General features: G+C 55.9%; 216 protein-coding genes, 1 tRNA gene, 1 other RNA gene, 2 pseudogenes and 1 other annotated feature (1 of these 221 running past the window's edge). Of the genes and pseudogenes, 123 read left to right on the top strand and 97 right to left on the bottom strand.

Annotation, left to right across the window (positions count from 1 at the left end; all coding sequences use genetic code 11):
• Together IM295_RS00005 and IM295_RS00010 are read left to right on the top strand one after the other, a co-directional pair.
• Positions 1-470, top strand: a 470-nt coding sequence (locus IM295_RS00005; RefSeq protein WP_193066040.1) for a hypothetical protein, incomplete at its 5' end; no start/stop codon positions are given.
• Positions 471-567: 97 nt separating this feature from the next.
• A complete protein-coding gene (locus IM295_RS00010) occupies positions 568-828 on the top strand; it encodes a hypothetical protein (RefSeq protein ID WP_048999698.1) in 261 nt (86 codons plus the stop codon).
• A gap of 20 nt (positions 829-848) precedes the next feature.
• Here the strand turns inward: IM295_RS00010 and IM295_RS00015 are convergent, their stop codons facing one another.
• The 14 genes from IM295_RS00015 to gspG all read right to left on the bottom strand — a co-directional run bounded on the left by IM295_RS00015 (position 849) and on the right by gspG (position 10,828).
• Complete coding sequence (locus IM295_RS00015; protein WP_049137597.1) at positions 849-1,034, bottom strand: hypothetical protein; 186 nt, start codon at positions 1,032-1,034, stop codon at positions 849-851.
• A gap of 69 nt (positions 1,035-1,103) precedes the next feature.
• On the bottom strand, positions 1,104-1,475 hold the full coding sequence (locus tag IM295_RS00020; RefSeq protein ID WP_193066041.1) for a hypothetical protein: 372 nt from the start codon (positions 1,473-1,475) through the stop codon (positions 1,104-1,106).
• 291 nt (positions 1,476-1,766) lie between these two features.
• Positions 1,767-2,255, bottom strand: coding sequence for a type II secretion system protein (locus IM295_RS00025; RefSeq protein ID WP_032644834.1), 489 nt, complete (start codon positions 2,253-2,255; stop codon positions 1,767-1,769).
• Positions 2,242-2,604 (bottom strand): type II secretion system protein, encoded by a 363-nt coding sequence (locus tag IM295_RS00030; RefSeq protein ID WP_193066042.1) that lies wholly within the window; start codon positions 2,602-2,604, stop codon positions 2,242-2,244. Before IM295_RS00030 ends, IM295_RS00025 begins: the two co-directional genes overlap by 14 nt.
• On the bottom strand, positions 2,591-3,067 hold the full coding sequence (locus IM295_RS00035) for a type II secretion system protein (protein WP_028012053.1): 477 nt from the start codon (positions 3,065-3,067) through the stop codon (positions 2,591-2,593). Before IM295_RS00035 ends, IM295_RS00030 begins: the two co-directional genes overlap by 14 nt.
• Positions 3,067-4,860, bottom strand: coding sequence for a secretin N-terminal domain-containing protein (locus tag IM295_RS00040; RefSeq protein WP_367117711.1), 1,794 nt, complete (start codon positions 4,858-4,860; stop codon positions 3,067-3,069). Before IM295_RS00040 ends, IM295_RS00035 begins: the two co-directional genes overlap by 1 nt.
• A gap of 92 nt (positions 4,861-4,952) precedes the next feature.
• Positions 4,953-5,465, bottom strand: coding sequence for a hypothetical protein (locus tag IM295_RS00045; protein WP_028012055.1), 513 nt, complete (start codon positions 5,463-5,465; stop codon positions 4,953-4,955).
• Positions 5,462-5,980 carry a hypothetical protein gene (locus IM295_RS00050; protein ID WP_028012056.1) on the bottom strand — a complete coding sequence of 173 codons (519 nt, stop codon included), beginning with the start codon at positions 5,978-5,980 and terminating at the stop codon, positions 5,462-5,464. The genes IM295_RS00045 and IM295_RS00050 overlap by 4 nt, the downstream gene beginning before the upstream one ends.
• Positions 5,964-6,479 carry a hypothetical protein gene (locus tag IM295_RS00055; protein WP_045630685.1) on the bottom strand — a complete coding sequence of 172 codons (516 nt, stop codon included), beginning with the start codon at positions 6,477-6,479 and terminating at the stop codon, positions 5,964-5,966. The genes IM295_RS00050 and IM295_RS00055 overlap by 17 nt, the downstream gene beginning before the upstream one ends.
• Complete coding sequence (locus IM295_RS00060; RefSeq protein WP_193066044.1) at positions 6,457-7,173, bottom strand: hypothetical protein; 717 nt, start codon at positions 7,171-7,173, stop codon at positions 6,457-6,459. Before IM295_RS00060 ends, IM295_RS00055 begins: the two co-directional genes overlap by 23 nt.
• On the bottom strand, positions 7,157-8,776 hold the full coding sequence (locus tag IM295_RS00065; RefSeq protein ID WP_126300294.1) for a GspE/PulE family protein: 1,620 nt from the start codon (positions 8,774-8,776) through the stop codon (positions 7,157-7,159). Before IM295_RS00065 ends, IM295_RS00060 begins: the two co-directional genes overlap by 17 nt.
• The gene (locus IM295_RS00070; RefSeq protein ID WP_045630683.1) at positions 8,776-9,945 is read right to left on the bottom strand and encodes a type II secretion system F family protein; all 1,170 of its coding nucleotides are present in this window, start codon (positions 9,943-9,945) and stop codon (positions 8,776-8,778) included. The genes IM295_RS00065 and IM295_RS00070 overlap by 1 nt, the downstream gene beginning before the upstream one ends.
• Positions 9,942-10,406, bottom strand: a complete 465-nt coding sequence (locus IM295_RS00075; protein WP_032644836.1) for a lytic transglycosylase domain-containing protein — start codon at positions 10,404-10,406, stop codon at positions 9,942-9,944. Before IM295_RS00075 ends, IM295_RS00070 begins: the two co-directional genes overlap by 4 nt.
• A gap of 2 nt (positions 10,407-10,408) precedes the next feature.
• Positions 10,409-10,828 carry a type II secretion system major pseudopilin GspG gene (gspG, locus tag IM295_RS00080; RefSeq protein WP_045259779.1) on the bottom strand — a complete coding sequence of 140 codons (420 nt, stop codon included), beginning with the start codon at positions 10,826-10,828 and terminating at the stop codon, positions 10,409-10,411.
• 316 nt (positions 10,829-11,144) lie between these two features.
• On the opposite strand from gspG, the gene IM295_RS00085 reads away from it, so the two are divergent.
• The 8 genes from IM295_RS00085 to IM295_RS00120 all read left to right on the top strand — a co-directional run bounded on the left by IM295_RS00085 (position 11,145) and on the right by IM295_RS00120 (position 21,114).
• Positions 11,145-12,974, top strand: a complete 1,830-nt coding sequence (locus IM295_RS00085; protein WP_193066045.1) for a glycosyl hydrolase family 18 protein — start codon at positions 11,145-11,147, stop codon at positions 12,972-12,974.
• 365 nt (positions 12,975-13,339) lie between these two features.
• Entirely contained in the window at positions 13,340-14,059 is a 720-nt protein-coding gene (locus tag IM295_RS00090) for a FadR/GntR family transcriptional regulator (RefSeq protein WP_028012064.1), read from the top strand.
• Positions 14,056-15,069 carry an ABC transporter ATP-binding protein gene (locus IM295_RS00095; protein WP_193066046.1) on the top strand — a complete coding sequence of 338 codons (1,014 nt, stop codon included), beginning with the start codon at positions 14,056-14,058 and terminating at the stop codon, positions 15,067-15,069. Before IM295_RS00090 ends, IM295_RS00095 begins: the two co-directional genes overlap by 4 nt.
• The gene (locus IM295_RS00100) at positions 15,066-16,148 is read left to right on the top strand and encodes an ABC transporter ATP-binding protein (protein WP_045259782.1); all 1,083 of its coding nucleotides are present in this window, start codon (positions 15,066-15,068) and stop codon (positions 16,146-16,148) included. Before IM295_RS00095 ends, IM295_RS00100 begins: the two co-directional genes overlap by 4 nt.
• 2 nt (positions 16,149-16,150) lie before the next feature.
• Complete coding sequence (locus tag IM295_RS00105) at positions 16,151-17,665, top strand: ABC transporter substrate-binding protein (protein ID WP_193066047.1); 1,515 nt, start codon at positions 16,151-16,153, stop codon at positions 17,663-17,665.
• Positions 17,666-17,683: 18 nt separating this feature from the next.
• A complete protein-coding gene (locus IM295_RS00110) occupies positions 17,684-18,625 on the top strand; it encodes an ABC transporter permease (protein ID WP_193066048.1) in 942 nt (313 codons plus the stop codon).
• A gap of 2 nt (positions 18,626-18,627) precedes the next feature.
• On the top strand, positions 18,628-19,503 hold the full coding sequence (locus IM295_RS00115) for an ABC transporter permease (protein ID WP_193066049.1): 876 nt from the start codon (positions 18,628-18,630) through the stop codon (positions 19,501-19,503).
• A 9-nt stretch (positions 19,504-19,512) separates the two neighbouring features.
• Entirely contained in the window at positions 19,513-21,114 is a 1,602-nt protein-coding gene (locus IM295_RS00120; protein WP_047367565.1) for a gamma-glutamyltransferase family protein, read from the top strand.
• A gap of 56 nt (positions 21,115-21,170) precedes the next feature.
• On the opposite strand, the gene IM295_RS00125 is transcribed toward IM295_RS00120, so the two are convergent.
• Both IM295_RS00125 and fadE read right to left on the bottom strand, forming a co-directional pair.
• Positions 21,171-21,941 carry an amidohydrolase gene (locus IM295_RS00125; protein ID WP_193066050.1) on the bottom strand — a complete coding sequence of 257 codons (771 nt, stop codon included), beginning with the start codon at positions 21,939-21,941 and terminating at the stop codon, positions 21,171-21,173.
• A 108-nt stretch (positions 21,942-22,049) separates the two neighbouring features.
• Positions 22,050-24,494, bottom strand: a complete 2,445-nt coding sequence (fadE, locus tag IM295_RS00130) for an acyl-CoA dehydrogenase FadE (protein WP_028012072.1) — start codon at positions 24,492-24,494, stop codon at positions 22,050-22,052.
• Positions 24,495-24,733: 239 nt separating this feature from the next.
• Here fadE and lpcA point away from each other — a divergent pair, with 239 nt between their 5' ends.
• The gene (gene lpcA / locus IM295_RS00135) at positions 24,734-25,312 is read left to right on the top strand and encodes a D-sedoheptulose 7-phosphate isomerase (RefSeq protein WP_003863232.1); all 579 of its coding nucleotides are present in this window, start codon (positions 24,734-24,736) and stop codon (positions 25,310-25,312) included.
• 47 nt (positions 25,313-25,359) lie between these two features.
• Positions 25,360-26,127 carry a class II glutamine amidotransferase gene (locus IM295_RS00140; protein ID WP_028012073.1) on the top strand — a complete coding sequence of 256 codons (768 nt, stop codon included), beginning with the start codon at positions 25,360-25,362 and terminating at the stop codon, positions 26,125-26,127.
• Here IM295_RS00140 and dpaA read toward each other — a convergent pair.
• Complete coding sequence (gene dpaA / locus IM295_RS00145) at positions 26,098-26,838, bottom strand: peptidoglycan meso-diaminopimelic acid protein amidase (protein ID WP_193066051.1); 741 nt, start codon at positions 26,836-26,838, stop codon at positions 26,098-26,100. The genes IM295_RS00140 and dpaA overlap by 30 nt on opposite strands.
• Before the next feature lie 298 nt (positions 26,839-27,136).
• Here dpaA and IM295_RS00150 point away from each other — a divergent pair, with 298 nt between their 5' ends.
• The 7 genes from IM295_RS00150 to nqrM are packed head-to-tail and all read left to right on the top strand — an operon-like array spanning position 27,137 to position 33,176.
• The gene (locus IM295_RS00150) at positions 27,137-28,480 is read left to right on the top strand and encodes a Na(+)-translocating NADH-quinone reductase subunit A (RefSeq protein WP_193066052.1); all 1,344 of its coding nucleotides are present in this window, start codon (positions 27,137-27,139) and stop codon (positions 28,478-28,480) included.
• Positions 28,481-28,482: 2 nt separating this feature from the next.
• On the top strand, positions 28,483-29,718 hold the full coding sequence (locus IM295_RS00155; RefSeq protein WP_028012076.1) for an NADH:ubiquinone reductase (Na(+)-transporting) subunit B: 1,236 nt from the start codon (positions 28,483-28,485) through the stop codon (positions 29,716-29,718).
• Complete coding sequence (locus tag IM295_RS00160) at positions 29,711-30,505, top strand: Na(+)-translocating NADH-quinone reductase subunit C (protein ID WP_041911137.1); 795 nt, start codon at positions 29,711-29,713, stop codon at positions 30,503-30,505. The genes IM295_RS00155 and IM295_RS00160 overlap by 8 nt, the downstream gene beginning before the upstream one ends.
• On the top strand, positions 30,498-31,136 hold the full coding sequence (locus tag IM295_RS00165) for an NADH:ubiquinone reductase (Na(+)-transporting) subunit D (protein ID WP_028012078.1): 639 nt from the start codon (positions 30,498-30,500) through the stop codon (positions 31,134-31,136). The genes IM295_RS00160 and IM295_RS00165 overlap by 8 nt, the downstream gene beginning before the upstream one ends.
• A 6-nt stretch (positions 31,137-31,142) precedes the next feature.
• Entirely contained in the window at positions 31,143-31,739 is a 597-nt protein-coding gene (gene nqrE / locus IM295_RS00170) for an NADH:ubiquinone reductase (Na(+)-transporting) subunit E (RefSeq protein ID WP_003863217.1), read from the top strand.
• Positions 31,740-31,749: 10 nt separating this feature from the next.
• The gene (gene nqrF / locus IM295_RS00175) at positions 31,750-32,973 is read left to right on the top strand and encodes an NADH:ubiquinone reductase (Na(+)-transporting) subunit F (RefSeq protein WP_045259789.1); all 1,224 of its coding nucleotides are present in this window, start codon (positions 31,750-31,752) and stop codon (positions 32,971-32,973) included.
• Positions 32,974-32,975: 2 nt separating this feature from the next.
• Complete coding sequence (gene nqrM / locus IM295_RS00180) at positions 32,976-33,176, top strand: (Na+)-NQR maturation NqrM (protein ID WP_041911135.1); 201 nt, start codon at positions 32,976-32,978, stop codon at positions 33,174-33,176.
• Positions 33,177-33,206: 30 nt separating this feature from the next.
• Here the strand turns inward: nqrM and IM295_RS00185 are convergent, their stop codons facing one another.
• Entirely contained in the window at positions 33,207-34,070 is an 864-nt protein-coding gene (locus IM295_RS00185) for a glycerophosphodiester phosphodiesterase family protein (protein WP_193066053.1), read from the bottom strand.
• A gap of 158 nt (positions 34,071-34,228) precedes the next feature.
• On the opposite strand from IM295_RS00185, the gene dinB reads away from it, so the two are divergent.
• The gene (gene dinB, locus IM295_RS00190; protein ID WP_193066054.1) at positions 34,229-35,287 is read left to right on the top strand and encodes a DNA polymerase IV; all 1,059 of its coding nucleotides are present in this window, start codon (positions 34,229-34,231) and stop codon (positions 35,285-35,287) included.
• A gap of 55 nt (positions 35,288-35,342) precedes the next feature.
• Here the strand turns inward: dinB and pepD are convergent, their stop codons facing one another.
• Positions 35,343-36,800 carry a cytosol nonspecific dipeptidase gene (pepD, locus tag IM295_RS00195; protein ID WP_045630671.1) on the bottom strand — a complete coding sequence of 486 codons (1,458 nt, stop codon included), beginning with the start codon at positions 36,798-36,800 and terminating at the stop codon, positions 35,343-35,345.
• Positions 36,801-37,060: 260 nt separating this feature from the next.
• On the opposite strand from pepD, the gene gpt reads away from it, so the two are divergent.
• The 3 genes from gpt to crl all read left to right on the top strand — a co-directional run bounded on the left by gpt (position 37,061) and on the right by crl (position 39,327).
• Positions 37,061-37,519: a xanthine phosphoribosyltransferase gene (gpt, locus tag IM295_RS00200; protein ID WP_003863205.1), complete on the top strand. Its 459-nt coding sequence runs from the start codon at positions 37,061-37,063 to the stop codon at positions 37,517-37,519.
• Between the two features lie 104 nt (positions 37,520-37,623).
• Positions 37,624-38,868, top strand: a complete 1,245-nt coding sequence (frsA, locus tag IM295_RS00205; protein WP_028012084.1) for an esterase FrsA — start codon at positions 37,624-37,626, stop codon at positions 38,866-38,868.
• Positions 38,869-38,925: 57 nt separating this feature from the next.
• Positions 38,926-39,327: a sigma factor-binding protein Crl gene (gene crl, locus IM295_RS00210; protein WP_008500249.1), complete on the top strand. Its 402-nt coding sequence runs from the start codon at positions 38,926-38,928 to the stop codon at positions 39,325-39,327.
• Between the two features lie 111 nt (positions 39,328-39,438).
• Here the strand turns inward: crl and phoE are convergent, their stop codons facing one another.
• Positions 39,439-40,491 carry a phosphoporin PhoE gene (phoE, locus tag IM295_RS00215; protein WP_193066055.1) on the bottom strand — a complete coding sequence of 351 codons (1,053 nt, stop codon included), beginning with the start codon at positions 40,489-40,491 and terminating at the stop codon, positions 39,439-39,441.
• Between the two features lie 305 nt (positions 40,492-40,796).
• On the opposite strand from phoE, the gene proB reads away from it, so the two are divergent.
• The 4 genes from proB to IM295_RS00235 all read left to right on the top strand — a co-directional run bounded on the left by proB (position 40,797) and on the right by IM295_RS00235 (position 45,380).
• Entirely contained in the window at positions 40,797-41,900 is a 1,104-nt protein-coding gene (gene proB, locus IM295_RS00220) for a glutamate 5-kinase (protein WP_014882684.1), read from the top strand.
• Between the two features lie 11 nt (positions 41,901-41,911).
• Positions 41,912-43,165 carry a glutamate-5-semialdehyde dehydrogenase gene (gene proA, locus IM295_RS00225; RefSeq protein ID WP_193066056.1) on the top strand — a complete coding sequence of 418 codons (1,254 nt, stop codon included), beginning with the start codon at positions 41,912-41,914 and terminating at the stop codon, positions 43,163-43,165.
• A gap of 111 nt (positions 43,166-43,276) precedes the next feature.
• Positions 43,277-43,352 (top strand) — tRNA-Thr (locus IM295_RS00230).
• Between the two features lie 87 nt (positions 43,353-43,439).
• Positions 43,440-45,380: a site-specific integrase gene (locus IM295_RS00235; RefSeq protein WP_193066057.1), complete on the top strand. Its 1,941-nt coding sequence runs from the start codon at positions 43,440-43,442 to the stop codon at positions 45,378-45,380.
• Positions 45,381-45,503: 123 nt separating this feature from the next.
• On the opposite strand, the gene IM295_RS00240 is transcribed toward IM295_RS00235, so the two are convergent.
• Both IM295_RS00240 and IM295_RS00245 read right to left on the bottom strand, forming a co-directional pair.
• Positions 45,504-45,836 (bottom strand): NIPSNAP family protein, encoded by a 333-nt coding sequence (locus IM295_RS00240; RefSeq protein ID WP_193066058.1) that lies wholly within the window; start codon positions 45,834-45,836, stop codon positions 45,504-45,506.
• A 259-nt stretch (positions 45,837-46,095) separates the two neighbouring features.
• Positions 46,096-46,731 (bottom strand): hypothetical protein, encoded by a 636-nt coding sequence (locus tag IM295_RS00245; RefSeq protein WP_193066059.1) that lies wholly within the window; start codon positions 46,729-46,731, stop codon positions 46,096-46,098.
• Positions 46,732-47,669: 938 nt separating this feature from the next.
• On the opposite strand from IM295_RS00245, the gene IM295_RS00250 reads away from it, so the two are divergent.
• From IM295_RS00250 to IM295_RS00260, 3 genes are all read left to right on the top strand, one after another.
• Complete coding sequence (locus tag IM295_RS00250; protein WP_193066060.1) at positions 47,670-48,398, top strand: hypothetical protein; 729 nt, start codon at positions 47,670-47,672, stop codon at positions 48,396-48,398.
• Positions 48,399-48,576: 178 nt separating this feature from the next.
• Positions 48,577-49,137: a recombinase family protein gene (locus IM295_RS00255; RefSeq protein WP_193066061.1), complete on the top strand. Its 561-nt coding sequence runs from the start codon at positions 48,577-48,579 to the stop codon at positions 49,135-49,137.
• 123 nt (positions 49,138-49,260) lie between these two features.
• Positions 49,261-50,400 (top strand): hypothetical protein, encoded by a 1,140-nt coding sequence (locus tag IM295_RS00260; protein ID WP_193066062.1) that lies wholly within the window; start codon positions 49,261-49,263, stop codon positions 50,398-50,400.
• Between the two features lie 211 nt (positions 50,401-50,611).
• On the opposite strand, the gene IM295_RS00265 is transcribed toward IM295_RS00260, so the two are convergent.
• The gene (locus IM295_RS00265) at positions 50,612-51,379 is read right to left on the bottom strand and encodes a hypothetical protein (RefSeq protein ID WP_193066063.1); all 768 of its coding nucleotides are present in this window, start codon (positions 51,377-51,379) and stop codon (positions 50,612-50,614) included.
• Positions 51,380-51,501: 122 nt separating this feature from the next.
• Here IM295_RS00265 and IM295_RS00270 point away from each other — a divergent pair, with 122 nt between their 5' ends.
• The 3 genes from IM295_RS00270 to IM295_RS00280 all read left to right on the top strand — a co-directional run bounded on the left by IM295_RS00270 (position 51,502) and on the right by IM295_RS00280 (position 54,245).
• The gene (locus tag IM295_RS00270; RefSeq protein WP_193066064.1) at positions 51,502-51,960 is read left to right on the top strand and encodes a helix-turn-helix domain-containing protein; all 459 of its coding nucleotides are present in this window, start codon (positions 51,502-51,504) and stop codon (positions 51,958-51,960) included.
• Between the two features lie 317 nt (positions 51,961-52,277).
• Entirely contained in the window at positions 52,278-53,135 is an 858-nt protein-coding gene (locus tag IM295_RS00275; protein WP_116603510.1) for an HNH endonuclease, read from the top strand.
• Between the two features lie 795 nt (positions 53,136-53,930).
• On the top strand, positions 53,931-54,245 hold the full coding sequence (locus tag IM295_RS00280) for a hypothetical protein (protein ID WP_015673660.1): 315 nt from the start codon (positions 53,931-53,933) through the stop codon (positions 54,243-54,245).
• Here the strand turns inward: IM295_RS00280 and IM295_RS00285 are convergent.
• The 9 genes from IM295_RS00285 to IM295_RS00325 form a co-directional block, all read right to left on the bottom strand.
• On the bottom strand, positions 54,242-55,048 hold the full coding sequence (locus tag IM295_RS00285; RefSeq protein WP_193066065.1) for a DUF4225 domain-containing protein: 807 nt from the start codon (positions 55,046-55,048) through the stop codon (positions 54,242-54,244). The two genes, IM295_RS00280 and IM295_RS00285, sit on opposite strands and share 4 nt — an antisense overlap.
• An 897-nt stretch (positions 55,049-55,945) precedes the next feature.
• On the bottom strand, positions 55,946-56,800 hold the full coding sequence (locus IM295_RS00290; protein ID WP_193066066.1) for a GIY-YIG nuclease family protein: 855 nt from the start codon (positions 56,798-56,800) through the stop codon (positions 55,946-55,948).
• Between the two features lie 137 nt (positions 56,801-56,937).
• On the bottom strand, positions 56,938-57,684 hold the full coding sequence (locus IM295_RS00295) for a cyclopropane-fatty-acyl-phospholipid synthase family protein (RefSeq protein ID WP_193066101.1): 747 nt from the start codon (positions 57,682-57,684) through the stop codon (positions 56,938-56,940).
• A gap of 10 nt (positions 57,685-57,694) precedes the next feature.
• Entirely contained in the window at positions 57,695-57,952 is a 258-nt protein-coding gene (locus tag IM295_RS00300) for a YjhX family toxin (RefSeq protein WP_028012097.1), read from the bottom strand.
• A 239-nt stretch (positions 57,953-58,191) separates the two neighbouring features.
• On the bottom strand, positions 58,192-60,129 hold the full coding sequence (locus tag IM295_RS00305; RefSeq protein ID WP_048959116.1) for a bifunctional diguanylate cyclase/phosphodiesterase: 1,938 nt from the start codon (positions 60,127-60,129) through the stop codon (positions 58,192-58,194).
• A 17-nt stretch (positions 60,130-60,146) separates the two neighbouring features.
• Positions 60,147-60,641 carry a molybdopterin-dependent oxidoreductase gene (locus IM295_RS00310; RefSeq protein WP_028012099.1) on the bottom strand — a complete coding sequence of 165 codons (495 nt, stop codon included), beginning with the start codon at positions 60,639-60,641 and terminating at the stop codon, positions 60,147-60,149.
• Between the two features lie 346 nt (positions 60,642-60,987).
• Complete coding sequence (locus IM295_RS23245) at positions 60,988-61,230, bottom strand: hypothetical protein (protein ID WP_186434915.1); 243 nt, start codon at positions 61,228-61,230, stop codon at positions 60,988-60,990.
• Positions 61,231-61,248: 18 nt separating this feature from the next.
• On the bottom strand, positions 61,249-63,033 hold the full coding sequence (locus IM295_RS00320; protein WP_193066067.1) for a diguanylate cyclase: 1,785 nt from the start codon (positions 63,031-63,033) through the stop codon (positions 61,249-61,251).
• Between the two features lie 119 nt (positions 63,034-63,152).
• Positions 63,153-64,262 carry an AI-2E family transporter gene (locus IM295_RS00325; RefSeq protein ID WP_193066068.1) on the bottom strand — a complete coding sequence of 370 codons (1,110 nt, stop codon included), beginning with the start codon at positions 64,260-64,262 and terminating at the stop codon, positions 63,153-63,155.
• A gap of 337 nt (positions 64,263-64,599) precedes the next feature.
• Here IM295_RS00325 and mmuP point away from each other — a divergent pair, with 337 nt between their 5' ends.
• The 6 genes from mmuP to tauD all read left to right on the top strand — a co-directional run bounded on the left by mmuP (position 64,600) and on the right by tauD (position 70,503).
• Positions 64,600-66,000 (top strand): S-methylmethionine permease, encoded by a 1,401-nt coding sequence (gene mmuP, locus IM295_RS00330; protein WP_041911121.1) that lies wholly within the window; start codon positions 64,600-64,602, stop codon positions 65,998-66,000.
• Positions 65,987-66,919: a homocysteine S-methyltransferase gene (gene mmuM, locus IM295_RS00335; protein ID WP_193050736.1), complete on the top strand. Its 933-nt coding sequence runs from the start codon at positions 65,987-65,989 to the stop codon at positions 66,917-66,919. The genes mmuP and mmuM overlap by 14 nt, the downstream gene beginning before the upstream one ends.
• A 174-nt stretch (positions 66,920-67,093) precedes the next feature.
• Positions 67,094-68,056, top strand: a complete 963-nt coding sequence (gene tauA / locus IM295_RS00340; protein WP_193050734.1) for a taurine ABC transporter substrate-binding protein — start codon at positions 67,094-67,096, stop codon at positions 68,054-68,056.
• A 10-nt stretch (positions 68,057-68,066) separates the two neighbouring features.
• Positions 68,067-68,834 (top strand): taurine ABC transporter ATP-binding subunit, encoded by a 768-nt coding sequence (tauB, locus tag IM295_RS00345; protein ID WP_193050732.1) that lies wholly within the window; start codon positions 68,067-68,069, stop codon positions 68,832-68,834.
• Entirely contained in the window at positions 68,831-69,658 is an 828-nt protein-coding gene (gene tauC, locus IM295_RS00350; RefSeq protein ID WP_047367586.1) for a taurine ABC transporter permease TauC, read from the top strand. The genes tauB and tauC overlap by 4 nt, the downstream gene beginning before the upstream one ends.
• Positions 69,655-70,503 carry a taurine dioxygenase gene (gene tauD / locus IM295_RS00355; RefSeq protein ID WP_193053069.1) on the top strand — a complete coding sequence of 283 codons (849 nt, stop codon included), beginning with the start codon at positions 69,655-69,657 and terminating at the stop codon, positions 70,501-70,503. Before tauC ends, tauD begins: the two co-directional genes overlap by 4 nt.
• A gap of 69 nt (positions 70,504-70,572) precedes the next feature.
• On the opposite strand, the gene IM295_RS00360 is transcribed toward tauD, so the two are convergent.
• On the bottom strand, positions 70,573-72,273 hold the full coding sequence (locus IM295_RS00360; RefSeq protein ID WP_126345138.1) for a lysophospholipid acyltransferase family protein: 1,701 nt from the start codon (positions 72,271-72,273) through the stop codon (positions 70,573-70,575).
• Between the two features lie 72 nt (positions 72,274-72,345).
• Positions 72,346-73,320 carry a porphobilinogen synthase gene (gene hemB, locus IM295_RS00365; protein ID WP_048959625.1) on the bottom strand — a complete coding sequence of 325 codons (975 nt, stop codon included), beginning with the start codon at positions 73,318-73,320 and terminating at the stop codon, positions 72,346-72,348.
• Between the two features lie 445 nt (positions 73,321-73,765).
• Here hemB and IM295_RS00370 point away from each other — a divergent pair, with 445 nt between their 5' ends.
• On the top strand, positions 73,766-76,540 hold the full coding sequence (locus tag IM295_RS00370; RefSeq protein WP_045259876.1) for an autotransporter outer membrane beta-barrel domain-containing protein: 2,775 nt from the start codon (positions 73,766-73,768) through the stop codon (positions 76,538-76,540).
• 89 nt (positions 76,541-76,629) lie between these two features.
• Positions 76,630-77,256: a helix-turn-helix domain-containing protein gene (locus IM295_RS00375; RefSeq protein ID WP_193066069.1), complete on the top strand. Its 627-nt coding sequence runs from the start codon at positions 76,630-76,632 to the stop codon at positions 77,254-77,256.
• 2 nt (positions 77,257-77,258) lie between these two features.
• Here IM295_RS00375 and ampH read toward each other — a convergent pair whose 3' ends face one another.
• Positions 77,259-78,419: a D-alanyl-D-alanine-carboxypeptidase/endopeptidase AmpH gene (ampH, locus tag IM295_RS00380; RefSeq protein WP_041911111.1), complete on the bottom strand. Its 1,161-nt coding sequence runs from the start codon at positions 78,417-78,419 to the stop codon at positions 77,259-77,261.
• A gap of 204 nt (positions 78,420-78,623) precedes the next feature.
• Between ampH and IM295_RS00385 the strand changes: the two genes are divergently transcribed.
• The 3 genes from IM295_RS00385 to IM295_RS00395 all read left to right on the top strand — a co-directional run bounded on the left by IM295_RS00385 (position 78,624) and on the right by IM295_RS00395 (position 81,604).
• Positions 78,624-79,157 carry an isochorismatase family protein gene (locus IM295_RS00385; RefSeq protein WP_193066070.1) on the top strand — a complete coding sequence of 178 codons (534 nt, stop codon included), beginning with the start codon at positions 78,624-78,626 and terminating at the stop codon, positions 79,155-79,157.
• 114 nt (positions 79,158-79,271) lie between these two features.
• Positions 79,272-80,492: a peptide antibiotic transporter SbmA gene (gene sbmA / locus IM295_RS00390; RefSeq protein ID WP_028012117.1), complete on the top strand. Its 1,221-nt coding sequence runs from the start codon at positions 79,272-79,274 to the stop codon at positions 80,490-80,492.
• Positions 80,493-80,506: 14 nt separating this feature from the next.
• Positions 80,507-81,604, top strand: a complete 1,098-nt coding sequence (locus tag IM295_RS00395) for a DUF1615 domain-containing protein (protein WP_193066071.1) — start codon at positions 80,507-80,509, stop codon at positions 81,602-81,604.
• Here the strand turns inward: IM295_RS00395 and IM295_RS00400 are convergent.
• On the bottom strand, positions 81,601-81,900 hold the full coding sequence (locus IM295_RS00400; RefSeq protein ID WP_014882725.1) for a DUF2755 family protein: 300 nt from the start codon (positions 81,898-81,900) through the stop codon (positions 81,601-81,603). The two genes, IM295_RS00395 and IM295_RS00400, sit on opposite strands and share 4 nt — an antisense overlap.
• Before the next feature lie 249 nt (positions 81,901-82,149).
• Between IM295_RS00400 and IM295_RS00405 the strand changes: the two genes are divergently transcribed.
• Positions 82,150-82,380, top strand: a complete 231-nt coding sequence (locus IM295_RS00405) for a DUF2754 domain-containing protein (protein ID WP_028012119.1) — start codon at positions 82,150-82,152, stop codon at positions 82,378-82,380.
• Here IM295_RS00405 and ddlA read toward each other — a convergent pair.
• Positions 82,377-83,477 (bottom strand): D-alanine--D-alanine ligase, encoded by a 1,101-nt coding sequence (ddlA, locus tag IM295_RS00410; RefSeq protein ID WP_193066072.1) that lies wholly within the window; start codon positions 83,475-83,477, stop codon positions 82,377-82,379. The genes IM295_RS00405 and ddlA overlap by 4 nt on opposite strands.
• A gap of 103 nt (positions 83,478-83,580) precedes the next feature.
• On the opposite strand from ddlA, the gene IM295_RS00415 reads away from it, so the two are divergent.
• The 5 genes from IM295_RS00415 to adrA all read left to right on the top strand — a co-directional run bounded on the left by IM295_RS00415 (position 83,581) and on the right by adrA (position 87,919).
• Positions 83,581-84,264, top strand: a complete 684-nt coding sequence (locus IM295_RS00415) for an extensin family protein (protein ID WP_059357340.1) — start codon at positions 83,581-83,583, stop codon at positions 84,262-84,264.
• Positions 84,265-84,432: 168 nt separating this feature from the next.
• On the top strand, positions 84,433-85,647 hold the full coding sequence (locus tag IM295_RS00420; protein WP_041911106.1) for a multidrug efflux MFS transporter: 1,215 nt from the start codon (positions 84,433-84,435) through the stop codon (positions 85,645-85,647).
• 209 nt (positions 85,648-85,856) lie between these two features.
• A complete protein-coding gene (gene iraP / locus IM295_RS00425) occupies positions 85,857-86,117 on the top strand; it encodes an anti-adapter protein IraP (protein ID WP_049001853.1) in 261 nt (86 codons plus the stop codon).
• Positions 86,118-86,392: 275 nt separating this feature from the next.
• Positions 86,393-86,713 (top strand): phosphate starvation-inducible protein PsiF, encoded by a 321-nt coding sequence (gene psiF, locus IM295_RS00430; RefSeq protein ID WP_041911105.1) that lies wholly within the window; start codon positions 86,393-86,395, stop codon positions 86,711-86,713.
• A gap of 102 nt (positions 86,714-86,815) precedes the next feature.
• Positions 86,816-87,919, top strand: a complete 1,104-nt coding sequence (gene adrA / locus IM295_RS00435; RefSeq protein WP_193066073.1) for a diguanylate cyclase AdrA — start codon at positions 86,816-86,818, stop codon at positions 87,917-87,919.
• Positions 87,920-87,933: 14 nt separating this feature from the next.
• Here adrA and proC read toward each other — a convergent pair whose 3' ends face one another.
• Positions 87,934-88,743 carry a pyrroline-5-carboxylate reductase gene (proC, locus tag IM295_RS00440; protein ID WP_041911103.1) on the bottom strand — a complete coding sequence of 270 codons (810 nt, stop codon included), beginning with the start codon at positions 88,741-88,743 and terminating at the stop codon, positions 87,934-87,936.
• Positions 88,744-88,840: 97 nt separating this feature from the next.
• Here proC and IM295_RS00445 point away from each other — a divergent pair, with 97 nt between their 5' ends.
• The 5 genes from IM295_RS00445 (at position 88,841) to ppnP (ending at position 91,478) form a co-directional block, all read left to right on the top strand.
• Positions 88,841-89,299 (top strand): YaiI/YqxD family protein, encoded by a 459-nt coding sequence (locus IM295_RS00445; protein WP_010428006.1) that lies wholly within the window; start codon positions 88,841-88,843, stop codon positions 89,297-89,299.
• Between the two features lie 144 nt (positions 89,300-89,443).
• Positions 89,444-89,968, top strand: coding sequence for a shikimate kinase AroL (gene aroL / locus IM295_RS00450; protein WP_028012127.1), 525 nt, complete (start codon positions 89,444-89,446; stop codon positions 89,966-89,968).
• A gap of 44 nt (positions 89,969-90,012) precedes the next feature.
• Positions 90,013-90,204, top strand: a complete 192-nt coding sequence (gene yaiA / locus IM295_RS00455) for a protein YaiA (RefSeq protein WP_028012128.1) — start codon at positions 90,013-90,015, stop codon at positions 90,202-90,204.
• 237 nt (positions 90,205-90,441) lie between these two features.
• A complete protein-coding gene (locus IM295_RS00460) occupies positions 90,442-91,119 on the top strand; it encodes an AroM family protein (RefSeq protein WP_028012129.1) in 678 nt (225 codons plus the stop codon).
• Positions 91,120-91,190: 71 nt separating this feature from the next.
• Positions 91,191-91,478 carry a pyrimidine/purine nucleoside phosphorylase gene (gene ppnP / locus IM295_RS00465; protein WP_008503270.1) on the top strand — a complete coding sequence of 96 codons (288 nt, stop codon included), beginning with the start codon at positions 91,191-91,193 and terminating at the stop codon, positions 91,476-91,478.
• A gap of 46 nt (positions 91,479-91,524) precedes the next feature.
• On the opposite strand, the gene rdgC is transcribed toward ppnP, so the two are convergent.
• The gene (gene rdgC / locus IM295_RS00470) at positions 91,525-92,439 is read right to left on the bottom strand and encodes a recombination-associated protein RdgC (RefSeq protein ID WP_014882739.1); all 915 of its coding nucleotides are present in this window, start codon (positions 92,437-92,439) and stop codon (positions 91,525-91,527) included.
• A gap of 123 nt (positions 92,440-92,562) precedes the next feature.
• Between rdgC and mak the strand changes: the two genes are divergently transcribed.
• Positions 92,563-93,468: a fructokinase gene (gene mak / locus IM295_RS00475; protein WP_047367594.1), complete on the top strand. Its 906-nt coding sequence runs from the start codon at positions 92,563-92,565 to the stop codon at positions 93,466-93,468.
• An 80-nt stretch (positions 93,469-93,548) separates the two neighbouring features.
• On the opposite strand, the gene sbcC is transcribed toward mak, so the two are convergent.
• A complete protein-coding gene (gene sbcC / locus IM295_RS00480) occupies positions 93,549-96,680 on the bottom strand; it encodes an exonuclease subunit SbcC (protein WP_193066074.1) in 3,132 nt (1,043 codons plus the stop codon).
• Positions 96,677-97,882: an exonuclease subunit SbcD gene (gene sbcD / locus IM295_RS00485; protein WP_136342916.1), complete on the bottom strand. Its 1,206-nt coding sequence runs from the start codon at positions 97,880-97,882 to the stop codon at positions 96,677-96,679. The genes sbcC and sbcD overlap by 4 nt, the downstream gene beginning before the upstream one ends.
• 187 nt (positions 97,883-98,069) lie before the next feature.
• On the opposite strand from sbcD, the gene phoB reads away from it, so the two are divergent.
• The 7 genes and pseudogenes from phoB to IM295_RS00520 all read left to right on the top strand — a co-directional run bounded on the left by phoB (position 98,070) and on the right by IM295_RS00520 (position 109,301).
• Entirely contained in the window at positions 98,070-98,759 is a 690-nt protein-coding gene (gene phoB / locus IM295_RS00490) for a phosphate response regulator transcription factor PhoB (RefSeq protein WP_008503265.1), read from the top strand.
• A gap of 21 nt (positions 98,760-98,780) precedes the next feature.
• A complete protein-coding gene (gene phoR / locus IM295_RS00495) occupies positions 98,781-100,076 on the top strand; it encodes a phosphate regulon sensor histidine kinase PhoR (RefSeq protein WP_193050716.1) in 1,296 nt (431 codons plus the stop codon).
• A 410-nt stretch (positions 100,077-100,486) separates the two neighbouring features.
• Positions 100,487-101,806, top strand: a complete 1,320-nt coding sequence (gene brnQ / locus IM295_RS00500) for a branched-chain amino acid transporter carrier protein BrnQ (protein ID WP_028012134.1) — start codon at positions 100,487-100,489, stop codon at positions 101,804-101,806.
• A gap of 81 nt (positions 101,807-101,887) precedes the next feature.
• The gene (gene proY / locus IM295_RS00505; protein WP_126326901.1) at positions 101,888-103,261 is read left to right on the top strand and encodes a proline-specific permease ProY; all 1,374 of its coding nucleotides are present in this window, start codon (positions 101,888-101,890) and stop codon (positions 103,259-103,261) included.
• A 141-nt stretch (positions 103,262-103,402) separates the two neighbouring features.
• Entirely contained in the window at positions 103,403-105,220 is a 1,818-nt protein-coding gene (gene malZ, locus IM295_RS00510; RefSeq protein ID WP_193066075.1) for a maltodextrin glucosidase, read from the top strand.
• A gap of 85 nt (positions 105,221-105,305) precedes the next feature.
• Positions 105,306-107,921: a DUF2339 domain-containing protein gene (locus IM295_RS00515; RefSeq protein WP_193066076.1), complete on the top strand. Its 2,616-nt coding sequence runs from the start codon at positions 105,306-105,308 to the stop codon at positions 107,919-107,921.
• A pseudogene (locus IM295_RS00520) lies at positions 107,918-109,301 on the top strand (DUF3999 domain-containing protein). Before IM295_RS00515 ends, IM295_RS00520 begins: the two are co-directional and overlap by 4 nt.
• Positions 109,302-109,344: 43 nt before the next feature.
• Here the strand turns inward: IM295_RS00520 and IM295_RS00525 are convergent.
• Both IM295_RS00525 and acpH read right to left on the bottom strand, forming a co-directional pair.
• On the bottom strand, positions 109,345-109,947 hold the full coding sequence (locus IM295_RS00525; RefSeq protein WP_003859113.1) for a peroxiredoxin C: 603 nt from the start codon (positions 109,945-109,947) through the stop codon (positions 109,345-109,347).
• Positions 109,948-110,074: 127 nt separating this feature from the next.
• Entirely contained in the window at positions 110,075-110,656 is a 582-nt protein-coding gene (acpH, locus tag IM295_RS00530) for an ACP phosphodiesterase (RefSeq protein ID WP_136486511.1), read from the bottom strand.
• 92 nt (positions 110,657-110,748) lie between these two features.
• Here acpH and queA point away from each other — a divergent pair, with 92 nt between their 5' ends.
• The 7 genes from queA (at position 110,749) to IM295_RS00565 (ending at position 117,414) form a co-directional block, all read left to right on the top strand.
• Entirely contained in the window at positions 110,749-111,819 is a 1,071-nt protein-coding gene (queA, locus tag IM295_RS00535) for a tRNA preQ1(34) S-adenosylmethionine ribosyltransferase-isomerase QueA (RefSeq protein ID WP_047367601.1), read from the top strand.
• Positions 111,820-111,872: 53 nt separating this feature from the next.
• Positions 111,873-113,000: a tRNA guanosine(34) transglycosylase Tgt gene (tgt, locus tag IM295_RS00540; protein WP_045259930.1), complete on the top strand. Its 1,128-nt coding sequence runs from the start codon at positions 111,873-111,875 to the stop codon at positions 112,998-113,000.
• A 22-nt stretch (positions 113,001-113,022) separates the two neighbouring features.
• Positions 113,023-113,355 carry a preprotein translocase subunit YajC gene (gene yajC, locus IM295_RS00545; protein WP_000007630.1) on the top strand — a complete coding sequence of 111 codons (333 nt, stop codon included), beginning with the start codon at positions 113,023-113,025 and terminating at the stop codon, positions 113,353-113,355.
• A gap of 27 nt (positions 113,356-113,382) precedes the next feature.
• Positions 113,383-115,230, top strand: a complete 1,848-nt coding sequence (gene secD / locus IM295_RS00550; RefSeq protein ID WP_072031998.1) for a protein translocase subunit SecD — start codon at positions 113,383-113,385, stop codon at positions 115,228-115,230.
• A 10-nt stretch (positions 115,231-115,240) separates the two neighbouring features.
• Positions 115,241-116,212: a protein translocase subunit SecF gene (secF, locus tag IM295_RS00555; protein ID WP_045259890.1), complete on the top strand. Its 972-nt coding sequence runs from the start codon at positions 115,241-115,243 to the stop codon at positions 116,210-116,212.
• Between the two features lie 141 nt (positions 116,213-116,353).
• Positions 116,354-116,719 carry a VOC family protein gene (locus IM295_RS00560; protein ID WP_045259891.1) on the top strand — a complete coding sequence of 122 codons (366 nt, stop codon included), beginning with the start codon at positions 116,354-116,356 and terminating at the stop codon, positions 116,717-116,719.
• A 14-nt stretch (positions 116,720-116,733) separates the two neighbouring features.
• On the top strand, positions 116,734-117,414 hold the full coding sequence (locus tag IM295_RS00565) for a YafY family protein (RefSeq protein WP_049001886.1): 681 nt from the start codon (positions 116,734-116,736) through the stop codon (positions 117,412-117,414).
• A gap of 118 nt (positions 117,415-117,532) precedes the next feature.
• Here IM295_RS00565 and IM295_RS00570 read toward each other — a convergent pair whose 3' ends face one another.
• Both IM295_RS00570 and IM295_RS00575 read right to left on the bottom strand, forming a co-directional pair.
• Positions 117,533-118,417 carry a nucleoside-specific channel-forming protein Tsx gene (locus IM295_RS00570; protein WP_028012146.1) on the bottom strand — a complete coding sequence of 295 codons (885 nt, stop codon included), beginning with the start codon at positions 118,415-118,417 and terminating at the stop codon, positions 117,533-117,535.
• Between the two features lie 270 nt (positions 118,418-118,687).
• A complete protein-coding gene (locus IM295_RS00575; RefSeq protein ID WP_028012147.1) occupies positions 118,688-119,227 on the bottom strand; it encodes a DUF3251 domain-containing protein in 540 nt (179 codons plus the stop codon).
• Positions 119,228-119,377: 150 nt separating this feature from the next.
• Here IM295_RS00575 and nrdR point away from each other — a divergent pair, with 150 nt between their 5' ends.
• The 5 genes from nrdR to thiL all read left to right on the top strand — a co-directional run bounded on the left by nrdR (position 119,378) and on the right by thiL (position 122,983).
• Complete coding sequence (gene nrdR, locus IM295_RS00580) at positions 119,378-119,827, top strand: transcriptional regulator NrdR (protein ID WP_008503337.1); 450 nt, start codon at positions 119,378-119,380, stop codon at positions 119,825-119,827.
• 4 nt (positions 119,828-119,831) lie between these two features.
• Positions 119,832-120,935: a bifunctional diaminohydroxyphosphoribosylaminopyrimidine deaminase/5-amino-6-(5-phosphoribosylamino)uracil reductase RibD gene (gene ribD, locus IM295_RS00585; protein ID WP_063438316.1), complete on the top strand. Its 1,104-nt coding sequence runs from the start codon at positions 119,832-119,834 to the stop codon at positions 120,933-120,935.
• 87 nt (positions 120,936-121,022) lie between these two features.
• Positions 121,023-121,493 (top strand): 6,7-dimethyl-8-ribityllumazine synthase, encoded by a 471-nt coding sequence (gene ribE / locus IM295_RS00590; RefSeq protein WP_006176874.1) that lies wholly within the window; start codon positions 121,023-121,025, stop codon positions 121,491-121,493.
• Positions 121,494-121,514: 21 nt separating this feature from the next.
• A complete protein-coding gene (gene nusB, locus IM295_RS00595) occupies positions 121,515-121,934 on the top strand; it encodes a transcription antitermination factor NusB (RefSeq protein ID WP_006809908.1) in 420 nt (139 codons plus the stop codon).
• A gap of 77 nt (positions 121,935-122,011) precedes the next feature.
• Complete coding sequence (thiL, locus tag IM295_RS00600; protein ID WP_048961221.1) at positions 122,012-122,983, top strand: thiamine-phosphate kinase; 972 nt, start codon at positions 122,012-122,014, stop codon at positions 122,981-122,983.
• Between the two features lie 49 nt (positions 122,984-123,032).
• On the opposite strand, the gene IM295_RS00605 is transcribed toward thiL, so the two are convergent.
• From IM295_RS00605 to xseB, 4 genes are all read right to left on the bottom strand, one after another.
• Complete coding sequence (locus IM295_RS00605) at positions 123,033-124,007, bottom strand: aldo/keto reductase (RefSeq protein ID WP_028012150.1); 975 nt, start codon at positions 124,005-124,007, stop codon at positions 123,033-123,035.
• Positions 124,008-124,069: 62 nt separating this feature from the next.
• Positions 124,070-125,932 (bottom strand): 1-deoxy-D-xylulose-5-phosphate synthase, encoded by a 1,863-nt coding sequence (gene dxs / locus IM295_RS00610; RefSeq protein ID WP_193066077.1) that lies wholly within the window; start codon positions 125,930-125,932, stop codon positions 124,070-124,072.
• 24 nt (positions 125,933-125,956) lie between these two features.
• Positions 125,957-126,856, bottom strand: a complete 900-nt coding sequence (gene ispA, locus IM295_RS00615) for a (2E,6E)-farnesyl diphosphate synthase (protein ID WP_028012152.1) — start codon at positions 126,854-126,856, stop codon at positions 125,957-125,959.
• Entirely contained in the window at positions 126,857-127,099 is a 243-nt protein-coding gene (xseB, locus tag IM295_RS00620; protein WP_003859094.1) for an exodeoxyribonuclease VII small subunit, read from the bottom strand.
• A 178-nt stretch (positions 127,100-127,277) separates the two neighbouring features.
• Here xseB and thiI point away from each other — a divergent pair, with 178 nt between their 5' ends.
• Positions 127,278-128,726, top strand: a complete 1,449-nt coding sequence (gene thiI, locus IM295_RS00625; protein WP_045259896.1) for a tRNA uracil 4-sulfurtransferase ThiI — start codon at positions 127,278-127,280, stop codon at positions 128,724-128,726.
• An 87-nt stretch (positions 128,727-128,813) separates the two neighbouring features.
• Here thiI and yajL read toward each other — a convergent pair whose 3' ends face one another.
• Complete coding sequence (gene yajL, locus IM295_RS00630; protein ID WP_045259897.1) at positions 128,814-129,407, bottom strand: protein deglycase YajL; 594 nt, start codon at positions 129,405-129,407, stop codon at positions 128,814-128,816.
• Entirely contained in the window at positions 129,370-130,281 is a 912-nt protein-coding gene (gene panE, locus IM295_RS00635) for a 2-dehydropantoate 2-reductase (RefSeq protein WP_041911083.1), read from the bottom strand. Before panE ends, yajL begins: the two co-directional genes overlap by 38 nt.
• 121 nt (positions 130,282-130,402) lie before the next feature.
• Between panE and IM295_RS00640 the strand changes: the two genes are divergently transcribed.
• Positions 130,403-130,894, top strand: coding sequence for a YajQ family cyclic di-GMP-binding protein (locus IM295_RS00640; RefSeq protein ID WP_023293165.1), 492 nt, complete (start codon positions 130,403-130,405; stop codon positions 130,892-130,894).
• 32 nt (positions 130,895-130,926) lie between these two features.
• Here the strand turns inward: IM295_RS00640 and IM295_RS00645 are convergent, their stop codons facing one another.
• The 8 genes from IM295_RS00645 to IM295_RS00680 form a co-directional block, all read right to left on the bottom strand.
• Positions 130,927-132,288, bottom strand: coding sequence for an MFS transporter (locus tag IM295_RS00645; protein WP_192971482.1), 1,362 nt, complete (start codon positions 132,286-132,288; stop codon positions 130,927-130,929).
• 148 nt (positions 132,289-132,436) lie between these two features.
• Entirely contained in the window at positions 132,437-133,324 is an 888-nt protein-coding gene (gene cyoE, locus IM295_RS00650; protein ID WP_003859062.1) for a heme o synthase, read from the bottom strand.
• A gap of 11 nt (positions 133,325-133,335) precedes the next feature.
• Positions 133,336-133,662 carry a cytochrome o ubiquinol oxidase subunit IV gene (locus IM295_RS00655; protein WP_006176899.1) on the bottom strand — a complete coding sequence of 109 codons (327 nt, stop codon included), beginning with the start codon at positions 133,660-133,662 and terminating at the stop codon, positions 133,336-133,338.
• A complete protein-coding gene (locus tag IM295_RS00660) occupies positions 133,662-134,276 on the bottom strand; it encodes a cytochrome o ubiquinol oxidase subunit III (RefSeq protein WP_003859057.1) in 615 nt (204 codons plus the stop codon). The genes IM295_RS00655 and IM295_RS00660 overlap by 1 nt, the downstream gene beginning before the upstream one ends.
• The gene (cyoB, locus tag IM295_RS00665) at positions 134,266-136,257 is read right to left on the bottom strand and encodes a cytochrome o ubiquinol oxidase subunit I (protein WP_028012157.1); all 1,992 of its coding nucleotides are present in this window, start codon (positions 136,255-136,257) and stop codon (positions 134,266-134,268) included. Before cyoB ends, IM295_RS00660 begins: the two co-directional genes overlap by 11 nt.
• Positions 136,258-136,273: 16 nt before the next feature.
• Complete coding sequence (gene cyoA, locus IM295_RS00670; RefSeq protein ID WP_008503322.1) at positions 136,274-137,221, bottom strand: cytochrome o ubiquinol oxidase subunit II; 948 nt, start codon at positions 137,219-137,221, stop codon at positions 136,274-136,276.
• A gap of 477 nt (positions 137,222-137,698) precedes the next feature.
• The gene (gene ampG / locus IM295_RS00675) at positions 137,699-139,174 is read right to left on the bottom strand and encodes a muropeptide MFS transporter AmpG (protein ID WP_193066078.1); all 1,476 of its coding nucleotides are present in this window, start codon (positions 139,172-139,174) and stop codon (positions 137,699-137,701) included.
• A gap of 45 nt (positions 139,175-139,219) precedes the next feature.
• Positions 139,220-139,798 (bottom strand): lipoprotein, encoded by a 579-nt coding sequence (locus IM295_RS00680; RefSeq protein WP_028012160.1) that lies wholly within the window; start codon positions 139,796-139,798, stop codon positions 139,220-139,222.
• 306 nt (positions 139,799-140,104) lie between these two features.
• Here IM295_RS00680 and bolA point away from each other — a divergent pair, with 306 nt between their 5' ends.
• From bolA to IM295_RS00725, 9 genes are all read left to right on the top strand, one after another.
• Positions 140,105-140,422, top strand: a complete 318-nt coding sequence (bolA, locus tag IM295_RS00685; RefSeq protein WP_003859051.1) for a transcriptional regulator BolA — start codon at positions 140,105-140,107, stop codon at positions 140,420-140,422.
• A gap of 330 nt (positions 140,423-140,752) precedes the next feature.
• Positions 140,753-142,051: a trigger factor gene (gene tig / locus IM295_RS00690; RefSeq protein ID WP_008503318.1), complete on the top strand. Its 1,299-nt coding sequence runs from the start codon at positions 140,753-140,755 to the stop codon at positions 142,049-142,051.
• Between the two features lie 260 nt (positions 142,052-142,311).
• On the top strand, positions 142,312-142,935 hold the full coding sequence (clpP, locus tag IM295_RS00695) for an ATP-dependent Clp endopeptidase proteolytic subunit ClpP (protein ID WP_014069126.1): 624 nt from the start codon (positions 142,312-142,314) through the stop codon (positions 142,933-142,935).
• Between the two features lie 125 nt (positions 142,936-143,060).
• Positions 143,061-144,335 (top strand): ATP-dependent protease ATP-binding subunit ClpX, encoded by a 1,275-nt coding sequence (clpX, locus tag IM295_RS00700; RefSeq protein ID WP_028012161.1) that lies wholly within the window; start codon positions 143,061-143,063, stop codon positions 144,333-144,335.
• 183 nt (positions 144,336-144,518) lie between these two features.
• Positions 144,519-146,873, top strand: a complete 2,355-nt coding sequence (lon, locus tag IM295_RS00705; RefSeq protein ID WP_023334706.1) for an endopeptidase La — start codon at positions 144,519-144,521, stop codon at positions 146,871-146,873.
• Positions 146,874-147,083: 210 nt separating this feature from the next.
• Positions 147,084-147,356: a nucleoid-associated protein HU-beta gene (hupB, locus tag IM295_RS00710; RefSeq protein WP_002444653.1), complete on the top strand. Its 273-nt coding sequence runs from the start codon at positions 147,084-147,086 to the stop codon at positions 147,354-147,356.
• Between the two features lie 212 nt (positions 147,357-147,568).
• Positions 147,569-149,440, top strand: a complete 1,872-nt coding sequence (gene ppiD, locus IM295_RS00715) for a peptidylprolyl isomerase (RefSeq protein WP_028012162.1) — start codon at positions 147,569-147,571, stop codon at positions 149,438-149,440.
• A 148-nt stretch (positions 149,441-149,588) separates the two neighbouring features.
• Positions 149,589-149,969, top strand: a complete 381-nt coding sequence (locus IM295_RS00720; protein ID WP_045259901.1) for a helix-hairpin-helix domain-containing protein — start codon at positions 149,589-149,591, stop codon at positions 149,967-149,969.
• Positions 149,970-150,066: 97 nt separating this feature from the next.
• Positions 150,067-150,465, top strand: coding sequence for a YbgC/FadM family acyl-CoA thioesterase (locus IM295_RS00725; protein ID WP_014830880.1), 399 nt, complete (start codon positions 150,067-150,069; stop codon positions 150,463-150,465).
• A 61-nt stretch (positions 150,466-150,526) separates the two neighbouring features.
• Here the strand turns inward: IM295_RS00725 and queC are convergent, their stop codons facing one another.
• Positions 150,527-151,222, bottom strand: coding sequence for a 7-cyano-7-deazaguanine synthase QueC (queC, locus tag IM295_RS00730; protein ID WP_023332238.1), 696 nt, complete (start codon positions 151,220-151,222; stop codon positions 150,527-150,529).
• A gap of 66 nt (positions 151,223-151,288) precedes the next feature.
• Entirely contained in the window at positions 151,289-152,989 is a 1,701-nt protein-coding gene (locus IM295_RS00735; protein WP_193066079.1) for an SgrR family transcriptional regulator, read from the bottom strand.
• A gap of 101 nt (positions 152,990-153,090) precedes the next feature.
• Here IM295_RS00735 and cof point away from each other — a divergent pair, with 101 nt between their 5' ends.
• The gene (gene cof / locus IM295_RS00740) at positions 153,091-153,909 is read left to right on the top strand and encodes an HMP-PP phosphatase (RefSeq protein WP_028012168.1); all 819 of its coding nucleotides are present in this window, start codon (positions 153,091-153,093) and stop codon (positions 153,907-153,909) included.
• Positions 153,910-153,951: 42 nt separating this feature from the next.
• Here cof and IM295_RS00745 read toward each other — a convergent pair whose 3' ends face one another.
• Positions 153,952-154,998 carry a PLP-dependent cysteine synthase family protein gene (locus IM295_RS00745; RefSeq protein WP_193066080.1) on the bottom strand — a complete coding sequence of 349 codons (1,047 nt, stop codon included), beginning with the start codon at positions 154,996-154,998 and terminating at the stop codon, positions 153,952-153,954.
• 115 nt (positions 154,999-155,113) lie between these two features.
• On the opposite strand from IM295_RS00745, the gene IM295_RS00750 reads away from it, so the two are divergent.
• The 5 genes from IM295_RS00750 to amtB all read left to right on the top strand — a co-directional run bounded on the left by IM295_RS00750 (position 155,114) and on the right by amtB (position 161,030).
• Entirely contained in the window at positions 155,114-155,572 is a 459-nt protein-coding gene (locus tag IM295_RS00750) for an Lrp/AsnC family transcriptional regulator (RefSeq protein ID WP_008503307.1), read from the top strand.
• 30 nt (positions 155,573-155,602) lie between these two features.
• Positions 155,603-157,375 (top strand): SmdA family multidrug ABC transporter permease/ATP-binding protein, encoded by a 1,773-nt coding sequence (locus IM295_RS00755; protein WP_045259904.1) that lies wholly within the window; start codon positions 155,603-155,605, stop codon positions 157,373-157,375.
• Positions 157,368-159,149, top strand: coding sequence for a SmdB family multidrug efflux ABC transporter permease/ATP-binding protein (locus IM295_RS00760; protein WP_193066081.1), 1,782 nt, complete (start codon positions 157,368-157,370; stop codon positions 159,147-159,149). Before IM295_RS00755 ends, IM295_RS00760 begins: the two co-directional genes overlap by 8 nt.
• Positions 159,150-159,369: 220 nt before the next feature.
• Positions 159,370-159,708: a P-II family nitrogen regulator gene (glnK, locus tag IM295_RS00765; RefSeq protein ID WP_008503304.1), complete on the top strand. Its 339-nt coding sequence runs from the start codon at positions 159,370-159,372 to the stop codon at positions 159,706-159,708.
• A 35-nt stretch (positions 159,709-159,743) separates the two neighbouring features.
• Positions 159,744-161,030 (top strand): ammonium transporter AmtB, encoded by a 1,287-nt coding sequence (gene amtB / locus IM295_RS00770; protein ID WP_014882787.1) that lies wholly within the window; start codon positions 159,744-159,746, stop codon positions 161,028-161,030.
• 94 nt (positions 161,031-161,124) lie between these two features.
• On the opposite strand, the gene tesB is transcribed toward amtB, so the two are convergent.
• Positions 161,125-161,985: an acyl-CoA thioesterase II gene (gene tesB / locus IM295_RS00775; protein WP_028012172.1), complete on the bottom strand. Its 861-nt coding sequence runs from the start codon at positions 161,983-161,985 to the stop codon at positions 161,125-161,127.
• Between the two features lie 203 nt (positions 161,986-162,188).
• Between tesB and IM295_RS00780 the strand changes: the two genes are divergently transcribed.
• Entirely contained in the window at positions 162,189-162,716 is a 528-nt protein-coding gene (locus tag IM295_RS00780; protein WP_080328050.1) for a YbaY family lipoprotein, read from the top strand.
• 33 nt (positions 162,717-162,749) lie between these two features.
• Here the strand turns inward: IM295_RS00780 and IM295_RS00785 are convergent.
• Positions 162,750-163,146, bottom strand: a pseudogene (locus tag IM295_RS00785) (MGMT family protein).
• Positions 163,147-163,230: 84 nt separating this feature from the next.
• Between IM295_RS00785 and ffs the strand changes: the two are divergent.
• The 3 genes from ffs to IM295_RS00800 all read left to right on the top strand — a co-directional run bounded on the left by ffs (position 163,231) and on the right by IM295_RS00800 (position 164,049).
• Positions 163,231-163,327: signal recognition particle sRNA small type (gene ffs, locus IM295_RS00790), an RNA gene on the top strand.
• Positions 163,328-163,585: 258 nt separating this feature from the next.
• Positions 163,586-163,837: a hypothetical protein gene (locus IM295_RS00795; protein ID WP_006176926.1), complete on the top strand. Its 252-nt coding sequence runs from the start codon at positions 163,586-163,588 to the stop codon at positions 163,835-163,837.
• A complete protein-coding gene (locus IM295_RS00800; protein ID WP_028012176.1) occupies positions 163,834-164,049 on the top strand; it encodes a hypothetical protein in 216 nt (71 codons plus the stop codon). The genes IM295_RS00795 and IM295_RS00800 overlap by 4 nt, the downstream gene beginning before the upstream one ends.
• Before the next feature lie 80 nt (positions 164,050-164,129).
• Here the strand turns inward: IM295_RS00800 and IM295_RS00805 are convergent, their stop codons facing one another.
• Entirely contained in the window at positions 164,130-165,551 is a 1,422-nt protein-coding gene (locus IM295_RS00805) for a PLP-dependent aminotransferase family protein (protein WP_193066083.1), read from the bottom strand.
• 86 nt (positions 165,552-165,637) lie between these two features.
• Here IM295_RS00805 and IM295_RS00810 point away from each other — a divergent pair, with 86 nt between their 5' ends.
• The 3 genes from IM295_RS00810 (at position 165,638) to IM295_RS00820 (ending at position 170,591) form a co-directional block, all read left to right on the top strand.
• Positions 165,638-166,249 carry a YitT family protein gene (locus tag IM295_RS00810; protein ID WP_028012178.1) on the top strand — a complete coding sequence of 204 codons (612 nt, stop codon included), beginning with the start codon at positions 165,638-165,640 and terminating at the stop codon, positions 166,247-166,249.
• Positions 166,250-166,325: 76 nt separating this feature from the next.
• Positions 166,326-167,396: a LacI family DNA-binding transcriptional regulator gene (locus IM295_RS00815; RefSeq protein WP_028012179.1), complete on the top strand. Its 1,071-nt coding sequence runs from the start codon at positions 166,326-166,328 to the stop codon at positions 167,394-167,396.
• A gap of 102 nt (positions 167,397-167,498) precedes the next feature.
• Positions 167,499-170,591, top strand: a complete 3,093-nt coding sequence (locus IM295_RS00820; RefSeq protein WP_193066084.1) for a beta-galactosidase — start codon at positions 167,499-167,501, stop codon at positions 170,589-170,591.
• A 33-nt stretch (positions 170,592-170,624) separates the two neighbouring features.
• On the opposite strand, the gene IM295_RS00825 is transcribed toward IM295_RS00820, so the two are convergent.
• Positions 170,625-171,443: a nickel/cobalt efflux protein RcnA gene (locus IM295_RS00825; protein ID WP_088205225.1), complete on the bottom strand. Its 819-nt coding sequence runs from the start codon at positions 171,441-171,443 to the stop codon at positions 170,625-170,627.
• A gap of 133 nt (positions 171,444-171,576) precedes the next feature.
• On the opposite strand from IM295_RS00825, the gene IM295_RS00830 reads away from it, so the two are divergent.
• Entirely contained in the window at positions 171,577-171,849 is a 273-nt protein-coding gene (locus IM295_RS00830) for a metal/formaldehyde-sensitive transcriptional repressor (protein ID WP_028012182.1), read from the top strand.
• Here IM295_RS00830 and IM295_RS00835 read toward each other — a convergent pair.
• Positions 171,842-173,407, bottom strand: a complete 1,566-nt coding sequence (locus IM295_RS00835; protein WP_193066085.1) for an EAL domain-containing protein — start codon at positions 173,405-173,407, stop codon at positions 171,842-171,844. The two genes, IM295_RS00830 and IM295_RS00835, sit on opposite strands and share 8 nt — an antisense overlap.
• A 219-nt stretch (positions 173,408-173,626) precedes the next feature.
• Here IM295_RS00835 and IM295_RS00840 point away from each other — a divergent pair, with 219 nt between their 5' ends.
• Entirely contained in the window at positions 173,627-173,887 is a 261-nt protein-coding gene (locus IM295_RS00840; protein ID WP_006176933.1) for a type B 50S ribosomal protein L31, read from the top strand.
• A gap of 2 nt (positions 173,888-173,889) precedes the next feature.
• Positions 173,890-174,030: a type B 50S ribosomal protein L36 gene (gene ykgO / locus IM295_RS00845; RefSeq protein ID WP_003859006.1), complete on the top strand. Its 141-nt coding sequence runs from the start codon at positions 173,890-173,892 to the stop codon at positions 174,028-174,030.
• Here ykgO and IM295_RS00850 read toward each other — a convergent pair.
• The gene (locus IM295_RS00850) at positions 174,027-174,737 is read right to left on the bottom strand and encodes a GNAT family N-acetyltransferase (protein WP_045259912.1); all 711 of its coding nucleotides are present in this window, start codon (positions 174,735-174,737) and stop codon (positions 174,027-174,029) included. The two genes, ykgO and IM295_RS00850, sit on opposite strands and share 4 nt — an antisense overlap.
• 101 nt (positions 174,738-174,838) lie before the next feature.
• Between IM295_RS00850 and IM295_RS00855 the strand changes: the two genes are divergently transcribed.
• Positions 174,839-176,299 (top strand): PLP-dependent aminotransferase family protein, encoded by a 1,461-nt coding sequence (locus IM295_RS00855; protein ID WP_193066086.1) that lies wholly within the window; start codon positions 174,839-174,841, stop codon positions 176,297-176,299.
• Here IM295_RS00855 and IM295_RS00860 read toward each other — a convergent pair.
• The 6 genes from IM295_RS00860 to acrA all read right to left on the bottom strand — a co-directional run bounded on the left by IM295_RS00860 (position 176,271) and on the right by acrA (position 183,108).
• A complete protein-coding gene (locus tag IM295_RS00860) occupies positions 176,271-176,738 on the bottom strand; it encodes a YlaC family protein (RefSeq protein ID WP_193066087.1) in 468 nt (155 codons plus the stop codon). The genes IM295_RS00855 and IM295_RS00860 overlap by 29 nt on opposite strands.
• Positions 176,739-176,854: 116 nt before the next feature.
• The gene (gene maa, locus IM295_RS00865) at positions 176,855-177,406 is read right to left on the bottom strand and encodes a maltose O-acetyltransferase (RefSeq protein ID WP_028012187.1); all 552 of its coding nucleotides are present in this window, start codon (positions 177,404-177,406) and stop codon (positions 176,855-176,857) included.
• A 209-nt stretch (positions 177,407-177,615) separates the two neighbouring features.
• Entirely contained in the window at positions 177,616-177,834 is a 219-nt protein-coding gene (locus IM295_RS00870; protein ID WP_008499287.1) for an HHA domain-containing protein, read from the bottom strand.
• A 27-nt stretch (positions 177,835-177,861) separates the two neighbouring features.
• On the bottom strand, positions 177,862-178,236 hold the full coding sequence (gene tomB / locus IM295_RS00875; protein ID WP_028012188.1) for an Hha toxicity modulator TomB: 375 nt from the start codon (positions 178,234-178,236) through the stop codon (positions 177,862-177,864).
• 509 nt (positions 178,237-178,745) lie between these two features.
• Positions 178,746-181,892: a multidrug efflux RND transporter permease subunit AcrB gene (gene acrB / locus IM295_RS00880; RefSeq protein WP_047367620.1), complete on the bottom strand. Its 3,147-nt coding sequence runs from the start codon at positions 181,890-181,892 to the stop codon at positions 178,746-178,748.
• Between the two features lie 22 nt (positions 181,893-181,914).
• A complete protein-coding gene (gene acrA, locus IM295_RS00885; RefSeq protein ID WP_028012190.1) occupies positions 181,915-183,108 on the bottom strand; it encodes a multidrug efflux RND transporter periplasmic adaptor subunit AcrA in 1,194 nt (397 codons plus the stop codon).
• Positions 183,109-183,249: 141 nt separating this feature from the next.
• Here acrA and acrR point away from each other — a divergent pair, with 141 nt between their 5' ends.
• Together acrR and mscK are read left to right on the top strand one after the other, a co-directional pair.
• Positions 183,250-183,903 (top strand): multidrug efflux transporter transcriptional repressor AcrR, encoded by a 654-nt coding sequence (gene acrR, locus IM295_RS00890; RefSeq protein WP_023310602.1) that lies wholly within the window; start codon positions 183,250-183,252, stop codon positions 183,901-183,903.
• 112 nt (positions 183,904-184,015) lie between these two features.
• Positions 184,016-187,363 carry a mechanosensitive channel MscK gene (gene mscK / locus IM295_RS00895; RefSeq protein WP_047362428.1) on the top strand — a complete coding sequence of 1,116 codons (3,348 nt, stop codon included), beginning with the start codon at positions 184,016-184,018 and terminating at the stop codon, positions 187,361-187,363.
• A 1-nt stretch (position 187,364) separates the two neighbouring features.
• Here the strand turns inward: mscK and rsmS are convergent, their stop codons facing one another.
• Entirely contained in the window at positions 187,365-187,541 is a 177-nt protein-coding gene (rsmS, locus tag IM295_RS00900; protein ID WP_032644839.1) for a pleiotropic regulatory protein RsmS, read from the bottom strand.
• A gap of 14 nt (positions 187,542-187,555) precedes the next feature.
• The gene (gene priC, locus IM295_RS00905; RefSeq protein WP_193066088.1) at positions 187,556-188,083 is read right to left on the bottom strand and encodes a primosomal replication protein N''; all 528 of its coding nucleotides are present in this window, start codon (positions 188,081-188,083) and stop codon (positions 187,556-187,558) included.
• A 50-nt stretch (positions 188,084-188,133) separates the two neighbouring features.
• On the opposite strand from priC, the gene IM295_RS00910 reads away from it, so the two are divergent.
• From IM295_RS00910 to IM295_RS00950, 9 genes are all read left to right on the top strand, one after another.
• Positions 188,134-188,511 (top strand): DUF454 family protein, encoded by a 378-nt coding sequence (locus IM295_RS00910; RefSeq protein ID WP_192979451.1) that lies wholly within the window; start codon positions 188,134-188,136, stop codon positions 188,509-188,511.
• 151 nt (positions 188,512-188,662) lie between these two features.
• Positions 188,663-189,214, top strand: a complete 552-nt coding sequence (gene apt / locus IM295_RS00915) for an adenine phosphoribosyltransferase (protein ID WP_000127359.1) — start codon at positions 188,663-188,665, stop codon at positions 189,212-189,214.
• Between the two features lie 88 nt (positions 189,215-189,302).
• Positions 189,303-191,231, top strand: a complete 1,929-nt coding sequence (gene dnaX, locus IM295_RS00920; protein ID WP_047367624.1) for a DNA polymerase III subunit gamma/tau — start codon at positions 189,303-189,305, stop codon at positions 191,229-191,231.
• Positions 190,561-190,625, top strand: a sequence feature (DnaX frameshifting element). It overlaps the preceding gene by 65 nt.
• A gap of 54 nt (positions 191,232-191,285) precedes the next feature.
• Positions 191,286-191,618, top strand: a complete 333-nt coding sequence (locus tag IM295_RS00925) for a YbaB/EbfC family nucleoid-associated protein (protein WP_003858972.1) — start codon at positions 191,286-191,288, stop codon at positions 191,616-191,618.
• A complete protein-coding gene (gene recR / locus IM295_RS00930) occupies positions 191,618-192,223 on the top strand; it encodes a recombination mediator RecR (protein ID WP_006809843.1) in 606 nt (201 codons plus the stop codon). Before IM295_RS00925 ends, recR begins: the two co-directional genes overlap by 1 nt.
• Before the next feature lie 110 nt (positions 192,224-192,333).
• Entirely contained in the window at positions 192,334-194,208 is a 1,875-nt protein-coding gene (gene htpG / locus IM295_RS00935; RefSeq protein WP_045259919.1) for a molecular chaperone HtpG, read from the top strand.
• A 195-nt stretch (positions 194,209-194,403) separates the two neighbouring features.
• Complete coding sequence (gene adk, locus IM295_RS00940; protein WP_006809841.1) at positions 194,404-195,048, top strand: adenylate kinase; 645 nt, start codon at positions 194,404-194,406, stop codon at positions 195,046-195,048.
• Between the two features lie 124 nt (positions 195,049-195,172).
• The gene (hemH, locus tag IM295_RS00945) at positions 195,173-196,135 is read left to right on the top strand and encodes a ferrochelatase (RefSeq protein ID WP_045260695.1); all 963 of its coding nucleotides are present in this window, start codon (positions 195,173-195,175) and stop codon (positions 196,133-196,135) included.
• Positions 196,136-196,197: 62 nt separating this feature from the next.
• Positions 196,198-197,502, top strand: coding sequence for an inosine/guanosine kinase (locus IM295_RS00950; protein ID WP_045260696.1), 1,305 nt, complete (start codon positions 196,198-196,200; stop codon positions 197,500-197,502).
• A gap of 92 nt (positions 197,503-197,594) precedes the next feature.
• Here IM295_RS00950 and ybaL read toward each other — a convergent pair whose 3' ends face one another.
• Both ybaL and IM295_RS00960 read right to left on the bottom strand, forming a co-directional pair.
• Positions 197,595-199,271: a YbaL family putative K(+) efflux transporter gene (gene ybaL, locus IM295_RS00955; RefSeq protein WP_193066089.1), complete on the bottom strand. Its 1,677-nt coding sequence runs from the start codon at positions 199,269-199,271 to the stop codon at positions 197,595-197,597.
• A 232-nt stretch (positions 199,272-199,503) separates the two neighbouring features.
• Positions 199,504-200,712, bottom strand: coding sequence for an MFS transporter (locus IM295_RS00960; RefSeq protein WP_028012201.1), 1,209 nt, complete (start codon positions 200,710-200,712; stop codon positions 199,504-199,506).
• Between the two features lie 164 nt (positions 200,713-200,876).
• On the opposite strand from IM295_RS00960, the gene ushA reads away from it, so the two are divergent.
• Positions 200,877-202,529 (top strand): bifunctional UDP-sugar hydrolase/5'-nucleotidase UshA, encoded by a 1,653-nt coding sequence (gene ushA, locus IM295_RS00965; RefSeq protein WP_193066090.1) that lies wholly within the window; start codon positions 200,877-200,879, stop codon positions 202,527-202,529.
• 119 nt (positions 202,530-202,648) lie between these two features.
• On the opposite strand, the gene ybaK is transcribed toward ushA, so the two are convergent.
• The 3 genes from ybaK to copA form a co-directional block, all read right to left on the bottom strand.
• The gene (gene ybaK, locus IM295_RS00970) at positions 202,649-203,128 is read right to left on the bottom strand and encodes a Cys-tRNA(Pro)/Cys-tRNA(Cys) deacylase YbaK (protein WP_008499307.1); all 480 of its coding nucleotides are present in this window, start codon (positions 203,126-203,128) and stop codon (positions 202,649-202,651) included.
• Positions 203,129-203,326: 198 nt separating this feature from the next.
• Positions 203,327-204,121 (bottom strand): TraB/GumN family protein, encoded by a 795-nt coding sequence (locus tag IM295_RS00975; RefSeq protein WP_045631425.1) that lies wholly within the window; start codon positions 204,119-204,121, stop codon positions 203,327-203,329.
• Positions 204,122-204,171: 50 nt separating this feature from the next.
• Complete coding sequence (copA, locus tag IM295_RS00980) at positions 204,172-206,670, bottom strand: copper-exporting P-type ATPase CopA (RefSeq protein ID WP_193066091.1); 2,499 nt, start codon at positions 206,668-206,670, stop codon at positions 204,172-204,174.
• Positions 206,671-206,778: 108 nt separating this feature from the next.
• On the opposite strand from copA, the gene cueR reads away from it, so the two are divergent.
• Positions 206,779-207,189, top strand: a complete 411-nt coding sequence (cueR, locus tag IM295_RS00985) for a Cu(I)-responsive transcriptional regulator (RefSeq protein WP_193066092.1) — start codon at positions 206,779-206,781, stop codon at positions 207,187-207,189.
• Here cueR and IM295_RS00990 read toward each other — a convergent pair.
• The 3 genes from IM295_RS00990 to IM295_RS01000 form a co-directional block, all read right to left on the bottom strand.
• The gene (locus IM295_RS00990; RefSeq protein ID WP_047367628.1) at positions 207,186-207,638 is read right to left on the bottom strand and encodes an NfeD family protein; all 453 of its coding nucleotides are present in this window, start codon (positions 207,636-207,638) and stop codon (positions 207,186-207,188) included. The two genes, cueR and IM295_RS00990, sit on opposite strands and share 4 nt — an antisense overlap.
• Positions 207,635-208,549, bottom strand: coding sequence for an SPFH domain-containing protein (locus IM295_RS00995; protein ID WP_008499312.1), 915 nt, complete (start codon positions 208,547-208,549; stop codon positions 207,635-207,637). The genes IM295_RS00990 and IM295_RS00995 overlap by 4 nt, the downstream gene beginning before the upstream one ends.
• Positions 208,550-208,659: 110 nt before the next feature.
• A complete protein-coding gene (locus IM295_RS01000; protein ID WP_041911048.1) occupies positions 208,660-209,517 on the bottom strand; it encodes a hypothetical protein in 858 nt (285 codons plus the stop codon).
• 246 nt (positions 209,518-209,763) lie between these two features.
• Here IM295_RS01000 and fetA point away from each other — a divergent pair, with 246 nt between their 5' ends.
• Positions 209,764-210,435, top strand: a complete 672-nt coding sequence (gene fetA, locus IM295_RS01005; protein ID WP_100170666.1) for an iron ABC transporter ATP-binding protein FetA — start codon at positions 209,764-209,766, stop codon at positions 210,433-210,435.
• Positions 210,428-211,210 (top strand): iron export ABC transporter permease subunit FetB, encoded by a 783-nt coding sequence (gene fetB, locus IM295_RS01010; protein WP_047367630.1) that lies wholly within the window; start codon positions 210,428-210,430, stop codon positions 211,208-211,210. Before fetA ends, fetB begins: the two co-directional genes overlap by 8 nt.
• A gap of 50 nt (positions 211,211-211,260) precedes the next feature.
• On the opposite strand, the gene IM295_RS01015 is transcribed toward fetB, so the two are convergent.
• From IM295_RS01015 to tesA, 3 genes are read right to left on the bottom strand one after another with little or no spacing between them, the layout of a single operon-like run.
• A complete protein-coding gene (locus tag IM295_RS01015) occupies positions 211,261-212,115 on the bottom strand; it encodes a co-chaperone YbbN (RefSeq protein WP_028012211.1) in 855 nt (284 codons plus the stop codon).
• Positions 212,116-212,173: 58 nt separating this feature from the next.
• Positions 212,174-212,983 (bottom strand): SDR family oxidoreductase, encoded by an 810-nt coding sequence (locus tag IM295_RS01020; RefSeq protein WP_102863616.1) that lies wholly within the window; start codon positions 212,981-212,983, stop codon positions 212,174-212,176.
• Positions 212,973-213,596, bottom strand: a complete 624-nt coding sequence (gene tesA, locus IM295_RS01025) for a multifunctional acyl-CoA thioesterase I/protease I/lysophospholipase L1 (protein ID WP_028012213.1) — start codon at positions 213,594-213,596, stop codon at positions 212,973-212,975. The genes IM295_RS01020 and tesA overlap by 11 nt, the downstream gene beginning before the upstream one ends.
• Here tesA and ybbA point away from each other — a divergent pair.
• From ybbA to IM295_RS01040, 3 genes are all read left to right on the top strand, one after another.
• The gene (gene ybbA, locus IM295_RS01030) at positions 213,567-214,253 is read left to right on the top strand and encodes a putative ABC transporter ATP-binding protein YbbA (RefSeq protein WP_041912055.1); all 687 of its coding nucleotides are present in this window, start codon (positions 213,567-213,569) and stop codon (positions 214,251-214,253) included. The genes tesA and ybbA overlap by 30 nt on opposite strands.
• Entirely contained in the window at positions 214,250-216,664 is a 2,415-nt protein-coding gene (gene ybbP, locus IM295_RS01035) for a putative ABC transporter permease subunit YbbP (protein ID WP_193066093.1), read from the top strand. The genes ybbA and ybbP overlap by 4 nt, the downstream gene beginning before the upstream one ends.
• 182 nt (positions 216,665-216,846) lie before the next feature.
• Positions 216,847-217,992 carry a porin gene (locus IM295_RS01040; RefSeq protein ID WP_193066094.1) on the top strand — a complete coding sequence of 382 codons (1,146 nt, stop codon included), beginning with the start codon at positions 216,847-216,849 and terminating at the stop codon, positions 217,990-217,992.
• A gap of 122 nt (positions 217,993-218,114) precedes the next feature.
• Here IM295_RS01040 and mnmH read toward each other — a convergent pair whose 3' ends face one another.
• The 5 genes from mnmH to ppiB form a co-directional block, all read right to left on the bottom strand.
• Complete coding sequence (gene mnmH / locus IM295_RS01045; protein WP_193066095.1) at positions 218,115-219,185, bottom strand: tRNA 2-selenouridine(34) synthase MnmH; 1,071 nt, start codon at positions 219,183-219,185, stop codon at positions 218,115-218,117.
• Positions 219,186-219,269: 84 nt separating this feature from the next.
• A complete protein-coding gene (purK, locus tag IM295_RS01050) occupies positions 219,270-220,337 on the bottom strand; it encodes a 5-(carboxyamino)imidazole ribonucleotide synthase (protein WP_028012218.1) in 1,068 nt (355 codons plus the stop codon).
• Complete coding sequence (gene purE, locus IM295_RS01055) at positions 220,334-220,843, bottom strand: 5-(carboxyamino)imidazole ribonucleotide mutase (protein ID WP_006809824.1); 510 nt, start codon at positions 220,841-220,843, stop codon at positions 220,334-220,336. The genes purK and purE overlap by 4 nt, the downstream gene beginning before the upstream one ends.
• 119 nt (positions 220,844-220,962) lie before the next feature.
• On the bottom strand, positions 220,963-221,685 hold the full coding sequence (lpxH, locus tag IM295_RS01060) for a UDP-2,3-diacylglucosamine diphosphatase (RefSeq protein WP_045260708.1): 723 nt from the start codon (positions 221,683-221,685) through the stop codon (positions 220,963-220,965).
• 3 nt (positions 221,686-221,688) lie between these two features.
• On the bottom strand, positions 221,689-222,183 hold the full coding sequence (ppiB, locus tag IM295_RS01065) for a peptidylprolyl isomerase B (RefSeq protein ID WP_000256009.1): 495 nt from the start codon (positions 222,181-222,183) through the stop codon (positions 221,689-221,691).
• Positions 222,184-222,358: 175 nt separating this feature from the next.
• On the opposite strand from ppiB, the gene cysS reads away from it, so the two are divergent.
• Positions 222,359-223,744: a cysteine--tRNA ligase gene (gene cysS / locus IM295_RS01070; RefSeq protein ID WP_041911037.1), complete on the top strand. Its 1,386-nt coding sequence runs from the start codon at positions 222,359-222,361 to the stop codon at positions 223,742-223,744.
• A gap of 42 nt (positions 223,745-223,786) precedes the next feature.
• On the opposite strand, the gene IM295_RS01075 is transcribed toward cysS, so the two are convergent.
• From IM295_RS01075 to folD, 5 genes are all read right to left on the bottom strand, one after another.
• Entirely contained in the window at positions 223,787-224,308 is a 522-nt protein-coding gene (locus IM295_RS01075) for a metal-dependent hydrolase (RefSeq protein WP_028012221.1), read from the bottom strand.
• Positions 224,309-224,381: 73 nt separating this feature from the next.
• Entirely contained in the window at positions 224,382-225,398 is a 1,017-nt protein-coding gene (gene malI, locus IM295_RS01080) for a Mal regulon transcriptional regulator MalI (RefSeq protein WP_028012222.1), read from the bottom strand.
• Between the two features lie 83 nt (positions 225,399-225,481).
• Positions 225,482-226,981 (bottom strand): PTS transporter subunit EIIC, encoded by a 1,500-nt coding sequence (locus tag IM295_RS01085; RefSeq protein ID WP_028012223.1) that lies wholly within the window; start codon positions 226,979-226,981, stop codon positions 225,482-225,484.
• Positions 226,982-227,204: 223 nt separating this feature from the next.
• Entirely contained in the window at positions 227,205-227,417 is a 213-nt protein-coding gene (gene ybcJ, locus IM295_RS01090) for a ribosome-associated protein YbcJ (protein WP_045356450.1), read from the bottom strand.
• Between the two features lies 1 nt (position 227,418).
• The gene (gene folD, locus IM295_RS01095; RefSeq protein WP_193066096.1) at positions 227,419-228,285 is read right to left on the bottom strand and encodes a bifunctional methylenetetrahydrofolate dehydrogenase/methenyltetrahydrofolate cyclohydrolase FolD; all 867 of its coding nucleotides are present in this window, start codon (positions 228,283-228,285) and stop codon (positions 227,419-227,421) included.
• Between the two features lie 310 nt (positions 228,286-228,595).
• On the opposite strand from folD, the gene fimA reads away from it, so the two are divergent.
• Positions 228,596-228,926, top strand: partial view of a type 1 fimbrial major subunit FimA gene (fimA, locus tag IM295_RS01100; RefSeq protein WP_028012226.1) — the 5' portion only. It continues 233 nt past the right edge of the window; only the first 331 of its 564 coding nucleotides appear in the window; its start codon is at positions 228,596-228,598; its stop codon lies beyond the right edge, outside the window.

Here is a 228,926-nt window from a genome sequence, read left to right on the forward strand (position 1 = left end):
CCAGCTTCCAGTGGCAGTGGAAGGATGGCCAGACGTGGAGGAATGTCGCAGGCGGCACGGCAAAAACGTTCACGCTGCCGGACAGCTATGCGGGCTATGACGTGCGGGTGGCCGTAACGCCTAAAGGTTCAGGGCAGCCGTTATCTGGCACTCAGGCCTTTAGTGGAGCTGTTACCATAAGATCTAAGCCTGCGCCTTTCGTTACAAACCTGGGTTACAGCGGCAGTACCGGAGCCTGTAACAGAATAACGGCAACCTACACCTACAACGCTAATGGCGGTGCATCTGAAGGCAACACGATATTTCAGTGGAAGTGGGGAAGCACCGTCGTTTCCAACATAAAAAGCGTTACTTTAGGCTATTGGGGGGAAGTCACGCTTTATGTGACGCCAGTTAATAAGGACGGTATCAGAGGAAAGACGGAATCAAAAACGTTTAAAAATACGGGCTTAAGTAGCTGTGATTGGTAAACACGTTAATTCATTCTGAGGTGTTTTTGTAAACAAGGGGGCATAAGCCCCCTGAACTCTACCTGTCGAATATTTCCAAAGTGCAGGGCTAAAATTCATGAATAATGTCTATCCTGAAAAGCAAGCATCAATACTCATTGGCGATGCCGCCACGCAATTATCCTTGCAGGGGATTAATATTGATCATGTTTCGCTTAGTTATTATCTGGGTAAAAAACTTGAGTATGCCCGGAGTATTAATGATTGCTTGTACGCTGAAGTCATTTATATTGCGCTATCAATGTTGAAGGAAAACGCTAAGTCATCCGGGCAGTGCTGCTGTAAATATAAAGAATGGATTGAGGTATCACTTGATTAAGGGATGGACTTATTACGTTTTCAGATCTGCCTTTTACTGTCTCGGGATATTTTCACTTCTTCAGCAAAATCCAGTGCTTCTTTGTAATCAAAGCTACGCGTTTTGGCATTATGCCTGCCCGGTAACGGTGCCGGTATTTTCACCCCGAACAGCTCACCCGTCGTCATGAGCGCATACACTAATTCAGCCTCGGTGACATCGGCCATTTTCGCCAAAACATTCGTCCTGATACAAAAACTTAACTTCACGTCTAGTCCTCCGTTTGCAAAAGATTTTCAGTCAAGTTGCCTTCTGTAAAAATCGATAACGCTGTCGAGATTGGGTCGCATAAAGTTCATGGCATCAATGGTTTCGCACCAGCCCGACAGGGATTCATTTGCTCTTACATACCATGCGTGCTGCTCGCTTCGGGTGTGATGACCCGTGATCAAAACAAGCATGTCGGGTTTAATTCTTCTGATGAACTCCAGATACTTCACCAGATGCGTCTTCGTGCCAAACGTGTCAGCATCGATAATGCACAGTATTTTATCTCTGGCGATAAAATAAAATCGCGCTATTTCTTCAAGCCCTTTTTCGAATAAAAAAGAGTTTGTTCGCACGCAAACCCGAATTTTTTCATGAGTCTGTTTAATTGATGGTTCCATCTTATGTCTCGCTCATCAGGGTAAAATATATGAGATGGCTATTAAGCCTACTATTCCAGCCTGAATAGTGGCAAGGCATTATATTCATTCCTCAGAATAAAATAAGACGGTGCTGGTCTTCTGATTAATAAGAATCTTCTCTGTATCTATGAGTTAAAAATAAATAAACGATGATTTTATCTGGTGGTATGTTTTACGGCCTGACGCATTAAGATATGGTCACTGTTGAGTAAACTTGTTGTTTTTATTTTTCTCAAAGAGGATTTTTTCATGACAAAGACAGTCGTTGCATTAGCGACCACAAGCCGCAGGCAGCGGGGCCTGCGGATCGCTCTCTACCTGAAATTTCCAGTCGTAATACGTTTTTGCTTTGGCAAACTGTTTTGGATCGTGACGAAAGCCGACTTTTTTCCGTGGCGTACCCTTTCCGAGACTGCGCACGCCAATCCAGCGCCCCTGAGGATCGAGGATCATCCCCCAGTTTTTACTCCCGGTTAGCGGGTCGGCGTAGTGCTGGCGCAGGTGATAAAGCGGTTTTCGCCCGCGTTTATCAATAAGCAGCTGTTCGAAACGCACGGGAAAACAGCCATCACCGTTGCCGCGGTAGGCCTGTATCGCCGCGCGGATTTGTTCGCCGCGAAATAAAAGCTCAGCCTCCTGTTGCGCCTGATAACGCATCTGCACCTCATCGCGGCTTTTCAGCAGCGACAACGCCAGCGTGGAGAGCGCAATCAGCAGCAGCAGATAGGTAAAACCTCCCTGTTGTTTAATCGAACGCATCGCGATGATCCTGACTGGGTTTAGGTGGCGTCTCGACGTCAATAATTTGCCCTTCGTCATCGGTCTTCGCCTCCCAGATATCGCGGCGGTTGGTGATGGGATCCAGCGGCATCTGGCGCAGATAACCGGCCTCGATCAGATCCTCCAGGCTGTATGGCCCCGCCAGGCGATCGCGGCGGTAGTGATCGATCGCGCTGCGCAGCGCATGCAGGTTATGCTCGCGCACCACCTCTTTGGCTCTGTCCGCGTGCTGGAAAAAACGTGGAGCGACCAGGGTCATCAATGTCGCGATGATCGCCATCACCACCAGCAGCTCGATGAGCGTAAAACCTTTTTCACCATTGCGCATAGGGCACTCCATTCAGACCGCTGGCCGTACTGGTACTACTGACATCAAACACGTCTTTCCCTCCGCCGCTGAAATCGCCGGGTGGCTGCGTGGATGCGCGTAAACGCCAGGTCTCTTCATCATTTTTTCCCTCGCAATCGCACATCGGATCGCGCGGTATATGGCGCAGGAAGTAGATCATCGCGCCAGTGGGCGATGTCTTATCACGGACGCCTTCCACCAGGCTTTTTAGTGTCGGCGGATATCCCGATTCGCTGGTTTTTTTCTCAATGATGCCGTCCACGCTTGCCTGGTGATAACGGTCAATGGCATCGCGTAGCGTGCGCAGCGACTCACGTAGCTGCGTCTCCTGCTGCCGCTGATGGTAGTTACGCATCAGCGGCGCAGCGGCAGCGGCAAGCGTGGCGAGTAGCGCCAGCGTGACGATCATCTCAATCAAGGTAAAACCGCGCTGGCGCTGCATTACGATGCTCCGTTTTCCGTCTCTGACTCATCGAGGATCGGTGGCGGCAGCATGGCCGCCCGGTCAGGGAAATGGGCTGGCGGCGCAAGCGCCGGTGCGGTAAACCCGCTGCCCGGCTCGTCGTGCTGCAGGTCGCGCAGTTGAATGCTGTCGCCCGTTAAATCGTCGCTGCCCATCTCAATGGTACTGACGTGGCTTCCCGGTAAATCGAGGTTGCGCTCAATGGTCGGCGTAATTAACAGTACCACCTCCGTGCGCTCTTTGTTGTCGGAATTGCTGCTAAACAGGCGGCCCAGCCCTGGGATGTCACTTAATAACGGCGTTCCTTTTTGGGTCGTGGTTTCATCCTGCTTGATCAGCCCTGCCAGCATCTGGGTCTCGCCGTTCATACTGCTGAGCGTGGTATTGGCTTCGCGTTTCGTGGTGCGGTAATACTTTGCTCCGTTCTCACCGGGTTCTTCGGCGCCCAGGGCACTGAGCGTGAACTTCACCTCCATTGAGATATTGTCATCCATACTGACTTCCGGGGTGACTTCCAGCTTCAGGCCAACGTCCTGATAATCCACTTTCTGTTGCGAAATCCCGTCATTGACGGTTGTGGTCAGTACCGGGATCGTTTGACCAATATCAACCAGCGCTTTTTTATTGTTTTTCACCCGGATCCGCGGGTTGGCCAGTACTTTGGCGTTGCTCAACACCTTTTTCATGTCAATGGTCATATTGTCGATATCGACCATGATATTTTTGGCGCTCAGGTCGCCCAGCGGGATCCCGCTTCCCTTTAAATCACCTTCTTTACTTTTCGCAAAACCCGCACTGATGGTTTGCGGCAGCTTCACGCCAAGCGCTTCGAGATCGTTGGTATTTACTTCCAGCACCTCAACGGCCAGCGTGACCTCCGCTTCAGGCCGGTCGAGCGTCACTAACAGGCGCTCCGCTTTTTCCACGTTCTCTTTTGGCCCGCGCAGGGTGACGGAATTGGTTCGCTCATCAACGTGCACATCCTTCAGCTTGACCATATTGCGCAGGGCGACGTTGACCTCTTTTGCTTTCGCATAACCCAGGAAGATGGTTTTGACGACCACGTCGCGGTAGATCTTCTCTTTTTGCGCGGTGGCGGGGTAGATCAGCAACGTATTGCTGTTCAGCACCTTCTTCCGCAGGTTATTCGACAACAGCAGCACGTTGATAGCATCTTCCGCAGTGGTGCGTTTGGCTATCAGGCTGCCGGCAGTGCTGGAGGAAATATCTTTGTCAAAAATGATATTGACCCCGGTCATCTGGCTGATAGTGTTAAAGATGGCCATCAGGCTGTGCTCGCGAAAATTAAGCGCTATCGTTTTTTGCAGTTCCCGGTTCAGACGCTGCTCCGGCTGGTTGATCCGCGACACCTCACGCATCAGGTGATCGCGCAGCGCGCGCGCCTGGGGCCAGTTGGGATCTTCTTCCAGTACCTGCTGGATTTTGTGCAGCGCGCGTGCCGGGTCGCGGGTGCTGTTAGCCACCGCCTCCTTATACAATGCGTCCAGCGCTCTACGGGCATCGAGCTTGCGTAAGCCCTGCAGGGCGCGCAGGTTGCCGGGCTCATAGGTAAGCGCATCGCGCCACATTTGCGTCGCCATGGTGTAGTTGTTCTGACGCACCGCGAGATCGGCATTTTTCAGGTAGTCATTGACCAGCTTTTTGCTGATGTCAGCCTGCTCGGCGCGAAGCGCAATATCCTGTGGGCTGGCGATGCGCTGTTGATCTATCTCCTTAAGCCGCTTAACCAGCACCTGCGGCGAGGCGGTCACTGATTCCCGGACCGGAGGCGCCGCACGTTGTGCACAGCCGCTCAGTAGCGCGCATGACAACAAAAAAGTGAGAGCAATTGTTTTTTTCATGATTAATGTGTCGGTTCCGATTGCAGCTCATCCAGTTCCAGCCGCTGCTGGCTATGGGTGGGCTGCCATTCAAACAGGAGGTGGTCGTTCGCCACCGCTTTTAAAATCCAGTTGTTGACCGGCGAACTGCCGATCCAGATCCTGCCGTCCGCCCTGCAGCGCTCGCAGACCGGCCAGGTCTCTTTGCCATCCGTCAGCACAACGATTCTCTGACGGTTTTCCCACCAGGCACCGAGGAGCTGAAGCGGTAGCGGCGGTGCGGTTGGTGTCGCCTCTTCAGGCCGATCGTTTTCCGGCGGCTTTTCTGCTGCGTCTTGCGCCCTGCTATGTGGCGTTGAAAAGAGATCGATGCGCGTTGCGTGAGCCGTCTCCGGCTTTGCTGGCGCGGGGCGCGGGCGTGAGACCGGCTGCGCCTCAAGCGGCGCTTGCGATATCTCGTCATCGGCAAACTGGCTCCAGAAAACAGCACCGGCGGTCAGCACCAGCGCCAGCTGTAAATAGCGCGGCAGTTTCATGGCGACTCCTTCAACAGGCGAAGCTGCACGGTGGCGCTGAGCTGGCTTTCCGATGGCCCGGCGCGCCGCAGGCTCAGCTGCTCAATGCGTAACGGCAAAGTGCGGCTTAGCGTTTCCAGGGCGTCCATCAGCGGCAGATATTCACCGCGCAGCGGAATATCCAGCCGTAGCGCGGTTTTGCCGTCGTCGTTTTCCAGCTGATAGCGGCTGGCGTCGACCTTCATCCCTCGGCTCCTGAACTGCTCAAAAATGAGCCTGACCTGCTGATATTCTCCAAGGCTGATGCGGCTTTGCAGTTCTGGCTGCTGTTTATCCAGCGGCAGCGCGGTTTGTAGCTGCGCCTGGATCCGGGCAAGGTTCTCCTGCAAATGAATGGTGTGCGGCCGCACGCCGCCAAGCCATAACAGCAGCAGTCCTGCGGGCAGCCCGGCGAGCACGAGCGGAACCGTTCCGATGCGCCCGGCAAATAATGCCGCCTGCCAGCGCAGCACGGCGGGTTTATTCTGAAGCCGCATGGTGCGCCTCCGTCGTCACCTTGACGTCGAGTACCGCGTTAATCGGCCAGGCAGGATCGCCCTGCGCCGACTGGCGATGGTTCTCAAGCACCACATGCGCCGGCAACTGCTGTAGCCGCTCGCTAAAGGCGAGCAGGGCGTCAAGATTGCCTGCATTCACCGTAAGCCGCGCATCGCCTTTACTGGCAATGACGTCAATGCTCAGGAGCGCAATATCAGGCGTCAGTACGCTGCCGATGTTGTCCAGCAGCTTGATGGCCGGCGGGACGGCCTGCAGTTGCTGAGCCTGGCGCAACCGGCGCTGCTCCGCTTCACGCAGCTTGCGCAGCACCTGCTGCCGTTGGGCGAGCTGCTGCTGTACCTGCGATGTCTCCAGCTCAAGGCGCTGGTGCTCAAACAGGCCATACATCACGGCACCGGTGAGCGGTAAACAGAGGAGACCGGTTAACAGCAGCGTGCGTGCGGCCCACGGGGAACTACGCGTAAACAGCGGCGTCATGAGGACTCTCCTGTAGCGCGACTTCCTGGTGATGCTCACCGTCGGTATGAATGACGTAGCCAGGACAGTCCTGCATTCCGCTTAGCCGGGCGATAACCCGCAGCTGGGCGTCCATCTCCTGCTGTGGCAGGGTGAGTGTCCAGACGTCGCGCCAGCTGTGGTGCTGACGGCTGGCAATCCGGCTATGGTGGGGGCTCATCGCCACAAACAGGCCGTTTTCCGGCAGGGCGCGGGCGAAGTGGCTTAACAGCTTTTGAAACGGCGTGACAACACCGCGAAAACGCAGCCGCTCCCGACGCGCCAGCGCGCCAAGCAGATGCCAGCAAGGTTGCTTCAGGCACGCGGCCAGCGCCGACTGCTGCCAGTTTAGGGTCTCGAAGCGGACCAGCCAGTCAACGGGCGGACTCGCGCGATGAACCGCCTGCTGACGGGCGAGATGGAGCAGCTCCTGCGGTGTGGTCACGCCGTCATGCCAGGGCTGGATTAAAAACGTCAGATCGTCGGTATCGAGGTGAAACTCCACCGCGTCACGCCACGGTAAGACGGAAGGGCGCAGGCGCAGCAGCGTTTCGAGCGCGGCTTCAAGAGGCTCATCTGGCCGGCGTTCATGGGTGGCGAGAACCACGTTGTTGCGGCGCAACCGCACGGCATGAGGCCAGATATCGCACTGCCAGGTGTTAGTGAGTGATAACACGGTTCACCTCCTCCCAGGTGGTTTTGCCTTCGACCACGGCGCGCAGCGCGATGGTCGAGAGCGGAACAAAACCGTCATTCAGCGCCACTTCCTTTAGCCTGCGCCGGGGCGATCGCGCCAGCATTGCCTCTTTCATCGCATCGCTGAAATGCAGCACTTCCGCCAGCGCCAGCCTGCCGCGAAAACCGCTGTCGCGGCAGGTATCGCAGCCTCGCCCTCGACGCCAGCGGGGCGTGAGCTGCTGCAGCGGTCCGGATTGCCACGCCGCGAGAAGGTCATCTGTGGGCGTGGTGTCATCAATACAGTCCGGGCAAATCTGGCGCACCAGCCGTTGCGCCACGACGCCGTTAAGGGCGGTGATCAGGCTGGCGGGCTCCACCTGCATATATAAAAAACGTTCCAGTACGCTAAAGACGTCATTGGCGTGAACCGAGGAGAGCACCACGTGGCCGGTGAGCGCCGCCTGCACGGCAATGCCAGCGGTTTCACCGTCGCGGATCTCACCCACCAGGATGATGTCCGGGTCGTGACGCAAAATGGCGCGCAGGCCGCGGGCGAAGGTGAGCCCTTTTTTATCGTTGACCGGAATTTGCAGCACGCTGTTGAGCTGGTACTCCACGGGATCTTCAATGGTGATAATTTTGCATTCACCACTGTTGAGTTCGCTGAGTGCTGAATAGAGGGTGGTGGATTTCCCGCTCCCCGTTGGCCCGGTGACGAGCACCATACCGTGGGGCAGATGGGTTAACTGGCGAATCGCGCCCAGCGTGTGCTCATCAAAGCCGAGCGTCTCCAGGCGCAGGTTTTGATCGTGAGATTTATCCAGCACGCGCAGTACGGCATCCTCGCCATAGACGCCCGGCATAATGGACACGCGAAAATCGACGGGACGCTGCAGAATCAACGCCTTAAAGCGCCCGTCCTGAGGCGTGCGTCGTTCGGAAATGTCCATGCAGCTTAATACCTTGAGACGGGAGATCACCTGCTCCGCCTGCTGAAGTCCGGCGCAGTGGCGAATGCTGTGCAGAACGCCATCGATGCGGTACTTCACCATCAACCCATCCGCGACGGCGCAAAGATGAATATCGCTGGCGCGGCTCTGCAGGGCATCAAACAGCGTGGCGTTAACCAGCTTAATGACGGCGTGGGGTTCACTGGCGATGGCTGCTGGGGTGATCTCCAGCCACCGGGCCTCTTTATTCTCTTCACTCTGCTGCTGCTCCAGCTGATCGAGCGTGCGCTGCTGTTTTGCCAGTTCATCAAGGCGGGCATTAAGCTGAGAGAGCGGGGCGAGCGCGGGGAGCGCATTCACGTTATAGGCCCACTGGCGCAGCGCCAGTGAAAACGGATCGCCCAGCGCAACGTGGAGCTGACCGTTAACGCGCAGCGGCAAGGCTCGCTGGCTGAGCGATTCGGTCAGCGGCACGGCTTCGAAATCCTCTTCGCTGTCGGCGAGCTGTGTGGGTGAGAGCGGCGTGAGCCCCAGGGAACCGGCGGCTTCTTCTAACGCGCCGGGGAAACTGTCCAGCAGTTCCGCCAGCGCCTGACAGCGCTGCTCGTCTGGCAGGTCGAAAAGGGGTTCTACAGACGGTGAGTGAGACATTATTGCAATCCTCCTGCCAGTTCAAAAATGGGCATGTACAGTAAAAACACGACGAGCCCAACGATGCCGCCAACGACCATCATCAGAATCGGTTCAAAAATTTTGCTAAAGGTTTCAATCGCGCGTTCCAGCGATTCGTCATAAAAAGCGGCGATCCGCTCGCACATGGCAGGCAGTTCGCCGCTGCGCTCGCCGACCTGCAGCAGGCGGCTGGCGACAGGAGTCGTCATCCGTTGCGCTTCCAGCATGCGGGAGAGCGACTCGCCGGCGGCGACGTCGCGGATAACCTGTTCAACCTGCTGACGATGCGTGGCGGGCAGGATCTCCCGGCTCAGCATTAACGCATCTGGCGCGGGAAGGCCGCCCTGTAACAGCAGGCCCAGCGTGCGGTAAAAACGCACCAGCACAGAAAGCTGGTGCTGCTGGCGTAAGGCGGGAATGCGCAGCAACAAACCGAGCGCACGCTGGCGCAGGCGCGGGCTGCGCACCGCCATCACGATGCCTGCGACCGCTGCCGCGCAACCGGCCAGCAACAGCGAGCCATGGGTTTGCGTCAGGCGTCCCCACCAGAGGATAAGCTGTGCGCTGGCGGACGGGTTCTTCATCCCGTCAAACACCACGGAAAAACGCGGAATAATAAAGCCGAGCAGAAAGAACAGAATTATCCCGCCGGCGGCAATGACAATCGTCGGATAGAGCAGGGTTGATTTAATCCGCTTGCGCAGAATTTCCATTCTTGATTCGTAAAACTGAAAACGCTTTAGCGCCTCGGGTAAGTGTCCGGTTTGCTCAGAAGAGGCAACGGTGTTAATCAGCAGAGGCGGAAACAGTGCTGGTAGCGCCATCATCGCCTGGGAGAGTTGCGCTCCTTCGTAGAGCTTTTTAACCAGCGTATCCAGAACCAGCGAGGTGCCACCATCGCGGCTGCTTTCGCGCAGCGCTTCGACGGCCTCGACCACGACCAGCCCGGCTTCCAGCAGAGCGATAAGCTCCTGCAAGAACAGATTCAGTGGAAAGCGTTTCTCCTTGCGGGCGGGGCGTTCCTGTACCTGCAAAACGATGCCGCCGCCAGCAATAATGCGGGCGCTGGCATCATCAGGCGACGCGGCAAGTACGGTCTGATTGACGCGTTTCCCCCCCTGGAGGATGGTGACGGTATATGGTTTCATTTTGGCGACAGTGTATGGCTCTGCCTTTTAAGGCGGGCATAATGCGGAGCCACTTTTTTTATGTATTGTTGACGAAGCGCGCGGCGCTGGGGGGTATTTGCCGTTCCGGCGTTATACGCCCCCACCGCGTCCCAGGTATAACCAAAGCGCTGGATTTGACCTGCCAGGATCCAGGCGCCGGTCATGACACTTTGGCAAGGGTCGGTTAGCAGATCTTTTTGACTAATACGAAATTTACGCAGCGCATCGAAGTGAATGCTATTGATCTGCATCAGACCGACATCCATTGAGCCATCACGATTTTTGTTGATGGCCCGGGTATTACCGTTGGATTCCACTATCGCTATCGCCTGTAATAGCTCTGGCTCAATGCCGTAACGTTCTCCCGCCAGCTGCCAGCAATCGGCCCGGCAGGAAAATACGCTGAAGATAAACAGCGAATATATGGACAGGCGCAACATATTCAGAACCCGTAAGTGACAGGCTTACCGTCTTTACCGCCGGAGGTTATTTCGACTTCATTAATGGCGTCTTTTGTCCGGGCGGGGTTATGCCACTGGTACGGATTGCCCCAGGGGTCTAACGGCACATGCTGGCTAAGATAAGGGCCATTCCAGTTTTGCGCGTTGGAAGGCTTTTCAGTCAGCGCTTTCAGACCTTGTGTTTCACTTGGATAACTGCCGGTGTCGAGGCGATATTGCCCGAGTGCCTCAGCAAGCGAGCGCATCTGGCGCATGGCGGTTTTCTCCTTAGCCGAGTCGACATTTGAGAAGACTTTTGGCCCGACAAATCCTGCCAGCAGCGCAATAATCATCAGCACGACCAGCAGTTCAAGCAGGGTGAAACCACCCTGTTTTCGCATCACGTTTGTTGCATATTTCATTGAGAGCGTCCCTAGTTGGATAATAGTTGTGATTAATTCCTGAATTTTCCCTGATAAAAGAGCGGGAACACAGGTATGCCATCTTTTTTAATTGGTGAAGATGGGAAAATTAAATAAAGAAGCGTCTTACAGGATGCGAGAATTCTCCCGCGCTGTCGTTGAAGTATTTATTATAAATGCGAGAGATATTTCTTATTTAACACGGAGGGTTTCCTGATTCACCACTCTATTATCCCCAACGATCTCGGCGCTAAAAAAAAAGACAATTTGCGAGGTAATCCACAGGACTATCATCACAAAGCAATAAGGAACTTTGATGAAAAAACTTACATTATCTCTGTTAATTGGTAGCGCACTAATGGCGCAGTCGGCTTTCGCGGCGCAGGCACCGCGAGCGGTCACCTATCTTACCTCCTGGGGCGTTCCGGTCGAGTCCGTTGAGGATATGAAAGAGGTGAAAGCGGATACGTTCCTGCTTTCATTTGGTGGCTGGGATGCAAGCGGTAAGCTGTCCAGTTCCGATAATATTGTTGCAGTACCACAATATGATCCCTGGTACATTAATGCGCCAGCCTATGTCGTGTGGAGTCAGCTGAAGCTGGCGCACCCGGAGAAAAAAATGATGCTGGCGCTCGGCGGTGAGACGTATTCCGCGATGTGGTCTTATCTGAATAACGCGCAAACGCGAGAAACGCTGGCGCAGAATCTGGTGAATCTGCTGAATACCAACTTCCCGGTATATAAAAAGAACCTGAAGCCGGAAGAGATGGTTGGCGAATGCCTGAGTGCCGACTGGCAAGGCAAATGTAATATGGCGAACTACCAGAAGGCGGGTACCGTTCAGCTTGACGGCATCGATTTTGACTTTGAAAAGCCCGATCGCGTCACGCCAGAGGAAAACGCAAACCTGCTGGATCTGGCTGAACGGGTTCGTAGCAAACTCAATGCGTCCGGCAGCAAAAAGCTGCTGAGCCTGACCACCTATCACGTTGGTGCTGACCCGGAGAACTGCGCCAACAGCGCGGTAACCGAGAATTGTTCCTTCGTTGAGGCGGCTCGCTCTTCACACCATGGCGAAGTTCTGCCGCTGCTGACGCAGGGGAAAAACGTTTTCGATTTCTTCAACGTCATGGCCTATGATGCCGGCCCACGCTTTAAGTATGACGTGGCGATGGCTAACTACGCCCGGGCGGTGGGTGATAAGAGCAAAATCGTTCTCGGTCAGACCATCAACTCCCAGTGGGGGCCAGAAGGTCGCTTTGTTGAAAACCGACAGAACAACGTAAACCGTGCGGGCTGGCAGGCGGAAAACGGCTATGGTGGGTTTTTTATCTGGACGTTGGGCTCAAACGATCAGCAGCTGTCCATCCCGCAGCAGGTTGACTATTTCAATGAAATGAAAGAGCGCGCGGACCTGATGTCGCCTGAACGCCCGCAGGACACCGTCGCGCCAACTGCGCCAGCAGGATTGAAGGTGCTGAACAATGGCTTGACTATCACCCTTGCCTGGCAGCCCTCCACCGATGACCGTGGCGTAGTGGGATATGACATCTACCGTAATGACATCAAAGTCGGGTCTTCAACGGACACCCAGTGGACCGATAATGCGGTTGAGACCGGCGGTGTGGTGTACCACTACAGCGTGAAAGCACGTGCTGCAGCGAACAATATCTCTGAAAGCAGCAACGTGGTTAAGGTAGAAACCGTACAGGTCGAAGAGGGACGTCCTGACGCGCCAGGCGGCCTGGCCCTGGTTTCTTCGACGGAAAACAGCCTGACGGTGAAATGGAATGCGGTAGACAACGCGGTGAAATACCACGTACTACGCGATGGGGCGGAGTTACTCACCGTAAGCGGAACGCAGATCTTCGACAGCGGCCTGCGCGCGGGAACAACCTACAGCTACCAGGTGATCGCCGAAAATGCCAAAGGTCATCAGTCTCTCGCCAGTACACCGCTTAAAGCCACGACGAAAGAGGGGTCTGTAACGCCTGAGCCGGAAGGCGAGTGGAAAGTCGGTACGCGCTATAAGACTGGAGAAATTGTCACGTATAACGGCACACAGTATCGCTGCGTGCAGGGGCATACGTCTCAGTCCGACTGGGCGCCGACTGCGGCTGCGACGATTTGGCAGCCTGTTCCTTAATCTTTCGCGGCCCTCGCAAGGGGGCCATTTTCAGGCGTAAGCACGCCTTATTTATTACTTTTTGTTAACTTATTGTTATCATTTATAGTGCAAAAAATTAACAATGGCACTATTGTAGTGCAATATTTGCACTGTTTTTGTGCGTTTCATGTTCTTTTCTGGCCTTTATCGTCTCAGGATGCCGCTTGCATCTGTAACAATACGTTGCTGTAACCCCTTCATTTACTACCGCTTTTTTAAATCTCTTTTGAACCATTAAAAAATTGGTTCGTTTATTGCTTAATCATTAGCACGATAAGTAGCACGCCATATCAATAACTTATCGTTCATAAAAAGAAAATAATGATGATAGTGAGCGAACCAATATGGAAAAACCGTCACGGTTTCTGGCCAATTCCAGCACCGCGCTTGAGCAACTGCGCGGGCTAATCAACCAGCATGAGTCAACACCAGGCACTCCGCTGCCCACGGAACGTGAGCTGTCGGAAACACTCGGCGTAGGACGACGCGAAGTGCGTCGCGCGCTGGACGTGCTGGAAGAAGAAGGGCGGATCTGGCGTAAACAGGGCAAAGGCACCTTTATTGGTCCGGCTGCCCCTGTTGAACCGCTGGCCCTTCAGGGATTGGTTCAGCAGACCAATCTGCTGGAAGTGATGGAAGCTCGTATACAGATCGAACCCGGCTTAGCCCGGCTTGCGGCACTGCGTGCCACCAGGGAAAACCTCGCGCTCATGCAGCGCATGCTGGAACGCATCGACAAGGTCAGCCCGGATGACCGCGATCTCAATGAACTCTGGGATAGCGCCTTTCACCGCGCCATTGCCGAGGCGGCGGGCAATCGCCTGATGCTCGGCCTGTTTGACGCCATTGACGCCGTGCGGCGCGAACCCGGCTGGCAGCATCTGCGTGAATTAGCCCGCACGCCCGAACGTGTCGACAGCTACAACGACCACCATCACAAGATCATGTCCGCGATTATCCATCGCCAGCCTAATGAAGCAGCGGCCGCCATGCGCGAACACCTGCTCAGCCTGCAAAACGCCCTGATTCAGGCGATCCACCTTGAGGACGATTTCACGCTATGACGACGATCCCGTTTAAGGACTCCACGCCTGTACTCCGGCTGAATAATCTCAACGTTAAGTTTTCCGGCTCGCCGGTCAGCGTCCTGGACGGCATTTCCCTGACGGTCAAAGCGGGCGAAACGCTGGCGCTGGTGGGGGAGTCCGGCTGCGGGAAAAGTATCACCTCACTGGCGCTGATGGGTTTACTGCCCGCCAGCGCGCAGATTGTCAGCGGCGAGATGCAGTTTCGCCGCCACGACCTGCGCAAGCTCTCGTCGCGGGAATATGCCGACCTGCGCGGCAGCGAGCTGGCGATGATTTTTCAGGAGCCGATGACCTCGCTTAATCCGGCCTTCACGTTAGGCGATCAGCTCAGTGAAGCGGTCATGCGTCACCAGAACGTTACGCGCCCGGAGGCGATGAAGGTCGCGCTGCAGATCCTTGAAAAGGTGCAGATCCCGGCGGCGGAGATGCGCCTCAAGGCGTATCCGCACCAGCTTTCCGGCGGCATGCGGCAGCGGGTGATGATTGCCATGGCCCTGATCAACCACCCTAAACTGCTGATTGCCGATGAACCGACCACAGCGCTCGACGTCACCATCCAGGCGCAAATCCTGACCCTGCTGAACACCCTAAAAGAGGAAACCGGCACGGCGGTGCTGATGATCACCCACGATTTAGGCGTGGTGGCTGAAGTGGCCCAGCAGGTGGCGGTAATGTACGCCGGGCAGGTGGTAGAGCAGGGAAGCGTTGAAGCAATATTCGCTGACCCGCAGCACCCGTACACCATCGGCCTGATGGGCTCGATCCCTTCGCTGGGCGCACGCAAAGGCCAGCTCTCCACCATTCCCGGAACGGTCCCGCTCCCGGAATCCATGCCGCAAGGCTGCCGTTTCGCGACGCGCTGCCCGTTTGCGCAGTCGCGCTGTCATGATGAAAAACCGCAGCTCACCACGCTTGGCGCGGGCCATCAGGTCGCCTGCTTCCGCGTGCCGCTCGAACACCACATTGCCCTGGGAGAGACCGCATGACCACGCCCATTCTTGAAGCCCGGGACCTCAGCAAGCTTTTCCCCGGTCCGAAAAAACTCTTTTCCCCGGCCCGGTTTGTCACGGCGGTCGATCGCGTTTCGCTTGCCGTGATGCCGGGCGAAACGCTGGCGATTGTCGGCGAGTCCGGCTCCGGGAAATCCACCCTTGGCCGTCTGCTGCTGCGTCTGCTGGCCGCCAGCGAAGGACGCGTGTTTTATCAGGGGGAGGAAATTACCCACGCCACAGGCGCCCGTCTGAACCAGCTCCGGCGCGAACTGCAGATTATTTTTCAGGATCCTTTTGCCTCGCTGAACCCGCGCATGACGGTGGAGCAGATCGTCGGTGAGCCGCTGTGGCTGCACCAGAACATGAAGAAAGCGGATCGTCAGTACCGCGTCGCGGAGCTGCTCAAGACCGTTGGCCTGCCCGCCGCCTGGGCCGGGCGCTATCCGCACGAGTTTTCCGGCGGGCAGCGCCAGCGTATTGGCATTGCGCGCGCGCTGGCTTCCGGGCCAAAGCTGCTGCTGGGCGACGAGCCGGTTTCCGCGCTGGATGTGTCGGTGCAGGCGCAGGTGGTTAATCTGCTGGAGAGCCTGAAGCACCAGCTGGGGCTGACGATGGTGATCGTCGCCCACGGTCTGGCGGTGATCCGCCACATGAGCGACCGCGTGGCGGTGATGTACCTTGGGCAAATCGTTGAGCTTGCCACCGTCGATGAGATCTTTGACGCACCGCTGCACCCTTACACCCAGGCGCTGATCGCCTCGGCGCCGCAGATGCAGCCGGGTATTGAGCGCGACGCGCCGCTGCTGCAGGGGGATCTGCCGAACCCGGCGAACCCGCCGTCGGGCTGTCGCTTCCACACCCGCTGCCCGTACGTCACTGACGAATGCCGCCAGGTCGAGCCGATTAATCAGGTGCTCGACGGCGGGCGTCAGGTTGCCTGCCACCGCTGGCAGGAGATTAACCGCGATCGCAGCGTTATCCAGATCGCACCGCCATCCGCAGCCTTTCTGCGCCGCCGCGCGCTGTTTGAACACGCGGCCACTCACTCCTCCCTTCCTTCAAGGAACTCATGATAATGACAATGCGTAATTCTCTTTTGACCGTACTGGGAAGTGTTATGTTGCTTGGTGCGGCGCTGCCCGCCCATTCTGAAAGCGTGCTGCGAATCGGCCTGGGAGCAGATCCGGACATGCTCGACCCGCACCTGGCGCGCACCTACTATGGCCGCTTCGTGTTTGCCTCTCTGTGCGACAGGCTGGTGGACGTCGACGAGCATCTGAAGGTCGTGCCAGGTCTCGCGAAATCGTGGGCCTGGAGCGCCGACGGCAAAACGCTGACCATGGATCTGCGCGAAGGCGTGACCTTCCATGACGGAGAGAAATTCGATGCCGCCGCCGCGAAATACAACCTCGACCGCGCCCTGACCCTCAAAGGCTCCCTGCGGAAAAGCGAGATCTCCTCCGTGGAATCGGTAGAGGTCACCGGCCCGATGCAGATAGCGCTGCACCTGAAAACACCGGACGCCGCGCTGCTGATGCAGCTTACAGACCGCGCGGGCGCGATGATGGCGCCCGAGGCCGCGAAAAAGCCTGACTTTGCCGCCCATCCGGTCTGTTCCGGCCCGTACAAGTTCGACAGCCGCGTGTCGCAGGACCGCATCGTTCTGACCCGCTTCGACAACTACTGGAACAAAGGCGCCTACCACTTCGACAAAATTATCTATCTGCCGATCCCGGATGCCTCTGTGCGTCTGGCGAACCTGCGCGCGGGCGATCTGGATCTGACCGAAGGCATCGCCGCCAGCGACGTCAAAACCGTCGAAGCCGACAGCAAGCTGGTGCTGGCGAAGGTTACCGGCCTGGGCTATCAGGGGATCACCTTCAATATTAACAACGGCAAGGTCCCGGCGAACGATCCGTTCAAAGATGCCCGCGTGCGCGAGGCGTTTTCTCAGGCCATCGACCGTGAAGCGTTAAACCAGGTGGTCTTCGAAGGGCTGTATACGCCAGCCAACCAGGCGTTTTCGACGGTGAGCCCGTATCACGTGAATCTGCCGGTTCCGCCGCGCGACGTTGATAAAGCCAAAGCGCTGCTCAAAGCGGCAGGCGTCACCACGCCGCTGACCGTCAACCTGCTGGTGCCGAACAACCCAACCTCGCAGCAGGTGGGTCAGGTATTGCAGGCGATGGTCGCCGAGGCCGGCTTCACGCTGAACCTGCAGATGACCGAATTTGCCACGCTGCTGGATCGCCAGCAGAGCGGTGATTATCAGCTGAGCTTCTCCGGCTGGTCGGGTCGCCCGGATCCGGACGGCAGCATCTACGGCTTTATCCACAGCAACGGCACGCTTAACGATGGCCGTTACAGCAACGCGCAGGTCGATGAGTGGCTGACGCAGGCGCGCCAGAGCACCGACCAGGCCGCCCGCCAGCCGCTGTATGACAAGGTGGTGAAGCAGCTGCAAACCGATATGCCGATTGCCTACCTCTACTTCGAGCCGCGCATTTTTGGCCTGAACAAGCGCGTGCAGGGCTTTAAGCCTTACCCGGACGGCATCGTGCGTCTGGCGGGTTTGACGCTGGCCAAATAAACGTCCTGAGGAGAACCCATGCTGGAACTGATTTGCAAACGTCTGCTGCTGGCCGTCCCGACGCTATTGCTGGTGAGCATGATGGTGTTCGGGCTGCAAAAGCTGCTGCCCGGCGACCCACTGATTGCGATGGCCGGTGAGGAACGCGATCCGGCGGTGATCGCCCAGCTGCGCGCGGAGCTGAACCTGGATGCGCCGATCCCGGTTCAGTATTTCCACTGGCTGACGCGGGCGCTGCAGGGCGATCTGGGCGTCTCCTTGCGCACGCACGAGCCGGTGACCGAGCTTATCGCCAGCAAGCTGCCGGTTACGCTGGAGCTGTCGCTGCTGGCGATGATTATTGCGCTGGTGTTTGGCATCAGCATGGGGATCCTTGCGGCGGTGAACAAAAACAGCTGGGTCGATCACGGGGCGAACTTCGTGGCGATCTCAGGGATCTCTATTCCCCACTTCTGGCTGGGGATCCTGCTGATTCTGGTCTTCTCGGTGAACCTGCAGTGGCTGCCCGCGTCCGGCTACGTGCCGTTCAGTGAAGATCCGCTTCAGAACCTGCGCACGCTGCTGCTGCCCGCGTCCGTGCTCGGAACCGGGCTGGCGGCGACGCTGATGCGCCATACCCGCGCGTCGATGATTGCGGTGCTGAAAGCGGATTATATCCGTACCGCACGCGCCAAGGGGCTGCTGCCGAAGGCGGTCATTCTAAAGCACGCGTTTCGCAACGCGCTGGTACCGGTGATCACCCTCACCACGCTGCTGTTCGGCGAGCTGCTGGGCGGCGCGGTGCTGACCGAGCAGGTGTTCACCATTCCGGGCTTTGGCAAGATGATCGTCGACTCGGTGTTCAACCGTGACTACGCGGTGGTGCAGGGCGTGGTGCTGATCGTGGCGATCGGCTTCCTGCTGCTCAACCTGCTGGCCGACGTGCTTTACGTCCTTCTCAACCCGAAAATGCGAGGTTAACGATGGCGGAACTGACGACGCAAACCGTAGCCCCCGCGCTGCCGCGCGCGCAGAACCGGGTGCTGAAGAAATTCCTCGCCAATAAAAGCGCGATGATTGGCGCGCTTGTGGTGGGTTTCTTTGTGCTGGTGGCGCTGCTGGCGCCGTGGATCGCCCCGTTTGACCCGGTTAAAGCCAACTTCCTCGCGGTGCGCAAAGCGCCGTCAGCGATGTACTGGTTCGGCACCGACGAGCTGGGGCGCGACATTTTGTCCCGCATTATCTGGGGAGCGCGAACCTCGCTGATGGCGGGCTGTATGTCGGTGGTTATCGCGGTGGTCATCGGCGTGCCGCTGGGGCTGGTGGCGGGCTACTTCCAGAAGATGTGGGACGGCGTCATCTCGCGCTTTATCGAGGCGCTGCTGGCCTGTCCGTTCCTGATCATGGCGATCGCGCTGGGGGCATTTTTAGGCCCGAGCCTGACCAATGCGATGATCGCCATCGGTCTTTCGGCGATGCCGATCTTCGCCCGCCTGACGCGCGGGCAGGTGATCGCCATTCGCAACGAAGAGTACATCGACGGCGCGCGGGCGATTGGCCTGCCGGATCGCTGGATCATCATTAAATACGTTCTGCCAAACGTGATGTCGCCGATCCTGGTTCAGGCCACGCTGGCCATTGCCTCGGCGATTATTGCCGAAGCCAGCCTGTCGTTCTTAGGGCTGGGGCAGCAGCCGCCCAATCCGTCCTGGGGGTCCATGCTCAATACCGCGAAAGGTTTCCTTGAGCAGGCGCCGTGGATGTCCGTTTTCCCCGGCGTGGCGATTTTCCTTGCCGTGCAGGGCTTTAATTTACTTGGCGACGGGCTGCGCGATGCGCTCGATCCGCGCCACGACTAAGGAGTCATGATGACCAAAGCGCTTGATTTTACGTCCGGTTACGCTTCACGCCGCCCGCCGATGATGGGCCACAACGCCGTTGCCACTTCGCAGCCGCTGGCGGCGCAGGCGGGAATGAAAATGCTGCAGCTGGGTGGTAATGCCGTCGATGCGGCCATTGCCACCGCCATGGCGCTGACCGTTGTCGAGCCGACCGGCAACGGCATCGGCAGCGACGCCTTTGCCATCGTCTGGGACGGTGAAAAACTTCACGGCCTGAACGCGTCCGGGCGCTCGCCGGCCAGCTGGCATGCGGATCTGTTTGCCGGTAAAAGCGCAGTGCCGGAAATCGGCTGGGACGCGGTGACGGTGCCGGGTGCGGTGTCGGGCTGGGTGGCCCTGGCAGAACGCTTCGGCACGCTACCGCTGACCACGCTGGCGCAGCCTGCGATTGACTACGCGCGCAACGGCTTCCCGGTCTCGCCGCTGATTGGTCATCTCTGGCAGCGCGGCTATAACAAGCTGAAAGATCAGCCGGGCTTTAGCGCCTGCTTCGCGCCGGAAGGCCGCGCCCCGCGCGTGGGGGAGATCTTCCGTAATCCGGCGCAGGCTCATTCGCTGGAGCTGATTGCCAAAACCAACGGTGAAGCCTTTTACCGTGGTGAGCTGGCGCAGAAAATCGCCGCCTTCGCCCAGGAGCACGGCGCGCACCTGTCAGCGGAAGATCTGGCAAACCATCGCGTGGACTGGGTTGACCTGCTGTCGCGCGACTTCGCGGGCGGCTCGGTACAGGAGCTGCCGCCAAACGGGCAGGGGATCGCCACGCTGATTGCGCTCGGTATTCTGGAGCAGTGCGGCATTGAGAAACATCATCCGGACTCCGTGCAGTCTCTGCACTTATCCATTGAAGCCATGAAGCTGGCGCTGGCGGATCTCGACCGCTACGTGGCGGATGAAGAACATATGGAGTTCGCAGCAAAAGAGCTGCTGAGCGACCATTATCTGAAGTCGCGTGCGGCGCTTATCGATCGCGATAACGCCTCTGACTTTGTGTACGGTTCACCGACGCAGAGCGGCACGGTCTACATCAGCACCGCGGACGCCAGCGGGATGATGGTTTCGTTTATCCAGTCCAACTTTATGGGCTTCGGTTCAGGCATTGTGGTGCCGGATACCGGAATCAGCCTGCAAAACCGCGGCTGCGGCTTTGTGCTCGATCCCAAACACCCGAACGCGCTGGCGGGCAGCAAGCGTCCTTTCCACACCATCATTCCGGGCTTTGCGATGGACGGCAACGGCCAGCCGCTGATGTCCTTCGGCGTGATGGGCGGCCCGATGCAGGCGCAGGGGCACATGCAGATGGCGCTGCGCATTATGCTGCACGGGCAAAACCCGCAGGCGGCCATCGACGCGCCGCGCTGGCGCGTGGTGCAGGGCAGGGAGGTGATTGTTGAATCGACGTTTGATCGCAACACCATTGCCGCGCTGCGCGAGCGCGGGCATCAGATCGTGGTGGAAGATCCGCTCCAGGATTACAACTTCGGCGGTGCGCAGGTAATCTATCGTATGCCGGAGGGGCACTACGTGGCCGCGACGGAGAGCCGCAAAGACGGGCAGGCGTTAGTGAGTTAAAAGAAGCGAGCAACATTGGTAGGCCGGGTAAGGCGTAGCCGCCACCCGGCATTTTTTCACCCGATGCTAAACGGATCCGCATCCTGCCACGCCGGGAACTTCTCCCGATACTCCTTCAGCGCCGTCAACGACAGCTCCGCATCAATGCGCGTCGCCTGATGCGGCTCGGCGGTGGCAATAATCTCACCCTGCGGGTTCACCACCCGGCTGTCGCCGCGGTAGTGGTGGCCGTTGCCGTCCGTCCCCACGCGGTTACAGCCCACCACGTACGCCTGGTTCTCAATCGCGCGAGCCACCAGCAGCGCCTGCCAGTGCAGCGAGCGCGGCGCGGGCCAGTTGGCGACGTACAGCGCCAGGTCGTAATCGTTGCGGTTGCGCGACCACACCGGGAAGCGCAGGTCGTAGCAGACCAGCGGCAGGATGCGCCAGCCGCGCCACTCGAACACCACGCGTTCGTTACCGGCTTCATAATGATGATGTTCATCGGCCATGCGGAACAGGTGGCGTTTATCGTAAAAATGCACCTTTCCTTCCGGCTCAACCAGCAGGAAGCGGTTCACCGGGCCGCGTTCCGTCTGCAGTGCGACGCTCCCGGCGATCAGCGCGTTGGTTTGCTGCGCTTTGGCATGCATCCAGGCGACCACCTCTTCCTGGGGCATCGACTGTTTCGCCGCTTCCATCGCGAAGCCGGTGGTAAACATCTCCGGCAGGACAATCACATCTCGCCCGGTAATCTCTTCCAGTTGACGATCAAAGTGGCGCAGGTTGGCAGGGCCATCCATCCACACTAAAGGCTGCTGCAAAATCGAAATCTTCAAACCAGGCACGATACAGACTCCTCAAACGACCCCTTTTTGACACTGTAGCACGTCATTACGAGAAAATGTGGCAATAAAAAACCCCGCACCGGGCGGGGTTTGTCAGAGCGAAGCGGGTTATGCCGCTTCAGGTTTGCGGTGCTTCTCCGGCAGCTTTACCGGCTGCGTCGCCAGCTCTTCCGGTTCGAAATCATCCACGTTAATACTGCGCAGACGGCTCTCTTCGGCTTTCACCAGCAGCGCAGCTTCGTCGTTATTGATAATGCCACCGGCCAGCGCCTGTTTCGCCAGTTCGTCCAGACGAGTAAACGGCAGGTTTTTACCCAGCTGTTTGCAGATTTTCTGGTGAATCGGGTCGGCGGCCATCACGTCCAGCAGCGCCTCTTCCAGCAGGCCCACCGGGTTATGCGGCGTTGGTGCCAGATACTGACCGCGGCCAATGCGGGAGCGGGTTGCGCTCGGAACCTGCAGGATCTTTGCCACCTTGTGGTCCAGCTTGTCGGACGGCGCCAGATGATGACGACCGGTCGGGAAGATCACCACGCGCAGAGCGCCAGCCACGAAGCGGTTCGGGAAGTTCGCCAGCAGGTCGTCAATCGCCTGTTCCGCCTGATACATCGCATCCTGCACGCCCCAGTGCACCAGCGGCAGATCCGCTTCCTGACGGCCTTCGTCGTCGTAGCGTTTCAGCACCGCAGAGGCCAGGAAGATCTGGCTCAGCACGTCGCCCAGACGGGCGGAGATACGCTCGCGACGCTTCAGGCTACCGCCCAGCACCGCCATGGAAACGTCGGACAGCAGAGCCAGGTTGGCGCTCAGACGGTTCAGATGCTGGTAGTAACGTTTGGTCGCATCGCCGGTTGGCGTCGCGCTGGTCAGGCCGCGCGTCAGGCCCAGCCAGAAGCTCCGCACCTTGTTGCTGCCCACGTGACCGATATGTTTGAACAGCAGCTTGTCGAAGGCGTCCACGTCGTTATTCTGCGCAGCGGCCATCTCTTCCAGCACGTACGGATGGCAGCGAATCGCACCCTGGCCGAAGATCATCATGCTGCGGGTCAGGATGTTGGCCCCTTCCACGGTGATGGCAATCGGTGCGCCCTGATAGCCGCGCGCCAGGAAGTTGCCTTCGCCGAGCATAATGCCTTTACCGCCCGCAATATCCATCGCGTCAATGATCGACTGCTGCGCGCGGTGGGTACAGTGGTACTTCACAATCGCGGACAGCACGGCCGGTTTTTCGCCCAGCATGATGCCATAGGTAATCAGGGATGCAGCGGCGTCCATCACGTAGGCGTTGCCCGCGATGCGCGCCAGCGGCTCTTCGATACCTTCCATCTTGCCGATGGAGATTTTGAACTGACGGCGAATGTGGGCATAAGCGCCAATTCCCATCGCGACGGACTTCAGGCCGCCGGTTGAGTTCGACGGCAGGGTAATACCGCGGCCCACCGACAGACATTCCACCAGCATGCGCCAGCCCTGACCGGCCATTTTCGGGCCGCCGATGATGTAGTCAATCGGCACAAAGATATCCTGGCCGCGGGTCGGACCGTTCTGGAACGGCACGTTCAGCGGGAAGTGACGACGGCCAATTTCAACGCCCGGCGTCGAGGTTGGGATCAGCGCGCAGGTAATGCCCAGATCCTCTTCACCGCCCAGCAGTTTTTCCGGGTCGGAGAGCTTAAAGGCCAGGCCGAGCACGGTGGCGATAGGCGCCAGGGTGATATAGCGTTTGTTCCAGGTCAGGCGCATGCCCAGGACCTGCTGGCCCTGCCACTCTCCCATACAGACCACGCCGGTATCCGGGATTGCGCCTGCATCGGAGCCTGCTTCCGGGCTGGTCAGTGCGAAGCACGGGATTTCCTGACCGCGCGCCAGTCGCGGCAGATAGTGATCTTTCTGCTCTTCCGTACCATAGTGCTGCAGCAGTTCGCCCGGGCCTAAGGAGTTCGGTACGCCGACGGTAATCGCCAGGATCCCGGAGACGCCCGCCAGCTTTTGCAGCACGCGAGCCTGCGCGTAAGCGGAGAACTCAAGACCGCCGTATTCTTTCTTAATGATCATCGCGAAGAAGCGATGCTCTTTCAGGTACGCCCACAGCTCCGGCGGCAGGTCGGCCATTTCGTGGGTGATAGCAAAGTCGTTCGCCATGCGGCACGCTTCTTCCACCGGGCCGTCAATAAAGGCCTGTTCTTCGGCGGTCAGGCGCGGCTGCGGATAGTTGTGCAGCTTTTTCCAGTCCGGGTTGCCCTGGAACAGATCGCCTTCCCACCAGGTGGTGCCCGCATCAATCGCTTCTTTCTCGGTGCGCGACATCGGCGGCATCACTTTGCGGAAGCCTTTAAATACCGGCGCGGAGATCATCGACTTACGCATCGGGGCCAGGTTAAACGGCAGCAGAATGATGGCAAGAGGGACCAAAATCCAGATATTCCAGAGACCTGCGACGCCAAGCGCAGCCGTCCAGGCCAGAAGAATCAGGCTGCTCAGGAATAAACTGACGCGGTGATAGAACAACACACCGAGCAGTACAACGGTTGCGAGAATGCTCAAAATCATCATAAAGAAAAGCTCCCTTGCTTGTAGGAGGTCTGACCACTTGTGATGATATGGTTGTAGTTGATGTGAATTCCTTTAGCAATGTGTTTACAAAATAATTACAACCTGGTTCACATTGTTCGCGTTTTCGCCGGCACAAAAAATCAAAACGCCGGACGATTCGCATGGCTTTAGCTTCTCGCTTTTCCCGCTATCCGGTACACTCCACTGTGTTATTTCATCAATACTGAAGGATTATCCTCATGTACCAGGATCTTATTCGTAACGAACTGAACGAAGCGGCGGAAACGCTGGCGAACTTTCTGAAAGATGATGCCAATATTCACGCTATTCAGCGCGCGGCGGTCCTGCTGGCCGACAGTTTTAAGGCCGGTGGCAAAGTGCTCTCCTGCGGTAACGGCGGTTCCCACTGTGACGCCATGCACTTCGCCGAAGAGCTGACCGGACGCTATCGCGAAAACCGTCCGGGCTACCCGGCGATTGCGATTTCCGACGTGAGCCACATCTCCTGCGTAGGCAACGACTTCGGTTACGACCACATCTTTTCCCGCTACGTTGAGGCAGTAGGCCGTGAAGGCGACGTGCTGCTGGGTATCTCTACCTCCGGTAACTCCGCGAACGTGATCAAAGCGATCGCCGCTGCGCGTGAAAAAGGGATGAAGGTCATCACCCTGACCGGGAAAGATGGCGGTAAGATGGACGGTACGGCGGATATCGAAATTCGCGTTCCGCACTTCGGCTATGCAGATCGCGTTCAGGAAATTCACATCAAAGTGATCCACATCCTGATCCAGCTGATCGAAAAAGAGATGGTTAAGTAAGACTTCGCTGGGGGCACCGGTGCCCCCCGCTGTTGTGGAGGTGATGTATGTGCGAACTGCTCGGGATGAGCGCCAATGTGCCAACCGATATCTGCTTTAGCTTCACCGGGCTGGTTCAGCGCGGTGGGGGAACCGGGCCGCATAAAGACGGCTGGGGCATCACCTTCTACGAAGGCAAAGGGTGTCGCACGTTCAAAGATCCACAGCCCAGCTTTAACTCACCGATTGCCAAACTGGTACAGGACTATCCCATTAAATCCTGTTCGGTGATCGCGCATATTCGCCAGGCAAACCGCGGCGAAGTTGCGCTGGAAAATACCCATCCCTTTACCCGCGAGCTGTGGGGCCGTAACTGGACCTACGCGCACAACGGGCAGCTTACGGGCTATAAATCTCTGGAAACGGGCAACTTCCGCCCGGTGGGCGAAACGGACAGCGAGAAGGCCTTCTGCTGGCTGCTGCACAAGCTGACGGAACGTTATCCGCGCACGCCCGGCAATATGGCCGCCGTATTCAAATACATCGCGACGCTGGCAGCCGAATTGCGTGAAAAAGGCGTATTTAACATGCTGTTGTCTGACGGGCGCTACGTGATGGCGTTCTGCTCGACGAATCTCTTCTGGATCACGCGCCGTGCGCCGTTTGGCGTTGCTACGCTGCTCGATCAGGATGTGGAGATAGATTTTCAGAAAGAGACCACACCGAACGATGTGGTCACCGTTATTGCAACGCAGCCGCTGACGGGCAACGAAACCTGGCAAAAGATTATGCCAGGCGAGTGGGTGCTATTTTGTCTCGGGGACCGTGTAATTTGACGCCAGCTGCGGGGGGACGACTTCGTGGCTCAGCGGTTTGCTGACCACGTAACGGCCATCGACGATAGAGACTACCGGCGGCTTGTGGGTCTGCTCAAAGTAGTCATAACCCGGCTTCAGCTGTTTCCAGAAATCGGCGTAGTAAGAGTACTTATGGCGCGCCATATTGGCATCGGTCATGCGGAACGGATAGATGCTGACCTGAACGTTAGGCTGCCCAAAGACCAGTGCGCCGGTTACGAACTGGAAAATCTCATCAATGCCGGAGTCGGTCATCGCGTAGCAGCCGACAGACACGCAGGCACCGTGGATCATCAGGTATTTCCCTTCATAACCGTGAGCACGGTCATAGGCGTTCGGGAAACCGATGTTGATGGCTTTATAGAAGCGGCTATCCGGTTTTAACTGGTTACGCTGAACGTTGTAAAAACCTTCCGGGCTTTTGAAATCGCCCTGACGCTGTTTCGGGCCCAGCCCGCCGGAATAGTTACAAATTTTGTAGCTATCAAGCAGCTGATATGTTTCGCCCATTTTTACAAACAGATCGAGCGTGCGCTCTTCCTTGAAGATTTGAATATAAACCGGGGATCCCATTAACTGCTGTTTATATTCTTTGCTGATCGGCGTGGTGGAGCTGTTGCTGCTGAGCAGCCCGGCAAACGACATGCACGGAATCAGAAGCATCGCAATGAACAATGCGATTTTACGCATACTACAAATTCCTTGATAAAACCTGGACTAACTTGCCAGGACGGCAAAAGAGACCCGAAATCAGATTATTCTGTTAGGTGCGCTCACATTAGCACCGCTATAGATTTTCGCAAGAGCCGGGCGGTGAGTTTACAAATTAGTTTTACTTTATAAACCATCAAAAATGCGCTGGCTCCAGGAACTTTGCGTAATAGCTCGCATTTTGGCGCGCCCGACCGTGGATCCCCTGCCCGAGAGAAGGGGAAAATGTTACACTTTGCGCCCACTGGATTGTTGTTTATGGAAACCTGCTAACCACATGTTTAAAATAAAAAAAGGACTTAATTTGCCGATTGCAGGCGTGCCTGAGCAGCACGTCTCGTGTGGCGCAAGCGTCCGTCATGTCGCAATTTTAGGTGACGATTATCTGGGCATGCGTCCTTCAATGCTGGTGCAGGAGGGCGATCGCGTGATCAAAGGGCAAGCGCTCTTTGAAGACAAAAAAAATCCCGGCGTCATGTTCACGGCCCCCGCCAGCGGCACCGTGGTAGCGATCAACCGCGGCGAGCGTCGCGTGCTGCAGTCGGTGGTAATCCTCATTGAAGGCGATGAACAGCGTGAGTTTGCTCGTTATGATGCGGCAGACCTCGCGACGCTTAGCCGCGAAGATGTGCAGGCTCAGCTGCTCGCATCCGGCCTGTGGACGGCGCTGCGTACGCGTCCTTTCAGCAAATCCCCCGTTCCTGATACCGCCCCGGCTGCCATTTTCGTGACGGCCATCGACACCAACCCGCTCAGCGCAGACCCGCAGCCCATTATCCTGGCGCAGCGTAAAGCCTTTGATGCCGGGCTGACCGTTCTGACTCGCCTGACGCCCGGAAAAGTGCACGTTTGCCAGGCCAGCGGCGGCAAGCTTGGCGGCCATCCGCAGGGGCAGGTTACGTTTAATGAATTTTCCGGCCCGCATCCGGCGGGTCTGGTAGGGACCCATATCCACTTCCTTGAGCCGGTGAGCCTTAAAAAACAGGTCTGGCACCTTAATTATCAGGATGTCATTGCCATCGGTAAGCTCTTTACTACGGGTGAACTCTGCGCTGAACGGATTATCGCTATCGGCGGGCCGCAGGCCGCAAACCCGCGTCTGGTTAAGACGCTTCTGGGAGCAGACATTAATGAACTGCTGGCAGGGGAAACGAAAGAGGGTGAAAACCGCCTCATTTCCGGTTCGGTACTCAGCGGCCGCCGCGCTGTCAATGCACACGCGTACCTGGGACGTTTCCATCTTCAGGTGAGCGTCGTTCTGGAAGGGCGTGAGAAAGAGCTGTTCGGCTGGGTTCTGCCTGGCGCAGAAAAATACTCCGTCACCCGCACCACGCTTGGCCACTTTCTGCGTCATAAGCTCTTTAACTTCTCTACCAGCACGAACGGCGGCGAGCGCGCGATGGTTCCGATTGGCAACTACGAACGTGTAATGCCGCTGGATATTCTGCCTACCGTGCTGCTGCGCGATCTTCTGGCAGGCGATACCGACGGCGCGCAGGCGCTCGGTTGTCTGGAACTGGATGAAGAAGATCTGGCGCTCTGTACCTATGTGTGTCCGGGTAAATACGAATATGGACCCGTATTGCGCGAGGTGTTAACCCGCATTGAGCAGGAAGGATAACCATGGGATTAAAGCACCTCTTTGAAAAAATTGAGCCGCACTTTACCGAAGGGAAGCTCAAAAAGTACTACCCGCTGTATGAAGCGACGACGACTATTTTCTACACTCCGGGTCTGGTGACGAAAGGGGCAGCGCACGTACGCGATGCCATCGATCTGAAACGCATGATGATCCTGGTGTGGTTTGCGGTTTTCCCGGCTATGTTCTGGGGCATGTACAACGTTGGTCTGCAAACCATTCCGGCGCTGCATCATATGTACGACGCCCAGCAGCTGGCGCAGGTGATCCAGTCTGACTGGCACTATCGTCTGGCGCAGTCGCTGGGCGTGAGCTTTGCGGCTGATGCAGGCTGGGTCAGCATGATGACGCTGGGGGCCGTCTTCTTCCTGCCGATCTACATGACCGTCTTTATCGTGGGCGGCTTCTGGGAAGTGCTGTTCGCCATCATCCGCAAACACGAGATCAACGAGGGCTTCTTCGTGACCTCCATTCTGTTTGCGCTGATTGTTCCGCCTACTCTGCCGCTCTGGCAGGCGGCGATGGGGATCAGCTTTGGCGTGGTGATTGCCAAAGAGATTTTCGGCGGCACCGGTCGTAACTTCCTCAACCCGGCGCTGGCGGGGCGTGCGTTCCTGTTCTTTGCTTACCCGGCGCAGATTTCGGGCGACCTGGTGTGGACGGCAGCAGACGGATTCTCCGGCGCGACGCCACTTTCACAGTGGGCGGCAGGCGGCGGCGAAACGCTGGTCAACAATGCTACCGGCCAGCCCGTGACCTGGTTTGACGCGTTTCTTGGCAACATTCCGGGCTCCATTGGCGAAGTATCTACCCTGATGATTTTGATCGGCGGGGCCATCATCCTCTTTGGCCGCGTGGCGTCCTGGCGCATCGTCGCGGGCGTTATGCTCGGCATGGTGCTTACCGCCACGCTGTTCAACCTTATTGGTTCAGACACGAACCCGATGTTCTCCATGCCGTGGTACTGGCACCTGGTACTGGGAGGCTTTGCGTTTGGCATGATGTTCATGGCCACCGATCCCGTCTCGGCCTCCTTTACCGACAGGGGAAAATGGTGCTACGGCGCGCTCATTGGCGTGATGTGTGTACTGATTCGCGTGGTCAACCCGGCCTATCCGGAAGGGATGATGCTGGCCATTCTGTTTGCCAACCTGTTTGCGCCGCTGTTCGACTACCTGGTCGTGCGCGCCAACATTAAGCGGAGGAAGGCGCGTGGCTGAGGTTAAAAATAACGACAGCATCAGCAAAACGCTGCTGGTGGTTTTGGTACTGTGTCTGGTCTGTTCCATCGTGGTTGCCGGTTCCGCCGTAGGGTTAAAGCCGCTGCAGCAGGAACAGCGCGCGCTGGATAAACAGCGCAACATCCTGGCCGTGGCCGGGCTGATGCAGGAAGGCATGACGAAGGACGACGTCGCGGCCGTGTTTGCTGAACGCATTACCGCACGGCTGGTGGATTTAAAAACCGGCGAGCTGATGGATAAAGACCCGGCGAAATATAACCAGGCGCTGGCATTAAAGGATCCGCAGATGAGCACCGTGCTTGACGCCTCGCAGGATCCGGCTGGCATTAAGCGCCGCAGCAATGTCGCGGAAATTTACCTCGTCCGTGACGAGCAGAAGCGCATACAGGAAATCGTGTTGCCCATCTACGGCAACGGCTTATGGTCAATGATGTATGCGTTTGTGGCACTGGATACCGATGGCCGCACGGTCAAAGGTATTACTTATTACGATCAGGGCGAAACGCCGGGGCTGGGTGGCGAAGTGGAAAACCCTAACTGGCGTGCGCAGTTTATCGGTAAAAAAGTGCTCAATGATAACGGTCAGCCTGCGCTGAAGGTGGTGAAAGGAGGCGCGCGTCCTGGGGATGAATTCGCCGTGGACGGTCTTTCCGGCGCCACGCTCACCTCTAACGGGGTGCAGCACAGTTTTGATTTCTGGATGGGTGAACTGGGCTTTGGTCCCTTCCTGAAGAACGTACGTGAAGGAGCGCTGAATAATGGCTGATACGGGTGAACTGAAAGAAGTTAAAAAAGTGCTGATTGGCCCACTTTTAGCCAATAACCCGATAACCCTGCAGGTGCTGGGTGTGTGCTCGGCTCTGGCGGTGACCACTAAGCTGGAAACGGCGGTGGTGATGACGCTGGCGGTAACGCTGGTGACGGCGTTTTCCAGCATGTTTATCTCGATGATCCGCCACCACATCCCCAACAGCGTGAGGATCATCGTGCAGATGGCGATCATCGCCTCGCTGGTGATCGTGGTCGATCAGCTGCTGCGCGCGTTCGCCTATGAAACCTCCAAACAGCTTTCGGTGTTTGTCGGGCTGATTATCACCAACTGCATCGTGATGGGGCGCGCTGAAGCCTACGCCATGAAAATGCCGCCGCTGGCGAGCTTTATGGACGGTATCGGCAACGGCCTGGGCTACGGCGTGATCCTCCTGACGGTCGGTTTCCTGCGCGAGCTGATTGGCAGCGGCAAGCTGTTTGGCGTTCAGGTGCTGGATACGGTACAAAACGGCGGCTGGTATCTGCCGAACGGCCTGTTCCTGCTGGCCCCAAGCGCGTTTTTCATTATCGGTTTGCTGATCTGGCTGATTCGTACGCTGAAGCCTGAGCAGCAGGAAAAGGAGTAACCGACAATGGCTCATTACCTGAGTTTATTTGTGCGCGCGGTGTTTGTTGAAAACATGGCGCTCGCCTTCTTCCTGGGCATGTGTACGTTCCTTGCCGTCTCTAAAAAGGTCTCGACGGCATTTGGCCTGGGCGTGGCGGTCACCGTTGTGCTGGGGCTTTCGGTTCCGATTAACAACCTGGTGTTCAACTTCGTGCTGCGGGACGGCGCGCTGGTGGAAGGCGTCGATCTTAGCTTCCTGAACTTCATCACCTTCATCGGGGTGATTGCGGCGCTGGTACAAATCCTGGAGATGATCCTCGATAAGTATTTCCCGTCGCTGTACAACGCGCTGGGGATCTTCCTGCCGCTGATCGCGGTGAACTGCGCCATCTTCGGTGGCGTCTCGTTTATGGTTCAGCGCGATTACAACTTCAGTGAATCGGTGGTGTACGGCTTCGGTTCCGGTATCGGCTGGATGCTGGCGATTGTCACTATGGCGGGGATCCGTGAAAAAATGAAATATGCCAACGTGCCTGCGGGGCTGCGTGGCTTAGGGATCACCTTTATCACCACCGGCCTGATGGCGTTGGGCTTTATGTCCTTCTCCGGTGTGCAGCTATAAGGGTTAACAGATGGAAATTATTCTTGGCGTGGTGATGTTCACGCTGATAGTACTGGTGCTGTCAGGGCTGATTCTGGCGGCGCGCGCAAAGCTGGTTAATTCCGGGGATGTGATCATTGATATCAATGACGATCCGCAGAACCAGATCCGCACTCCGGCAGGGGACAAATTGCTTAATACGCTCTCGGGCAACGGGATTTTTGTCTCGTCAGCCTGCGGTGGAGGCGGCTCATGCGGGCAGTGCCGTGTGACGGTGAAAGAGGGGGGCGGTGATATTCTGCCTACTGAACTGTCGCATATCACGAAGCGCGAAGCGAAAGAGGGGTGCCGCCTGGCGTGCCAGGTCGCGGTGCGTCAGAACATGAAGATTGAGCTGCCGGAAGAGATTTTCGGCGTGAAAAAATGGGAGTGCGAGGTTATCTCGAACGATAACAAAGCCACGTTCATTAAAGAGCTCAAGCTGCGTGTCCCTGAAGGGGAGAGCGTCCCGTTCCGTGCAGGTGGGTATATCCAGATTGAGTGTCCGGCGCACACCGTGGCCTATGCGGACTTCGACGTGCCCGATGAGTACCGGGCCGACTGGGATAAATTTAATCTCTTCCGCTTTGTTTCCGAGGTAAAAGAGCCCGCGCTGCGCGCCTATTCCATGGCTAACTACCCGGAAGAGAAGGGCATTATCATGCTCAACGTGCGTATCGCCACGCCGCCGCCAAACGTGCCTGACGCGCCGCCTGGCGTGATGTCGTCGTATATCTGGTCCCTTAAGCCAGGCGACAAGGTGACGATCTCCGGTCCGTTCGGCGAGTTTTTTGCTAAAGATACCGACGCCGAAATGGTCTTTATCGGCGGCGGTGCGGGTATGGCCCCTATGCGCTCGCACATCTTTGATCAGCTCAAGCGTCTCGGCAGCAAGCGTAAAATCAGCTTCTGGTACGGTGCGCGCTCGCTGCGCGAAATGTTCTACGACGATGAGTTTGAACAGCTGGCGCGTGAGAATCCGAACTTTACCTTCCACGTGGCGCTCTCCGATCCGCAGCCGGAAGATAACTGGACGGGCTATACGGGCTTCATCCACAACGTGCTGTATGAAAACTACCTCAAACAGCACCCGGCACCGGAAGACTGCGAGTTCTATATGTGTGGTCCGCCAATGATGAACGCCGCCGTGATCAAGATGCTCAAAGATCTCGGCGTGGAAGATGAAAACATCCTCCTTGATGATTTCGGAGGCTGATTATGTTGACCTTTCTGGCAACCTTTGCGGTGTTTTTGCTGGTGGTGTTCGGTATGTCTTTAGGCTGGATCATCAAGCGTAAAAGCATTCAGGGCAGCTGTGGAGGTATCTCTTCCATCGGAATGGAAAAGGTGTGCGACTGCCCCGAACCGTGCGATGCGCGTAAAAAGCGCATGGCCCGGGACCAGCAGAGGATCATCTAGGAAAAGGCCGCTTCGTGCGGCCTTTGTCATTTATTTTGCCCAGCTTTTGGCTTTGGCTGGTGAGTCCACAAGAACCCCTTCGGCACCCAGTGTTTTCGCCTTCTGGTAATCCTCTTCAGAGTTCACGCCGATAAAAATCAGATGGGCATTGCCCTGAGAGCGGAAGCAGTCAGCGGCCTCTTTGTCCCAAGTTAATGTTGCAGGAGAGACACCTTCGCCTAAGGTGAATTTCTCGACCACTTCTACTTTTCGGTTTAACTCAAGCCCATACCAGTAATCGTCCATTTTTTGTGAAGGAGGCAGGCATTCATGGCTCAACGAAATCGTGGCCAGGCGCGTGCGGGTTTCGCTGCGCGTGACAAAGCGGGGGATTTCGACAGGCAATGCTTCCATATAGCGATCTTCGGTTGAATAAACGCGAACGCGATTCAGGCTGTTGGTCTCTTTCAATACGTTAAGCAGCGCGTTGCCCATGGTCGCCGGATCGGCATCCGGCGATTTGATGTCAATGAAAAAACGCGTATCTGGCCAGGCGCTCAGCACCGACTTCAGCGTCGGTATCGGGGAATTAAGCAGGCTTTCCGGCAGGCCCTTATCTTTCCACTTCACGCTGGCATCCGCTTTTGCCAGTTCTTCAGCGGTATACTGTGACACCTTTCCCTGCAGATTGGTTAACGCTTTAAGATCGGCAGGTCGATAGAGAACCGGTATGCCATCCCGACTTAACTGCACGGTTATCCAGACGATATCTGCTTTGTTTTCGAGGGCGAGCTTAATGGCTGGCAGGGTATTTTCAGGTGCATCCGCAGTCCCGCCCCGGTGGGCAACGATCGCAGCGCTAGCAGATGCAGCACTCGCCAGAAACAGTAACGAAATCGGGAGAATTTTCTTCATGAATAATTCCGCTCCATTGAGTTTCTAAATGTATGTATATAAAGGCTTTATTACGAATGTTTGTAACACGTTTATATGACAATCGTGAGTAAGGAAAATAGCTGACGCATTTTTTGCCTTTTGTTATACTGTATATAAATACATGTGTGGTGTGACCGATGCGCAAAATAATCCATGTCGATATGGACTGCTTTTTTGCCGCAGTGGAGATGCGTGACAACCCGGCGCTGCGGGATATTCCCATCGCCATTGGCGGCAGCCGCGTTCAGCGCGGTGTGATCAGCACCGCCAACTATCCTGCACGCAAATTTGGCGTGCGCAGCGCCATGCCGACGGCGATGGCGCTGAAACTGTGTCCGCACCTTACTCTTTTGCCAGGGCGCTTTGACGCCTATAAAGAAGCCTCAAACCATATACGCGAAATCTTCTCCCGCTACACCTCACTGATTGAACCGCTTTCGCTGGACGAAGCCTATCTGGACGTCACCGACAGCCTGCACTGTCACGGCTCCGCTACCCTGATGGCGCAGGAGATCCGCCAGACCATTTTCAACGAGCTGAATCTCACCGCGTCGGCAGGTGTCGCGCCGGTAAAATTTCTCGCCAAAATTGCTTCCGATTTAAATAAACCCAACGGCCAGTACGTCATCACCCCTGAAGAGGTCCCGGCGTTTTTAAAAACGCTGCCGCTTGGCAAAATCCCCGGCGTAGGCAAAGTCTCCGCCGCGAAGCTGGAAAGTATGGGGTTACGCACCTGCGAAGACGTGCAGCGAAGCGACCTGGCTATGCTGCTCAAGCGCTTTGGGAAGTTTGGCCGCGTGCTGTGGGAGCGCAGTCAGGGCATTGACGACCGCGATGTAAACAACGAACGGCTTCGTAAATCGGTCGGGGTTGAGCGCACGCTGAGCGAAGACATCCATGACTGGTCGGAATGCGAAACCATTATTACGGAACAGCTCTATCCAGAGCTGGAGCGACGCCTGATCAAAGTAAAGCCTGATTTACTGATTGCCCGACAGGGCATCAAGCTGAAATTTAACGACTTTCAGCAGACGACGCAGGAGCACGTCTGGCCGCGCCTGAACAAAGAAGATCTTATCGCAACGGCGAAAAAGGCGTGGGAAGAACGACGAGGCGGACGAGGGGTGAGGCTGGTGGGACTGCACGTCACGCTGCTGGATCCACTGCTGGAGCGTCAGCTGGTTTTGGGATTGTAGATTACACTCATCGTAGGCCCGGCAAGCGTAGCGCCGCCGGGCAACAGACGACAAATTACTTCGCAGGGATCGCCTTCAGCAGTTCCGTCAACAGCGTCCAGTAATGGCCGACGCTTTCAATATGAACCTGCTCATCCGGCGAGTGTGGACCGGTAATGGTTGGCCCGATGGAAACCATGTCCATGTCCGGATACGGCTTCTTAAACAGACCACATTCCAGACCCGCGTGGATCACCTGGATGTTCGGGGTGCTGTTGAACAGACGCTGATAAGTTTCACGCACCAGCGCCATCACCGGAGAGCTTGCATCCGGCTGCCAGCCAGGGTAGCTGCCTTTGGCGGAGGTTTTCGCGCCCGCCAGCGCACCCAGAGATTCCAGCATGCTTACTACATACTCTTTACCGCTGTCGATCAGGGAGCGGATCAGGCAGATAATTTCCGCGCTGTCGTCGCTCATGGTCACCACGCCCACGTTCAGAGAGGTTTCCACAACGCCTTTCGCCACGTCAGAATTGCGAATCACGCCGTTTGGCGTCGCGTTCAGCAGCTGAACGAAGCTATCGCGAGACTGCGCGGTCAGGGCGGCTTTATCCGTAGACACGGATTCCAGCACCACGGTCAGGTTCTTCTCTTTCGCCGACAGTTCGTTTTTCAGGATATCCAGGTAGACGCTGGAGAGTTTTTTCAGCTCGTCCGCTTTCGCCGCTGGCACCGCCACGGTGGCAAAGGCTTCGCGTGGGATCGCGTTGCGCAGGGTGCCGCCGTTGAAGTCCACCAGACGCAGGTCCAGCTCGGCCGCGTGGCCCGCCAGGAAGCGTGCCAGCAGTTTGTTGGCGTTACCCAGGCCCAGGTGAATATCACCGCCGGAGTGGCCGCCTTTCAGCCCTTTCAGCGTCAGCTTGAAGGTCTGGAAGCCCGCAGGAATCGCTTCGCGTGACAGCGGCAGGGTGGAGATGAAATCAATCCCGCCCGCGCAGCCCATGTAGATCTCACCTTCTTCTTCGGAGTCGGTGTTGATCAGGATATCTGCCTGCAGCCAGTTCGCCTGCAGACCGAACGCGCCGTCCATGCCCGCTTCTTCGGTCATGGTCAGCAGCACTTCCAGTGGACCGTGTTCAACGCTGTCGTCAGCCAGCACCGCCAGCGCAGAGGCCATACCGATGCCGTTGTCCGCGCCCAGGGTGGTGCCGCGCGCTTTTACCCAGTCGCCATCGATGTACGGCTGGATTGGGTCTTTAGTGAAGTCGTGAACGGTGTCGTTGTTTTTCTGTGGCACCATGTCCAGGTGCGCCTGCAGTACAACCGGTTTACGGTTTTCCATGCCTGCGGTAGCCGGTTTGCGGATCAGAATGTTGCCAACCTGGTCGCGCTCTGCGTGCAGACCTTTTTCCTTCGCCCAACCCATAATATGTTCGGCAAGCTGTTCTTCATGGTAGGAAGGGTGTGGAATGGAGCAAATTTTGGCAAAAATATCCCACAGCGGCTGCGGAGATAATTGAGACAGTTCAGACACGATAAGTCTCCTTGTCGAGGCGCTGCAAACAGGGTTGCAGGCCACAGGGTTAGCAGGTTAATAGTTACCACAAGACAGGCTTGCGAGATGCAACTGAGAATACCACTTTCTCTGCTGGCTGGTAGCATAAAGCATGTAAAAACTCAGGCAGGGAGCGCTAAACACTGGTTTTTAGTGCGCCAGATCTCTATAATCTCGCGCAACCTATTTCCCCCTCGAACACTTTTTAAGCCGTATAAAAACAGGCTGGGACACTTCACATGAGCGAAAAATACGTCGTCACCTGGGACATGTTGCAGATTCACGCACGCAAACTGGCTGCGCGTCTGATGCCTTCCGAACAGTGGAAAGGCATTATTGCCGTCAGCCGTGGCGGTCTGGTACCGGGGGCGCTGCTGGCACGTGAGCTGGGTATTCGTCATGTCGATACCGTCTGCATCTCCAGCTATGACCATGATAACCAGCGTGAGCTGAAAGTGCTGAAACGCGCTGAAGGCGACGGTGAAGGCTTCATCGTTATCGACGATCTGGTGGATACCGGCGGTACAGCGGTCGCAATTCGCGAAATGTACCCGAAAGCGCACTTCGTCACTATCTTTGCGAAGCCTGCTGGCCGTCCGCTGGTCGACGATTACGTGATTGATATCCCGCAGGATACCTGGATTGAACAGCCGTGGGATATGGGCGTGGTCTTCGTACCGCCTATTTCAGGCCGTTAATACCAGTACGTAACTTTACACGCCCGGCTATGCCGGGCGTTGTTCTTTTTGGCCTGCCACGCGTTACAATGGGCACTATATGACGTATCCATGGAGGCAACGCAATGACGCAGGCAAATCTCACCGAGACGCTTTTCAAACCCCGTTTCAAACACCCTGAAACGTCGACGCTGGTCCGTCGGTTTAATCCGGGAACCATGCCTGCCGTCCAGTCTGCGTTAGACGGTAAAAACGTGCCCCACTGGTATCGCATGATTAACCGCCTGATGTGGATCTGGCGCGGTATCGATCCCCGTGAAATCCTCGACGTGCAGGCGCGTATCGTAATGAGCGAGTCGGAGCGTACTGACAGCGAGCTCTACGACACGGTGGTGGGCTACCGGGGCGGGAACTGGATCTACGAATGGTCTAAACAGGCGATGCTCTGGCAGCAAAAAGCCAGCCAGGAAGAGGATGCCACGCGAAGCGGCAAGCACTGGCTGCATGCGGCCAACCTCTACGCCATCGCCGCCTATCCGCATTTGAAAGGGGATGAGCTGGCCGAGCAGGCTCAGGCGCTGGCGAATCGTGCCTATGAGGAAGCTGCTCAACGTCTGCCGGGTCAGATGCGCGAGCTTGAGTTCGCCGTTCCGGGCGGTGCGCCCGTCACCGGGTTCCTGCACATGCCTGAAGGCGACGGCCCGTTCCCGACCGTGCTAATGTGCGGCGGGCTGGACTCCCTGCAAATCGACTATTACAGCCTGTATGAGCGCTACTTCGCACCAAAAGGGATCGCGATGCTGACGCTCGATATGCCTTCTATTGGATTCTCATCGAAGTGGAAGTTAACGCAGGATTCGAGCCTGCTGCACCAGCATGCGCTTAAAGCGCTGGAAAATGTTCCGTGGGTTGACCACACCCGCGTCGCGGCGTTCGGCTTCCGTTTTGGTGCCAACGTTGCGGTGCGTCTGGCTTACCTTGAATCTTCACGTCTGAAGGCCGTCGCCTGCCTGGGCCCGGTGGTTCACGCCCTGCTCAGCGATCCTGCCCGTCAGGGCAGCGTGCCGGAGATGTATCTGGACGTCCTTGCCAGTCGACTTGGCATGCATGATGCCTCAGACGAAGCGCTGCGCGTCGAACTCAATCGCTACTCGTTAAAAACGCAAGGGTTGCTTGGACGCCGCTGCCCGACGCCGATGCTGTCCGGTTTCTGGAAAAACGATCCGTTCAGCCCGGAAGAAGAGTCGCGCTTAATCACTTCGTCATCTGCGGATGGCAAATTGCTTGAGGTGCCGTTCAGCCCGGTGTATCAGAATTTTGACAAAGCCTTGAAAGAGATCACGCGCTGGATCGCCCAGAGAGTGTGTTAATAGATTGCTAAATTTCGCTGGTTTGGTAAAACAGTGGCTTCACAAAAGGAGATCGCAATGACGTTACCGAGTGGACACCCGAAAAGTAGGCTGATTAAGAAATTTATGGCTCTCGGCCCGTATATTCGAGAAGAGCAGTGTGAAGAGAATCGCTTTTTTTTCGACTGCCTGGCTGTATGCGTCAACGTGAAGCCTGCACCCGAAAAACGTGAATTCTGGGGCTGGTGGATGGAAATGGAAGCAGAGGAGAAACGTTTTACGTATAGCTATCAGTTTGGCCTGTTTAATAAAGACGGCAACTGGCAGGCCACGACCATCAAAGATCAGGAAGTGATCGATCGCCTGGAATACACCCTGAAAGAGTTCCACGACAAAGCGAGCGCGCTGCTGGCCACCCTGGACCTTAAGTTCGAGCCAGCGGATGACTTTTCCAGCGAAGCGGTGAAGCTGACCGCGTAATGGTTTTTCCCTCTTCCTTTGGAAGAGGGCCGGGGTGAGGGCAGGAGACCGCATTTACCCTGGGCAAAAAAATCCCGGCTTGTATGCCGGGATTTTCTTATTAGGATAATCTTAGAACTGATACGTCACACCCAGCGCAACGATATCATCGCTGCTCACGCCCAGCTTATTATCGTCGTCAATCTGGTTGATTTTATAATCAACAAACGCGGACATGTTTTTGTTGAAGTAATACGCGGCGCCCACGTCAATATATTTCACGATATCTTCGTCGCCAATGCCTTCGATATCCTTACCTTTGGACTGTACATAACCCACGGATGGGCGCAGACCAAAGTCAAACTGATATTGTGCAACCACTTCGAAGTTTTGCGCTTTATTTGCAAAACCACCGGAGATAGGGGCCATATTGCGGGTTTCAGAATAAATAGTGGCCAGGTAAATATCGTTCGCGTCGTATTTCAGACCGGTTGCCCAGCCCTCGGCTTTTTTACCTTCACCGCGCGCCTGCAGGTTCTGCGCGTTGGTGCGATCGGAGCTGGCATAAGCACCAATGACGGAGAAATCGCTGCCGCCGAAGTCATAGGCCAGAGACGTACCAAAGCCGTCACCGTTCTGCTTTTTCACGTCGCGGTTTTCGTTTTTGCCCTGGTACTGCAGGGTCATATCAAGACCGTCTACCATGCCAAAGAAGTCGGTATTGCGGTAGGTGGCCAGTCCGGAGGCACGTTTCGTCATGAAGTTGTCGGTCTGTGCCAGGCCGTCACCGCCGAACTCAGGGAACATATCGGTGTATGCCGCGACGTCATAAAGCGCGCCCAGGTTACGGCCGTAATCCAGTGAACCAAAGTCTTTCAGTTTAATACCGGCGAACGCCAGACGTGTTTTCTGCGAGGAGTCGCTTTCAGCTTTGTTACCTGCGAATTCAGCTTCCCAACGGCCATAGCCCGTCAGCTGATCGTTAATCTGGGTTTCGCCTTTAAAACCGAAACGAACGTAAGTCTGGTCACCATCTTTGGTGTCATCATCACTGATATAGTGCATAGCTTTCACTTTGCCGTACACGTCCAGTTTATTACCGTTTTTATTATAAACTTCTGCTGCGTGAACAGATGCGGAAGCCACCACGCCCATAACCACTAATGCCAGAGTGCTCTTTTTCATTTTCGATCCTGTCTTATAAACGCGCTTTAAAAATTCGCTGGACGATAAGCTGATGCTTAAGTCCCGTGAAAAAACAGGAAGGGTTTTATCGTTCTGGAATGAAACTTTTATGACAAACTAAGAATAATTTTAAAAAACTGTGATTTATTATTACGGTAATAAATTTGTCAAATTCTGCCGCTACGCTTCCTGATCCCGCGCAACAAAGTGCCTGGTGATGCACTAAGGCAGTTGGCAACCGGGCTGACTCCTGTTAAAACGTTCGTTCGACATTACTTTCCCTTATCGTTGAACGGCAGAGAATCATGAGTGACAGCCAGACGCTGGTGGTAAAACTCGGTACCAGTGTGTTAACAGGCGGATCGCGCCGCCTAAATCGCGCCCACATTGTTGAGCTTGTACGCCAGTGCGCTCAGCTGCATGCCGCAGGGCACCGTATTGTGATTGTGACCTCCGGGGCGATTGCCGCCGGGCGTGAACACCTGGGTTATCCCGAACTCCCCGCGACGATCGCCTCTAAACAGCTGCTGGCCGCCGTGGGACAAAGCCGACTCATTCAACTCTGGGAACAGCTGTTCTCTATCTACGGTATTCACGTCGGGCAGATGCTGCTGACGCGTGCGGATATGGAAGACCGGGAGCGCTTCCTGAACGCCCGCGATACCCTGCGCGCACTGCTGGACAACAATATTGTTCCCGTTATCAACGAAAACGATGCCGTTGCCACCGCTGAAATAAAAGTGGGCGATAACGATAACCTCTCTGCGCTGGCCGCCATTCTGGCCGGGGCCGATAAACTCCTGCTTCTGACCGATCAGCAGGGGCTGTTCACCGCCGACCCGCGCTCCAACCCGGAAGCCGAGCTGATTACCGATGTTCATGGTATCGACGATGCGCTGCGCGCCATCGCCGGTGACAGCGTGTCCGGCCTCGGAACGGGCGGGATGGGGACCAAGCTGCAGGCCGCCGACGTGGCGTGCCGCGCCGGTATCGACACCATCATTGCCGCGGGCAGCCGCCCTGGCGTGATTGGCGACGTGATGGAAGGCATTTCCGTCGGCACCCGCTTCCACGCCCAGGAATCCCCGCTGGAGAACCGCAAGCGCTGGATCTTTGGCGCGCCGCCTGCCGGTGAACTCACCGTTGATGAAGGGGCAACTGCGGCGATTCTGGAACGAGGGAGTTCATTGCTTCCTAAAGGAATTAAAAGCGTGACAGGCAACTTCTCCCGTGGTGAAGTGATCCGCATCCGTAACCTGGAAGGTCGCGACATCGCGCATGGCGTAAGCCGCTATAACAGCGATGCCCTGCGCCGCATTGCGGGCCACCACTCGCAGCAGATCGACGCTATTCTGGGCTATGAATATGGCCCGGTTGCCGTGCATCGCGATGACATGATTATTCGTTAAGGAGCCAGAACATGCTGGAACAAATGGGCGCAGCCGCGAAGGCCGCCTCTTACAAACTGGCGCTCCTTTCCAGCCGCGAGAAAAACCGCGTGCTGGAAAAAATCGCTGATTATCTGGAAGCACAGTCTCAGGACATTTTGCTTGCCAACGAGCAGGATCTGCTGGAAGCGCGTCGAAACGGCCTGAGCGAAGCGATGCTCGACCGCCTGGCGCTGAACCCGGCTCGTCTTAAAAGTATCGCCGACGATGTTCGTCAGGTTTGTAATCTGGCCGACCCGGTAGGGCAGGTGATTGACGGTGGGCTGCTCGACAGCGGTTTACGTCTGGAGCGTCGCCGCGTGCCGCTCGGCGTCATCGGCGTGATTTATGAAGCCCGTCCAAACGTGACGGTTGACGTCGCTTCCCTGTGCCTGAAAACCGGTAATGCCGCAATTCTGCGCGGTGGGAAAGAGACCTGGCGCACCAACGCCGCGACGGTGAAAGTCATCCAGCAGGCGCTGGAAGAGTGCGGCTTGCCGGCGGGGGCCGTGCAGGCGATTGAGAGCCCTGACCGCGCGCTGGTCAACGAGATGCTGCGCATGGACAAATACATCGACATGCTGATCCCACGCGGTGGCGCGGGCCTGCACAAGCTGTGCCGTGAGCAGTCGACCATTCCGGTCATCACGGGCGGCATCGGCGTATGCCATATCGTGGTGGACGACAGCGCCGAAATTGAGCCTGCGCTGAAGATTATCGTCAACGCCAAAACCCAGCGTCCAAGCACCTGTAACACCGTGGAAACGCTGCTGGTGCACCAGGGGATTGCGAGCGCTTTCCTGCCTGCTCTGAGCAAGCAGATGGTGGAGAGCGGGGTGACGCTGCACGCTGATACCAATGCTCTCGCGCTGCTCCAGGGTGGCCCGGCTAGCGTGGTTCCCGTAAAAGCGGAGCAGTACGACGACGAGTTCCTGTCGCTGGATCTGAACGTGAAGGTGGTTGCGGATCTCGACGACGCTATTGCGCACATTCGTGAACACGGCACGCAGCATTCTGACGCGATCCTGACGCGTACGCTGCGCAATGCCGATCGCTTTGTGAATGAAGTGGATTCCTCTGCGGTATATGTGAACGCCTCCACCCGTTTCACGGACGGTGGCCAGTTCGGACTTGGCGCAGAAGTGGCGGTCAGCACGCAGAAACTGCACGCGCGCGGTCCGATGGGCCTTGAAGCGCTGACCACCTATAAGTGGATCGGCTTCGGTGACGATACGATTCGTGCGTAAATAGTCAAGGGTGATGCAAAAATAGCCGTTTGATTCAAAAGGGCATTGACGCATCACCCGGTTAGATCTAACCTTTTGCCCCGTGGTTACACTCGTAACCGGCCTCTAAGGGCCGATATAGCTCAGTTGGTAGAGCAGCGCATTCGTAATGCGAAGGTCGTAGGTTCGACTCCTATTATCGGCACCAGTCACTTATATTTTATTGATTTAATTAACATTAAATTCATTCAGAGTGAAATCGCGTAGCCTCTACTACATAGAGGTCATACAGCCGATGGCTCAACGTGATAATCTGTATCGCCGTAGCAGCGGTATTTATGTTGTCCGTATTGCAGTTCCCGCCCGATACCGTCTCTACACGGGACAGCGTGAGATTCACGCTTCAACAGAAACAAACGACATCAGAAAAGCGCGAGCGATTGCCGCAGGTCTATTGGTTGTCTGGCAGCGATGTCTGGGTGAGTATCAAAAATTGGATAGAGAAAAGTTGTTAAGCAGTGCGCCTGGTTTGGCTGGAGAAGGAATGGTCAGCCTCGCTGAATTTTGCGGTTTAACGAGCGCTTCCCTGCAACAAGTGGCGCAGCGACTACTTGATACGAATATCCCGCTGTTTTGGCTTGCTGATGGGCGTCCTGCCTACTATGTAGAAGATCTTTCACTCGTTGATAAGGATGATCCTGAGGCTTCTGGATTTATCATCGATAGTGCCATTAACATCGGGATCAGAGGTTCTCTGAACGGTTATATCCAGCCTTTGGTTACTTCACGTATATTACGTCAGATTATCGCTGGCGAGCCGCTGGATGCAGAAACCGCATTTAAATCCTCAGAGGCTTCATCCAAAGCCGCATGGTTCGTTGACTTTCCCGGTGTCGAAATCTCGCCAGGTTCACTAATGATTCATCGTGTGCAAGCCGAGCGCTTACGATTATTTTGGCTGTCACATAGCACCGCAGTTTCTCCAATCATGCCTGAGAGACCAAAAGCAATTACCCCTGTATTATCGCCTTCATTAATACCGGATAATGAATATGTAAATCGTAAATACTACTCAGTGAAAATGAGCGAGCTATGTGAAAAATATATTCGCTACAAGCGCGGGGGGAAATTCACGGAAAAGGCAGAGAATCGAGTTCGGGAAGGTTTTAGCCTATTGGTTGAAGTCATGGGTGATCCAAAGCTTATAAAAGTAGATCGTGACTATCTCCGTGAGTATGAGAGCTTACTAAGGTCGATACCTGCACGGCGTGATTTGGCTAAAATCCGATATAAAATCAATGACATTCATGAGCTGGTGGTTAAAGCAAAAGAGAATGGCGACTCTCTAATGAGCGATAACACCGTTCGTAAATATATGCGTGTTATCTTCGAAGCTTTCAGGTGGGCTGATGGAGAAGGTATTTTTATTAAGTCCCCAGCGAATCAATTCTTCGCACCTGTAGAAAATGAAAAGATGGATCAGGACTTCAAAGCTGATTTCACTGATGAGGATTTGCGCGCTATTTTTAACTGCCCTTGGTTTAAACGTGGGACTGTGGATAGAAATAGCGAGGGACGCTTCCATCATTACCGTGCATTTCATTACTGGTTGCCACTCATCGGATTCTTTACCGGAGCAAGGATTAATGAGTTATGCCAACTTTATCTAGATGATATTAAGCAGGATGCGACCGGGTTTTATTTCTTTGAAATCAGCAACGATCGGGCCGATCAGTCACTGAAAACGATTAATTCACGAAGAAAAATACCGTTGCATCCGACATTGATAAAACTTGGATTAATCCGCTATTGCGAAGCATTGAAGAAAGCAGGTCATGCGCGTTTATTTCCAGAGCTTCCTTACCACCCTGTAAAAGGATATGGCGATAAAGCTTCGGACTGGTTTAATCGCTCGTTGCTCAAAAAACGGTTAGGCTTTGAAAAAGATAGCAAAAAATCTTTCCATTCATTCCGTCACACGTTTTCTACCAGGCTCAAACAAGCAGGAATCGACAGCGAGACGCGTGCGCAGTTTGTTGGACATATCCGCGGTTCTGGCGAGACGGAGAACCGATATAGCAAAGATCATCCACCAGCGGCCCTCTATGCTGTGCTTGAGAGCGTTACGTTAGGGCTACCAGAAGTTGCACCATTCGTTTGCGAAGATGGTGTCGATGCGGTAGCTGATGCGCTACGGATTAAGCAGAGCAATAAATCGCGGAAAGAACCGCAATAGCCTGACTTTTTCTCTTACTCTAACGCGCTCAGAATGGTTCTGGCGCGTTTTTTATTAAGGGTGGTGGATTTCATAGTGCTGAATTTGGAGACGCTCAAAACGCGTTTGGTGAGACTTGATGACCTATGATTGCACCCGCAGACCTTCCACGCTTTCCAGCGGTAGATTCATCACTGTTTTAATGCTGGTTTCTATGCTGCCAATGATGTCTTCACGTGGGCCGCTGCGCCAGTCATCGCTTGCGTAAAAAGTTTCAAGAATCGTAGCCATGCTTTCAGCACTGTCAAAGGCGCGAATCAGATAGTAGCAATCTGGGGCATGAAGCGAGTTACCAAACGACACGACATCGATCCCGTGGCGCTGGTGTAGGGGAACGCTGATTTCCTGCATGATGGCATGAAAAGTGGCGCCGCTGCCTTTGCGTAAGGTGTATTGCAGTATCTCGACGGTTCTCAAGCGTTATCTCCGTGTCGCCCTTGGGCGGCTCTTGGTTGATAGCAATAAAGTAAACTGGACTGGGCCATCAAGCTACCACTAATCAGACAGTCATCCGTAAGCAGAAGCCGCGATATGCGGTTCAAACGCGCTGTAAGGCTCTCTGGCGAGTTTTTAAAGAAGGTAGTCAAATCATGGTGCAGAATTCGCGGCGCTCTCATAGAGCAACTGGTGAAGCTGTTGTTTATCAGAAAGCCCAGAGTTGCAACCTTCGATAAGGCTACTTGTGATTCTTCATATAGTCCGAAAAGAATTGTTCAAGATCCTTATCGTTTCTGATGGATACGAGAACTTTTGCGACGGCCTTCATGGCATTGGTTGCATTACTGACGGCACCAGCATCTTCATTGTTAATGATGGCATTATTCGCAATCTTATTTATTGAACTAATGGCTTCTTCTTCGCTAATTTTTCCGGCAAGTATCGAATCAAATATTGGGTAAGCCTGAGTTGCATATTGGCTAAAGCGAACGTCATCAAAATTAGATGCCAGAGTTAATTTTACCTGCCGGATGTATACTTCTCGTGTGGTTGTTGCCAGCAAGTCTTGCGGAGTTTCACATGCAGCGGTGCTAGTGTTCCCTTGGATCATTCCCTTTTTAAAAAAACCAGCCACAATACCGTCTATCTCACCGTGCATAATCTGGCTGAAGCCTGTTACGGCAGAAGTGCCAGTGAATAGCGTTCTATAATTTTCAAGTTTATAGGACGCGCTAGCCGCCTCGCCTGTTTGGGTGGCGTTACATGCGTAGCGATAACCATCATCAAGTTTTTGGCTGATTTCTTCTGTATCGGCTGCGATAGTTGCGAGTGGGACGCTAAGCAAAATTAAAAAGCTAAATGATTTAATGTTCATGGGGAGTGCCGATTGGGTTTCACGTAGTTTAGAAGTGCTAATTATGCTTAAACAAAAGCAAGAGCGTTATGCGTAAGAGACTGTAAAGCGTTGTTAGTCGCCTCGTGGCACATTTTTTATCAAGGTAGTGGATATCATTGTGAAGTGGTTTATTCAACTATGCGGGGGAGGATTTTTCAACAACGTTTATAGTGCAAGTATAAGGATGACTTTGTCGCCACCGAAGTTTTTGAACGCAACGCCTTTGAGAGTCGCTTCCAAACCTAGGAGATCTACTTTTCGGCACGACAATTTTTTCGGTAGCTTTTGTCGAGTGAGTTGGGGGTTCTGGTGGGTTCTAAGCTGAAACCTCAAGACAACAAGAACTTGGTTCTTGAGTTGTATTTTCTTCTTAACTTCCTGTTTTGTTTTATATGTTTTATTAAACCTCTTTTCTGGGGAGCGAAACTAGCCCTAAGGGCCAATGCGATGTTTTGCAGTGAGGCACTTGGCTAATCAGGCTTCCAGAGTTGTAACCTCTTTTCTGGGTCCCTGCTTGGATCGGCGATGTGAGCTACTCTGCTTTAAAAAAGGCTCACGATGTAAGCCCTTTGCAAAACATGATAACTCGCTATTCTTATTGGCTGTGCAAGTCCAAGACTCAGCACCTTACACAACCTCACGCACCCTGGCATACGCCGCCTTTCGGAACCAGACCAGTGGGTAACGGTGCGCCCGCTTTAAACCCCGGCTCCGCTAGCAGCAGGGCCTTGTTGATACGCCATTCCGAGTAAGCGTCTGTATACCAAAACCTCGAAATGTTTTCTGATAGTAACATTTCGAATCTGTGACTGCAAAGCATCATTACCGGTTACTATAAGTAATGATCTAAGTTTAACTAGAAATGGTTGAAATCAGGGTTAAAATTCATTGGGATAAAGATTCTATTGGAGGAAAGGATGATTTCAGGTGCAGATGTTGTAGGAAAGATAGTCGTCTTTATATGCCAAAAAGTGGGAGGGAAGCTCGTTGGCGTTCCGTTTGACAAAAGGAAAAAGGCTTGTCGTTCCTTAACTAAATTGTATTTTTGTTTACAAGCCTTGGACGATGTGACTCAGGAGATACTGACTGAGATTAATGAATATGGTGATAATGAAAGTGCCTTTTCTATCATTAACTCATTTAACAATCACATGCAGGAAGTCGAACTTGCCACGAATATGTTTATTGACCTTAGTTATGAACTATATGAGGGGCTGAAAATAATAGATCCGAATTTGGCATGCTGCTGTAGTTCTCTGTATATGGGAAAAATGGATTTTTTACATTTCATGACGAATTGTATTAAGTGGGGGCACGAAGGCGGGCAGCGTAAAATTGTAGTGAAGCTTCCAAAAGGTTACCAGCAGTCGGTTGACATGGATAAAATGTATAATGATGTCGAGAGTGCTATAAAAAAAGGTGAGAAGTTTTATTGGCCTAGCTCTGAATTTGATGATTTCTCTCGTGATTACGATGATGTTTATATTGATTGGAGTGATAGAGATACTGCGGAATATGTTCTTGATGAGCTTAAAAAACAAAATGAATTATTGAAAAAAGCAAAGGAGATGCTGCGAGATATTTTGAAGGTTAGTTTTTCCATAGAGGAAGTGCTATTCCAGAATGATAGCCATCCTTATCGTTGATCATTTAAGATCATCAGAATACGTTACATTTTGTTGTTTTTTCATGCCAACAAACGACCGTTTTCTGGCATCTTTCGATCGCAGACTTTCACACTGTTGGAAAATTAGCCTTGGCTTTTCTGGCAGGCCATCCTAAGTTGACACCGTTTTCTGGCAGGGGCCGGATGAGGAGATAACTATGGCGATTTTTGGCTACGGGCGCGTTTCGACATCGCAGCAGGATACTGAGAACCAGCGTTTGGAACTTGAGCAAGCTGGATGGACTTTCGACTTTTGGTTTACTGATGTTGTTAGCGGGAAGGTTCCTGCGCTGCAACGCAAAGCGTTTTCCGAAATGCTCAGCAAAATCCGCGATGGTGAAACGCTGGTTGTTGCCAAACTCGACCGACTGGGACGCGATGCGATTGATGTTCTCCAGACTGTCAGGGCGATGGCCGAGCGTAATATCAAGGTTATTGTCCACCAGCTTGGCAAGACTGATCTCACCTCCGCAGCGGGTAAGCTTCTGTTGTCGATGCTAGCAGCGGTTGCGGAGATGGAACGTGACCTCTTGGTTGAGCGGACCCAGGCGGGTTTGTCGCGGGCAAAAGCCGAAGGAAAGAAGCTGGGAAGACCGTCGAAAATCGCCCCTGAAGCCCGTGACGCGATTGTTGAGAAAAAGAATAGCGGAACTAGTGTCAGTGCGTTAGCACGAGAATATGGCGTTTCTAGAGCTACTATAGCTACGTTGCTGGAGTAAATGTCATTTCAAGTAGTGTTGACTTGCACTGCTTTATTTTTATCTGATGTCAATCGCTGCCTTTAACTATCTGGTGACTGCATTTATTATTTGCACATCAACGAATTGCTTGGAATTTAAAACATGTCAAAACAGTCCTTCACAGCAGCTCAACGAGAAGCTATTTGGCTCGCACATTCAAAAAAATGTGCATACACGCGTGAACTGTTGGATATCAGTAATTTTCATATCGATCACATTATCCCTGAGACGCTCAATTCTAATCCAGAATTACAATCTGATACCCTAAGGAAACTCAACTTATCACAGGATTTCGACCTCTTGGGATGGGAAAACCTGCTTCCATGTCGTCCCGGTGCTAACCTCCAAGAATCAGCAGAAGTGTTTGATCTAGCTCATACCCACTTTTTTATAGGGGTGGCTACATCAAAAAAAGCAGATATTGTTGAGAATTTGAAAATAATTGAGCATAGAAAAATTCGAGGGCGCGCGCTAATTCTCTTGCAACAGTGCCTTGAGCGTGGAGAGCTTACGGCCGTGGAAATCGCTCAAGTATTGGAGCAATACAGAGAAGAGCCAGAGGCCATTTTTGAACTTCTTCAAGGAATGCAATTTACGGATGAAGATGAAATCACTGTTGTTTCCAGAGCGGATATAGAAACATTACGCGATCGGTCCGTTCGATTAGGTGAAAATAATCATATAAACGGTGTAACCCTCACTAATGACGACGATGTCGAGCGTTTTGTTAGCACTTGTAGGGAATACGATGAGGCACTATCGCAAGGATTTTATGCAAAAACTACTTTCGACATGAAGATGGCTTCGTGGTTTGAGCATCAATGTGAGCTTCTTAGCGCGCTTGAAGCAGCTGATAGTCCTGGAAAAAGTTTTGTTGCAAATCCAAGAGTTAGCGTTATTGACCTTTCATTGATGCCATTTTATCTCTTCCCTAATCTTGGTGATGTCGATGACTCAATCGAATCCAATATAAGCTATCAAGATAAGGTTGATGATGGGACTCTAACTATAAAGAGAGTATCTCAAAATCTGCTTTGTATAGAATCGAGTAGTATGGGGCAGCAACTCATTGAGGTAACCCGTGCAGACTTTAATAGTGATGGTATCGAGGACATTCTATTATTTGAATATTGCTATGCGACGGAAGGAACTCTTGGTTTTGGGGGCGTGAAAATGATTACGCGCTTTAGTTCAACTGGGATGTTTGAACTAATTTCCACACCGAAGCCTTGTGATTGTTGATTTTGAATTATTTGGCAGTAGAAGTTTTTGTCTATGCCCTTCGATTAAATTTTAATTCGGTAGCTCAGGTTCGATTGGTAATAATTTTGAATCTAGATATTTGAATTACTTCCAGTATTGCTGCTACGTCGATGCTAATTTTTTTGAATGTTGAAGACTGAAATTAACCGCATTTACGCACAGAATACTGGAAGCTAAAATATCAAAGTTATTAAATGTGGTTTTTATATATATTTTTCAGGCAGTTAGTATAAATAAATGCTGCTGAAACCTGAGCATCTTGTTTCGGGTGTTCATATACGTAGTCAACGAAAGTCTTATAGAGTATAATCATCTGAGGAGTGACTTCGGACTTGCCATTCATATTATCGAGACGCTGATAATAGTCTGCTTTGGTCATTCCTCCGTTTCGGCCTTCGGTTACGTTTGCAGTAAATTGAGCCATACCCATGCATATTTGATCTTTATGGTTATTTGTTTTATCCGGGTGGATAGCACCTTCTAACACTTTATCACCGCTGATGGCATGTTGTGCCCACATTGAGTTGTTGGCGACAAACTTTTTTGAGCCGGTGGCAATACCGTATTCGATGCGAATGCCATTATCGTGATAGCTACCGTCAGCATCTTTAGTCGCTAGCTTTAGAGATATACGGCAACCGGGGAGCGTTTTGTGTTCTTGCACCGAGATAATAACGGTGTCCGTATCGCAATCAGCAAAGCTGTATTCGGGGTTAACGTAGGTATTCGTTTTAAGTAGTAACCCGGTTAAGCCGTTTTTATAGCCTTTTGCCGGTAGGGTTTTAAAGGCGTTACGGTCACCATTCTTAATCGCTTCCCGAAAGTGATCCATCCCAATACGGGTTGCCAGTTGATCGATGCTTTCTGCTGCATAAGATGCAAATGACGCAGCGATTAACATAATGGTCAGCGCAGACTTGGCTGAAAAGCCGGGCTTACTAAGCCGTATTTTTGACATGTTGTTATCCCTCAGAATCCACCCCAGCGGTGATTTTAACCGCATGATAACGCATTAATTCAAAATGTCACTATTAGTGCGTGGCTCTTTAGTGGACATCTGCGCAAATTCAGGGCATGAAAATGACCCTGAGAAAACTGTTTGGACAACGGGTAAAAGAGTTGCGCATTGCCACCGGAATGAGCCAGGAAGCCTTTGCCGATCGGTGTGGGTTTGCTCGTAGCTATATGAGCCGCATTGAACGTGGCGGTTCTAATGCGTCTTTGGATGCGATTGAGGTGCTGGCTAATGCTCTCAGTGTTGAGCCGTGGCAGTTGTTAGTGTCTGACTCATCTGAAGATAACGATCCGGAACTGTTGGTTCCATACGCAGCCGATGGTTCCTGTTTTCACCCCGGTTTGGCGAGCACCCGTGATGGTTCGTTTGGCGTAGGTGATAAAGCGGCTCAGAAGCGTTTTGGCACCTTTTCCGAAGCACTTGAGTATCTACGTAGCATGGAGACCGCAAAGTGGCGTAGGCCTAATGCCAGTGGCAATTGGGGCATTGTGTCAGCGGTGCGATGGGACAAACTGAGAAGGTAGAGCAAGTATAAGTTTAAGAATTCTGATGCTGTATGGATGATCAGTGTTTATTGGGTGCTAATATTTTACCGTTTCATCAGCCTTTTGTTTCTATAAGAGTGAATGAAACACCAAAATTCAGGTGCATTACGTAGGCGTTACGGTGGCGTTTTTTTCAAGGCTAAGTCAAAGCAAGTGTAATAAAAGTCATATATAACATAAACTTGATGGGGTGGCTTTGAAAGTGACTGATATCCATTTGTCCTTTCGGAATTTGAACGCAGTTGCATTTCCAGTTTGAGTGAGTAACGGCAGTATTTAACCTTAGGAAAAAACCATTGAACGAATCCGCTCCACTCTTAAAACCGCGCCACACACTACAAGTTGTGCGTATTCCTTCTTCAGAAGTTCAGAATTTGGGTTTTACTTCATTTTATAGCTGGCTCAATAGTTTAGGGTATGACACGACCAATCATAGTAATCAGCGAGCTGATTGGGCGAGAGATGGTGGCTGGCACTTGAAGGCATGTAAGAATAAGGTCAGTAACCAAGAAGATTTCTGGTTAATTTCATTTGATGGAAAAGGCGGTGTTTTACTTTCTGAAAAGTCCCAACAAGACTACCGAAGTGCTTATCGTCGCTTGATTAAAGAGGGCTATCAGCCCGCACGAATCGAAGCAATGACGAGAGGAGAGCTTTACTCGACTTACAACGAGGTTAGAGGATCAGCAGGAAGCCACCCTCACTTAAAACCGAGTCAGGTTGATCAAGCTGATTTCGAGCTACATCCCGATCAGATACGGGATATGGTGAATAGCTCAATGAGTAAGACCTATAACACATATAGTCGCTTCGGCCAGGCTCGCTTCCGTAATGCAGTATTGCTGAATTCCTTGAATGTGTGTGCTGTAACTGGTGTTGAGTATCGTGCCGCCTTGGATGCTGCGCATATACACCCGCATAGTAATGGTGGTGCGATGAAGGTAGCTAATGGGATTGCTCTTCGAAAAGACCTTCATGCTGTTTTTGATCGCGGTGATATGGCAGTCAACCCGGAAACCCTCACGATTCATTTTAGTAAGCGAGCAATTGATAGCTACCTCGATTTTGAAGGACACGTAATTCAAACAGTGCTGTCACTTGATAAAATTGCTTTGGTCGCTCGCTGGGAAGAGTTCTGTTCTCGCGTAAAGTAAAATCTAAATGTCATCAGGAGAGAGCTGTAAAAGAGTTTAAGGTCTTTGGAGTAAGACTACTTCATCATGTAGCACCTACTACAAATGCGTCCTACAATCTAACCTCACAAACTCATGTGGTTACGCGAGTTTCGGTAATGCGAAGGTCGTAGGTTCGACTCCTATTATCGGCACTCACACAACAAAATCCTATAAAAACAATGAGTTAAGGCGATTATCGCTCTCAAGGTATAATCTTTTTTTAAGGGATTCTATGACCAACAGTTGCCGCTATGGTTAACAGTGGCTACTCAGGGATGTGAGCACGTAGCGGCCTGTAGTTGTAAAGCTCGAACAGGTACAAAGCGTGAACAGTCCCCACGAACCGCTATCAACTCGAAGCTGATGACGCTGCCAATGTCTCTAAAACCTCCCGAAACAGATTGATCACACGCATTCAAGCCCGATATGCGGCCTTGTGGCTGCGTAAACAGGTGAATAGTGGTAATGCTCCGGTAGCTACAGATCCGGCTCTGCCAGCGCTTCGCTCACGCTCCGAAAGGTACATGAGCACCCTGATAAGGTGTGATCCCTCTGACAATCTGATTTGGTCACTGGTGACTTTCGCAAAGCGAAACCAACTAGGTTGGCCAGATGAAGTCGCTACGCTCCGCTTGTCTTCTTATCACTAACGGGGCTTTATGGCTTCTATTGTCTGAAATCTGATACATTGCGCAAACATCATATGGATTACTGTAAAGTTCATCATTATGATTATGTGTGCCATTGCCAGTTAAGAAATGCGGAGAGGACAATATGGATGTTACTGATGAGGCTTTGTTGAGTTCTGGCTTTACACCATCGGATTTGAAGAAAATAAAGAACAACGTTGAAAGCTATGGTGGAACGTTGGGGAATGCAATCAGGGACCTGGCCAGGCGATTTATTCTAGCCGTGTGGGTTGTATCCGGTTGCCTTGCTGTATTCATTTTTCTTGTGATGTTCGCATCTGAGCAGAGTGTTTTCTCTGGTGCTATTGGCCTTTCTTGTGGCGCAGCGGTTGCAATTTTTATACAACCGCCTGTACTTGCTTATAAATCTTGGCGATTCTGTAGAGCGAACAAATCTTAATTAGTACTGTTATCAGTAGCCAGAAGATCAAAAATGACTTTCGCTTTGACACCATATCCAGCGATTTTCATCGTTAGCTTAGGCTTGCTCATTGTGTCAACTTTTCGGTAGTAATCACGCGGCAGCCAACGGAATAATCGCCAAGCTCCGGGTTTCCTTGCTAAGCCGAAGATACTATAGACACTCGCCCCTAGAGTCACCGTATTATAAAGAGCTAATCCACTTTTTGGGCTAAACCCCATAAATTGTGCGGTCTCCATTGCGCCATCAGCAAAAATCCCTTCCGATTTGGATTGTTCACCATAGCGAAGATGGCTTGCTTCTTTTGTTATACCGTTAATACCATCAACAAATAAAACTGCTCCTGCAAGAACTCCAACAGGGGTCATAGTGGACATCATAACCATCCCACCAAATAATGCTGCTCCAGATACCACTATATGGATTGCCGAAATAACGTATCCGACGATTTTATTGTTTTCCCTGACAAACTCGACCTTTGCATAAAGTTGGGCGGCTCTGGTTCTTAACAGGCGTTCTTGTTCTTGCAGATTATCTGTTTCGGCACGCAGATTTTTGATGCATGCAATGCATTCTTCATCGGTTTTGGCCCGTCGTGCAGTTACAAATTCTTTCTCTACGACCTGCCTTATCTCTTCGACAAACTTGATACGTGTTATCCCATCTTGCAAATAGAATGCTGATAGCCGATTTGCAGTTTCGACGAGTTTCCGGGCTTCCAGATTTACCATGGTATCTGACCATGTTCTGTTCCAGCCCCTGTTGAGCAGCGCAATATCCATTAAAGACTCCTTCCCAAAATGTGTCTGGTCATTTTACGTGCAATAAAGTCGAAGATAACAGGAAATACTTTCACAACCCGCCACTGTGGGTGTCCCGTTCCTTTATCCTTCCAGTTTACATTCTCCTGTTCAAAATATCCCCGGCTCTGTTGGTGATCTGCTAGACCATCAGCCCAGGCTCTCGGTGAAAAGCACTTTTCTTCGCCAAATATCGCTACGTGATGCCTTCAGCGACACGCCTCACTGCAACAAGGAGTGCAGTTACTCAATGCTGCTTTGGGCTGACGCAAGGGAGATAACTTGATGTTTTGAAGTGCATCTGTTCACTAATTGCACAGCAATTTAACATATTGTATCTTATAAGTACTTGGCTTTTTTGGTCAGGTATTGCTTTTCGGCGCGTTGGCGTGAAGCGGGGTATACAACAGCGATTTGATCAACAGAAGGATAGCATTCGGGAGGATTTGAGGTGAGTTTACTTGTTCAAGGATTTTGGATGAGTTTGTCTGGTCACCCCACAACTTCAGGTTTCAGGCCTTTGATCCTGCCAGAGCATTAAACGCCATTAAAGCATATTTTTCTATTCACCAGCAGATGCAAAGCCACCACGGCGACGTTACCACAACGGGTAGAAGATCTACCCTCACCTGGCGAAATTCTCCCGTCCTGGCGGTCATAGATGCGTATCTTTTTCCACACCAGCGCATGCAGTCCCATCAATCCCTTCTACGCTTCACCAGAAGCCCTCAGCGGCGATTTCTAGCACCAGATATAACTGGCGTACCTATAATCCATGACTTCCCACAGCGCGATACAGGATTCACCAGAGGGCATCTGTCTTGATGACAGTATGTCGTCTTGCCCTTGAATAGCATTAAGTGTCGCCGCATAAGCAACTTAATCCTCGTCATCACTCTGTAATACCCTACGCAGGATTCGGCTCGATTCCAGTATCGGCAGATCTTCCATTAATAACGCCGATCGCGATGGCAATTTATTAAACAAGCGCTCTGTTTGCGAGGCGAGATAGGCCACCAGAGGATGTGCGTCAGGGTCGCCTGAAATCAACTCCACGTTGTATTGCGTGACCGTGCCTTCACCAAAGACCCCCGAGCAGTAGTTGGTCCCGCCCAAGTATCTGAAGTCTTCAATAAAAAAGCTGAACATGCGCATTATTTTGTGAGCATCGCGTTGGTCAGTACGGTTGTCTGCTATCCGAAACAGTATGGTATTACCTTCAATGTCATATTGATAACGAAGGCGGTGCTGCTTAAATAGCAAGATAAGCAGTAAACGATTTATCCTGCTGAACTGTTCCGTCACCCTGACAACGTTGTTAATCATAGTATCTGACCGCTTTTTCATTTTCGCGTGGCGATGCGCCGCGCTTTTGCCGGGCCGAAGCTGTGGCTTTTCGATTCCCTGAAGGAGCTGAGCATCAATGACCCCATGCTCAATGACGTAATGAATATGCTTAATGGCGGGCTCCAGCGCCTCAATGGAAAACAGCTCGGTATAGCCGTCGCCGGCATCAATGCCCGTTTGATATTTGGCCAAAAGAAAATGCAGCATTTTTTCCAGCTTAAAGACCTCGGACTGCGGTAACGCAATGCGGTAAGAATGGGCATAATCCACATCGCCCCAGACCCGTTTTAGCCACTGAATGCGGTTATAGATATTATTGGCTTTACCCACTTTCATCATCTTTTTGGCCGGGAAAAGCAATAAATAGAGAAAAGAAGGGGTGTCCATAAAGCGCCTGTGAATGCGGTAACGGAAAAAGCAATGATAAAAGTTTTTTCATGCCAGGCGTAGCGCAGCGTTCACAATGCTGAGCGCTTCATGCTTAAGGCCGGTATAGCCCCAAAAGGCTATACCGGCACTCCCTACTATCGTGCAATTAACGCAAACACGCCCCAGCCAATATATTCCCTTGTGTAAGCCACATGGCGCTTAGGCGCTACCGTCAGCTCCGTGCGCACCTCCTGTGCAAAATCATCGTCGGGGTTTTGATCCAGCCAGCGGCGCAGGGTCATCCATTTCGCGGCTTCGTATCTGTCCCAGCCTTCCTGATCTGCCAGCACCATTTCAACCAGGTCATAGCCCTGGCGATCGAAAGACGCGACAAGGTCGGGCAGGGTGAGAAAGTCTGCGGTGGACGAGACGCCGCAAGCCCGAGCTATCTCCTCCGTTGCGGGAACCTGTCGCCAGTAAGGTTCACCGATGAGCATGATTCCCCCGGGCTTAAGGCTTTGTGCCAGCAGGTCCATTGTCCCGGCGACGCCGCCAGCAATCCATGTGGCGCCAACACAGGCCGCCACGTCGCATTGTTCATCAGCCACGTAGCCAGCCGCGTCGTTATGCACAAAATGGACGCGTTCGCTGACGCCGAGCGCCTCTGCGCGCCGCGTTGCCTGCGCGGTAAAGAGCGGGCTCATGTCGATGCCAATACCGGAAATCCCGTGATCGCGTGCCCAGGTGCAAAGCATCTCTCCCGAACCGCTGCCGAGATCGAGCAGGCGCGCGCCTGGCTTCATGCGTAACACGCGCCCGAGCGTGGCGTACTTTTCTGGCGTGAAGGGGTTATGAATGCGGTGTTCGCTTTCGCTAACAGTAAATATGCGTGGGATATCCATCATCCTCTCCTTAACGATTATCAGGCTGGGCACGGACGTTGTTCAGCCCGGTAGTATTGATACGGTAGGGCTGACCGTTAACGGATTTAATCAGCTTTTTGGTTTTGAGCTTTTTGAAGACGGCGAGCGTGCAGTCGCTGAGCAATAGCCCTTCGCGGCTGTAACATTCAACGGCGGTGACGCGGCCGGACGTATCGCGGACGTGCACAATACGGCCACCTTTGGCGAGAACGTGTAAGGTACGCTGTTCCTGACGGGATAAATTCATACTGGAAAACCTGTTTAATCATCATGTGCAAAACGTGCAAACACACAGCGGTGTCCGCATTCGATTTCGGCGCATTGATAATCAGTCCGGCCTGAAAAGGTCGGGGAGCTGATTATCGGATGATTACATTCTCCAGCATCAAAGCCTCGGATTGAGTTGAAAGGTATTTACGGGGTGAATGATAACACCTGGTCATTGTATGTGTATACCCAAGGCTGAAAAGTGTGATCCCGGTAAGATCACACTGTACCGTTTTTTATATTTTTATCGATTTCAGCCTGTGGCTTTCCGAACAGATAGCCCTGCACGAGATCGCAGCCCAGCGCCTGAAGCCGTTCAAGCTGCGCTTCGGTTTCCACACCTTCTGCAATGACCCGCATATTCAGGCTCTTCGCCATGCCGGTTATCAGTTTAACGATATTAAGCGCGTCGTCTTGGGTGGATATCGGATTCACAAAGGATTTATCAATTTTAATTTTATCAAAATTGAGTTCACTCAGCCTCGAGAGCGAGGAATAACCCGTTCCGAAATCATCAATGGAGATTTTTACCCCCAGCGATCTGAGCTTTTTGAGAATAGTGAGCGGCGTGTTGCTGTCACTAAAGAGCGATGACTCCGTAACTTCCAGCTCAAGGCGGCTGGCCGGCAGACCTGTCTCTTTCAGGATGGACTGAACCATTGCAGTAAATGATTTAGTCCCCAGTTGAACAGGTGAAACGTTTACCGAGATTCTGGCCGGAACCGCCCAGGAAACCGCCTCCCGGCAGGCAAGTTCAAGCACATTTTTGCCAATCTCATTGATCATTCCTGTTTTTTCAGCAACAGAAATAAAGTAATCAGGCGACAAAATCCCCTTTACCGGGTGTATCCAGCGAATAAGCGCTTCATAGCCGTAAATTTCATTGCTGAATGAATCGACAATAGGCTGGTAATAAACAACGAATTCATGGTTGCTGATCGCGAGAGCCATATCATGCTCAAGGGTTCTGCTTTCCTGCAGCTTCTGCAGCATCCATTGACGGAAGACTTTTATCTGCTGTGAGCCCTCTTTTTTGGCTTCGTAGAGGGCCAGATCGGCAAATTTATAGAGATAATCCGAGCGCCGCTCATTATCAGATAAAACGATACCTACACAGGTGGCAATTTTTATCAGCTGGTTATTGATCGTATAGGGCAGACTGATGTGAGCGCTGATCTCTTTGGCGCGCAAAACCGCTGCGTTCTCGGTCAGGCCGCTGGAGAGAAGTGCAAATTCGTCACCGCCCAGGCGGTAAAACGTATCCGTCGCGTTACTCATTGAGGTAAGCCGTCGGGATACCTGATTCAACAGTAAATCGCCGGCGTCATGGCCATAGGTATCGTTGACCTCTTTGAACCGGTCTAAATCAAATAACATCACCGTGACAGGGGTATGGTTTTTATCTGCCTGAAGGGTAATTTTATTGAGATCGTCCCAGAAGAATAGACGGTTTTTCATGCCGGTAAGGGAGTCATGATACACATCATATTCCAGCTTCGAATTCTGTATTTGCAGCGTTTCTTTTGACCGCTGTAGTTCGTCAGCGAGGGTTTTAACCTGCATGTGGGCTTTAAGAATATTTTTATTCTGATAGATCATTAAGAATCCCAGAATAAAGCTTAATATCACCAGAAGTAACGAAAGTACGGAGTAAATATAATATAGGATCTGTATTTTATGGTTAGATTCATTAATTGTGTTAATATCTTTGGTTAATGCGCTTGAAGACAGTTGACTGAGCGGCGCGTCGAGCAGGTGCATATTTGCCAGGTACTTTTTTAATTCTTCATGGCTCATTTTTTCCAGGTTACTGTCCAGATACGCCAGTATTTCTTTCAGGCGTGCAGCGATCTCTTGATGCGTTTTATCGCTCTCAATATAGCGGCCTAAGTCTCCCCCGTTCAGTAACTCGCCCTGGCTGAGCATAATTTCGAGACGCATGCGGGCCTGGTCTATCGTAACGTCATCGGTATCGGTTGCGTATAGACCAAGCCATGATTCAAATCGGTAATACTCTGATACCAGTTGAGCCACGGACCAGGACTCAGTGTAATGAGTCAGTTTTTGCAGCTCTTGCTGACGATCGTAAACAAGAAATGCAATATATCCCGTCGTGATAAAAAGAGAAAAAATGATACCAACCAGTATCCTGTTCATTATGTTCTCCTGAACTGCTATTCAATCTTCATTTTGCTAACCTGCCATGCTGAACGCGAGTAATAAATTTGATTATTCAACTCAGGAAGACTGTCATAAGGGTATACAATGAATGATGGGCCTTTATCGCGGATACGCATATATTCGCCATTAATCTTTAAGGCAAGAATAGCGTTATATTTCTTAAAATCGCTGAGAGGAATAGCGGTTGCGTAATCATTAAGGGCAATAACATTAACGACAGAACCCTTTGCTCCAACATAATCCATGAGTTTGTTCATTGGAACACCCTCAAACTTCGTCCTGCCCGTATACCAGGGAGATGTCGTCTCGAAACTCACCATCCCGAGTTTTTCAAGGCTTGCGAGATCAAACACTGCTTTTCCATCTTCGTTAGTATTTTCTATATTCCCGTAAATCGTCAAAATGGGTTTTCCGGCGGGTTTCGGCAGTTCACCCGCCCAGGCTAAACTCTGAACCAGACAGCATACCAGCATTAGGATTAATCGCATTATGGCCTCCACTTTTGCACAGAAGTATATGAATTATAATTTAGTTATCACAGTAGTTTATGTATTTTATTGCGTCGCTATTACTTCTGTACGCGAATGAGGGATAATTTCAATGTAATCAAGTGGTTATGAGGTTGCTGAAGAGTGATTTCAATCACATACAACACCTCTTTTTTTTGAGGCACGCTACGCTTACTTGAATAAACTCTCTTACGTTTAAAAAACGATCGCTTTAATTGAGCGTTATTTCCTCACCTCAAAGAATGTACCTGTGATGGACAGGTAAAAAAAACGCCACCCGATGGGCGGCGTTGTCATATTTAGCGATTGTTCAGCATATGCACCGTTACTTTTTTGCGCCCGGTGAAGCGCTGAGCGGTAAACGCCATAGCTCGTAGCGTTCATGACCGGGTTTGACCGCGCCAGCAAAGTGGTCATTGAGGCTGCTTGAGGTGAAGATCAGGTCACCGTCCGGACGAATAGCCGGCCTTTCTCGCTGATTTATGCACCTCACCGGCGTCAGTCGGCTGTCACCCGGGCCATGATCGATCTTCTGACCATGGAACAATGACGCGGGTGTCTCCGTCATGAAAAAAGCGTCTTATTCTTAACCCGCCTCCAGCATCCCAAAACTCACAATTCGCGAGCGTCCCAGCTCTTTCGCCCGGTACAGTGCCACGTCCGCGGCGCGCAGCAGGTTGTCACTTTGAGCATGCTCTGGATAGCTGGCGATACCAATCGACACATCCACCGGCCCAATCTCGGTCAGCCCGTAGCGAAGCGATAGCGCATGCACGCCGTTGTAAATCTTCTGCGCGCAGGCGTGCGCTTCTGCTTCACCGGCCCCGGGAAGCAGAACCAGAAACTCCTCGCCCCCGTAGCGGAATGCCAGCCCGCCGTCGTGCGCGGCCCGCTGAACAATCGTCGCCACGTTTTTGATTACCTGATCGCCAGCCTCGTGACCAAAGCGGTCGTTAATGCTTTTAAAGTGATCGATGTCGATCATCATGCAGCTTAACGGCTCGCCGTTGCGCATGGCCTGCGTCATTTGCGTGTGCAGGGTGTCTTCCAGATGATGACGATTACGCAGGCCGGTAAGCGGGTCAAACAAGGCTTTTTCCAGCAGCGCGTCGCGCAGGCGCTGATTCGCCAGCGCCAGTCCGAGCGCCTCGGCCATCAGTTCCAGATACGCGCGTGCAGGAGCATTTTCCGGGGTGATGTTCTGGAACGAGAGCAACCCAATGGCCTCGCCCTGGGCGATAAGCGGTACGCACAGCGCGCTTTCCACCTGTGATGCCGGGAGATGATAGCAGGCGACATCCGGTTCACCGTTAACCGGCGGGTGGCTCTGACCGCGACGCACGGCCCAGCACGCATCGGGGTGGAACGTGGCCTCATCATCTGCCGGTGAAAGCCACTGGGCGACGCAGCGCATTTGCCACGGATCGCGGTCAAAAACGTAGAGCCGGCCCGCTATCCCCGGCGCGATATTGGGCGCAAACAGCTCCGCCACGTTGATTACATCGTCAAAGTTTTCACACCCCTGCAGCCGCTGGGTCATGCGCGCCAGCAGCTCGCGGATGGCCCAGTCGGCGTCGCGCTCTTTTTCCAGACGCTGTCGCGCAAGGCCGTTTTCACGAAAGATGCGGATGGCCTGGGCCATATCGCCAATCTCATCAATCTGGTTAAAGTTGGGCGTTTCAACGGCGAAGTCCTGAGAGGCCAGACGGTGAACCACGTCGCTCAGGCGTACCACCGGGCGCAGCACGCGGCGTTTTAATATAAAGCCGAGCACAAACAAGAACAGCAGGGCGGTCAGGCCAACCATCACTTCAGAAGCCGTGCGCAGCGCTTTCGATTTTTTCGTCGCCTCCCGCACGGAGGCAATGACACGTTTGTCGAGTATCTGGCGAAAGCGATCGATTTGGGTTTGTGCGCGCTCAAGCTCCTGCTCGTAGGGCATGCCATAGAGCAGGGCAACGGCCTGCGCATCTTCACCCCGGGCCGCGCTCGTCAGTGCCGCCTGCTGCTCATCCTGCAGTGCATCAATGATTTTTAAACCATCATGCAGCAGGGCCAGCTCGTCATCTGAAGCGCCGGTGTCCTGCAGTTTCTCCAGCTTCAGCTCGATGCTCTTCAGTTTTTTCTCTGACGCATTGTACTCATCGAGGATTTGCGGATTTTTTTTGATGACATACAGGCGCGCTAAATCGGACTGTTTCCAGGCGTCGGTTTCAATATTTTCTGTAAGCTCATCAAAATTTTGACGTAGTTCAATGGCCTGACGTTCGGCGGTGTCAGCACCGGAGGCCATCAGCATGATAATGCCGGAGGCGATAGTCAGGCAGACCGTGGCACCGTAGGCCCAGTTGGTTATTGTCGCGATTCGCACCTGGAGATCCTTTTACCGCATAAAGAGGATGGCGTTCTTCAAATTATAGAAAACGTATGATTTAAGGCGAAAAAAAAGGCGGCACAGCGCCGCCTGATGTGGTCGTTATCGTCACGTCCCTACAAATCTGGAGAGTTTTTTCCCTCTTCGATGAACTCGGCGTCCAGCTCTTCGGCATTCCCCGCGTGATCGCGGCCGGAGAAGAGGTTCCAGCAGGCGATAAACAGCGCGGCGATGAGCGGCCCAATCACAAAGCCGTTAATGCCGTACAGCTCCATGCCGCCGAGGGTGGAGATCAGAATCAGGTAGTCCGGCATTTTGGTGTCTTTCCCCACCAGCAGCGGGCGCAGGATATTGTCCACCAGCCCGACAATAATCACGAAGAAGCCAACAATAAACAGCCCCTGCCAGAGCTGGTGCGTGGCGAACAGGTAAATGGCGGCTGGCACCCAGACAATCGCCGAGCCGACGGCGGGGACCAGCGAGAGGAACGCCATCAGCGCGCCCCAGAGCACGCTGCCGTCGATGCCCACGATGGCAAACGCGATCCCGCCGAGCGTGCCCTGAACGACGGCCACCACCGCCGTCCCTTTCACCGTCGCCCGGGAGACGCCGACGAACTTGGCGAACAGGTGCTGTTTAACAAAATCAGACAGCGGCAGGGAGTCGAGGATCTGGCGTACCAGATACGGTCCATCCTTCAGCAGGAAGAACAGCAGATAAAGCATGATGCCGAAGCTAATCGCAAAGCCAAACGTGCCTTTGCCGATCAGGAACGCGCTGCCTGCCAGATACTGCCCGCCCTGCAGCGCAACGTCGGAGAGTTTTTTCTGGATCTGCGCCGCGTTGGTCAGGTTGTGATCCGCCAGGAAGCCGCTGGCCCAGTCCGGCAAGTGGTTGAAGATGCTCGCCACTACCTCCGGGAATTGGGTGTTGTTCTCCTGAAGCTTCGTGTAAACCACGTTCAGCTCAATGGCGAGCGAGGAGAGGATCACCATCAGCGGGATAAAGACGATCAGGCAGATAATGCCAATCGTCAGCAGCGAGGCCAGCCCGTTGCGATCCCCCAGCGCGGTGCGCAATTTGTTTTTTACCGGGTTGAAAATGACGGTCAGAATAGCGGCCCACAGTATCGCAGAGAAGTAGGGCGACAGCACGTCGAAGAAGGCCCAGGTCACAAGGGCGAGAATGAAAATAAAGAAACCTTTGGTCAGTCCGTTAAAGCGCATCAGTCAGTCCTGGTTACTAAGAAACTGTGACGACTATAGAACCGATTGCGAGAATTACCAACCCGGCGGCCAGTTCAGCAATATCGCAGTATGAATTTGCGCTTCACGGATAGCACTTTCGACTGACCGAAGATCGCACGTTCCCTCACCATGCTGTTAGTATCTGCTTGCGGAGGTGCTTATGGCCTGGCGTCCCATTCTTTATGTGATCCTCACAACCCACCCCAGACTCAGCGCGCGGCGCGCCCGTTTGCGTCTGGTCATCTAGCTTTTTATTAACAATCGCGGTATAACACCTTCTTTGGATGTTTAGATGTCCATACGTATAGAAGGTAATATGCAAACACAACAAGAAAATGGACAGCTTAAGCGCACCATGAAAACACGCCACCTGATTATGCTCTCGCTGGGCGGCGTGATTGGGACAGGGTTATTCTTTAATACCGGATACATCATTTCCACCACCGGTGCGGCGGGCACGCTGCTGGCGTACCTGATCGGCGCGCTGGTGGTCTGGCTGGTGATGCAGTGTTTGGGTGAACTCTCCGTGGCGATGCCGGAAACCGGCGCGTTCCACGTCTACGCCGCCCGCTATCTCGGCCCGGCGACGGGCTATACCGTGGCGTGGCTCTACTGGCTCACCTGGACGGTGGCGCTCGGCTCGAGCTTTACCGCCGCCGGGTTTTGCATGCAGTACTGGTTCCCGCAGGTGCCCGTCTGGGCGTGGTGCGTAGTCTTTTGCGTGGTGATTTTCGGCCTTAACGTCATCTCCACGCGCTTCTTTGCCGAAGGGGAATTCTGGTTCTCGCTGGTGAAGGTCATCACCATCATCGCCTTTATCATCCTCGGCGGGGCGGCGGTCTTTGGTTTCATCCCGATGCAGGACGGTTCACCCGCGCCGGGCTTAAGCAACCTCACCGCCGAGGGCTGGTTCCCGCACGGCGGCCTGCCGATCCTGATGACCATGGTGGCGGTGAACTTTGCCTTCTCCGGGACCGAGCTTATCGGCATCGCAGCGGGTGAAACGGAAAATCCGCACAAGGTCATTCCGGTTGCGATCCGCACCACCATCGCGCGGCTGATCATCTTCTTTATCGGCACCGTGTTTGTGCTGGCGGCGCTGATCCCGATGCAGCAGGCGGGCGTGGAAAAAAGCCCGTTCGTGCTGGTGTTTGAAAAAGTCGGTATTCCTTATGCCGCTGATATTTTTAACTTCGTGATCCTGACGGCGATCCTCTCGGCGGCGAACTCTGGCTTATATGCGTCCGGGCGCATGCTGTGGTCGCTCTCGAATGAGAAAACGCTCCCGCGCTGCTTTGCCCGCGTGAACAAAAACGGCGTGCCGCTGACGGCGCTCTCGGTTTCCATGCTCGGCGGCGTGCTGGCGCTGTTCTCAAGCGTGGTGGCCCCGGACACGGTGTTTGTCGCACTCTCGGCCATTTCTGGCTTTGCGGTGGTGGCGGTGTGGATCAGCATCTGCGCGTCGCACTTCGTTTTCCGTCGCCGTCATCTGCAGTCCGGCCAGCCGCTCTCTGCGCTGCAGTACCGCGCGCCGTGGTATCCGCTGGTGCCGGTGCTCGGTTTTATCCTCTGCGTGGTGGCCTGCGTCGGCCTGTGGTTTGACCCCAGCCAGCGCATTGCCCTTTATTGCGGGCTTCCGTTCGTCGCCCTGTGTTATGGTGCCTACTACCTGACCCGAAATATGACATCGCAGGAGCCTGAACATGTCGCAGAATAATCCGCTTACCGCCATCCTTGAAAAACAGCCGTTTGTAGTGCTGGATGGCGCAATGGCAACGGAGCTGGAAGCGCGCGGCTGTAACCTTGCTGACAGCCTCTGGTCGGCCAAAGTGCTGGTGGAAAACCCGGATCTTATCCGTGAAGTGCATCTTGATTACTACCGCGCGGGCGCGCAGGTGGCGATCACCGCCAGCTACCAGGCCACGCCTGCGGGCTTTGCGGCACGCGGTATGGATGAGGCGCAGTCCCGCGCGCTGATTGGCAAAAGCGTGGAGCTGGCGCGTAAGGCGCGCGAAGCGTACCTGGCCGAAAACCCGCACGCGGGCACGCTGCTGGTAGCGGGCTCCGTAGGGCCGTACGGCGCGTATCTGGCGGATGGCTCAGAGTATCGCGGCGACTACGTGCGCAGTGCCGAAGAATTCACAGAATTCCATCGCCCGCGCGTGGAAGCGCTGCTGGACGCGGGTGCAGACCTGCTGGCCTGCGAAACGCTGCCGTCGTTCACGGAAATAAAGGCGCTGGCCGCGTTGCTTACGGCGTATCCCCGCGCGCGGGCGTGGTTCTCCTTCACCCTGCGCGACAGCGAGCACCTGAGCGACGGCACGCCGCTGCGGGAGGTGGTTTCTTCTCTGGAGGACTATCCGCAGGTCGTCGCGCTGGGCATCAACTGTATCGCGCTGGAAAACACCACGGCGGCGCTGAAGCAGTTGCAAAGCCTGACGCCGCTGCCGCTGGTGGTCTACCCGAACTCGGGCGAGCATTATGATGCGATAACCAAAACCTGGCACCACCACGGAGAAGCGTGCGAGACGCTGGCGGGGTATCTGCCGCAGTGGCTGGCGGCGGGAGCGAAGTTAATCGGCGGATGTTGTCGCACCACGCCAAAGGATATTGCAGAGCTGAACGCGCAGCGCTGAGTTTGTGCCGGGTAAGGCGCAGGCGCCACCCGGCACAAACCAACCGCACAAAATCAACTATCCTTTCCCGCTTTTTTTCTAAAAACGAATCGTCATTAGCGATTCTTTTTTATTCCTTTATCAAAATTCCCGCGCCGGAAATACTGCCCTCATAACAACAGGGGAGCAGGCACTATGGCAATTTCATCGCGAATCACACTTCTCGGCGCGCTGGCGCTGTGGGCATTTCAGGCGCAGGCGGTGGACGTTACCGTCGCATATCAAACCTCGGCTGAGCCGGCGAAGGTTGCGCAGGCGGACAATACCTTTGCGAAGGAGAGCGGCGCGAAAGTCGACTGGCGCAAGTTCGACAGCGGCGCGTCCGTCGTGCGTGCGTTAGCGTCCGGCGACGTGCAGATTGGCAATATCGGCTCCAGCCCGCTGGCGGTCGCGGCCACCCAGCAGGTACCGATTGAGGTTTTCCTCCTCGCCTCTCAGCTCGGTAATTCCGAAGCGCTGGTGGTGAAGAAAAACATCACCAAACCGGAAGACCTGATCGGCAAACGCATCGCCGTGCCGTTTATCTCCACCACCCACTACAGCCTGCTGGCGGCGCTCAAACACTGGGGCATCAAGCCGGGGCAGGTGCAAATCATCAATCTTCAGCCGCCGGCGATTATCGCCGCCTGGCAGCGCGGGGATATTGACGGGGCCTACGTGTGGGCACCGGCAGTAAACGAGCTGGAAAAAGACGGCACCGTGCTGACCGACTCCGAGAAAGTGGGCCAGTGGGGCGCGCCGACCCTCGACGTGTGGGTGGTGCGCAAAGACTTTGCCGAGAAACATCCTGAGGTGGTGAAAGCCTTCGCCAAAAGCGCAATTGCCGCCCAGCAGCCGTACATCAGCAACCCGGATGAGTGGCTGAAGCAGCCCGCCAATCTGGAAAAACTCTCCCGCCTGAGCGGCGTGCCGGAAGCGGACGTGCCGGGGCTGGTGAGGGGCAATACTTATCTGACCCCCGCGCAGCAGGTGCAGCAGCTAAACGGGCCGGTGAGCAAAGCGATTGTGGATACCGCCACCTTCCTGAAAGAGCAGGGCAAAGTGCCTGCGGTCGCGGCGGATTACAGTCAGTACGTCACCGATCGCTTTGTGAAATAAGGAGTCCGCCATGCTGAACATTACGAACCTGTATGCCGATTACGGTGGTAAACCCGCGCTGGAGGACATCAACCTGACGCTGGGCAGCGGTGAACTGCTGGTGGTGCTCGGCCCGTCCGGCTGCGGAAAAACCACGCTGCTGAATCTGATTGCCGGGTTTGTACCGTATCAGCACGGTACCATTCAGCTGGAAGGCAAAAAGGTGGATGGCCCTTGCGCCGAGCGCGGCGTGGTTTTTCAGAACGAAGGATTGCTTCCGTGGCGCAACGTGCAGGAAAACGTGGCGTTTGGGCTCCAGCTTGCGGGCGTGAACCGTGAACAGCGGCTGGCAACCGCGCGGGCGATGCTGAAAAAAGTGGGGCTGGAAGGGGCGGAAAAACGCTTTATCTGGCAGCTTTCCGGCGGCCAGCGTCAGCGCGTCGGGATCGCTCGCGCGCTGGCGGCGAATCCGCAGCTGTTGCTGCTGGACGAGCCGTTCGGGGCGCTGGACGCCTTTACCCGCGAGCAGATGCAAACCCTGCTGCTGCGCCTGTGGCATGAGACGGGCAAGCAGGTGCTGTTGATTACCCACGATATCGAAGAGGCGGTGTTTATGGCGACCGAGCTGGTGCTGCTCTCGCCGGGGCCGGGGCGCGTGCTGGAGCGGCTGCCGCTGGATTTCGCACGCCGCTACGTCGCGGGGGAGCCCGTGCGCAGCATCAAATCCGATCCGCGGTTTATTGAGCAGCGTGAATACGTCTTAAGCCGCGTGTTCGAACAGCGGGAGGCCTTCTCATGAGCATCGTCTTTAGTGAAAAAACGCGCCGCACCCGTCCGGCGCTGCGCTGGCCATTCTCGCGCCCGCTCACGTTGAGTGTCGGCACGCTGCTGGTGCTGCTGGCAGCGTGGTGGGCGGTTGCGGCCCAGCAGTGGGTCAGCCCGCTGTTTCTACCGCCGCCGGGACAGGTGCTGGCGAAACTCATCTCCATCGCCGGGCCGCAGGGCTTTATGGACGCTACGCTCTGGCAGCATCTCGGCGCAAGCCTGACGCGCATTCTGGTGGCGCTGCTGGCGGCGGTGGTTATCGGTATCCCGGTCGGGATCGCGATGGGCCTAAGCCCGACGGTGCGTGGCATCCTTGACCCGCTGATTGAGCTTTACCGCCCGGTGCCGCCGCTGGCCTATTTGCCGCTGATGGTGATCTGGTTCGGTATCGGCGAAACGTCGAAAATTCTGCTGATTTATCTGGCGATTTTCGCGCCGGTTGCCATGTCGGCGCTGGCGGGCGTGAAGAGTGCCCAGCAGGTGCGCATTCGTGCGGCGCAGTCGCTGGGCGCCAGCCGCACGCAGGTGCTGCTATTCGTGATTCTACCCGGCGCGCTGCCGGAGATTTTAACCGGGCTGCGCATTGGCCTCGGCGTGGGCTGGTCCACGCTGGTGGCGGCAGAGCTGATTGCCGCCACGCGAGGATTAGGGTTTATGGTTCAGTCGGCGGGAGAGTTCCTGGCGACTGACGTGGTGCTGGCAGGGATCGCGGTGATTGCCGCGATCGCCTTCGGATTAGAACTGGGGCTGCGCGCGCTACAGCGCCGCCTGACGCCCTGGCATGGAGAAATACAATGAGTGAACGACTGACCATCACCCCGCTGGGGCCGTACATTGGCGCGCAGGTGTCGGGCCTGGATGTGTCCCGCCCGCTGAGCGATAACCAGTTTGAGCAGCTGTACCACGCGGTGCTGCGCCATCAGGTGGTGTTCCTTCGCGAGCAGGCGATCACCCCGCAGCAGCAGCGCGCGCTGGCGTTGCGTTTTGGCGACCTGCATATTCACCCGGTCTATCCGCATGCGGAAGGGGTGGAGGAGATTATCGTTCTGGATACCCACAACGATAACCCGCCTGACAACGACAACTGGCACACGGACGTCACCTTTATCGAGACGCCGCCCGCCGGGGCAATTCTGGCGGCGAAGCTGCTGCCGGAAACCGGCGGCGATACGCTGTGGACCAGCGGGATTGCGGCGTATGAGGCGCTCTCCGCACCGTTCCGGACGCTGCTGAGCGGGCTGCGGGCGGAGCACGACTTCAAAAAATCGTTCCCGGAATACAAGTACCGCAAGAGTGAAGAGGAACATCAGCGCTGGCTGGAGGCGGTGGCGAAGCATCCGCCGCTGCTGCACCCGGTGGTGCGCACCCATCCGGTCACGGGCAAGCAGGCGCTGTTCGTGAACGAAGGATTCACGACGCGCATTGTGGACGTGACGGAAAAAGAGAGCGACGCGCTGTTAGGTTTCCTGTTCGCACATATCACTAAACCGGAGTTTCAGGTGCGCTGGCGCTGGCAGGAGAACGACCTGGCGATCTGGGATAACCGCGTGACGCAGCACTACGCCAACGCGGACTATCTGCCGCAGCGCCGGATTATGCAGCGGGCGACGATTTTGGGCGATAAGCCGTTTTACCGCCCCTGATCCTGGAGTACCCGTAGGCCGGGTAAGCGCAGCGCCACCCGGCGTAAACGGTGCACAATTGCCGGCCAATTAAAGGTGCGCCTCAATATACCGCTGATAGCGGTTCGCCTTCAGGTAGCACAAATCCACCAGCACCAGACCGTCTACGCAGTTGTTGAACGCCGGGTCGCTGCCAAAATCAATAAACTGCACGCCGCCGGGCTCGCATAGCTCGGAATACTGTTTATACAGCGGCGGTATGCCGCAGCCCAGATTGCCGAGCAGGGATTTCAGCTTCGTCAAATCGTCCACGTAATCCACGCCGCCAAACTGTGCCAGCACGTCCGGTAAGGATGCCGGATACGGCTGACGTGACGCGGCTAGCGGATGCGTCGCGGGGAACCACAGGCGGTAAAAGGCGACCAGCAGATCCCGTGCCGCAGGCGGTAAGCCGCCGGAGATGGAGACGGGGCCAAACAGGTAGCGATAATGTGGGTAACGCGCCAGGTAAGCCCCGATGCCGGACCATAAATAGTCCAGACCGCGACGCCCCCAGTAGCGCGGCTGAATAAAGCTGCGCCCGAGCTCAATGCCGTGCTCAAGCACGTCTTGCATTTTGTCGTCGTAGTGGAACAGGCTGTAACTGTACAGACCTTCAACGCCGCGCTTTTCGATCTGCATGGCCGTCGGCATAAAGCGATACGCCCCGACGATCTCCAGATCCTCTTCATCCCAGAGGATCAGGTGCAGATAATCGTCATCGTAGCTGTCGGTGTCCCGGCGTTTACCGCTCCCTTCCTCCACCGCGCGAAACGCAATCTCGCGCAGGCGGCCCAGTTCGCGCAGAAGAGGCGCCTCTTCCTGCCCGTTGCGCTGCCACAGGTAGATGGTTTTACCGTCGCTGGTTTTACCCAGACACTCCGCCTGCGCCAGCTCGCGTTTCAGGGTGGCCCGGTCTTCCGGCCGAGCAATGGCGCACTGGGTTTTGAAGACGCCAGGCAATCCCTTGCCAAGACGTATCACGTGCTGACGGCACTGCTCGGCCATCTCACGTGACGAAAGAGTGGCGCTATGCCAGTGATGCCAGGCGATTTGCTGGCCGATTTTAATCGGCAGCTGGCTGTGGCGGCGGCGGAACATCTGCTGCATTAGCAGCAGCATCGACAATGTCGGCGACACCAGCGTGCTGGCATAAAAGAGCAGGCTGTTATGCGCCTGAATATGCACCGGCAGCAGCGGGGCGCGCAGCTTGCTGGCGAGTTTGATAAAGCCGGAGTGCCATTTTTTATCGCGAATGCCTTTGCGCGTGGGGCGTGAAACTTCACCCGCCGGGAAGAAGATCAGCACGCCCGCGTTTTGCAGATGCTGCTCCATCTGAACCAGAGACGATTTCGCCGTCCTGCCGCCCATATTGTCCACCGGAATAAACAGCGAACTGAGAGGCTCAAGGTGGGTCAGCATCCGGTTGGTCACGACTTTAACGTCGCGCCGCACGCGGGAGACGGCGTACATCAGTGCCAGCCCGTCCAGCGTGCCTGTCGGGTGGTTGGCAATAATAACCAGTGGGCCATGTTCGGGGATTTGTTCGAGATCGCGGGCGGAAACGGTGCAGAGAATATCAAGGTGCTCCAGAACTTGCTCCACCATATCCAGTCCTTTCAGGTGGCGGTGAGCGGCGGCAAACTGCTGGAATTCTTCTTCGTAAAACAGCCTTTTTAACAGACTTTTTTGCCAGGGTGCAGGCCTCGCCTGAGGCCAAAGATCGTCGAGAACGCTATCGAGGCTAAACATGATTACTCCTCCTGCCGTCTTGCGAAGACAGTAGAAGGAGCAGATGTCGGTTGTATTGCAGTTTGGTGAAGATTAGCGGAGGATTTTTTTCTCGGCCAGATCCAGCGCGAAGTAGCTGAAGATCAGATCCGCGCCCGCGCGTTTGATCGCGCCCAGGCTTTCGAGGATCACTTTCTCTTCGTCGATGGCACCGGCCAGCGCGGCGAATTTGATCATCGCGTATTCACCGCTCACCTGGTATGCCCCCAGCGGCAGTTCGGTGCGCTCGCGAATGTCGCGCAGAATATCGAGATAGGCGCCAGCCGGTTTCACCATCAGGCAGTCTGCGCCCTGGGCTTCATCAAGCAGGGATTCACGAATCGCTTCCCGGCGGTTAAGCGGGTTCATCTGGTAGGTCTTACGATCGCCCTTCAGCGCCGTACCCGCTGCTTCACGGAACGGGCCGTAGAAGGAGGAGGCAAACTTGGTGGAGTAGGACATGATGGCGGTGTCGGTAAAACCTGCCGCATCCAGCGCCTGGCGGATAGCCTGAACCTGTCCGTCCATCGCCGCAGACGGCGCGATGAAGTCCGCACCCGCAGCGGCAGCCACGACCGCCTGCTTGCCGAGGTTCAGCAGGGTGGCATCGTTGTCCACGCCGTGATCGCACAGTACGCCGCAGTGCCCGTGGGAGGTGTATTCGCAGAAGCAGGTGTCGGACATGACCACCATTTCTGGAACGGTATCTTTGCAGATGCGGGACATGCGGGCCACGAGGCCATCCTCTTTCCATGCATCGCTGCCGGTGGCGTCGGTATGGTGGGAGATGCCGAAGGTCATCACCGAGCGGATCCCCGCGTTGGCGATGCGTTCGATCTCACGCGCCAGGTATTTTTCAGGAATGCGCATCACGCCCGGCATGGCTTCGATGGCTTTGTAGTCATCAATCTCTTCTTCAACAAAAATCGGCAACACCAGATCGTTTAAGGTCAGTGTTGTCTCTTCAAACATGGCGCGCAGTGCGGGTGACTTACGCAGGCGGCGGGGACGTGCAATTAAATCGGTCATGGTATGCCTGATGTTTGTGGAACAAAGAAGGTTAGTGTACCTCAAAGTGAAGTGAGGTGTTTTACTAAAGTGGGCATTTTGATACCGATTAATGCGGCCTGTCTATGATTGCCAGTGAATTATATATAATTAACTAATCCTGCGGAATGTCGGTTCGAATTATTGATGTTAATTCTATTACGAAGGGAATGTATAAATAAAAATGATCTGTTTATAAAACTTATATCACCTTTGCTTGTTTAGTTTATTTTGACTTTTTCTTTATAGTATTTATATTTGGCGCTCTTTTTCTCTCGTTTTACATCTGCTGATTGTCTGGATACGGACTTAAATGAATCATTCATTGAACCTTTTCTGAATGAAACTGCATAATTCACTCCGCAATTAAACATTGCTAATTGATTTACGGACAAACATGCTTACGTCCCTGAGGAGGGATGACCCAATGCAAACATGGAAAAAGAAACTGGTTGTATCTCAACTTGCATTAGCTTGTACGCTGGCTATCGCTTCTCAGGCTAATGCGAAAGATATTTCCGGTACGACATATAATACTTTTGGATATGATAATACCGCATCTACGCCGTGGTATTATGGCTACGCAGATTGGGATTACTCGGATGCCACCCATGATGGTGACATTTATCCGGTCATCAATAAATCAACCGTAAACGGTGTTATTTCGACTTACTATCTGGATGATGGGGTCAATGGCCGTGCGAACGCGTTGAGTATTTCTAACAGCACCATTAACGGCATGATCACGTCAGAGTGTATGACCACGACGTGTGCAGATGGCGTGGATACTGACGGCACCAGTCATACCCAGTACGATCGTTTTAGCCTGACCGTTGATAACTCCACCATCAACGATGCCTACGAGCATTACGCGTATGATGTCGTCAATGGCGAGAATACTGAAACGCATTATCTGGACACCTATGGTCTGGGTAACGCAATTACCCTGGACGTTGAATCTGATATCGTAATTCAGAACAACTCCCACGTCGCGGGTATCACGCTGACGCAGGGTTATCAGGAACTGGATAACACACCATACGACGGTGTTGAAGGCGTTGCTAACAGCAGCAATGTCTTTACCGATACGCTGGTGGTGAAAGACTCCGTACTGACCTCTGGTGCGTACAGCGATCTGGGCACCAACGGGTTCTACGGTCAAACGGCGAAGCCGAGCGACTACGGTGAAACCAACGCCTCGGCTGCGGATGATGCGGCGCTGATCGTTGCGGCCGGCGCGTCTGATAACGCCATGCAGACCACCGCTACCTTCGATCACTCTACCGTAACGGGTGACATTCTTTTCTCCAGCACCTTTGATAACAACTTCTACGAGAATGGCGATCCGGCAACGGATACCACTGAAGATGGTGTCTATAACCCAACCACCAACGGCTGGGACGGTACCGATACACTGGATGTTACGCTGACTAACGGCAGCAAGTGGGTCGGTGCAGCGCAGTCCAGCGTTGAAGCTATCGGCACTGCGCAGATGTATGGCCAGGGCTACAGCAACGTTGACTGGCACGCTCTGTCCCCGAACAGCATCTGGCCTGATTCTACCTTCGACAGCAACGGTCACGTTGCCGGTGAAGAGGTGTACCAAAGCGGCCTGTTCAATGTGGCGCTGGATAACGGTTCCGAGTGGGATACCCGCAAGGTCTCCAACATTGATGCGCTGACGGTGAACAACCAGTCTCAGGTCAATGTTGAAAACTCCGGCCTGCTGGCGGATTCAATCACCCTGACCAATGCTTCAACCATGAATATTGGCGACAGCGGAGCCGTGGCAACCGACAGCCTGTATCTGGACAGCTATAGCCGTGCGGCACTGACTGAAGAGACAGCAGAGCTGTATGCCAACACCATTACCGTAGACAACGGTGCCGAGCTGGCGCTGGGTCTGGGTCAGGTTGATACGCACAATATGGTACTGACCGATGGCGGCGTGCTCAACGTTGCCAGCCGCGATTATGTGCTGAACAGTGATCTGAACAACGCACGCTATATCACCAACGATCGCTACAACGCGGAGTATGACTACGGTGTTGTCGCGCTGAACTCCGACGGCCATCTGGCGGTGAACGGTGACGTTGCCGGTAACTACAAGGTGCGCATCGACGATGCAACCGGCGCTGGTTCAGTTGCCGACTACAAAAACAAAGAGATCATTCGCGTCTACGACAATAACGCAGATACCGCAGCCAGCTTTACTGCTGCAAACAAAGCTGATTTAGGTGCTTATACCTATCAGGCGCAGCAGGAGGGTGACACCGTTGTTCTCCAGCAGAAAGAGCTGACTGACTACGCCAACATGGCGCTGAGCATTCCTTCTGCCAATACCAATATCTGGAATCTCCAGCAGGATACCGTGGGTACGCGTCTGACCAACAGCCGTCATGGCCTGGCAGACAACGGCGGAGCGTGGGTGAGCTATTTCGGCGGCAATTTTGACGCGGATAACGGCACCGTCAGCTACGATCAGGACGTAAGCGGCATTATGGTCGGTCTGGACACGCAGATTGACGGTAATAATGCGAAGTGGATCGTCGGTGGTGCAGCTGGTTTTGCGAAAGGCGATATCAGCGATCGTACGGGTCAGGTCGATCAGGACAGCCAGACTGCGATGATCTACGCGTCTGCGACGTTTGCGAACAACGTCTTCCTCGACAGCTCACTGAACTACACCCGCTTTAACAATGACCTCTCTGCAACCATGAGCAACGGTCAGTATGTTGACGGTGACACCACCTCTGACGCTGTCGGCTTCGGGATGAAGCTGGGCTATGACTGGAAACCAAACCTCTCAGGCTATATCACCCCTTATGCGGCGATTTCCGGCCTGTTCCAGTCAGGCGACGACTACCAGCTGAGCAACGACATGCGTATCGATGGTCAGTCTTACGACAGCATGCGTTATGAACTTGGCCTGGATGCGGGTTATACCTTCAACTACGGCGGCGAACAGGCGCTGACCCCGTACTTCAAGCTGGCTTACGTCTATGACGATGCTGACAATAATGCTGATATCAACTCTGACAGCATTGATAACGGCGTCGAAGGCTCTGCGGTTCGCGTTGGGCTGGGCACCCAGTTCAGCTTCACCAAAAACTTCAGTGCTTACACCGATGCGACTTATCTGGGCGGCGGCGACGTTGACCAGAACTGGGGAGCAAACCTGGGTGTGAAATATACCTGGTAAATAGAAAGCGCGGGGGATATTTTCCCCCGCTTTTTTATATGGTTTAAAAATAATAAAGAACCGACAGATACAGATGCTTTGAGGTATGCATGAACGTTAATGCGAAACCACTTTCTGAATTAAGCCGGCTCGCAAAATGTCTGGAAGTCGCCGGTACCCCCTTTAAGATCGAACCACAGCAATTAATAACAACCGGCAATAATGATGATGAGCCATTTACTTTTGTAATACAGTCTGGTCTTACCGCTATCCATCGTAAATCTGATGAACTTCTGATGGGCATTGCGCAGGCACCTTTTATCTATGGTTTGAATGCATGGATAAATGATAGTTATCTGGAATATTCCATGATGACACACACAACCTGTTCTGGATTTTATTTACCGGTCTCTGCCACGCGTCAACTTATTCATCAAAATCATCTCTGGCAGGATGCTTTCTGCTGGGTGTCATGGATTAACCATATTTTGGGCAAGCGTGACCTGCAGCTGGTTGGAAATAACTCTTATAGTCAGATCCGGGCGATGTTGATCAATATGGCCGAGTGGGATGACTCGCTGCGCTCAAAAATTGGCGTTATGAATCATATTCAGCGTAGCACACGTATTTCACGTTCGGTCGTTGCAGAAGTCCTGGCTGCGCTGCGTCAGGGGAACTACATCAATATGAGCCGGGGCAAGCTGGTCAGCATCAACCGCTTGCCCACGGAATATTAAGATCAGTTAGACGCAGTAAGCACCTGGGCTTTATTGGCGCTCAGTTCGGCCACCAGGTTATTGATGCCGTCACTCATATTAACGAAGCGCGTGTTCGGAGAACGGGTGACCACCACAAACGCGCCCACGTTGGACTGCGGAATCATTGCCATGTAGGTAATGAATCCGCCGCCGCCGCCGGTTTTCTGAATGATGCCCGGACGGCCATTTTTCGGCGCCATATAGACCCAGCCCAGGCCGAGCGCATCGGCTTTACCCGGCACGTCCATCCCGATGACGCGATGCAGCTGAGTACGCTGATAGATAAGGGTCTGCATACGATCGGCCTGGCTGCTGCGGGAGTAAAAATCCGAAGAAAGGAACTGCTGCATCCAGCGCATCATGTCGCCAGGGGTGGAATAGACCCCGCCGCTGCCCACGGCTGCCAGCGTGTTGTTACAGGGGCTTGCGCCTTTCTCTGCCACCATCAGGCGTTTGCACTGGTCCGGGGAAGGGGTAAAGGTGGTGTCTTTCATGCCCAGCGGACGCGTGATCTGCTCTTCAAACAGCTGCGGGTAAGGTTTGCCCGCCGCCGTTGAAAGCGCATCCGCCAGCAGATCGAACGCCAGGTTCGAGTAAGAGGCCTGCGAGCCCGGGGCGGATTTCAGCGTGGCGGTGCTCAGGTAGTTCCAGCGCTGTTGGCGCGTTGGCCAGACAAAAACGTCGCGGTGCGCCGCGCCGCCCGGCTGCTCGCGCGGCAGAGCGCTGGTGTGCGTCGCGAGGTTCACCAGGCGAATTGGCGTGCCCTGATACGTCGGCACGCGGGCACCCGGCGGGGCGTATTTGCTGAGCGGATCGTCGAGCTTTACCACGCCCTGGTCGAGCAGCTTCACCAGCATTTCGCTGGTCATCAGCTTGGTTAAGGACGCGACGCGCACAACGGAATCCAGCTGCGGACGAACGTTATTACCTGGACGCGTTTCACCAAAGCTGCGGAAAACGCGCTGGTTGCCGTCGATGACCACCATTGCCATCCCGGTCGCGCCGCTGCCGTAATAGATAAGGTTCGCGTAGCGATCGGCAATATCGGAAGCCAAAACGGGCGCCGTCAGCGGCTGGGCTGCCTGGGCGGTGGAGAAGCTCACCGCACACAGCGCGGCAAAAGAGAGCAGACAACGTTTCAACGAAAAGCATCCATGAAGTGAATGAGGAAAGTAATGGGTATTTATACTACTAATCGGCACCGTGCAATGCCCCGAATAGCATAACCATAGCGAGAAAAACGTAACCATGGGTAAATATGAAGAATTTCCCTGCGAGCGCTCTCCCATTTTGTGACATCGGGCTTATGATAGGCACCAGTGTTACTCAATCTTGCGGAGAACGGTATGTCTGAAAAGCGTGTGGTAATGGTGGTTGATATGCAGAACGGGGTGTTTGAAACCCCGCGTCATCAGCGCGAGACGTGTGTCTCTCTGATCAACCAGCTTACGCAGGCTGCCGACACGGTGATTTTTATTCAGCATGCCGAGGCTGGGGGGCTGGAAGAGGGAAGTGACGGGTTTGCGTTGCTGCCTGAACTCCATCAACCTGCCGGCGCGCTGTACGTGACCAAAACCGCCTGCGATGCCTTCTATGACACCGGGCTTGAGGCGCTGTTACGCGAGCAGGGCATTCGCGAGTTTGTCATCTGCGGCTGCGCCACCGATTACTGCGTTGACGCCACGGTCAAGAATGGCGTCAGCCGGGGTTACCACATTACCGTGGCGGAAGATGCCCACACCACCGCCAACCGCCCGGCTGCTGAAGCACAGATCCTGATTCACCACCACAACGACGTCTGGCGAAACTTCATTGCGCCGGCGAACCCTGTCGCGGTGAAACGCACCGAAACAATTCTCGAAAACTGGAAAGCGAACTAATAATCAACCCACGGGTCTGACCTTTTTGCCCGAGCCGGGGTCCGGCTCGGGCAAGGTATTCGTGTGGTAATGGGTTGAGCACAGCAACAACCATAACAACAAGAAGGAAGTATCATGTTTAAGTCTTTTTTCCCAAAGCCGGGGCCTTTTTTCCTGTCGGCATTTATTTGGGCACTGATCGCAGTCGTGTTCTGGCTGGCGGGCGGCGGTGCATGGCTGACGCGCATCGTGGGGGCGACAGGCGAGGTGCCGATTAGCGCGGCGCGCTTCTGGTCGTTCAGCTATCTGCTGTTTTATGCCTATTACGCGCTTTGCGTCGGGCTGTTTGCGCTTTTCTGGTTTAATTATTCCCCTCATCGCTGGCAGACGTGGTCCATTCTCGGAACGTCGCTGATTATTTTTGTCACCTGGTTTCTGGTCGAAGTGAGCGTAGCCATTAACGCGTGGTATGCCCCGTTCTACGATCTCATCCAGAAAGCGCTTAGCGCCCCTAACAGGGTGCCAATTGGCGAGCTTTATAATCAGTTAAAAATTTTTATGGGCATTGCGATGATCGCTGTCACCGTGGCGGTGCTGAATAATTTCTTCGTCAGCCATTACGTCTTCCGCTGGCGTACGGCGATGAACGAATTCTACATGACTCACTGGGAGCGTCTGCGCCATATTGAAGGTGCTGCTCAGCGTGTTCAGGAAGACACCATGCGTTTTGCGTCAACGCTTGAGGATATGGGCGTCAGCCTGCTTAATGCCATCCTGAAACTGTTTGCGTTCTTACCGATTCTGGTCGCGCTTTCTCCCCATATTTCAGCATTGCCGATTGTCGGACATTTACCGTACGGCCTGCTCATCCCGGCGCTGATTTGGTCGCTTATGGGCACAGGCCTGCTTGCCGTCGTCGGGATTAAGCTGCCGGGCTTAGAGTTTAAGAATCAGCGTGTGGAAGCGGCCTATCGTAAGGAGCTGGTCTACGGAGAGGACGACCCAACGCGCGCTGCGCCCCCGACGATAAAAGAGCTGTTCCGCAACGTCCGTTTCAACTATTTCCGGCTCTATTTCCACTACATGTATTTCAATATTGCCCGTATTTTCTATCTGCAGGTCGATACTGTTTTTGGACTATTCCTGTTGTTCCCGTCTATTGTTGCGGGAACAATCACGCTGGGCTTACTGACCCAGATTACCAACGTGTTCGATCAGGTCAGAAACTCGTTCCAGTATCTGATCAACTCCTGGACCACGCTGGTGGAGCTGATGTCCATCTACAAACGTCTGCGCAGCTTTGAACATGAGCTGGACGATCGGGACCTGCAGGAAGTCACCAACACATTTAGCTAATACAGGGAGTTGCTATGTCTTTTGCCGTACCGCGTGCGTTATCGCTGTCCTTACTGGCTGCCCTCGTTCTGGCGGGCTGTGCCGAAAAAGGGGCTGCTCCGCTTAAAAAGGGCGAGAAGCCCGTGGATGTCGCAAGCGTTGTGCGGCAAAAAATGCCCGCCAGCGTGAAGGATCGCAATGCGTGGGCGGATGCGCTGGCAAAAACCTTTGAAAGCCAGAAGATTGCCCCAACCGAGGAGAATATCTGCTCGGTGCTGGCGGTGGCGCAGCAGGAGTCGATGTACCAGTCAGACCCGGTGGTGCCGGGTCTTAACAAAATTGCCTGGAAAGAGATCGACCGCCGCGCGGAATCGATGCATATCCCGGTGTTCCTCGTGCATACCGCGCTGAAAATCACCTCGCCAAACGGCAAAAGCTACAGCGAGCGGCTGGACACGGTGAAAACCGAAAAACAGCTCAGCGCCATCTTTGATGATTTCATTAACATGGTGCCGATGGGGCAGAAACTGTTTGGCTCACTGAACCCGGTTCACACCGGCGGCCCGATGCAGGTGAGCATTGCGTTTGCCGAGAAGCATACCGACGGCTACCCGTGGGAAATTGACGGTACGGTGCGTCAGGAGGTCTTCTCTCTGCGCGGCGGGCTGTGGTTCGGCACGTATCATTTGCTGAACTATCCGGCGAACTACAACGAGCCCTTGTACCGCTTCGCAGACTTTAACGCGGGCTGGTATGCCAGCCGTAACGCGGCGTTTCAGAGCGCGGTTAGCCGCGCAAGCGGCGTCAAGCTGGCGCTGGACGGCGATCTTATCGCCTACGGCAGCAGCGAGGCGGGAAGCACCGAGCGGGCGATCCGGAAATTATCGACAACGCTTGATATGAGCAACAGCGACATTCGCCGTCAGCTTGAGAAAGGCGACAGCCTGGCATTTGAGAAAACGGATCTCTACAAGAAAGTGTTTGCGCTTGCCGAAAAGAAGAGTGGGAAAACGTTGCCGAGGGCAATTCTGCCGGGAATTCAACTGGAAAGCCCGAAGATCACGCGTAACCTGACCACCGCATGGTTCGCAAAACGCGTGGACGATCGCCGGGCTCGCTGTATGGGGCTTTAATGGCGACGACGAAAGCGCAGGACGAGCGCGACAACGCCTAAAATCATACACCCCGCGAGGAAGGGAACGAGGCCAAACAGCGTGCTCACGCCAAACCCGATTTCAACCCGCGGGCGTCCGTTATCCTGCACCTGCATCAGGTGTTCATAAACGCCCGGCGCGTGCACCAGCATATTAAGCAGCTGGGAGCCAGCCCAGAAGCAGAACAGGACAAACAGGGCATACGCGATATTACCCGCCGTGGAGGTTTTTGGTTTGCCGCCAAAAATCGGTTTCGACAATGTAAAGTCAGCCATGTTGACCTCCCGAAATATCACTCTGTTTTAATACGCGTCTTACGGGGTGAGTTTGACAGGTCATCGCATTTGTCAATATCAGAATCGTGGTAATTTTCGCTCAGGATTTCTCCTGGATTGTTGATTTCTGCAGCATGTCACAATTTGTTAACTTAAATGAAACTGCACCGCATTTCAGAATTTCCGCATCTGCCACAGACCTGGCGGTGAAACTGTGAGAGGATGTCTTTTTTTCCTGCCGGAGTTGTTATGAAACTCACGTCCAAACTTCGCCGTGACTGGCACTACTACGCCTTTGCTATCGGGCTGATCTTTATTCTTAACGGCGTCGTGGGGCTGTTGGGATTTGAAGCGAAAGGCTGGCAAACCTATGCCGTGGGCCTGGTGACCTGGGTAATCAGTTTCTGGCTGGCAGGGCTGATAATCCGCCGCCGTCCGGAAGAGACGACAGCGGAGGAGACGGCTAAGGGTGCCGATTAGCCGTTAACGGAACTTTTCAGGGCGCTGTCTGCGGCATGACGCTCCAGCGCCAGCTCGATCAGGCGGGTGATCAGCTCAGAGTAGCCAAGCCCGCTGGCCTGCCACAGTTTTGGATACATGCTGATATTGGTGAAACCCGGCAGCGTGTTGATTTCATTGATCACCACCTCGTTCTCCGGCGTCAGGAACACGTCCACGCGCGCCATGCCGCTGCAGCCGAGCGTCTGATAGGCCTTAATGGCGATCGCCCGGATCTTATCGTTGATGGCCGGATCGATATCCGCAGGAACAACAACCTGGGCGCCTTTATCATCAATGTATTTGGTGTCGTACGAGTAGAAGTCGCTGTTTAAGACCACTTCACCGCAGGTGCTGGCCTGTGGGAAATCGTTGCCCAGCACCGCGCACTCAATTTCGCGGCCTTTGATCCCCTGCTCAACCACCACTTTATGGTCGAACTCGAATGCCAGACGGACGGCTTGCGTGAACTCTGTTTCGGTGGTGACTTTGCTGACGCCCACGGAGGAGCCCTGGTTGGCTGGCTTCACAAACAGCGGCAGACCCAGTTCAGCGCTAATTTGCGCGAAGCTGTGTTTGTCGCGGTTGGCGCGGGTGAGCGTCACGAACGGCGCGATATTCAGCCCGGCATCGCGCAGCAAGCGTTTGGTGACGTCTTTGTCCATGCAGGCGGCGGAGCCCAGCACGTCCGAGCCCACGAACGGCAGGTTGGCCATGCGTAACATTCCCTGCAGGGAACCGTCTTCGCCGAGGGTGCCGTGCACGATGGGGAAGACCACGTCGATCTGGGCGAGAGCCTGCGCGTTGCCTGCGTCGATGAGCTGACCCTTCACGACGCCGGGTACGGTGGCGACGCTAATTTCCGAAGGATTAAGGGCGATGTGTGCCGGATCGTTGGCATTCAGCAGATACTGGCTGGCATCGTTAACATGCCACTGGCCCTGTTTATCAATGCCCAGCAGCACCACGTCGAAACGGCTTTTATCGATCGCATCGACGATATTTTTAGCCGATTGCAATGACACCTCGTGCTCCGCTGATTTTCCCCCAAAGACAATACCTACGCGCTGCTTTGCCATCTCACTCTCTTCCAGTCTGACGAAAAGCCAATAACATACCACGATGCCCTGCGGGTTTCGCGGCCTTCTGCCATAATGTTTTGGGGAACAGTGAGGGGGGAGAGTGAAAGGAAAAACGCTGCTGACCATTTTCATCCTTGGGGCAATCGCAACGGCGGGCTATCGCTGGCTGCCGTCTTACTACAACCCTTTCACGCCGCTGAACCTGGACGACCCGCCTGGCCGCATTACCCAGTATAAGCTGCGGCGCTTAACGCCCGAAGCCTGCGCGAGTCTGTTAGCGCAGGCTAATCAAAAAAACCTGATCCGCACGCAGGCGGTCGCTGACAGCGGCGGGGAATGCCCGCTGAACAACGTCGTGCGCGTGCGTGACTTTGGCCCGGTGAGCCTGAACGGCAGTTTTCTTGCCAGCTGTCCGCTGGCGCTCAGCTCAGCCCTGTTTGTCAGCCAGCAGGCCCGGCCCCTGACTAAACGCTTTACCGGCAGTGAACTGACGCGCATTGAGCACCTCGGCAGCTTTGCCTGCCGCAATATCTACCACCGGCCCGATGCGCGGCGCAGCGAGCATGCCACGGCAGAGGCGCTGGATATCGCCGCTTTTCGGCTGGCGAACGGAGAGCGCGTTACGGTACTTAACGGCTGGAAATCGGCAAAAACGCAGCCCTGGCTGAAGGCTCTGCTGGCGGCAAGCTGCGGTTACTACGGAAACGGTCTTGGGCCGAAATATAACGCGGCGCACGCCAGCCATTTTCATCTGGGAATGCGCGGCTTTGGTCTCTGCCGCTGAAGCATAATCTTCCGCCAGAAAATGGATGAATTGTGACTTATTTCACAAATATGATGACTGGGAAGATAAAACACCAAAGTCAGCGAGGCCGCATCTCTGGTGCGACGTTAAGACGCGTAACTTGCTAATCTGACGGCGAATTCGCCTAAAAATGAAGACTATTTCTGTATGGAATCCTGGAAAGTTAATCTCATCTCGGTCTGGTTCGGCTGCTTCTTCACCGGGCTTGCCATCAGCCAGATCCTGCCGTTCCTGCCGCTGTACGTGTCACAGCTGGGGGTCAGCTCCCACGAAGCGCTGTCCATGTGGTCCGGGCTGACGTTCAGCGTCACGTTTCTGGTTTCCGCCATTGTGTCACCGATGTGGGGCAGCCTGGCGGATCGGAAAGGGCGCAAGCTGATGCTGCTGCGCGCCTCCCTCGGGATGGCGATTGCTATTCTGCTCCAGGCCTTCGCCACCAACGTCTGGCAGCTGTTTTTCCTGCGGGCGGTGATGGGGCTGACGTCCGGGTATATTCCCAACGCCATGGCGCTGGTTGCCTCTCAGGTGCCGCGCGAGCGCAGCGGCTGGGCGCTGAGTACGCTCTCCACCGCCCAGATCAGCGGCGTTATCGGCGGCCCGCTGCTGGGAGGCTTTCTGGCTGACCATGTCGGTCTGCGCGCGGTATTCATCATCACCGCAATCCTGCTGGTGATCAGCTTTCTGGTTACGCTCTTTCTTATCAAAGAGGGGGGCCGCCCCGTTATCAGTAAATCTGAGCGCCTGAGCGGCAAGGCCGTCTTCGCCTCGCTGCCATACCCGGGACTCGTGATTAGCCTGTTTGTCACCACCATGGTGATCCAGCTCTGCAACGGTTCGGTCGGCCCGATTCTGGCGCTGTTTATCAAGTCGATGGAGCCGGACAGCAACAATATCGCCTTTCTCAGCGGCATGATTGCCGCCGTGCCGGGCGTCTCCGCGCTGATCTCTGCCCCGCGTCTGGGAAAACTGGGCGACAGGATCGGCACGGCGCGCATCCTGATGGCGACGCTGATTTTTGCGGTGGTGCTCTTTTTCGCCATGTCGTTTGTTACCTCTCCGCTTCAGCTGGGCGTGCTGCGGTTTTTACTCGGCTTTGCGGATGGCGCTATGTTGCCCGCCGTACAGACATTGCTGGTCAAATATTCCAGCGACCAGGTCACGGGGCGTATTTTTGGCTATAACCAGTCGTTTATGTATTTAGGCAACGTCGCCGGTCCGCTTATTGGTGCGTCCGTTTCTGCAATGGCGGGTTTTCGCTGGGTATTTGCCGCGACGGCGATTGTCGTTTTAATCAATATTATCCAGCTGGCTATTGCCCTGCGTCGCCGCAGACAAATAGCGGAAGCGAAATCAGCGAAATAACCTTTTCGCAGATGTATTATATATTCTTATGGTAGCCGCATTTTTATATAACAAAATGCGGCGTTTTTTATAGAAAAACGTTTCGCTGAAAAGATCGCTGCGCTAATTTGGCGGCAATGTCACTTTTGCATAAGATAATACTTTTCTCCGCTTTGCATATTTCATTCCTGGTGTTAATTTCAGAGAAAATCCCATAAGGAAATAGCACGATGAAGAATCTCATTGCTGAGTTGCTGGTTAAGCTTGCACAAAAGGAAGAGGAGTCGAAAGAGCTGGTCGCCCAGGTCGAAGCGCTGGAAATAGTTGTCACCGCGCTGCTGCGGCAGATGGCAACATCGGATCAGCAGGCGTTAATTGAAAGCATTGAAGGCGCGCTGGATAAGGCGCGGCCCGATACGCAGGTTCCGCCACAAGATGCCGAGTTGCTGCAGCAATACGTAAAGAAGCTGTTGAGGCATCCGCGCAGTTAAGCCGTTACTGACATGTCATAGGATTGTCATGCAGGATGCCTGGAGTCGCTCTGTTTTATTTTTGTATTTGTACATGAAGAAAATAAATTGAAACAGAGCGCGCTTTTTAGCGCGTTACATTCCCTGTTAATTACCTCTGCCAGTTATGCTGATACCGTCAATTCCTGCGTGCTGGAACTGAAATGATAAATTCCCGGCCGAAATCACATCTGCCGGGTGGTTTTTTTCCTGTCACGAACCAGACTTACAGGGAATGTTCACAAAAGGATGGTGCAATGAAAACAACATTACTGGTTACTCTGCTCTCCGGCCTGTTCCTGATCTCCTCGGCGAACGCGGAAGAAAAAACATTAACGCCGCAACAGCAACGCATGACCACCTGTAATCAACAGGCGACGTCCCAGAGTCTGAAGGGGGATGCACGTAAAACCTACATGAGCGACTGCCTGAAAAACGGCGCCGCGAAACCCGGCGAAAAAAGCCTGACGCCGCAGCAGCAAAAAATGCGCGAGTGTAATGCGAAAGCAACAGAACAGTCCCTCAAGGGCGACGATCGCAGCAAGTTCATGAGTGCCTGCCTGAAGAAAAAAGTGTAGTTCTAACGGGTGAGCGGCTCCGGCGGCTCACCCGAAATTTCATACTTTCCCCGCAGACCCCCTCTCTATAATTTGGGAAAATGTTTCAGAATATTCCCAAAAATGATGAATGATGACATTTATTACTACAAAAAGCGCATTCGGGAAGAGTGGAGTTTAACCCTTTCTCAGGATGACCCTCACCGTACCGGCATCCAGTTTGCCAGGCGAGCCCGGCTGGCGCGCGTTGTCGGGCTGGCGGCGATGTTTGTCCCGGTGGCGGAAATTCTGGTCAGCCATTTTTTACCCGGCGGCTGGTGGTTGTTGCTGGTGGGGTGGGCATTCATCTGGCCGCACTTTGCCTGGCAGTTATCCTGCCGCGCCGCTTCACCTCATCAGCAGGAAATTTTTAACCTCAAGATGGATGCCGTTATAGCCGGGGTCTGGATCGGCGTGATGGGGATGTATGTATTACCCACTGCGGCGCTGGTGATGATGGTGGGGATGAACATGATGGGCTCTGGCGGCTGCCGCCTTTTTATCGCGGGGATCGTGCTCACCCTGCTTACTGCGCTGCTTACGTTACCGCTTGCTGGCAGAGCGCTGCCCTTTAATCCGGGGGCGCTGGAGTGGGGCTTAACGCTTCCTGTCCTTATGCTTTATCCCATGCTGTTTGCCTGGCTTAGCCATCGAACGGCCGTCAGGCTGGCGGAACATAAGCGACGGCTGGAAATGATGAGCACCCGTGACGGTATGACCGGGGTGTTTAACCGCCGACATTGGGAAATGCTGCTGCGCAATGAATTTGAGCACTGTCGCCGGAGCCACTGCACCGCCACGATATTGCTGATTGATATCGACCACTTTAAAAACATCAACGATACCTGGGGGCACGACGCAGGCGACAAGGCCATCGTGGCCATTACCCGCCAGCTTCAGATGTCGGTACGGTCAGGCGATGCGATAGGCCGGTTTGGCGGGGATGAGTTCGCGGTGATTATGTCCCAGACGGCCGCTGAAAGCGCCATCGCCGTCATGTCGCGGGTTCACGCGCGGCTGGAAACGCTGTCGTTACCGTGCGCGCCGAAGGAGCCTCTGCGCATCAGCGTGGGCGTGGCCCCCTGGGGGCCGCAGTTTGTACACTATCGGGAATGGTTGAAGGCGGCAGATGTGGCGCTGTATAAGGCGAAAAATGCCGGGCGCGGCCGCACCGAAGTGGCCGCCTGACGCCCGGCCAGACATCAGGATTTACTCAGCTTCTCTGACTTTTCCATGCATTTTGCCATCGCTTCGATAACCGCAGAACGGAACCCGCGTTCTTCCAGCACCCGCACCGCTTCGATGGTGGTACCGGCCGGGGAGCAGACCATATCCTTCAGTTCACCCGGGTGTTTACCGGTCTCCAGCACCATTTTGGCGGAGCCCATCACTGCCTGCGCGGCGAATTTATACGCCTGCGCGCGCGGCATACCGCCAAGCACGGCGGCGTCCGCCATCGCTTCTAAAAACATGAAAACGTACGCGGGGGCTGAACCGCTCACGCCGACCACCGGATGGATCATGGATTCTGCAATCACTTCCGCCTCGCCGAAGCAGCGGAAAATGTTTAGCACGTCCGCCACCTCTTCTGAAGTCACCAGCGCGTTAGGGGTGACGGAGGTCATACCGGCGTTGACCAGTGAGGGGGTATTCGGCATCGCGCGGACGATTTTACGATCGTGGCCCAGCGCGCGCGCCAGCTGATCGAGCGTCACGCCTGCGGCAATCGACACGACCAGCGTCTCTTTATTCAGGCTGGAGGTGATGTCGCTTAACACTTTGATCATGATGTTCGGCTTAACGGCACCAAAGACGATATCGGCAACCTGGGCCACCTCCTGCGCGCTTTCGGCGGCGTTGATCCCGTATTGATCGCGCAACGCGGCGACGTTATCCGGTGACGGGGTATAAACCCAAATCTGACCCGGCAGAACCTGCCCGCTGGCGATCAGGCCGCCCAGGATGGCTTTGCCCATGTTACCGCAGCCGATAAACCCGATTTTCTTGTCCATCATGATTCTCCGTCATTATGCGTTGTTTTCTCTGATTGATAGCTTAACAACGAAATGCAGGCGACAATAGTCGGCAGAGTCATTATGGGGAGACAACATGGCGATTTGGGTTGATGCGGACGCGTGTCCGAATGTGATTAAAGAGATTTTATTCCGCGCCGCCGAGCGCGTTCAGATGCCGCTGACGCTGGTGGCGAACCAGAATATTCGCGTCCCGCCTTCGCGGTTCATTCGCTCCCTCCGCGTGCCGGCCGGGTTCGACGTGGCGGATAATGAAATCGTTCGTCTGTGCAGCGCGGAAGATCTGGTCATCACCGCCGATATTCCGCTGGCGGCGGAAGTGCTGGAGAAAGGGGCGGCGGCGCTCAATCCGCGCGGCGAGCGTTATTCGCCTTCAACCATCCGGGAAAAACTCACTATGCGTGATTTTATGGATACGATGCGGGCCAGCGGCGTGCAGACCGGTGGACCGGACAGCCTGTCCCAGCGCGATCGCCAGCAGTTTGCTGCCGAACTGGATAAATGGCTGCTGGAAGTGAAGCGCCGTACGGCGTAATGATAATTATTGTCAATATGTGGTACAGTGTGGCCTCCACAGGGTTGTCATCCCGTACCGCTTTGCAGTAAAGTATTCGACACATCTTCTGCAATTATTTCTTTACACTCTTCAGCCATTCGGCATCAAGGGGAACACCTGGCTATGACCCAACCCATCTTTTTAGTTGGCCCCCGCGGCTGTGGGAAAACCACCGTTGGCGTGGAACTGGCACGCGCATGTCATCGTCAGTTTGTTGATACCGACCACTGGCTGCAGACCGAGGCCGGCAAAACCATCGCAGACATCGTGGAGCAAGAGGGATGGGAAAGCTTTCGCGCCCGCGAAACGGCCGCGCTGAAAGCGGTCACCACGCCGTCAGCCGTCATTGCGACGGGAGGCGGTATTGTTCTGGCCGAATGTAATCGTCACTTTATGCGCGAAAAAGGCATTGTGATCTATCTCTGCGCGCCGGTGGCGGCTCTGGTAGGGCGACTTGAAGCATTTCCTGAAGAGGGACAACGCCCGGCGCTGACGTCACGACCGCTCAGCGAAGAGGTGAGCGAAGTGCTGGCCGAGCGTGATGCCCTCTACCGTGAAGCGGCACACCATGTTGTGGATGCCTCTGCGGCCCCGGAAGATGTGGTAATTCAGATTATTACCGCCCTGCGTCTGGCGTGTGCCAGCTAACCGCCGTCTATACTGATAGCTCAGACATAAAAAAAGGATGAGCTATGCCAACCAGACCTCCCTATCCGCGCGAAGCACGTATTGTTACCGTTGAAAAAGGCAATGGCGACCAGACCGTCATCTGGTACCAGCTGCGTGCCGATCACCCCAAACCGGACTCGCTGATCAGTGAACATGAGACTGAACAGGAAGCGCTGGATGCCAAACGGCGCTACGAAGATCCAGAAAAGTCGTGAATGTTTTCCTAAACGCTCCAATACCGTGCCTGAATCACACTTTTTACTCATCGCAAATGTTAAGCAGGAGTTAATATTTAGTTATTACAGGTAGCTCCGTTACCGGCAGGCGATCTTTACATTTCGGGGTAGAGATCGCCTGCTACGCTTGGTGCTGTTTTGTTGAAAAAACGAACTGTACAGCGTAGAGAGCCTGTACCTGTGTTTACGTTTTTGTAGTGATGGAAGGCGAAGAAGATGAAGGCAACGTTGGCGATCCTCACCATTGGTGTGGTCCCTGTAAGCGAAGTGTTACCGCTCTTAACCGAGCATGTATCTGAACAACAGATCACGCATCTCAGCCTGCTGGGTAAGATGAGCCGGGAAGAGGTCATGGAAGACTACGCTGTAGAGGCGGGGGAGGATCCCCTGGCGACGTTATTAAGCGACGGTAAACTGGCGCATGTTTCTCGGCAGAAAATTGAGCGTTCGCTGCAGGCAGTAATAGAAGTACTCGATAATCAGCAATATGACGTTATTTTGCTGATGAGCACCGCCCCCATTAAGGGGCTCATCGCGCGCAATGCGATTTTGCTTGAGCCGATGCGCATTATTCCTCCGCTGGTAGCCTCCATTGTTGACGGGCATCAGGTGGGGGTCATTGTGCCCATCGAGGAGCTTATGGACAACCAGGAAGCAAAGTGGCACGTGCTCGAAAAAACGCCCCTGTATGCGCTGGCAAACCCCTTCTGGGACAGCGAGGCTAAACTCATTGCTGCCGGGAAGGAGCTGCTGGAGAGAGGGGCGGATGTATTGATTCTGGACTGTCTTGGTTTTCACCAGCATCACCGGGATTTACTGCAAAAGGCGCTGGACGTGCCGGTGCTGTTATCCAACGTTCTGATGGCTCGCCTGGCTTCAGAACTTCTGACGTAATGATTTTGCGTGACAGGTGATGAGCATGGCCCCTATAGTGAATTTTTATCTCTGAATATAAGGGCCAGTTCATGCTTCAAAGTAACGAATACTTTTCCGGTAAAGTGAAATCCATCGGTTTTACCAGCAGCAGCACTGGCCGCGCCAGTGTGGGTGTTATGGCTGAAGGGGAATACACCTTTGGCACGGCGGAAGCGGAAGAGATGACGGTGGTCAGCGGCGCGCTGAACGTCTTACTGCCGGGTGAAACGGAATGGAAAGTTTACGCTGCCGGGCAAGTTTTCAACGTCCCTGGCCACAGCGAATTTCATTTGCAGGTCGCTGAACCGACCTCTTATCTGTGCCGCTACCTGAAATAATCTTCTTTCCTCTCCCCTTTGGGGAGAGGATCAGGGTGAGGGGAAATTATCTCTGCGCTTCGCCGCCGAGACCTTCCACCAGATTCTGAATTAACGCGGCCAGTTCGCCGGTCATCAGGATAAAGTCCGCGTCAAAGCGTTGGGCGTAATCTTCCCGGTCGATATCTTCGTTTTGATCGCGCAGCTCGTCGCAGAACTTCAGACGCTTCACGGAACCGTCGTCGCACATCACGAACTGAATGCGCTGCTGCCAGTCGAGCGCCAGTTTGGTGACCACTTTGCCCGCTTCAATGTGTACGGCGATCTCGTCGCTCACCAGATCCTGCTTTTTCGCGCGGATCACGCCGCCATCTTCCAGCAGGGCTTTCAGCTCGGCTTCGTCCAGAATCTGGAAACCTTGCGCCGCGGTACCGCTGCGGACCCACTCGGTCAGGGTCAGCTCAATCGGCGTTTCCAGCGCCAGCGGTACGACCGGTAAAGAGCCGATGCTTTTACGCAGCAGGGCCAGCGTATCTTCCGCTTTTTTGGCGCTGGCGCAGTCCACCATGATCAGCCCGTTAACGGTATCGATCCACATCATCGTCTGGCTGAAGCGGCTGAAGGCGCGCGGCAGCAGAGAGTGCAGCACTTCATCCTTCAGCGAATCTTTTTCGGTTTTTTTCAGCTTGCGGCCCTGCTCGGCTTCCAGCTTGAAAATTTTTGCTTCAAGCGCCTGCTTAACCACCGGCGTGGGCAGAATTTTCTCTTCTTTGCGGGCGCAGACGATGATTTGACCCGTGCTGCTGGCGTGGGTCAGTGCATCGCTTTGCGAACCCATTGGCGGAACCCAACCGGTTTTCGCCATATCCTGGCTACCGCAAGGGGAAAAGCTATAAGCGGCTAACTGTTTTTCCATCTCTTCTGCGCGCAGCGAAACGTCGCGGCTGAGACGGTAAACCATCAAATTTTTGAACCACAGCATGATAATTTCCACGGCCTTGTCGTTAAATCAGCGGGCATGATAACGAATTGTCGCATCGCTTGCATTGCTAATCGGGAAGCGTGCTTCTACTCTGTTGATAATCAAAATAATGAGGAGAGTCTTGTGCGTATTGGGATTGATTTGGGCGGCACCAAAACAGAAGTCATCGCATTAAGCGAGCAGGGGGAACAGCTGTTCCGCCACCGTCTGCCGACGCCGCGCGATGATTATCACCAGACGATCGAGACGATTGCCCGGCTGGTTGATATGGCCGAGCAGGCGACGGGCGAGAGGGGCACGGTCGGGATGGGGATCCCCGGCTCCATTTCGCCTTATACGGGTGTGGTGAAAAATGCCAACTCTACCTGGCTCAACGGTCAGCCGTTTGATAAGGATTTGAGCCAGCGTCTGAACCGGGAAGTGCGTCTGGCGAATGACGCTAACTGCCTGGCGGTCTCAGAGGCCGTTGATGGTGCAGCCGCAGGAGCGCAGACCGTGTTTGCGGTGATTATCGGTACCGGCTGCGGCGCGGGCGTGGCCTTTGGCGGACGCGCCCACATCGGCGGCAACGGCACCGCGGGTGAGTGGGGGCACAACCCGCTGCCGTGGATGGATGAAGACGAGCTTAAATACCGCGCCGAGGTGCCGTGCTACTGCGGCAAGCAGGGCTGTATTGAGACCTTTATCTCCGGCACCGGTTTTGCAACCGACTACCACCGCCTGAGCGGCCAGCCGCTCAAGGGGAACGAGATTATGCGTTTGGTGGAAGAACAGGATCCGGTGGCCGAACTGGCGCTTAGCCGCTACGAAATGCGTCTGGCGAAATCGCTGGCGCACGTGGTGAACATTCTCGATCCGGACGTGATTGTTCTCGGCGGTGGCATGAGCAACGTTGACCGGCTGTACGCCACGGTACCAAATCTGGTGAAACAGTGGGTCTTCGGCGGCGAGTGCGAAACCCCGATCCGCAAAGCCGTCCACGGCGACTCCAGCGGCGTGCGCGGCGCGGCGTGGTTATGGCCGGAGTAAACGCAAAACGGCAACTTGCGTTGCCGTTTTTGATGTTCAGAGGGCCAGGGAGAGGGCACCAGACCGAATCGACCCAACACTCACCCCACCGCAAACTCCCTGTCCAGCCTGCTATACCCCAGTCCGTTGATCTTCTTCACCTTGATCTGCACCGGAATGCGCTCTTTCATCGCCTCGACGTGGCTAATCACCCCGATGGTTTTCCCGGTGGCGTTCAGTGCGTCGAGCGCATCCAGCGCGGTATCCAGCGTTTCACTGTCGAGCGTGCCGAACCCCTCATCCAGGAACAGGGAATCAATCCGCGTTTTGTGACTGACCAGGTCAGAAAGCGCTAACGCCAGCGCAAGGCTGACCAGGAAGCTCTCGCCGCCGGAGAGCGTGCGCGTATCGCGCACCGCATCGGCCTGCCAGGTGTCGACCACTTCCAGCTCCAGCGCCTCGCTGGCCTTACGCTGTAGGAGATAACGGCCGTGCAGGCGGTTAAGCTGCTGGTTTGCGAGCCAGACCAGGTTATCCAGCGTCAGCCCCTGAGCGAACTTGCGGAATTTGTCGCCGGTGCTGGAGCCGATCAGCGCGTTGAGATAACCCCAGTCGTCGGCCTGGCGCGCGGCCTCTTCAATTTGCAGCATTAACGCCTGCTGATGCTGGCGGTTATCGCTGTCCTGCTTAAGCTGCTGGCGGATCTCGCCCTGATGCGTGGTGTTCTCACGAAGCCGTTGCGCCAGCTGCTGCAGCTGGCTTTGCAGGGTAGACGCATCCGCGTCAAGTTCTTCCGGGCGCAGCGCAAGGTGCGCCTGCAGCTGCTGATTAGCCTGGCCGGAGAGGGCCGCGGCCTGCTGTAGCTGGTTTTCCAGCGACTGTTTCAGCTGTTCGAGGCGGCGAACAGCATCGTCATCCAGCAGCGCGGCAAGGAACGCATCCCGATTGGCAAAACAGCTTGCGGAGAGCGCCGCGGTGAACTGCGTCTGCGATTGCTGCAGGCGCTCGCGCTCCAGCGCCTCCTGCTGCTGCAGGGCGGCGAGCTGGCTTTGCAGCGACACGCATTCATTATGGATGTCGCGCCAGTCATCAGGAATGGCCGGCTCAGCCTCTTCGCCGTGTGTTGCCGGAAGCGTGTCGAGCAGCGGCTTCAGCGCGCTCACGCGTTCCTGAAGCACGCCGTGCTGCGTTTGCTTCTCCTGCCAGTGGGCAAATTCCGCTTCGCGGGCATGCAGCCAGTCGGCTTCATTACCCTCTTCGGGAACGCTAAGCGAGAGCGCGAGAAGGGTATGTTCCAGCGCCTGGCGCGTTGCGGTGCGCTGCTGCTGATACTGGCGTTCCTGCGCTTCCTGCTCGTTCAGCTGGTTTTGCAGGTTCAGACGCTGGCTGAGCTGGTAAAGCTGGCGCTCGTAGTGTTCCTGCTCGTTCATCCATGGCGCGATATCCTCCTGAATATTCAATGCGATATTCAAAGACGCGCACGCCTCCAGCCACGCTTTAGTGAGCGCTTGCTCTTCCTGAGACAAGGCCTGCGCTTCGTCTGTCTCACGCTGGATCTGCTGAGCCAGGGCATTAACCTGTCCCAGCACCAGCAGGCCTTCCTCTTTAAGCGCGGCGACCTCTTTTTCGAGTGCATCACGGCGACGCTGGTTATCCGTCAGCTCAAGCGAACGGTAGGTCTCCACGGCAGGATGCTCGTGGGAGCCGCACAGCGGGCAGGGTTTGCCTGCCTCAAGCCGTGAGCGATAGCTTTCCAGATTTTTAATCGTCGCTTCACGTTCGCAAAGGGCTTTCAGGTCCAGATAGTGCTGGTGTTTCTCTTTGTACTGCTGGCGGCGCAGCGCCAGGGTTTCATTGAGCTTGCTCTGCTCCGCCTGGGCTTTTTGCACGCTTTTACCGTTCTGGCTCAGGCGCTTTTGCAGCGGCTGATAGCGGGCATGCAGCGACGTCAGCTGCTGGCGTAGCGTGCGGGACCGGGACTGCTGCTCCATGGCCGCGCTGACCTCATCCGCCGTCAGCGTCAGCGTATTTTCCGGCATCTCAGCCAGCTTTTTACGTAGCTCAGTCATCCGCGCAGCAAACGCGACGAGCTGACTTTTGTCACGGTTTAGCTGTGAGAACTGGGCGCGCCAGCCGGCAATTTCCTGGCCCAGCAGGCGATAACGCTCATTCTCCGCCAGCCACTGCGCCAGCGCCGTCAGTTCGGCCTGTAGCCGCGCATGGGTACGCAGGGCGGTATTGCGGATCCGCGCGCGCAGTGCTGTTTTGGTCTGTAAGCGAGTATTTACTTCGTTAATTCGCTGCTGGGTTTGCGTCAGACGTGCGGTTTGCTCCTGCTGATGCTCCCAGAGCGGACGAAGCTGGGCGGCGGGCTGGGCAAGCTGGAGTTTTGCCAGTTCCGGCGCCGCGTTCGCCTGCGCCTGTTGCGCCTGCTGCTGCAGGGCGGTAACGCGCTGCTGCTCCCGCACGAGCTCGTCATGACGCGTAAGCCACTGAAAATCTTTCTGTTGGCTTTGCTGCTGGGCCAGCAGGGTTTTCTCTTCGTCAGTAAGTGCCTGCAAACTTTGCTGCAACTGCTGCTGTTGTTCTTCGCTGAGCAGCACGACACCCGCCGCCTGCGCCTCGCATTTTTCCAGCACGCTGCGGGCGGCTTTGTGTTTCTCAAACACCATCGCGGAAATCTGGCCGTAGATTTCGGTGCCGGTGAGTTCTTCCAGCAGTTCTGCGCGGTCAGCCGGTTTGGCATTCAGGAAGGCGGCAAATTGCCCCTGCGAGAGCAGCATTGAGCGGGTAAAACGGCCGTAGTCCAGCCCGGTGAGCGCCGCGGTTTGCTCCAGTTTATCCGACACCTTATCGGCCAGAATCTTGCCATCCTCGCAGCGGGCCAGCTCCACGCGCGGTGCCTGCAAGTTCCCGTCCGGCTGGTTGCGCGCCCGGTTCTGGCTCCAGAATGCGCGATAGGCAACGCCTTTCACCTCAAATTCCACTTCCGCCAGGCACTCGGCGGTATCGCGCGTCATCAGATCGTTTTGCGCCTGAGAGACCTTATTCAGGCGCGGGGTTTCGTGGTAGAGCGCCAGGCAGATGGCATCGAGCAGGGTGGTTTTACCCGCGCCGGTTGCGCCAGTGATGGCAAACAGGCCGTTGCTGGCAAAAGGCTCCGCAGTGAAGTCAATTTTCCACTCGCCCTTGAGGGAGTTGAGATTTTTCAGGCGCAGGCTCAGAATTTTCATGCGTTTTCTTCCTCGTCATTGAGGGCGTGCAGAGTATGGCTGAACAGCTCGTTGAGCCTGACGCGCTTTGCATCATCGATCTCTTCCTGCGACAGTCGGCGCTCGAACACCTCTTCTACGCGCAGTTCGCTAAGCGTTTCGCGCTGGGCGCCGAGCAGAATTTTCTCGCGCTGCTCGCGGCTGCGGCGCACCAGCAGCACCTCAACCGGCAACTCTTCGGTCAGCGCCTGAATTTTCCGCTGCATATCGTGCAGGTAGTCATCGGTGGTGATTTCAATATCCAGCCAGACGGGCGGGTTAAGCTCAGCGCCGCGCCACTGCTCAAGCTGGGCGGTGATGGCAGCCAGATCGCCCTTCAGCACCGCCAGCGGCTGGGTGACCGGCACTTCCAGCGTCTCGACGGCGCTGAGTTTGCCCTCATCAAAGCTCACCAGATGCACGGATTTGGCTTTTCCGGTTTCATCGAAGCTGAGCGAAATAGGGGAGCCACAGTAGCGGATATGCTCGCAGCCGCCGATGACCTGGGCGCGGTGAATGTGCCCGAGCGCGATGTAGTCCGCGGGCGGGAAGTTTTGCGCCGGAAAGGCGTCCAGCGTACCGATATAGATCTCGCGGACCGCGTCACTTTTGCTGGCCCCGACGGTAGTGAGGTGCCCGGTGGCAATGACCGGAATGGCCTGTTCACCGCGCAGGGCACAGGCTTCCGCGTGCTGCTGGTGATAGTAGTCGGTGATGGCCTGCAATAAATGCTGCTGCTTTTCCGCGCCCGACAGTCCCGCCTGGCTTTGCACGATGTCGCGCGGACGTAAAAAGGGAATCGGACACAGTACCGCGCCCGGTGACCCGTCGCGTTTTTTCAGGATCTGCGGCGCGTGCCCGGCGCTGGCGACCACGGTGGTATTGAGAAACGCCAGGATGTCGCGGGATTCATTGAGCGTGGCGACGGAGTCATGGTTACCGGCGACAATCACCAGATGACAGCCGGTCTGCTGCAGGTTCACCACGAAGCGGTTATACAGTTCACGCGCATAGCTCGGCGGCGAACCGGTATCAAAGATGTCACCCGCCACAATAATGGCATCCACCTCGTGCGCCTGGGCCGTTTTCAGAAGCCAGTTCAGGAACGCTTCATGTTCAGCCGCACGGCTTTTGCTGTAAAAATTTTGACCCAGATGCCAGTCCGAGGTGTGAAGTATGCGCATAGGAGATCCGTGGCGAAAAACGATGCGGGCGATTATAAACTGTCAGGGAAAGGAAAATAACCGCTGTAATAAAACAACAGTTTGCCATTTATAGTGGTACTGTTTTTCATAAATCTGTCATAAATCTGACGCATAATGGCGCCGCATTACAAACTTGTAACTTAAATAAGATAAGACAGGGCAAAGTATGGCGAGACGTATTCTGGTCGTAGAAGATGAAGCTCCAATTCGTGAAATGGTGTGCTTCGTGCTCGAACAAAATGGCTTCCAGCCGGTTGAAGCGGAAGATTATGACAGCGCGGTGAACCAGCTGAATGAACCCTGGCCCGATCTGATTCTGCTTGACTGGATGTTGCCCGGCGGCTCCGGACTGCAGTTTATCAAACATCTGAAGCGTGAAGCGCTGACCCGCGACATCCCGGTGGTGATGCTCACGGCGCGCGGAGAGGAAGAGGATCGCGTGCGCGGTCTGGAGACCGGCGCGGACGATTACATTACCAAGCCTTTCTCCCCGAAAGAGCTGGTTGCCCGCATTAAGGCCGTCATGCGCCGTATTTCCCCGATGGCGGTCGAAGAGGTGATCGAGATGCAGGGCCTCAGCCTTGACCCAACGTCACACCGCGTGATGACCGGCGAAAATCCCCTCGACATGGGGCCTACCGAATTTAAACTCCTGCACTTCTTTATGACCCATCCGGAACGCGTTTACAGCCGCGAGCAGTTGCTGAATAACGTCTGGGGAACTAACGTGTATGTCGAAGACCGGACGGTTGACGTACATATTCGCCGCCTGCGAAAAGCGCTGGAACTGAGCGGCCACGATCGCATGGTACAGACGGTCCGCGGCACGGGTTATCGTTTCTCGACCCGTTTCTGAATAATGACAGGAGTGTGACGCGTGCTGGAACGTCTGTCATGGAAAAGGCTCGTCTTTGAACTGATCTTATGCTGTATTCCGGCCCTTCTTCTGGGGGCCTTACTTGGGCATCTGCCGTGGTTTCTGCTGGCGGCGGTCACCGGGCTGTTAGCCTGGCATTTCTGGAACCTGCTGCGTCTCTCCTGGTGGCTGTGGGTGGACCGCAGTATGACCCCGCCGCCGGGAAGCGGCAGCTGGGAGCCGCTGCTGTACGGCCTGCACCAGATGCAGATGCGTAATAAAAAGCGTCGCCGCGAGCTGGGAAGCCTGATCAAACGCTTTCGCAGCGGCGCAGAGTCGCTGCCGGATGCGGTGATCCTGACGACAGAAGAAGGAACTATTTTCTGGTGTAACGGGCTTGCGCAACAGCTGCTGGGCCTGCGCTGGCCGGACGACAATGGTCAGAACATCCTCAACCTTCTGCGTTATCCCGAGTTCACGCTGTATCTGAAAAAGCGTGATTTCACCCGTCCCCACAATCTGAAGCTGAATAACGGTCGCCATCTGGAAATCCGCGTGATGCCCTACAGCGATCGCCAGTGGCTGATGGTGGCGCGCGACGTGACCCAGATGCACCAGCTGGAAGGGGCGCGTCGTAACTTCTTCGCCAACGTCAGCCACGAACTACGCACCCCGTTGACCGTGCTGCAGGGCTACCTGGAGATGATGCAGGAGCAAACCCTGGAAGGCGCGCCGCGTGAAAAAGCGCTGCATACGATGCGCGAGCAAACGCACCGTATGGAAGGGCTGGTGAAGCAGCTGCTGACGCTGTCAAAGATTGAAGCGGCGCCTTCTCTTGCGCTGAATGACACCATTGATGTGCCAATGATGCTGCGCGTCGTCGAGCGTGAAGCGCAGACGTTAAGCCATAAAAAACATCAGCTGACCTTTGACGTCGACAACGCGCTGAAGGTGCTGGGCAGCGAGGATGAACTGCGTAGCGCTATCTCCAACCTGGTGTACAACGCGGTAAACCATACGCCGGAAGGAACGGATATCGTGGTGCGCTGGCAGCATACGCCGGCAGGCGCCGAGTTTAGCGTGGAGGATAACGGGCCGGGGATCGCCCCGGAGCATATTCCGCGTCTGACCGAGCGCTTCTACCGGGTGGATAAAGCGCGATCGCGGCAGACGGGGGGGAGCGGCCTGGGGCTGGCGATTGTGAAACACGCGGTGAATCACCATGAAAGCCGTCTTGATATCCAGAGTACCCTGGGTAAGGGAACCCGCTTTAGTTTCGTTATCCCGGAACGATTAATTGCCAAAAAGAGCGCCTGACGGCAGGCGTGTCATTTTACCTTTCCACGGGTCAGCCATCGCTGGCCCGTTTGCTTTGCAGTCAAGCGAAACGCGTGTGAATTTTATACGGTTGGCTGTTTTTTGTTCGCATGATTAGCCATGGGTTTTTCCTATAATTAGCGCATTGTTCTGGTGCGCGTTTTCATACTGGCATATTGTTCTGGTTTTGCGATCCCTCCTTGCCTTTAAACGTTATAAGCGTTTAAATTGCCCCCCAGATACTGTCAGACCGACTGTATTTGCGTGGTAAATCGAAAAACTATTCTTCTCCACGCCAGGACGGGAGCATTTCCCGCTGAAATTGAGCAAATTTTCGGCTGTATCGTCCCGTCAGGGAAATCGAAAAATCTCAACGTTTTCAACACCACATCCACAGGCAGTAAGGTTTTATGACCCATCACTTAAAATCGCGTGACATTATCGCGCTGGGCTTTATGACATTTGCGCTGTTCGTTGGCGCAGGCAACATCATTTTCCCTCCAATGGTTGGCTTACAGGCGGGTGAACACGTCTGGACCGCCGCGTTTGGTTTCCTGATTACTGCCGTGGGCCTGCCGGTACTGACCGTTATCGCACTGGCGAAAGTCGGTGGCGGCGTGGATAGCCTTAGCACCCCGATTGGCAAAGTGGCTGGCGTTCTGCTGGCTACCGTCTGCTATCTGGCCGTTGGTCCGCTGTTTGCCACCCCGCGTACCGCGACCGTTTCCTTCGAAGTGGGCATCGCCCCGCTGACCGGCGACGGCGCGATGCCGCTGTTCATCTACAGCCTGATTTATTTCGCCATCGTGATTCTGGTTTCCCTCTATCCGGGTAAGCTGCTGGACACGGTAGGTAACTTCCTGGCGCCGCTGAAAATTGTAGCGCTGATCGTGCTGGCCGTGGCGGCCATCATCTGGCCAGCCGGCCCGATTAGCGACGCGATGGATGCCTATAAAAACGCCGCGTTCTCTAACGGCTTTGTGAACGGCTACCTGACGATGGATACGCTGGGCGCGATGGTGTTTGGTATCGTTATCGTTAACGCCGCGCGTTCCCGCGGCGTGACCGAAGCGCGTTTGCTGACCCGTTATACCATCTGGGCTGGCCTGATGGCCGGTGTGGGCCTGACGCTGCTGTATCTGGCGCTGTTCCGCCTGGGCTCTGACAGCGCGATGCTGGTTGATCAGAACGCGAACGGTGCGGCTATCCTGCACGCTTACGTTCAGCACACCTTCGGTGGGGCGGGCAGCATGCTGCTGGCGGCGCTGATCTTCCTGGCGTGTCTGGTAACCGCGGTTGGCCTGACCTGCGCCTGCGCAGAGTTCTTTGCGCAGTATCTGCCGCTCTCTTACCGTACCCTGGTGTTTATTCTCGGTATCTTCTCCATGGCGGTGTCTAACCTCGGTCTGAGCCACCTGATTCAGGTCTCTATTCCGGTGCTGACGGCGATCTATCCGCCGTGCATCGTGCTGGTGGTGCTGAGCTTCACCCGTCCGTGGTGGCATAACTCCTCACGAATTATTGCGCCAGCCATGTTTATCAGCCTGATTTTTGGTATCCTTGACGGGATTAAAGCATCAGCGTTCGCTGAAATTCTGCCAGCCTGGACACAGCGTCTGCCGCTGTCCGAGCAGGGCCTGGCCTGGCTGATGCCTACCGTTGTTGCACTGGTTCTGGCGGTTATCTGGGACCGTGCTGCAGGGCGTCAGGTCACATCGAACGCTCATTAATCAACGGCAACAAACTGTTTAACCACGGGGCTTAAGGCCCCGTGGTTTTTTGTTTTTTTCGTGTTGAATGGCAAGATTTAAATGGAAAGCACTAACAAACTTAAACGTGGATTGAGCACGCGCCACATCCGCTTTATGGCGCTGGGCTCTGCTATCGGCACCGGTCTTTTTTATGGCTCGGCAGATGCCATCAAAATGGCCGGTCCAAGCGTGCTGCTGGCCTACATCATCGGCGGTGTGGCGGCGTATATCATCATGCGGGCTCTCGGCGAAATGTCGGTTCACAACCCGTCTGCCAGCTCCTTCTCCCGCTACGCGCAGGAAAACCTCGGCCCGCTGGCCGGGTTTATCACCGGCTGGACCTACTGCTTCGAAATTTTGATTGTGGCGATTGCCGACGTAACCGCATTCGGCATCTACATGGGCGTCTGGTTCCCGGCGGTGCCGCACTGGATCTGGGTGCTGAGCGTGGTGTTGCTCATTTGCGCCGTCAATCTGATGAGCGTGAAGGTGTTCGGCGAGCTGGAGTTCTGGTTCTCCTTCTTCAAGGTCGCGACCATCATCATCATGATTGTGGCGGGTTTCGGGATCATCATCTGGGGGATTGGCAACGGCGGCCAGCCGACCGGCATCCATAACCTCTGGAACAACGGCGGCTTCTTCAGCAACGGCTGGCTCGGGATGGTGATGTCGCTACAGATGGTAATGTTCGCCTACGGCGGCATCGAGATTATCGGCATCACCGCCGGGGAAGCGAAAGATCCGGAGAAATCCATTCCCCGCGCCATCAACTCGGTGCCGATGCGTATTCTGGTGTTTTACGTGGGTACGCTGTTCGTGATTATGTCCATCTACCCGTGGAACCAGGTGGGCACTAACGGTAGCCCGTTTGTCCTGACCTTCCAGCATATGGGCATTGCCTTTGCTGCCAGCATTCTGAACTTTGTGGTGCTGACCGCGTCGCTTTCGGCCATCAACAGTGACGTCTTTGGCGTGGGCCGCATGCTGCACGGCATGGCGGAGCAGGGCAGCGCACCGAAGGTATTCGCCAAAACTTCACGCCGCGGCACGCCGTGGGTGACGGTGGTGGTGATGACCGTAGCGCTGCTGTTCTCGGTTTACCTGAACTACATCATGCCGGAGAACGTCTTCCTGGTGATTGCGTCCCTGGCGACCTTCGCGACCGTGTGGGTGTGGATCATGATCCTGCTGTCGCAGATTGCCTTCCGCCGCCGTCTGTCGCCGGATGAGGCAAAAGCGCTTAAGTTTAAGGTGCCGGGCGGGGTGGCGACGACCGTGGTCGGGCTGATCTTCCTGGTGTTTATCATTGGCCTGATTGGCTACCATCCGGATACCCGCATTTCCCTGTACGTGGGCTGTGCGTGGATCGTTCTGCTGCTGATCGGCTGGGTGTTTAAGTGCCGCCGTGACCGTCAATTGGCAGAAGCACAGTAATATTTTTATCCCCCCTCCCTCGCGGGAGAGGGGATTTTTGCCTCCTCCCCCGTCCTCCTCCCCCAATAAATCTCGTCATGGTGAGCTATCCTTAACCACCCTGTGGCAAGGTGACGTCAATTTCATCAGAGGGGATTCGTGATGTTAAACGCCTGGCACCTTCCGGTTGCCCCATTTGTTAAGCAAAACAAAGACAACCTTGTGATTACGCTCTGGCTGGCGGGTGAAAATCAGCCGGAACGCGTGACGCTCCGCGCCGAAATTGATAACGAAGAGACCGGGCTGAAAATGCACAAGCTGCGCAGCCAGCCGCAGCCGGGGATTACGGCGTGGCGGGCGAATATCGATTTGCGCACCGGGCAGCCGCGCCGTCGCTATAGCTTTAAGCTTTTGTGGAACAACCGTCAGCTGTGGTTTACCCCGCAGGGGTTTAGCCGTTTCCCACCGGCCCGGCTGGAGCAGTTCGCCGTCGATTACCCGGATAACGGCCCGCAGTGGGTTAACGATCAGGTCTTTTATCAGATTTTCCCGGACCGCTTTGCGCGCAGCGAAAAACGCACCGCCGGCCAGGACAAGGTCTATTACCATCATGCCGCGGGTCACGACATCATCCTGAAAAAATGGGATGAACCGGTGACGGCGCAGGCGGGCGGCTCGACGTTCTACGGCGGCGATCTCGACGGCATCAGCGAAAAGCTGCCGTACCTGAAAAAACTCGGCGTGACGGCGCTGTACCTTAACCCCGTGTTTAAAGCCCCGAGCGTACACAAATACGATACCGAAGATTATCGTCACGTTGACGAGCAGTTTGGCGGCGACGAAGCGCTGCTGCGCCTGCGTGAGAATACGCAAAAGGAGGGGATGCGTCTGATCCTGGACGGCGTGTTCAACCACAGCGGAGATTCGCACGCGTGGTTTGACCGGCATAACCAGTCGATGGGCGGGGCGTGCCATAATCCGGATTCGCCGCAGCGCGACTGGTACAGCTTTAGCGAGGAGGGCCGCGCGCTGGACTGGCTGGGCTACGCGAGCCTGCCGAAGCTGGACTTCCAGTCGCCGTCACTGGTGAACGAGATTTACGGCGGGGAAGACAGCATCGTGCGTCACTGGCTGAAGGCGCCGTGGAATATGGACGGCTGGCGTCTGGACGTGGTGCATATGCTCGGTGAAGCGGGCGGGGCGCGAAATAACCTTCAGCACGTGGCCGGGATCGCGCGTTCGGCGAAAGCGGCTCAGCCGGAGGCGTTTGTCTTTGGCGAACACTTTGGCGACGCGCGCCAGTGGCTGCAAAACGATGCCGAAGATGCGGCGATGAACTATCGCGGCTTTACCTTCCCGCTGTGGGGATTCCTGGCTAACACCGATATCTCCTACGATCCGAACCATATCGACGCCGAAACCTGCGCCGCGTGGATGGATAACTATCGCGCTGGCCTGTCGCATCAGCAGCAGCTGCGGATGTTTAACCAGCTCGATAGCCACGATACCGCGCGCTTTAAATCCCTGCTCGGCAAGGATGTGGCGCGTCTGCCGCTGGCGGTCACCTGGCTCTTCACCTGGCCGGGCGTACCGTGCATTTACTACGGAGACGAAGTGGGGCTGGACGGCAACAACGATCCGTTCTGCCGCAAAACCTTCCCGTGGGAGGCAGAGAAACAGGATAAGGTGCTGTTCAGCCTGTATCAGCGGCTGGCGAAGCTGCGCAAACAGAGTCTCGCCCTGCGCTACGGCGGCTGTCAGGTGGCGTACGCCCACGATAACGTGGTGGTCTTTGTCCGCGTCTATAATCAGCAGCGCGTACTGGTGGCGATTAACCGGGGCGAGGCCTGCGAAGTAGTGCTGGATGATTCGCCGCTGCTTAAGGTGGCGACGTGGACGAACAAAGAGGGCAAGGCAACGATACAGGATGGCGTGCTCGCGCTGCCTGCGGTATCCGCGACGGTCTGGCTCGGCAGCTAATGCGCTAAAGTTTCCCCTTTTAAGATGGCGCAAATGCAACGATTTGTGTCAATCTTAACGGATCGTTTACGGTGAAGGTGGAAACATGGACGAGCTTTACATCCTTGGCTGTTTATTCCTGGTTTTTGCGCTGCTGGTTGCGCCCGTGCTTGCGGTTATCGGGTTTAATCGAAGCACGGCGGCGCAGCAGGAGATCGCCCGGCTACGCCAGCGCATTGAGGTGCTTGAGCAGCGCGGCGCAGCTCAGGTAGCGCCGGAGACAGAACAGGTGCAAGCGGTCACTCCGGCTGTCGTGACCGCGCCGGTGGACGCGCCCGCGCCTGTCGATCCCTGGCGTCCCGACATTCCTACAGCCGAGGCAAAACCCGCTCCGGCCCCTGCGCCTGCGGCTAAACAGCCATCTGCCTTTGGCGGCATTGTGACGTCGCTGACGCGCTGGTTTATGCAGGGTAATCCCCTGGCGAAGCTTGGCATTCTGCTGCTCTTCCTCGGCCTCTCTTTCCTGCTGCGCTATACCGTTGAACACTCCCTGTTCCCGCTTGAGCTGCGCCTGGTGGCGACGGCGCTGTTTGCCATCGTGCTGCTGGCGGTTGGGTGGCGGCTGCGGCACAAGCAGCCGATCTACGCGCTTATCTTACAGGGCGGGGCGACGGGCATTCTCTACCTGACGGTCTTCGGCGCCTTCCGGCTCTGGCAGATGCTGCCGATGACGCTGGCCTTTGCTCTACTGGTGGTGATTTGCGCCGCGAGCGTTGGGCTGGCAGTGCTGCAGAAAGCGCTGAGCCTTGCCATGCTGGCGAGCCTCGGCGGGTATCTTGCGCCGCTACTACTATCTACCGGGGGCGGCAGCTTTGTGGCGCTGTTTTCCTTCTATCTCCTGCTTTCCATCGGCATTCTCGTTATCAGCATCTGGCAGCACTGGCGCGAGCTTAACCTGCTCGGGCTGCTCTTTACCTTTGGCGTGGGCGGCCTATGGGGGCTAAGTGAGTACCAGCCTGAAGACTATTGGATCTGCCAGCTGTTCCTGATTGCCAATACGCTGATATTCGGCGTGCTGAGCGTGGCGCTGTCGCTGCGGGCGCAGGAGAAAGGAAAGCAGATTATTGACGGCGTGCTGCTGTTTGCCCCGCCGCTGATAGGCTTTGGGATGCAGTACGGTATGACCCGGCACTGGGAATATGGTCCGGCCCTGAGCGCTTTGGGATACGGCGCATTTTATCTGGCCCTCGCTTTCCTTGCGCTGCGCCGCTATCCGTCCATCGGGCGACCGCTGGTGATGGCGGCGCTGGCGATCGGCGGCGGGTTTGCCACGCTTGCGATTCCGCTCGCGCTCTCCGCGCGGTGGACGGCGATGGCCTGGGCGCTGGAGGGGCTGGGCATCCTCTGGCTGGGCGTGCAGCAGCACCAGCGGCGCATGAGCTATAGCGGGACGGCGCTGCTGGTGCTGGCGCTCGGCAGCGCGCTGTGGGCGCAGATGAACGGCGTTACGCCGCTGAGCCTGCTGCTTATCTTCGCCATCCTCAGCCTTTGCTGGCTGGCTGCGGCCTGGCTGTGGCGGAACTTCTTTCTGCCGGTTAGCTGGGCGCTGCTGGCAGGCGGGCTGCTGTTCTGGCTCGTGGCGCTATTTGGCGCGTCGCGGCTGGTGTTGAAGCAGGAACTGCCTGTTCTGGCAGGCGTGCTGGCGCTGACGGCGGCGTCGGTCTGGGGCTGGCGTCAGACTGCCGCTCGTCTGGCGTGGCGGGAGCTGGATGCCAGCAAATGGCTGCTGTGGCCGCTGATGCTGGTGATGGTGGGCTATCAGCTCTCGCACCAGCAGATGTTTGCCGCCGGCTGGTCAAATCTGGCCTGGGGTATTGCGCTTCCCGCCGCGCTGATGCTGCTGCGGCGCGACGGCGCTCGTTTAGCGCCGCGCATCTCTATGGGGCTGCATCTGGCGCTGTTCTGGATGATATTACTGGCGCTGGCGGCGGAGCTTTACTGGTTTGCCCGGTCGCTGCCGTGGGGCATGGCGGCCTGGGGCAGCGGGCTGGCGATGGCCGCAGGTGGCGGGGTGATTATGGCGCTCTCTGCGGCGGTGCGCCGTCGCGGGTGGCCGTTCCGGGAGTGGCCCGCGCTCTACGCGTGCATAGCACCGATCCCCGTGCTCGCGGCGCTGCTGGTATTGCTGGTGGTGACCAATTTCCAGGACGGCGTGGTTTATCGTCAGACCTGGCTGCCGCTGGTGAACCCGCTTGAAGAAGGCGCGGCGTTTGCGCTGCTGGGGCTGGTGGTCTTTTACCGGGCGGTGGATCGCTACTATCCGACGCAGCTCTCGCTGGCCCGTCCGTGGCCTGCCGTCGCGATTATGGCGTTTGGCTTCTGGTGGCTTAACGGTGCGCTGATGCGCGCCCTGGCCTGGTACGGCGACGTGGCCTGGAATATGGCGTCGCTGTGGGATTCGCGGCTGATCCAGACCTCGTTTGCCCTGTTCTGGATGCTGAGCGCGCTGGTGATCATGGTCCACGCCACCCGTAGGGCTTCCCGTCAGGAGTGGCTTGGCGGTGCCGCGCTGCTGGGCGTGGTGATGGTTAAACTGATGCTGGTGGACAGCGCGGGTGGAGGCGGTCTGTCGCGTGCGGTGGCGTTTATCGGCGTGGCAATACTGGTGCTGATCGTGGGGTATTTCTCGCCGCTACCGCCCAAAACAGGAGATGAAAAATGAAATGGATGAAAGCGGTAGCTTGTACCGCTCTGCTGGCGCTTGCAGGCCCGGCGTTCTGCGACGAGGTACAAACGGAATCGCCCCGGGACTATGCCTTTGGCCGCTCGCTGGATACGTCTGCTCCTTCCCAGTGGTATCGGGTGACGCTGCCGCTCGCCCTATACGCAGAGCACGTCGCCGGATCTGCATGATGTCCGCGTCTTTAACCAGTCGGGCGAGCCGGTTCCTTTCAGCCTGGTCACCGCGACGCGTCCGCAGGTGGCAGCGCAATCCACGGCGCTGCGCCTCTTTCCTCTGGACGCCTCACCGCTTGCGCCTGCGCGTGGGGATGAGGGCAGCGATAAGATCCTGCTCCGTTCCGGAAACGGCGTAGAGATTGTGCTGGAGGGGCAAAAAGCCGCCGCAGCCGGGCAGCATTATCTGCTGACCCTGCCGGAGCAGGCTACGGGTGAGATTGCCCTGTCCCAGCTGCAGCTGCTCTGGAATACCCCTCAGGCGCCGTGGCAGGGAACGGCGTCTGTCTATTACAGCGAGGATCTTAAGCGCTGGTATACCCTGCGCGAGGATATGCCGCTGCTGGACGTGATGAGCGGGCAGGATCGTCTTAAGCTCGATCGGATCGATACCGATATCGTTTTGTCTCCCGATACGAATCGCTATCTCCTGGTCGTGCTGAATGCTCAGAGCCAGGGGGTGACCTTAACCGGCGTTAACGCGATTAGCGCTCCTGTGCGGGCGACGCCGGACGCGATCGCTCTTGAGGGGGTAGGGGAGCAGCTATCGACAAGCGAAGCGCAGTGGCTCTGGGCGCAGCCGCAGCCGCTGAGTGCTATCAGCATTTTACTGAATGGCGACGGCGTCCTTCCCGTCGAGATAGCGTGGCGGAGTACGGAAAAAGACACATGGCACCCCCTGAAAAAAGAGGTGCTTTACCGTCTGGAGGGCAAAACGTCTCCACCGGTTTCGCTTAGCGGAGGCCTGGTGCAGGCGGTGAAAATCACGACGCTGAATGCGCGCCTGCCGGAATATCTGCCGGGCGTCACCGGGCATCGTGACCGCTATGACCTGGTGTTCAACGCGCAGGGAAAAGCGCCGTACGTGCTTGCCTGGGGCAATGGCGCTGCAAAGCCTGCCAGCGTGGAACCTGACATGCTGATCCCAGCCGACCTGCGCAAAACCTATGATATGGATCACCTGCCGCAGGCCGACATTCTGGATGATGTCGCGTTAGGCGGCGAGGGGCGTCTGACCGCTACCTCTGCGTCCGAGCGGGAGAGCCGGATGAACGCGCTGCTGGTGTGGGGCGTGCTAATTGCGGGCGTAATTCTGCTGGCGGGAATGGCCTGGCGCATCTGGCGAGAGACGCAGCGTAAGGCATAAAAAAAGGCCCGCATAAGCGGGCCTTCTTCGTAAACCGTGCCGATTACAGGCTGGATACGTTCTCAGACAGGTATTTAGCAACGCCGTCTGGGGAAGCAGCCATACCTTCTTTACCTTTTTCCCACTGAGCCGGGCACACTTCGCCGTGCTCTTCGTGGAACTGCAGCGCGTCAACCATGCGCAGCATTTCGTCGATGTTACGACCCAGCGGCAGATCGTTCACAACCTGGTGACGAACGATGCCGTTTGCGTCGATCAGGAAGGAGCCGCGCAGCGCAACGCCAGCGTCCGGATGTTCGATACCGTAAGCCTGCTGGATTTCGCGTTTGATGTCCGCAACCATTGCGTATTTCACCGCACCGATGCCGCCGTTTTCGACAGGGGTGTTACGCCATGCGTTGTGTACAAATTCAGAGTCGAAGGAGACGCCAACCACTTCCACGCCACGCTTCTGGAATTCTTCATAACGTTTGTCGAACGCGATCAGCTCAGACGGGCAAACGAAAGTGAAGTCCATTGGCCAGAAGAACAGAACGGTCGCTTTACCGTTGGTGTGCTGTTTGAAGTTGAAGTTTTCAACGATTTCACCGTTGCCCAGAACTGCTGCAGCTGTAAAATCCGGAGCCGGACGAGTTACCAGAACCATATGATTCTCCTGTAGATACTAAGGTTATTTGGAACGCAACGCGAGCCAGTATAGAGAGTGTTCGTGGATAAGACAAAGAGGTGGTGACAATCGTTCCGCCAGCTTTTACCTATCAATGATCGTGCTGTCAGAGCTGCTTGTTTTTCGCCTGCGCCATCATGCGCGGATAGAACTGCCAGAATTGGCTCTCCAGCGCATCGTAATGCTCATCCAGGTCGTACCAGGAGTCGCGCAGCGCATCCAGCCGCGGGCGACGGCTCGCCATGCCATTCAAGACATTCTGGATAAAGTCCATCTCGCGATAGCGCTCCAGCCAGCGTTCCGACCACAGGTAGTTATTCAGATTCACAAAGCGCGGCGGCGAATCGGGCAGAATGATCGACACCTGCTGGTGGGCGTAGCGCACAAACGCCGACAACGGCATCTCCGGCGAGAGCTGTTCCCAGTGGCGAGACAGGAAGTGGTCCCACATCACATCGAGCGTGATCGGCGCAACGCGGCGCGTTTCAGGGCGAAACCACGCTTTCGCTTCCGTCACCTCGGGCAGATTATCAGTGATGACATCAATGCGGCGGTGCATAAAAATCCCGTCGACAACCTCGGGAGAATACGCTTCAGCGGGGTTGCCGCGCACGAAATCGGCCAGCAAATTGCCGGAAAGGGAGCTGTCAGCGAGGTGAGCGAGATGCAGGTGAGCGAGAAAATTCATGCGTTTTATTTGTCCAGTGGCGGCTAGTTGTTGCAGCAAAAGGGTGTGAGCACTAGACTATGCCGCCTGTTTTTAAGTCACGAGTATACGTCATGCGCGTCGCCGATTTCTCCTTTGAACTACCTGAATCCCTGATTGCTCACTATCCCATGCCTGAGCGCAGCAGCTGTCGCTTACTGTCACTGGATGGGCCAACGGGCGAGCTGACGCACGGTACTTTCACCGATTTGCTCGACAAGCTCAACCCTGGCGATCTGCTGGTCTTTAACAATACCCGCGTGATCCCGGCGCGCCTGTTTGGCCGTAAGGCCAGCGGCGGCAAGATTGAAGTGCTGGTCGAACGTATGCTCGATGATAAACGTATTCTGGCACATATTCGCGCTTCCAAAGCGCCGAAGCCGGGCGCGGAGCTGCTGCTGGGTGATGACGAAAGCATCAAGGCGACCATGACCGCGCGCCACGACGCGCTGTTCGAGGTGGCGTTCGACGACGAGCGCACGGTGCTCGACATCCTGAACGCCATCGGCCATATGCCGCTGCCGCCGTACATTGAGCGCCCGGACGAAGAGGCCGATCGCGAGCTGTACCAGACCGTCTACAGCCAGAAGCCTGGCGCGGTCGCGGCACCAACCGCAGGTCTGCACTTTGATGAACCGCTGCTGGAAAAGCTGCGCGCGAAGGGCGTTGAGATGGCGTTTGTGACGCTGCACGTCGGCGCGGGCACCTTCCAGCCGGTGCGCGTGGACAGCATTGAAGACCACATCATGCACTCCGAGTATGCCGAAGTGCCGCAGGATGTGGTGGACGCGGTGCTGGCGGCGAAAGCGCGCGGTAGCCGCGTCGTGGCCGTCGGTACGACGTCCGTGCGTTCACTGGAAAGCGCCGCGCAGGCTGCAAAGCGCGATCTTATCGAGCCGTTCTTTGGCGATACGCAGATCTTCATCTACCCGGGCTATCAGTACAAAGTGATTGACGCGCTGGTGACCAACTTCCATCTGCCTGAATCGACGCTGATTATGCTGGTCTCTGCGTTTGCGGGTTATCAGCATACGATGAATGCGTACAAGTCTGCGGTAGAACAAAAATATCGCTTTTTTAGCTACGGGGACGCGATGTTTATCACGTACAATCCGCTGGCTTTGAATGAGCGTGTCGGGGAATAAGTCCGCGGCACCGTATGACAACGTTGGACTGTTTTTCTGACGTCGGAGAAAAAATGAAATTTGAACTCGATACCACCGATGGCCGCGCGCGTCGCGGTCGCCTGGTGTTTGATCGCGGCGTGGTGGAAACCCCCGCGTTTATGCCTGTGGGCACGTACGGCACCGTAAAAGGGATGACGCCGGAAGAAGTTGAAGCCACGGGCGCACAGATTATCCTCGGCAATACCTTCCACTTGTGGCTGCGTCCAGGTCAGGAGATCATGAAGCTCCACGGCGATCTGCACGATTTTATGCAGTGGAAAGGCCCGATCCTGACCGACTCCGGCGGCTTCCAGGTCTTCAGCCTGGGCGATATCCGCAAGATCACCGAGCAGGGCGTACACTTCCGTAACCCGATCAACGGCGATCCGATTTTCCTCGATCCCGAAAAGTCGATGGAGATTCAGTACGATCTCGGCTCCGACATCGTGATGATCTTCGACGAATGTACGCCGTACCCGGCAGACTGGGACTACGCGAAACGCTCTATGGAGATGTCTCTGCGCTGGGCGAAGCGCAGCCGCGACCGTTTTGACTCCCTGCAGAACAAAAATGCGCTGTTCGGCATCATTCAGGGCAGCGTTTACGAAGATTTACGCGATATCTCTGTTAAAGGTCTGGTAGAGATAGGTTTTGATGGCTACGCTGTCGGCGGTTTGGCTGTGGGTGAGCCGAAGGAAGACATGCACCGCATTCTGGAGCACGTCTGCCCGCAAATCCCGGCGGATAAACCACGATACCTGATGGGTGTGGGTAAACCCGAAGATCTGGTGGAAGGCGTACGTCGCGGCATTGATATGTTCGACTGCGTGATGCCAACCCGCAACGCGCGTAACGGTCATCTGTTCGTTACCGATGGCGTGGTGAAAATCCGTAACGCGAAGCATAAGAGTGACACCAGCCCGCTCGATTCCGAGTGCGATTGCTATACCTGTCGCAATTATTCTCGCGCGTATCTGCATCATCTCGATCGTTGTAATGAGATTTTGGGCGCGCGTCTCAATACGATTCATAATCTTCGCTACTATCAGCGCTTAATGTCTGGTTTACGCAAGGCTATCGAAGAGGGTAAATTAGAGAGCTTCGTGACCGATTTTTACCAACGTCAGGGGCGGGATGTTCCACCGTTGAACGTTGATTAATATTAATAATGAGGGAATTTGAATGAGCTTTTTTATTTCTGATGCGGTAGCGGCAACAGGTGCTCCGGCGCAGGGCAGCCCGATGTCTCTGATCCTGATGCTGGTTGTGTTCGGTCTGATCTTCTACTTCATGATCCTGCGCCCACAGCAGAAGCGTACCAAAGAGCACAAAAAGCTGATGGACTCCATCGCGAAAGGCGATGAAGTGCTGACCAACGGTGGTCTGGTCGGCCGCGTAACCAAAGTGGCTGAAAGCGGCTACATTGCTATCGCCCTGAACGACACCACTGAAGTGGTTATCAAACGTGACTTCGTAGCTGCCGTTCTGCCGAAAGGCACCATGAAGGCGCTGTAATCCCAACTTTTCCCAAAGGGAACTGCCGTGTTAAACCGTTATCCTTTGTGGAAGTACATCATGCTGGTCGTCGTGATTATCGTCGGCCTGCTGTACGCGCTTCCCAACCTGTATGGTGAGGATCCGGCCGTTCAAATCACTGGCGCGCGCGGTGTCGCCGCCAGTGAGCAAACGCTGATCCAGGTCCAGAAAACGTTACAAGAAGAAAAAATTACCGCTAAGTCTGTGGCTCTGGAAGAGGGTGCAATTCTTGCTCGCTTCGACACCACCGACACGCAGCTCCGCGCTCGCGAAGCGCTGATGGGCGTGCTGGGTGACAAATATGTCGTGGCGCTTAACCTTGCTCCTGCAACCCCTCGCTGGCTGGCTGCGCTGAACGCAGAGCCAATGAAGCTGGGTCTTGACCTGCGTGGCGGCGTTCACTTCCTGATGGAAGTGGATATGGATACCGCGCTCGGCAAGCTGCAGGAACAGAATATCGACAGCCTGCGCAGCGATCTGCGCGACAAAGGCATCCCATACACTACCGTGCGTAAAGAAGATAACTACGGCATGAGCATCACGTTCCGCGACAGCGCGGCGCGCGATCAGGCTGTAGATTACCTGACCCAACGTCACCGTGACCTGGTGATCACCTCTCAGGGCAGCAACCAGCTGCGTGCGGTGATGACCGATGCGCGTCTGAAAGAAGCGCGTGAATATGCCGTTCAGCAGAACATCAACATTCTGCGTAACCGTGTAAACCAGCTGGGCGTGGCTGAGCCGCTGGTACAGCGTCAGGGTGCTGACCGTATCGTGGTTGAACTGCCGGGTATCCAGGATACCGCGCGTGCGAAAGAGATCCTCGGTGCGACCGCGACGCTGGAATTCCGTCTGGTGAACTCCAATGTCGATCAGTCTGCCGCGGCGTCTGGCCGTATTCCGGGTGACTCCGAAGTGAAACAGACCCGCGAAGGTCAGCCGGTTGTGCTGTACAAGCGCGTGATCCTGACCGGTGACCACATCACCGACTCCACTTCAAGCCAGGATGAGTACAACCAGCCGCAGGTTAACATCTCGCTGGATAGCGCGGGTGGTAACATCATGTCTAACTTCACCAAGGACAACATCGGCAAACCGATGGCGACCCTGTTCGTGGAGTACAAAGACAGCGGTAAGAAAGATGCAAACGGTCGTGCGGTGCTGGTGAAAGAGGAAGAGGTGATTAACATCGCCAACATCCAGTCTCGTCTGGGTAACAGCTTCCGTATTACCGGTATTAGTAACCCGAACGAAGCGCGTCAGCTCTCGCTGCTGCTGCGTGCCGGTGCGCTGATTGCGCCAATTCAGATTGTTGAAGAACGTACCATTGGTCCAACCCTGGGTATGCAAAACATCCAGCAGGGTCTGGAAGCGTGTCTGGCCGGTCTGGCGGTCTCTATCCTCTTCATGATCTTCTTCTATAAGAAGTTCGGTCTGATTGCGACCTCCGCGCTGATCGCAAACCTGGTGCTGATCATCGGCATTATGTCCCTGCTGCCGGGGGCGACGCTGACCATGCCGGGTATTGCAGGTATCGTTCTGACCCTTGCGGTGGCGGTCGACGCCAACGTACTGATTAACGAACGTATCAAAGAAGAGTTGAGCAATGGTCGCTCTGTTCAGCAGGCGATTGATGAAGGTTACAAAGGCGCGTTCAGCTCTATCTTCGATGCGAACGTAACAACACTGATTAAGGTTCTTATCCTGTATGCAGTGGGTACTGGCGCGATCAAAGGCTTTGCGATTACAACCGGTATCGGTGTCGCAACGTCAATGTTTACCGCTATTGTCGGCACCCGTGCCATCGTGAACCTGCTGTACGGCGGCAAGCGCGTCAAAAAGCTGTCTATCTGAGGAGTGCGTTGTGGCACAGGAATATACTGTTGAACAATTGAACCACGGCCGTAAAGTCTGGGACTTTATGCGCTGGGACTACTGGGCCTTCGGCATTTCAGGTTTCCTGCTGATTCTGTCCATCGTCATTATGGGCGTGAAAGGCTTTAACTGGGGTCTCGATTTCACCGGTGGTACGGTCATCGAGATCTCCCTGGAAAAACCGGTCGATATGGACCAGATGCGCCTGTCTCTGCAGAAAGCGGGCTTTGAAGAGCCGCTGCTGCAGAACTTCGGCAGCAGCCGCGACATCATGGTGCGTATGCCGCCGGTGCACGATGCCAACGGCAGCCAGGAGCTGGGCAGCAAGGTCGTACAGGTCATTAACGAGACCACCAGCCAGAGCGCGGCGGTCAAGCGTATTGAGTTCGTCGGCCCGAGCGTGGGTGCGGACCTGGCGCAAACTGGTGCCATGGCGCTGCTGGTGGCGCTGATCTCCATCCTGGTGTACGTCGGTTTCCGCTTCGAGTGGCGACTGGCGGCCGGTGTGGTTATCGCCCTGGCGCACGACGTGGTGATCACCATGGGCATACTGTCTCTGTTCCACATTGAGATTGACCTGACCATCGTGGCATCCCTGATGTCCGTGATCGGTTACTCACTGAACGACAGTATCGTGGTATCTGACCGTATCCGTGAAAACTTCCGTAAGATCCGTCGCGGCACGCCGTACGAAATCTTTAACGTGTCGTTGACCCAGACGCTGCATCGTACCTTGATCACCTCCGGTACTACCCTGATGGTGATCCTGATGCTGTTCCTCTTCGGTGGCCCGGTGCTGGAAGGCTTCTCGCTGACCATGCTGATCGGTGTCTCCATCGGTACGGCGTCGTCTATCTACGTGGCGTCCGCCCTGGCACTGAAACTTGGCATGAAGCGCGAGCACCTGCTCCAGCAGAAGGTTGAGAAAGAAGGGGCGGATCAGCCGTCCATTCTGCCGTAAGGCGACGTTTAGCGCGTTATCGGAATCCCGGTCTGTTGACCGGGATTTTTTTATCTGCTCCTGACAAACACTCCTGACAGTATGCTGTCAGGAGCCCTGCCGTAGACTCCTTCTGAACCCAAACAACAGGCAGGAGGATGTATGAAAAGCGTAATTAACTGGTTTGAAATTCCGGTTTCGGATATGGATCGCGCCATCAAATTTTATGAGCCGGTGATGCAGCTCGCGCTGCGTCGCGAGAAAATGGACATTGCCGAGCTGGCGGTTTTCCCGCATGAGGATCCCGCAACCGGAGGAGCGCTGGCAAAATTTGACGGCGTTACGCCCTCTTTGCAGGGCGCTATTATTTACCTGCATACTGACAATCTGGCGGCCACGCTCGATCGCATTGCCTCTGCGGGCGGCGAGTGCGTGTTTGGCCCGCTGGAACTGCCGCATGGTATCGGCACTATCGCACTGTTTACCGACAGCGAGGGTAACCGCGTCGGCCTTCATCAACCTGCCTGAGAGCGAATGACGTTATGACCCGACGCGCTGACCGTTTGTTTCAGATTGTGCAGATCCTGCGGGGCAGGCGTCTGACAACGGCAGCGCATCTGGCGGACCGGCTTGGCGTGTCCGAGCGCACGGTCTACCGCGATATCCGCGACCTGTCGCTTTCCGGCGTGCCGGTGGAAGGCGAGGCGGGAAGCGGATATCGGCTGATGTCGGGTTTTGACCTGCCGCCGCTGATGCTGACAAATAAGGAATCCGAAGCGCTGATGGTCGCGATTCGCCTGCTCAAAACCTGGGGAGGTGAATCGCTGTCGCGCGAGCTGGAGTCGGCCCAGGAGAAGGTGCTGGCTATTCTGCCCGAGGAGAGCCGCAGAAAGGCGGAGCAGACGCGGATCTACGCCCCGGATTTTTGCATGCAAAGCCACTCCCGCAGCGATTTTGACATGATTCACCAGGCGATTTCCGCTCAGCGCGTATTGGCGCTGCATTATCGTGATGAAGCCGGGCTGCTCTCAAAACGTGAGGTACAGCCGCTGGGGTTGTTCTTCTGGGGGGAGCGCTGGCTGCTGGCGGCATGGTGTGAACGGCGCGATGACTACCGCTGTTTCCGGCTCGACCGGTGTCTCAAAGTTGTAATGACGGAGAGGCGGTTCAGTGAGAGTGCGGACAGGTCTTTGGCGGATTTTTTGCGCAAGGTGAAGCAGTAAAAAGCCGGGTGGCGAGGTAAAAGCAAAACGGCAACGATGTTGCCGTTTTTTATGTTTGCGCCCTCTCCCGTGGGAGAGGGAAGGGGTGAGGGCACCAGCCCGCACAATCCCGCATTGATTAGAAGTTGTAACCCACGACCAGGTAACCACCCCAGCCGGTAGAGCGGACGCTAAAGTCGCCGTTACCGAAGTTCAGGCTCGCGTCGTCGTTCCACTGGCCACCGTTGTGCCAGTAACGCGCAACAACAGAGTAGTGCCAGTGATCGTAGTTCAGCGCCAGGATGTGGCTGGAGGCGATGGAATCGTTGGTACGCGCTTTCTTGCCGTTCAGGTCACGGAAATCGTCGTCGCCCAGGTCTGAGCCCCAGTCAAAGTTAGTGAAACCGATGTAGCTCAGATTACCGCCCCACAGCTGGGTAATTGGCACGAAGTATTTCACTTTGAAACGGTAGCCGTCCCACTCGTTTTCATTCGCTGCGCCGTAGTTCTGCCACTGGTATTTTGCATACACGTTCAGGGACAGGCTCATCGGCAGGCCGGTGTCAATGTCAGTACCCAGACCCATATACCAGGTGCTCTGACGACCGGACTTATTGCGGCCCATGTCGTAGATGTAGTTGTTCGCGAAGTACCACTCTTTGAACGGACCAAACGCCAGGCTGGTACCGGTCAGTTTGTCGATGGAGAAGCGCGGTTCAATCTCCATGAACAGTGGGGAACCGTGGTTCCAGATACCTTTTGCATCGGTGTTACCACCGAAGAACACAGGCGCATCCATATAGCCGTAGAAATCAAACCAGTCTTTCTTGGCGAACGCTTCATATTCCAGGTAGGTATCGTTGCGGATCTGCGGTCCGAAACGGGTGTGGTAGCTGCCTACCACGTTAACGCTCTGGTGCCACCAGTCGGAGAGGTATTGTGGTTTCTCGTTTTCCGCTGCGTTAACAGTGAAAGAGGAGGACAGTGCCAGAACTGCACCGGCTGCGAGTAATGTTTTTTTCATAATCATGCCACTGATTGAAATTCCCTTCCGGGAGTGAAAAATGCGCGAATTGCGTTTCTAAATATTTCGTGTTTCTGCGGTGCCTATTATAGGAATCCCTGCTCACAAAAATATGTGTTGTTTCACATATCTCTCACACGCGTAATCGATTGCGTTCACGTTTGCGTACTTTAAACGGCCGGGATTGTAGCGGCAATCATTTCTGTTGCCAATCCATACGAAATGTAAATGTTAGCGGAGTGACATTTCACTCCGCTCAAAAGGAAGGGATTACTGCGCGGCAGGTTGGATGTCGTGAATGCGGATAAAGCCTAACTGCTCAGGCGTAAGTCCGCTTAGCTGAAGTGGAATATCCACATCGCTGGGCGCTAACACGCTGGCCGGAGCGGTGAACAGCTGGTTCTTCACGTTCACCTCCTGGTAGCTCTCCGTGGTGCCCTGGATCTGGCCCCACTCTACGGTGCCGCTGAAGGCGGGCAGCGGATCGTTGGACTCACCGTGAATACGTAATGTTGCGCGCGTACCATCCGCATTCGCCGCCACATTCACCAGAGACATCTTCAGCGTGCCAATCTGGCTATTAAGCAGGGCAGGCGTATTCGCTCCAGGCAGCAGATATACCCCGCTGGTGGATTTGGCGTTCAGCGCGTTTTGCTGGGTGATCTTCACCGTTTCTTTGTTCAGTTTGTCCATCGCCGTGTTGAGCGTATTCACGCTTTGTTTCATCTGGCGGACTTCGGTTTGCTGTGCACAGGCACTAAGGGTGAAGAGGCTCCCCACCAGTAAAATTTTCAGGTAACGTCTTGTCATAGCGTTTATTCCTTGAAATGACGGATCCCCATAATGGTAGCCAGCAACGTACCGCCAGACATAGATCCTTTATCTCAAAAGCTCCTCCTTTGTTGTCAGGCCAGATCAGGGTAAAATGAAAATCAGTTAACCAGATAACAGGGATACCGTATGCATTGCCCATTCTGCTCCGCTGTGGATACCAAAGTCATCGACTCTCGCCTTGTGGGCGAAGGGTCTTCTGTGCGCCGTCGTCGGCAGTGTCTGGTGTGCAACGAGCGTTTCACGACCTTTGAGGTTGCAGAGCTGGTAATGCCGCGCGTGGTAAAAAGTAACGACGTGCGCGAGCCGTTTAACGAAGAGAAACTGCGCAGTGGAATGCTGAAGGCCCTCGAAAAACGGCCCGTCAGCGCGGATGATGTCGAAATGGCGTTAAACCACATTAAATCTTACCTGCGTGGCCTGGGCGAGCGTGAAGTGCCGAGCAAAATGATCGGCAACCTGGTGATGGAGCAGCTGAAAAAGCTCGATAAGGTCGCCTATATCCGCTTCGCCTCTGTCTACCGCAGTTTCGAAGATATCAAAGAGTTTGGCGAAGAGATCGCCCGCTTACAGGATTAAGCCCATGCAGGATGAGAAGTACATGGCGCGAGCCATGAAGCTGGCGCAGCGCGGTCGTTTTACCACCCATCCTAACCCCAACGTCGGGTGCGTTATCGTGAAAGATGGCGAGATCGTGGGGGAAGGGTTTCACTATCGCGCAGGCGAGCCGCATGCTGAAGTGCATGCCCTGCGTATGGCGGGGGAGAAAGCGCGAGGCGCGACGGCCTACGTGACGCTGGAGCCCTGCAGCCACCACGGGCGCACGCCGCCGTGCTGTGAAGCGCTGATTGCGGCAGGGGTTTCGCGCGTGGTCGCCGCTATGCAGGATCCTAACCCGCAGGTGGCGGGCCGCGGCCTGTATCGTCTGCAACAGGAAGGGATCGACGTCAGCCACGGCCTGATGATGCAAGATGCGGAAGCCATCAACAAAGGCTTTCTGAAGCGCATGCGCACCGGCTTCCCGTTTATTCAGCTTAAGCTGGGCGCCTCGCTGGACGGCCGTACGGCAATGGCGAACGGTGAAAGCCAGTGGATCACCTCGCCGCAGGCAAGGCGCGATGTGCAACGTCTGCGTGCGCAAAGCCATGCTATCCTCACCAGCAGTGAAACCGTTCTGGCTGACGATCCGGCCATGACCGTGCGCTGGGATGAGCTGAATGCCGATACCCAGGCGCTTTATCCGCAGGAGAACCTGCGCCAGCCGCTGCGTATTATTATTGATAGCCAGAACCGCGTGACCCCGGAGCACCGCATCGTGCATCAGCCGGGTGAAACCTGGATTGCGCGCACCAAAGAAGATACGCGCGAATGGCCGGAAGGCGTGCGCAGCATTATGGTGCCGGAGCATAACGGACATCTGGATCTCGTGGTGCTGATGATGTTGCTCGGCAAGCAGCAGGTGAACAGCATCTGGGTCGAAGCCGGTCCGACGCTCGCGGGCGCGCTGCTCCAGGCGGGGCTGGTGGATGAATTGCTCGTCTACGTTGCGCCTAAACTTTTAGGTCATGACGCGCGCGGCCTGTTTGTGCTGCCTGGCCTTGAAAAACTGGCCGACGCACCGCAACTCACATTCAGCGAGATTCGTCCGGTGGGTCCGGATGTCTGCCTCCATTTAACGACAGCGTAATTGCTCCCGAAATAGGGAAGCAGTGCGCAAAGTATTATGATAAAATCTGCCCCCCTGCGGGGCCAAATGAACCCGTAAAGGAAGAGTATGAACATTATTGAAGCTGCTGTAGCTACCCCGGACGCTCGCGTCGCCATCACCATTGCGCGTTTCAACAACTTCATCAACGATAGCCTGCTGGAAGGTGCGATTGACGCCCTGAAACGTATCGGCCAGGTTAAAGATGACAACATTACCGTTGTTTGGGTTCCAGGCGCTTATGAACTGCCACTGGCGGCGGGCGCGCTGGCGAAAACCGGTAAATACGACGCGGTGATTGCGCTGGGTACCGTTATTCGTGGCGGCACTGCGCACTTCGAATACGTTGCGGGCGGTGCAAGCAACGGTCTGGCACACGTTGCGCAGGATGCTGAAATTCCTGTCGCGTTCGGCGTGCTGACCACCGAAAGTATTGAACAAGCCATCGAACGTGCTGGCACCAAAGCCGGTAACAAAGGTGCAGAAGCTGCACTGACCGCGCTTGAAATGATCAATGTATTGAAAGCCATTAAGGCCTGATTTTTTTGTAAGGGGAATTCCGTGAAACCTGCTGCTCGTCGCCGCGCCCGTGAATGTGCCGTCCAGGCACTTTACTCCTGGCAGTTGTCCCAGAACGACATCGCTGATGTTGAATACCAGTTCCTGTCAGAACAGGACGTGAAAGACGTTGACGTTCTGTACTTCCGTGAACTGCTGTCGGGAGTGGCGACTAATAGCGCGTATCTCGATGGCCTGATGAAGCCATACCTGTCCCGTCTGCTCGAAGAGCTGGGTCAGGTGGAAAAAGCAGTGTTGCGTATCGCGCTGTTTGAGCTGTCTAAACGTGATGATGTGCCGTACAAAGTGGCCATCAACGAAGCGATCGAACTGGCGAAAACCTTCGGCGCTGAAGACAGCCACAAGTTCGTTAACGGCGTACTTGATAAAGCCGCACCTGCGATCCGTCCCCACAAAAAGTGATCCGCAAACCGGAGTTCTGCATTGCCTGACGGGCAGTGCGGCTCCGGTTTTTTCTTTTATTTGCTGAGGCATAACGTATGGCATGCGGCGAATTCTCCCTGATTGCCCGTTATTTCGACCGTGTCAGAACCTCTCGTCTTGATGTTGAAACCGGCATTGGCGATGACTGTGCACTTCTCAATATTCCTGAAAAGCAGACGCTGGCAATCAGCACCGACACCTTAGTGTGCGGACGTCATTTCTTACCTGATATCGATCCTGCCGATCTGGCGTATAAAGCGCTGGCGGTCAACGTCAGCGATCTGGCGGCAATGGGCGCCGACCCGGCCTGGCTGACGCTGGCCCTGACGCTGCCGGAGGTGGATGAAGCCTGGCTTGAAGCGTTCAGCGATGCGCTGTTTGAACAGCTGAACTACTACGATATGCAGCTGATTGGCGGCGATACGACTGCCGGGCCGCTGTCGATGACGCTGGCGATCCACGGCTATGTGCCGCTCGGTCGCGCGCTGAAGCGCTCGGGCGCTAAACCGGGCGACTGGATCTACGTGACCGGTACGCCGGGAGACAGCGCGGCAGGGCTGGCGATCCTTCAGGATCGCTTAAACGTGACGGACGCTGACGATGCGGCGTATCTGGTGAAGCGCCACCTGCGCCCGACACCGCGTATTCTGCACGGTCAGGCGCTGCGCGAGCGGGCCAGTTCGGCTATCGATCTCTCTGACGGTCTCATCTCGGACCTCGGCCATATCCTGAAGGCCAGCGGGGTGGGCGCGCGCGTTGACCTGGATCTGTTCCCGCTGTCGGAGCAACTGCTTCGCCATGTGGAGCCTGAGCAGGCGCTGCGCTGGGCGCTCTCCGGTGGGGAAGACTACGAGCTGTGTTTCACGGTGCCAGAGTTGAACCGTGGAACGCTGGATGTGGCATTGGCCCATCTTGGCGCAAAGTTTACCTGCATCGGTCAGATCATGCCGGAGAGTGAAGGGCTGAAGTTTGTGAAAGACGGTGCGCCCGTTACGCTGGACTGGAAAGGGTACGATCACTTCGGGTAAGTTTGTGCGCTCAGTATTGCCGGGTAAGCGTACGCCACCCGGCAAGTGTTTACTTAAACCCCACCACCGGATGCTGCTGATACGGCGTCTCCAGCTCGGCAACCTGCTCCGGCGTCAGCGATAAATCCACCGCGCTTAACAACTCGTCCAGCTGTTCTTCCCGCGATGTACCAATAATCGGTGCGGCGACACCCCGCTTGCCCAGCAGCCACGCCAGCGCCACCTGCGCGCGCGTTGCGCCGATATCGTCGGCGATCCCGGCTAAACGTTCGGCAATCAGCGCATCGCTGGCTTCGGTACCGGAATAAAGATTTTTACCCACTTCATCCGATACCAGCCGCGCCGTGGTTTCTCCCCACGGACGAGTTAAGCGTCCGCGCGCCAGCGGGCTCCACGGGATCACCGCCACGCCTTCCTGGTAGCAGAGCGGCAGCATCTCGCGTTCTTCTTCCCGGTAAATCAGGTTGTAGTGATCCTGCATGGTGACAAAGCGTGCCCAGCCGTGCTGCGCCTGGAGATCGAGCGCCTGAGCAAACTGCGACGCGTGCATTGACGACGCGCCGATATAGCGCGCTTTACCCGCTTTCACGACATCGTTCAGCGCTTCAAGGGTTTCTTCAATTGGCGTGTTGTAATCCCAGCGGTGAATTTGCAGCAGGTCGACGTAATCCATGTTCAGGCGTCTGAGACTGTCATCAATGGAGCGCAGGATCTGCGCGCGAGAGAGGCCTTCAGCCAGATCGCCTGACGGGTAATACACCTTGGTGGCGACCACAATCTCATCCCGACGAGCAAAATCACGCAGAGCGCGGCCCACAATCTCTTCGCTGCTGCCGTCAGAGTAGCTGTTGGCGGTATCGAAGAAGTTGATGCCGCCGTCTATGGCGCGCTTGATGATAGGGCGGCTGCTCTCTTCCGGCAGCGTCCAGGCGTGATTTCCCCGGTCAGGCTCGCCAAAGGTCATGCAGCCCAGGCAAAGCCGGGACACCCTGAGGTCCGTTTTTCCTAATGTCGTGTATTGCATGGTTCCGCTCCTGCTGTTTAAACAATACGTTTAAGCATAGCAGGAGCGGAAAAGGGGAGGGATCAGGCCAGCCAGCTGCGGATTCTGGCTTCGATACCGGCGGCGTCCAGGCCGATGTCGGAACGCGCCTCGTCCTGAGTGCCTTGCGGGATGAAGTGGTCCGGCAGGCCGAGGTTCAGCACCGGAACCAATTTACGGTTCGCCATCAGTACCTCGTTAACGCCGCTGCCCGCACCGCCCATGATGGCGTTCTCTTCCAGCGTGACCAGCACGTCGTGGCTTTCCGCCATGCTCAGAATCAGAGACTCATCGAGCGGCTTCACAAAGCGCATATCCACCAGCGTCGCGTTCAGGGCTTCAGCGACTTTTGCCGCTTCCGGCATCAGCGTACCAAAGTTCAGGATCGCCACTTTTTCGCCGCGACGTTTCACCAGACCTTTACCGATGTCCAGTTTTTCCAGCGGCTGAAGTTCAACGCCAAGGGCATTGCCGCGCGGATAACGTACCGCGCAGGGGCCGTCCTGATAGTGGTAGCCGGTATACAGCATCTGACGACACTCGTTTTCGTCGCTTGGCGTCATGATGACCATGTCCGGGATGCAGCGCAGGAAGGAGAGATCAAACGCCCCCTGGTGCGTCTGGCCGTCAGCCCCAACGATGCCCGCGCGATCGATAGCAAACAGCACCGGCAGCTTCTGAATGGCAACGTCATGGATCACCTGGTCGTAGGCGCGCTGCAGGAAGGTGGAATAAATCGCCACCACCGGCTTGTAGCCGCCAATCGCCAGCCCTGCCGCAAAGGTGACCGCGTGCTGCTCGGCAATGGCGACGTCGAAATACTGGTCCGGGTATTTTTTGGAGAACTCGACCATGCCGGAGCCTTCACGCATGGCAGGCGTGACCGCCATCAGCTTGTTATCTTTTGCCGCCGTTTCGCACAGCCAGTCGCCAAAGATTTTTGAGTAGCTTGGCATTCCGCCGCTGCTTTTCGGCAGGCAGCCGCTGGTATGGTCGAACTTTGGCACCGCGTGGAAGGTGATCGGATCTTTCTCCGCCGGTTCGTAGCCACGCCCTTTTTTGGTCATGATGTGCAGGAACTGCGGGCCTTTCAGGTCGCGCATGTTTTTAAGCGTGGTCACCAGACCCAGCACATCGTGCCCGTCCACCGGGCCGATATAGTTAAAGCCCAGCTCTTCGAACAGCGTGCCCGGCACGACCATGCCTTTGATGTGTTCTTCGGTACGCTTGAGCAGCTCTTTGATCGGCGGCACGCCGGAGAAAACTTTTTTCCCGCCTTCCCGCAGCGATGAGTAAAGCTTGCCGGAAAGCAGCTGCGCCAGATGGTTGTTCAGCGCGCCGACGTTCTCGGAGATCGACATTTCGTTATCGTTGAGGATAACCAGCATGTCAGGCTTGATATCGCCCGCGTGGTTCATGGCTTCAAAAGCCATCCCGGCGGTGATGGCCCCGTCGCCAATCACGCAGACGGTGCGGCGCTGCTTGTTCTCTTTCTCGGCGGCAACGGCAATACCGATGCCCGCAGAAATGGAGGTCGAGGAGTGGCCGACGCTCAGCACGTCATACTCGCTCTCACCGCGCCACGGGAACGGGTGCAGGCCGCCCTTCTGACGAATGGTGCCAATTTTATCGCGACGTCCGGTCAGAATTTTGTGCGGATAGGCCTGGTGGCCAACATCCCAGATCAGCTGATCGAACGGCGTGTTATAGACGTAATGCAACGCCACGGTCAGCTCAACCGTGCCAAGCCCGGAGGCGAAGTGGCCGCTGGAGCGGCTAACGCTGTCGAGCAGGTAGCGACGCAGCTCGTCACACAGCTTCGGCAGACTCTCTTTCGGCAACAGACGTAACTCCTGGGTGGAGTCAACTAACGCCAGTGTCGGGTATTTGGCAATATCAAAACTCATCAAAGGCTCATCGAGATATATAGTTTATTTATCACGCTGGATTATATAGTCCGCTAGCGCTTCCAGTGCCGAGGTATCCAGCGATTGCGCGGCCAGTTCATTCAGCGACTGGCGGGCATCGTCAATCAGATCCCGGGCTTTACGTTGGGCTTGCTCAAGACCCAGCAGGGCGGGATAGGTACTTTTGCCAAGCTGCTGGTCCGCACCCTGACGTTTACCCAATGTTGCAGTATCGCCCACCACATCCAGAATGTCATCCTGAACCTGGAATGCCAGACCGATACTTTCTGCGTATCTGTCCAGAATCGGCAGGGCTTTGCGCCCTTGCTCACCCGCGCTCAGCGCGCCCAGGCGAACGGCGGAACGAATAAGCGCGCCCGTCTTATGGCGATGAATACGCTCCAGCTGTTCCAGATTAACCTGACGACCTTCCGCTTCAAGATCCAGCGCCTGACCGCCGCACATGCCGGCCACGCCGCTGGCCATTGCCAGTTCGGAGATCATCGCCAGGCGGTCGCGGTCGGCCACTTCCGCCATCGGCGCATCACTGAGAATCGAGAACGCCAGCGTCTGCAAGGCATCGCCCGCCAGAATGGCATTCGCCTCGCCAAACTTAATGTGGCAGGTTGGCTGACCCCGGCGCAGATCGTCGTCGTCCATCGCCGGGAGATCGTCGTGGATCAGCGAGTAGGCATGGATGCACTCCACGGCGGCTGCCGGGGCGTCCAGCGTATTATCGCTGATGCCAAACATATTGCCCGTGGCATACACCAGGAACGGACGCAGGCGTTTACCCCCTAAGAGTGCGCCATAGTGCATGGCTTCAACCAGTGGAGTGTTCTGAAAAGGCTGCGGCTCAATAAAACGGCGTAGGGCGTCGTTGGCGCGAACGACGCGCGCCTGAAGCGCGTTGGTAAAATCCATTTACTCGGCGTCCGGTGTGAATGGCGTGGTTTTAGCGTCTTCGCTGTCGGAAAGCAGGATCTGCACACGCTGCTCGGCCTGCTGGAGTTTTACCTGCCCCTGGCGCGCAAGCTGCACACCGCGCTCAAATTCGTTGAGGGCGTCTTCCAGCGGTAAATCGCCGCTCTCGAGGCGGGTAACAATCTGCTCAAGCTCACTCAGCGCAGTTTCAAAACTGGCCGGTGCGTCGTTCTTCTTCGGCATAGTGAATTAACTCTTATATTCTTCGCCCCAACATGGTAACGGACTCGGGGCAATTATCAAATAACGCGAGTGGCGCGATGGTGGTATACTTGCGCGCCTGGATGCAGCCACGGGTGTGGGCTGCTGTATCATTTTCCACTACAAGCCTTTATAAGCTTGCCTAAGAAACATTGCCGCCATGAAGTTTATCATTAAATTGTTCCCTGAAATCACCATCAAAAGCCAATCTGTGCGTTTGCGCTTTATTAAAATTCTCACCGGGAACATTCGTAACGTATTAAAACATTACGACGAAACGCTCGCCGTGGTGCGTCACTGGGACCACGTTGAAGTCCGCGCGAAAGACGAAAGCAAACGCCTTGATATTCGCGACGCGCTGACCCGTATTCCAGGTATTCACCATATTCTGGAAGTGGAAGACGTTCCGTTCAGCGATATGCACGATATCTTCGAAAAGGCGCTTGTACAGTACCGCGACCAGATCGAAGGCAAAACCTTCTGCGTGCGCGTGAAGCGTCGCGGTAAGCACGAGTTTAGCTCGATTGAAGTCGAGCGCTACGTTGGCGGCGGTCTGAACCAGCACGTTGAGACGGCGCGCGTGCGCCTGACTAACCCGGACGTCACCGTTAACCTTGAGATCGAGAACGATCGTCTGCTGCTGGTTAAGGGCCGTTATGAAGGTATTGGCGGTTTCCCGATCGGCACGCAGGAAGATGTGCTGTCGCTGATCTCCGGCGGCTTCGACTCCGGCGTCTCCAGCTATATGCTGATGCGTCGCGGCTGCCGCGTGCACTACTGCTTCTTCAACCTCGGCGGCGCGGCGCATGAAATTGGCGTTCGTCAGGTGGCGCATTACCTGTGGAACCGCTTCGGCAGTTCCCACCGCGTGCGTTTTGTGGCGATCAACTTTGAGCCGGTAGTGGGCGAAATCCTTGAAAAAGTGGATGACGGCCAGATGGGCGTGATCCTCAAACGTATGATGGTGCGCGCGGCGTCCAAAGTCGCCGAGCGCTACGGCGTGCAGGCGCTGGTCACCGGCGAAGCGCTGGGCCAGGTCTCCAGCCAGACGCTGACCAACCTGCGTCTGATCGACAACGTATCAGATACGCTGATCCTGCGTCCGCTGATCTCCCACGATAAAGAGCACATCATCGACCTGGCGCGTGAAATCGGCACCGAAGACTTTGCCCGCACCATGCCGGAATACTGCGGCGTGATCTCAAAAAGCCCGACCGTCAAGGCAGTGAAGGCGAAGATCGAAGCGGAAGAAGAGAACTTCGATTTCAGCATCCTGGAAAGAGTGGTGGCAGAAGCGTCCAACATCGACATCCGCGAGATTGCCCAGCAGACCGAGCAGGAAGTGGTTGAAGTGGAAACCGTGAGCGGTTTCGGTGCGAACGATGCGATTCTGGATATCCGCTCCATTGACGAGCAAGATGACAAGCCGCTTAAGGTGGAAGGCGTAGAGGTGGTTTCTCTGCCGTTCTACAAGCTGAGCACTAAGTTTGGCGACCTCGATCAGAGCAAAACGTATCTGCTGTGGTGTGAGCGCGGGGTGATGAGCCGCCTGCAGGCGCTGTACCTGCGCGAGCAGGGATTCGCGAACGTGAAGGTGTATCGTCCGTAGCGTGCGGCCTGGCGCCCTCACATTAAAAACGGCAACCAAAGGTTGCCGTTTTGCTTTTACCTCGCGCCACCCGGCTTTTTTTATGCACTACTCTTCATAGTAATTATAAATCCCCGCCGGCATCACCAGCGACGACGCCACTTCGTAGGCCTTCTCCCGCCCGACCAGCAGATCAATAATCTTTAAGCCAAAATCAATCGCGGTGCCGGGTCCCTGGCTGGTCAGCAGGTTGACGCGCGGATCCCAGACGACGCGTTTATCCACCCAATGCTCCTCCGGGATCGTATCCTTAAGCCCCGGGAAGCCGGTCATATTGCCGATGGGGAAGATGTCGTGCGGAATCAGAACTGTTCCAGCGGCGGCACAGATTGCCGCGACGATGCGGCCGGACAGATGAAACTGACGCACGGTCTCGACCAACAGCGGGCTGTCGCGGAAACATTCCGCGCCTTTTAAGCCGCCGGGCAGGACGATGATGTCGTAATCGCCGTCAGCAACCTGGACAAGCGGTGCGTCTGCCAGGATTTTCACCCCTCGTGAACAGGTGATTGCCAGATTGCCGTCGCTGGCTACGCTGGCGGTTGTTACCTTAATGCCGCCACGTACCAGTAAATCAATAGTAGTGACCGCTTCCATCTCTTCGCTACCAGGAGCGAGGCAAATCAGTGCCGACGCGCTCATATTCACTCTCCTTACGTTTAACCAGGTCATACAGACGGGCGTTTTCCGGCACGGCGATGCCGTGCGAGCGGGCGCGCTTTAGCAGATAACCGGTAATGTAATCTATCTCCGTATGGCGTAATGCCCGAACGTCCTGCAGCATCGAGGAGATATTCTCAGCCGTACTCTCAATAACCTGCTCGACATAACAGCGTAAATCCTCTGCTGAGGTGTGCAGGCCTTCTCGCTCAATGACCGACGCGACTTCTGCACACAGGGACGCCACCTCCTGCGGATGGTTTTTCAGCTCCCCGTTCGGGCAGTTCCACAGCGCCGTCAGCGGATTGATCACGCAGTTTACGGCCAGCTTGCGCCACAACTGAGGGCGGATGTTGTTGTGCCAGGCGACGTCCGGCAAGACCTTTTGCAGAACATCGGCCAGATAGCTGTAGTCGCCATCCTGTGTTCTGGCCGGGCCGATGTGCGTCACGCCGCTGGCGACATGCACGATAATAGTCCCGTCGCGACGCGCAGCGTGGGTGGTGGTCGCCATTAGCAGAGGCTGCGGGACGCTTTTCAGCTCATCAAGGGTTCCCATACCGTTATGCAGCAGCAGAATGGGGGACGTGGGGGGGAGCTGCGCGGCCAGAGTCTTAACCGCATCTGAGACCTGCCACGCCTTGAGCGTCACCAGCAACAGGTCGCTTTGCGCCAGGAAATCAGGATCGTTCGCGGTGAGGGATTCGTTAAAAATGCTTCCGTCTTCACCAATCAGGTTGACACTGCAATAGGGCTGGGGCACGCGCAGCCAGCCCTGAACCTCATGTCCGTGCTTGCACAGCGCGGTCAGCCACAGCTGGCCGAGCGCTCCGCATCCGAGCACCGTAATTTTCATTGTTCCTCCTCACCTGCAACTGCGCCAGGTGTTACAGCTTAATTATACAGCTAAGCTTCTGTTGAGTTATGCCTCGTAGCGGGTATTATGCAACGCAACAAAAGTGAAGGGAGAAGAAAAGATGCCATCTTTCGATATTGTTTCCGAAGTTGATATCCAGGAAGTTCGCAACGGCGTTGAGAACGCAACCCGCGAAGTTGAGTCACGTTTCGATTTTCGTGGCGTTGAGGCGTCGTTTGAGCTGAACGACGCAAATAAGACCATTAAGGTGCTGAGCGAGTCTGATTTCCAGGTGAATCAGCTGCTCGACATTCTGCGCGCCAAGCTGTTAAAACGTGGCATCGAAGGAACGTCTCTGGACGTGCCGGACGAGTTTGTCCACAGCGGTAAGAACTGGTTTGTAGAAGCCAAACTGAAGCAGGGCATCGAGAGCGCGGTGCAGAAGAAGATCGTTAAGCTTATTAAAGACAGCAAGCTGAAGGTGCAGGCGCAGATCCAGGGCGAAGAAATTCGCGTGACCGGTAAATCTCGCGATGACCTCCAGTCCGTGATGGCGCTGGTGCGCGGCGGGGATTTGGGTCAACCTTTCCAGTTTAAAAACTTCCGCGATTAAGACAAAAAAGCCCGGTTCAACCGGGCTTTTTTTCAGGCCTTCAGCGCCTGCTCCACCTCAAAGCGGTTCGTCACTTTGCTGTCAATTTTGACATAAGCGCTGCGCTCTTCGGGGACAATCAGCACCTCTGTGACCCCTTCTTTTCCTTCCAGACGCTGCTTCAGCGCGTCGCTAATCTCCACGTCATCCGGGATTTCTACCCGCAGGCTGCTCACGTAGCGTGGCTCTTTCATGGTGCTGGCAACCAGCAGCCAGACTGTTGCCAGCAGCGCGCCCGCGAGAAACACGGTTTGTGAATCAAACAGGCCGTCGACCCAGCCGCCAAGCGAGCCGCCGATCGCCACGCCGAGGAACTGGCTGGTGGAGTAAATGCCCATTGCCGTGCCTTTGTAACCGGCGGGGGACTCTTTGCTGATCAGCGACGGCAGCAGCGCTTCCATCAGATTAAACGCCAGGAAGAAGAGCTGCACGCCTGCGATCAGCTCCCAGAAGTGCGGGCCGGCACCCCACAGCACGATCTCGGCAATCAGCAGTAACGCCACGCAGCCCACGAAGACGCGCTTCATTTTGCGCTTCACTTCGGCGTAGATGATGAACGGCACGACAGAGACAAACGAAATCAGCATCGTGACCAGATAAATTTTCCAGTGCTCGGCCGCCGGGAAACCTGCTGCGGCAAGCTGGCCGGGCAGGGCGACGAAGGTGGACATCAGCAGAATATGCAGGCACATAATGCCGAAGTTAAGCTTTAGCAGACGCGGCTCGGCGATGACTTTGCTAAAGCAGCCTTTAACCATCCCGGATTCACGGTTAAGGACGTGATTTTTACTGTCTGGCACAACCCACAGGGTGAGTGCGATCCCGATAGTCGCCAGCACCGCAATCATCCAGAACAGGGCGTGCAGACCCAGTTTGTGCGTAATGATGGGACCGAGCACCATCGCAATCGCAAACGTTACGCCAAAGCTCACGCCGATGAACGCCATCGCTTTGGTGCGGTTTTGCTCACGGGTTAAATCTGACAGCAGCGCCATCACCGCGGCGGCAATCGCACCGGAGCCCTGCAGGGCGCGGCCCAAAATAATGCCCCAGATGGAGTGGGAGAGGGCGGCAATAACGCTCCCGAGCACAAAGATCAGCAGCCCGCCGACAATCAGCGGCTTGCGGCCCACCCGATCAGAGAGCAGGCCAAAGGGGATCTGGAAAATTGCCTGCGCCAGGCCGTAGATACCGATCGCCAGACCAATCAGCGCTTCGCTGGCACCCTGTAACGCCATGCCGTACGTGGTCAGAACGGGCAGGACCATAAACATGCCAAGCATCCGCAGCGAGAAAACAGTCCCTAAACCCCAGGTCGCACGCAGCTCGCCCGGCGTCATTTTATAATCGTTCATTACCACCTCAGTTCAAAAGCAGGCCATAGTGTAGTGCGGGAAAGGGGCGGGGTAAATAAAGGCTTATTTAACAAATATTACATGCGTAATTAATAGATTTCGTGAATAAAAAAGGGTGCCGAAGCACCCTTTTCATCATCACATAAACTTACCAGACGTAAGTCAGCAGGTTTTGCGAGTCCGGCACCATGAAGTCTACGGACATCATCACGGACAGGGAGGTGATGGCGACAATCGAGAACACAAACAGCTTGCGCGCCCAGACTTTGTCATCTTCCACCTTGTAGCCGCGCAGGGCCATGCCGAGCCACCAGACGCTCACCGCGGCTGCTACCACCAGATATTTATATCCGGCGTAACCGCCCAGAGAGAGCATCAGCGTTGCCACGGCAAAGGCGATGATATACAGCGTGATGTGGTTCTTGGCAACCGAGATACCTTTCACGACCGGCAGAACCGGAATGTTCGCCGCCTGATAATCCTTGAAGCGGAAAATCGCGATGGCATAGGAGTGCGGCATCTGCCACAGGCTAAAGATAGCCAGCAGGATGAGCGCACCGCTGTCGAACTCGTTCGTGACGGCGCAGTAGCCAATCACCGGCGGCGCAGCGCCGGAGAGAGAACCAATCAGCGTGCCGTAGACGGAGTGACGCTTCATATACAGGCTGTAGACGCCTACATACACCACGAACCCCATCACCCCCAGCCAGCAGGCCAGCGGGTTAGCACCAAACCACAGCAGCATAAAGCCAGCAATACCCAGCAAGGTGGCGTACACCAGCGAGACGGAAGGGGCAATCAGGCCTTTAACCAGCACCCGATTCTTGGTCCTTTCCATCTTCTTGTCGATATCCATGTCGATGTAGTTGTTAAATACACAACCGGACGCAACCACCAGTGACACACCGACCAGCGTGTAAATAAAGAGGGTGTAATCAATGCTGCCTTTAGAGGCCAGCAGGAACCCTCCGATTACGGAGATCAGGTTGCCAAAGATGATGCCTGGTTTCGTGACTTGCAGGTATTGCTTAAACATACTCGCCGCTCTTAGTGAACCATCATGTTGTAGTTGAGGTTCCACATAATCCAGATGGAACCGACTACCAGGATAGCGATGATAATCACGGTAAAGATAAAGGCAGTCATATTCCAGCCTTCATCGGACTTGGTGTTCATGTGCAGGAAGCAAACCAGATGCACCAGAATCTGAATCACCGCGGTCACCAGGATTGCTCCCAGGATAACCGGCTTGGACGCAGAACCGCTCATCACCATCCAGAACGGGATCACCGTCAGGATGATCGACAGGATGAAACCTGTCATGTAGGTTTTTACGCTGCCGTGGGAAGCGCCATGATCGTTAGAATGACTCATTACATCGCCCCCATCAGATAGACAACAGAGAACACGCAGATCCATACCACGTCCAGGAAGTGCCAGAACAGGCTCAGGCACATGATACGGGTACGGTTAGTGCTGGTCAGGCCGCGGCGGGAGATCTGGAACATCAGTACTGCCATCCAGATCAGACCCGAGGTCACGTGCAGACCGTGGGTACCCACCAGCGCGAAGAACGCGGACAGGAAGCCACTGCGATCCGGACCGAAGCCTTCCATAATCAGGTGGTGGAATTCATAGATTTCCATCCCGATAAAGCCAGCACCAAACAGCCAGGTCAACGCCAGCCAGGAGACAACCTGGCTCTTGTTGTTTTTGTACATGGCGATAGCCGCCATGCCGTAGGTGATGGAGCTGAATAACAGCAGTGCGGTTTCAACCAGAACGAACGGCAGTTCAAAGATGTCCTTGCCGGTCGGGCCGCCCGCTGTGCCGTTCACCAGAACGGCATAGGTCGCGAACAGACAGCAGAACAGAATGCAGTCGCTCATCAGGTAGATCCAGAAACCGAAGACTTTGGTCGGTCCTGTATCATGGTGCGCATGTTCATGCGCGTGGGCAGTTGAGTGCGCCAGAGTATCAGTTGCCATTTTTCAGCCCCGCTTTAGAAATCTCGTCGAAATGCTGATTTTCCAGCTTTTCAACTTCACGGACTGGTACGTAGTAGTCCACGTCCTCGTCAAAGCTCTTCACAATCCAGCTGATTACGATGCCAGCGAAGCCAACAATCGCCATCCACCAGATGTGCCAGATCATTGCGAAACCAAATACCGTTGCGAAAGCGGCAATCACGATGCCCGCAGCGCTGTTTTTCGGCATATGGATCTCTTCGTAATGCTCAGGTTGCTTGTACGCTTCACCTTTTTCTTTCATTTCCCAGAATGCGTCACGCTCGTGAATGTGCGGCACTACGGCAAAGTTATAGAACGGTGGTGGAGAAGAGGTTGCCCACTCCAGCGTACGGCCACCCCATGGGTCACCGGTCAGGTCGCGGTTCAGGTTACGGTCGCGGATGGACACGTAGTACTGAATCAGCTGGCACAGAATACCGCAGGCAATCAGCGCTGCACCGCCCGCTGCAACCATCAGCATTGGGTGGAACTGCGGATCGATCTGCTGGCTCAGACGACGGGTCATGCCCATGAAGCCCAGCACGTACAGCGGCATAAACGCCACGAAGAAGCCAATGATCCAGAACCAGAACGCGCGTTTACCCCAGGTTTCGTTCAGCGTGAAGCCAAACGCCTTAGGCCACCAGTAAGTCACACCTGCGAAGCAGCCGAAGACCACACCGCCGATGATAACGTTATGGAAGTGCGCAATCAGGAACAGGCTGTTGTGCAGAACGAAGTCAGCACCTGGCACCGCCAGCAGTACGCCGGTCATCCCACCTACGGAGAAGGTCACGATGAAGCCGATGGTCCACAGCATTGCTGAGTGGAACACGATACGGCCCTGGTACATGGTGAACAGCCAGTTGAAGATCTTCACCCCGGTAGGGATGGCGATAATCATGGTGGTGATACCGAAGAAGGCGTTTACGTTCGCGCCCGCACCCATGGTAAAGAAGTGGTGCAGCCAAACGATGAACGACAGAACGGTAATACACACGGTTGCCCACACCAGAGAGGTGTAACCAAACAGACGCTTACGCGAGAAGGTTGCCGCGATTTCGGAGAACACACCGAAGACAGGCAGAACCAGAATGTACACTTCCGGGTGACCCCAGGCCCAAATCAGGTTGATGTACATCATCATGTTGCCACCCATATCATTCGTGAAGAAATGGGTGCCCAGGTAGCGGTCCAGGGTCAGCAGCGCGATGGTGACGGTCAGAATTGGGAACGACGCGATAATCAGTACGTTGGCGCACAGAGATGCCCAGGTAAATACTGGCATCTTGAACATCGTCATACCTGGTGCACGCATCTTCAGGATGGTCACGAAGAAGTTGATACCGGTCAGGGTGGTACCGACACCGGAGAGCTGAAGCGCCCAAATCCAGTAGTCAACGCCTACACCCGGACTGTACTCAATTCCCGAAAGCGGTGGGTAAGCCAGCCAGCCGGTCTGTGCGAATTCGCCCACGCCCAGTGACAGGTTAACCAGGATTACACCGACAACCGTGAACCAGAAGCTCAGGTTGTTCAGGAACGGGAACGCTACGTCGCGCGCGCCAATTTGCAGCGGAACGACAACGTTCATCAGACCGATTACCAGCGGCATCGCCACGAAGAAGATCATGATAACGCCGTGGGCGGTAAAGATCTGATCGTAGTGGTGCGGTGGCAGGAAGCCGGCTTCGCCCGCAGACGCGAGTGCCTGCTGGCTACGCATCATGATTGCATCCGCAAAGCCACGAATTAACATGACGATACCGACGATGCAGTACATGATACCGAGTTTTTTGTGGTCAACCGAAGTCAGCCACTCATTCCACAGGTAGCTCCACTTACCGAAGTAAGTGATCAGGCCAACTAAGGCCGCGCCACCAATGATAATTGCAGCCACCGTAACCATGATAATCGGTTCATGGTAGGGCACTGCATCCAGTGTCAATTTTCCGAACATTTTCTTCCTCGGCCCCTTAGTGAGCGGTTTCCGCGTGGCTCATGTCCATGCCTTCCATACCTTCGTGCGCGCTGTGCTCGCCTTCTGGCTGGGTCATGTCCATGCTCTTGCCGTGATCCATAAATTTGCCAATAACGTCTTTGAACAAATCTGGTTTCACGTTAGAGAAGTACTCCACCTTGTTGTATTCGCTAGGTGCAGCCACTTTTTCGAACGCCGCCATGTCAGACATGGTGTTTGGAGACTGCTTCGCTTTTTCAACCCACTGGTCGAAAGCGGCACGGTCCGGCGTCGCAATAGCTTTGAACTTCATACCTGAGAAGCCCGGGCCGCTATAGCTGGCGGAGATACCATCGTAGGTGCCTGCTTCATTCGCGATCAGATGCAGGTTCGTCTGCATACCGGCCATCGCGTAAATCTGGCTACCCAGACGCGGGATGAAGAAGGAGTTCATTACGGAGTTGGAGGTCACTTTGAACTGAACCGGAGTGTTCGCCGGGAAGGCGATTTCATTCACGGTAGCAATGCCCTGCTCTGGATAGATGAAGAACCATTTCCAGTCCATGGAGACCACTTCAATGGTAATAGGTTTTTCATCGTGAACCAGCGGCTTGCTTGGCTCAAGTGCGTGAGTGGTTTTCCAGGTCAGTACGGCAAGGAACAGGATGATCAGGATAGGTACCGTCCAGACCACAGCTTCAACTTTGTTGGAGTGTGACCAGTTCGGGCTATACTTCGCATCTTTATTGCTCGCACGATACTTCCAGGCGAAACCAACAGCCATCAAAATGGCAGGAATAACCACAATCAACATCAGGCCAAAAGCCGTCAATATCAGTGAACGTTGTTCCAGTCCAATCTGTCCTTTGGGGTCTAGTAGTGCAGAATCACAGCCACTGAGTAATACAGTACCTGCGAATAATGACAACCATCCCAAACTTTTATTGTATTTCCTGAGTCTCATTTAACGACCTCAATTCCACGGGAGTCTGGTGGCGTTTAAAGTGTGCGGGCATTTTACGGGAAGGTTACATTACTGTAAACATCATTAGGCCTGTGTCAGGAAGGTGTTACCGGGTTCTGCCGCACGTGTCACAAGTGTTGCAGATTATGTCGGTTTTTATGACCGAAGCCGCATGATATGGGCTTTATAACGAAAGGACCCCCAAGCATACCCTAAAAGGGGCAATTGGTATAACCATTGTTAAAAATATACAAAAAATTAACAATTAATTATCAATAAAAAGACATCTAAAAAACGAAAAATCAAACTTTCCAATGCTGAATCGTTTAATGAAAAATAGCGTTTTGGAATTGGCTCCAATAATTTCCAAATCCTATCCCGCACAAAACAACAAATATTTTTTTAGCGGCTGTTGGCTATTTCACCGTTATAATTTCGGTTAGTGATTACAACGGGAAATAACCTTTCACTTTTTCTTCAGGTCATCTGCGTTTTACGCAATGCCATAAAATCGAGCAGACCGCCCGTCAGGATCCCGGCGATGGCCAGCAGGGCTCCTGCGTCCAGCAGAAGAGCTTCGAGGGGGAGCGCCAGAGACGTACTGGCGTTAACGATAAGTACCACAAGCCATAGCGCCAGCGCGCCGCAGCCCGCCATTAGCAGACGTAACGCAAATCGGTAGGCACGGTGATATTCAGTACGCGGCATAAAGTGTTCGGTCCGTTGGGTATATTCCAGCGTCTGGCGACACACCAGCAATAATAAAATCCCCGGCACGGCAGCCGCGACGGAGAAGAGATAAAACGTTGGCCAGCCGTGGGCTTCTACAAACCAGCCGGCAATCGGACCTACGTACACGCGGCCAACGGCAGAGAGCGCCGAGAGCAGCGCAAACTGCGTAGCGGAAAACGATTTATTGCACAGGGTCATCAGCAGGGCGACAAACGCCGCCGTCCCCATGCCGCCACAGAGATTTTCAAAGAACACCGCCGCGGCCATGCTGAACATATGCTTGTCAGTCACCGACAGCAGCCAGTAGCCCGCGTTAGATGCGCCCTGCAGGATGCCGAAGATCAGCAGCGCGCGGAACAGCGTCAGGCGCTGCATCAATACACCGCCATAAAGCGCACCGACGATGGTCGCAAACAGCCCCAGCGTTTTATTCACCACGCCCACTTCACCGGCATCAAAACCGACGCCGCGGATCAGGAAGGTGGTGGTCAGGCTCATGGCAAAGGCATCGCCCAGCTTATAAAGGACGATGAGCAGCAGGATCAGCCAGGCATTGTTGCGGCCAAAAAAGTCACGCAGCGGTTCGGCCACGGCCTGTTCCAGCGAGCGGGGAACCGGAATGACGTCGCTCGGTTCGGGTGCAAATAGCGTAGCGATAATGCAGGGGATGAGCAGGGCAGCCATCAGCCAGTACATACCCTGCCAGCCGAGATAACGGTCGGCCAGCCACAACGCCAGCCCGCCGGAGACCAGCATCCCGAGGCGATAGCCCAGCACGCTGATCGCCGCACCGGCCCCGCGCTCTTCCGCAGGTAACACGTCCGTCTTCCAGGCGTCGAACACGATATCCTGAGAGGCGGAACAGAAGGCTATCACCACCGCAAGCGCGGCCATCCAGCGGAGCTGTGTGGTCGGCTCAAGAAAGCCCATCGCCGCAATCGCCAGCAGCAGCAGGACCTGTGTTATCACTAACCAGCCGCGACGACGCCCCAGAAACGGCGGCGTATAGCGATCCATCACCGGCGACCACAGGAACTTAAAGACATACGCCTGACCGACAAGCGAGAAGAAACCAATGGTTTTGAGATCGATGTTCTCAACCGTCATCCACGCCTGAAGCGTGCCGGAGGTGAGCGCGAGGGGTAAACCGGAGGCAAAGCCGAGGATCAGCAGAATTGCTGATTTCGGTTGCTGGAAAATGCGTAAGTAGTGACTGGACATGTTCTTATGAACTGACCCGGTGAAGCACCGGGCCAGTGAGCAGGATTAACGTGCGTTCTGCTTGATAAAGTCGTGAATGCTGGTGTCCTGCGCCATATCGGCGATGGTGTCCGTCAGCACGCTGTTAACGGCGTTAGCAATATTCTTGTTAGAGGCCTGGAACGCGCCTTCAACAGAGTAGCTGGCGCGGTAGTTTTTGGTCATCTTGTTGCCGTTCTTCGCGGTGGCAATGATGGCGATATCCGCTTTGGTCGCAATGTTGTAGCGCACGTTGCCCTGAGAGACGTCTGCGTACAGGTTGTTGACGATAATCTGCAGATCAACCGCGCCGCTTGGGCCAATCATGTAGCCGCGAGCGGTCATTTGCTTCTCAAGCACTTCCTGCAGCAGGAAGCGCAGGTCGCGGGACGCGGTCAGCGTCACCTGCTGGTTGTCGCGGGTCACTTTTGCCAGCGCCTGGTCCTGACGCTGATCGGCACCGTTAATGCTCACGGTGACGCCCATCAGGCTTGGGTCCTGCTGAGGCAGGGTGATTTTTGGTGAGACATCAATAGTGGTAGGCGGAGTCGCACAGCCTGCCAGCATAAAAAGGGCTACCAACGGAAAGAAGAGTTTTTTAAACATTTTCAGGTTCTCAACGAATCGTAAGCATTAAAGAGAGAAAAATTGCCGCCATCATATCATCGACTACGGCCAGGGGAAGTGGTCAACGCATGTAAATTCATCGTCTTGTCTGAAAACTGACCAGCTCATCCTTTTTCTCCTCCCGCCAGAGACGACAGGTATGAGTCTCACAGTGAACTTCATGCATTTGAATGAGAAAATCAGACGAAAGCTAAATATTTGTTGTCAAGGTGTAATGGAAACGGTAAAAGCGGCTAACATTTAAAGGGATGGGTGACATCTTAGCGTTGTCGGAGGAGTAATTTCATGATGATACGTGAACAGATAGAAGAAAAATTAAGGGCAGCGTTCAACCCTGTGTTCCTCGAAGTCGTCGACGAAAGCTATCGTCATAACGTGCCGGCAGGTTCTGAAAGCCACTTTAAAGTGGTTCTGGTTAGCGATCGCTTCACGGGAGAACGTTTCCTGAACCGACATCGCCTGATCTACAGCACCTTGACGGAAGAACTCTCCACGACCGTGCATGCGCTGGCACTGCATACCTACACCATTAAGGAATGGGAAGGCTTGCAGGATACGGTTTTTGCGTCGCCGCCGTGTCGCGGTGCAGGCACCATCGCCTGATAAATCGGATTTGCAACGGCTGGAGCTTTTCCAGTATGTTGCTTACAGATTTCCTCAAAACGGCCTTCGGGCCGTTTTGTTTTGTCTGAGTTTTGAGCGGATGGTGCGATTTTAAGGCTAAAAATAGCCTTAAAGTGTGAAAAAAGCCGCAGCAACATGCTCCAACCGTTCTCGACTCACCTAAGTGATGCCGCTATAATGCCGCGTCTTATTGAATGTCTTCGGGATGATTCTGGCGACAGGGAATGTGAATCTGCACTAAGAGAGCATCCCGGTATAACAGACAGATTCAGAGTTGACCGAGCACTGTGTTTTTTTTGAGGTAACAAGATGCAAGTTTCAGTTGAAACCACTCAAGGCCTTGGCCGCCGTGTAACGATTACTATCGCTGCTGACAGCATCGAAACTGCTGTGAAAAGCGAGCTGGTCAACGTAGCAAAAAAAGTACGTATTGACGGCTTCCGTAAGGGCAAAGTACCAATGAATGTTGTTGCTCAGCGTTATGGCGCTTCCGTGCGTCAGGATGTGCTGGGTGAACTGATGAGCCGCAACTTTATCGACGCGATCATCAAAGAAAAAATCAATCCAGCCGGCGCGCCAAACTACGTGCCTGGCGAATACAAACTGGGCGAAGACTTCACCTACTCCGTAGAGTTCGAAGTGTACCCGGAAGTTGAGCTGAAAGGCCTGGAATCTATCGAAGTTGAAAAACCGATCGTTTCCGTGACTGACGAAGACGTTGACGGCATGCTGGACACCCTGCGTAAGCAGCAGGCGAACTGGAAAGAGAAAGAAGGCGCTGTTGACGCGGAAGACCGCGTAACCATCGACTTCACCGGTTCTGTAGACGGCGAAGAGTTCGAAGGCGGCAAAGCGTCTGACTTCGTACTGGCAATGGGCCAGGGTCGTATGATCCCAGGCTTCGAAGACGGCATCAAAGGCCACAAAGCGGGCGAAGAGTTCACCATCGACGTGACCTTCCCTGAAGAGTACCACGCTGAAAACCTGAAAGGTAAAGCAGCGAAGTTCGTCATCAACCTGAAGAAAGTTGAAGAGCGCGAACTGCCAGAACTGACTGAAGAGTTCATCAAGCGTTTCGGCGTGGAAGATGGTTCTGTTGCTGGCCTGCGTACCGAAGTGCGTAAGAACATGGAGCGCGAGCTGAACGGTGCTGTGCGTAACCGCGTGAAATCTCAGGCGATTGAAGGTCTGGTAAAAGCGAACGAAATCGACGTTCCTGCTGCCCTGATCGACAGCGAAATCGACGTGCTGCGCCGTCAGGCTGCACAGCGCTTCGGTGGCAACCAGCAGCAAGCGATGGAACTGCCGCGCGAGCTGTTCGAAGAGCAAGCGAAACGCCGCGTTGTTGTTGGCCTGCTGCTGGGCGAAGTGATTCGTACCCACGAGCTGAAAGCTGACGAAGAACGTGTGAAGGGCCTGATCGAAGAGATGGCGTCTGCATACGAAGATCCATCAGAAGTGATCGAGTTCTACGGTAAGAACAAAGAGCTGATGGACAACATGCGCAACGTCGCACTGGAAGAGCAGGCTGTTGAAGCGGTACTGGCGAAAGCGAAAGTGACCGAAAAAGCGACCTCTTTCAACGAACTGATGAACCAGCAGGCGTAATTTCGCTCTAACGGTTTAAAGTTTGAACAAAAAACCCGTTGCCTTCCGGCGACGGGTTTTTTTTATCGCTGCATGGGTTCTGGAAGGGTGCTAAAACGCCCTTTCAGTGTTAGCGTTACAACAAAAGGTTGTTATGCTTGAAATAGGGCGTGGCGAACCCCATAAGTATGTAATCACGATGATTGAGACTGGCTGATAATCCGTCCATAAGGTTACAATCAGTACAGCAGGTGTTTTCAATTTTGAACCAGGAGACGGAAATGTCATACAGTGGCGAACGAGATAACTTTGCACCCCATATGGCGCTGGTGCCAATGGTTATTGAACAGACCTCACGCGGTGAGCGTTCTTTCGATATCTATTCCCGTCTGCTCAAGGAACGCGTTATCTTTCTGACCGGCCAGGTAGAAGACCATATGGCTAACCTGATCGTGGCGCAGATGCTGTTCCTGGAAGCGGAAAACCCGGAAAAAGACATTTACCTGTACATCAACTCGCCTGGCGGTGTGATTACGGCGGGCATGTCCATTTATGACACCATGCAGTTCATCAAGCCAGATGTCAGCACTATCTGTATGGGGCAGGCTGCATCCATGGGGGCCTTCCTGTTAACCGCAGGGGCGAAAGGTAAGCGTTTCTGCCTGCCTAACTCCCGCGTGATGATTCATCAGCCGCTGGGGGGTTACCAGGGGCAGGCGACGGATATCGAAATCCACGCCCGCGAAATTCTGAAAGTAAAAGCGCGCATGAATGAACTTATGGCGCAGCATACAGGTCAATCTCTTGAGCAGATCGAGCGCGATACCGAGCGCGATCGCTTCCTCTCTGCTCCAGAGGCAGTTGAGTACGGCTTAGTCGACTCCGTATTGACCCATCGTAATTGATGCCCGCGACGCGAGTGTGCCGCTATACTAAGGTAGGGCGGCACGCTGCTTAAAGCACACGCGTCTTAGAATGGCATTTGCGTCGTCATGTGCGGCACAAAGAACTTAAAAAGAGGTTTGGACTCATGACAGATAAACGCAAAGATGGTTCGGGCAAACTGCTGTACTGCTCTTTTTGCGGCAAAAGCCAGCATGAAGTGCGTAAACTGATTGCCGGGCCGTCCGTGTATATCTGCGACGAATGCGTCGATTTATGTAACGACATCATTCGCGAAGAGATTAAAGAAGTTGCGCCGCACCGTGAGCGTAGCGCATTGCCAACGCCGCATGAGATTCGTCATCACCTTGACGACTATGTCATCGGTCAGGAGCAGGCCAAGAAAGTGCTGGCGGTGGCGGTATACAACCACTACAAACGTCTGCGTAACGGCGACACCAGCAATGGCGTAGAACTGGGCAAAAGTAACATTCTGCTGATCGGGCCAACCGGCTCCGGTAAAACGCTGCTGGCGGAAACCCTGGCGCGCCTGCTGGATGTTCCGTTTACCATGGCGGATGCCACCACCCTGACCGAAGCCGGTTATGTGGGTGAAGACGTTGAGAACATCATTCAGAAGCTGCTGCAGAAGTGCGATTACGACGTTCAGAAAGCACAGCGCGGGATTGTTTATATTGATGAGATCGACAAGATCTCCCGTAAATCAGACAACCCGTCCATCACCCGTGACGTGTCGGGTGAAGGCGTGCAGCAGGCCCTGCTGAAGCTGATCGAAGGTACGGTTGCGGCCGTTCCGCCGCAGGGTGGACGCAAACATCCGCAGCAGGAGTTCCTGCAGGTCGATACCTCCAAGATCCTGTTCATTTGCGGCGGCGCGTTTGCTGGTCTGGATAAAGTCATTTCCCACCGTGTTGAAACCGGCTCCGGCATCGGTTTTGGCGCAACGGTGAAGGCGAAGTCCGAGAAAGCCAACGAAGGTGAACTGCTTTCGCAGGTTGAGCCTGAAGATCTGATCAAATTTGGTCTGATCCCTGAATTCATTGGCCGTCTGCCGGTTGTGGCAACGCTGAATGAGCTGAGCGAAGACGCGCTGATTCAGATCCTGAAAGAGCCGAAAAATGCGCTGACCAAGCAGTATCAGGCGCTGTTCAATCTGGAAGGCGTTGAGCTGGAATTCCGTGACGAAGCGCTGGATGCGATTGCCAAGAAAGCGATGGCCCGTAAAACCGGTGCGCGTGGTTTGCGCTCTATCGTTGAAGCGGCATTGCTCGACACCATGTACGATCTGCCGTCGATGGAAGACGTTGAAAAAGTGGTTATCGACGAGTCCGTGATCGGCGGCCAATCCAAGCCGCTGCTGATTTACGGTAAACCGGAAGCCCAGCAGGCATCTGGCGAATAATTCACCAAATCATACAAGCAGTTAATCAAAAAGGGGGGATTTTATCTCCCCTTTACTTTTTCCGTATTCATAGCGTTGAATGTGTGGGAAACATCCCCATATACTGGATACATGTTAATGGTTATGTGAAGCACTGTGACATGACCAGCTTACCTGGCGGACACTAAACTAAGAGAGAGCTCTATGAATCCTGAGCGTTCTGAACGCATTGAAATCCCCGTATTGCCGTTGCGCGATGTGGTGGTTTATCCGCACATGGTCATACCCTTATTTGTAGGGCGGGAAAAATCTATCCGTTGCCTCGAAGCCGCCATGGATCATGATAAAAAAATCATGCTGGTGGCCCAGAAAGAAGCATCAACGGATGAGCCGGGTGTAAACGATCTTTTCACCGTCGGGACCGTGGCCTCTATTTTACAAATGCTGAAGCTGCCGGACGGCACCGTGAAGGTGCTGGTCGAAGGCTTACAGCGTGCGCGTATTACCACGCTGTCAGACGATGGCGAACACTTCTCTGCCAAGGCAGAGTACCTTGATTCGCCTGAACTTGATGAGCGCGAGCAGGAAGTGCTGGTACGTACCGCGATTAGCCAGTTCGAAGGCTATATCAAGCTGAACAAGAAAATCCCACCAGAAGTGCTGACGTCGCTGAACAGCATCGACGATCCTGCGCGTCTGGCGGACACCATCGCTGCACACATGCCGCTGAAGCTGGCTGACAAACAGTCCGTGCTGGAGATGTCCGACGTTAACGAACGTCTGGAATATCTGATGGCGATGATGGAGTCTGAAATCGATCTGCTGCAGGTTGAGAAGCGCATTCGTAACCGCGTGAAAAAGCAGATGGAAAAATCTCAGCGTGAGTACTATCTGAATGAGCAAATGAAGGCCATTCAGAAAGAGCTGGGCGAGATGGACGACGCACCGGACGAAAACGAAGCGCTGAAGCGTAAGATCGACGCGGCGAAGATGCCGAAAGAGGCGAAAGAGAAAGCCGAAGCAGAACTGCAGAAGCTGAAAATGATGTCTCCGATGTCGGCTGAAGCAACCGTCGTGCGCGGTTACATTGAGTGGATGGTGCAGGTTCCGTGGAACGCCCGCAGCAAGGTCAAGAAAGACCTGCGTCAGGCCCAGGAGATCCTCGATACTGACCACTACGGCCTGGAACGCGTGAAAGACCGCATCCTTGAGTACCTCGCGGTACAGAGCCGTGTAAACAAAATTAAAGGCCCAATTCTGTGCCTGGTAGGACCGCCGGGGGTGGGTAAAACCTCTCTGGGCCAGTCCATCGCCAAAGCGACCGGACGTAAGTACATCCGTATGGCGCTGGGCGGCGTGCGTGATGAAGCGGAAATCCGCGGTCACCGCCGTACCTACATCGGTTCTATGCCGGGTAAACTGATCCAGAAAATGGCGAAAGTGGGGGTTAAAAACCCGCTGTTCCTGCTTGATGAGATCGACAAAATGTCGTCGGACATGCGCGGCGACCCGGCGTCTGCTCTGCTGGAAGTGCTTGATCCAGAACAGAACGTGGCGTTCAGCGATCACTATCTGGAAGTGGACTACGACCTCAGCGATGTAATGTTCGTGGCAACGTCCAACTCCATGAACATACCGGCACCGCTGCTGGACCGTATGGAAGTGATCCGCCTCTCCGGTTATACCGAAGACGAAAAGCTGAACATTGCTAAACAGCACCTGCTGCCGAAGCAGATTGAGCGTAACGCGCTGAAAGCCAACGAGCTGACCGTCGAGGACAGCGCGATTATCGGCATCATTCGCTACTACACCCGTGAAGCGGGCGTGCGTAGCCTTGAGCGCGAAATATCTAAGCTGTGCCGTAAGGCGGTAAAACAGCTGCTGCTGGATAAGAGTCTGAAGCACATCGTGATTAACGGTGACAATCTGCATGCCTACCTGGGCGTTCAGCGCTTCGACTACGGCCGCGCGGATAACGAAAACCGCGTGGGTCAGGTGACCGGTCTGGCATGGACGGAAGTGGGCGGCGATCTGCTGACCATCGAAACCGCCTGTGTGCCGGGCAAAGGCAAGCTGACCTACACCGGCTCGCTGGGTGAAGTGATGCAGGAGTCCATCCAGGCTGCGCTGACCGTGGTGCGCGCGCGCGCGGAAAAACTGGGTATCAACCCTGATTTCTACGAAAAACGCGACATTCACGTTCACGTTCCTGAAGGGGCGACGCCGAAAGATGGCCCAAGCGCGGGTATTGCCATGTGTACCGCTCTGGTTTCCTGTCTGACGGGCAACCCGGTACGTGCCGATGTGGCAATGACCGGTGAAATCACCCTGCGCGGTCAGGTTCTGCCAATCGGCGGGTTAAAAGAAAAACTGCTGGCGGCACACCGCGGTGGGATCAAAACCGTATTGATCCCTTACGAAAATAAACGCGATCTGGAAGAGATTCCGGACAACGTGATTGCCGATCTGCAGATCCATCCTGTTAAGCGAATTGAGGAAGTTCTCAGTCTCGCACTGCAGAATGAACCCTCCGGAATGCAGGTTGTAACCGCAAAATAGTGACCTCGCGCAAAGAGCGTCAATAAAAACAAGGCTGGTAAGTCATTTCGCACTTGCCAGCCTTTTTTTGTATAGCTAATTTAGATTGCTGATTAGGTCAGCCATCAACAACGGGTGTTGTAAGGTCATGGCAGGCCTGATATAACTGCTGCGCGGTCGCGTTGTGAAGGACTCAGGCGCGATATAAATTATAAAGAGAGGAAGAGAACAGTGAATAAATCTCAACTGATTGACAAAATTGCTGCTGGTGCTGATATTTCTAAAGCTGCAGCTGGACGTGCGTTAGATGCATTAATTGCTTCTGTTACTGAATCTCTGCAGGCTGGGGACGACGTTGCACTGGTAGGCTTCGGTACTTTTGCTGTTAAAGAGCGTGCTGCCCGTACTGGCCGCAACCCTCAGACCGGTAAAGAGATCACCATTGCTGCTGCTAAAGTGCCGGGTTTCCGTGCAGGAAAAGCGCTGAAAGACGCAGTAAACTGATTGCTTTCCCGTTTCAGGGAAGCCGGATAGTACAAGGGCGCATCGTTTGATGTGCCTTTTTTGTTTGTCCAGACCTGATTTGTGCGAGTTTATGCGAGTTGTGGGCTGACAATCGCCCCGTTTTCTTGTCACAATACGCCTTCACGCGCGACGGGCAGGATTTTCCGTCAGCGTCAGGTAACCAGTCACCTACAGCGGAGTGTTGTTACACCATGATGGACAGCTTACGCACGGCTGCTAACAGTCTCGTGCTCAAGATTATTTTCGGTATCATTATCGTGTCGTTCATATTGACCGGCGTGAGCAGTTACCTTATTGGCGGTGGCGCGAACTATGCCGCAAAAGTGAATGGCCAGGAAATCAGCCGTGGTCAGTTCGAGAATGCTTTTGCCGGTGAGCGTAACCGTATGCAGCAACAGCTGGGCGACCAATTCTCTGAACTGGCGGCGAATGAAGGGTACATGAAAACCCTGCGCCAACAGACACTGAACCGTCTTATCGACGAAGCGCTGCTGGATCAGTATGCCAAAAAGCTGGGCCTTGGCATCAGCGACGAACAGGTCAAAAAAGCGATCTTCGCCACTCAGGCATTCCAGTCTAACGGTAAATTCGACAACGCGCGTTACAACAGTATCGTTAACCAGATGGGCATGACGGCGGATCAGTACGCGCAGGCGCTGCGTAACCAGCTGACAACCCAGCAGCTCATTAACGCTGTCGTGGGTACAGATTTCATGCTTAAAGGTGAAACCGACGAACTGGCCGCGCTGGTGGCCCAGCAGCGCGTGGTCCGTGAAGCGACCATTGATGTGAACGCCCTGGCGGCGAAACAGCAGGTGAGCGACGCAGACGTTAATGCTTACTACGAGCAGAATAAAAACGCCTTTGTTTCTCCGGAGCAGTTCCGCGTCAGCTACATCAAGCTGGATGCAGCTGCGCTGCAGGAAAGCGCGTCTGATGCCGAGATCCAGTCTTACTACGACCAGCATCAGGATCAATTCACTCAGCCGCAGCGTAACCGCTACAGCGTGATTCAGACCAAAACTGAAGCAGATGCTAAGGCGGTACTGGATGAGCTGAACAAAGGCGCTGATTTCGCCACCCTTGCGAAAGCGAAATCCACCGACATTATCTCTGCGAAAAACGGCGGTGATATGGGCTGGCTGGAAGACGCAACCACGCCCGACGAGCTGAAAAATGCCGGCCTGAAAGAGAAAGGCCAGCTGTCTGGTGTGATTAAATCATCCGTTGGTTTCCTGGTCGTGCGTCTGGACGACATCACCCCGGCGAAAACCAAGCCGCTGGCTGAAGTTCGTGATGATATTGCCGCGAAAGTGAAACAGGAAAAAGCCCTGGATGCCTACTACGCGCTGCAGCAGAAGGTGAGCGATGCTGCCAGCAACGACAACGAATCTCTGGCAGGTGCAGAGCAGGCGGCGGGTGTGAAAGCAGTTGAGACCGGCTGGTTTGGTCGCGACAACCTGCCGGAAGAGCTGAACTTCAAACCGGTTTCTGATGCCATCTTTAACGGTGGTCTGGTGGGCGAGAACGGCACGCCGGGCAGCAACTCTGACATCATTACCGTTGACGGCGATCGCGCCTTTGTTCTGCGCGTCAGCGAGCACAAGCCAGAAGCGGTCAAACCGCTGGCGGAAGTGAAGGATCAGGTCGTCGCTCAGGTTAAGCACAACAAAGCAGAACAGCAGGCTAAACTGGACGCTGAGAAGATTCTGGCCGATCTGAAAGCGGGTAAACAGGACGCGCTGAAAGCGGCAGGTCTGAGCTTCGGTGAGGCGAAAACGCTGAGCCGTACCGGTCAGGACCCAATCAGTCAGGCCGCGTTTAGCCTGACGCTGCCGGCAAAAGACAAGCCAAGCTTCGGTACCACCACCGATATGCAGGGTAACGTTGTTCTGCTGGCGCTGGACGACGTGAAAGCCGGCACTCTGCCAGAAGCGCAGAAGAAGGCGATGGTTCAGGGCATTACTCAGAACAATGCTCAGATTGCTTTCGAAGCCATGATGAGCAACCTGCGTAAAGACGCCAAAATCAAGCTGGGCGATGTCATGACTCAGCAGCAGTAATTACGTGTCTGCTCGCAGATTTTCGTAACGCTCTGCAAAAACTAAAGGCCGCTTTCGCGGCCTTTTCCATTTCTGCAATCTGCTGTTTGTGCCTGTTTTCACAGGCGGCTATCGTTGCGTGGCTGTCAACAAACAAGGAGATAACAGCATGAAATGTGGAATCAAAGCACTGTTAATTACGCTGGCTATTGCCACCACCGGGATGAGCGCGGGCGCGCAGGCGGCGGCGACCGCCGCCAAACCACAGGCTACGCAGAGCAAGTCTGACGCGGCTGCGCCGGTACAAGGGCAGACCAAAGCGGCTGACGCCGGTAAAAATGCGGATGATGACGGTACGCGGGTCAGCATTAACTCGGCCTCGGCAGAGGATCTCGCCCGCGCAATGAATGGCGTGGGCCTGAAAAAAGCGCAGGCTATCGTCAGCTATCGTGAAGAGTACGGCCCATTCAAAACGGTCGACGATCTCAAACAGGTTCCGGGCATGGGCAGCGCGCTGGTTGAGCGCAACCTCTCACACCTGACACTGTAATAACGCAATTTCTTGCACTGCGGCAAAAGTTTGCCAGGATAAAGAGGTCATACCAGTTATGACCTCTGATCCTAAAACAATGAAAGGCTATTGCGCTATGCAGACAAAAATCAAAGTACGCGGTTTCCATCTTGATGTTTATCAGCACGTCAATAACGCTCGCTATCTTGAGTTTCTTGAAGAAGCGCGCTGGGACGGGCTGGAAAACAGTGAAAGCTTTCAGTGGCTGACCGCGCACAACATCGCGTTCGTGGTCGTCAATATCAACATCAACTATCGCCGTCCGGCCGTGCTGGGCGATGTGCTCACCGTGACCAGCCAGGTACAACAGCTAAACGGCAAGAGCGGCGTGTTAAGCCAGGTGGTGACGCTCGATCCAGAAGGGCAGGTGGTGGCTGATGCACTGATCACCTTTGTCTGTATCGATCTGAAAACTCAGAAAGCGCTGCCGCTGGAAGGGGAATTGCGGGAAAAGCTGGAGTTGATGATCGTATAAGACATATTAAGGCGCACTCGTGCTGTCGACACCTGTTTTGCGACAGCACGGTCAAAAAACGCTATTTAAGCCCGGTCTTTTGCTTCATTGCCGCCATCACGCCGACTTTATCAGCCAGGTAATGGTTAAGCCCGTTAGCGCGCAGATTACAGGCGGCGCACTGGCCGCAACCGTCGCCTTTGATGCCGTTATAGCACGTGAGGGTTTCACTGCGAACCAAATCCAGCTTGCCCCAGTAGTCGGCCAGCGCCCAGGTTTCGGCTTTATCCAGCCACATGAGCGGGGTTTCAAAGCGCGTCTCTTTCGCCATCCCCAGATTGACGGCGTGGTTGAGCGCTTTGACAAACTCATCGCGGCAGTCCGGGTATCCTGAGAAGTCGGTCTCGCATACGCCCGTAATTACCGCTTCGGCTTTTACCTGATAGGCATAAATCGCCGTCAGGGTCAGGAACAGAATATTCCGCCCCGGCACAAACGTGTTCGGAATGCCGCTGGCATCGGGTTCGTAGTCCGGTACAGGAATACTGTCCCGGGTGAGGCTGCTGACGGCCAGTTCATTTAACAGCGTAACGTCCAGCACCTTGTGCGCGCGTGCCCCCAGTTTAAGGGCCAGTTCACGGGCAACGTCGATTTCAGCGCGGTGACGCTGGCCATAATCGAAAGTCACACAGTGAACTTCATCATACTGATGAAGGGCCTGAACCAGGCAGGTTGTAGAGTCTTGTCCTCCGCTGAACACGACGACGGCACGTTTCATAAATCATCTCGACTGTTACGGTAAAACCGTTATGTTACCGTCTGGCTACGGCGGCGACCAGCTTCTTCACGATTTGGGGGCGGGTAGCCAGGCTTCGGTAAAATCAAACCAGCCGCGGGTGTTGAGGCGTATGCCGTTGACTCCCGGCGGGGCGCTGATTTGATATTGATAGTTAAAAAGTGGCGTCAGCACCGCATTCTCCATCAGGCGGTTGAAAATGGCTTGCAGGCCGGCGTGTCGGTCCCGAGATTCGGCCTGAGACTGCACCGCATCCAGCGTGGCTTGCAGATGGGCGTAGGCCGGTGCGCTTAACACGTGCGGCCACAGGGCATCGCAGCGCAGCCACTGCTCAAGCGTATACGCTGGCGCTTCGCCAATCAGCCTGTCCCCCATCATGATGTCTGCATCGGCAAGCTGCTGGCATCCGTCCCACGTCTTGGCGTCGTGGAAGATGACGGTCAGGTCACAACCCTGTTGCGCCAGGTACGCCTTTAACTGGCTGGCCATGGTGTGAAGCTCAACGGGAAGATGGTAAACCAGCGTCAGCGCCTCAGGCAGGGCAACGTCCGTTAAGTCAGGCCATTCGGGGATTGTCCAGCCGGGAAGCAGTTCCCCGGTGGGCGTAATGAGTCCTTCGTTGAGCGGAAGCGTGTGCAGAAGCCTGGAGAGATGGATGATATTGATAAGCCGCTTCGCCTGGATCTCACTCAGACGCGCGCTCTGTTTCAGCGTGAGGTAACAGAAGCCCAGGCTGGTGCTGCTGCTGACCAGCCTCAGGGTTTCAAGCTCATCGGCCTCGCCAATCGCGATTTGCACCGGGTGACGACAGCTGGTGCCCAGCCTGTAATCAAACAGCTGGGGGGTGATCCAGTATTCGATGGCTTTGAGCAGCGGATGGCTCAGGTGGTATTGCTCATGGCTTTCCAGACGAACCAGGTCGAGCTCAAAGGCGGCCAGCCGGAAGGGGCCGCAGCCAAGTTCAGGATAGTCGGGATGCGCCAGACGGCTGCAGTAGGTTGCCAGCCTGTGCGCCAGCCAATAGTCCGGTTGATGCAGCGTAAATGTCAGACACTGTGGATGCGTTGTTTCGATACGTAAAACGCTCCTGAACAGGGTGCGCAGGGCGGGAAGCGTCAACAGTGCCATCAGGCTTCGCTGGAGCTGCGCCGTTTCTATTTTATCGCCGTTATGCCAGTGCAGGGTGGAGCGAATGTAGAAATGCCAGCGCAGCCCGTCAGCAGAGACCTCCCAGTGATGCGCGAGATCGCCCGTGGGTTCACTGCTGTTACCGTTAAAACGCGTCAAGCCTGAAAATACCTGTCCCGCCAGATGCTGCTCCGCCCGGCCAGGCAAAAAGCCCGGCTGAAGCGGCTCCAGCGAGCGATAGTAGGGGATGCGCAGCGTCGGCGTGTCGTTATGCCACTGCCCGCCTAAAAACGGATGCAGCAACGATCTCAGCGCTTCAGGAGCAAGCTGGGCCAGCTCCAGCGCGTTATGCTGCTGCCCGCTTTTCAGCGCCTCTTCCATCATCGCATTGCGCAGTGACTCCGGGCTGGCATTGAACGTCAGCTCACCGCGCTTGCCGCGACCAGACCGCGCGTGCCAGCTAAGCCAGCCCGCCTCCTGAGCCTGACGCAGCAGGGTGCGGACATGCCGCTCGCTACAAAAACAGCGGCTGGCAAGCTCACTTATGGTGACCTGCTGTGGAGCGCCAGCGGAAGGTTGCCACAGGCGTTGATACTGGTTAAGACGGTTAAGCTGGCGCATAAGAAACCCGGAACAATAATTTTCATCTATTCACTATTACTTCCGTATATCTCACACGATACTGATGCACAAGTTAATCGCATCACATTTCAGGAGTAATCATGGCCCGCCTCGCTGCATTTGATATGGACGGTACGTTGTTAATGCCGGATCACCGTCTGGGGGAGAAAACGCTGAGTACCCTGAAGCGTCTGCGCGAGCGTGATGTCACCCTGACGTTTGCCACTGGCCGCCACGTGCTGGAGATGCGTCATCTGCTGGGCACGTTTTCCCTGGATGCGTTTTTAATCACGGGTAACGGAACGCGCATTCACACCGTTGAAGGAGAGGTGCTGCACCGCCAGGATCTCAACCCGGAAGTGGCGGATATTGTTCTGCACAGCACGTGGGACACGCAGGCCAGTATCCACGTATTCAACGATCAAGGCTGGTTTACCGGAAGCGAAATCCCCGAATTGTTGCACGCGCATGTTTATAGCGGCTTCAAATACCAGCTTATCGATCTGCGCCGGATCCCCGCCCACGCGGTTACCAAGATTTGCTTCTGTGGCGATCACGACGATCTTTGCCGCTTACGCATTCAGTTAAATGAGGCGCTGGGCGACCGGGCGCACCTGACCTTCTCGGCGGTGGATTGTCTTGAAGTCCTGCCGGTGGGCTGTAACAAAGGTTCAGCCCTGGCGGTGCTCAGCGACCACCTGGGCTTAACGCTGCAGGAGTGTATGGCGTTTGGCGACGCCATGAATGACCGCGAAATGCTGGGCAGCGTGGGGCGCGGTCTGATTATGGGGAATGCGATGCCGCAGCTGATCGCAGAGCTTCCTCATCTGCCGGTTATCGGACACTGCGGCAACGAAGCGGTGTCCCATTTTTTGACGCATTGGCTGGACAACAACAACCTCCCATATTCCCCCGAATAGTGAGACCCTTCCAGCAAGCCAGACTTCGGTCTGGCTTTTTTTTTATTTCAGCAGCTGCGCAATCTGCGCTTTCCACGGGGTGATGTCGCCGATGTTGGCCTGTACCCACTCCGCATTGTAGTAGGTCTCAAGGTAGCGCTCGCCGCTGTCGCACAGCAGCGTGACGATGGAGCCGGTACGGCCTTCCTCGCGCATGCGTGCCGCAAGCTGCAGTGCGCCCCACATGTTGGTGCCCGTTGATGCGCCCACCTTGCGCCCAAGCTGCGTTTCCAGCCAGTGCGCGGTGGCGACGCTGGCGGCGTCCGGCACGCGGAGCATTTCGTCGACAACGTCAGGAATGAACGACGGTTCCACGCGCGGGCGGCCAATTCCTTCAATTTTACTGCCCACCGGACTGCGCAGGCCGGCATCGCGGCTTTGCCAGTAGTCGAGGAACACGGAGTTCTGGGGGTCAACCACCATCAGCTGGGTATCGTAGCCCTGACAGCGAATGTAGCGTCCGATAGTGGCTGACGTGCCGCCCGTACCGGCGCTCATCACAATGTACGACGGAACCGGATGCGGTTCGTGGGTCATCTGGCGGAAAATACTGTCGGCAATGTTGTTATTGCCGCGCCAGTCCGTTGCGCGCTCGGCAAAGGTGAACTGGTCCATATAGTGGCCGTTTAGCTCGCGGGCGAGCATTTCAGAGGCGGCGTAGATTTCGCAGGCGCTTTCCACAAAATGGCAGCGTCCGCCGTAAAATTCGATCTGCTCGATTTTGCGTTTTGCGGTGCAGGAGGGCATCACGGCGATAAACGGCAGGCCCAGCAGACGAGCGAAATAGGCTTCAGACACCGCCGTTGAACCGGATGAGGATTCAATAATGGTCGTGCCTTCTTTGATCCAGCCGTTGCACAAACCGTATAAAAACAGAGAGCGCGCCAGGCGATGCTTCAGGCTACCGGTAGGATGGGTGCTTTCATCCTTCAGGTAGAGCTGAATACCGTCAAATCCCGGCAGGGAGAGGCGAATGAGGTGGGTATCCGCCGAGCGCTGGTAGTCGGCATTGATTTCGCTGATGGCATGTTTAACCCAGGTGCTATTCATCGTAGTTATCCGTTTGTCATTTTGTGCCCAGCATAGCGAAAAGCACAGAAAAAATTGTTGCTATCTGGCCTTTAAAATAGAATGAAGGGAGAAAAATTTTCTCTATGAGGTGGGTATGCTAGATAAAATTGACCGCAAGCTCCTTTCATTGCTGCAAAGTGACTGTACCCTCTCTTTGCAGGCGCTGGCAGATGCCGTTAATCTGACCACCACACCGTGCTGGAAGCGCCTAAAAAAGCTGGAAGATGACGGCATTCTTCTGGGGCGCGTCGCATTACTCGATCCCGAAAAACTGGGGCTTGGGCTGACGGCATTTGTGCTGATAAAAACCCAACACCACAGCAGCGAGTGGTATTGCCGCTTCGTCACTCAGGTGTCTGAGATGCCCGAGGTGCTCGGCTTCTGGCGTATGGCCGGCGAGTACGACTACCTGATGCGCGTCCAGGTGGCTGACATGAAGCGCTATGATGATTTCTACAAGCGGCTGGTGAACAGCGTCCCGGGCTTGTCGGACGTCACCTCAAGCTTCGCCATGGAACAGATTAAGTACACCACAGCCTTACCCATTGAATAACTTCGTAAAATACCTTCAGGAACAAACCGCGTGCGATTATTTGCCCAATTAAGCTGGTACTTTCGTCGGGAGTGGCAACGCTACCTCGGTGCAGTCGCCCTGCTTATTATCATTGCCATTTTGCAGCTGATCCCGCCGAAGGTGGTGGGCTACGTCGTGGATGGCGTCACTGAACAGCATTACACCACCGCACGGGTGTTGATGTGGGTCGGCACGCTGGTGCTGACGGCGGTCATTGTTTATCTCCTGCGCTACGTCTGGCGCGTGCTGCTGTTTGGTGCGTCCTATCAGCTGGCCGTTGAGCTGCGTGAAGATTTTTACCGCCAGCTGAGCCGACAGCATCCCGAATTTTATCTGCGTCATCGCACCGGGGATCTCATTGCCCGCGCGACGAACGACGTCGATCGCGTGGTCTTTGCCGCCGGGGAAGGGGTGCTGACGCTGGTGGATTCGCTGGTGATGGGCTGTGCGGTGCTGATCGTCATGTCCACGCAGATCAGCTGGCAATTGACCCTGCTCGCCCTGCTGCCGATGCCGATCATGGCGCTGGCGATCAATCGCTACGGCGAACAGCTGCACGAGCGCTTCAAGCTGGCGCAGGCGGCGTTTTCTTCTCTGAACGATCGTACCCAGGAGAGCATGACCAGCATCCGCATGATCAAAGCGTTTGGCCTGGAAGATAGGCAGTCCGCGCTGTTTGCGGCCGATGCGGCAGACACGGGGGCGAAAAACATGCGCGTCGCGCGTATTGATGCGCGATTTGATCCAACGATTTATGTCGCAATCGGCATGGCAAACCTGCTGGCGATTGGCGGCGGGAGCTGGATGGTGGTGCAGGGCACATTGACCCTGGGGCAATTGACCAGCTTTGCGATGTATCTGGGGCTGATGATCTGGCCGATGCTGGCGCTGGCCTGGATGTTTAATATCGTAGAGCGCGGCAGCGCCGCCTACAGCCGCATCCGCGCCATGCTGGCCGAAGCGCCGGTGGTCAATGACGGCAGCGAAGCGGTGCCGGAAGGGCGCGGCGTTATGAACGTCGACGTTCGCAAATTTGTCTATCCGCAAACTGAACATCCGGTGCTGGAGAACGTTAGCTTTACGCTGCGGCCGGGCCAGATGCTGGGCATCTGCGGCCCGACGGGGTCCGGAAAAAGTACCGTGCTCTCTCTGCTTCAGCGCCACTTTGACGTCACCGAGGGCGATATCCGTTTCCATGATATCCCCCTGGCGAACCTGCTGCTGGACGAGTGGCGTGGCCGTCTGGCGGTCGTCAGCCAGACGCCGTTTTTATTTTCGGACACCGTGGCGAATAACATTGCGCTTGGTCACCCGTCGGCGACGCAGGAAGAGATCGAACACGTGGCGCGCTTAGCCAGCGTACATGACGATATTTTGCGTCTGCCGCAGGGCTACGAAACGGAAGTCGGGGAACGTGGCGTCATGCTGTCCGGCGGGCAGAAACAGCGAATCTCGATTGCCCGCGCGCTGCTGCTGAATGCTGAAATCCTCATTCTGGATGATGCGCTCTCCGCCGTGGATGGTCGTACCGAGCATCAGATTCTGCACAACCTGCGCCAGTGGGGCGACGGACGCACGGTGATTATCAGCGCCCACCGTTTGTCAGCGCTCACCGAGGCCAGCGAAATTCTGGTCTTACAGCACGGACACATTGCCCAGCGCGGGCAGCATGAAACGCTTGCCGAGCAGCCGGGCTGGTATCGCGATATGTACCGCTATCAACAGCTTGAGGCGGCGCTGGACGATGCGCCGGAACAGGATCAGGAGGCCACCAATGCGTAAGCTCGGAACGATGTGGCCGACGCTCAAACGTCTGCTGGCCTACGGCTCGCCGTGGCGCAAACCGCTCTCCGTGGCCGTGCTTTTACTCTGGATAGCGGCGATTGCTGAGGTGAGCGGGCCGCTGCTCATCAGCTACTTCATCGACAATATGGTCGCCAAAAGCTACCTGCCGCTGGGGCTGGTGGCGGGCTTAGGCGTGGCCTACGTTGGGTTGCAGCTGGCGGCGGCAGGGCTGCACTATGCGCAGTCGCTGCTGTTTAACCGTGCCGCCGTGGGCGTGGTTCAGCAGCTGCGCACGGATGTAATGGACGCGGCGCTTCGCCAGCCGCTCAGCGAGTTTGATATCCAGCCGGTCGGGCAGGTGATTTCGCGCGTGACCAACGATACCGAAGTGATCCGCGACCTGTACGTCACCGTGGTCGCGACGGTGTTACGCAGTGCGGCGCTGATCGGCGCGATGCTGGTGGCGATGTTCAGCCTCGACTGGCGCATGGCGCTGGTGGCGATTACCATCTTCCCGGCGGTGCTGATCGTGATGATCATCTACCAGCGCTACAGCACGCCAATCGTGCGTCGGGTGCGCGCCTATCTGGCCGACATTAACGATGGCTTCAACGAAGTGATTAACGGCATGAGCGTCATCCAGCAGTTCCGCCAGCAGGCGCGCTTTGGCGAGCGGATGGGCGAAGCCAGCCGATCGCACTACATGGCGCGTATGCAGACGCTGCGCCTCGACGGCTTCCTGCTGCGTCCGCTGCTCAGCCTTTTCTCTGCGCTGGTGCTTTGCGGTTTACTGATGCTCTTTGGCCTGAGCTCAAGCGGTACGATTGAAGTGGGCGTGCTGTACGCTTTTATTAGCTATCTGGGGCGCCTTAACGAGCCGCTGATCGAGCTCACGACCCAGCAATCGATGCTGCAGCAGGCGGTCGTCGCCGGCGAGCGCGTGTTTGAGCTGATGGACAGGCCGCGTCAGGCCTACGGTCGTGACGAGCGACCTCTGCAAAGCGGCGCCATTGCCTTTGATAACGTCTCGTTTGCCTATCGCGAAGACCGGCTGGTGTTGCAGGACATTACGCTGGATGTTCCGTCGCGCGGTTTCGTGGCGCTGGTGGGACATACGGGCAGCGGCAAGAGCACGCTCGCCAGCCTGTTGATGGGCTACTACCCGGTCACGCAAGGCGAAATCCGCCTCGACGGACGCCCGCTCGCGTCTCTCAGCCACAACGTGTTGCGTAAAGGCGTCGCGATGGTGCAGCAGGATCCGGTCGTCCTGGCCGATACCTTCTACGCCAACGTGACCCTGGGGCGAGACTACTCTCAGGAGCAGGTATGGGAGGTGCTGGAAAAAGTGCAGCTGGCAGACCTGGCGCGCGGGTTTAACGACGGGATTAACACCCGGCTGGGCGAGCAGGGAAACAACCTCTCCGTTGGGCAAAAGCAGCTTCTCGCGCTGGCGCGGGTGCTGATTGAAACCCCGCAGGTGCTGATTCTGGATGAAGCGACGGCCAGCATTGACTCCGGCACCGAGCAGGCTATCCAGCAGGCGCTGGCCGCGGTACGCGACCATACGACGCTGGTGGTGATTGCCCATCGCCTTTCCACCATTGTCGATGCCGATACCATTCTGGTGCTGCATCGCGGACAAGCCGTGGAGCGCGGGACGCACCGTGAACTGCTGGAAGCCAAAGGGCGCTACTGGCAGATGTATCAGCTTCAGCTGGCGGGCGATGAGCTCGCGGCCAGCGTGCGCGAGGAAGAGTCCCTAAGCGCGTGATGCACTAAAATGAGGCGCCGCGCTAACAGTCATTCCTGTTGGTGCAATACTGAAACGCACCGTGCACCGACATGGTGCGTTTTTTTTCGCCGGTTCATTAAGGAAGACGGCATAACGCTCGTCGCACCGCTTTTCTCCCTCCATTTCATTTCTGGCACACCCCTTGCAATACCTTCTGCGTGAGCTGCGGCCATTACCGAATTCTGACTGGAGGGGATCTATGAAGCTGGTTACGGTGGTAATCAAACCATTCAAACTGGAAGACGTGCGTGAAGCATTGTCCTCAATGGGTATTCAGGGACTGACTGTCACCGAAGTGAAAGGCTTTGGTCGTCAGAAGGGTCATGCCGAGCTTTATCGCGGGGCGGAATACAGCGTTAACTTTCTGCCAAAAGTAAAAATTGATGTCGCGATTGCTGACGATCAGCTTGATGAAGTGATTGATGTGATTAGCAAAGCGGCCTACACCGGCAAAATTGGCGACGGCAAAATTTTCGTTGCCGAACTGCAGCGCGTCATTCGCATTCGTACCGGCGAATCTGACGAAGCGGCACTGTAAATAACGCCTGGCACACAGTGATAGGGATCGAGAAAATGAAGATAGCAACACTTAAAACGGGTCTGGGTTCGCTGGCACTGCTGCCGGGCCTGGCGCTGGCTGCTCCTGCCGTGGCAGACAAAGCCGATAACGCCTTTATGATGATCAGCACCGCGCTGGTGCTGTTCATGTCTATCCCGGGCATTGCGCTGTTCTACGGCGGCCTGATCCGCGGCAAAAACGTTCTCTCCATGCTGACGCAGGTTGCCGTGACGTTCGCGCTGGTCTGCGTGCTGTGGGTGGTTTACGGTTACTCGCTGGCCTTCGGTACCGGTAACGCCTTCTTTGGTAACTTCGACTGGGTAATGCTGAAAAATATTGAGCTTACCGCGCTGATGGGCAGCTTCTACCAGTACATCCACGTCGCGTTCCAGGGCTCGTTCGCCTGCATTACCGTCGGGCTGATCGTGGGGGCGCTGGCGGAGCGCATCCGTTTCTCTGCCGTTCTGATCTTCGTGGTGGTCTGGCTGACCCTCTCCTATGTGCCGATTGCGCACATGGTCTGGGGCGGTGGTCTGCTGGCAACGCACGGCGCGCTGGACTTTGCGGGCGGTACCGTTGTACATATCAACGCCGCGGTAGCGGGTCTGGTGGGCGCATACCTGATTGGCAAACGCGTGGGCTTCGGTAAAGAGGCGTTCAAACCGCATAACCTGCCGATGGTGTTTACCGGTACGGCTATCCTCTACTTTGGCTGGTTCGGCTTCAACGCCGGCTCCGCAAGTGCCGCGAACGAAATCGCCGCGTTGGCCTTCGTAAACACCGTTGTGGCGACGGCGGGTGCAATTCTCTCCTGGGTATTCGGCGAGTGGGCGGTACGCGGTAAACCTTCCCTGCTGGGTGCCTGTTCAGGGGCGATTGCCGGTCTGGTCGGTATCACCCCGGCGTGTGGCTATGTGGGTGTCGGTGGTGCGCTGCTGGTGGGACTGGTCGCGGGCCTGGCAGGTCTGTGGGGCGTCACCGCACTGAAACGCGTGCTGCGCGTGGATGACCCTTGCGATGTGTTCGGCGTCCACGGCGTGTGCGGCATCGTCGGCTGTATCATGACCGGCATCTTCGCCGCGAAATCACTGGGTGGCGTGGGCTACGCAGAAGGTGTCACCATGGTTCATCAGGTGCTGGTGCAGCTGGAAAGTATCGCTATCACCGTGGTGTGGTCTGCCGTTGTCGCCTTCATTGGCTATAAGCTGGCGGATATGACCGTTGGGCTGCGCGTACCGGAAGAGCAGGAGCGCGAAGGTCTGGACGTCAACAGCCACGGCGAGAATGCGTATAACGCCTAATAAAAAGCAAAACGGCAACTTCGGTTGCCGTTTTTAATGCTTATTCCCTCTCCCATGGGAGAGGGGCAGGGTGAGGGCATCAGGCCGCACACCATCATCCGCGATTACGCATTACCCCTTCCTGCACCGTAGAAGCGACCAGCACGCCGTCCTGGGTATAAAACTCTCCACGCACAAACCCGCGAGCGCTCGACGCTGACGTACTCTCCACGCTGTAAAGCAGCCACTCATTCATATTGAACGGACGGTGGAACCACATGGAGTGATCGATGGTTGCGACCTGCATCCCTTTTTCAAGGAAACCAACGCCGTGCGGCTGTAGCGCAACCGGCAGAAAGTTAAAGTCAGACGCGTAGCCCAGCAGATACTGATGCACGCGGAAATCTTCCGGCACGGTGCCATTGGCGCGGATCCAGACCTGACGCTTCGGCTCGGCGGTGTGGCCTTTCATGGGGTTGTGGAACTCAACCGGGCGGATCTCCAGCGGTTTATCGCAGAGAAACTTCTCTTTGACCTGCGGCGGCAGCAGATGCGCCAGCGCGCGGGCGATATCGGTCTCTGATTTGAGTTCGTCCGGCGACGGTGCTGGCGGCATCACTTTCTGATGTTCATACCCCGGTTCCGGCGCCTGGAAAGAGGCGGTCATATAAAAGATAGGCTTACCGTTCTGAACGGCCGCCACGCGGCGTGCGCTGAAGCTGTTGCCGTCTCTCAGGACTTCAACGTCATACACGATCGGTTTTGCGCTGTCGCCAGGGCGTAAGAAATAGCTGTGGAATGAGTGCACCAGGCGGTCTGCAGGGACGGTCTCCTTTGCAGCGTAGAGCGCTTGTCCAACGACCTGGCCGCCGAAAACCTGACGTAAGCCGAGGTCTTCGCTCTGCCCGCGATAGAGTCCTTCCTCAATTTTTTCCAGATTCAGTAATGTCAGCAGATTGTTCAGTGCCTGACTCATAATTATCCTCAATAAACGCCGTAGCGAAAGATAGGCAGAGTATAACGCAGAAATGAAAGTGGTCCGATGGGTAGAATAATCTGAATGTCGGCACGTTTTTAGGCATTAATCGGTGATCTGTGCCACACTTAAAAACGTTATGTGATTGAAACGACATCGGATGGGATCGATCCCGCTGGTGCATTGATGATAAGGAGACTTCAATGAAACTCGTGCCCATGCTAAGTGGTGTAGCTATTGCGGTGGCGTTGTCCGCCTGTGCCGGTAAGAGCGCCCAGGTGCCGGTACCAGCTGCAGATCCGAACGGGATTAATACCCTTTCACAGCAATCCATTCAGCAGCCTAACGTTTCCGGTACAATCTGGATTAAACAGAAAGTCGCTCTGCCGCCGGATGCGGTACTAACGGTCACGCTGTCTGATGCTTCCCTGGCGGACGCGCCGTCGAAGGTGCTGGCTCAGCGCGCGGTCCGTACTGAAGGTAAGCAGGCTCCGTTTAGCTTCGTGTTGCCGTATAACCCGTCAGACGTGCAGCCGAATGCCCGTATTCTGCTGAGCGCAGCGGTAACCATCAACGGCAAGCTGGTCTTTATCACCGATACGGTCCAGGAAGCCATTAACCACGGTGGAACCAAAATCGACCTGAATCTGGTGCCGGTGCAGCAAACCGAAGTCCCGGTTGCTCCACAGACCAATCAGCCGTCCCTGCCAACCCCACCGACCCAGATGTAACTGTTGCTCTTACCCTCTCCTTCGGGAGAGGGTTTAGTACACCCAGCGGTATTTCTGCAAATCAATCTGTCCTGCGCCCGACACCTGCACACCCTCTGAAAGCAACGCCTGACGCTGACGCTGGAGATCCGGCCCGGTCAGCGAGATAGCGCCATGACGGTTCACTACCCGATGCCAGGGCAGCGTACTTCCCTCCGGGAGCCGTTTCAGGACGCCGCCGACCTGTCGCGCCGCGCGTGGAGAGCCTGCCAGCCTTGCCACATTACCATAGGTGGTGACATAGCCTTCCGGAATCGAGGCCACGATTTGCCATACGCGCTGGGGAAAGGAGTCGTTTTCGTCCATACCTTCACCTGTGGGGATGTTTGGACCGTCATGGTAAACGAAGATCGTCCTGATTGCTGCGCCTGTTTGCGCAAGAAACCAGCATCCGGTTCCTGGTCGCTTGCAATTGGCTCTTCGCACAGGGATAATGCGCCAGCGCGTTGGTTATCAACGCTCTCAATGGGGGCTCTGTTGGTTCTCCCGCAACGCTACTCTGTTCACCAGGTCAGGTCCGGAAGGAAGCAGCCAGGGCAGACGACGTGGGTGCCGGGATGTAGCTGGCAGGGCCCCCACCCATTTGTGGCCTCATCCATCTTTCCTGTTTCCATCTCTTTTTAGCCTTTATTCCACAATAATATAATGCCTATACCGTGTAATATATATTTCATCGCTCTGAAATATTACTGTCATAAACCTGTAATAATAGATTGGCATTTTATAATTGGACGTCTATTTTCGTCAAAATTCAAAAAAATATAGATCTGGATAACAGTGATAACTTCGTGTATTAAATAAAGTACTTATTCCGAAGGGAAGTGACAAACATGGCTACTGCAGTTTTAAATGTTAAAATTGACGAAGCGCTAAAAGAAAGACTCCGCCACTATGCGGAAGTAAATAACGAAAATTTAAGCGTGACCACAGAGAAACTGCTGCTGCTGGCGTTTGAAGCAGTAGAAGAGGCGGGAGTATCGGAAGAGGATATTGATAATCAGCATACGGAAGAAGAGAGTGTTTCTCCTTTTACTCCTAAAGAAATCAAGGCTCTACGTAAACTTCTGAAGAAGAGAAAATGAAACAACAACTGTCAACTGCCAGTGACTACAACGAGGCCTGCGCTCTGTTGCGCTCAGGCTACGTGAAGCATGTACGTCTTGGCTGGAATGTTGGAAGCGATGAGTTCTTTCGTATTGCGTCTGACTGGTGTGATACCGGTGCAAAAATAAAGAAAGACGGTGATAATTTCGTTATTTCCCTGAAAGGTTTCCCCATTCCTCCTCAGCACTAAATCCTGACCAGTGAAAACTGCTGACTGCATATATTACAGTCAGCAGTTTTTATTTTATGATCCAGTTCAAAATTTTAATATTAAACCAGGCGGCGTTTGACTGCTGGCGTATTTGAATTTAGCGCGAGCCATAACGGTTTAATCCGCAGCAATGCCGCTTCCAGCTCCGCTGGCTCCAGCGAAAAGGGCATACGTAAAAAGCGGTCAAACGCCCCCGATAAGCCAAACCGCGTCCCGGATCCCAGGTTAATCCCGATGATTTCTGCCCGTGCGGCAAGCTGTGTCGCCAGCATGCCAGGAAGTTCGATCCAGTAAGAGAGCCCACCCTCCGCCTCATGAAACGTCCACTCCGGGAAATGTTCTCGCAGTAGGTTACTGCATCGATCGCGCCGTTCCGCCAGCATCTTGCGGCGAGCGGGCAGAAAACGCTCGCTATTGTCGATAAGCCACAGCGTTGCCAGCTGCTCAAGCAGCGGCGAGCCTAAATCCAGCGTATCGCGCGTCTGGGCGAGCGTGGCGATAGTCCGCGAGGAGGCGCGGATCCAGCCGAGACGCAGCCCGCCCCAGAAGCTTTTTCCGGCAGAGCCTAGCGTAATCACGCTGGCCTGCGGGTTAAACGATGCCAGCGGTGGCGGCGGTGGCGAATCAAACCAGAGATCGACCATCGTTTCATCCACGACCAGCACCGTGCGGGTCTGGGCTGCTATATCAGCGATTGCCTGACGGGTGGCGATATCCATACATCGACCGGTTGGGTTGTGAAAATCTGGCATCAGGTAGGCCAGGCGCGGCGCGGTCTGGGCAAGCGTAGCCGCAAAGCCATCCGTATCCCAGCCCGTTTCCGGCAACGACACTCCTACTGGCCGACACTGTGCTCCCTGAATAGCGGCAATCGCCAGCGGATAGGTGGGGTGATCGACCACGACGCGATCCCCCGGTCCGGCCATCATCCGCAGCACCAGCGCGAACCCGCTGACGGCACCGTTGACCACCATCACCTCGTCTGCCCGGGTTGGAAGACCTCGCGCGGTATAGCGCGCAGCGATGGCCTCCCGTAGCGCCGGCAGCCCAAGCTGCTCGTAGCCCGTCAGCGAGAGGTGTTGAGTAATAGCCGTAAGTGCATGGGTGTAAGCCTGGTGGATCTCCGGCCCGGCGCTGAGGGCGGCAGTGGAAAGATCCAGGGCGACGCTCGCTGCGGAAAGGGTGGGAACGGCGCGTGCATCCGGGAGGATGACGCGCGACCCGCTGCCGTGGCGGCTTTCAAGATAACCCTCTTCACGCAGGTGGGCGAGGGCGCTGCTGACGGTTGTTCGGCTGACGTTCAGCGCCGTCGCCAGCTCACGCTCACCCGGCAGGCGCGTATGCAGCGCCAGCCGGCCATCAAGGATTAATAAGCGCAGCGCGTCAGCCAGCTGGCGCCAGAGCGGAGTGCGGGATGAAGTTTGCTGCCAGTGCCCTAAAAGGCGTACCAAAGACTGGCTTCCGAAGCGGCGTGATGACATGAGCAGTCCACTATTTAAAAACTGGACATTAATCTTAGTGCCATTTTAGGTCAGGATGAAAGTCGGGTTCACTGGAGAAGATAAAAATGGTACGTCGTCTGCTACAACTGTATGTCGGTTTAGGGCTGTATGGGCTTTCCACCGCGATGTTTATTCGTGCGGATCTGGGGGTCGATCCGTGGGATGTGTTTCACCTTGGCGTGGGAATACAGCTGGGGATGAGCATTGGGACGGTGATCATTTTGACCGGGGCTGCGGTGCTCTTACTGTGGATCCCACTGCGTCAGATGCCCGGTCTTGGCACGATCAGCAACGTGATTTGTATCGGTCTGGCGGCGGACGCCAGCATGGCGCTTATCCCCGAGCTGAGTTCGTTATCCGTGCGTATCGCTTTCCTGGTGTCGGGCATCGTGATGAACGCGATCGCCACCAGCATGTACATCGGGGCCGGTTTCGGGCCTGGTCCGCGCGACGGCCTGATGACCGGCATTCACGCCCGGCTGGGGTGGTCCATTCGCAGCGTGCGTACCTCCATCGAAGTGTCCGTCCTGCTGATTGGGTGCGTGCTGGGTGGCTCGTTTGGGGTGGGAACCGTGGCGTATGCTCTGACCATTGGCCCGCTTATTCAGCTCTGTTTGCCCTGGTTCCGCCAGAAGCCGCGCGGTGAGAAAATGACGCAGCCGGAGCGGGTTGTTTAATTTGCGAAGCGCTCACATGTTTTAACGGCGTCGCTGTGCCAGAATAGACGCTTCGAAAATCGCGATGCCAGAACGCATGAAAGCAATCACTCTTTATGATGTCGCCCTCCTTGCGGGGGTTTCTTATCAGACCGTTTCCCGCGTGATTAACGACGCGGAGCACGTCTCTGCCCGCACGCGGGAAAAGGTGCAGCAGGCAATGGCGGAGCTGCATTACGTTCCCAACCTGCGGGCGCAGCAGCTGGCGGGGAAACGCACCCGTACGCTGGGGCTCATCACCACCGATCTGGCGCTGCACGCGCCTTCGCAAATTGTCTCGGCGGTAAAATCCCGGGCTGCAGGGCAGGGGGCGAGCGTCCTGATTTCCATGGTGGAGCAGCCGCAGCAGTGTCAGGCGGCGCTTCAGGCGCTGCTGGCGCAGCGGGTAGACGCGCTGCTGGTAAATGTGCCGCTTGACGATCCGCACGCCGAAGCGCTCAGGTCGCTGGCGACGCCCGTCCCGGTGCTGTTCCTCGACGTGTCACCGTCAGCGCAGGTAAATAGCCTCGTGTTTAACGCCGAAGAGGGGGCACGCCTGGGCGTTGAGCATCTGCTTTCGCTGGGGCATCAGCATATTGCCCTGCTGAGCGGGCCGGAAAGCTCGGTCTCTGCGCGCGCGCGTCTGGCGGGATGGAAAGCGACGCTGGCGCAGGCGGGTCTCGACGCGGCTGCGGTGGCCTACGGCGACTGGAGCGCGGCCAGCGGCTATGAGAAGGGACATGTGCTGCTCTCGGGGGCGGTACTGCCGGATGCCATTCTGGTGGCGAACGATCAGATGGCGCTTGGGGTAATGCGCGCCTGTGCGGAAAAAGGGATAGCTGTTCCTGGCCAGATATCGGTGGTCGGGTTTGATGATACGGCCGACAGCGCCTGGTTTTCTCCGCCGCTGACGACCATTCGTCAGGCGTTTCGAGAGGCGGGCGAGCGCAGCGTGGAGTGGCTTCTGTCCCCCAGCGGGGGGGAGGAATGCTGGCAGGTTCAGCTGCCGGTAACGCTGGTGACCCGCCATTCCAGCGCGCGCCGTACCCCGCAGCAGGCCGAACGCGAGGATCTGGCGCAGCAGCTCAGAAGCCTGGCCCTCCTTGCCGGGCAGCTTGCCCGCAAATAAAACTTTGTGATCGGACTCGCTACCCCGCGATTGCGTGCTTTACCGTCGCCGGGTGCCAGGGCATGTTAACCAAAATTGTGAGCGCTTCGCAAAGAGGTTACTATGCCCAACACTTTATCGCTGACTCTCAGCGCCATTCTGGCCCGACGGGACTGGGAAAACCCGGGTGTCACCCAGTGGAACCGTCTGGAGGCACATGCGCCGTTACACAGCTGGCGTCTTGAACAGCCTGCCCTGGATGATGCTGCATCCGTCAGCAGACGCTCCCTCAATGGGGTGTGGCGATTTAACTACTTTCCTGCACCCGAGCAAATCCCGGAGGCGTGGGTAACCGAAGATTGTGCGGACGCCGTTGCGATGCCCGTGCCGTCGAACTGGCAGATGCAGGGGTTTGACACGCCCATCTACACCAACGTCACCTATCCTATCCCCGTTAATCCGCCTTTTGTGCCGCAGGAAAACCCAACCGGCTGTTACTCGCTCACATTTAATGTGGATGACGCGTGGCTTCAGAGCGGGCAGACCCGCATCATCTTTGACGGCGTGAACTCTGCGTTTCATCTGTGGTGCAACGGGCGGTGGATGGGCTATTCCCAGGACAGCAGGCTGCCTGCCGAATTCGATCTCTCGACGGTCCTGCGGCCAGGTGAGAACCGCCTGGCGGTCATGGTGTTGCGCTGGTGCGACGGCAGCTATCTGGAAGATCAGGACATGTGGCGCATGAGTGGTATTTTCCGCGATGTGACGCTGCTGCATAAACCCGAAACGCAGATTGCCGATTATCGCGTGGTGACGGACCTGAATGCGGAACTGGACCGCGCGGTGCTTAAGGCAGATGTCGCGCTGGCAGGGGCGGGCTTTGCAGACTGCGAGGTGGTCTTTACCCTGTGGCGCAAGGGTGAAAAATGCGCCAGCGTTTCCCGGCGTCCGGGGTCTGCCGTTGTGGACGAGCGCGGCAGCTGGGACGAACGCTTAACGGTGGCGATCCCCATTGACCGTCCCGCGCTCTGGAGTGCTGAAACGCCGGAACTGTATCGGCTGACGATGGCGCTTCTCGGCCCGCAGGGCGAGGTGCTGGAGGTTGAGGCGTGCGATGTGGGCTTCCGCCGCGTTGACATCAGCAACGGCCTGCTGAAGCTTAACGGTAAGCCGCTGCTGATCCGCGGGGTTAACCGTCACGAGCATCACCCGGAAAACGGTCAGGTGATGGACGAGGCGACCATGCGTCGCGACATCGAAATCATGAAGCAGCATAACTTCAACGCCGTTCGTTGCTCGCACTACCCGAACCATCCGCTGTGGTACCGGCTTTGCGATCGCTACGGGCTGTACGTTGTTGACGAAGCCAATATTGAAACCCACGGTATGGTACCGATGAGTCGCCTCGCTGACGATCCGCGCTGGCTGCCCGCCATGAGTGAGCGCGTAACCCGCATGGTGCAGCGCGATCGCAATCATCCCTCAATTATCATCTGGTCGCTGGGTAACGAGTCCGGCCACGGCGCGAATCATGATGCGCTGTACCGCTGGCTGAAAACCACCGATCCCACGCGCCCGGTGCAGTACGAAGGCGGCGGGGCGAATACGGCGGCGACCGATATTGTTTGCCCGATGTACGCCCGGGTCGATTGGGATCAGCCTTTCCCGGCGGTGCCTAAATGGTCAATCAAGAAATGGATCGGTATGCCCGACGAAACGCGTCCGCTGATCCTCTGTGAATACGCCCACGCGATGGGAAACAGCTTCGGCGGGTTTGCGAAATACTGGCAGGCGTTTCGCAGCCATCCTCGCCTGCAGGGTGGGTTTGTCTGGGACTGGGTCGATCAGGCGTTGACGAAGAAAGACGAAAAGGGCAACGCGTTCTGGGCCTACGGCGGGGACTTTGGCGATACGCCGAACGATCGCCAGTTCTGCCTCAATGGTCTGGTCTTCCCCGATCGCACGCCGCACCCGGCGCTGTACGAGGCGCAGCGCGCCCAGCAGTTCTTTACCTTTACGCTGGTCAGTACCTCTCCGCTGGTGATTGAGGTGCAAAGCGGCTACCTGTTCCGCCCTACCGATAACGAAGTGCTGAGCTGGACGGTTGCCCGGGATGGGAAGGTACTGGCTTCGGGCGAGGTGACGCTGGCGATAGCCCCTGAAGGCGTTCAGCGTCTGGAGATCGCTCTGCCGGAATTGAAAGCCGGGCCGGGTGAAATCTGGCTGAACGTTGAGGTTCGCCAGCCGCTGGCAACGCCGTGGTCACCGGCAGGCCATCGCTGCGCGTGGGAGCAGTGGCCGCTTCCGGCCCCACTCTTTATTGCACCACCAGCCTCTACGGGCGAGCCGCCGGTTTTGACGCAAAACGACCGCATCCTGGCGATCGCGCATGGTCAACAGCGCTGGCAGTTCGATCGCGCATCCGGATACCTGACTCAATGGTGGCGAAATGGCGTTGAAACGCTGCTTTCACCCGTGACGGATAACATCAGCCGCGCGCCGCTGGACAACGACATTGGGGTGAGCGAAGCGACGCGCATCGATCCAAACGCGTGGGTTGAACGCTGGAAAGCGGCGGGCATGTACGATCTCACCTCGCGCATGCTGCACTGTGAGGCAGAGCAGCATGCGCGTGAGGTGGTGGTTACCACGCTTAATGTCCTGGAGCATCGCGGCAGGGCGCTGTTCCTGAGCCGTAAAATCTGGCGGGTGGACGAGCAAGGGGTTCTGCATGGCGACATTCAGGTCGATATTGCGTCTGATATCCCGGAGCCCGCGCGCATTGGCCTGAGCGTTCATCTCGCTGAAACGCCAGAAAAGGTTGACTGGCTGGGGCTGGGGCCGCATGAAAACTACCCGGACAGAAAGCTGGCGGCGCAGCAGGGGCGCTGGACACTGCCCCTGGCAGACATGCACACGCCGTATATCTTCCCGACGGAAAATGGTTTGCGCTGCGATACCCGCAAACTTGTGCTGGGTGCGCATCAGCTGAATGGCGCGTTCCATTTCTCAGTGGGCCGCTATAGCCAGCAGCAGCTGCGTGAGACAACCCATCATCATCTGCTGCGGGAAGAGCCGGGGTGCTGGCTCAACCTCGATGCGTTTCATATGGGGGTGGGCGGCGATGACTCCTGGAGCCCCAGCGTTTCGCCGGAATTTATCCTGCAGACGCGCCAGCTTCGTTATACCTTTAGCTGGCAGCAGACTCTTATCTGACCAGAAAGGCAGCCACCGGGCGTGGCCGCCTGCTTACGCCAGAATGCCGCTCAGGCCATGCAGGCTCATGTAAATCCCTACCACGATAATCAGCGCGGCGGAGATCCACGGTGCTTTGCGGGAAAGTTCGCTAAATCCGGGCCAGCGTTTTGTCGCGTGCTTAAGGCTTAAGGCGGCAATCGCGCCGGAAGCGACCAGCGTTAACGCCAGACCGATGCTGAAGCTGAATACCAGCGTCGCGCCGAGCGCAAAATGCTTCAGCTGCAGGCAGATCAGCAGAACGGTGATGGACGCCGGGCAGGGGATAAGCCCGCCGGTCAGGCCAAACATCGCGATCTGTCCTGTCGTCACGTTTTGTCCGTTAAAGCGCCGGTTGATATCCTGCGCGTGCGCGCGCTGGTGGGCGTCCTGCCACTCCTCTTCAACCAGCGGGTGTTCATGGTGATGGTCATGATCATGGTGGTGATCATGGTCATGATGGTGGTGGCAATCGTGATGATGATCGTGTGGCCGGCTCTCTTTCCAGGTTCGCCACGCCATCCACAGGGCGATTGCAACGATCAACACTCCGGAGATCAGCTGAAACCAGGGTTCGGACGTATGTGCGTCCCAGCCGCGGCCAAACCATAGTCCTGCCATGGCAATGATCCAGACTACCGCCGTATGGGAAAGCGTAGCCGCCAGACCGAGCAGCACCGCCTGCTTCAGCGTGCCGCGGATAGCCACGATAAAGGCAGCCATCATTGTTTTTGAGTGGCCCGGCTCCAGGCCATGCAGCGCACCGAGCAGGATAGCGCTGGGAACAAACAGCCAGGCATTACCCTGCTGCAGGAGTGAAGCAAAATCGTTCATTGGAATTTCCAGTATGGAAAGCGTGCGCAAATAGTACTCCCCCCCAGTAGGTTAATACTACCCCCCAGTAGAAAAATACTCAGGGGGAGTAGAGCGTGATATGCTTTAAAAGCCAAAACTGAGGGAGACAGAGATGTCACATACCGTTCGCGATAAGAAGATGTTATTGACTCGCCTGAAGAAAATTCAGGGGCAGAGCACCGCGCTGGAGAAGATGCTCAACAGCGATCACGAATGTGCCGAGGTGTTACAGCAGCTGGCGGCGATCCGTGGCGCGGTCAATGGCATGATGATGCAGGTGATTGAAGGGCATCTTACCGATCATGTCGTGAAAGAGCCCGAAGAGGCGCAGCGTGAAGCCGATCTTGGCGTCGTGCTGCAGGTGATCAAATCCTATCTTAAGTAGAGCGCGTGGCGAGGTTGTTCTCTGCCCAAAGGATAAATTCCGTCCTGGGCAGCGCCTTACTGTAGAACCACCCCTGCCCATACTGCACGCCGTGGCGGTGCAGCCAGGTAAGCTGCCCTTCGGTCTCCACGCCTTCCGCCACCATTGCCAGTTGCAGCGACTTCGCCATTTCGATAATGTGCGGCGTTACGTTTTTGTACTCCAGTGCATCCACGAACGATTTGTCAATTTTTAGCGTGTCGACATCGAGATGCTGCAGATAGCTGAGGCTGGAATAGCCCGTGCCAAAATCATCAATGTAGACAGGGTGGCCCGAACGGCGAAACGCGGCGATAGCCGGCGCGCTGATTTTGGGGTCGGTAAAGCCACGCTCGGTTAACTCAAGGGCGATTTGTCGGGGATGAATCTGCCACTTATTCAGGAGTTGACTCAGTAAAGGCGGCAGATTACCGGAGGTCAAATCGGCCGGGGCGAGGTTGATGGAGATATGCTGATCGGGGTGGAGCTGCAGCCAGTGGCCCATATCTTCAAACACTTTTTCCATAACTAACTGCGTCAGCTGCGAGATGAGGCCGGTTTGCTCGGCAAGCGGCACAAATATATCAGGCGAGAGACTGCTTCCGTCTGGCTGGGGCCAGCGCGCAAGCGCTTCCGCACCCACGATTTTTCCACTGCACAGCGCCACGATGGGCTGATAGTGAACCACAAAATCGCGGCTGTTAATGGCGTCCAGCAGGCGATTGCGCGGCGACTGGATACGTCGCAGGATCCGCAGGACAAACAGTGCCGCCAGCAGGCTTATCAGGACGCCAAACGGCAGCCAGAAAAGCAGCTGTCGGTGCCAGCTTTCAGCCAGGGGTGTGAGCGCTGCCCACGTGACGACAGTAAATCCAAGCTCAGGTACCGGCTTCATGACGTACATGGAGCCCTTGTACTGAACGCTGGAGACGCCTCGATCGTTGATCCGATCGCGGATATGCGGATCAAGCGTGTTACTGCTGGCGAAAATAAGATGCGTTGCGCTTCCCACCAGAGCGGCATCAATGGCAATCGCCCCGAAAGGGATCACATCCACAAGCGAGGCAGGATCGACCAGAACAAGGTAATGGCCCTTCCCGAGCACGGCCATATAGCGGTGAAAGCCAAGATCGTTCTGTGCGGTAAGCCACGCGCTGTAGCCATCTTCGGTGATACGCATGGGGGGAGGATAAGCGGCGGATTTACTGGCCTGCTCAAGCGAAGAGCAGAGGGGTTTGAGGTTGTCGATATAGATCACCTCCTGGATATAGCGCCACGAGAACGCGACCCGACGTATTTCCCTCAAATGCAGCGGACTACAGGGAACGCCCTTAAATCCCTGCAGGTGATTTAACGCTTCTTTAGCCTGATCCACGACCCTGTCGGTGCGCATCAGCACCCGAGAAGCATAGCTATCCAGCGCATCAACAAATTTCTCTTCTGCCTGGCGATGGGCAAGCCAGATGCTGAGGCAAATGGGAACCAGCACGGAAAAGATAAGTACGCCAGTCACCAGACTGACCAGATGTCGGGTTTTCATGCTGTCGTTTCCTTTCTCATATGCCCGAATCCGGACGCTGAGTTTCCTGCCTGAAGAGAAATATTTTACCGCGAAATGAAATAGTTATAGCACGTGGGGGCAGGGTTTTCATGTTATCTAAAGCAAATCAGAAAATATCCTCAGGAGAGAGAGGGTTGTTTTTTCAACCTTGCCTGGATATTATTTTGTTATGTTATAACAAAACACAAAGGGTTTATGATGAAACCAAACATCCATCCAGCGTATCGCACCGTGGTATTCCACGACACCAGTGCCAATGAATACTTTAAAGTGGGTTCAACCATTAAAACCGACCGCGAAATTGAGCTCGACGGTGAAACGTATCCGTACATCACTATCGAGGTTTCTTCAAAATCGCATCCGTTTTATACCGGTAAGCAAAAAACGTTTTCCACGGATGGCAGCGCAGCGCGCTTCCGCAAGCGTTTTGGCGGTTTTCTTAATGCGAAGCGGGGCTAACCATGCAGGTGCTTAACTCATTGCGCAGCGCAAAACAGCGTCACCCGGATTGCCAGATAGTCAAACGCAAGGGACGCTTATACGTGATTTGCAAATCTAATCCGCGCTTTAAGGCGGTGCAGGGACGTAAAAAAAGACGCTAGACTCGCGTTTCTCGCCAGCTTTCCAGGGATCTTTTCTGTTTGCCATCGGCAGTAAAATTGTCGGTGGCAAGCCAGCCTTCAAAGGCGCTCGCCAGCGCCGGCCACTCTTTGTCGAGAATCGAAAACCAGTCGGTATCCCGGTTACGGCCTTTTATGACCAGCGCCTGGCGAAAACGGCCTTCAAACTGAAAGCCCAGACGCAGTGCCGCTTTGCGTGATGGTTCGTTCAGGCTGTTGCACTTCCATTCATATCGCCGGTAGCCCAGGGTATCGAACGCGTACCGCATCAGCAGATATTGCGCTTCTGTTGACATGGGCGTGCGGCTTAACAGCACGGAGAAGTGAACGTGCCCCACTTCCACAACGCCGTTTTTAGGATCGATCCGCATCAGGGCCAGCGTCCCGACGGGGGCCTGGGTCTGATTATCTATAACGGTAAAGTGCATCGGGTCAGATAACTCACACACGCTTGCCACCCATTCGGCAAACTCAGCGGCCGTGGCATCGGGTTCGCGCAGTAGCCACGTCCAGCTGCGGGTGTCTCCGGCCAGAGCATAGGCGGAGAACAGCGCCCCGGCATGCTCCACGCGCAGCGGTTCAAGCCGACAATAATGCCCCTGCAGTACTACCCGGGACGGATGAGGGCGAGGCTGCCAGTCGGTAAGGGCTTCGCCCACAGGTTGTCCAAACTCATTGAATGTCTTCATCTTTATTTCCGTGACGTTGAGAAGAGTTCCAGATTAGAAAATTACTGGTTCCTTAAAAAGAACCACTCAGCTATGTTTTGGTGGTACCACAAGGAGATGAGATGAACATACCGGGCGATGAACTTTATACCTTGCTCTATGCTGCGCTTAAAACGCGTGGGGAAGAGACGCTCCAGCGCGCGCTCTATCTCGCTTTGCGGGAGGCCATACTGGGCGGAAGGCTTCGGTCCGGCAGCCAGCTGTCCGGCTCGCGAACGCTGGCGCAGCAGCTTTCCGTTTCACGGAACACCGTCAATGCGGCGCTGGACCAGCTCACGCTCGAAGGCTATTTGCTGCGTAACCGTCAGGGGACGCGGGTGGCGCAATTCGCCCATCGTGCCAGCCCGCGGGTTCTGACCGATCCTGAGGTCAGTCTGGCAAAACGTGTCGTCCGGCTGCCTGCGCCTGTGCCGCGCGACACCCCGGTGATGGCCTTTACGCCGGGAACGCCCGCCATCAACTATTTCCCCTTGCCGCTGTGGCGGCGATTGTACGATCGCGTCCTGCGGGAGGAGGGGAGCGCTCTGCTGGGCTATGGCGAACCGGCCGGTGAGCCGTCGCTGCGGGCAGCCATCGCCCGTCACCTTGCGCTTTCTCGCGGCATTGACTGCGACGCCAGCCAGATTGTGATAACCGAAGGGGCGCTGGAGGGCGTCAATCTGTGCACGATGCTGTTAAGCGAGCCAGGGGATGTCGCCTGGGTGGAAAATCCCGGCTACAGCGGGGCCAAAAGCGCCTTCGTCAAAACCGGCCTTGCGATGATCGGCATACCGGTGGATGACGAGGGAATGTGCTGGGAAGGGCTGCATGCGCCTTCACCTGCGCTCGTTTTCACTTCGCCGTCGCATCAGTTTCCTTACGGGAGCGTGCTCAGCGCGCGGCGGCGTCTGGCGCTGCTGGAACTGGCCCGCCAGCACAAGGCGTGGATCATTGAGGACGATTATGACAGCGAGTTCCGCTATGTCGGCGAGCCCGTACCGGCGATGCTGGGCATGGTCAACAACGCGCCCGTTGTGTATCTGGGGACGTTCAGTAAAACGTTGTTTCCGTCGCTCCGAATGGGGTTCATGGTGTTACCGCCAGCGCTGGCAAAAGCGGCGCGTCCTGCTATCGGCTCGCTGCTGCGCGGCGGGCATCGCGCAGAACAGCGCACCCTGGCGCTGTTTATCGAGGAGGGGCACTATGCCCGTCATCTTGCCGCCATGCGTCGCCTGTATCGTAAGCGTTACCGCCAGCTGCGGGAGGTGCTGAGCGCAGAGCTTTATACTCCGCACCGTGTTCTTGCCGGTGAAGGGGGAATGCACCTGACATTGGCGATTGACGGTATCGACGACCAGCGGCTGGTGGAGAAAGCGAGGGCATTTCAGCTGGCACCCGCTGCGCTGAGCGGCTATTACCTGGAGACGAAGCAGGGGCAAACCGGCCTGGTTTTAGGTTACGGCAACACCTCTGCTTCGCAGTTTGCGCCGGGTATCCGACGCCTGCAGGCGTTAATTACGCAGCAGCAGGGCGGGAAAGGGTAAAAACATCATAAAAAGAGAGCTGGCCTTTCGTTGCGACCATTTTCTGCAGCTTCTCTTTGTGCACGGCTTCGACAGCCGGAGAGTGCAGGATGCTGTCGATAAGCTCATTTGGCACAAAACGCGTGTTGTACCATTCGCCGTTGTAGCAGACCCGGAAATCGAGGACGTCGATATCTTCGTAACGGTAGCGGGGATTCACGTCGAAAAAGAAAAAGGCGTTAAACACGACAAACAGCACCACCAGCAGCCAGACGGAGTCCACCAGCGTTTCGGACTTCAGCATGACAATCAGCGTTGCCAGCCAGGCGGCATACATGGCAACAAACAGCCCGGGATGTTTGCGGATAAAGCTAATGCTAAAGCGCGGGCGATTGTCTCGCTTTTCGCGGTGGTTAAGATCGTCGATGGTGGCGGTAAGCAGGCGCTGTATCTCGGTCATTTTTGGCCTTTTGAGAGTTGACAATACAGGGTATCTGCCAATTTTAGGGGAGCCATCCGGCTGAAAAAAGTAACAGTCGGGCGCTAAAAGACCATAACAGTTGGCTCCCCGGATCGTTACAGCGTTTTGATGATTTTCGCCGGGTTGCCGCCCACGACGACGTTAGCCGGCACGTCTTTCGTCACGACGGCACCGGAAGCCACAACCACATTATCCCCGATGGTGACGCCTGGGTTAATGACCGCACGTCCACCAATCCAGACATTATTGCCAATGGTGACGGGCTTACCAAACTCCACTCCGCTGTTACGTTCTTGCGCATCCAGCGGATGGGTGGCCGTATAAATATGAACGCCCGGCGCGAGCATGCAGTTGTCGCCAATATGTACAGGGCAGACATCCAGCATTACGCAATCGAAGTTGGCGTAAAAGTCTTTGCCCAGATAGATGTTATATCCATAGTCACAGCGGAAGCTCGGCTCAATATACGCCCCTTCGCTTTGTCCCAGCAGTTCCGCCAGAATGTTCTGGCGTTCTGTTTTTTCGTCAGGCGCGGTGTGGTTATAGCGGTGAAGCAGATGGCGCGCCCGAAGCCGGTCGGCGCGTAACGTCTCATCACCAGGGCGGTAATGTTCACCTGAAATCATCTTCTGTTTTTCTATGCTCATCGGAAACCTCTCTGGATGTTATTCCTGAAGGGTAATCGCAACAGGCGTTAAGGGGAACGTTCCCGGAAGGCCGATGTGACCACAGTCACAACATTGTTGCTGATGAGCGCGTTTAACACGGAGACCTGGCTTTCGCGCAGGGAGCATAACGGGACAGGTGAATACAGCTTATAACGTGGCGTAGAACCTCTACAGACACACTTCAAAGATTAACGGACAAATTTCCATACAGAAGTAGGGATTTTGTCATACAGCTTATTCATCGTTAGCTCTGCAAGGCGATGGTCAGCGGCTGAATAAAATACCGCCAGTTCATTATCAGAAAGCTCGTATTTATTCTTTTCAATGACGCGTTCAAGGGTGTCAATTGACTGACAACGTCGTAAGCGCATCAAATAATCGATTTTTGTGAGTGGTTTATCAGACATAAATTCACCTTAGTAATTGTAATAATTTTAACAGGAAAGACTAACCGGGTTAGCTCTGCTCACGTTGACGAAACAGCGGAATAGCCGGTTTCCCGATTTACGCCATTTTTGCAAATCCTGAGTGTTAATGCCGTAACTGCTGAACAACATAAAGGTGTCGTCCAGGTATTCATCAATTTGCTCAATGAGCTTATTATCTTCATTGTACTTAATTTTATAATTAAGTGCGAAGGTAGCGATATGCTCTATCAGCTCATTCAACTGTAAATTGATGGCAGACGTTGGGTCATTTACCCAGCCATGGTTGCTTTCATCAAGATTGGCAAGGCAGTCATGGTACAAGGATTCGCAGAGAAATTTCAACTGCGCGATATCATGCCTTTTTGGCGAGTACTCGTCCATAGCGCATCCCCTTCTGAGTGATTTCTTACTCACCGAACATCATTGTCGGGATGGATACATCTGACTTAGCTACATGAGCGCTGTGTTCCTGATAACCTAACTATAAGCCACTCCTTCCTGGATTTCACCGCGCTATTACGAAAAATTACAAATAAAACCGCAGGCTGCGAGCGTCTACGCAAATGTTCATCCGAAACTGAACTTTTTTATCAGGATTAACGATAGTTTTTTCGCTTCCTTACGTTTCATTGGCTTAGCTTACAGCCATAAGAAAAGTTCACATCCGGAGTTCCGTTTGTCTTAACTTTTAATTAGGAATATTCCTAACAACTTAAGCAGGGAAATAGATTTAAAAAAATCCTGAGTTCACCTATTAAGTTATCAGTTAATTATGATATGTCTGTTTAAGATGGCAGAAAATAAATAGGACCTCAATAAGCTTATTTTATGATTTTTTCTGAAAATGAAAAAGGCCGCAAATGCGGCCTTTTTATTATATGAAACCGGTATCAGTGAGGTTCTACCGAATGACTGTGCTCAACATCTTCATTCTTCCGGCTGAAGCGGCGGCGCACCACCACGAAGAACACCGGGACGAAGAAGATAGCCAGTACGGTCGCGGTGATCATACCGCCCATTACACCTGTACCGACCGCGTTCTGCGCACCGGAGCCTGCACCGGAGCTAATAACCAGCGGCATTACGCCGAGGATGAACGCCAGAGAGGTCATCAGGATTGGACGCAGACGCATACGCACCGCTTCCAGCGTCGCCTCAATAAGGCCTTTACCCTCTTTCTCCATCAGATCTTTGGCGAATTCAACGATAAGTATCGCGTTCTTCGCCGACAAGCCAATGGTTGTCAGCAGGCCTACCTGGAAGTACACGTCGTTGGTCAATCCACGGAACGTTGCCGCAAGCAGCGCACCAATAACCCCGAGTGGAACCACCAGCATAACGGAGAACGGAATTGACCAGCTCTCGTACAGCGCCGCCAGACACAGGAAGACCACAATCAGTGAAATGGCGTACAGGGCAGGGGCCTGGTTACCGGACAGACGTTCCTGATAGGACATACCAGTCCAGTCATAGCCGATACCCGCAGGCAGTTTGCTGGCCAGCTCTTCCATCAGGTTCATGGCTTCACCGGTGCTTCGGCCCGGTGCGGCCTGACCCAGGATTTCCATCGACGGCAGACCGTTGTAACGTTCCAGACGCGGAGAGCCGTATTCCCAGTGTGACGTTGAGAAGGATGAGAACGGCACCATCTGACCGTTGCTGCCGCGAACGTACCAGTTGTTAATATCGTTCGGCAACATACGGTACTGCGCTTCGGACATGACGTACACTTTCTTCACGCGACCACGGTCGATGAAGTCGTTGACGTAGCTACCGCCCCAGGCCGCGCCCAGCGTGGTATTGATGTCGCTGATGGACACGCCCAGCGCCTGCGCTTTTTCCTGATCGATGTTGATCTTATACTGCGGCGTATCTTCCAGTCCGTTTGGACGTACGCCGACCAGCAGGTCAGGGTGTTTAGCCACTTCGCCGAACAGCTGGTTACGCGCCTGCGTCAGTTTCTCGTGACCCAGACCGCCCTGGTCGATCAGCTGGAAGTCGAAGCCGGTCGCCGTACCCAGTTCAACAATCGCTGGCAGGTTAAAGGCGAAGACCATCGCATCTTTAATCTGCGAGAAGGTGCCCATGGCACGGCCCGTGATAGCTTCAACTTTATTCTCATCGCCCGGACGATCCGCCCAGTCTTTCAGAGAAACGAAGGCGATACCGGTGTTCTGACCACGACCCGCAAAGCCAAAGCCGTTAACCGCAAACACGGATTCAACGTTCGCTTTCTCTTTGGTGAGATAGTAGTCCGTCACTTCATCCAGCACCTTCTGGGTACGCTCTTGCGACGCCCCTGCCGGAAGCTGTGCCATCGTCAGGAACACGCCCTGGTCTTCATCTGGCAGGAACGAGCTTGGCAGACGAACGAACAGGAACGCCATCCCCACTACGATGATGATATAGAGCAGCAGATAACGACCGGTGCTGCGCAGGATATTACCCACGCTGTCGGTGTAGTGGTGCGCGCTCTTATCAAACATGCGGTTAAACCAGCCGAAGAACCCTTTATGCTCGCCGTGACCGCCTTTCTGAACCGGCTTCAGCATGGTGGCACACAGCGCTGGCGTCAGGATTAACGCTACCAGTACCGACAGCGCCATCGCGGAGACGATGGTAATGGAGAACTGGCGGTAAATCGCACCCGTAGAGCCCCCGAAGAAGGCCATCGGGATAAATACCGCGGACAGCACCATCGCAATACCCACCAGCGCGCCCTGGATCTGGCCCATCGATTTACGGGTGGCTTCCTTCGGCGGCAAACCTTCTTCCGCCATCACGCGCTCGACGTTCTCTACCACCACGATGGCGTCATCCACCAGCAGGCCGATGGCGAGCACCATCCCGAACATCGTCAGGGTGTTTATCGAGAACCCAAAGGCTGCAAGGATGGCAAAGGTCCCCAGCAGAACGACCGGCACGGCGATGGTTGGGATCAGCGTCGCGCGGAAGTTTTGCAGGAACAGATACATCACCAGGAACACCAGGATGATCGCTTCTACCAGCGTTTTAACCACTTCGTGAATCGAAATTTTAACGAACGGCGTAGTGTCATACGGATAAACGATTTTCAGGCCTGACGGGAAGAATGGTTCCATCTTCTTCAGTTCCGCACGGATCGCCGTCGCGGTGTCCAGGGCGTTCGCGCCTGTCGCCAGTTTGATACCCAGACCGGACGCCGGTTTACCGTTAAACTTCGCGATGATGTCGTAGTTCTCACCACCCAGCTCAACCCTGGCCACGTCGCGCAGACGAACCTGCGAACCGTCCTGGTTCACCTTCAGCAGAATTTTGCTGAACTCATCGGCGGAGGTCAGACGGGTTTGCGCAATAATGGACGCGTTAAGCTGCTGGCCTTTCACCGGCGGCGTACCGCCTAGCTGACCGGCTGCCACCTGGGCGTTCTGCGCTTTAATCGCGTTAATCACGTCAACCGGCGTCAGCTGGAAGTTGTTCAGTTTGTTCGGATCCATCCAGATACGCATCGCGTACTGGGAACCGAACAGCTGAACGTCACCCACACCGGACGTACGGCTGATGGCGTCCTTCATGTTGGCGCCCACGTAGTCGGAAATATCCTCCTGCGTCATGGTGCCGTTGGTGTTAATAACGCCGACAACCATCAGGAAGCTGCTGGACGATTTCTCGACGCTCACACCCTGCTGTTGCACTTCCTGCGGCAGAAGAGGCATTGCCAGCTGCAGTTTGTTCTGCACCTGAACCTGCGCAATGTCCGCATCCGTACCGGATTCAAAGGTCAGGGTGATCTGAACCGTACCGGTGGAGTCACTGTTTGAGGACATGTACATCAGGTTATCGATACCGTTCATGTTCTGTTCGATAACCTGAGTCACGGTATCCTGCACCGTTTTCGCATCAGCCCCCGGGTAGGTTGCGGAGATCGTTACCGCCGGTGGCGCAATCGTTGGATATTGCGCAACAGGCAGCTTCAGGATCGCAAGTCCCCCGGCCAGCATGATGATAATGGCGATCACCCACGCAAATATGGGGCGATCGATAAAGAAATTAGGCATGTCTTAACGGCTCCTGTTTAAGTTAAGACTTGGTTTGTTCTGACTGGCCAGCGGCCGAAGCTTGTTGTTTATCGTCAGATGTCACTTCCTGTGCTTTTACCTGCGCGCCAGGACGTACTTTTTGCAAACCAGTAACAATCACGCGATCGCCATCTTTCAGACCTTCCGTCACCAGCCATTTATCGCCAATCGCCTGCGTGGCGGTGATATTGCGCGTTTCGACTTTGTTATCTGCCCCAACAACCAGTGCGCTCGCATCGCCGCGTGGCGTACGGGTCACACCCTGCTGTGGAACAAGAAGTGCGGTTGGATTCGTTCCTTCTTCCAGACGCGCGCGAACGAACATACCCGGCAGCAGATTTTTGTCAGGGTTCGGGAAAATCGCACGTAAGGTGATGGAACCGGTGGTCTGGTCGACCGTCACATCAGAGAATTCCAGAGTACCTTCCTGCGGGAACTTGATACCGTCGTTGGTAACCAGCTCCACTTTGGCTTTGCCGTTTTCCTGTTTCAGGGTGCCGTTAGCCAGCTCCTGTTTCAGGCGCAGAAAATCGTTGCTGGACTGCGTCACGTCAACGTAGATCGGATCAAGCTGCTGCACGGTAGCCAGCGCAGTGGTCTGCCCGTTCTGCACCAGCGCCCCTTCCGTCACGGCAGATTTACCAATACGACCGCTGATAGGGGAGGTCACTTTGGTATAGGCCAGGTTAATGCGTGCAGTTTCGACAGCCGCTTTGGCTGCTACCACGGCCGCGTTAGCCTGCTGGGCATCTGCCAGCGCGGTATCGTAATCCTGTTGACTGATGTACTTCGTGCCGAGCAGTTTCTGATAGCGGTTCAGCGTCAGCTGAGCGATTTTTGCCGCCGCTTGTGCTTTAGCCAGGTCACCTTTCGCGCTTTCATAAGAAGCCTGATAGGTAGCGGGATCAATCTGATACAGAGACTCACCGGCCTTCACATCGCCGCCTTCGGTAAAGTTACGTTTCAGGATAATGCCGCTAACCTGAGGACGCACTTCCGCAATGCGGTAAGCGTTTGTACGGCCTGGTAATTCTGTGGTGATCTGCAGAGGTTCAGATTTGAGTGTCACAACGCCGACTTCTGGCGCCTGCTGAGCTCCTTGTTGAGCCGGTTTGTCGTCACATCCTGTAAGCGCTAAGCTGCCTGAGAGCATCAGAACGACCGCCAGAGGCGTTAACCCTCTGTTTTTGTTCATATGTAAACCTCGAGTGTCCGATTTCAAATTGATCAAGGGTCCTGAGTCTAAAAACCCATTGCTGCGTTTATATTATCGTCATGCTATGGTACATACATTCACAAATGTATGTAAATCTGACTCCTGTAAATTCACCCACCTATGGCACGAAAAACTAAACAACAAGCGCTGGAAACCCGACAACACATTCTGGATGTGGCAATACGTTTGTTCTCTCAGCAGGGTGTTTCTTCTACCTCGCTGGCGCAAATTGCTCAGGCTGCCGGTGTGACGCGGGGAGCGATTTACTGGCATTTTAAAGACAAGTCAGATCTGTTCAGTGAAATCTGGGAGCTTTCAGAGTCCAGCATTAGCGATCTCGAGAGTGAGTATCGGGCAAAATTCCCTGACGATCCACTCTCAGTATTAAGAGAAATATTAGTATATATCCTTGAAGCAACGGTAGTTGAAGAGCGTCGCAGGTTAATGATGGAAATTATCTTTCATAAATGTGAGTTCGTGGGCGAAATGGCGGTGGTGCAACAAGCGCAGCGCAGCCTCAGCCTCGAGAGCTACGATCGTATCGAACAGAACCTGAACCTGTGTATGCAGGCAAAGCTGTTACCGGCCAATTTACTCACCCGCCGGGCGGCCATCCTGATGCGCAGCTACATTTCAGGTCTGATGGAAAACTGGCTTTTTGCGCCGCAATCCTTTGACCTCAAAGAGGAAGCCCGCAGCTACGTGGCGATTTTACTGGAAATGCTACAGCTCTGCCCGACGCTGCGCAGCGACGCGCCTTCGCTCACGGCCTGAGCCCTTCCAGGATTTATCTCAGAGGCTTACGTTCTCGCTATTCTGCTTCCGACGAGCGTGATATTCTTCACGCCGGACTATTTTCGGTCATCTGCTGACATCATTCACAACTATGCTGCCCATCAATCGCTCGCAACATCCTGTATTTGCATTGCTCTTTGCTATGCTGTTTTTCTTCTCCACCGCGCCGCTTTCCTGGGCCCGCGCAGACAACAGCACTGATATTCCCTCGCGCAGTGAAATTCAGTCGCAGCTCGACACCCTGAACAAACAAAAAGAGCTCTCTCCTCAGGAGAAACTCACCCAGCAGGATCTGACGGAAACGCTGGAAAACATTGATAAGATTGAGCGCGTTAAAGCTGAAACCACCCAGCTTCGTCAGAAGGTGGCGCAGGCGCCGGAGAACATGCGTAAGGCCACGGAAGCGCTGAGCGCGCTGAGCGACGTCGATAACGACGATGAAACGCGCAAAACGCTCTCCACGCTCTCCTTACGCCAGCTGGAATCGCGCGTCGCGCAATTGCTCGACGATCTGCAAACCGCACAGTCTGACCTCGCGACCTACAACAGTCAGCTCGTCTCCCTGCAAACCCAGCCCGAACGCGTGCAAAACGCGATGTACGCCGCGTCTCAGCAGCTGCAGCAGATCCGCAACCGCCTGAACGGCACGACGGTAGGGGAGGGCACGCTGCGCCCGACCCAGCAAACCCTGCTGCTGGTTCAGCAGTCGCTGCTCAATGCGCAAATCGAACAGCAGCGTAAAAGCCTGGAAGGGAATACGGTGCTGCAGGACACGCTCCAGAAACAGCGTGATTACGTGACGGCGAATATTAACCGTCTGGAGCATCAGCTTCAGCTGTTGCAGGAGGCGGTAAACAGCAAACGCCTGACCCTGACGGAAAAAACCGCTCAGGAAGCCGTCTCTCCGGACGAAACTGCCCGCATTCAGGCCAACCCGCTGGTGAAACAGGAGCTTGAGGCTAACCACCAGCTCAGCCAGCGCCTGATACTGGCGACGGAAAGCGGCAACTCGCTGGTTCAGCAAAATATTAAAGTGAAGAACTGGCTGGATCGCGCGCTGCAGGCGGAACGCAACATTAAAGAGCAGATCGCGGTTCTGAAGGGCAGCCTCCTGCTGTCGCGTATTCTCTACCAGCAGCAGCAGACGCTGCCGTCTGCCGACGAGCTGGAGGACATGACCAACCGCATTGCGGATTTACGTCTGGAACAGTTTGACGTCAACCAGCAACGCGATGCCCTTTTCCAGAGTGATGCCTTCGTCGCCAAAATTGAAGAGGGGCACTCCAGTGACGTAAACCCGGAAGTGCATGACGCGCTGCTCCAGGTGGTGGATATGCGCCGTGAACTGCTGGACCAGCTCAATAAACAGCTGGGTAACCAGCTGATGATGGCAATTAACCTGCAGATCAACCAGCAGCAGCTGGTCAGCGTGTCAAAAAGCCTGCAGGAGATTTTGACGCAGCAGATTTTCTGGGTGAACAGCAACAAGCCGATGGACTGGGACTGGATTAAGTCCTTCCCGGAGACGCTGAAAACGCAGATTAAGAGCATGAAAATCACCGTGAACTGGGAGAAAGCCTGGCCTGCGGTAATGATTGCTTTCCTGGCGGGCTTACCGCTGCTGCTGATTGCCGGTCTGATCCGCTGGCGTTTGAAATGGCTGAAACAGTACCAGGCGAAGCTGGCCTCGGAAGTGGGGCAACTGCGTAACGACAGCCAGCTCCATACGCCAAAAGCGATTCTGATCGATCTCATTCGCGCGCTGCCGGTGTGCCTGATTATTCTGGCCGTGGGCCTGATCCTGCTCACGATGCAGCTTAACGTGAGCGATCTGCTCTGGGCGTTCAGTAAAAAACTGGCGCTGTTCTGGCTGGTATTTGGCGTGTGCTGGAAGGTGCTCGAAAAAGACGGCGTGGCGGTGCGTCACTTCAACATGCCTGCGCAGCTGACCAGCCACTGGCGTCGCCAGATTGTGCGCGTCAGCCTGGCGCTCCTGCCGCTGCACTTCTGGTCGGTAGTCTCCGAGCTTTCCCCGCTGCATCTGATGGATGATGTGCTGGGTCAACTGGTCATTCTGCTCAACCTGCTGCTGATTGCGATCCTGATGTGGCCGATGTGCCGCGACAGCTGGCGTGATAAAGAGTCCCACAATATCCGTCTGGCCACCGTGACGGTGCTGGCGATCATTCCGCTGGCGCTGATGGTGCTTACGGCAACGGGCTACTTCTACACCACGCTGCGCCTGTCCGGGCGCTGGATCGAGACGGTCTATCTGGTGATCGTCTGGAACCTGCTCTATCAGACCGTGCTGCGCGGCTTAAGCGTCGCGGCCCGCCGCATTGCTTACCGTCGTGCCATTGCGCGTCGTCAGCATCAGGTGAAAGAGGGGGCTGAAGGCGCGGAGCCGCAGGAAGAGCCGACCATCGCGCTGGAGCAGGTTAACCAGCAGACGCTGCGTATCACCATGCTGGTGATGATCGCGCTGTTTGCGGTGATGTTCTGGGCGATCTGGTCTGATTTAATTACCGTCTTCGCTTATCTCGACAGTATTACCCTCTGGCAGTACAACGGTACCGAAGCCGGCGCGGCGGTGATGAAAAGCGTCACCATGGGCAGCCTGCTGTTTGCGCTGGTGTCGTCGGTAGTGGCCTGGGCGCTAATTCGTAACCTGCCGGGTCTGCTGGAAGTGCTGGTGCTCTCAAGGCTGAACCTGCGCCAGGGGGCGTCTTACGCCATCACCACCATCCTGAATTACGTCATCATTATCGTCGGGGCGATGACGGTATTCGGCTCGCTGGGTGTCTCGTGGGATAAACTGCAGTGGCTGGCGGCGGCCCTCTCGGTCGGTCTTGGTTTTGGCCTGCAGGAGATCTTCGGTAACTTTGTCTCCGGCCTGATTATCCTCTTCGAACGTCCGGTGCGTATCGGCGATACCGTCACCATCGGTACGTTCTCCGGTACCGTCAGCAAGATCCGAATTCGTGCGACCACCATCACTGACTTCGATCGTAAAGAGGTGATCATCCCGAACAAAGCGTTCGTGACCGAGCGTCTGATCAACTGGTCGCTCTCGGATACCACCACGCGCGTGGTGATTCGCCTCGGCGTGGCCTACGGTTCCGATCTGGATAAAGTGAAAGAGGTATTGCTTAAAGCCGCTAAATCGCATCCAAAAGTCATGCACGATCCTGCGCCAGATGTCTTCTTCACCACCTTCGGGCCAAGCACGCTGGATCACGAGCTGCGTTTATACGTGCGTGAACTGCGCGATCGCAGCTACACCGTTGATGAACTGAACCGTGCGATCGACCGACTGTGCCGTGAAAACAACATTAACATCGCCTTCAACCAGCTTGAGGTTCACCTGCATAATGAGAAAGGTGATGAGCATACGGAAGTGAAGCGCGACATTAAGGGCGACGACCCGACTCCGGCTTAATCTATTTTCCCTCTCCCACGGGGAGAGGGTTAGGGTGAGGGGGAAGTTTCCCCTCAAAATCCCGCCGCACAATCTCCAGCGCTTTAAGCACCGTCCCGGCGGGGATCTCATGATTCTCCAGCAGCATAATCAAATCGACGGCCAGCTTGACCTCATCGGGTGCATTTTCCAGTGACATAAATGTGGCTCCAGTTAACGGGTCAGGCGTTCAATCACGCGTTCAATCTCATCCAGCGCCTGACGGCAGCGGACGATGCGGCCTTCCAGCGCGCTAATCTCGCGCATCAATAGCTGCTGCTCTTCCAGCGTTTTGCTGTTGTTCAGGCGGGCTTCGCGCTCGCGCTTCATCTCAAACAGACGCCGCTCAAACTCCTGGTTCTCCAGCCGCTTGCGCTGCCATTTGCCGAGCCCAGGCGAGGCGCTGTCCCACGCCCGTAACGGCCAGGCGGCGATTTCGCGGTGCAGGGCGGTGATCTGCTCGGTAAGATGCTCCGCAAGCCACACCACCTGTTCCTGCTGTTCACTCTCAACCGCGTGGCGAAGCTCATCGAGGTTGGTCTGCATCTCAGCAAGGTAATCCTGAATGACGGTGCTGCGGGTGCGGAAAAGCTGCCGATCAAAGCGCGGTTTCAGCGTGGCGTGTCCCATCAGCGGCATGGCCTGCGCCCGCAGAGCGATCAGCTGATTTTGCAGCCTCTCAAGAAGCAGTGCTGTTTTCAATGCGCTCTCCAGTGGTAAAGTAGCCGTTCAGTTTGATAACGATTCGCATTATGCAGCGTACTATTTTAATCATCATTGGCTGGCTCGCGGTAGTGCTGGGTACGCTAGGTGTGGTTTTGCCCTTGCTGCCGACCACGCCGTTTATCCTGCTGGCCGCCTGGTGCTTCGCCCGCTCGTCGCCGCGTTTTCACCACTGGCTCCTGTACCGCTCGTGGTTTGGCGGCTACCTGCGGTACTGGCAAAAACACCGGGCCATGCCGCCCGGGGCCAAGCCGCGCGCCATTGCCTTTATCCTGATCACCTTCGCCGTTTCGTTATGGCTGGTGAACATGATGTGGGTGCGTATTCTGCTGCTGACGATCCTGGCCTGCCTGCTGATCTTCATGTGGCGGATCCCCGTGGTTGATGAAAAGCAACAAAAGCACTGAAGCCTCATCATGGCGGTTGCAATTATGGCGCGCAGCCAGTAAATTCGACCGTTTTCGAGCACAGGTGCGCCTGGTCAAAGGTTAAACAACTGTTACTTTGACCGACTCGTCGCGCGCCGTGAGTAACACTGTTTCATTTAGGCACAAACCGATGACCGCAACTGCACAGCAGCTTGAATATCTGAAAAATAGCATCAAAAGCATCCAGGACTATCCAAAGCCTGGCATTCTTTTCCGTGATGTCACCAGCTTGCTGGAAGACCCGAAAGCGTACGCGCTCAGCATTGAACTGCTGGTCGAGCGTTATAAAAACGCCGGGATCACCAAAGTAGTAGGTACCGAAGCCCGCGGCTTCCTGTTTGGCGCACCGGTTGCGCTGGCGATGGGCGTGGGTTTTGTGCCGGTGCGTAAGCCGCGCAAACTGCCGCGTGAAACCATCGCGGAGAGCTACGAGCTGGAGTACGGCACCGATCAGCTGGAAATCCACGTTGATGCGATCAAGCCTGGCGACAAAGTGCTGGTGGTGGACGATCTGCTGGCAACCGGCGGCACCATTGAAGCGACCGTCAAGCTGATCCGCCGTCTGGGTGGGGAAGTGACCGACGCGGCCTTCATCATCAATCTGTTCGATCTTGGCGGTGAACAGCGCCTGGAAAAACAGGGCATTACCAGCTATAGCCTGGTGCCTTTCCCGGGTCATTAATCCCGGTTTTCACAACCTCGCTCAATGGGTGAGGTTGTGATAGCATTCCCCTCCATAAATTCACCTTCCAGCGTTGCAGAGCCTGCCCATGAGTTATCAGGTGTTAGCCCGTAAATGGCGACCACAAACCTTTGCTGACGTTGTCGGTCAGGAACATGTGCTGACGGCCCTGGCGAACGGCTTGTCGCTAGGTCGCATCCATCACGCCTATCTTTTTTCCGGCACCCGCGGCGTCGGTAAGACCTCTATTGCCCGTCTGCTGGCGAAAGGTCTGAACTGCGAAACCGGGATCACCGCCACCCCGTGCGGCGTGTGTGACAACTGCCGCGAGATCGAGCAGGGGCGTTTTGTCGATCTGATCGAGATCGACGCCGCCTCGCGTACCAAGGTGGAAGACACCCGCGATCTGCTCGACAACGTGCAGTACGCCCCGGCGCGCGGCCGCTTCAAGGTCTACCTGATCGATGAAGTGCACATGCTGTCGCGCCACAGCTTTAACGCCCTGCTGAAAACGCTGGAAGAGCCGCCCGCGCACGTTAAATTCCTGCTGGCGACCACCGATCCGCAAAAGCTGCCGGTCACCATCCTGTCGCGCTGCCTGCAGTTCCACCTGAAGGCGCTGGACGTTGAGCAGATCCGCGCTCAGCTTGAGCACATCCTTGATGAAGAGAAGATCGTTCACGAGCCGCGCGCCCTGCAGCTGCTGGCCCGCGCGGCTGACGGCAGCCTGCGTGATGCGCTAAGCCTGACCGACCAGGCGATTGCCAGCGGTGACGGCAAGCTCTCGACCGAAGCGGTCAGCACCATGCTCGGCACGCTGGATGACGATCAGGCGCTGTCGCTCATCGAAGCGATGATTGCCGCCAACGGCGAGCGCGTGATGTCGCTGGTGAACGCGGCCGCTGCCCGCGGTATTGAGTGGGAAGCGCTGCTGGTCGAGATGCTCAGCCTGCTGCACCGCGTGGCGATGCTGCAGCTGTCTCCGTCGGCCATCGGTGCGGATATGGCCGCTATTGAACAGCGGATGCGTGAACTTGCCCGCACCGTGCCGCCTGCCGACGTGCAGCTGTATTACCAGACGCTGCTGATTGGCCGCAAAGAGTTACCGTTCGCACCGGACCCCAGGATGGGCGTCGAAATGACGCTGCTGCGCGCGCTGGCGTTCCACCCGCGCATGCCGTTGCCGGAACCGGAAGCGCCGCGGCAGTCTTTTGCCCCGGTCGCCCCTACGGCGGTGATGTCACCGCAGCAGGTGCCGCCGCAGCCGACGCCGCCGCCACAGCAGAACGTACCGCTGTCGGATGCCACCAGTTCGGTGCTTGCCGCACGCAGCCAGCTGCAGCGTGCGCAGGGAGTAACCAAACCAAAAAAGAGTGAACCGGCAGCGCCAGGAAGAGCGCGGCCGGTGAACAACGCCGCGCTTGAACGACTGGCCTCGGTAACGGAGCGCGTACAGTCGCGTCCGGCACCGTCCGCGCTCGAGCAGAAAGCCCCGGTGAAAGAAGAGGCTTACCGCTGGAAGGCGACCACCGTTGTTGAAACGGTCAAGGAAGTGGTCGCCACGCCGAAAGCGCTGAAAAAGGCGCTGGAGCATGAAAAAACGCCGGAGCTTTCCGCTAAGCTCGCCGAAGAGTCCATCGCGCGCGACGCCTGGGCCGCTGAGGTCAGCCAACTCCAGTTGCCGAAGCTGGTGGAGCAGGTCGCGCTAAACGCCTGGAAAGAGCAGGACGGCAATCAGGTGCGTCTGCACCTGCGTCCGGGCCAGCGGCACCTCAATTCCCCTGGCGCGCAAAAGGCGCTGGCCGAGGCGCTTGCTGCTTTACAGGGTTCACCGGTTGAATTGACTATCATTGAAGATGATAATCCGGCAGTGAAAACGCCGCTCGAGTGGCGCCAGGCCATTTATGAAGAGAAGCTCGCGCAGGCGCGCGAGGCAATTATTGCGGATAACAACATCCAGACCCTGCGCCGGTTCTTCGACGCCGATCTGGATGAAGAGAGTATTCGCCCCATTTGATCGTGAGTCTGACTTACGGTTGTAATCCTTAAACGTGAAAGAAGAGAGAAGCCTATGTTTGGTGGAAAAGGCGGTCTGGGTGGCCTGATGAAGCAGGCTCAGCAGATGCAGGAAAAAATGCAGAAGATGCAGGAAGAGATCGCTCAGCTGGAAGTCACGGGTGAATCCGGTGCCGGTCTGGTCAAGGTGACCATCAACGGTGCGCACAACTGCCGTCGCGTTGAAATCGACCCGAGCCTGCTCGAAGACGACAAAGAGATGCTGGAAGATCTGGTTGCAGCCGCGTTTAACGATGCCGCTCGCCGTATCGATGAAACCCAGAAAGAGAAAATGGCCTCTGTTTCCAGCGGTATGCAGCTGCCGCCGGGCTTTAAGATGCCATTCTGATGCAAACCAGTCCGCTGCTCACGCAGTTAATGGAAGCACTGCGCTGCCTGCCGGGCGTTGGCCCGAAGTCGGCGCAGCGCATGGCGTTTACGCTATTGCAGCGCGACCGCAGCGGCGGGATGCGCCTGGCGCAGGCTCTGACCCGCGCCATGTCAGAAATTGGTCACTGTGCGGATTGCCGGACCTTTACCGAGCAGGACGTGTGTAACATCTGTACGAACCCGCGTCGTCAGGAAAACGGTCAGATTTGCGTGGTGGAGAGTCCGGCGGACATCTACGCCATCGAACAAACCGGGCAGTTTTCCGGCCGCTACTTTGTGCTGATGGGGCATCTCTCCCCGCTGGACGGCATTGGCCCGGACGATATCGGTCTTGACCGCCTTGAACAGCGTCTTGAGTCCGAAACCATCAAAGAGGTGATCCTCGCCACCAACCCGACGGTGGAAGGGGAGGCAACCGCCAACTATATCGCCGAGCTGTGCGCGCAGTACGGCGTTGACGCCAGCCGCATCGCCCACGGCGTGCCGGTCGGCGGCGAGCTGGAGATGGTCGATGGCACCACGCTGTCGCACTCGCTGGCCGGACGACACAAGATTATTTTCTGACCAAACGGAGGCTGCGCGCGCGGCCTCCGCTTGAAAATTTCCCCCCTTATCCCCATCTCTCACTCAACGTTTTACAACCCCATTAAATGGCATTGTTGAGGTCGACTTAGATGAAAGGACAAGAAACCCGTGGTTTCCAGTCAGAAGTAAAACAGCTTCTGCACCTGATGATCCATTCCCTGTATTCCAACAAAGAAATTTTCCTGCGTGAGCTGATTTCCAACGCCTCCGATGCGGCGGACAAGCTGCGCTTCCGCGCGCTGTCCAACCCGGATCTGTATGAAGGCGACGGCGAGCTGCGCGTGCGCGTCTCTTTCAACAAAGAGAACCGCACCCTGACCATCGCTGATAACGGCATCGGGATGAACCGCGACGAGGTGATCGACCACCTTGGCACCATCGCTAAATCCGGCACCAAAGCGTTCCTGGAGTCCATGGGCTCTGACCAGGCGAAAGACAGCCAGCTGATTGGCCAGTTCGGCGTGGGCTTCTACTCGGCGTTTATCGTGGCGGACAAAGTCACCGTGCGCACCCGCGCGGCGGGCGACAGCGCCGAGAACGGCGTGCTGTGGGAATCCAAAGGGGAAGGCGAATACACCGTTGATGACATCACTAAAGCGGATCGCGGCACCGAAATCACCCTCCACCTGCGCGAAGGGGAAGACGATTTCCTGAACGACTGGCGCGTACGCTCCATCATCAGCAAATATTCCGATCACATCGCGCTGCCGGTAGAGATTGAAAAACAGGAAGAGAAAGACGGTGAAACCGTTGTTTCCTGGGAGAAAATCAACAAGGCGCAGGCGCTGTGGACGCGTAACAAGGCTGAAATCAAAGACGACGAGTACAACGAGTTTTATAAGCACATCGCCCACGACTTTACCGACCCGCTGACCTGGAGCCACAACCGCGTGGAAGGGAAGCAGGAGTACACCAGCCTGCTGTACATTCCGGCACAGGCACCGTGGGACATGTGGAACCGCGATCACAAGCACGGCCTGAAGCTGTACGTGCAGCGCGTCTTCATCATGGACGACGCCGAGCAGTTCATGCCGAACTACCTGCGCTTTGTTCGTGGCCTGATAGACTCCAACGATCTGCCGCTGAACGTCTCCCGTGAAATCCTCCAGGACAGCACCGTTACCCGTAATCTGCGTAACGCTCTGACCAAACGTGCGTTGCAGATGCTGGAAAAACTGGCGAAAGACGACGCGGAAAAATACCAGACCTTCTGGAAACAGTTCGGCCTGGTGCTGAAAGAAGGCCCGGCTGAAGACATGGCGAACGTTGAAACTATCGCCAAACTGCTGCGCTTCGCCTCTACGCATACCGACTCCTCCGCCCAGACCGTGTCGCTGGAAGAGTACGTCTCCCGCATGAAGGAAGGGCAGGAGAAGATCTACTACATCACCGCCGACAGCTATGCGGCAGCGAAGAGCAGCCCGCACCTGGAGCTGCTGCGTAAGAAAGGCATCGAAGTGCTGCTGCTTTCTGACCGCATCGACGAGTGGATGATGAACTACCTGACCGAGTTCGACGGTAAGGCGTTCCAGTCCGTTGCCAAAGCCGACGAGTCCATCGACAAGCTGGCGGATGAAGTGGACGAAAGCGCGAAAGAAGCCGAGAAGGCGCTTGAGCCGTTCGTTGAGCGTGTCAAAACCCTGCTGGGCGACCGCGTGAAAGAGGTAAGATTCACGCACCGTCTGACCGATACTCCGGCGATTGTCACCACCGATGCCGACGAAATGAGCACCCAGATGGCGAAGCTGTTCGCCGCGGCGGGCCAGGCCGTGCCGGAAGTGAAATATATCTTTGAGCTTAATCCGGATCATCCGCTGGTGAAACGCGCGGCGGATACCCAGGATGAAGCTCGCTTTGCCGAGTGGGTTGAACTGCTGCTGGATCAGTCCCTGCTGGCCGAGCGCGGAACCCTGGAAGATCCTAACCTGTTCATTAAACGTGTGAATGCGCTGCTGCTGGCGTAACTGACCACGTCTCCCCTGGTCTTCTCCCTCTCCCCGTGGGAGAGGGCCGGGGTGAGGGCACCAGACCGCACTCTCCCAAATTATCTCCCCCCATTAACCGTTTCAGCCTTCCCGCCTTCCTTGAGCCACGCCCGTTCTGGTGGTATTGTTTAGCGCTTTTGAAAAATTGAAACGACATTTGAGGGGATTTTCGCAATGCGTATTATTCTGCTTGGCGCTCCGGGCGCGGGTAAAGGAACTCAGGCTCAGTTCATCATGGAGAAATACGGTATTCCGCAAATCTCCACCGGTGACATGCTGCGCGCCGCTGTAAAATCTGGCTCCGAGCTGGGTAAACAAGCGAAAGACATCATGGACGCAGGCAAGCTGGTAACCGACGAGCTGGTTATCGCGCTGGTTAAAGAGCGCATTGCGCAGGAAGACTGCCGTAACGGTTTCCTGCTGGACGGCTTCCCGCGCACCATTCCTCAGGCTGACGCCATGAAAGAAGCGGGCATCAACGTGGACTACGTTCTGGAGTTCGACGTACCGGACGAGCTGATCGTTGACCGTATCGTTGGCCGTCGCGTACACGCTGCCTCTGGCCGCGTTTACCACATCAAATTCAACCCGCCTAAGGTTGAAGGCAAAGACGACGTGACCGGCGAAGAGCTGACCACCCGTAAAGACGATCAGGAAGAGACCGTGCGTAAACGCCTGGTGGAATACCATCAGATGACCGCGCCGCTGATTGGCTACTACACCAAAGAAGCGCAGGCGGGTAACACCAAATACGCCAAAGTTGACGGCACCAAAGCCGTGGCTGACGTACGTGCAGAGCTGGAAAAAATCCTCGGCTAATCACGCGCCTCTCACCCGGGCTCCCGGGTGAGAAATATTCTCATCTTACCTATTACAGCAATGGGTTTCGTTTAAACGCATTTCCGCTACAATTGACAACCTATCAAATGGTTAAGAGGCGTGAATGAGTCAGGCGAAAACCGGCATCCTGCTTGCCAATCTGGGCACCCCAGAAGCACCCACTCCAGCGGCGGTAAAACGCTACCTGCGACAATTTTTAAGCGACACGCGCGTCGTGGATTTTCCGAGACTGCTGTGGTGGCCGCTGCTGCGTGGCGTCATTCTGCCGATTCGCTCTCCGCGCGTCGCCAAACTTTATCAGTCCGTCTGGATGGAAGAGGGCTCGCCGCTGATGGTGTACAGCCGTCGTCAGGAAAAAGCGCTGGCCGCCCGTCTGCCGGATATGCCCGTCGCACTCGGCATGAGCTACGGTAAACCTTCGCTGGAAAGCGCCGTCGATGCGCTGCTGGCACAGGGCGTGGATCATATCGTCGTGCTGGCCTTGTATCCGCAGTACTCCTGCTCGACGGTGGCCGCCGTCTGGGACGAGCTTGCCCGCATTCTGGCAACCCGCCGCCGCATTCCGGGCGTGACCTTTATTCGCGATTATGCGGATAACGATCTCTACATTAAGGCGCTTGCCAACAGCGCCCGAGCATCGTTTGAAAAGCACGGCGAACCGGATCTGCTGCTGCTCTCCTATCACGGTATTCCGCAGCGTTTCGCCAATGAAGGGGATGATTACCCCCAGCGCTGCCGCGATACCACCCGCGAGCTGGTCTCCGCCCTTGGCCTGCCGCCGGAGAAGGTGATGATGACCTTCCAGTCGCGCTTTGGCCGCGAGCCGTGGCTGACGCCGTACACCGATGAAACCCTCAAAATGCTCGGCGAGAAGGGCGTGAAGCACATTCAGGTGATGTCGCCGGGCTTCTCGGCGGACTGCCTTGAAACGCTGGAGGAGATCGCGGTGCAAAACCGGGAATTTTTCCTTGAGGCCGGCGGCGAAAAGTATGAGTACATTCCGGCGCTTAACGACTCACCTGAGCATATCGACATGATGGTCTCGCTGGTGACGAACAGCCGCTGATCGCACTCCGGGCCGGGTTTGTGCTACCATTCCCGGCCCATATTCTTCGTACAGTTCAGACCATGAAATTTCCCGGTAAACGCAAATCCAAACACTACTTTCCCGTCGATGCCCGCGATCCGCTCCTGCAGCAAATCCAGCCTGAAAATGAAACCAGCGCGGCCTGGGTTGTCGGTATCGACCAGACGCTGGTGGACATTGAAGCGAAAGTGGATGATGAGTTTGTCGCCCGTTACGGTCTGAGCGCCGGTCACTCGCTGGTGATTGAGGACGACGTTGCCGAAGCGCTGTACCAGGAGCTGGTGCGCGAAAATCTGATTACCCATCAGTTCGCTGGCGGTACCATCGGCAACACCATGCACAACTACTCGGTGCTGGCAGATGACCGCTCGGTGCTGCTCGGCGTGATGTGCAGCAATATCGAAATCGGTGGCTACGCCTACCGCTACCTGTGCAACACCTCCAGCCGCACCGATCTTAACTATCTCCAGGGCGTAGACGGGCCGATTGGCCGCTGCTTTACGCTGATCGGCGAATCCGGCGAGCGTACCTTTGCCATCAGCCCGGGCCACATGAACAAGCTGCGCGCGGAAAGCATTCCCGAAGAGGTGATCGCGGGCGCGTCTGCGCTGGTGCTGACCTCCTACCTGGTGCGCTGCAAGCCGGGCGAGCCGATGCCGGAAGCGACCATGAAGGCGATTGAGTACGCCAAAAAGTACGACGTGCCCGTCGTTCTGACGCTGGGCACCAAATTCGTGATTGCCGATAACCCGGAGTGGTGGCAGACCTTCCTGAAAGAGCACGTCTCGATTCTGGCGATGAACGAAGAAGAGGCCGAGGCGCTGACCGGTGAAAGCGATCCGCTGCTGGCGTCCGACAAAGCGCTGGACTGGGTGGATCTGGTGCTCTGCACCGCGGGTCCGGTTGGGCTGTATATGGCGGGCTTCACCGAAGAAGAGAGCAAGCGCAAAACCCAGCACCCGCTGCTGCCGGGGGCGATTGCGGAGTTCAACCAGTACGAGTTCAGCCGCGGCATGCGCCACAAAGACTGCGTGAATCCGCTGCGTATCTACTCCCACATTGCGCCGTATATGGGCGGGCCGGAGAAGATCATGAACACTAACGGCGCGGGCGACGGCGCGCTTGCCGCGCTGCTGCATGACATTACCGCGAACGCCTATCACAAAACTAACGTGCCGAACTCCAGCAAGCACAAGTTCAGCTGGCTGACCTATTCGTCGCTGGCGCAGGTGTGCAAGTACGCGAACCGCGTGAGCTACCAGGTGCTGAACCAGCATTCGCCGCGCTTAACGCGTGGACTGCCGGAACGAGAAGACAGCCTCGAAGAGGCGTACTGGGACAGGTAAAAGCAAAACGGCAACCTGTGGTTGCCGTTTTTAGTATTTGTTCCCTCTCCCTGGGGAGAGGGCCAGGGTGAGGGCATCAGGCCGCAGCAAACTTACCCCGTCACCGCCTCTTCAACTGGCGGCTTCGTCAGCAGCGTCAGCATGGTATTCGCAATCTCACGCTCGCCCATCACCACCTGATTCGCGCCGCGCTCGGTAATGTACTCCACCTCGTCGTCATAGTGCGCTCGGGCAATGATCTCAATACCGGGGCACTTCTCACGCGCGGAGGCCACAATCTCACCCGCCTCATAGCCGTTAGGGATGGTCAGCAGCAGCCAGCGGGCGCAGTCCAGATGCGCGAGATTCATGATCTCTTCGTTTGCAGCGTTGCCCAGCACCGCGCGAATTCCGCGCTCGCGCAGCTCGTCAACGCGGGTGCGTGAGGTTTCAATCACCACCAGCGGAATGCCCTGCGCCATCAGCTTCTCGCCGAGCAGGCTACCCACGCGCCCAAAGCCGACCAGCAGGGCGTGATTGCAAATATCGACCGGGATCTGCTTCTCTTCTTCGATGGCCTCTTCCAGCGTCTGCTCTTCCAGCGTTTCGGTTTTATCAAGGTATTTTTCCAGCAGGGCAAACAGTACCGGGTTTAGCATGATGGAGAGGATTGCCCCTGCCAGCACCAGATTTTGCCCCGCCTGTGGCAGCAGGTTCAATGCCATGCCCAGACCGGCCAGAATAAAGGCGAACTCGCCAATCTGCGCCAGGCTGGCGGCAATCGTCAGCGCCGTGCGCGGGGAGTGGCCGAACATTCGCACCAGGAAGAAGGCCGCGAGCGACTTACCAAAAATAATGATCGCCAGCGTGCCCAGCACGGCCAGCGGCTGCTGGATCAGCACCAGCGGATCGAACAGCATCCCGACGGAGACGAAGAACAGCACGGCAAACGCATCGCGCAGCGGCAGCGTGTCGTGCGCCGCACGGTGGCTCAGCTCGGACTCGTTCAGCACCATCCCGGCGAAGAACGCCCCCAGGGCAAAGGAGACATCAAACAGCTCAACGGCACCGAAGGCGATGCCCAGCGCCAGCGCCAGCACGGAGAGGGTAAACAGCTCGCGGGAGCCGGTTGCCGCGCTGCGGGACATGATCCACGGCACCAGACGGCGACCCACCAGCATCATGATGGCGATAAACGCCACCACTTTACCGATGGTGATGCTCATATCCAGCGCCAGCGAGGCGAAGCCGACGTTGTCTTTTTCCATCATCCCGGCGACGGCGGGCAGCAGTACCAGCGTCAGGACCATGACCAGATCTTCTACAATCAGCCAGCCAATCGCGATTTGCCCGCGCTGGCTGTCTATCAGCTGCCTCTCTTCAAGCGCGCGCAGCAGCACCACGGTACTGGCGGTGGAGAGGCACAGCCCAAAGACGATGCCGGTCATCAGCGACCAGCCCAGCACTGCCGAAAGCGCCATGCCCAGCAGCGTCGCCACCCCTATCTGGGCGATCGCTCCGGGTATGGCGATCGACTTTACCGCCATCAGGTCCTTCAGCGAAAAATGCAGACCGACGCCAAACATCAGCAGAATCACGCCCAATTCCGCCAGTTCAGGAGCCAGTTTGGTATCCGCAACAAAACCTGGCGTAAACGGTCCCGCCAGCACACCTGCCAGCAGATAGCCGACAAGAGGAGAAATACGCAGCTTATTGGCAATCATGCCAAGGATAAAAGCGAGCACAAGTCCACCAACAATGGTGGTAATAAGCGGTGTGGCGTGGTGCATTCCGTCTCCTTTCGTGGTGAGTGTTCCATTTTTGGCGTGAATACCAAAAAGCCAGGTAATAGTTTATGACAATTTTTACCCTTATGTTTATGAATAATTGTTGAAGTTTGAATAAAACAGCAATATGCGCGTAAAAAAGCGCATTTTGATAAATTACGCAAGAGGAGAAAGAAGAAACCCTTATGGCATCAGGCTGTCAGGCAGCCAAAGTCAAACTTTGGCTGCCCGTAATTTACGCTTTGTGGCGGTTATCAGGCAGGAATATGGTCAACATCCCAAGAAGTGGCAGGAAAGCGCAGATTTTATAAACCAGGAAGATGCTGGTGTGATCCGCAACCATCCCTAATACCGCTGCACCCAGCCCGCCCATGCCGAAGGCGAAACCGAAAAACAGTCCGGAAACCATACCGATACGACCAGGCAGCAGCTCCTGGGCATAGACCAGAATGGCGGAAAACGCGGAGGCGAGGATAAAACCAATAATCACGGTCAAAATCCCCGTCCATTCAAGGCTGGCGTACGGCAAAATGAGGGTAAAGGGCGCCACGCCGAGGATAGAGCCCCAAATGACATATTTACGGCCAATTTTATCCCCCACCGGCCCGCCAATGACCGTTCCTGCGGCCACCGCGAAGAGGAAAGCAAACAGGTGAAACTGCGCGTTTTGTACCGATAATCCGAATTTTTGCATCAGATAAAAGGTGTAATAGCTGCTGATGCTCGCCATATAGAAGTATTTCGAGAAAATCAGCACCAGCAGCACGGAGACCGCAAGAATGACCTTATTACGAGGCAGGGGATTGATAACCTTCGCTTTAGGTTTCCCTTTGTTCACGCGATGCTGGGCGGCGTACCAGCGGCTGATCTGTGCCAGCACGACAATGGCGAGCAGGGCGGCCAGCACAAACCAGGCCACATTGCCTTTGCCATACGGGGCGATAATCACCGCCGCCAGCAGCGGGCCGAGGGAGCTACCGAAGTTGCCCCCTACCTGGAAGAGTGACTGCGCCAGCCCGTGACGGCCACCGGAGGCCATACGCGCCACGCGTGAGGACTCCGGATGGAAGACGGACGAGCCGGTCCCCACCAGCGCGGCGGCGAGCAGAACCGCTTCAAAACTGCCTGCCATAGCCAGCAGCACCAGCCCGCTTAAGGTAAAGCACATGCCTATCGGCAGCGACCACGGCATCGGGTATTTATCCGTCCAGTAACCCACCACCGGCTGCAGCAGCGACGAGGCCAGCTGGAAGGTCAGGGTGATCATCCCGATCTGTACGAAGGTTAACGAAAATTCGGACTGCAGCAGCGGGTAGATCGCCAGAATTAACGACTGGATCATGTCGTTGAGCAGGTGCGAGAGGCTGATTGCGCCTAAAACTTTAAAAGAGGTGCGCGACGCCGGCGCGCCCGGAGCGGGCTGGGTTGATTCACTGATTGCCATAAATACCACGTCAATTTGTTATTAGAGATGCAGGGAGTAATTATTATCCGACTAACATACTCGTCCGTGACATTTGAAGAAAGTCGCAATTCTGAAAACTTATTTGTCTATTCTTGTTAGTCACTGTAATTTTTGCCTTTGTCTATTGGTCAGGGAGAGAGAAGATGAAGTTAATGAAGCGGGGCGTCGCGCTGGCGCTTATTGCCGCATGGGGCCTGGCAAGCCTGCCCGCGCAGGCGTATGAAAAAGATAAAACCTATAAAATCACCATTCTGCATACCAACGATCATCACGGTCATTTCTGGCGCAGTGAATACGGCGAGTATGGTCTGTCGGCGCAAAAAACGCTGGTGGATGGCATCCGCAAAGAGGTGGCGGCTCAGGGCGGCAGCGTGTTGCTGCTGTCGGGCGGGGATATTAATACCGGCGTGCCGGAATCGGATTTACAGGATGCTGAACCCGATTTCCGCGGCATGAATTTAATCGGTTACGACGCGATGGCCGTCGGCAACCACGAGTTTGACAATCCGCTGAGCGTGCTGCGCCAGCAGGAGAAATGGTCCAAATTCCCGTTCCTCTCCGCCAATATTTATCAGAAAAGCACCGGCGAACGTCTGTTTAAACCATGGGCGCTGTTTAAGCGTCAGGATCTCAAAATCGCGGTCATCGGCTTAACCACCGACGATACGGCAAAAATCGGTAACCCTGAGTTCTTCACCGATATCGAATTCCGCAAACCGGCAGACGAAGCGAAGCTGGTGATTCAGGAGCTGCAGCAGAACGAAAAGCCGGACGTGATTATCGCCACTACCCACATGGGACACTACGATAACGGCGAGCACGGCTCCAATGCGCCCGGCGACGTGGAGATGGCGCGCAGCCTGCCAGCGGGCTCGCTGGCGATGATTGTGGGCGGTCACTCGCAGGATCCGGTGTGCATGGCGTCGGAGAACAAAAAGCAGGTGGACTACGTGCCGGGCACGCCGTGTGCGCCAGATCGTCAGAACGGGATCTGGATTGTGCAGGCCCACGAGTGGGGTAAATACGTGGGTCGGGCGGACTTTGAGTTTCGTAACGGTGAGATGAAGCTGGTGCGCTATCAGCTTATCCCGGTGAACCTGAAGAAGAAAGTCACCTACCCGGACGGGAAAAGCGAGCGCGTACTTTACACGCCAGAGATTGCTGAAAACCAGCAGATGCTCTCCCTGCTGACGCCGTTCCAGAACAAAGGCAAGGCGCAGCTGGACGTGAAAATCGGCACGCTGAACGGTCGTCTGGAAGGGGACCGCAGTAAAGTCCGCTTCGTGCAGACCAACATGGGCCATCTGGTGCTGGCGGCGCAGATGGCGCGCACGAATGCGGACTTCGGCGTGATGAGCGGCGGCGGCATTCGTGACTCCATCGAAGGCGGAAACATCACCTATAAAGACGTGCTGAAGGTGCAGCCGTTCGGCAACGTGGTGGTGTATGCGGATATGAGCGGGAAAGAGGTCGTTGACTACCTGACCGCCGTGGCGCAGATGAAGCCGGACTCGGGTGCCTATCCGCAGTTTGCCAACGTCAGCTTTGTGGCGAAGGACGGCAAGCTCAACGATCTCAAAATCAAAGGCGAGCCGGTAGACCCTGCGAAAACCTACCGTCTGGCGACGTTAAGCTTTAACGCCACCGGCGGCGACGGCTATCCGCACATTGATAATAAACCGGGCTACGTAAACACCGGTTTTATTGATGCGGAAGTGCTGAAGCAGTACATTGAGCAGAACTCGCCGATTGACGTGAATGCCTATGAGCCGAAAGGTGAGGTGAACTGGCAGTAGTGTTGTGCGGCCTGATGCCCTCATCCCAACCCTCTCCCTGTGGGAGAGGGCGCGAACACAAAAAACGGTAACGCCTGTTACCGTTTTGCTTTTACCTCGTAGCCGCCACCCGGCTTTTTTTACTCCCGGCGGGCAATATCCGCAAACTTCGCGTCCAGCATTTTCGCCAGATCGCCCGCGGCCAGTTCAATATCCAGCCCGCGTTTACCGCCCGAAATATAGATCGTCTCAAATTCCTGCGAAGGCGCATCGATCAGCGTCGGCAGCCGTTTTTTCTGTCCGAGCGGGCTGATCCCGCCCACCAGATAGCCCGTGGTGCGTTGCGCAACCATCGGGTCCGCCATATCCACCTTTTTCGCCCCCAGCGCTTTCGCTACCTTTTTGAGATCGAGCTGTCCGGCAACGGGCGTTACCGCCACGGCGAGGTGCTTCATATCGCCATTCACCGCCACCAGCAGCGTTTTATAGACCTGGTCAGCGTTCAGCCCCAGCTTGCGCACCACTTCATCACCAAAGTTGGTTTCGTTCGGATCGTGATCGTAGGTATGGATCCGGAAAGAAATATTGTTTTTTTCGAGTAATTTAACGGCGGGAGTCATAGCTATCCTTCTTACGACAGACAATTCATGCAGCCAGCATACGCCTGACGTTTGTCTAAAAAATAGCACCATCTTGCGCAATAGTGTTGGCAGTGATGGTCACTTTGAGCGACAATCGGCTCAGCCGAAGGTCACTTCGGTATAATAAAAACGATGAAATTCCTCTTTGACGGGCCAATAGAGATATTGGCCATTTTTTTATTTCAACAGCGACGGCAAATTCCCTTCGCCGTATAAATGCAGCGCCCCGACCGCGACCACGTACTCCCCCGCAGGTAAAGCATGCAGCGTCTCTCGCCAGGCTTTGTTGCGCGCATTCATCAGCACATCATAAAGCGATTCACTGAACGTCGACGGTAGCGCCAGCTTACCGTCCGCGGGCGGCGCATCCAGCCACCAGCCAATCATGGTTTGCAGCAGACGTGCGTTGGTGTGCCAGTGGGTCAGGGTATCATCCAGCAGCATCAGACCGTCGTCAGGAAGCTGGCGCAGGAGCGCAATCTGGCTGTCCGTCCCTTCCAGCTCGATGATGGGCATACGGCGCGCCCGCGCCACGTTCAGCAGCTGGTAATCAATGCCATAGTCACCGCGCAGGCCCAGACGCTGCGCCTGCGTGGCCTGCAGCACCATCGCAATTTGCCACAGCGGCAGGGTGTCAATCATGGAGAGCGACACGCCGGTTTCTGCCGCCACGCGCCTCAGCTCCGCGAGCTGGTCGTCGTTCAGGCGCTCCGCCAGCGGGAGATCGCTTTCAAGCCCGGCAAACGGCGACTCGTGGCCGGAAATGTCCGCCTCGACGACCAGCGCGTCGGCGCGCTTCAGGCGTTTTATCAGACCGGATGGTAGAGGAGACATTCCCTGCGTGCCCATATGGATGCTGCCGACCAGGTGCAGGTGTTGCCCGCCGGGAAGCGAGATATCCAGGCCGGGCCAGGCATAGCGGCGGGGGAAGAGGGCGCGAAACGATGCTTTTATACGATTAAACAGACTCATACGCGCTCCATGACCGGAAAGGGTCATGCTAGCGCGTACGAGAACAAGGTTCAATCCTTCGGTTTAAACCGCAGCAGACGGTTGGCGTTGCTGACCACGGTAATGGAGGAGAGTGCCATCGCCGCACCCGCAACCACCGGGTTCAGCAGGGTGCCGGTCAGCGGCCACAAAATGCCGGCAGCAACCGGAATACCGAGCGAGTTATAGACGAACGCCCCCAGCAGGTTCTGCTTCATGTTGCGCAACGTGGCTTTCGAAATGGCCAGGGCGTCGGCAACGCCCATCAGGCTGTGGCGCATCAGCGTGATGGCGGCGGTTTCGATGGCGACATCGCTCCCGCCACCCATGGCTATCCCTACGTCCGCCTGGGCCAGCGCCGGAGCGTCGTTGATGCCGTCGCCCACCATCGCCACCTGGCGACCCTGACTTTGCAGGTTCTTGATGGCGTCCGCTTTGCCGTCCGGCAGCACGCCCGCAATCACCTCATCAATTTCGGCCTCTTTCGCGATGGCGTTGGCTGTGGTCGGGTTATCCCCGGTCAGCATCACCAGGCGATAGCCCGCGCGGTGCAGGCGCTGTAAGGCATCCACGCTGTCCTGGCGAAGCGGATCGCGCACGGCCAGCAGCGCGGCGGCTTTGCCATCAACCGCCAGCAGAACCGGGGTGGCGCCCCGAGACGCCTGTGCTTTCAGCTCTTCTTCCAGCGCGGACGTATCAACACCGTTTTCATTCAGCAATGCCTGGTTACCCAGCAGCAGCGCGTGGCCATCGGCTTCACCGCTGACGCCAAGCCCGCGCAGGGTACGGAAATTGCTGACCTGCGGCAGGGCAGAAGCATTCGCCTTATCGAGAATGGCGCGGGCCAGCGGGTGGCTGGAACCCTGCTCCAGCGCGGCGGCAAGGCGCAGCGCGTCCTCTTGCGCAATGCCAGCGGTGCTCACGGCCACTACCTGCGGTTTGCCCTCGGTCAGCGTGCCGGTTTTATCAAAGACAATCGTATCCAGGGTGCTCGCCCGCTGCAGGGCATCCGCATCACGGACCAGCACGCCAAACTCGGCGGCACGGCCCACGCCGGAGATAATTGACATCGGCGTCGCCAGGCCAAGAGCGCACGGACAGGCGATGATCAGCACCGTAGTGGCGATGACCAGGGTGTAGACAATCTGCGGTGCCGGGCCGAAGAAATACCAGATCGCCGCGCTCAGCAGCGCAATGCCGACCACTACCGGCACAAAAATGGCCGAGATTTTGTCAGCAAGCTGGCCAATCTCCGGCTTGCTGCTCTGGGCCTGGCGGACCATGCGGATAATACGCGACAGCGTGGTGTGGCTACCGACGGCACTGGCGCGGAACAGCACGCTGCCGTCCTGCACTACCGTACCGGCATGAACCGCATCGCCCTGTGATTTTTGTTGGGGGATCGGCTCCCCGGTCAACATCGCTTCATCCAGCCAGGCGACGCCCTGGGTGATTTCACCGTCGACGGGCACCCGGTCGCCGGTGGTCAGGCGCAGCGTCATGCCCGGCTGTACCTCCGCCAGCGGGACGCTTTTTTCCCCATCGTCCGTGACCACGCGGGCCGTCGGCGGGGTTAAATCGAGCAAGCGTTCCAGCGCTTTCGAGGAGCGCTGACGGGCGCGCGCTTCCAGCATGTGGCCCAGGTTAATCAGGCCGATAATCATGGCGCTGGCTTCATAATAGAGATGGCGGGCTTCCATCGGGAACCACTGGGGCCAGACGTTCACGCTCATGGAGTAAAGCCACGCCGCGCCGGTACCGAGCGCAACCAGCGTATCCATCGTCGCCGTGCGGTTTTTCAGGCTCTTCCAGGCGCTGGTATAAAAATGCCCACCTGCAAAGACCATGACCGCAAGGGTAATTAAACCAATCACCAGCCACAGCGTGCGGTTGTCTGCGGTGACCATCATGTTGTCACCCATCATGCCCCACACCATCACCGGAATACCGACCAGCAGGGCGACGATCGCCTGCCAGCGGAAGCGCTTCATGGTGGCAATAGCCGTTTCCTGCTGGCGTTCGCGGCGCTCGGCATCATCTTCGATGGCCTCCGCCCCGTAGCCCGCTTTTTCCACGGCCTGCACTAAATCTGCGGCGGAGGCACTGCCCATCACCAGCGCAGTACGCTCCGCAAGGTTGACCCGTGCCTGTGCGACGCCCGGTACCGCCTGCAGGGCGTTCTGCACGCGGGAGACGCAGCTGGCGCAGCTCATGCCGTTGATCAGCAGCTGTTGGCTGTCATCAATATCATCCGCTGCCGGAAGCTCAGGAGTGGCCGCTGTCAGCGCTTCCGACGGGGATGATGACTCTGCCAGCGGGTTAGCCTTTGGGTGGCTTAACTCCGCCCCATAACCGGCCTGTTTAATGGTATCAATCAGCGCGTCCGCGCTGGCGCTGCCGGTCACGGCGGCATGGTCGATAGTCACTTCAGCGCTTTCAACGTCAGGACGCTGTTCCAGGCTTTCTTTAACGCGTTTGACGCAGTGGCCGCAGGAGAGGCCGTCCAGCGTCAGGTCGATAGTGTGAGACATAACAAAACTCCCGTATAATATATTGGTCAGTTGTTGACCGGAGTAACGCTTTTCGCTAACTGTTATGAAGGTTAAACCTTCCATCAAGGGGAAGGTCAAGGGGGAAATGTGAATATCAGTGACGTGGCAAAAAAAACCGGCTTAACCAGCAAGGCGATCCGCTTTTATGAAGAGAAGGGGCTGGTAACGCCACCGCTGCGCAGTGAAAACGGCTACCGAAGCTACACGCAGCTGCATCTCGATGAACTGACGCTGCTGCGCCAGGCAAGACAGGTGGGGTTTAACCTGGAAGAGTGCGGCGAGCTGGTTAACCTGTTTAACGATCCGAAGCGCCACAGCGCGGACGTGAAAAAACGCACGCTGGAAAAAGTGGCGGAGATCGAGCGCCACATCATCGAGCTACAGGCGATGCGCGAACAGCTGCTGCAGCTGGCGGAATCCTGTCCGGGTGATGACAGCGCCGAATGCCCGATTATTGATAATCTTGCCGGCTGCTGCCATCGCAAAACCCACGTCTAGCAGGCTTTTACCCGCAGCGTAATCCCTTCCACCGCAATGACCTCAACCTGCGTTCCGGCGCTGAGGTCGTCGTCGGCCACCACCGGCCAAGAGCTGTCGCCCACGCGCATGTGTCCGCGCCCGTTCACCAGCGCGGCGTCGAGCGTAAAGCGCTTGCCGACAATCTGCTGTCCGCGCTGGTTGAGATGCGCGGACAGCGGTTTCTGCTCTTTGACCTGACGGTTAAGCCAGCGCCACCACAGCCAGGCGGCAACCAGCGTCAGCACGGCAAACAGCGCGCCCTGCCACGCCCAGCCCAGAGGAAGGATCCAGACCAGCAGGCCCGTAATGACAGCGGCAACACCGCTCCAGAGCAGGTAGCCGTTGCCGCCAAGCATCTCCGCCGCCAGCAATAAGCCACCGAGGCTTAGCCAGAAGGCATGAGGATGTGCAACGATGAGCTCAATCATTTTTTACGCTCGTTTCCGCTGTCTTTGATCAGTTCGGCGATCCCTGCGATAGAGCCCATCAGGCTGCTGGCGTCCAGGGGCATCATCACCACTTTGCTGTTGTTCGCGGAGCCGATCTCTTTCAGCGCATCGGTATATTTTTGCGCCACGAAGTAGTTCACGGCCTGGATATCACCGGCGGCAATCGCCTCGGAGACCATCTGCGTTGCGCGGGCTTCCGCTTCTGCGGAACGTTCACGCGCTTCCGCCTGTAAGAACGCGGACTGACGGTCGCCTTCGGCTTTCAGGATCTGCGACTGTTTTTCCCCTTCCGCTTTGAGGATCTCCGCCTGACGGACCCCCTCGGCTTCCAGAATATAGGCACGCTTGGTACGCTCGGCCTTCATCTGCGCGTTCATGGAGGCGATCAACTCTGCCGGTGGGCGCACGTCGCGGATCTCAATACGGGTGACTTTGATCCCCCACGGGTTCGTTGCCTCGTCAACAATGTGCAGCAGGCGGGTATTGATGCTGTCGCGCTGGGAGAGCATTTCGTCCAGCTCCATCGAGCCGAGCACGGTACGGATGTTGGTCATCGTCAGGTTGACGATCGCCAGCTCCAGGTTGCTCACCTCATAGGCCGCTTTCGGCGCATCAATCACCTGAATAAAGCAGACGGCATCAATGGTAACGTTGGCGTTATCTTTGGAGATCACTTCCTGAGAGGGGATATCCAGCACCTGTTCCATCATGTTGATCTTGCGACCAATCCGGTCCATGAACGGAACAATCAGGCTTAGGCCGGGCTGCAGCGTGTTGGTATAGCGGCCGAAGCGCTCGACGGTCCACTGGTAACCCTGAGGAACAATTTTGACACCTGCGCCCACGATAACCAGCGCGACGAATATAAGGACGGGAACAACGATGAGCATAAAAACCTCCTGTTTTGCATGCTTTGATGAGAAAAAGCGCGTGTTTGCTATTCGTAAGTATATCGGCTAATGGGCTAAAATTCGCCCCGTCCGACGGGCGGGGCAGAGCGTTAGTGGTAGCTGTAGGTAAAGTCAGCGATCAGCGCATCGTCACCCGCATCGGCAATGGCTTTCGACAGGCCGTGATAGAAGGTCTCCAGCCCAATCTCTTCGACCTGGCGCAGCTGCTCGCGGATCGGCGCGCAGAACAGTTCCGCATTGCCCGCGCCCACGCGCTTGTTGTTCGGCGGAAGCTGACCGGTGATCCCTTTAAACCAGGTGCGTACCGCGCCCTTCAGAGAGGTGGGTGCGTCGTTGACGGCGTCGTGTCCCGTCAGAATTTGCAGCGTCGGGAACTGGTCTGCACAGACTGCCGTTTTCATACGCGCATAAAACTGGCTGAAGAGTTCGAAAGACTGCAGATCGGTGACTTTGGGTTTGGTCGTTTTGCCCTGAACGTTGCCTGTCTTTTTCGCCGCGGGCTGCGCGGGCGCCAGCTTATTGAGCTGCAGATCGAACAGCAGGTTCGCGTGTTCGCGTCGTTTGCTTACGTCCGGGAAGCGTTCGATAAACGCGCGGATAAATTCCGGCGTCATCAGGTCCGCAAAATCATGGTTGACCAGCCACTGGCCGCGGGCAAACTCACCGGGAGACTGGAACCAGGCCGGAACCTTGCCCGGCTCGAACTCTTTGACATTCCCTCTGCCGTCGATTTCAACGAAGCGAGTGCCGTTATCAAACGCAAAGCGGCAATTCTTCAGCTGAATGACCGGCTTCATCTTCAGCAGGCCCTTAACGAACCGGACAAGCTCTCCCCCGAACACATAAGCCGTAACGGATTCTGAAGCAATGGCAGCAAGAAGCTGATCGATGGTTTTCACGCCGGGTTCAAGTTCAGAAAACTCATAAAAAGTGTGAATATTAGACATTCTTGTACTTCCTTATTGTGTTGCGGGCAGAGCTTAACACCACTTTAACGAATGTTCTAAACCAGGGATACGGAAGTGTCGCTAAGGTCACGGCGTAAACTGTAAAGCGAAAGTGTAAAGCATGTCTAATGAATGCACAGTAAACACAATCGGAAGTCTTGGTGGCGAAAGGGGGCGCTAAAACGCGTTGTGACGAACGAGCGGCACGGATTATGCTAATAACGTTCAGGAGTTACTGGAAAAAATATGAACAACGAAAATGCAGTTTTGCAGATAAAGGACGTCGGCTTTCGTGTCGCAAATAACACGATCCTTCAGCACGTCGGGTTTAACCTTTCTCCCGGTGAGTTCAAGCTGATAACGGGGCCGTCAGGCTGCGGTAAAAGCACCTTACTGAAGATTGTGGCCTCACTGCTGAGCCCAACGGAGGGAACCATTCTGTTTGAAGGGCAGGATATTGCGTCACTTTCCCCGGAAAGCTATCGCCAGCAGGTCTCTTATTGCGTCCAAACGCCCGTGCTTTTTGGCGACACGGTTTTTGATAACCTGATTTTTCCGTGGCAAATCCGCAATAAAACGCCGGAGCCGGAAAAATTCATCGACGATCTGGCCCGTTTTGGCCTGGCGAAGGAGACGCTGACCAAATCCATCAGTGAGCTCTCGGGCGGCGAAAAGCAGCGCGTCTCGCTGATCCGTAATCTGCAGTTCTTACCGAAGGTATTGCTGCTGGATGAGATCACCAGCGCGCTCGATGATACCAACAAACGCAACGTCAACGAGATTATTCATCGTTACGCCCGCGAGCAGAATATTGCCGTGCTGTGGGTGACGCACGACTCAAACGAAATTACCCATGCGGATGACGTGATTACGCTCCAGCCGCACGGCGGGAAAATGCAGGAGGCCAACCGTGGGTGAGCATAACATTACCAATGAATCTCTGGCGTTTTCGATGGTGCTGGTGCTGATTGCTATCGTCGTCAGCTACCGGGAAAAGCTGGGCCTGGAAAAAGATATTGTCTGGAGTATCTGCCGCGCGGTGGTGCAGCTCGTCATCGTCGGCTATGTGCTGAAGTATATTTTCAACGTCAACCACGCGGTGCTGACGCTGCTGATGGTGCTCTTCATCTGCTTTAACGCGGCGTGGAACGCGCAGAAACGCAGTAAATATATTGATAAGGCGTTTATCTCGTCATTTATCGCGATTACCACCGGGACGGCGCTCACCCTGGCGGTGCTGGTGCTCTCTGGCTCGATTGAGTTTACGCCGATGCAGGTGATCCCTATCTCCGGGATGATTGCGGGAAACGCCATGGTGGCCGTTGGCCTGTGCTACAACAACCTCGGCCAGCGTTTCAGCAGTGAACAGCAGCAGCTGCAGGAGAAGTTAAGCCTGGGGGCGACGCCAAAAGTGGCTTCAGCGCGGCTGATTCGTGAGAGCATTCGCTCATCGCTGATCCCGACCGTGGATTCTGCCAAAACGGTGGGGCTGGTGAGCCTGCCGGGCATGATGTCGGGGCTGATCTTTGCCGGTATCGATCCGGTAAAAGCGATTAAGTATCAGATCATGGTGACGTTTATGCTGCTTTCCACGGCGAGCCTGTCAACCATCATTGCCTGCTACCTGACCTATCGGAAGTTCTACAACCCGCGCCACCAGCTGGTGGTGACGCAGTTGAAAAAGACGGGGTAATATCCGTTTTTGGAGGCCCGGTAAGCGTTAGCGCCACCGGGCATTTTTTGTTAATAGAGCAGCGCGTACAACTGACGACGATACTTCGACGCCAGCGCGTCTCCGGTGCCCAGCGCGGCCAGGATCTCCTGGAACATCTTGCGCGCCTGACCGTCTGCGGCAGCCAGATCTTTCTGCAGGTGGCTGAACAGCAGCTCCAGCGCCTCTTCGTTACGTCCCACCTGATGCAGCTGGAGCGCCAGCTGGCTTGCCAGCGCGGCATCCGCCGGGTTGTCGGCCACCTGCTGCTGCAGCTGCTGAATTTCCGGAGTGTCCGCCGCCTGCTTTAGCAGCTCAATCTGCGCCACCAGCCCCTGATAGCGGGTATCCTGATCCTGCATTGGAACCGTCTTGAGCACGGCTTCCGCGTCTTCTGAACGGTGCAGGGCGATCTGCGTTTCCGCCAGCAGCAGGCCGATCTGGCTGTTCTGGTTCGACAGCTGCCACGCCTCTTTCAGCAGCGGCAGCGCCTCGTCGTATTTGCCTTCCTGCATCAGCGCCATCGCTTCCTGCGCTTTCAGCTCTTCTTCGCGCGGCAGCACTTTATCCAGCAGGGCGCGAATCGCCTCTTCCGGCTGGGGGCCCTGGAAGCCATCGACAGGCTGGCCGTTCTGGAACAGATAAACGGTTGGAATGGCGCGCAGACCAAACTGCGACGCCACCATCGGCTCGGCGTCACAGTCCAGTTTCGCTAGAATGAACTGACCGTTGTACTGCGCGGCAAGGCTTTCCAGCACCGGCGTCAGCTGCAGACAGTGCTGGCTGCGCTCAGACCAGAAGTAGAACAGCACCGGTTTAGCCATCGACTGTTCGAGGACCTGTTGCAGGTTTGCTTCTGTAATATTGACGATATTCTGTACGGACATGCGGCTTTCTCTTTTGTCGGTTTACTCTTTACATGGGGATGAGCGTCGTCGCTTCAACTCAGCCGTGCAAAATTTTGTCCATTATCCTGCCCGGCAGCAGGCGCTTTAACCAGCCGACGGCATGGGTGACCAGCGTCACCGGATAGCGCATTTTGGGATGCTCGCTCTCAAAAGCATGGCGCACTTTGGCAACCACCGCCTCTGGCCCGAGGGTAAAACGTGCGGCGATGCCGGGGTTTTCGACCGGCTTGTCCGCCTGGGTCTGGTTCACGTTTTCGGTAAAGCGGGTACGGATCGGGCCGGGTTCAATCAGGCTGACCTTGATGCCGCTGTGGCGCAGCTCCATGCGCAGGGCGTCGGACCAGGCTTCCAGCGCATATTTGCTGGCGGCGTAGGCGCCGCGGCCCGGGGTGGAAATCAGCCCCATCACTGACGATGTCATCACGATGCGCCCTTCGCCGTGCGGCAGCATGGCCGGGAGCAGACGCATGGTGAGCTGATGGACGCCGAAGAAATTGGTTGAAAACTGCTTCTCCAGCGTTTCGCGCGAGAGCGTATCCAGCGGGCCATACACGCCGTAACCGGCATTATTAAAGAGACCGTACAGACGGCCTTCGGTCAGGGCTATCACCTCGTCGGCGGCGCGTTCAACGCTCTCCGGCGAGTCCATATCCAGCTGTATGCCGGTAAAGCCCAGCCCGTTCATGCGCTCGACATCGTCAGGCTTGCGGCACGCTGCCAGCACCCGAAATCCCTGGCGCTTTAGTTCAAGCGCGCTCTCAAGGCCGATTCCGCTGGAACATCCTGTAATTAAGACCGATTTTTGCATAACTTTACCTGTCAGGAACTCCGCTGAATTACGAGTCATGTTTAACTAAAGGAGCCAGCCGCGTTGCCATCCAGTCGGCAATAAACGGCTGCGCATCGCGATTGGGGTGGATACCGTCGTCCTGCATCCACTGGGGTTTGAGATAGACCTCTTCCATGAAAAATGGCAGGAGCGGAATATCAAACTCTTTGGCAAGCTTAGGGTAGATCGCGCTAAAGGCCTCATTATACCGACGACCGTAGTTGGCGGGCAGGCGAATTTGCATCAGCAGCGGCTGGGCGTTTGCCGCCTTGATGTCCCGCAAAATGGTACGCAGCGTTTGCTCGGTTTGCTGCGGCTGGAAGCCACGCAGGCCGTCATTACCGCCAAGCTCAACCAGCACCCAGCGCGGCTGATGCTGCTTGAGCAGCGCAGGCAGGCGCGACAGACCCTGCTGCGAGGTATCGCCGCTGATGCTGCCGTTGATAACGGTCGTCTTGCTTTGCCACTTGTCATTGAGCAGAGCCGGCCAGGCCGCGCTGGCCGCCATGCGGTAGCCCGCGCTCAGGCTGTCGCCAAGAATCAGTAACGTGTCCGCTGCCGCCGCGCGGAAGGTCATCAGCATCAAAAACAGGAAGGGCAAATGCCAGCGGAAAACAGTGTTGAAGTTCATCGTCTTAAGAAGTCCGTCGGTCAGGGGGAGCAGGAGCTTTCAATCCTTACCGGAGTTGAACTCGTTGTCAAACGCGCCGAAACCATCGCGCTGATTGGCGAATCCGGTTCCGGCAAGTCTACGCTGCTGGCGATTCTGGCCGGTCTGGACGACGGCAGCAGCGGCGAAGTCCACCTGGTCGGGCAACCGCTGCACCAGCTTGATGAAGAGGCGCGAGCCGCGCTGCGCGCACGGCATATCGGTTTTGTCTTTCAGTCTTTTATGCTGATCCCGACCCTGAACGCGCTGGAAAACGTCGAGCTCCCGGCGCTGCTGCGCGGCGAAAAGAGCCGCGAAAGCCGCACGCATGCGAAGGCGCTGCTGGAACAGCTCGGCCTGGGCAAGCGCCTCGACCACCTTCCGGCACAGCTTTCCGGCGGCGAGCAGCAGCGCGTGGCGCTGGCGCGGGCGTTTAACGGCCGCCCGGAAGTACTGTTTGCCGATGAACCCACCGGCAACCTTGACCGTAAAACCGGGGATAAAATTGCTGACCTGCTGTTTTCGCTTAACCGCGAACATGGCACCACGCTGATCCTCGTGACCCACGATCCGCAGCTGGCCGCCCGCTGCGACCGCCGCCTGCGGCTGGTGAACGGTATTCTTCAGGAGGAAGCATGATCGCCCGCTGGTTCTGGCGCGAATGGCGCTCGCCCTCACTGCTGATTGTCTGGCTGGCGTTAAGCCTGGCGGTGGCCTGCGTGCTGGCGCTCGGCAGCGTCAGCGACCGTATGGAAAAAGGGCTCAGCCAGCAGAGCCGCGAATTTATGGCCGGGGACCGGGCGCTGCAAAGCTCGCGTCCTGTGCCGCCTGGCTGGATTGAGGAAGCGCGCAAGGAAGGGCTAAAGGTGGGAGAGCAGCTCACCTTCCAGACCATGACCTTCGCGGGGGACACCCCGCAGCTCGCCAGCGTGAAGGCCGTGGATGACATCTACCCGATGTACGGGGAATTACAAACCAGCCCGCCGGGGCTAAAGCCGACGCCCGGCACGGTGCTGCTGGCATCGCGCCTGATGGCACTTCTCAACCTGAAGCCCGGCGACAGTATTGACGTTGGCGATGCCACGCTGAAAATCGCCGGGGAAGTGGTGCAGGAGCCCGACTCCGGCTTTAACCCGTTCCAGCTCGCGCCGCGCCTGCTGATGAACACCGCCGATGTCGCGAAAACCAACGCCGTCCAGCCGGGAAGCCGCGTCACCTGGCGCTACAAGTTTGGCGGCACGCCCGCGCAGCTGGAGTCGTATGAAAAATGGCTTCTGCCGCAGCTCAAGCCGGAACACCGCTGGTACGGGCTGGAGCAGGACGAAGGGGCGCTCGGCAAATCCCTCGAACGTTCCCAACAGTTCCTGCTGCTGTCGGCGCTGTTAACCCTGCTGCTGGCGGTGGCGGCGGTTGCCGTGGCGATGGGGCACTACTGCCGCAGCCGCTACGACCTGGTGGCGATCCTTAAAACCCTCGGCGCGGGGCGGGCGCAGCTGCGCAAGCTGATCGTCGGCCAGTGGCTGATGCTGCTGGCCCTCTCTGCGCTCACTGGCGGAATAATAGGCCTGCTGTTTGAAAAACTGCTGATGGTGATGCTGAAACCGGTGCTGCCGGCCGCTTTGCCCCCGGCAAGCCTCTGGCCGTGGCTGTGGGCGATGGGCGCGATGACGGTGATCTCGGTGCTGGTGGGGCTGCGCCCGTACCGCCTGCTGCTCGCGACGCAGCCGCTGCGGGTGCTGCGCAATGATGTGGTGGCGAACGTCTGGCCGCTGAAGTTCTATCTTCCGGCGATTATTGCTGTTGCGGTCGGGCTGCTGGCCTGGCTGATGGGCGGCAGCACCCTGCTGTGGGCCGTGCTGGCCGGCGCGGTGGTACTGGCGCTGCTGTGCGGCGTGCTGGGCTGGATACTGCTCAACGTTCTGAAAAGGCTGACGGTAAAATCCCTGCCGGTGCGGCTGGCGGTCAACCGCCTGCTGCATCAGCCCTGGTCAACGCTCAGCCAGCTGTCGGCCTTTTCGCTGTCGTTTATGCTGCTGGCGCTGCTTCTCGTGCTTCGCGGAGATCTGCTGGATCGCTGGCAGCAGCAGCTTCCGCCGGAAAGCCCGAACTATTTCCTGATCAACATCGCACCGGAACAGGTGACGCCGCTGAAGGGTTTCCTGTCGGAGCATCACATTATCCCCGAGTCGTTCTATCCCATCGTCCGCGCGCGTCTGACGCAGATCAACGGCCAGTCAACCGAGGGGAACAAGGACGAGTCGCTTAACCGCGAACTCAACCTGACCTGGCAGGAGAAACGTCCCGACCATAACCCGATTACCGCCGGTACCTGGCCGCCGAAAGCGGGAGAGGTGTCGATGGAAGAGGGGCTGGCGACGCGCCTGAACGTGAAGCTCGGGGACAGCGTGACCTTCACCGGTGATACCCAGGATTTTACCGCCAAAGTCACCAGCCTCCGTAAAGTGGACTGGGAAAGCCTGCGGCCAAACTTCTTCTTCATCTTCCCGCCGGGCGCGCTGGACGGGCAGCCGCAGAGCTGGCTGACCAGCTTCCGCTGGGAAAACGGCAACGGCATGCTGACGCAGCTTAACCGGGAGTTCCCGACGGTGAGCCTGCTGGATATTGGCGCGATCCTCAAACAGGTCGGGCAGGTGCTGGAGCAGGTGAGCCGCGCGCTGGAGGTGATGGTGGTGCTGGTGACAATCTGCGGCATATTGCTGCTGCTGGCGCAGGTGCAGGTGGGCATGCGCCAGCGTCATCAGGAACTGATAGTCTACCGCACGCTCGGCGCGGGTAAGCGGCTGCTGCGGGCGACGCTCTGGAGCGAGTTTGCGCTGCTTGGGCTGGTGGCGGGTCTGGTCGCGGCGATTGGCGCGGAGACGGCGCTGGCGGTGCTGCAGACAAAGGTCTTCGACTTCCCGTGGGAGCCTGACTGGCGTCTCTGGCTAGTACTCCCTCTCTGCGGCGCGGTGCTGCTCTCCCTCTGCGGGGGCTGGCTCGGGGCGCGATTGTTAAAGGGCAAGGCCCTGTTCCGGCAGTTTGTGAATTGATTTGGCATGGTAATAATTACGCACCGGTTTTTATGCCGGTGCGTAATGCTTAAATAGCACAAAGTGATAATGCCAACGCATTTAGTAGCACAAAACATTAAAAACCCGCCCACACAGCCCGAAAATTTCCGGTTAATATTCACCAGCTAAATATTTAGCAGCGTGTCTATTAAGGAAAAATAATGACTATAAAAAAATCAGCGCTGGCGGCAACGATCGGCGCGGCAGTGGTATTGACTACTTTTGCATCTCAGGCAGAAATCACCGTACTTAAGCAGGATCCTCAGGCGGGTAACCCGCTGAGCCGCCTGAACTTCACCGTTGGCGGCAGTATTCGTCCTCAGTTCCAGAACATGACCGGCGATGACGGCAAAAACGGCTACAAGCGTAACGGCTTTGACGGCGGTACCCGCTTCCGTTTCGCGGCAGACTACTACCTGTTCGATGACATCAGCTGGATCAGCTACTACGAGCTGGGGGTGAACATTCCGGCGCAGTTTAACTGGGATAACCACTACGCCGACGGCGCGCACGACACCTCACGCCGTATGCTCTACACCGGCCTGAAGAGCGATACCTGGGGTACGCTGACCTTCGGCCAGCAGAACAGCGTGTACTACGATGTGGTGGGCGCGAAAACCGATATCTGGGACTACGACATGATCGGCCAGGCGCCGGGTAACGGGATCAATGGCGACTACGACGGCTCTTACCGTTCACGCCAGATGCTGAAATATAAGAAAACCGTGGGCGATGCGGACATCTATGCATCCTACCTGTTTGAAGACAGCGAATACCTGCCGGGCAACGGCCTGCGCTACAAGCGTAAAGGCGGCGGCTCACTGGGTATCGATTACCACCTGACCACCGATCTGACCTGGGGCGCTGCGTGGAACTACACCCGCGCGGACATGCGTAACCCGGACAACGGCGACAGCAAATCCTACGACCAGAATATTGTCGGTACCGCGCTGAGCTGGACGCCGGACAACTGGACCTTCTCCGCGGGCGGCGGCTGGTACCAGAACTTCCTGACCACCAAAAAAGTGTCTGTTAACGACTACTTTGCGGGCGACGCGTGGGGTATTGAATACTTCGCAGGGTACAAATTCCCAATCGGTCAGTACGCGGTGAAATCCATCCAGCCTTACTTCATGGGTGACCGCATCGAGTACGTGAACGGCCGTAACTACCAGCGCATCGACAACGGCGTGGGTATCAGCTTCCAGCTGGATTACGGTTTCCGCGTGGATTACGAACACGTGTTCACCTCCAGCACCGACAACCTGGGCGACATGAACCTGGTGCGTCTGCGTTACGACTTCTAAGGTGTCATGTAGGGTGCGGCCTGATGCCCTCACCCTGACCCTCTCCCACGGGGAGAGGGAAAAAACATTAAAAACGGCAACCCAGGTTGCCGTTTTGCTTTTACCTCGCCACCCGGCTTTTTTTAGCGATTAAGCCACTCGGCAATTTCTGCGAACGTCCCGCGATAGACAATCTTCTCCGCTTTCTTCTCCAGCTGATAGCCGTACATCGGGTCGTAATAGTCCTTCAGCAGCGGTACAAGCCAGCTGAAGTGCGCGTCGGTGCTGCCCGTTCGCTGTTGTTCGGCAAGGGCCGCGTCCAGCAGCGCCGTAAATTCCGCAAAACGCTGTAGCCCAAGCCGACGGCGAATGGCAAACAGGCCGTGGTGCAGGTACTCGCTGTACTCCTTCCAGCCCCCCTCCTCACCGTACGCGGCAGAAAAATCCGCCCACATGTGGTCAAAATACTCTTCGCGCAGGCGCTCAAGTCGGGTTTCAAACGGGTCTTCGACGACAACGATAGGGGCGTCAACCATGCGGTCGCGCAGGCACTCCGGCAGGTGGTTGGAGCCAATCATCCGGCCCTCGTCCTCCAGCACCCAGCGCGCGGCGTCTTTTTTCAAGAGCTCAACCGCAAGGTGATTCTCAAAGCTCGCCTGGGAAAGCTGCGGCGTAAGCGTGCGGCCAAACGACGAACCGCGATGGTGCGCCAGCCCTTCCAGATCGATGCCCTGCGCGTGCTGCTTCACCAGCAGCGTTTTACCGTTGCCGGTACAGCCGCCGATAAGCACCATCGGCTTTTGCGACTGCTCAATGGTGACCTGAATCGCCGTCTGGCGCAGGGCCTTATAGCCGCCGCGGATCAGCGGGTAGTCGATGCCAGCTTCTTTCAGCCAGGCCTGAGAGATATGCGAGCGCTGACCGCCGCGCGCGCAGCAGAGATAGCCCTCGGGGTGCGCAAGGCTGGCTTCGCGCCAGGCGTTAATGCGCGCCTCCCGCGTCTCGCCGCTCACCAGGCTATGGCCGAGCGCCAGCGCGGCGTCGGGTCCCTGGCGCTTATAGCAGGTACCCACGGCGGCACGCTCGTCGTCGTTCATTAAGGGCAGGTTGAGTGCGGCGGGCATCGCACCCTGGGCAAATTCGATCGGCGCGCGAACGTCGATTAAAGGGGTATCAGACGCGAGGATCGCGCGATAGTCCGTTCCATCGTTCATGGTGATTCCAGAAGAAAACTCAGCAGCAATGGGCGGGGATTGTACGCCGGGGAAGGGGAAGGTCAACTCCCCGGCGCAGATGTCTTACTTGAGCTTTGACTGTGCCCAGACAATTCCGCTCGCGTATTCTGGCGGCAGGAGAGGAACGATCGCCTCCAGGGTGGCGCTCAGGCGGTCGGTATCGCTGTCGTTCAGGTTGAGATGACCCACTTTACGACCCGCGCGAACCTCTTTGTCATACCAGTGCAGATGCACCAGCGGCAGCTTCAGCCAGTCGTAGTTCAGATCGGTCCCGATCAGGTTGATCATCACCGACGGGCTGTTAACGACGGGCTGTGGCAGCGGCAGGTCGGTGATGGCACGCAGGTGCAGTTCGAACTGGCTGATAGAGGCGCCGTTTTGCGTCCAGTGGCCGCTGTTGTGCACGCGCGGCGCCAGCTCGTTGATCAGCAGGCCCGACGGCGTGACGAAGCACTCCATCGCCATCACGCCCACGTAGCCCAGCTCGTGCATGATGGCAGAAAGCATCTCTTCCGCCTGCGCCTGCTGGTCGGCATTGGCGTGCGGGAAGGCGACGCTGGTGCGCAGAATGCCGTCCTGATGCAAGTTATGCGTCAGCGGGTAAAACACCGTGCGGCCATCGTGCCCGCGTGCGCCAACCAGCGACACTTCGCCGCTGAAGTTGATGCCCTGCTCAACGATGCACTCGCCGTAGCAGTCGTCCGGCAGCTCGGCGGTGTCGCCTGCGCGCAGGCGCCACTGGCCGCGGCCGTCGTAGCCACCCACGCGGCGCTTCACAATCGCCAGCTCGCCCAGCATGGCGAAGACGTCATTCCACTCGCTTTTATCAGACAGGAGCTGCCACGGGGCGGTTGCGAGGCCCAGCTTGTCGAACAGCTGCTTCTGCGTCAGACGGTCGGCAATGATCGGGAACACGTCGCGGTTCACGAAGGCGTTATGGCGCGCCAGCTCGCGGGTCAGGGCGGTTTCCGGCCAGCGTTCAATTTCGGCGGTGATTACGCTCTGATGGAACGGCACCGCTTCCGGCTCGGCGTCCAGCCCGACGGGCCAGACGGCAATCCCCAACGGTTCGCCAGCCTGACGCAGCATGCGGCCCAGCTGGCCGTTGCCGAGGACGCAAACCTGCTTCATGCCGCACCCCGCGGGTCCGGGTTATCCAGCACCTCGTCGGTCTGGGCTTTACGCCACTCCGCCAGGCGCTGGTGTAAATCTTTGTCGTGCGTTGCAAGAATTTGCGCGGCCAGCAGGGCGGCGTTCGCCGCGCCCGCTTTGCCAATTGCCAGCGTACCGACAGGAATACCGCGCGGCATCTGGACGATGGAGTAGAGGCTATCGACACCGCTTAACGCGGCGCTTTGTACCGGGACGCCCAGAACCGGCACCAGCGTTTTGGCGGCAATCATGCCCGGCAGATGTGCTGCGCCGCCCGCACCGGCAATAATCACCTCATACCCGTTCTCTTCGGCGCTTTCGGCGAAGCTGAACAGTTTGTCCGGCGTACGGTGTGCGGAAACCACTTCAACGTGGTGCGGAACATTCAGGATTTCAAAGATTTCGGCGGCGAACTGCATGGTAGCCCAGTCGCTTTTGGACCCCATCACGATGGCGACACGCGCCGGATTATTGCGGGAAGACATGCGTCTTAAAACTCCTGTGGTGCGAAACACACTGCTTTCGAGGGCACAGAGAATAGCATGTTATACGGGCAAGGAAAACGGTTGCGTGGCTGAGAAACAAGCGAAACGACGAGAAAACGTTAAAACGGAAAAGCGATCAGTTCGACACCTTCCGGGGTGACTTTGACCATCGAACCCTCAGTGTGCCATGCGCCCAATACCACGCGATGGGCCGGTTCACCGTTGGCGCTCAGAGAATGCACGTCAGGGCGATGGGTATGACCGTGGATCAGCCACTGAACGCCATGCTTTTCCATCACGCTCACCACAGCTTGCGGGTTGACGTCCATGATGGTCAGGGATTTACTGCTGTTGGCGGCTTTGCTGCCCGCACGCATTCTGGCGGCGATGCGGTTGCGGATAAACAGCGGCAGGGCAAGGAACACCTTCTGGATCCACGGGGTGTGGACCTTAGCGCGAAACGCCAGGTAGCCGGTATCGTCGGTGCAGAGCGTGTCGCCGTGCATGATCAGTACCTTGCGGCCATAGAGATCGAGCACCTGTTCTTCCGGCAGCAGCGTCATACCGCTTTCGCGGGCATAGCGCTTGCCGAGCAGGAAATCACGGTTGCCGTGAATGAAGTAGCAGGGGACGCCGGAATCTACCAGCGTTTTAATGGCGGCAGCCATTTCACGATGCAGCGGGTTAGGATCGTCGTCGCCAATCCAGGCTTCAAACAGATCGCCCAGGATGTACAGCGCATCGGCGCTTTTCGCTTCACCGCGTAAAAAACGCAGAAAACCGGCGGTTATCGCCGGTTCTTCTGTTTGCAGATGCAGATCCGCAATAAAGAGTGTCGCCACGAATTACTCGCTGACGGTCACGCTTGTAATCACAACGTCTTCTTTAGGAACGTCCTGGTGCATGCCGCTGCGGCCGGTAGAGACGGCTTTGATCTTGTCGACCACGTCCATACCTTCAACCACTTCTGCGAACACGCAGTAGCCCCAGCCCTGCAGGCTTTCGCCGGAGAAGTTCAGGAAGTCGTTGTCCGCTACGTTGATGAAGAACTGCGCGGTGGCAGAGTGTGGTGCCTGAGTACGGGCCATTGCCAGCGTACCGCGGGTGTTTTTCAGGCCGTTGTTCGCTTCGTTTTTGATCGCCTCTTTGGTCTCTTTCTGGCGCATGCCAGGCTCGAAACCGCCGCCCTGGATCATAAAGCCGTTGATCACGCGGTGGAAAATAGTGTTGTTGTAGAAACCTTCGCGGCAGTAGTCCAGGAAGTTTTTAACTGTTTCAGGCGCTTTGTCATCAAAGGTCTTGATTACGATATCGCCATGATTAGTGTGGAAAGTAACCATTTTTGCATCCTGTTCCGTTATTGTGGTACGTCGACCCGCCTTCGGGTCATATATAGGGGCTTGTTATAGCATAACCACAGGACGCGATCACCTTGCATTGTGTGCTGATCCTATTCCGAATTATGGGTATTATATGGAACAAACAACTCACACACGTGTTTACATGGAATCTTCGATGTTAAAAATCTTTAATACAATGACGCGCCAGAAAGAGGAATTTAAACCTATCCATGCCGGGGAAGTCGGCATGTACGTGTGTGGTATTACGGTTTACGATCTCTGTCATATCGGCCATGGCCGTACCTTTGTCGCGTTCGACGTGGTCTCTCGCTACCTGCGCTTCCTGGGCTATAACCTGAAGTACGTGCGTAACATCACCGACATCGACGACAAAATCATCAAGCGCGCTAATGAAAACGGCGAAAGCTTTGTTGCGCTGGTGGATCGCATGATTGTTGAGATGCACAAAGATTTTGATGCCCTCAATATTCTGCGTCCGGACAGCGAGCCGCGTGCGACCCACCATATCCACGAAATTATTGAGATCACCGAAAAGCTGATCGAACGCGGTCATGCGTACGTAGCGGAAAACGGCGACGTGATGTTCTCCGTCCCGACGGACCCAACCTACGGCGCGCTTTCCCGTCAGGACCTGGACCAGCTGCAGGCCGGCGCGCGCGTGGACGTGGTTGACGTGAAGCGTAACCCGATGGACTTCGTGCTGTGGAAGATGTCCAAAGAGGGCGAGCCGAGCTGGCCATCCCCGTGGGGCGAAGGCCGTCCGGGCTGGCACATTGAATGTTCCGCGATGAACTGCAAGCAGCTGGGCAATCACTTCGACATTCACGGCGGCGGTTCGGATCTGATGTTCCCGCACCACGAAAACGAAATTGCGCAGTCCACCTGCGCCCACGGCGGCGAGTACGTTAACTACTGGATGCACTCCGGGATGGTGATGGTTGACCGCGAGAAGATGTCGAAATCGCTGGGCAATTTCTTCACCGTGCGCGACGTGCTGAAGTATTACGATGCGGAAACCGTGCGCTACTTCCTGATGTCTGGCCACTATCGTAGCCAGTTGAACTACAGCGAAGAGAACCTGAAGCAGGCGCGCTCGGCGCTGGAGCGTCTGTACACCGCGCTGCGCGGCACCGACAAATCTGTGCCTGCGGCGGGCGGCGAAGCGTTCGAAGCGCGCTTCGTTGAGGTGATGAACGATGATTTCAACACCCCGGAAGCCTACTCCGTACTGTTCGACATGGCGCGCGAAGTGAACCGCCTGAAGTCAGAGGACATGGCAGCGGCGAATGCGCTGGCGTCCCATCTGCGTAAGCTCTCTTCCGTGCTCGGCCTGCTGGAGCAGGAGCCGGACGCGTTCCTGCAGAGCGGTGCGCAGGCGGACGACGGTGAAGTGGCGGAAATTGAAGCGCTGATTAAAGCGCGTCTGGAAGCGCGTCAGGCCAAAGACTGGGCGGCGGCGGATGCGGCGCGTAACCGTCTGACCGAGATGGGCATCATTCTGGAAGACGGCCCGCAGGGGACGACCTGGCGTCGTAAGTAAGTCTGTAACGCCCGGTGGCGCTAACGCTTACCGGGCCTACTTTTACCTTCTTTTCCACCACAACATCCCCATCAGCACCACCCCCGGCAGCCACACCCACAGCAGTTCCGAGATAATGACCTCATGCCCGTACGGCGTGGCGTAGCGCGACAGCGCAAACGGCGCGACCTTAATCACCTGCCACGGCGCAAAGAAGCGCTCGTCTGACCACGGCCACAGCCAGCCGACGCCTTTTCCGCCGGTGGTAACGGAATCCAGCAGGCTGTGCGACAGCAGTGAAACGGTTAAGAACAGCCAGCAGCGCGTCAGGCTGGCCCGGAACCATCGTCGGCCAATCAGCACGCAGAGTATCGGTACCGCAAAGGCAAACAGCAGCGAATGGGTAAAGCCGCGGTGGCCGAAAATATTCCCGTAGGCGACGCCGAATTTGAACGCCAGCACGTCGGCGTCCGGCAGCATGGCGAGCACGATCCCGGCAAACAGCAGGCGGGGAGGGATGACTTTCGTTCCCAGACCTAAGCCCAGGCAAAGGGGAACAGCAGCGTGAGTGATAACGGTAGGCATTGCAATTATCCATGGCAAATCACAGCAATATAGCAGCGAATTCGCTGCAGCAAACCTGTGTCAAATTCTGATTTTACGCCGACTCGCGGGCGATAAGCTGCCCGGACAGCGTAATGCGCTGGGTTTGCAGATCCGGCTCCTTCAGCTTGCGGATAATCAGCCCCGCCGCCTGTCGTCCGGTTTCATCGCTGGCCGAAGAGACGTAGGTGAAGGAAGGGGAGGTGAGGTTGACGTGGAGCATATCTTCAAAACCGATCAGCGCCACCTGCTGGGTCAGGAACACGTCTTTCCCCACGGTGCGGCCCACCTGGTGAATGCCGGAAATGGAGCCGATCATCGCATCCGGGGAGTGGCAAAGCAGGGCGGTGATGGAGCTGTTTTTCTCCAGCAGCTGGCGCGTTGCCATCGCGGCGGCCTGGGTGTCGTCGCTGCAGGCCGGTGAATAATCATCGCGCCAGACCAGCCCGTTTTGCGTCATCGCGCTGCGAAAGCCGAGCAGGCGCTGCTCGCGGATAAGACAGCCCTCGCGCCCGCCAATGTAGGCGATCGTGCGGTGTCCGCGTTCGATAAGATAGCGTGCGGCAAGGTTCGCTGCCTGGCGATTATCGCGCATGACCAGATTGCATTTTTCGTCCAGCAGAGACTGCGAGACCGCCACCAGCGGCAGCGGGCACTGGCGGATCTGCTCCGGTAAAGCGGCGTTACGGGTGTCAGACGCCAGATAAATAACGCCCGCGACGCCCTGCTGCTTAAACGACAGCAGGGTCCGTTCCAGATGTTCCTGGTCGTTCAGCGGCTGGCCGAGAAACACCATATAACCCTGCTTCTCCAGCTCCTGAACGATGCTCGCCATCACCTTGATGGAAAAGCTGTCGCTGAAGTCGCGCAGGATCAGGCCGATAAGATTGGAGGTGTTGGCGCGGAGGTTGGCAGCGGCAACGTTATGAACATAGCCCAGCGTCGTGATGGCGGCATTGACCTTCTCGATCGTCGCCTCTGAGATTTTCCCTTTCTGACGTAGCACCAGCGACACGGTAGAGACCGAGACGCCCGCGTGCTTTGCGACATCAATGATGCTGACTTTCTTCAAAACCGCTCCCTGAAATTTACCGATTATCAGCCGGATAAGACACGTCTCACAGCGTACAGGAGACGTGTCGTTCAGGCATCTTATTATTTGCCGATCATGGTGGACATGGTCTGGGCGATAAACTGTGCTCTGGCACCGAAAATCACCTGGATCCCGTTGTCGCCGACGAAGACCACGCCGCGCGCGCCGAGCCCGTTCAGTCCGTCCCTGTCCACCGCATCGCTCTTCGCCACTTCCAGACGCAGGCGGGTGATGCAGGAGCCGACGGAGTCAATGTTCTGCGCGCCGCCCAGCAGGCCGATGATTTCGGTGGCAAGTTCGGAATCGGACTTGTCATTCGCGCTGGCGGTCACCTCCGTACGGCCCGGCGTTTTCACGTCGAAACGACGGATCACGAAGCGGAACGTGAAGTAGTAAATCAGCGCCATCGGAATGCCGATGATAATGGCACTCAGGAAGTTGGTCTGATAGCCGTTAAACGACGGCAGGATCCCGAACGACAGGTAGTCGATAAAGCCCGCCGAGAACGATTTGGCGATATGCGCGTGCAGCAGGTACATGGTCATGTACGCCAGGCCCGCCATGATGGCGTTGAAGACGTACAGAATCGGCGCCACGAAGATAAAGGTGAACTCTACCGGCTCGGTGATCCCCGTCAGGAAGCAGGTGAGGGCAGCGGAGAAGAGAATACCGGCCGCGATTTTCTTATTCTTCGTATGCGCTTCGTGGTACATCGCCAGGCATGCAGCAGGCAGCGCGAACAGCATCAGCGGGAACTCGCCCTGCATGAACTTACCGGCGTTCTGGTAGGTGTCGCTGCTGAAGGATTTCACCCCCTCTTCGAGCATTTTGAACCAGATGGTCTGGTCACCGTGGATCACCTGGCCCGCCTGGGTGGTGTAATCCCCGAACGAATACCAGAAGGACGGATACCAGATGTGGTGCAGGCCGAGCGGGATCAGCGCGCGCTCCACCAGCCCGAAGATAAAGGTCGATGCCGCCTGGTTATCACCGTTTACGATCACCGAGAGCGCGTCGATACCGGCCTGAATATGCTGCCAGACGTACGGCAGCAGCAGCCCCATCAGGAAAGAGAGGAACGCCGTGGCGATCGCCACAAAGCGCTTCCCGGAGAAGAAGCCGAGGAACTCCGGCAGCTGCATGGTGTGGAAGCGGTTGTAGCACCAGGCTGCGAGAATGCCGCAGATAAGCCCGCCGAAGACGCCCATCTGCAGCGTCGGGATGCCGACCACCATGGCATATTTTCCGCCCTGCGAGGCCATTTCCGGCGTAATGCTTAATACGGTACTGATGGTGATGTTGGTGACAAACACCGACACCGCCGCCGAGAGTGCTGCAATGCCGGATTCCGAGGCCAGACCGACAGCAGAGCCGATGGCAAACAGCATCGGCAGGTTATCAAAGATAACCCCGCCGGCGTTCATCATCAGCGGCAGGTGGAACTTATCGCCGAAGGCCAGCAGGAGGCCCGCAGCGGGAAGCAGTGAAATTGGCAGCATTAAGGCGCGACCAATCATCGATAACTTAGACAGCGATTTAACAAACCCTGATATCAGACTCATGCTGATTTCCCCCGAGTAGCGCTTTTTAAGCGCTGTTATTGTAAGTAGAACGTTTTAGTAGAACGTTCTACTTATCGTGGGGAAAGAGTGAAAAACGCGCAACTGAAATCTCACCTTTCAACAGATGAAATAGTGATTATTTGAAGTTGATCGATAAATAACCGTGATGGATATGGGGGGATTTTTGATCCCCTCTCCCCTTTGGGGAGAGGGTGAGGAGGACTCAGGCCGTCACGGTCACGCTCTGCCCTTCAAAGCTCACGGTCTGGCCGGCGACAATCTTGCAGCGCTTGCGGGTTTCCACCACGCCGTCGACTAAAACCCGCCCGTCGGCGATAACGATTTTCGCCTGCGCGCCGCTTTCGCTCCAGCCTTCGAGCTTGAGCAGATCGCACAGCTCAACGTGCGGGTGTTTGCCTAATGAAAATGTGGCCATCTTATGCTTCCTCTACATCGTGGTACTCTTCGCATGCCTGCAAAGTATTCTGAATCAGCGTTGCTACAGTCATCGGGCCAACGCCGCCCGGGACCGGGGTAATATAAGACGCGCGAGCTGCGGCATCTTCATACACCACGTCGCCGACCACTTTGCCGTTTTCCAGACGGTTAATCCCGACGTCCACGACAATCGCGCCCTCTTTGATCCACTCGCCCGGAATAAAGCCCGGCTTGCCGACCGCGACGATCAGCAGATCGGCGTTTTCAACGTGGTAGCGAAGGTTTTTGGTAAAGCGGTGGGTCACGGTGGTGGTGCAGCCGGCCAGCAGCAGCTCCATGCTCATCGGACGGCCCACGATATTGGACGCGCCGATGACCACGGCGTTCAGGCCGTAGGTGTCGATGTTATAACGCTCCAGCAGCGTCACGATGCCGCGCGGGGTGCACGGGCGCAGACGCGGCGCACGCTGGCACAGGCGGCCCACGTTGTACGGATGGAAACCGTCGACGTCTTTATCCGGCGCGATACGCTCCAGCACCTTCACGTTGTCGATGCCCGCAGGCAGCGGCAGCTGAACCAGAATGCCGTCGATCTCTTTATCGGCATTCAGGGTGTCAATAAGTTCCAGCAGTTCCGCTTCGCTGGTGGTTTCCGGCAAATCGTAAGAGCGGGAGACGAACCCCACCTCTTCACACGCTTTGCGTTTACTGCCGACATAAATCTGTGATGCCGGGTTGCTGCCAACCAGCACAACGGCCAGCCCGGGAGCGCGTTTTCCGGCGGCTTTACGCGCCTTCACTTTTTCCGCGACCTCAGAGCGCACCTGCTGCGCAATCGTTTTACCGTCAATAATCTTTGCTGCCATCAGAGAGAAGATTCCGTCTGTAACGTTTGAAAGGGGGGATTGCCTGTATTTTGTCAGAAGCGAGCGCCGCTGTCAGTCACCCTTTACGAGTTTTCATCCGTGAGGCGCAAAAACCCTTCTTAAGTGATGGTCAATTTCTTAGACCGGATTAGGATGTGACCTGGCGAAATGGCAGTGTTTTGACATATTTAAAAATTACATCCTGAGCTACTTTGTCTCCTCCGAAATAAGTTTTCAATTATGCAATTGAACGTATTTCTTATTCCCGATTTTTCGCGGGAAGGGTTATTTACATTTTAAAGGAATAGACATGAAACTCAGCAACATTGCTTCTTCTGTTATTGCAACACTGGCCCTGGTCGCGGGTGCCGCTAATGCAGCCGATCCCGTTACGCCGGTTACCGTAAATGGCGGTACCGTGCATTTTAAAGGTGAACTGGTTAATGCTGCTTGTTCAGTAAATACCGATTCTTCCGAGCAGACGGTTAATCTCGGTCAGTATCGTACCGCGAAATTCACCAAAGTGGGCGACACCACCTCTAATATTCCGTTCAACATTGAACTGAATGACTGCGATCCACTGGTTGCGAAAACCGCTGCCGTTGCTTTCACCGGCCAGATCGACGCGACCGACAAAACCC

Source organism: Enterobacter cloacae complex sp. P14RS, from assembly GCF_014895895.1.
GTDB classification, from domain to species: Bacteria; Pseudomonadota; Gammaproteobacteria; order Enterobacterales; family Enterobacteriaceae; genus Enterobacter; species Enterobacter bugandensis.

Excerpts from the sequence above, each read along its gene's own strand:
- IM295_RS00010 (WP_048999698.1), top strand. The coding sequence starts at position 568 with ATGAATAATGTCTATCCTGAAAAGCAAGCATCAATACTCATTGGCGAT.
- IM295_RS00015 (WP_049137597.1), bottom strand. The coding sequence starts at position 1,034 with ATGGCCGATGTCACCGAGGCTGAATTAGTGTATGCGCTCATGACGACG.
- IM295_RS00020 (WP_193066041.1), bottom strand. The coding sequence starts at position 1,475 with ATGGAACCATCAATTAAACAGACTCATGAAAAAATTCGGGTTTGCGTG.
- IM295_RS00025 (WP_032644834.1), bottom strand. The coding sequence starts at position 2,255 with ATGCGTTCGATTAAACAACAGGGAGGTTTTACCTATCTGCTGCTGCTG.
- IM295_RS00030 (WP_193066042.1), bottom strand. The coding sequence starts at position 2,604 with ATGCGCAATGGTGAAAAAGGTTTTACGCTCATCGAGCTGCTGGTGGTG.
- IM295_RS00035 (WP_028012053.1), bottom strand. The coding sequence starts at position 3,067 with ATGCAGCGCCAGCGCGGTTTTACCTTGATTGAGATGATCGTCACGCTG.
- IM295_RS00045 (WP_028012055.1), bottom strand. The coding sequence starts at position 5,465 with ATGAAACTGCCGCGCTATTTACAGCTGGCGCTGGTGCTGACCGCCGGT.
- IM295_RS00050 (WP_028012056.1), bottom strand. The coding sequence starts at position 5,980 with ATGCGGCTTCAGAATAAACCCGCCGTGCTGCGCTGGCAGGCGGCATTA.
- IM295_RS00055 (WP_045630685.1), bottom strand. The coding sequence starts at position 6,479 with ATGACGCCGCTGTTTACGCGTAGTTCCCCGTGGGCCGCACGCACGCTG.
- IM295_RS00065 (WP_126300294.1), bottom strand. The coding sequence starts at position 8,776 with ATGTCTCACTCACCGTCTGTAGAACCCCTTTTCGACCTGCCAGACGAG.
- IM295_RS00070 (WP_045630683.1), bottom strand. The coding sequence starts at position 9,945 with ATGAAACCATATACCGTCACCATCCTCCAGGGGGGGAAACGCGTCAAT.
- IM295_RS00075 (WP_032644836.1), bottom strand. The coding sequence starts at position 10,406 with ATGTTGCGCCTGTCCATATATTCGCTGTTTATCTTCAGCGTATTTTCC.
- gspG (WP_045259779.1), bottom strand. The coding sequence starts at position 10,828 with ATGAAATATGCAACAAACGTGATGCGAAAACAGGGTGGTTTCACCCTG.
- IM295_RS00085 (WP_193066045.1), top strand. The coding sequence starts at position 11,145 with ATGAAAAAACTTACATTATCTCTGTTAATTGGTAGCGCACTAATGGCG.
- IM295_RS00090 (WP_028012064.1), top strand. The coding sequence starts at position 13,340 with ATGGAAAAACCGTCACGGTTTCTGGCCAATTCCAGCACCGCGCTTGAG.
- IM295_RS00095 (WP_193066046.1), top strand. The coding sequence starts at position 14,056 with ATGACGACGATCCCGTTTAAGGACTCCACGCCTGTACTCCGGCTGAAT.
- IM295_RS00100 (WP_045259782.1), top strand. The coding sequence starts at position 15,066 with ATGACCACGCCCATTCTTGAAGCCCGGGACCTCAGCAAGCTTTTCCCC.
- IM295_RS00105 (WP_193066047.1), top strand. The coding sequence starts at position 16,151 with ATGACAATGCGTAATTCTCTTTTGACCGTACTGGGAAGTGTTATGTTG.
- IM295_RS00110 (WP_193066048.1), top strand. The coding sequence starts at position 17,684 with ATGCTGGAACTGATTTGCAAACGTCTGCTGCTGGCCGTCCCGACGCTA.
- IM295_RS00115 (WP_193066049.1), top strand. The coding sequence starts at position 18,628 with ATGGCGGAACTGACGACGCAAACCGTAGCCCCCGCGCTGCCGCGCGCG.
- IM295_RS00120 (WP_047367565.1), top strand. The coding sequence starts at position 19,513 with ATGACCAAAGCGCTTGATTTTACGTCCGGTTACGCTTCACGCCGCCCG.
- fadE (WP_028012072.1), bottom strand. The coding sequence starts at position 24,494 with ATGATGATTTTGAGCATTCTCGCAACCGTTGTACTGCTCGGTGTGTTG.
- lpcA (WP_003863232.1), top strand. The coding sequence starts at position 24,734 with ATGTACCAGGATCTTATTCGTAACGAACTGAACGAAGCGGCGGAAACG.
- IM295_RS00140 (WP_028012073.1), top strand. The coding sequence starts at position 25,360 with ATGTGCGAACTGCTCGGGATGAGCGCCAATGTGCCAACCGATATCTGC.
- dpaA (WP_193066051.1), bottom strand. The coding sequence starts at position 26,838 with ATGCGTAAAATCGCATTGTTCATTGCGATGCTTCTGATTCCGTGCATG.
- IM295_RS00150 (WP_193066052.1), top strand. The coding sequence starts at position 27,137 with ATGTTTAAAATAAAAAAAGGACTTAATTTGCCGATTGCAGGCGTGCCT.
- IM295_RS00155 (WP_028012076.1), top strand. The coding sequence starts at position 28,483 with ATGGGATTAAAGCACCTCTTTGAAAAAATTGAGCCGCACTTTACCGAA.
- IM295_RS00165 (WP_028012078.1), top strand. The coding sequence starts at position 30,498 with ATGGCTGATACGGGTGAACTGAAAGAAGTTAAAAAAGTGCTGATTGGC.
- nqrE (WP_003863217.1), top strand. The coding sequence starts at position 31,143 with ATGGCTCATTACCTGAGTTTATTTGTGCGCGCGGTGTTTGTTGAAAAC.
- nqrF (WP_045259789.1), top strand. The coding sequence starts at position 31,750 with ATGGAAATTATTCTTGGCGTGGTGATGTTCACGCTGATAGTACTGGTG.
- nqrM (WP_041911135.1), top strand. The coding sequence starts at position 32,976 with ATGTTGACCTTTCTGGCAACCTTTGCGGTGTTTTTGCTGGTGGTGTTC.
- IM295_RS00185 (WP_193066053.1), bottom strand. The coding sequence starts at position 34,070 with ATGAAGAAAATTCTCCCGATTTCGTTACTGTTTCTGGCGAGTGCTGCA.
- dinB (WP_193066054.1), top strand. The coding sequence starts at position 34,229 with ATGCGCAAAATAATCCATGTCGATATGGACTGCTTTTTTGCCGCAGTG.
- gpt (WP_003863205.1), top strand. The coding sequence starts at position 37,061 with ATGAGCGAAAAATACGTCGTCACCTGGGACATGTTGCAGATTCACGCA.
- frsA (WP_028012084.1), top strand. The coding sequence starts at position 37,624 with ATGACGCAGGCAAATCTCACCGAGACGCTTTTCAAACCCCGTTTCAAA.
- crl (WP_008500249.1), top strand. The coding sequence starts at position 38,926 with ATGACGTTACCGAGTGGACACCCGAAAAGTAGGCTGATTAAGAAATTT.
- phoE (WP_193066055.1), bottom strand. The coding sequence starts at position 40,491 with ATGAAAAAGAGCACTCTGGCATTAGTGGTTATGGGCGTGGTGGCTTCC.
- proB (WP_014882684.1), top strand. The coding sequence starts at position 40,797 with ATGAGTGACAGCCAGACGCTGGTGGTAAAACTCGGTACCAGTGTGTTA.
- proA (WP_193066056.1), top strand. The coding sequence starts at position 41,912 with ATGCTGGAACAAATGGGCGCAGCCGCGAAGGCCGCCTCTTACAAACTG.
- IM295_RS00235 (WP_193066057.1), top strand. The coding sequence starts at position 43,440 with ATGGCTCAACGTGATAATCTGTATCGCCGTAGCAGCGGTATTTATGTT.
- IM295_RS00245 (WP_193066059.1), bottom strand. The coding sequence starts at position 46,731 with ATGAACATTAAATCATTTAGCTTTTTAATTTTGCTTAGCGTCCCACTC.
- IM295_RS00250 (WP_193066060.1), top strand. The coding sequence starts at position 47,670 with ATGATTTCAGGTGCAGATGTTGTAGGAAAGATAGTCGTCTTTATATGC.
- IM295_RS00255 (WP_193066061.1), top strand. The coding sequence starts at position 48,577 with ATGGCGATTTTTGGCTACGGGCGCGTTTCGACATCGCAGCAGGATACT.
- IM295_RS00260 (WP_193066062.1), top strand. The coding sequence starts at position 49,261 with ATGTCAAAACAGTCCTTCACAGCAGCTCAACGAGAAGCTATTTGGCTC.
- IM295_RS00265 (WP_193066063.1), bottom strand. The coding sequence starts at position 51,379 with ATGTCAAAAATACGGCTTAGTAAGCCCGGCTTTTCAGCCAAGTCTGCG.
- IM295_RS00270 (WP_193066064.1), top strand. The coding sequence starts at position 51,502 with ATGACCCTGAGAAAACTGTTTGGACAACGGGTAAAAGAGTTGCGCATT.
- IM295_RS00280 (WP_015673660.1), top strand. The coding sequence starts at position 53,931 with ATGGATGTTACTGATGAGGCTTTGTTGAGTTCTGGCTTTACACCATCG.
- IM295_RS00285 (WP_193066065.1), bottom strand. The coding sequence starts at position 55,048 with ATGGATATTGCGCTGCTCAACAGGGGCTGGAACAGAACATGGTCAGAT.
- IM295_RS00290 (WP_193066066.1), bottom strand. The coding sequence starts at position 56,800 with ATGGACACCCCTTCTTTTCTCTATTTATTGCTTTTCCCGGCCAAAAAG.
- IM295_RS00295 (WP_193066101.1), bottom strand. The coding sequence starts at position 57,684 with ATGGATATCCCACGCATATTTACTGTTAGCGAAAGCGAACACCGCATT.
- IM295_RS00300 (WP_028012097.1), bottom strand. The coding sequence starts at position 57,952 with ATGAATTTATCCCGTCAGGAACAGCGTACCTTACACGTTCTCGCCAAA.
- IM295_RS00305 (WP_048959116.1), bottom strand. The coding sequence starts at position 60,129 with ATGAACAGGATACTGGTTGGTATCATTTTTTCTCTTTTTATCACGACG.
- IM295_RS00310 (WP_028012099.1), bottom strand. The coding sequence starts at position 60,641 with ATGCGATTAATCCTAATGCTGGTATGCTGTCTGGTTCAGAGTTTAGCC.
- IM295_RS23245 (WP_186434915.1), bottom strand. The coding sequence starts at position 61,230 with ATGACGGAGACACCCGCGTCATTGTTCCATGGTCAGAAGATCGATCAT.
- IM295_RS00325 (WP_193066068.1), bottom strand. The coding sequence starts at position 64,262 with ATGCGCTTTAACGGACTGACCAAAGGTTTCTTTATTTTCATTCTCGCC.
- mmuP (WP_041911121.1), top strand. The coding sequence starts at position 64,600 with ATGCAAACACAACAAGAAAATGGACAGCTTAAGCGCACCATGAAAACA.
- mmuM (WP_193050736.1), top strand. The coding sequence starts at position 65,987 with ATGTCGCAGAATAATCCGCTTACCGCCATCCTTGAAAAACAGCCGTTT.
- tauA (WP_193050734.1), top strand. The coding sequence starts at position 67,094 with ATGGCAATTTCATCGCGAATCACACTTCTCGGCGCGCTGGCGCTGTGG.
- tauB (WP_193050732.1), top strand. The coding sequence starts at position 68,067 with ATGCTGAACATTACGAACCTGTATGCCGATTACGGTGGTAAACCCGCG.
- tauC (WP_047367586.1), top strand. The coding sequence starts at position 68,831 with ATGAGCATCGTCTTTAGTGAAAAAACGCGCCGCACCCGTCCGGCGCTG.
- tauD (WP_193053069.1), top strand. The coding sequence starts at position 69,655 with ATGAGTGAACGACTGACCATCACCCCGCTGGGGCCGTACATTGGCGCG.
- IM295_RS00360 (WP_126345138.1), bottom strand. The coding sequence starts at position 72,273 with ATGTTTAGCCTCGATAGCGTTCTCGACGATCTTTGGCCTCAGGCGAGG.
- hemB (WP_048959625.1), bottom strand. The coding sequence starts at position 73,320 with ATGACCGATTTAATTGCACGTCCCCGCCGCCTGCGTAAGTCACCCGCA.
- IM295_RS00370 (WP_045259876.1), top strand. The coding sequence starts at position 73,766 with ATGCAAACATGGAAAAAGAAACTGGTTGTATCTCAACTTGCATTAGCT.
- IM295_RS00375 (WP_193066069.1), top strand. The coding sequence starts at position 76,630 with ATGAACGTTAATGCGAAACCACTTTCTGAATTAAGCCGGCTCGCAAAA.
- IM295_RS00385 (WP_193066070.1), top strand. The coding sequence starts at position 78,624 with ATGTCTGAAAAGCGTGTGGTAATGGTGGTTGATATGCAGAACGGGGTG.
- sbmA (WP_028012117.1), top strand. The coding sequence starts at position 79,272 with ATGTTTAAGTCTTTTTTCCCAAAGCCGGGGCCTTTTTTCCTGTCGGCA.
- IM295_RS00395 (WP_193066071.1), top strand. The coding sequence starts at position 80,507 with ATGTCTTTTGCCGTACCGCGTGCGTTATCGCTGTCCTTACTGGCTGCC.
- IM295_RS00400 (WP_014882725.1), bottom strand. The coding sequence starts at position 81,900 with ATGGCTGACTTTACATTGTCGAAACCGATTTTTGGCGGCAAACCAAAA.
- IM295_RS00405 (WP_028012119.1), top strand. The coding sequence starts at position 82,150 with ATGAAACTCACGTCCAAACTTCGCCGTGACTGGCACTACTACGCCTTT.
- ddlA (WP_193066072.1), bottom strand. The coding sequence starts at position 83,477 with ATGGCAAAGCAGCGCGTAGGTATTGTCTTTGGGGGAAAATCAGCGGAG.
- IM295_RS00420 (WP_041911106.1), top strand. The coding sequence starts at position 84,433 with ATGGAATCCTGGAAAGTTAATCTCATCTCGGTCTGGTTCGGCTGCTTC.
- iraP (WP_049001853.1), top strand. The coding sequence starts at position 85,857 with ATGAAGAATCTCATTGCTGAGTTGCTGGTTAAGCTTGCACAAAAGGAA.
- psiF (WP_041911105.1), top strand. The coding sequence starts at position 86,393 with ATGAAAACAACATTACTGGTTACTCTGCTCTCCGGCCTGTTCCTGATC.
- adrA (WP_193066073.1), top strand. The coding sequence starts at position 86,816 with ATGATGAATGATGACATTTATTACTACAAAAAGCGCATTCGGGAAGAG.
- proC (WP_041911103.1), bottom strand. The coding sequence starts at position 88,743 with ATGGACAAGAAAATCGGGTTTATCGGCTGCGGTAACATGGGCAAAGCC.
- IM295_RS00445 (WP_010428006.1), top strand. The coding sequence starts at position 88,841 with ATGGCGATTTGGGTTGATGCGGACGCGTGTCCGAATGTGATTAAAGAG.
- aroL (WP_028012127.1), top strand. The coding sequence starts at position 89,444 with ATGACCCAACCCATCTTTTTAGTTGGCCCCCGCGGCTGTGGGAAAACC.
- yaiA (WP_028012128.1), top strand. The coding sequence starts at position 90,013 with ATGCCAACCAGACCTCCCTATCCGCGCGAAGCACGTATTGTTACCGTT.
- IM295_RS00460 (WP_028012129.1), top strand. The coding sequence starts at position 90,442 with ATGAAGGCAACGTTGGCGATCCTCACCATTGGTGTGGTCCCTGTAAGC.
- ppnP (WP_008503270.1), top strand. The coding sequence starts at position 91,191 with ATGCTTCAAAGTAACGAATACTTTTCCGGTAAAGTGAAATCCATCGGT.
- rdgC (WP_014882739.1), bottom strand. The coding sequence starts at position 92,439 with ATGCTGTGGTTCAAAAATTTGATGGTTTACCGTCTCAGCCGCGACGTT.
- sbcC (WP_193066074.1), bottom strand. The coding sequence starts at position 96,680 with ATGAAAATTCTGAGCCTGCGCCTGAAAAATCTCAACTCCCTCAAGGGC.
- sbcD (WP_136342916.1), bottom strand. The coding sequence starts at position 97,882 with ATGCGCATACTTCACACCTCGGACTGGCATCTGGGTCAAAATTTTTAC.
- phoB (WP_008503265.1), top strand. The coding sequence starts at position 98,070 with ATGGCGAGACGTATTCTGGTCGTAGAAGATGAAGCTCCAATTCGTGAA.
- brnQ (WP_028012134.1), top strand. The coding sequence starts at position 100,487 with ATGACCCATCACTTAAAATCGCGTGACATTATCGCGCTGGGCTTTATG.
- proY (WP_126326901.1), top strand. The coding sequence starts at position 101,888 with ATGGAAAGCACTAACAAACTTAAACGTGGATTGAGCACGCGCCACATC.
- malZ (WP_193066075.1), top strand. The coding sequence starts at position 103,403 with ATGTTAAACGCCTGGCACCTTCCGGTTGCCCCATTTGTTAAGCAAAAC.
- IM295_RS00515 (WP_193066076.1), top strand. The coding sequence starts at position 105,306 with ATGGACGAGCTTTACATCCTTGGCTGTTTATTCCTGGTTTTTGCGCTG.
- IM295_RS00525 (WP_003859113.1), bottom strand. The coding sequence starts at position 109,947 with ATGGTTCTGGTAACTCGTCCGGCTCCGGATTTTACAGCTGCAGCAGTT.
- acpH (WP_136486511.1), bottom strand. The coding sequence starts at position 110,656 with ATGAATTTTCTCGCTCACCTGCATCTCGCTCACCTCGCTGACAGCTCC.
- queA (WP_047367601.1), top strand. The coding sequence starts at position 110,749 with ATGCGCGTCGCCGATTTCTCCTTTGAACTACCTGAATCCCTGATTGCT.
- tgt (WP_045259930.1), top strand. The coding sequence starts at position 111,873 with ATGAAATTTGAACTCGATACCACCGATGGCCGCGCGCGTCGCGGTCGC.
- yajC (WP_000007630.1), top strand. The coding sequence starts at position 113,023 with ATGAGCTTTTTTATTTCTGATGCGGTAGCGGCAACAGGTGCTCCGGCG.
- IM295_RS00560 (WP_045259891.1), top strand. The coding sequence starts at position 116,354 with ATGAAAAGCGTAATTAACTGGTTTGAAATTCCGGTTTCGGATATGGAT.
- IM295_RS00565 (WP_049001886.1), top strand. The coding sequence starts at position 116,734 with ATGACCCGACGCGCTGACCGTTTGTTTCAGATTGTGCAGATCCTGCGG.
- IM295_RS00570 (WP_028012146.1), bottom strand. The coding sequence starts at position 118,417 with ATGAAAAAAACATTACTCGCAGCCGGTGCAGTTCTGGCACTGTCCTCC.
- IM295_RS00575 (WP_028012147.1), bottom strand. The coding sequence starts at position 119,227 with ATGACAAGACGTTACCTGAAAATTTTACTGGTGGGGAGCCTCTTCACC.
- nrdR (WP_008503337.1), top strand. The coding sequence starts at position 119,378 with ATGCATTGCCCATTCTGCTCCGCTGTGGATACCAAAGTCATCGACTCT.
- ribD (WP_063438316.1), top strand. The coding sequence starts at position 119,832 with ATGCAGGATGAGAAGTACATGGCGCGAGCCATGAAGCTGGCGCAGCGC.
- ribE (WP_006176874.1), top strand. The coding sequence starts at position 121,023 with ATGAACATTATTGAAGCTGCTGTAGCTACCCCGGACGCTCGCGTCGCC.
- thiL (WP_048961221.1), top strand. The coding sequence starts at position 122,012 with ATGGCATGCGGCGAATTCTCCCTGATTGCCCGTTATTTCGACCGTGTC.
- IM295_RS00605 (WP_028012150.1), bottom strand. The coding sequence starts at position 124,007 with ATGCAATACACGACATTAGGAAAAACGGACCTCAGGGTGTCCCGGCTT.
- dxs (WP_193066077.1), bottom strand. The coding sequence starts at position 125,932 with ATGAGTTTTGATATTGCCAAATACCCGACACTGGCGTTAGTTGACTCC.
- ispA (WP_028012152.1), bottom strand. The coding sequence starts at position 126,856 with ATGGATTTTACCAACGCGCTTCAGGCGCGCGTCGTTCGCGCCAACGAC.
- xseB (WP_003859094.1), bottom strand. The coding sequence starts at position 127,099 with ATGCCGAAGAAGAACGACGCACCGGCCAGTTTTGAAACTGCGCTGAGT.
- thiI (WP_045259896.1), top strand. The coding sequence starts at position 127,278 with ATGAAGTTTATCATTAAATTGTTCCCTGAAATCACCATCAAAAGCCAA.
- yajL (WP_045259897.1), bottom strand. The coding sequence starts at position 129,407 with ATGAGCGCGTCGGCACTGATTTGCCTCGCTCCTGGTAGCGAAGAGATG.
- panE (WP_041911083.1), bottom strand. The coding sequence starts at position 130,281 with ATGAAAATTACGGTGCTCGGATGCGGAGCGCTCGGCCAGCTGTGGCTG.
- IM295_RS00640 (WP_023293165.1), top strand. The coding sequence starts at position 130,403 with ATGCCATCTTTCGATATTGTTTCCGAAGTTGATATCCAGGAAGTTCGC.
- IM295_RS00645 (WP_192971482.1), bottom strand. The coding sequence starts at position 132,288 with ATGAACGATTATAAAATGACGCCGGGCGAGCTGCGTGCGACCTGGGGT.
- cyoE (WP_003859062.1), bottom strand. The coding sequence starts at position 133,324 with ATGTTTAAGCAATACCTGCAAGTCACGAAACCAGGCATCATCTTTGGC.
- IM295_RS00655 (WP_006176899.1), bottom strand. The coding sequence starts at position 133,662 with ATGAGTCATTCTAACGATCATGGCGCTTCCCACGGCAGCGTAAAAACC.
- IM295_RS00660 (WP_003859057.1), bottom strand. The coding sequence starts at position 134,276 with ATGGCAACTGATACTCTGGCGCACTCAACTGCCCACGCGCATGAACAT.
- cyoB (WP_028012157.1), bottom strand. The coding sequence starts at position 136,257 with ATGTTCGGAAAATTGACACTGGATGCAGTGCCCTACCATGAACCGATT.
- cyoA (WP_008503322.1), bottom strand. The coding sequence starts at position 137,221 with ATGAGACTCAGGAAATACAATAAAAGTTTGGGATGGTTGTCATTATTC.
- ampG (WP_193066078.1), bottom strand. The coding sequence starts at position 139,174 with ATGTCCAGTCACTACTTACGCATTTTCCAGCAACCGAAATCAGCAATT.
- IM295_RS00680 (WP_028012160.1), bottom strand. The coding sequence starts at position 139,798 with ATGTTTAAAAAACTCTTCTTTCCGTTGGTAGCCCTTTTTATGCTGGCA.
- bolA (WP_003859051.1), top strand. The coding sequence starts at position 140,105 with ATGATGATACGTGAACAGATAGAAGAAAAATTAAGGGCAGCGTTCAAC.
- tig (WP_008503318.1), top strand. The coding sequence starts at position 140,753 with ATGCAAGTTTCAGTTGAAACCACTCAAGGCCTTGGCCGCCGTGTAACG.
- clpP (WP_014069126.1), top strand. The coding sequence starts at position 142,312 with ATGTCATACAGTGGCGAACGAGATAACTTTGCACCCCATATGGCGCTG.
- clpX (WP_028012161.1), top strand. The coding sequence starts at position 143,061 with ATGACAGATAAACGCAAAGATGGTTCGGGCAAACTGCTGTACTGCTCT.
- lon (WP_023334706.1), top strand. The coding sequence starts at position 144,519 with ATGAATCCTGAGCGTTCTGAACGCATTGAAATCCCCGTATTGCCGTTG.
- ppiD (WP_028012162.1), top strand. The coding sequence starts at position 147,569 with ATGATGGACAGCTTACGCACGGCTGCTAACAGTCTCGTGCTCAAGATT.
- IM295_RS00720 (WP_045259901.1), top strand. The coding sequence starts at position 149,589 with ATGAAATGTGGAATCAAAGCACTGTTAATTACGCTGGCTATTGCCACC.
- IM295_RS00725 (WP_014830880.1), top strand. The coding sequence starts at position 150,067 with ATGCAGACAAAAATCAAAGTACGCGGTTTCCATCTTGATGTTTATCAG.
- queC (WP_023332238.1), bottom strand. The coding sequence starts at position 151,222 with ATGAAACGTGCCGTCGTCGTGTTCAGCGGAGGACAAGACTCTACAACC.
- IM295_RS00735 (WP_193066079.1), bottom strand. The coding sequence starts at position 152,989 with ATGCGCCAGCTTAACCGTCTTAACCAGTATCAACGCCTGTGGCAACCT.
- cof (WP_028012168.1), top strand. The coding sequence starts at position 153,091 with ATGGCCCGCCTCGCTGCATTTGATATGGACGGTACGTTGTTAATGCCG.
- IM295_RS00745 (WP_193066080.1), bottom strand. The coding sequence starts at position 154,998 with ATGAATAGCACCTGGGTTAAACATGCCATCAGCGAAATCAATGCCGAC.
- IM295_RS00750 (WP_008503307.1), top strand. The coding sequence starts at position 155,114 with ATGCTAGATAAAATTGACCGCAAGCTCCTTTCATTGCTGCAAAGTGAC.
- IM295_RS00760 (WP_193066081.1), top strand. The coding sequence starts at position 157,368 with ATGCGTAAGCTCGGAACGATGTGGCCGACGCTCAAACGTCTGCTGGCC.
- glnK (WP_008503304.1), top strand. The coding sequence starts at position 159,370 with ATGAAGCTGGTTACGGTGGTAATCAAACCATTCAAACTGGAAGACGTG.
- amtB (WP_014882787.1), top strand. The coding sequence starts at position 159,744 with ATGAAGATAGCAACACTTAAAACGGGTCTGGGTTCGCTGGCACTGCTG.
- tesB (WP_028012172.1), bottom strand. The coding sequence starts at position 161,985 with ATGAGTCAGGCACTGAACAATCTGCTGACATTACTGAATCTGGAAAAA.
- IM295_RS00780 (WP_080328050.1), top strand. The coding sequence starts at position 162,189 with ATGAAACTCGTGCCCATGCTAAGTGGTGTAGCTATTGCGGTGGCGTTG.
- IM295_RS00795 (WP_006176926.1), top strand. The coding sequence starts at position 163,586 with ATGGCTACTGCAGTTTTAAATGTTAAAATTGACGAAGCGCTAAAAGAA.
- IM295_RS00800 (WP_028012176.1), top strand. The coding sequence starts at position 163,834 with ATGAAACAACAACTGTCAACTGCCAGTGACTACAACGAGGCCTGCGCT.
- IM295_RS00805 (WP_193066083.1), bottom strand. The coding sequence starts at position 165,551 with ATGTCATCACGCCGCTTCGGAAGCCAGTCTTTGGTACGCCTTTTAGGG.
- IM295_RS00810 (WP_028012178.1), top strand. The coding sequence starts at position 165,638 with ATGGTACGTCGTCTGCTACAACTGTATGTCGGTTTAGGGCTGTATGGG.
- IM295_RS00815 (WP_028012179.1), top strand. The coding sequence starts at position 166,326 with ATGAAAGCAATCACTCTTTATGATGTCGCCCTCCTTGCGGGGGTTTCT.
- IM295_RS00820 (WP_193066084.1), top strand. The coding sequence starts at position 167,499 with ATGCCCAACACTTTATCGCTGACTCTCAGCGCCATTCTGGCCCGACGG.
- IM295_RS00825 (WP_088205225.1), bottom strand. The coding sequence starts at position 171,443 with ATGAACGATTTTGCTTCACTCCTGCAGCAGGGTAATGCCTGGCTGTTT.
- IM295_RS00830 (WP_028012182.1), top strand. The coding sequence starts at position 171,577 with ATGTCACATACCGTTCGCGATAAGAAGATGTTATTGACTCGCCTGAAG.
- IM295_RS00835 (WP_193066085.1), bottom strand. The coding sequence starts at position 173,407 with ATGAAAACCCGACATCTGGTCAGTCTGGTGACTGGCGTACTTATCTTT.
- IM295_RS00840 (WP_006176933.1), top strand. The coding sequence starts at position 173,627 with ATGAAACCAAACATCCATCCAGCGTATCGCACCGTGGTATTCCACGAC.
- ykgO (WP_003859006.1), top strand. The coding sequence starts at position 173,890 with ATGCAGGTGCTTAACTCATTGCGCAGCGCAAAACAGCGTCACCCGGAT.
- IM295_RS00850 (WP_045259912.1), bottom strand. The coding sequence starts at position 174,737 with ATGAAGACATTCAATGAGTTTGGACAACCTGTGGGCGAAGCCCTTACC.
- IM295_RS00855 (WP_193066086.1), top strand. The coding sequence starts at position 174,839 with ATGAACATACCGGGCGATGAACTTTATACCTTGCTCTATGCTGCGCTT.
- IM295_RS00860 (WP_193066087.1), bottom strand. The coding sequence starts at position 176,738 with ATGACCGAGATACAGCGCCTGCTTACCGCCACCATCGACGATCTTAAC.
- maa (WP_028012187.1), bottom strand. The coding sequence starts at position 177,406 with ATGAGCATAGAAAAACAGAAGATGATTTCAGGTGAACATTACCGCCCT.
- IM295_RS00870 (WP_008499287.1), bottom strand. The coding sequence starts at position 177,834 with ATGTCTGATAAACCACTCACAAAAATCGATTATTTGATGCGCTTACGA.
- tomB (WP_028012188.1), bottom strand. The coding sequence starts at position 178,236 with ATGGACGAGTACTCGCCAAAAAGGCATGATATCGCGCAGTTGAAATTT.
- acrB (WP_047367620.1), bottom strand. The coding sequence starts at position 181,892 with ATGCCTAATTTCTTTATCGATCGCCCCATATTTGCGTGGGTGATCGCC.
- acrA (WP_028012190.1), bottom strand. The coding sequence starts at position 183,108 with ATGAACAAAAACAGAGGGTTAACGCCTCTGGCGGTCGTTCTGATGCTC.
- acrR (WP_023310602.1), top strand. The coding sequence starts at position 183,250 with ATGGCACGAAAAACTAAACAACAAGCGCTGGAAACCCGACAACACATT.
- mscK (WP_047362428.1), top strand. The coding sequence starts at position 184,016 with ATGCTGCCCATCAATCGCTCGCAACATCCTGTATTTGCATTGCTCTTT.
- rsmS (WP_032644839.1), bottom strand. The coding sequence starts at position 187,541 with ATGTCACTGGAAAATGCACCCGATGAGGTCAAGCTGGCCGTCGATTTG.
- IM295_RS00910 (WP_192979451.1), top strand. The coding sequence starts at position 188,134 with ATGCAGCGTACTATTTTAATCATCATTGGCTGGCTCGCGGTAGTGCTG.
- apt (WP_000127359.1), top strand. The coding sequence starts at position 188,663 with ATGACCGCAACTGCACAGCAGCTTGAATATCTGAAAAATAGCATCAAA.
- dnaX (WP_047367624.1), top strand. The coding sequence starts at position 189,303 with ATGAGTTATCAGGTGTTAGCCCGTAAATGGCGACCACAAACCTTTGCT.
- IM295_RS00925 (WP_003858972.1), top strand. The coding sequence starts at position 191,286 with ATGTTTGGTGGAAAAGGCGGTCTGGGTGGCCTGATGAAGCAGGCTCAG.
- recR (WP_006809843.1), top strand. The coding sequence starts at position 191,618 with ATGCAAACCAGTCCGCTGCTCACGCAGTTAATGGAAGCACTGCGCTGC.
- htpG (WP_045259919.1), top strand. The coding sequence starts at position 192,334 with ATGAAAGGACAAGAAACCCGTGGTTTCCAGTCAGAAGTAAAACAGCTT.
- adk (WP_006809841.1), top strand. The coding sequence starts at position 194,404 with ATGCGTATTATTCTGCTTGGCGCTCCGGGCGCGGGTAAAGGAACTCAG.
- hemH (WP_045260695.1), top strand. The coding sequence starts at position 195,173 with ATGAGTCAGGCGAAAACCGGCATCCTGCTTGCCAATCTGGGCACCCCA.
- IM295_RS00950 (WP_045260696.1), top strand. The coding sequence starts at position 196,198 with ATGAAATTTCCCGGTAAACGCAAATCCAAACACTACTTTCCCGTCGAT.
- ybaL (WP_193066089.1), bottom strand. The coding sequence starts at position 199,271 with ATGCACCACGCCACACCGCTTATTACCACCATTGTTGGTGGACTTGTG.
- IM295_RS00960 (WP_028012201.1), bottom strand. The coding sequence starts at position 200,712 with ATGGCAATCAGTGAATCAACCCAGCCCGCTCCGGGCGCGCCGGCGTCG.
- ushA (WP_193066090.1), top strand. The coding sequence starts at position 200,877 with ATGAAGTTAATGAAGCGGGGCGTCGCGCTGGCGCTTATTGCCGCATGG.
- ybaK (WP_008499307.1), bottom strand. The coding sequence starts at position 203,128 with ATGACTCCCGCCGTTAAATTACTCGAAAAAAACAATATTTCTTTCCGG.
- IM295_RS00975 (WP_045631425.1), bottom strand. The coding sequence starts at position 204,121 with ATGAGTCTGTTTAATCGTATAAAAGCATCGTTTCGCGCCCTCTTCCCC.
- copA (WP_193066091.1), bottom strand. The coding sequence starts at position 206,670 with ATGTCTCACACTATCGACCTGACGCTGGACGGCCTCTCCTGCGGCCAC.
- IM295_RS00990 (WP_047367628.1), bottom strand. The coding sequence starts at position 207,638 with ATGATTGAGCTCATCGTTGCACATCCTCATGCCTTCTGGCTAAGCCTC.
- IM295_RS00995 (WP_008499312.1), bottom strand. The coding sequence starts at position 208,549 with ATGCTCATCGTTGTTCCCGTCCTTATATTCGTCGCGCTGGTTATCGTG.
- IM295_RS01000 (WP_041911048.1), bottom strand. The coding sequence starts at position 209,517 with ATGTCTAATATTCACACTTTTTATGAGTTTTCTGAACTTGAACCCGGC.
- fetA (WP_100170666.1), top strand. The coding sequence starts at position 209,764 with ATGAACAACGAAAATGCAGTTTTGCAGATAAAGGACGTCGGCTTTCGT.
- IM295_RS01015 (WP_028012211.1), bottom strand. The coding sequence starts at position 212,115 with ATGTCCGTACAGAATATCGTCAATATTACAGAAGCAAACCTGCAACAG.
- IM295_RS01020 (WP_102863616.1), bottom strand. The coding sequence starts at position 212,983 with ATGACTCGTAATTCAGCGGAGTTCCTGACAGGTAAAGTTATGCAAAAA.
- ybbA (WP_041912055.1), top strand. The coding sequence starts at position 213,567 with ATGCCAGCGGAAAACAGTGTTGAAGTTCATCGTCTTAAGAAGTCCGTC.
- tesA (WP_028012213.1), bottom strand. The coding sequence starts at position 213,596 with ATGAACTTCAACACTGTTTTCCGCTGGCATTTGCCCTTCCTGTTTTTG.
- ybbP (WP_193066093.1), top strand. The coding sequence starts at position 214,250 with ATGATCGCCCGCTGGTTCTGGCGCGAATGGCGCTCGCCCTCACTGCTG.
- IM295_RS01040 (WP_193066094.1), top strand. The coding sequence starts at position 216,847 with ATGACTATAAAAAAATCAGCGCTGGCGGCAACGATCGGCGCGGCAGTG.
- mnmH (WP_193066095.1), bottom strand. The coding sequence starts at position 219,185 with ATGAACGATGGAACGGACTATCGCGCGATCCTCGCGTCTGATACCCCT.
- purK (WP_028012218.1), bottom strand. The coding sequence starts at position 220,337 with ATGAAGCAGGTTTGCGTCCTCGGCAACGGCCAGCTGGGCCGCATGCTG.
- purE (WP_006809824.1), bottom strand. The coding sequence starts at position 220,843 with ATGTCTTCCCGCAATAATCCGGCGCGTGTCGCCATCGTGATGGGGTCC.
- ppiB (WP_000256009.1), bottom strand. The coding sequence starts at position 222,183 with ATGGTTACTTTCCACACTAATCATGGCGATATCGTAATCAAGACCTTT.
- cysS (WP_041911037.1), top strand. The coding sequence starts at position 222,359 with ATGTTAAAAATCTTTAATACAATGACGCGCCAGAAAGAGGAATTTAAA.
- IM295_RS01075 (WP_028012221.1), bottom strand. The coding sequence starts at position 224,308 with ATGCCTACCGTTATCACTCACGCTGCTGTTCCCCTTTGCCTGGGCTTA.
- IM295_RS01085 (WP_028012223.1), bottom strand. The coding sequence starts at position 226,981 with ATGAGTCTGATATCAGGGTTTGTTAAATCGCTGTCTAAGTTATCGATG.
- ybcJ (WP_045356450.1), bottom strand. The coding sequence starts at position 227,417 with ATGGCCACATTTTCATTAGGCAAACACCCGCACGTTGAGCTGTGCGAT.
- folD (WP_193066096.1), bottom strand. The coding sequence starts at position 228,285 with ATGGCAGCAAAGATTATTGACGGTAAAACGATTGCGCAGCAGGTGCGC.